212 protein-coding genes, 1 tRNA gene, 1 other RNA gene and 2 pseudogenes (1 of these 216 cut by a window edge) are annotated in these 223,283 nt (G+C 73.2%); 89 read left to right on the top strand and 127 right to left on the bottom strand.

Annotated features, from left to right (window positions below; all coding sequences use genetic code 11):
* Positions 1–1,816 carry the 5' portion of a regulator gene (locus tag ACZ7RU_RS02490; RefSeq protein WP_470339104.1) on the bottom strand. Its footprint begins 53 nt before the window's first position, so 1,816 of the gene's 1,869 nt are visible here — the first part of the coding sequence; it begins with the start codon at positions 1,814–1,816; the stop codon falls past the left edge of the window.
* 344 nt (positions 1,817–2,160) lie between these two features.
* Between ACZ7RU_RS02490 and ACZ7RU_RS02485 the strand changes: the two genes are divergently transcribed.
* The 7 genes from ACZ7RU_RS02485 (at position 2,161) to ACZ7RU_RS02455 (ending at position 9,700) form a co-directional block, all read left to right on the top strand.
* Positions 2,161–2,922, top strand: coding sequence for a 3-hydroxybutyrate dehydrogenase (locus ACZ7RU_RS02485; RefSeq protein WP_470339103.1), 762 nt, complete (start codon positions 2,161–2,163; stop codon positions 2,920–2,922).
* A gap of 153 nt (positions 2,923–3,075) precedes the next feature.
* Positions 3,076–4,467: an MFS transporter gene (locus ACZ7RU_RS02480; protein WP_470339102.1), complete on the top strand. Its 1,392-nt coding sequence runs from the start codon at positions 3,076–3,078 to the stop codon at positions 4,465–4,467.
* Positions 4,468–4,534: 67 nt separating this feature from the next.
* A complete protein-coding gene (locus ACZ7RU_RS02475; protein WP_470339101.1) occupies positions 4,535–6,445 on the top strand; it encodes a helix-turn-helix domain-containing protein in 1,911 nt (636 codons plus the stop codon).
* A gap of 155 nt (positions 6,446–6,600) precedes the next feature.
* Positions 6,601–7,371: a lipoyl(octanoyl) transferase LipB gene (gene lipB / locus ACZ7RU_RS02470; protein WP_470339305.1), complete on the top strand. Its 771-nt coding sequence runs from the start codon at positions 6,601–6,603 to the stop codon at positions 7,369–7,371.
* A gap of 156 nt (positions 7,372–7,527) precedes the next feature.
* Positions 7,528–8,481 (top strand): lipoyl synthase, encoded by a 954-nt coding sequence (lipA, locus tag ACZ7RU_RS02465; RefSeq protein WP_387748774.1) that lies wholly within the window; start codon positions 7,528–7,530, stop codon positions 8,479–8,481.
* Between the two features lie 175 nt (positions 8,482–8,656).
* Positions 8,657–8,884 (top strand): SCO2195 family GlnR-regulated protein, encoded by a 228-nt coding sequence (locus ACZ7RU_RS02460; RefSeq protein ID WP_470339100.1) that lies wholly within the window; start codon positions 8,657–8,659, stop codon positions 8,882–8,884.
* 126 nt (positions 8,885–9,010) lie between these two features.
* The gene (locus tag ACZ7RU_RS02455) at positions 9,011–9,700 is read left to right on the top strand and encodes a DUF4191 domain-containing protein (RefSeq protein ID WP_387748770.1); all 690 of its coding nucleotides are present in this window, start codon (positions 9,011–9,013) and stop codon (positions 9,698–9,700) included.
* An 86-nt stretch (positions 9,701–9,786) separates the two neighbouring features.
* Here ACZ7RU_RS02455 and ACZ7RU_RS02450 read toward each other — a convergent pair whose 3' ends face one another.
* Positions 9,787–10,254, bottom strand: a complete 468-nt coding sequence (locus ACZ7RU_RS02450) for an RDD family protein (protein WP_470339099.1) — start codon at positions 10,252–10,254, stop codon at positions 9,787–9,789.
* 274 nt (positions 10,255–10,528) lie between these two features.
* Here ACZ7RU_RS02450 and glnA point away from each other — a divergent pair, with 274 nt between their 5' ends.
* Positions 10,529–11,941 carry a type I glutamate--ammonia ligase gene (gene glnA / locus ACZ7RU_RS02445; protein WP_470339098.1) on the top strand — a complete coding sequence of 471 codons (1,413 nt, stop codon included), beginning with the start codon at positions 10,529–10,531 and terminating at the stop codon, positions 11,939–11,941.
* A gap of 919 nt (positions 11,942–12,860) precedes the next feature.
* Positions 12,861–13,166: a MerR family transcriptional regulator gene (locus tag ACZ7RU_RS02440; protein WP_470339304.1), complete on the top strand. Its 306-nt coding sequence runs from the start codon at positions 12,861–12,863 to the stop codon at positions 13,164–13,166.
* A gap of 203 nt (positions 13,167–13,369) precedes the next feature.
* On the opposite strand, the gene ACZ7RU_RS02435 is transcribed toward ACZ7RU_RS02440, so the two are convergent.
* Entirely contained in the window at positions 13,370–13,591 is a 222-nt protein-coding gene (locus tag ACZ7RU_RS02435; protein WP_470339097.1) for a hypothetical protein, read from the bottom strand.
* Between the two features lie 502 nt (positions 13,592–14,093).
* On the opposite strand from ACZ7RU_RS02435, the gene ACZ7RU_RS02430 reads away from it, so the two are divergent.
* The 3 genes from ACZ7RU_RS02430 to ACZ7RU_RS02420 all read left to right on the top strand — a co-directional run bounded on the left by ACZ7RU_RS02430 (position 14,094) and on the right by ACZ7RU_RS02420 (position 16,638).
* A complete protein-coding gene (locus ACZ7RU_RS02430; protein WP_030918248.1) occupies positions 14,094–14,297 on the top strand; it encodes a cold-shock protein in 204 nt (67 codons plus the stop codon).
* Between the two features lie 365 nt (positions 14,298–14,662).
* Entirely contained in the window at positions 14,663–16,186 is a 1,524-nt protein-coding gene (locus ACZ7RU_RS02425) for a DEAD/DEAH box helicase (protein WP_470339096.1), read from the top strand.
* Positions 16,187–16,257: 71 nt separating this feature from the next.
* Complete coding sequence (locus ACZ7RU_RS02420; protein WP_470339095.1) at positions 16,258–16,638, top strand: CBS domain-containing protein; 381 nt, start codon at positions 16,258–16,260, stop codon at positions 16,636–16,638.
* Positions 16,639–16,663: 25 nt separating this feature from the next.
* Here ACZ7RU_RS02420 and ACZ7RU_RS02415 read toward each other — a convergent pair whose 3' ends face one another.
* From ACZ7RU_RS02415 to ACZ7RU_RS02395, 5 genes are all read right to left on the bottom strand, one after another.
* The gene (locus ACZ7RU_RS02415) at positions 16,664–17,374 is read right to left on the bottom strand and encodes a DUF1345 domain-containing protein (protein ID WP_470339094.1); all 711 of its coding nucleotides are present in this window, start codon (positions 17,372–17,374) and stop codon (positions 16,664–16,666) included.
* On the bottom strand, positions 17,371–18,003 hold the full coding sequence (locus ACZ7RU_RS02410; RefSeq protein ID WP_470339093.1) for a phosphatase PAP2 family protein: 633 nt from the start codon (positions 18,001–18,003) through the stop codon (positions 17,371–17,373). Before ACZ7RU_RS02410 ends, ACZ7RU_RS02415 begins: the two co-directional genes overlap by 4 nt.
* A complete protein-coding gene (locus ACZ7RU_RS02405; protein WP_470339092.1) occupies positions 17,996–19,339 on the bottom strand; it encodes a diacylglycerol/lipid kinase family protein in 1,344 nt (447 codons plus the stop codon). Before ACZ7RU_RS02405 ends, ACZ7RU_RS02410 begins: the two co-directional genes overlap by 8 nt.
* A gap of 416 nt (positions 19,340–19,755) precedes the next feature.
* Complete coding sequence (locus tag ACZ7RU_RS02400; RefSeq protein ID WP_470339091.1) at positions 19,756–20,853, bottom strand: PP2C family protein-serine/threonine phosphatase; 1,098 nt, start codon at positions 20,851–20,853, stop codon at positions 19,756–19,758.
* 180 nt (positions 20,854–21,033) lie between these two features.
* On the bottom strand, positions 21,034–22,251 hold the full coding sequence (locus tag ACZ7RU_RS02395; protein WP_470339090.1) for a cytochrome P450: 1,218 nt from the start codon (positions 22,249–22,251) through the stop codon (positions 21,034–21,036).
* 181 nt (positions 22,252–22,432) lie between these two features.
* On the opposite strand from ACZ7RU_RS02395, the gene ACZ7RU_RS02390 reads away from it, so the two are divergent.
* On the top strand, positions 22,433–22,789 hold the full coding sequence (locus ACZ7RU_RS02390) for an arsenate reductase family protein (RefSeq protein ID WP_470339089.1): 357 nt from the start codon (positions 22,433–22,435) through the stop codon (positions 22,787–22,789).
* Between the two features lie 24 nt (positions 22,790–22,813).
* Here the strand turns inward: ACZ7RU_RS02390 and ACZ7RU_RS02385 are convergent, their stop codons facing one another.
* Complete coding sequence (locus ACZ7RU_RS02385; protein ID WP_470339088.1) at positions 22,814–23,284, bottom strand: pyridoxamine 5'-phosphate oxidase family protein; 471 nt, start codon at positions 23,282–23,284, stop codon at positions 22,814–22,816.
* Between the two features lie 100 nt (positions 23,285–23,384).
* Here ACZ7RU_RS02385 and ACZ7RU_RS02380 point away from each other — a divergent pair, with 100 nt between their 5' ends.
* Both ACZ7RU_RS02380 and ACZ7RU_RS02375 read left to right on the top strand, forming a co-directional pair.
* On the top strand, positions 23,385–23,948 hold the full coding sequence (locus ACZ7RU_RS02380; RefSeq protein ID WP_470339087.1) for a DUF1697 domain-containing protein: 564 nt from the start codon (positions 23,385–23,387) through the stop codon (positions 23,946–23,948).
* 182 nt (positions 23,949–24,130) lie between these two features.
* Positions 24,131–24,694 (top strand): FHA domain-containing protein, encoded by a 564-nt coding sequence (locus ACZ7RU_RS02375; RefSeq protein ID WP_470339086.1) that lies wholly within the window; start codon positions 24,131–24,133, stop codon positions 24,692–24,694.
* Between the two features lie 39 nt (positions 24,695–24,733).
* On the opposite strand, the gene ACZ7RU_RS02370 is transcribed toward ACZ7RU_RS02375, so the two are convergent.
* Complete coding sequence (locus tag ACZ7RU_RS02370; protein WP_470339085.1) at positions 24,734–25,696, bottom strand: DUF1152 domain-containing protein; 963 nt, start codon at positions 25,694–25,696, stop codon at positions 24,734–24,736.
* A 70-nt stretch (positions 25,697–25,766) separates the two neighbouring features.
* Between ACZ7RU_RS02370 and ACZ7RU_RS02365 the strand changes: the two genes are divergently transcribed.
* The gene (locus ACZ7RU_RS02365) at positions 25,767–26,354 is read left to right on the top strand and encodes a DUF6891 domain-containing protein (protein WP_470339084.1); all 588 of its coding nucleotides are present in this window, start codon (positions 25,767–25,769) and stop codon (positions 26,352–26,354) included.
* Positions 26,355–26,692: 338 nt separating this feature from the next.
* Here the strand turns inward: ACZ7RU_RS02365 and ACZ7RU_RS02360 are convergent, their stop codons facing one another.
* Together ACZ7RU_RS02360 and ACZ7RU_RS02355 are read right to left on the bottom strand one after the other, a co-directional pair.
* Complete coding sequence (locus ACZ7RU_RS02360; RefSeq protein WP_470339083.1) at positions 26,693–27,529, bottom strand: hemerythrin domain-containing protein; 837 nt, start codon at positions 27,527–27,529, stop codon at positions 26,693–26,695.
* A 354-nt stretch (positions 27,530–27,883) separates the two neighbouring features.
* On the bottom strand, positions 27,884–28,942 hold the full coding sequence (locus tag ACZ7RU_RS02355) for an alpha/beta hydrolase (protein WP_470339082.1): 1,059 nt from the start codon (positions 28,940–28,942) through the stop codon (positions 27,884–27,886).
* Positions 28,943–29,353: 411 nt separating this feature from the next.
* On the opposite strand from ACZ7RU_RS02355, the gene ACZ7RU_RS02350 reads away from it, so the two are divergent.
* Positions 29,354–30,097, top strand: coding sequence for an SDR family oxidoreductase (locus ACZ7RU_RS02350; RefSeq protein WP_470339081.1), 744 nt, complete (start codon positions 29,354–29,356; stop codon positions 30,095–30,097).
* 94 nt (positions 30,098–30,191) lie between these two features.
* Here the strand turns inward: ACZ7RU_RS02350 and ACZ7RU_RS02345 are convergent, their stop codons facing one another.
* The 3 genes from ACZ7RU_RS02345 to pulA all read right to left on the bottom strand — a co-directional run bounded on the left by ACZ7RU_RS02345 (position 30,192) and on the right by pulA (position 40,573).
* Positions 30,192–31,931, bottom strand: a complete 1,740-nt coding sequence (locus tag ACZ7RU_RS02345; protein WP_470339080.1) for a carbohydrate-binding module family 20 domain-containing protein — start codon at positions 31,929–31,931, stop codon at positions 30,192–30,194.
* A gap of 226 nt (positions 31,932–32,157) precedes the next feature.
* Positions 32,158–34,491: a M4 family metallopeptidase gene (locus ACZ7RU_RS02340; protein ID WP_470339079.1), complete on the bottom strand. Its 2,334-nt coding sequence runs from the start codon at positions 34,489–34,491 to the stop codon at positions 32,158–32,160.
* A gap of 571 nt (positions 34,492–35,062) precedes the next feature.
* Positions 35,063–40,573, bottom strand: coding sequence for a pullulanase-type alpha-1,6-glucosidase (gene pulA / locus ACZ7RU_RS02335; RefSeq protein ID WP_470339078.1), 5,511 nt, complete (start codon positions 40,571–40,573; stop codon positions 35,063–35,065).
* Between the two features lie 317 nt (positions 40,574–40,890).
* Between pulA and ACZ7RU_RS02330 the strand changes: the two genes are divergently transcribed.
* Positions 40,891–41,859: a phosphatase PAP2 family protein gene (locus ACZ7RU_RS02330; protein ID WP_470339077.1), complete on the top strand. Its 969-nt coding sequence runs from the start codon at positions 40,891–40,893 to the stop codon at positions 41,857–41,859.
* A 70-nt stretch (positions 41,860–41,929) separates the two neighbouring features.
* Here ACZ7RU_RS02330 and ACZ7RU_RS02325 read toward each other — a convergent pair whose 3' ends face one another.
* The gene (locus ACZ7RU_RS02325) at positions 41,930–44,962 is read right to left on the bottom strand and encodes a bifunctional [glutamine synthetase] adenylyltransferase/[glutamine synthetase]-adenylyl-L-tyrosine phosphorylase (RefSeq protein WP_470339076.1); all 3,033 of its coding nucleotides are present in this window, start codon (positions 44,960–44,962) and stop codon (positions 41,930–41,932) included.
* Positions 44,963–45,242: 280 nt separating this feature from the next.
* Between ACZ7RU_RS02325 and ACZ7RU_RS02320 the strand changes: the two genes are divergently transcribed.
* On the top strand, positions 45,243–46,034 hold the full coding sequence (locus tag ACZ7RU_RS02320; protein ID WP_470339075.1) for a class E sortase: 792 nt from the start codon (positions 45,243–45,245) through the stop codon (positions 46,032–46,034).
* A gap of 77 nt (positions 46,035–46,111) precedes the next feature.
* Here the strand turns inward: ACZ7RU_RS02320 and ACZ7RU_RS02315 are convergent, their stop codons facing one another.
* Together ACZ7RU_RS02315 and ACZ7RU_RS02310 are read right to left on the bottom strand one after the other, a co-directional pair.
* A complete protein-coding gene (locus ACZ7RU_RS02315) occupies positions 46,112–47,401 on the bottom strand; it encodes a hypothetical protein (protein WP_470339074.1) in 1,290 nt (429 codons plus the stop codon).
* Between the two features lie 145 nt (positions 47,402–47,546).
* Positions 47,547–48,908 carry a glutamine synthetase family protein gene (locus ACZ7RU_RS02310; RefSeq protein ID WP_387748720.1) on the bottom strand — a complete coding sequence of 454 codons (1,362 nt, stop codon included), beginning with the start codon at positions 48,906–48,908 and terminating at the stop codon, positions 47,547–47,549.
* 211 nt (positions 48,909–49,119) lie between these two features.
* On the opposite strand from ACZ7RU_RS02310, the gene ACZ7RU_RS02305 reads away from it, so the two are divergent.
* On the top strand, positions 49,120–50,874 hold the full coding sequence (locus ACZ7RU_RS02305; protein ID WP_470339073.1) for an NAD+ synthase: 1,755 nt from the start codon (positions 49,120–49,122) through the stop codon (positions 50,872–50,874).
* A gap of 27 nt (positions 50,875–50,901) precedes the next feature.
* Here ACZ7RU_RS02305 and ACZ7RU_RS02300 read toward each other — a convergent pair whose 3' ends face one another.
* From ACZ7RU_RS02300 to ACZ7RU_RS02290, 3 genes are all read right to left on the bottom strand, one after another.
* Positions 50,902–51,963 (bottom strand): endonuclease/exonuclease/phosphatase family protein, encoded by a 1,062-nt coding sequence (locus ACZ7RU_RS02300; RefSeq protein WP_470339072.1) that lies wholly within the window; start codon positions 51,961–51,963, stop codon positions 50,902–50,904.
* A gap of 232 nt (positions 51,964–52,195) precedes the next feature.
* A complete protein-coding gene (locus ACZ7RU_RS02295) occupies positions 52,196–52,825 on the bottom strand; it encodes a TetR/AcrR family transcriptional regulator (RefSeq protein ID WP_470339071.1) in 630 nt (209 codons plus the stop codon).
* A gap of 164 nt (positions 52,826–52,989) precedes the next feature.
* Positions 52,990–54,597, bottom strand: coding sequence for an MFS transporter (locus tag ACZ7RU_RS02290; RefSeq protein WP_470339070.1), 1,608 nt, complete (start codon positions 54,595–54,597; stop codon positions 52,990–52,992).
* 300 nt (positions 54,598–54,897) lie between these two features.
* Here ACZ7RU_RS02290 and panB point away from each other — a divergent pair, with 300 nt between their 5' ends.
* The 3 genes from panB to ACZ7RU_RS02275 all read left to right on the top strand — a co-directional run bounded on the left by panB (position 54,898) and on the right by ACZ7RU_RS02275 (position 57,825).
* Positions 54,898–55,767 (top strand): 3-methyl-2-oxobutanoate hydroxymethyltransferase, encoded by an 870-nt coding sequence (panB, locus tag ACZ7RU_RS02285; RefSeq protein ID WP_470339069.1) that lies wholly within the window; start codon positions 54,898–54,900, stop codon positions 55,765–55,767.
* Positions 55,768–55,972: 205 nt separating this feature from the next.
* Complete coding sequence (locus ACZ7RU_RS02280) at positions 55,973–56,995, top strand: ATP-binding cassette domain-containing protein (RefSeq protein WP_470339068.1); 1,023 nt, start codon at positions 55,973–55,975, stop codon at positions 56,993–56,995.
* Positions 56,992–57,825 (top strand): ABC transporter permease, encoded by an 834-nt coding sequence (locus ACZ7RU_RS02275; protein ID WP_387748706.1) that lies wholly within the window; start codon positions 56,992–56,994, stop codon positions 57,823–57,825. The genes ACZ7RU_RS02280 and ACZ7RU_RS02275 overlap by 4 nt, the downstream gene beginning before the upstream one ends.
* A gap of 181 nt (positions 57,826–58,006) precedes the next feature.
* On the opposite strand, the gene ACZ7RU_RS02270 is transcribed toward ACZ7RU_RS02275, so the two are convergent.
* Positions 58,007–61,402 carry an AfsR/SARP family transcriptional regulator gene (locus ACZ7RU_RS02270; RefSeq protein WP_470339067.1) on the bottom strand — a complete coding sequence of 1,132 codons (3,396 nt, stop codon included), beginning with the start codon at positions 61,400–61,402 and terminating at the stop codon, positions 58,007–58,009.
* Positions 61,403–61,598: 196 nt separating this feature from the next.
* Between ACZ7RU_RS02270 and ACZ7RU_RS02265 the strand changes: the two genes are divergently transcribed.
* Positions 61,599–62,414 carry a site-2 protease family protein gene (locus ACZ7RU_RS02265; RefSeq protein WP_470339066.1) on the top strand — a complete coding sequence of 272 codons (816 nt, stop codon included), beginning with the start codon at positions 61,599–61,601 and terminating at the stop codon, positions 62,412–62,414.
* 36 nt (positions 62,415–62,450) lie between these two features.
* Here the strand turns inward: ACZ7RU_RS02265 and ACZ7RU_RS02260 are convergent, their stop codons facing one another.
* Together ACZ7RU_RS02260 and npdG are read right to left on the bottom strand one after the other, a co-directional pair.
* Positions 62,451–62,636: a hypothetical protein gene (locus tag ACZ7RU_RS02260; RefSeq protein ID WP_470339065.1), complete on the bottom strand. Its 186-nt coding sequence runs from the start codon at positions 62,634–62,636 to the stop codon at positions 62,451–62,453.
* A gap of 109 nt (positions 62,637–62,745) precedes the next feature.
* On the bottom strand, positions 62,746–63,438 hold the full coding sequence (gene npdG / locus ACZ7RU_RS02255; protein ID WP_470339064.1) for an NADPH-dependent F420 reductase: 693 nt from the start codon (positions 63,436–63,438) through the stop codon (positions 62,746–62,748).
* 47 nt (positions 63,439–63,485) lie between these two features.
* Here npdG and ACZ7RU_RS02250 point away from each other — a divergent pair, with 47 nt between their 5' ends.
* Together ACZ7RU_RS02250 and ACZ7RU_RS02245 are read left to right on the top strand one after the other, a co-directional pair.
* Positions 63,486–64,154: a hypothetical protein gene (locus tag ACZ7RU_RS02250; protein WP_470339063.1), complete on the top strand. Its 669-nt coding sequence runs from the start codon at positions 63,486–63,488 to the stop codon at positions 64,152–64,154.
* 78 nt (positions 64,155–64,232) lie between these two features.
* Positions 64,233–65,570, top strand: coding sequence for an MFS transporter (locus ACZ7RU_RS02245; protein ID WP_470339062.1), 1,338 nt, complete (start codon positions 64,233–64,235; stop codon positions 65,568–65,570).
* 26 nt (positions 65,571–65,596) lie between these two features.
* Here ACZ7RU_RS02245 and ACZ7RU_RS02240 read toward each other — a convergent pair whose 3' ends face one another.
* From ACZ7RU_RS02240 to ACZ7RU_RS02230, 3 genes and pseudogenes are all read right to left on the bottom strand, one after another.
* Entirely contained in the window at positions 65,597–65,860 is a 264-nt protein-coding gene (locus tag ACZ7RU_RS02240) for a type II toxin-antitoxin system RelE family toxin (protein WP_470339061.1), read from the bottom strand.
* A gap of 8 nt (positions 65,861–65,868) precedes the next feature.
* Positions 65,869–66,123 (bottom strand): annotated as a pseudogene (locus ACZ7RU_RS02235) (type II toxin-antitoxin system Phd/YefM family antitoxin); the annotation flags it as partial.
* 90 nt (positions 66,124–66,213) lie between these two features.
* Positions 66,214–66,441 (bottom strand): hypothetical protein, encoded by a 228-nt coding sequence (locus tag ACZ7RU_RS02230; RefSeq protein WP_470339060.1) that lies wholly within the window; start codon positions 66,439–66,441, stop codon positions 66,214–66,216.
* Positions 66,442–66,553: 112 nt separating this feature from the next.
* Between ACZ7RU_RS02230 and map the strand changes: the two genes are divergently transcribed.
* Complete coding sequence (gene map, locus ACZ7RU_RS02225) at positions 66,554–67,399, top strand: type I methionyl aminopeptidase (RefSeq protein WP_470339059.1); 846 nt, start codon at positions 66,554–66,556, stop codon at positions 67,397–67,399.
* 63 nt (positions 67,400–67,462) lie between these two features.
* On the opposite strand, the gene ACZ7RU_RS02220 is transcribed toward map, so the two are convergent.
* Positions 67,463–68,158, bottom strand: a complete 696-nt coding sequence (locus tag ACZ7RU_RS02220) for a bifunctional DNA primase/polymerase (protein WP_470339058.1) — start codon at positions 68,156–68,158, stop codon at positions 67,463–67,465.
* A gap of 497 nt (positions 68,159–68,655) precedes the next feature.
* Here ACZ7RU_RS02220 and ACZ7RU_RS02215 point away from each other — a divergent pair, with 497 nt between their 5' ends.
* Together ACZ7RU_RS02215 and ACZ7RU_RS02210 are read left to right on the top strand one after the other, a co-directional pair.
* Entirely contained in the window at positions 68,656–68,874 is a 219-nt protein-coding gene (locus ACZ7RU_RS02215) for a hypothetical protein (protein WP_387748684.1), read from the top strand.
* A gap of 41 nt (positions 68,875–68,915) precedes the next feature.
* A complete protein-coding gene (locus ACZ7RU_RS02210) occupies positions 68,916–69,113 on the top strand; it encodes a hypothetical protein (RefSeq protein WP_470339057.1) in 198 nt (65 codons plus the stop codon).
* A 61-nt stretch (positions 69,114–69,174) separates the two neighbouring features.
* Here the strand turns inward: ACZ7RU_RS02210 and ACZ7RU_RS02205 are convergent, their stop codons facing one another.
* Complete coding sequence (locus tag ACZ7RU_RS02205) at positions 69,175–69,867, bottom strand: PadR family transcriptional regulator (protein ID WP_470339056.1); 693 nt, start codon at positions 69,865–69,867, stop codon at positions 69,175–69,177.
* A gap of 154 nt (positions 69,868–70,021) precedes the next feature.
* On the opposite strand from ACZ7RU_RS02205, the gene ACZ7RU_RS02200 reads away from it, so the two are divergent.
* Positions 70,022–70,420 (top strand): ACT domain-containing protein, encoded by a 399-nt coding sequence (locus ACZ7RU_RS02200; protein ID WP_224273954.1) that lies wholly within the window; start codon positions 70,022–70,024, stop codon positions 70,418–70,420.
* 99 nt (positions 70,421–70,519) lie between these two features.
* On the top strand, positions 70,520–70,777 hold the full coding sequence (locus tag ACZ7RU_RS02195; protein WP_470339055.1) for a Prokaryotic metallothionein: 258 nt from the start codon (positions 70,520–70,522) through the stop codon (positions 70,775–70,777).
* Positions 70,778–70,801: 24 nt separating this feature from the next.
* Here the strand turns inward: ACZ7RU_RS02195 and rnpB are convergent.
* The 3 genes from rnpB to ACZ7RU_RS02180 form a co-directional block, all read right to left on the bottom strand.
* An RNA gene (gene rnpB / locus ACZ7RU_RS02190) (RNase P RNA component class A) lies at positions 70,802–71,199 on the bottom strand.
* A 13-nt stretch (positions 71,200–71,212) separates the two neighbouring features.
* A complete protein-coding gene (locus ACZ7RU_RS02185) occupies positions 71,213–72,736 on the bottom strand; it encodes an MFS transporter (protein WP_470339054.1) in 1,524 nt (507 codons plus the stop codon).
* A 162-nt stretch (positions 72,737–72,898) separates the two neighbouring features.
* Positions 72,899–74,365: an RNB domain-containing ribonuclease gene (locus tag ACZ7RU_RS02180; RefSeq protein WP_470339053.1), complete on the bottom strand. Its 1,467-nt coding sequence runs from the start codon at positions 74,363–74,365 to the stop codon at positions 72,899–72,901.
* A 172-nt stretch (positions 74,366–74,537) separates the two neighbouring features.
* Here ACZ7RU_RS02180 and yaaA point away from each other — a divergent pair, with 172 nt between their 5' ends.
* A complete protein-coding gene (gene yaaA / locus ACZ7RU_RS02175) occupies positions 74,538–75,323 on the top strand; it encodes a peroxide stress protein YaaA (RefSeq protein WP_470339052.1) in 786 nt (261 codons plus the stop codon).
* 18 nt (positions 75,324–75,341) lie between these two features.
* On the opposite strand, the gene ACZ7RU_RS02170 is transcribed toward yaaA, so the two are convergent.
* Genes ACZ7RU_RS02170 through ACZ7RU_RS02160 form a run of 3 tightly spaced genes read right to left on the bottom strand, consistent with a single transcriptional unit; the run spans position 75,342 to position 78,083 of the window.
* Positions 75,342–76,475 (bottom strand): bifunctional RNase H/acid phosphatase, encoded by a 1,134-nt coding sequence (locus ACZ7RU_RS02170; protein WP_470339051.1) that lies wholly within the window; start codon positions 76,473–76,475, stop codon positions 75,342–75,344.
* A gap of 4 nt (positions 76,476–76,479) precedes the next feature.
* A complete protein-coding gene (locus tag ACZ7RU_RS02165; RefSeq protein ID WP_470339050.1) occupies positions 76,480–77,223 on the bottom strand; it encodes a zinc ribbon domain-containing protein in 744 nt (247 codons plus the stop codon).
* A 23-nt stretch (positions 77,224–77,246) separates the two neighbouring features.
* Positions 77,247–78,083 (bottom strand): Nif3-like dinuclear metal center hexameric protein, encoded by an 837-nt coding sequence (locus ACZ7RU_RS02160; RefSeq protein WP_470339049.1) that lies wholly within the window; start codon positions 78,081–78,083, stop codon positions 77,247–77,249.
* A gap of 487 nt (positions 78,084–78,570) precedes the next feature.
* Here ACZ7RU_RS02160 and ACZ7RU_RS02155 point away from each other — a divergent pair, with 487 nt between their 5' ends.
* From ACZ7RU_RS02155 to ACZ7RU_RS02140, 4 genes are all read left to right on the top strand, one after another.
* Positions 78,571–79,350: a class III lanthionine synthetase LanKC N-terminal domain-containing protein gene (locus tag ACZ7RU_RS02155; protein ID WP_470339048.1), complete on the top strand. Its 780-nt coding sequence runs from the start codon at positions 78,571–78,573 to the stop codon at positions 79,348–79,350.
* On the top strand, positions 79,347–80,330 hold the full coding sequence (locus ACZ7RU_RS02150; protein ID WP_470339047.1) for a protein kinase domain-containing protein: 984 nt from the start codon (positions 79,347–79,349) through the stop codon (positions 80,328–80,330). The genes ACZ7RU_RS02155 and ACZ7RU_RS02150 overlap by 4 nt, the downstream gene beginning before the upstream one ends.
* Positions 80,327–82,318, top strand: a complete 1,992-nt coding sequence (locus ACZ7RU_RS02145; RefSeq protein WP_470339046.1) for a S9 family peptidase — start codon at positions 80,327–80,329, stop codon at positions 82,316–82,318. Before ACZ7RU_RS02150 ends, ACZ7RU_RS02145 begins: the two co-directional genes overlap by 4 nt.
* A gap of 365 nt (positions 82,319–82,683) precedes the next feature.
* Positions 82,684–82,857, top strand: a complete 174-nt coding sequence (locus ACZ7RU_RS02140) for a hypothetical protein (RefSeq protein ID WP_387748658.1) — start codon at positions 82,684–82,686, stop codon at positions 82,855–82,857.
* A 128-nt stretch (positions 82,858–82,985) separates the two neighbouring features.
* Here ACZ7RU_RS02140 and ACZ7RU_RS02135 read toward each other — a convergent pair whose 3' ends face one another.
* A complete protein-coding gene (locus ACZ7RU_RS02135; RefSeq protein WP_470339045.1) occupies positions 82,986–84,068 on the bottom strand; it encodes an alcohol dehydrogenase catalytic domain-containing protein in 1,083 nt (360 codons plus the stop codon).
* Positions 84,069–84,231: 163 nt separating this feature from the next.
* Between ACZ7RU_RS02135 and ACZ7RU_RS02130 the strand changes: the two genes are divergently transcribed.
* The 5 genes from ACZ7RU_RS02130 to ACZ7RU_RS02110 all read left to right on the top strand — a co-directional run bounded on the left by ACZ7RU_RS02130 (position 84,232) and on the right by ACZ7RU_RS02110 (position 89,923).
* On the top strand, positions 84,232–85,653 hold the full coding sequence (locus ACZ7RU_RS02130; RefSeq protein ID WP_470339044.1) for a M48 family metalloprotease: 1,422 nt from the start codon (positions 84,232–84,234) through the stop codon (positions 85,651–85,653).
* Positions 85,654–85,791: 138 nt separating this feature from the next.
* A complete protein-coding gene (locus ACZ7RU_RS02125; protein ID WP_470339043.1) occupies positions 85,792–86,445 on the top strand; it encodes a class I SAM-dependent methyltransferase in 654 nt (217 codons plus the stop codon).
* 128 nt (positions 86,446–86,573) lie between these two features.
* Positions 86,574–87,782: a hypothetical protein gene (locus tag ACZ7RU_RS02120; RefSeq protein WP_470339042.1), complete on the top strand. Its 1,209-nt coding sequence runs from the start codon at positions 86,574–86,576 to the stop codon at positions 87,780–87,782.
* A gap of 7 nt (positions 87,783–87,789) precedes the next feature.
* Entirely contained in the window at positions 87,790–88,824 is a 1,035-nt protein-coding gene (locus ACZ7RU_RS02115; protein ID WP_470339041.1) for an N-acetylmuramoyl-L-alanine amidase, read from the top strand.
* A 187-nt stretch (positions 88,825–89,011) separates the two neighbouring features.
* Positions 89,012–89,923, top strand: a complete 912-nt coding sequence (locus tag ACZ7RU_RS02110; protein ID WP_470339040.1) for a hypothetical protein — start codon at positions 89,012–89,014, stop codon at positions 89,921–89,923.
* A gap of 114 nt (positions 89,924–90,037) precedes the next feature.
* Here ACZ7RU_RS02110 and ACZ7RU_RS02105 read toward each other — a convergent pair whose 3' ends face one another.
* The 3 genes from ACZ7RU_RS02105 to ACZ7RU_RS02095 form a co-directional block, all read right to left on the bottom strand.
* The gene (locus ACZ7RU_RS02105) at positions 90,038–91,099 is read right to left on the bottom strand and encodes a prenyltransferase/squalene oxidase repeat-containing protein (RefSeq protein ID WP_387748646.1); all 1,062 of its coding nucleotides are present in this window, start codon (positions 91,097–91,099) and stop codon (positions 90,038–90,040) included.
* Entirely contained in the window at positions 91,096–91,839 is a 744-nt protein-coding gene (locus tag ACZ7RU_RS02100) for a class I SAM-dependent methyltransferase (RefSeq protein WP_470339039.1), read from the bottom strand. Before ACZ7RU_RS02100 ends, ACZ7RU_RS02105 begins: the two co-directional genes overlap by 4 nt.
* A 170-nt stretch (positions 91,840–92,009) precedes the next feature.
* Positions 92,010–93,320, bottom strand: a complete 1,311-nt coding sequence (locus ACZ7RU_RS02095) for a glycosyltransferase family 4 protein (protein ID WP_470339038.1) — start codon at positions 93,318–93,320, stop codon at positions 92,010–92,012.
* Positions 93,321–93,552: 232 nt separating this feature from the next.
* Between ACZ7RU_RS02095 and ACZ7RU_RS02090 the strand changes: the two genes are divergently transcribed.
* From ACZ7RU_RS02090 to ACZ7RU_RS02055, 8 genes are all read left to right on the top strand, one after another.
* Positions 93,553–94,182, top strand: coding sequence for a TetR family transcriptional regulator (locus ACZ7RU_RS02090; protein WP_470339037.1), 630 nt, complete (start codon positions 93,553–93,555; stop codon positions 94,180–94,182).
* A 353-nt stretch (positions 94,183–94,535) separates the two neighbouring features.
* The gene (locus ACZ7RU_RS02085) at positions 94,536–95,789 is read left to right on the top strand and encodes a prenyltransferase/squalene oxidase repeat-containing protein (RefSeq protein ID WP_470339036.1); all 1,254 of its coding nucleotides are present in this window, start codon (positions 94,536–94,538) and stop codon (positions 95,787–95,789) included.
* Positions 95,789–96,472: an SCO2322 family protein gene (locus ACZ7RU_RS02080; RefSeq protein ID WP_470339035.1), complete on the top strand. Its 684-nt coding sequence runs from the start codon at positions 95,789–95,791 to the stop codon at positions 96,470–96,472. The genes ACZ7RU_RS02085 and ACZ7RU_RS02080 overlap by 1 nt, the downstream gene beginning before the upstream one ends.
* A gap of 20 nt (positions 96,473–96,492) precedes the next feature.
* Positions 96,493–97,599: an energy-coupling factor transporter transmembrane component T gene (locus tag ACZ7RU_RS02075; RefSeq protein WP_470339034.1), complete on the top strand. Its 1,107-nt coding sequence runs from the start codon at positions 96,493–96,495 to the stop codon at positions 97,597–97,599.
* Positions 97,596–99,197, top strand: coding sequence for an ABC transporter ATP-binding protein (locus ACZ7RU_RS02070; RefSeq protein ID WP_470339033.1), 1,602 nt, complete (start codon positions 97,596–97,598; stop codon positions 99,195–99,197). The genes ACZ7RU_RS02075 and ACZ7RU_RS02070 overlap by 4 nt, the downstream gene beginning before the upstream one ends.
* Positions 99,194–100,030: an ECF transporter S component gene (locus ACZ7RU_RS02065; RefSeq protein ID WP_470339032.1), complete on the top strand. Its 837-nt coding sequence runs from the start codon at positions 99,194–99,196 to the stop codon at positions 100,028–100,030. Before ACZ7RU_RS02070 ends, ACZ7RU_RS02065 begins: the two co-directional genes overlap by 4 nt.
* Before the next feature lie 74 nt (positions 100,031–100,104).
* Positions 100,105–100,755: a M15 family metallopeptidase gene (locus ACZ7RU_RS02060; protein ID WP_470339031.1), complete on the top strand. Its 651-nt coding sequence runs from the start codon at positions 100,105–100,107 to the stop codon at positions 100,753–100,755.
* A 103-nt stretch (positions 100,756–100,858) separates the two neighbouring features.
* Positions 100,859–101,272, top strand: a complete 414-nt coding sequence (locus ACZ7RU_RS02055; RefSeq protein ID WP_470339030.1) for an NUDIX hydrolase — start codon at positions 100,859–100,861, stop codon at positions 101,270–101,272.
* A 304-nt stretch (positions 101,273–101,576) separates the two neighbouring features.
* Here the strand turns inward: ACZ7RU_RS02055 and ACZ7RU_RS02050 are convergent, their stop codons facing one another.
* Positions 101,577–101,708 carry a hypothetical protein gene (locus ACZ7RU_RS02050; RefSeq protein ID WP_470339029.1) on the bottom strand — a complete coding sequence of 44 codons (132 nt, stop codon included), beginning with the start codon at positions 101,706–101,708 and terminating at the stop codon, positions 101,577–101,579.
* 153 nt (positions 101,709–101,861) lie between these two features.
* Here ACZ7RU_RS02050 and ACZ7RU_RS02045 point away from each other — a divergent pair, with 153 nt between their 5' ends.
* Positions 101,862–102,728: a LysR family transcriptional regulator gene (locus tag ACZ7RU_RS02045; RefSeq protein WP_470339028.1), complete on the top strand. Its 867-nt coding sequence runs from the start codon at positions 101,862–101,864 to the stop codon at positions 102,726–102,728.
* A gap of 74 nt (positions 102,729–102,802) precedes the next feature.
* Here the strand turns inward: ACZ7RU_RS02045 and ACZ7RU_RS02040 are convergent, their stop codons facing one another.
* Together ACZ7RU_RS02040 and ACZ7RU_RS02035 are read right to left on the bottom strand one after the other, a co-directional pair.
* Entirely contained in the window at positions 102,803–103,126 is a 324-nt protein-coding gene (locus tag ACZ7RU_RS02040; protein WP_387748614.1) for an antibiotic biosynthesis monooxygenase family protein, read from the bottom strand.
* Positions 103,127–103,250: 124 nt separating this feature from the next.
* Complete coding sequence (locus ACZ7RU_RS02035) at positions 103,251–103,721, bottom strand: cupin domain-containing protein (RefSeq protein ID WP_470339027.1); 471 nt, start codon at positions 103,719–103,721, stop codon at positions 103,251–103,253.
* A gap of 1 nt (position 103,722) precedes the next feature.
* On the opposite strand from ACZ7RU_RS02035, the gene ACZ7RU_RS02030 reads away from it, so the two are divergent.
* A complete protein-coding gene (locus ACZ7RU_RS02030; RefSeq protein WP_470339026.1) occupies positions 103,723–104,199 on the top strand; it encodes a MarR family winged helix-turn-helix transcriptional regulator in 477 nt (158 codons plus the stop codon).
* Positions 104,200–104,221: 22 nt separating this feature from the next.
* Here the strand turns inward: ACZ7RU_RS02030 and ACZ7RU_RS02025 are convergent, their stop codons facing one another.
* Together ACZ7RU_RS02025 and ACZ7RU_RS02020 are read right to left on the bottom strand one after the other, a co-directional pair.
* Complete coding sequence (locus ACZ7RU_RS02025) at positions 104,222–104,704, bottom strand: CYTH domain-containing protein (RefSeq protein ID WP_470339025.1); 483 nt, start codon at positions 104,702–104,704, stop codon at positions 104,222–104,224.
* A 31-nt stretch (positions 104,705–104,735) separates the two neighbouring features.
* Positions 104,736–106,808 carry an MFS transporter gene (locus tag ACZ7RU_RS02020; RefSeq protein WP_470339024.1) on the bottom strand — a complete coding sequence of 691 codons (2,073 nt, stop codon included), beginning with the start codon at positions 106,806–106,808 and terminating at the stop codon, positions 104,736–104,738.
* 339 nt (positions 106,809–107,147) lie between these two features.
* Between ACZ7RU_RS02020 and ACZ7RU_RS02015 the strand changes: the two genes are divergently transcribed.
* Positions 107,148–108,392 carry a peptidoglycan-binding domain-containing protein gene (locus tag ACZ7RU_RS02015; RefSeq protein ID WP_470339023.1) on the top strand — a complete coding sequence of 415 codons (1,245 nt, stop codon included), beginning with the start codon at positions 107,148–107,150 and terminating at the stop codon, positions 108,390–108,392.
* Between the two features lie 76 nt (positions 108,393–108,468).
* On the opposite strand, the gene ACZ7RU_RS02010 is transcribed toward ACZ7RU_RS02015, so the two are convergent.
* From ACZ7RU_RS02010 to ACZ7RU_RS01995, 4 genes are all read right to left on the bottom strand, one after another.
* Positions 108,469–109,053, bottom strand: coding sequence for a TMEM165/GDT1 family protein (locus ACZ7RU_RS02010; protein ID WP_470339303.1), 585 nt, complete (start codon positions 109,051–109,053; stop codon positions 108,469–108,471).
* Positions 109,054–109,319: 266 nt separating this feature from the next.
* Positions 109,320–110,105, bottom strand: coding sequence for an ABC transporter permease (locus ACZ7RU_RS02005; RefSeq protein WP_470339302.1), 786 nt, complete (start codon positions 110,103–110,105; stop codon positions 109,320–109,322).
* 44 nt (positions 110,106–110,149) lie between these two features.
* Positions 110,150–111,781, bottom strand: a complete 1,632-nt coding sequence (locus ACZ7RU_RS02000) for a dolichyl-phosphate-mannose--protein mannosyltransferase (RefSeq protein ID WP_470339022.1) — start codon at positions 111,779–111,781, stop codon at positions 110,150–110,152.
* Between the two features lie 186 nt (positions 111,782–111,967).
* The gene (locus ACZ7RU_RS01995; RefSeq protein WP_470339021.1) at positions 111,968–113,272 is read right to left on the bottom strand and encodes an MFS transporter; all 1,305 of its coding nucleotides are present in this window, start codon (positions 113,270–113,272) and stop codon (positions 111,968–111,970) included.
* Positions 113,273–113,416: 144 nt separating this feature from the next.
* On the opposite strand from ACZ7RU_RS01995, the gene ACZ7RU_RS01990 reads away from it, so the two are divergent.
* A complete protein-coding gene (locus tag ACZ7RU_RS01990; protein WP_470339020.1) occupies positions 113,417–113,998 on the top strand; it encodes a MarR family winged helix-turn-helix transcriptional regulator in 582 nt (193 codons plus the stop codon).
* A 139-nt stretch (positions 113,999–114,137) separates the two neighbouring features.
* Here ACZ7RU_RS01990 and ACZ7RU_RS01985 read toward each other — a convergent pair whose 3' ends face one another.
* From ACZ7RU_RS01985 to ACZ7RU_RS01975, 3 genes are all read right to left on the bottom strand, one after another.
* Entirely contained in the window at positions 114,138–115,952 is a 1,815-nt protein-coding gene (locus ACZ7RU_RS01985; protein ID WP_470339019.1) for a glycosyl hydrolase family 18 protein, read from the bottom strand.
* A gap of 372 nt (positions 115,953–116,324) precedes the next feature.
* Positions 116,325–116,984 (bottom strand): FxLYD domain-containing protein, encoded by a 660-nt coding sequence (locus tag ACZ7RU_RS01980; protein ID WP_470339018.1) that lies wholly within the window; start codon positions 116,982–116,984, stop codon positions 116,325–116,327.
* 138 nt (positions 116,985–117,122) lie between these two features.
* Positions 117,123–117,683, bottom strand: coding sequence for a DoxX family protein (locus ACZ7RU_RS01975; protein WP_387748594.1), 561 nt, complete (start codon positions 117,681–117,683; stop codon positions 117,123–117,125).
* Between the two features lie 213 nt (positions 117,684–117,896).
* Here ACZ7RU_RS01975 and ACZ7RU_RS01970 point away from each other — a divergent pair, with 213 nt between their 5' ends.
* Positions 117,897–118,529, top strand: coding sequence for a MarC family protein (locus ACZ7RU_RS01970; RefSeq protein WP_470339017.1), 633 nt, complete (start codon positions 117,897–117,899; stop codon positions 118,527–118,529).
* Between the two features lie 33 nt (positions 118,530–118,562).
* On the opposite strand, the gene ACZ7RU_RS01965 is transcribed toward ACZ7RU_RS01970, so the two are convergent.
* Together ACZ7RU_RS01965 and ACZ7RU_RS01960 are read right to left on the bottom strand one after the other, a co-directional pair.
* On the bottom strand, positions 118,563–119,114 hold the full coding sequence (locus tag ACZ7RU_RS01965) for an NADPH-dependent FMN reductase (protein ID WP_470339016.1): 552 nt from the start codon (positions 119,112–119,114) through the stop codon (positions 118,563–118,565).
* Between the two features lie 77 nt (positions 119,115–119,191).
* Entirely contained in the window at positions 119,192–119,656 is a 465-nt protein-coding gene (locus ACZ7RU_RS01960; protein WP_470339015.1) for an Lrp/AsnC family transcriptional regulator, read from the bottom strand.
* Positions 119,657–119,845: 189 nt separating this feature from the next.
* Between ACZ7RU_RS01960 and ACZ7RU_RS01955 the strand changes: the two genes are divergently transcribed.
* Entirely contained in the window at positions 119,846–120,676 is an 831-nt protein-coding gene (locus ACZ7RU_RS01955; protein WP_470339014.1) for a tryptophan 2,3-dioxygenase, read from the top strand.
* Between the two features lie 128 nt (positions 120,677–120,804).
* Complete coding sequence (gene kynU / locus ACZ7RU_RS01950; RefSeq protein ID WP_470339013.1) at positions 120,805–122,031, top strand: kynureninase; 1,227 nt, start codon at positions 120,805–120,807, stop codon at positions 122,029–122,031.
* Positions 122,032–122,304: 273 nt separating this feature from the next.
* Here kynU and ACZ7RU_RS01945 read toward each other — a convergent pair whose 3' ends face one another.
* Together ACZ7RU_RS01945 and ACZ7RU_RS01940 are read right to left on the bottom strand one after the other, a co-directional pair.
* A complete protein-coding gene (locus ACZ7RU_RS01945; RefSeq protein ID WP_470339012.1) occupies positions 122,305–122,880 on the bottom strand; it encodes a hypothetical protein in 576 nt (191 codons plus the stop codon).
* 697 nt (positions 122,881–123,577) lie between these two features.
* Positions 123,578–124,522: a hypothetical protein gene (locus ACZ7RU_RS01940; protein WP_470339011.1), complete on the bottom strand. Its 945-nt coding sequence runs from the start codon at positions 124,520–124,522 to the stop codon at positions 123,578–123,580.
* A gap of 76 nt (positions 124,523–124,598) precedes the next feature.
* On the opposite strand from ACZ7RU_RS01940, the gene ACZ7RU_RS01935 reads away from it, so the two are divergent.
* Positions 124,599–125,228, top strand: a complete 630-nt coding sequence (locus tag ACZ7RU_RS01935; protein ID WP_470339010.1) for a TetR/AcrR family transcriptional regulator — start codon at positions 124,599–124,601, stop codon at positions 125,226–125,228.
* Positions 125,229–125,335: 107 nt separating this feature from the next.
* On the opposite strand, the gene ACZ7RU_RS01930 is transcribed toward ACZ7RU_RS01935, so the two are convergent.
* Positions 125,336–126,721: a choice-of-anchor A family protein gene (locus ACZ7RU_RS01930; RefSeq protein WP_470339009.1), complete on the bottom strand. Its 1,386-nt coding sequence runs from the start codon at positions 126,719–126,721 to the stop codon at positions 125,336–125,338.
* 299 nt (positions 126,722–127,020) lie between these two features.
* Here ACZ7RU_RS01930 and ACZ7RU_RS01925 point away from each other — a divergent pair, with 299 nt between their 5' ends.
* The 3 genes from ACZ7RU_RS01925 (at position 127,021) to ACZ7RU_RS01915 (ending at position 129,334) form a co-directional block, all read left to right on the top strand.
* Positions 127,021–127,728 carry a 4'-phosphopantetheinyl transferase family protein gene (locus tag ACZ7RU_RS01925; RefSeq protein WP_470339008.1) on the top strand — a complete coding sequence of 236 codons (708 nt, stop codon included), beginning with the start codon at positions 127,021–127,023 and terminating at the stop codon, positions 127,726–127,728.
* Positions 127,729–127,870: 142 nt separating this feature from the next.
* Complete coding sequence (locus tag ACZ7RU_RS01920; RefSeq protein ID WP_470339007.1) at positions 127,871–128,353, top strand: DUF2269 family protein; 483 nt, start codon at positions 127,871–127,873, stop codon at positions 128,351–128,353.
* Positions 128,354–128,494: 141 nt separating this feature from the next.
* Positions 128,495–129,334, top strand: a complete 840-nt coding sequence (locus tag ACZ7RU_RS01915) for a helix-turn-helix domain-containing protein (RefSeq protein WP_470339006.1) — start codon at positions 128,495–128,497, stop codon at positions 129,332–129,334.
* A 47-nt stretch (positions 129,335–129,381) separates the two neighbouring features.
* On the opposite strand, the gene ACZ7RU_RS01910 is transcribed toward ACZ7RU_RS01915, so the two are convergent.
* The 7 genes from ACZ7RU_RS01910 to ACZ7RU_RS01880 form a co-directional block, all read right to left on the bottom strand.
* A complete protein-coding gene (locus tag ACZ7RU_RS01910; RefSeq protein WP_470339005.1) occupies positions 129,382–129,816 on the bottom strand; it encodes a hypothetical protein in 435 nt (144 codons plus the stop codon).
* A 196-nt stretch (positions 129,817–130,012) separates the two neighbouring features.
* Positions 130,013–130,909, bottom strand: coding sequence for an amidohydrolase family protein (locus tag ACZ7RU_RS01905; protein WP_470339004.1), 897 nt, complete (start codon positions 130,907–130,909; stop codon positions 130,013–130,015).
* Positions 130,906–132,540 (bottom strand): acyl-CoA dehydrogenase family protein, encoded by a 1,635-nt coding sequence (locus ACZ7RU_RS01900; protein ID WP_470339003.1) that lies wholly within the window; start codon positions 132,538–132,540, stop codon positions 130,906–130,908. Before ACZ7RU_RS01900 ends, ACZ7RU_RS01905 begins: the two co-directional genes overlap by 4 nt.
* Positions 132,524–133,198 (bottom strand): TetR/AcrR family transcriptional regulator, encoded by a 675-nt coding sequence (locus tag ACZ7RU_RS01895; RefSeq protein WP_470339002.1) that lies wholly within the window; start codon positions 133,196–133,198, stop codon positions 132,524–132,526. The genes ACZ7RU_RS01900 and ACZ7RU_RS01895 overlap by 17 nt, the downstream gene beginning before the upstream one ends.
* 195 nt (positions 133,199–133,393) lie before the next feature.
* Positions 133,394–134,902 carry a S28 family serine protease gene (locus tag ACZ7RU_RS01890; protein WP_470339001.1) on the bottom strand — a complete coding sequence of 503 codons (1,509 nt, stop codon included), beginning with the start codon at positions 134,900–134,902 and terminating at the stop codon, positions 133,394–133,396.
* A gap of 207 nt (positions 134,903–135,109) precedes the next feature.
* A complete protein-coding gene (locus ACZ7RU_RS01885) occupies positions 135,110–135,964 on the bottom strand; it encodes a S1 family peptidase (RefSeq protein ID WP_470339000.1) in 855 nt (284 codons plus the stop codon).
* A gap of 196 nt (positions 135,965–136,160) precedes the next feature.
* A complete protein-coding gene (locus ACZ7RU_RS01880) occupies positions 136,161–136,790 on the bottom strand; it encodes a TetR family transcriptional regulator (RefSeq protein WP_470338999.1) in 630 nt (209 codons plus the stop codon).
* 119 nt (positions 136,791–136,909) lie between these two features.
* Between ACZ7RU_RS01880 and ACZ7RU_RS01875 the strand changes: the two genes are divergently transcribed.
* The 3 genes from ACZ7RU_RS01875 to ACZ7RU_RS01865 all read left to right on the top strand — a co-directional run bounded on the left by ACZ7RU_RS01875 (position 136,910) and on the right by ACZ7RU_RS01865 (position 138,534).
* Positions 136,910–137,065, top strand: coding sequence for a hypothetical protein (locus ACZ7RU_RS01875; RefSeq protein WP_470338998.1), 156 nt, complete (start codon positions 136,910–136,912; stop codon positions 137,063–137,065).
* Positions 137,066–137,122: 57 nt separating this feature from the next.
* Positions 137,123–137,521, top strand: coding sequence for a DUF4190 domain-containing protein (locus ACZ7RU_RS01870; RefSeq protein WP_470338997.1), 399 nt, complete (start codon positions 137,123–137,125; stop codon positions 137,519–137,521).
* Between the two features lie 128 nt (positions 137,522–137,649).
* Positions 137,650–138,534 carry a metallophosphoesterase family protein gene (locus ACZ7RU_RS01865; RefSeq protein WP_470338996.1) on the top strand — a complete coding sequence of 295 codons (885 nt, stop codon included), beginning with the start codon at positions 137,650–137,652 and terminating at the stop codon, positions 138,532–138,534.
* Between the two features lie 51 nt (positions 138,535–138,585).
* Here the strand turns inward: ACZ7RU_RS01865 and ACZ7RU_RS01860 are convergent, their stop codons facing one another.
* The 9 genes from ACZ7RU_RS01860 to ACZ7RU_RS01820 all read right to left on the bottom strand — a co-directional run bounded on the left by ACZ7RU_RS01860 (position 138,586) and on the right by ACZ7RU_RS01820 (position 148,606).
* Positions 138,586–138,729: a hypothetical protein gene (locus tag ACZ7RU_RS01860; protein WP_470338995.1), complete on the bottom strand. Its 144-nt coding sequence runs from the start codon at positions 138,727–138,729 to the stop codon at positions 138,586–138,588.
* 6 nt (positions 138,730–138,735) lie between these two features.
* Complete coding sequence (locus ACZ7RU_RS01855; protein WP_470338994.1) at positions 138,736–141,309, bottom strand: ABC transporter permease; 2,574 nt, start codon at positions 141,307–141,309, stop codon at positions 138,736–138,738.
* The gene (locus ACZ7RU_RS01850) at positions 141,306–142,061 is read right to left on the bottom strand and encodes an ABC transporter ATP-binding protein (RefSeq protein WP_470338993.1); all 756 of its coding nucleotides are present in this window, start codon (positions 142,059–142,061) and stop codon (positions 141,306–141,308) included. The genes ACZ7RU_RS01855 and ACZ7RU_RS01850 overlap by 4 nt, the downstream gene beginning before the upstream one ends.
* Positions 142,058–142,363: an SHOCT domain-containing protein gene (locus ACZ7RU_RS01845; RefSeq protein ID WP_470338992.1), complete on the bottom strand. Its 306-nt coding sequence runs from the start codon at positions 142,361–142,363 to the stop codon at positions 142,058–142,060. Before ACZ7RU_RS01845 ends, ACZ7RU_RS01850 begins: the two co-directional genes overlap by 4 nt.
* A 222-nt stretch (positions 142,364–142,585) precedes the next feature.
* Positions 142,586–143,263, bottom strand: a complete 678-nt coding sequence (locus ACZ7RU_RS01840) for a response regulator (protein ID WP_470338991.1) — start codon at positions 143,261–143,263, stop codon at positions 142,586–142,588.
* Positions 143,260–144,519 carry a sensor histidine kinase gene (locus tag ACZ7RU_RS01835; RefSeq protein ID WP_470338990.1) on the bottom strand — a complete coding sequence of 420 codons (1,260 nt, stop codon included), beginning with the start codon at positions 144,517–144,519 and terminating at the stop codon, positions 143,260–143,262. Before ACZ7RU_RS01835 ends, ACZ7RU_RS01840 begins: the two co-directional genes overlap by 4 nt.
* 94 nt (positions 144,520–144,613) lie before the next feature.
* On the bottom strand, positions 144,614–147,151 hold the full coding sequence (locus tag ACZ7RU_RS01830) for an ATP-dependent Clp protease ATP-binding subunit (protein ID WP_470338989.1): 2,538 nt from the start codon (positions 147,149–147,151) through the stop codon (positions 144,614–144,616).
* A 182-nt stretch (positions 147,152–147,333) separates the two neighbouring features.
* Complete coding sequence (locus ACZ7RU_RS01825; RefSeq protein ID WP_470338988.1) at positions 147,334–148,038, bottom strand: VIT1/CCC1 transporter family protein; 705 nt, start codon at positions 148,036–148,038, stop codon at positions 147,334–147,336.
* A 13-nt stretch (positions 148,039–148,051) separates the two neighbouring features.
* A complete protein-coding gene (locus tag ACZ7RU_RS01820) occupies positions 148,052–148,606 on the bottom strand; it encodes a MarR family winged helix-turn-helix transcriptional regulator (RefSeq protein ID WP_470338987.1) in 555 nt (184 codons plus the stop codon).
* Positions 148,607–148,659: 53 nt separating this feature from the next.
* Here ACZ7RU_RS01820 and ACZ7RU_RS01815 point away from each other — a divergent pair, with 53 nt between their 5' ends.
* A complete protein-coding gene (locus ACZ7RU_RS01815) occupies positions 148,660–149,394 on the top strand; it encodes an SDR family NAD(P)-dependent oxidoreductase (RefSeq protein ID WP_470338986.1) in 735 nt (244 codons plus the stop codon).
* 11 nt (positions 149,395–149,405) lie between these two features.
* Here ACZ7RU_RS01815 and ACZ7RU_RS01810 read toward each other — a convergent pair whose 3' ends face one another.
* Positions 149,406–150,017 (bottom strand): HAD family hydrolase, encoded by a 612-nt coding sequence (locus ACZ7RU_RS01810; RefSeq protein ID WP_470338985.1) that lies wholly within the window; start codon positions 150,015–150,017, stop codon positions 149,406–149,408.
* Between the two features lie 740 nt (positions 150,018–150,757).
* Here ACZ7RU_RS01810 and ACZ7RU_RS01805 point away from each other — a divergent pair.
* From ACZ7RU_RS01805 to ACZ7RU_RS01795, 3 genes and pseudogenes are all read left to right on the top strand, one after another.
* Positions 150,758–152,245, top strand: coding sequence for a hypothetical protein (locus tag ACZ7RU_RS01805; protein ID WP_470338984.1), 1,488 nt, complete (start codon positions 150,758–150,760; stop codon positions 152,243–152,245).
* A 597-nt stretch (positions 152,246–152,842) separates the two neighbouring features.
* A pseudogene (locus tag ACZ7RU_RS01800) lies at positions 152,843–153,315 on the top strand (tyrosine-type recombinase/integrase); the annotation flags it as partial.
* A 157-nt stretch (positions 153,316–153,472) separates the two neighbouring features.
* Positions 153,473–154,726 (top strand): restriction endonuclease, encoded by a 1,254-nt coding sequence (locus ACZ7RU_RS01795; RefSeq protein WP_470338983.1) that lies wholly within the window; start codon positions 153,473–153,475, stop codon positions 154,724–154,726.
* A gap of 62 nt (positions 154,727–154,788) precedes the next feature.
* Here the strand turns inward: ACZ7RU_RS01795 and ACZ7RU_RS01790 are convergent.
* Positions 154,789–154,863: transfer RNA gene (locus ACZ7RU_RS01790), tRNA-Val, on the bottom strand.
* 126 nt (positions 154,864–154,989) lie between these two features.
* On the opposite strand from ACZ7RU_RS01790, the gene ACZ7RU_RS01785 reads away from it, so the two are divergent.
* Entirely contained in the window at positions 154,990–156,399 is a 1,410-nt protein-coding gene (locus ACZ7RU_RS01785; RefSeq protein WP_470338982.1) for a hypothetical protein, read from the top strand.
* A gap of 68 nt (positions 156,400–156,467) precedes the next feature.
* Entirely contained in the window at positions 156,468–156,686 is a 219-nt protein-coding gene (locus ACZ7RU_RS01780; protein WP_359914456.1) for an FmdB family zinc ribbon protein, read from the top strand.
* Positions 156,687–156,715: 29 nt separating this feature from the next.
* On the opposite strand, the gene ACZ7RU_RS01775 is transcribed toward ACZ7RU_RS01780, so the two are convergent.
* The 3 genes from ACZ7RU_RS01775 to ACZ7RU_RS01765 form a co-directional block, all read right to left on the bottom strand.
* Positions 156,716–157,549, bottom strand: a complete 834-nt coding sequence (locus ACZ7RU_RS01775) for an HAD family hydrolase (RefSeq protein ID WP_470338981.1) — start codon at positions 157,547–157,549, stop codon at positions 156,716–156,718.
* A complete protein-coding gene (locus tag ACZ7RU_RS01770) occupies positions 157,549–160,107 on the bottom strand; it encodes a phosphoribosyltransferase (protein ID WP_470338980.1) in 2,559 nt (852 codons plus the stop codon). The genes ACZ7RU_RS01775 and ACZ7RU_RS01770 overlap by 1 nt, the downstream gene beginning before the upstream one ends.
* Before the next feature lie 124 nt (positions 160,108–160,231).
* The gene (locus ACZ7RU_RS01765; protein ID WP_470338979.1) at positions 160,232–161,440 is read right to left on the bottom strand and encodes an HpcH/HpaI aldolase/citrate lyase family protein; all 1,209 of its coding nucleotides are present in this window, start codon (positions 161,438–161,440) and stop codon (positions 160,232–160,234) included.
* A 356-nt stretch (positions 161,441–161,796) separates the two neighbouring features.
* Here ACZ7RU_RS01765 and ACZ7RU_RS01760 point away from each other — a divergent pair, with 356 nt between their 5' ends.
* Positions 161,797–162,981, top strand: coding sequence for a TerD family protein (locus ACZ7RU_RS01760; RefSeq protein WP_470338978.1), 1,185 nt, complete (start codon positions 161,797–161,799; stop codon positions 162,979–162,981).
* A gap of 115 nt (positions 162,982–163,096) precedes the next feature.
* On the opposite strand, the gene ACZ7RU_RS01755 is transcribed toward ACZ7RU_RS01760, so the two are convergent.
* Positions 163,097–163,837: a Tellurium resistance gene (locus ACZ7RU_RS01755; protein WP_470338977.1), complete on the bottom strand. Its 741-nt coding sequence runs from the start codon at positions 163,835–163,837 to the stop codon at positions 163,097–163,099.
* Between the two features lie 340 nt (positions 163,838–164,177).
* On the opposite strand from ACZ7RU_RS01755, the gene ACZ7RU_RS01750 reads away from it, so the two are divergent.
* The gene (locus tag ACZ7RU_RS01750; protein ID WP_470338976.1) at positions 164,178–165,347 is read left to right on the top strand and encodes a DUF2637 domain-containing protein; all 1,170 of its coding nucleotides are present in this window, start codon (positions 164,178–164,180) and stop codon (positions 165,345–165,347) included.
* Positions 165,348–165,433: 86 nt separating this feature from the next.
* Here ACZ7RU_RS01750 and ACZ7RU_RS01745 read toward each other — a convergent pair whose 3' ends face one another.
* From ACZ7RU_RS01745 to ACZ7RU_RS01725, 5 genes are all read right to left on the bottom strand, one after another.
* Complete coding sequence (locus ACZ7RU_RS01745) at positions 165,434–166,528, bottom strand: DUF475 domain-containing protein (RefSeq protein WP_401107555.1); 1,095 nt, start codon at positions 166,526–166,528, stop codon at positions 165,434–165,436.
* 146 nt (positions 166,529–166,674) lie between these two features.
* Positions 166,675–167,253 (bottom strand): TerD family protein, encoded by a 579-nt coding sequence (locus ACZ7RU_RS01740; protein WP_387748474.1) that lies wholly within the window; start codon positions 167,251–167,253, stop codon positions 166,675–166,677.
* A 226-nt stretch (positions 167,254–167,479) separates the two neighbouring features.
* A complete protein-coding gene (locus ACZ7RU_RS01735) occupies positions 167,480–168,055 on the bottom strand; it encodes a TerD family protein (RefSeq protein ID WP_387748473.1) in 576 nt (191 codons plus the stop codon).
* A gap of 222 nt (positions 168,056–168,277) precedes the next feature.
* Positions 168,278–168,736: a peroxiredoxin gene (locus ACZ7RU_RS01730; RefSeq protein WP_470338975.1), complete on the bottom strand. Its 459-nt coding sequence runs from the start codon at positions 168,734–168,736 to the stop codon at positions 168,278–168,280.
* Between the two features lie 283 nt (positions 168,737–169,019).
* The gene (locus tag ACZ7RU_RS01725) at positions 169,020–169,457 is read right to left on the bottom strand and encodes a DUF3052 domain-containing protein (protein WP_470338974.1); all 438 of its coding nucleotides are present in this window, start codon (positions 169,455–169,457) and stop codon (positions 169,020–169,022) included.
* A 517-nt stretch (positions 169,458–169,974) separates the two neighbouring features.
* Here ACZ7RU_RS01725 and aceE point away from each other — a divergent pair.
* Positions 169,975–172,725, top strand: a complete 2,751-nt coding sequence (gene aceE / locus ACZ7RU_RS01720) for a pyruvate dehydrogenase (acetyl-transferring), homodimeric type (RefSeq protein WP_470338973.1) — start codon at positions 169,975–169,977, stop codon at positions 172,723–172,725.
* Positions 172,726–172,831: 106 nt separating this feature from the next.
* Positions 172,832–173,317 carry a nitroreductase/quinone reductase family protein gene (locus ACZ7RU_RS01715; RefSeq protein WP_470338972.1) on the top strand — a complete coding sequence of 162 codons (486 nt, stop codon included), beginning with the start codon at positions 172,832–172,834 and terminating at the stop codon, positions 173,315–173,317.
* A gap of 107 nt (positions 173,318–173,424) precedes the next feature.
* On the opposite strand, the gene ACZ7RU_RS01710 is transcribed toward ACZ7RU_RS01715, so the two are convergent.
* Positions 173,425–175,029, bottom strand: coding sequence for an MFS transporter (locus ACZ7RU_RS01710; RefSeq protein ID WP_470338971.1), 1,605 nt, complete (start codon positions 175,027–175,029; stop codon positions 173,425–173,427).
* Positions 175,030–175,246: 217 nt separating this feature from the next.
* On the opposite strand from ACZ7RU_RS01710, the gene ACZ7RU_RS01705 reads away from it, so the two are divergent.
* From ACZ7RU_RS01705 to ACZ7RU_RS01675, 7 genes are all read left to right on the top strand, one after another.
* On the top strand, positions 175,247–175,933 hold the full coding sequence (locus ACZ7RU_RS01705; RefSeq protein WP_470338970.1) for a TetR/AcrR family transcriptional regulator: 687 nt from the start codon (positions 175,247–175,249) through the stop codon (positions 175,931–175,933).
* A 138-nt stretch (positions 175,934–176,071) separates the two neighbouring features.
* Positions 176,072–177,385, top strand: coding sequence for a sensor histidine kinase (locus tag ACZ7RU_RS01700; protein WP_470338969.1), 1,314 nt, complete (start codon positions 176,072–176,074; stop codon positions 177,383–177,385).
* Positions 177,382–178,056 (top strand): response regulator, encoded by a 675-nt coding sequence (locus ACZ7RU_RS01695; protein ID WP_470338968.1) that lies wholly within the window; start codon positions 177,382–177,384, stop codon positions 178,054–178,056. Before ACZ7RU_RS01700 ends, ACZ7RU_RS01695 begins: the two co-directional genes overlap by 4 nt.
* A 177-nt stretch (positions 178,057–178,233) precedes the next feature.
* Complete coding sequence (locus tag ACZ7RU_RS01690) at positions 178,234–179,358, top strand: alpha/beta hydrolase (RefSeq protein WP_470338967.1); 1,125 nt, start codon at positions 178,234–178,236, stop codon at positions 179,356–179,358.
* A gap of 26 nt (positions 179,359–179,384) precedes the next feature.
* Positions 179,385–180,674: an acyltransferase family protein gene (locus ACZ7RU_RS01685; RefSeq protein WP_470338966.1), complete on the top strand. Its 1,290-nt coding sequence runs from the start codon at positions 179,385–179,387 to the stop codon at positions 180,672–180,674.
* A 137-nt stretch (positions 180,675–180,811) separates the two neighbouring features.
* A complete protein-coding gene (locus ACZ7RU_RS01680; RefSeq protein WP_470338965.1) occupies positions 180,812–181,147 on the top strand; it encodes an MmcQ/YjbR family DNA-binding protein in 336 nt (111 codons plus the stop codon).
* A 244-nt stretch (positions 181,148–181,391) separates the two neighbouring features.
* Positions 181,392–182,606 (top strand): alpha/beta hydrolase, encoded by a 1,215-nt coding sequence (locus tag ACZ7RU_RS01675; protein ID WP_470338964.1) that lies wholly within the window; start codon positions 181,392–181,394, stop codon positions 182,604–182,606.
* A 43-nt stretch (positions 182,607–182,649) separates the two neighbouring features.
* Here ACZ7RU_RS01675 and ACZ7RU_RS01670 read toward each other — a convergent pair whose 3' ends face one another.
* The gene (locus ACZ7RU_RS01670) at positions 182,650–183,642 is read right to left on the bottom strand and encodes a helix-turn-helix transcriptional regulator (protein WP_470338963.1); all 993 of its coding nucleotides are present in this window, start codon (positions 183,640–183,642) and stop codon (positions 182,650–182,652) included.
* Between the two features lie 101 nt (positions 183,643–183,743).
* Between ACZ7RU_RS01670 and ACZ7RU_RS01665 the strand changes: the two genes are divergently transcribed.
* Positions 183,744–184,322, top strand: a complete 579-nt coding sequence (locus tag ACZ7RU_RS01665; RefSeq protein WP_470338962.1) for a TIGR03086 family metal-binding protein — start codon at positions 183,744–183,746, stop codon at positions 184,320–184,322.
* An 87-nt stretch (positions 184,323–184,409) separates the two neighbouring features.
* On the opposite strand, the gene ACZ7RU_RS01660 is transcribed toward ACZ7RU_RS01665, so the two are convergent.
* On the bottom strand, positions 184,410–185,423 hold the full coding sequence (locus ACZ7RU_RS01660) for an aldo/keto reductase (RefSeq protein ID WP_470338961.1): 1,014 nt from the start codon (positions 185,421–185,423) through the stop codon (positions 184,410–184,412).
* On the bottom strand, positions 185,420–185,923 hold the full coding sequence (locus tag ACZ7RU_RS01655) for a MerR family transcriptional regulator (protein ID WP_470338960.1): 504 nt from the start codon (positions 185,921–185,923) through the stop codon (positions 185,420–185,422). The genes ACZ7RU_RS01660 and ACZ7RU_RS01655 overlap by 4 nt, the downstream gene beginning before the upstream one ends.
* A gap of 134 nt (positions 185,924–186,057) precedes the next feature.
* On the opposite strand from ACZ7RU_RS01655, the gene ACZ7RU_RS01650 reads away from it, so the two are divergent.
* Positions 186,058–186,891 (top strand): serine hydrolase domain-containing protein, encoded by an 834-nt coding sequence (locus ACZ7RU_RS01650; protein ID WP_470338959.1) that lies wholly within the window; start codon positions 186,058–186,060, stop codon positions 186,889–186,891.
* Here ACZ7RU_RS01650 and ACZ7RU_RS01645 read toward each other — a convergent pair.
* Positions 186,888–187,664, bottom strand: a complete 777-nt coding sequence (locus ACZ7RU_RS01645; protein WP_470338958.1) for a pirin family protein — start codon at positions 187,662–187,664, stop codon at positions 186,888–186,890. The genes ACZ7RU_RS01650 and ACZ7RU_RS01645 overlap by 4 nt on opposite strands.
* Before the next feature lie 225 nt (positions 187,665–187,889).
* On the opposite strand from ACZ7RU_RS01645, the gene ACZ7RU_RS01640 reads away from it, so the two are divergent.
* The 5 genes from ACZ7RU_RS01640 to fabF all read left to right on the top strand — a co-directional run bounded on the left by ACZ7RU_RS01640 (position 187,890) and on the right by fabF (position 192,922).
* Positions 187,890–189,086, top strand: coding sequence for a PucR family transcriptional regulator (locus ACZ7RU_RS01640; RefSeq protein ID WP_470339301.1), 1,197 nt, complete (start codon positions 187,890–187,892; stop codon positions 189,084–189,086).
* Positions 189,087–189,177: 91 nt separating this feature from the next.
* Complete coding sequence (locus ACZ7RU_RS01635; RefSeq protein WP_470338957.1) at positions 189,178–190,128, top strand: ACP S-malonyltransferase; 951 nt, start codon at positions 189,178–189,180, stop codon at positions 190,126–190,128.
* Entirely contained in the window at positions 190,125–191,156 is a 1,032-nt protein-coding gene (locus tag ACZ7RU_RS01630; protein ID WP_470338956.1) for a beta-ketoacyl-ACP synthase III, read from the top strand. Before ACZ7RU_RS01635 ends, ACZ7RU_RS01630 begins: the two co-directional genes overlap by 4 nt.
* A gap of 75 nt (positions 191,157–191,231) precedes the next feature.
* Entirely contained in the window at positions 191,232–191,471 is a 240-nt protein-coding gene (locus ACZ7RU_RS01625) for an acyl carrier protein (protein WP_387748431.1), read from the top strand.
* Positions 191,472–191,656: 185 nt separating this feature from the next.
* Complete coding sequence (gene fabF / locus ACZ7RU_RS01620) at positions 191,657–192,922, top strand: beta-ketoacyl-ACP synthase II (protein WP_470338955.1); 1,266 nt, start codon at positions 191,657–191,659, stop codon at positions 192,920–192,922.
* Positions 192,923–192,985: 63 nt separating this feature from the next.
* Here the strand turns inward: fabF and ACZ7RU_RS01615 are convergent, their stop codons facing one another.
* Both ACZ7RU_RS01615 and ACZ7RU_RS01610 read right to left on the bottom strand, forming a co-directional pair.
* On the bottom strand, positions 192,986–193,480 hold the full coding sequence (locus tag ACZ7RU_RS01615) for a DUF3145 domain-containing protein (protein ID WP_470338954.1): 495 nt from the start codon (positions 193,478–193,480) through the stop codon (positions 192,986–192,988).
* 362 nt (positions 193,481–193,842) lie between these two features.
* Positions 193,843–194,871: an NADP-dependent oxidoreductase gene (locus tag ACZ7RU_RS01610; RefSeq protein ID WP_470338953.1), complete on the bottom strand. Its 1,029-nt coding sequence runs from the start codon at positions 194,869–194,871 to the stop codon at positions 193,843–193,845.
* 162 nt (positions 194,872–195,033) lie between these two features.
* Here ACZ7RU_RS01610 and ACZ7RU_RS01605 point away from each other — a divergent pair, with 162 nt between their 5' ends.
* Together ACZ7RU_RS01605 and ACZ7RU_RS01600 are read left to right on the top strand one after the other, a co-directional pair.
* On the top strand, positions 195,034–195,498 hold the full coding sequence (locus ACZ7RU_RS01605; RefSeq protein WP_470338952.1) for a MarR family winged helix-turn-helix transcriptional regulator: 465 nt from the start codon (positions 195,034–195,036) through the stop codon (positions 195,496–195,498).
* A gap of 119 nt (positions 195,499–195,617) precedes the next feature.
* Complete coding sequence (locus ACZ7RU_RS01600) at positions 195,618–197,189, top strand: LCP family protein (RefSeq protein ID WP_470338951.1); 1,572 nt, start codon at positions 195,618–195,620, stop codon at positions 197,187–197,189.
* Between the two features lie 42 nt (positions 197,190–197,231).
* On the opposite strand, the gene ACZ7RU_RS01595 is transcribed toward ACZ7RU_RS01600, so the two are convergent.
* The 37 genes from ACZ7RU_RS01595 to ACZ7RU_RS01415 form a co-directional block, all read right to left on the bottom strand.
* Positions 197,232–198,143, bottom strand: coding sequence for a 1-aminocyclopropane-1-carboxylate deaminase/D-cysteine desulfhydrase (locus tag ACZ7RU_RS01595; protein ID WP_470338950.1), 912 nt, complete (start codon positions 198,141–198,143; stop codon positions 197,232–197,234).
* A complete protein-coding gene (locus ACZ7RU_RS01590) occupies positions 198,059–198,628 on the bottom strand; it encodes a GPP34 family phosphoprotein (RefSeq protein WP_470339300.1) in 570 nt (189 codons plus the stop codon). The genes ACZ7RU_RS01595 and ACZ7RU_RS01590 overlap by 85 nt, the downstream gene beginning before the upstream one ends.
* 139 nt (positions 198,629–198,767) lie before the next feature.
* Positions 198,768–199,040: a type II toxin-antitoxin system antitoxin gene (locus tag ACZ7RU_RS01585; protein ID WP_470338949.1), complete on the bottom strand. Its 273-nt coding sequence runs from the start codon at positions 199,038–199,040 to the stop codon at positions 198,768–198,770.
* Between the two features lie 9 nt (positions 199,041–199,049).
* Complete coding sequence (locus ACZ7RU_RS01580; protein ID WP_470338948.1) at positions 199,050–199,997, bottom strand: SPFH domain-containing protein; 948 nt, start codon at positions 199,995–199,997, stop codon at positions 199,050–199,052.
* Positions 199,998–200,596: 599 nt separating this feature from the next.
* Entirely contained in the window at positions 200,597–200,983 is a 387-nt protein-coding gene (locus ACZ7RU_RS01575; protein ID WP_470338947.1) for a hypothetical protein, read from the bottom strand.
* A gap of 81 nt (positions 200,984–201,064) precedes the next feature.
* A complete protein-coding gene (locus tag ACZ7RU_RS01570; protein ID WP_470338946.1) occupies positions 201,065–201,508 on the bottom strand; it encodes a hypothetical protein in 444 nt (147 codons plus the stop codon).
* Positions 201,509–201,525: 17 nt separating this feature from the next.
* Positions 201,526–202,380, bottom strand: a complete 855-nt coding sequence (locus tag ACZ7RU_RS01565) for a hypothetical protein (RefSeq protein WP_470338945.1) — start codon at positions 202,378–202,380, stop codon at positions 201,526–201,528.
* Between the two features lie 126 nt (positions 202,381–202,506).
* Complete coding sequence (locus tag ACZ7RU_RS01560) at positions 202,507–203,274, bottom strand: hypothetical protein (protein ID WP_470338944.1); 768 nt, start codon at positions 203,272–203,274, stop codon at positions 202,507–202,509.
* Between the two features lie 203 nt (positions 203,275–203,477).
* Positions 203,478–203,633, bottom strand: a complete 156-nt coding sequence (locus ACZ7RU_RS01555; protein ID WP_470338943.1) for a hypothetical protein — start codon at positions 203,631–203,633, stop codon at positions 203,478–203,480.
* 241 nt (positions 203,634–203,874) lie between these two features.
* On the bottom strand, positions 203,875–204,228 hold the full coding sequence (locus tag ACZ7RU_RS01550; protein ID WP_470338942.1) for a hypothetical protein: 354 nt from the start codon (positions 204,226–204,228) through the stop codon (positions 203,875–203,877).
* A 76-nt stretch (positions 204,229–204,304) separates the two neighbouring features.
* Positions 204,305–204,661 carry a hypothetical protein gene (locus ACZ7RU_RS01545; protein ID WP_470338941.1) on the bottom strand — a complete coding sequence of 119 codons (357 nt, stop codon included), beginning with the start codon at positions 204,659–204,661 and terminating at the stop codon, positions 204,305–204,307.
* A gap of 280 nt (positions 204,662–204,941) precedes the next feature.
* Complete coding sequence (locus tag ACZ7RU_RS01540; RefSeq protein WP_470338940.1) at positions 204,942–206,060, bottom strand: PP2C family protein-serine/threonine phosphatase; 1,119 nt, start codon at positions 206,058–206,060, stop codon at positions 204,942–204,944.
* Positions 206,061–206,089: 29 nt separating this feature from the next.
* Complete coding sequence (locus ACZ7RU_RS01535) at positions 206,090–206,230, bottom strand: hypothetical protein (protein ID WP_470338939.1); 141 nt, start codon at positions 206,228–206,230, stop codon at positions 206,090–206,092.
* 47 nt (positions 206,231–206,277) lie between these two features.
* Positions 206,278–206,739 (bottom strand): hypothetical protein, encoded by a 462-nt coding sequence (locus ACZ7RU_RS01530; protein ID WP_470338938.1) that lies wholly within the window; start codon positions 206,737–206,739, stop codon positions 206,278–206,280.
* Positions 206,736–207,182, bottom strand: a complete 447-nt coding sequence (locus ACZ7RU_RS01525) for a hypothetical protein (protein ID WP_470338937.1) — start codon at positions 207,180–207,182, stop codon at positions 206,736–206,738. Before ACZ7RU_RS01525 ends, ACZ7RU_RS01530 begins: the two co-directional genes overlap by 4 nt.
* A 56-nt stretch (positions 207,183–207,238) precedes the next feature.
* Complete coding sequence (locus ACZ7RU_RS01520) at positions 207,239–207,535, bottom strand: hypothetical protein (RefSeq protein WP_470338936.1); 297 nt, start codon at positions 207,533–207,535, stop codon at positions 207,239–207,241.
* 68 nt (positions 207,536–207,603) lie between these two features.
* Complete coding sequence (locus tag ACZ7RU_RS01515) at positions 207,604–207,900, bottom strand: hypothetical protein (protein ID WP_470338935.1); 297 nt, start codon at positions 207,898–207,900, stop codon at positions 207,604–207,606.
* Positions 207,901–207,998: 98 nt separating this feature from the next.
* On the bottom strand, positions 207,999–208,973 hold the full coding sequence (locus tag ACZ7RU_RS01510) for a hypothetical protein (RefSeq protein WP_470338934.1): 975 nt from the start codon (positions 208,971–208,973) through the stop codon (positions 207,999–208,001).
* A 12-nt stretch (positions 208,974–208,985) separates the two neighbouring features.
* Positions 208,986–209,303, bottom strand: a complete 318-nt coding sequence (locus ACZ7RU_RS01505; protein WP_470338933.1) for a hypothetical protein — start codon at positions 209,301–209,303, stop codon at positions 208,986–208,988.
* 80 nt (positions 209,304–209,383) lie between these two features.
* Positions 209,384–209,758, bottom strand: coding sequence for a hypothetical protein (locus tag ACZ7RU_RS01500; RefSeq protein WP_470338932.1), 375 nt, complete (start codon positions 209,756–209,758; stop codon positions 209,384–209,386).
* Positions 209,759–209,866: 108 nt separating this feature from the next.
* Complete coding sequence (locus tag ACZ7RU_RS01495; protein WP_470338931.1) at positions 209,867–210,472, bottom strand: hypothetical protein; 606 nt, start codon at positions 210,470–210,472, stop codon at positions 209,867–209,869.
* Between the two features lie 212 nt (positions 210,473–210,684).
* Positions 210,685–211,131 (bottom strand): hypothetical protein, encoded by a 447-nt coding sequence (locus ACZ7RU_RS01490; protein ID WP_470338930.1) that lies wholly within the window; start codon positions 211,129–211,131, stop codon positions 210,685–210,687.
* A gap of 72 nt (positions 211,132–211,203) precedes the next feature.
* Positions 211,204–211,425, bottom strand: a complete 222-nt coding sequence (locus ACZ7RU_RS01485) for a hypothetical protein (protein WP_470338929.1) — start codon at positions 211,423–211,425, stop codon at positions 211,204–211,206.
* Positions 211,422–212,909, bottom strand: a complete 1,488-nt coding sequence (locus tag ACZ7RU_RS01480; RefSeq protein ID WP_470338928.1) for a DNA cytosine methyltransferase — start codon at positions 212,907–212,909, stop codon at positions 211,422–211,424. Before ACZ7RU_RS01480 ends, ACZ7RU_RS01485 begins: the two co-directional genes overlap by 4 nt.
* A gap of 15 nt (positions 212,910–212,924) precedes the next feature.
* A complete protein-coding gene (locus ACZ7RU_RS01475; RefSeq protein ID WP_470338927.1) occupies positions 212,925–213,083 on the bottom strand; it encodes a hypothetical protein in 159 nt (52 codons plus the stop codon).
* A gap of 88 nt (positions 213,084–213,171) precedes the next feature.
* The gene (locus ACZ7RU_RS01470) at positions 213,172–213,624 is read right to left on the bottom strand and encodes a hypothetical protein (protein ID WP_470338926.1); all 453 of its coding nucleotides are present in this window, start codon (positions 213,622–213,624) and stop codon (positions 213,172–213,174) included.
* 381 nt (positions 213,625–214,005) lie between these two features.
* Entirely contained in the window at positions 214,006–214,839 is an 834-nt protein-coding gene (locus ACZ7RU_RS01465; protein WP_470338925.1) for a hypothetical protein, read from the bottom strand.
* A gap of 33 nt (positions 214,840–214,872) precedes the next feature.
* Entirely contained in the window at positions 214,873–215,277 is a 405-nt protein-coding gene (locus ACZ7RU_RS01460) for a hypothetical protein (RefSeq protein ID WP_470338924.1), read from the bottom strand.
* A gap of 90 nt (positions 215,278–215,367) precedes the next feature.
* Positions 215,368–215,757 (bottom strand): hypothetical protein, encoded by a 390-nt coding sequence (locus tag ACZ7RU_RS01455; RefSeq protein WP_470338923.1) that lies wholly within the window; start codon positions 215,755–215,757, stop codon positions 215,368–215,370.
* A 92-nt stretch (positions 215,758–215,849) separates the two neighbouring features.
* On the bottom strand, positions 215,850–216,755 hold the full coding sequence (locus ACZ7RU_RS01450) for a hypothetical protein (RefSeq protein WP_470338922.1): 906 nt from the start codon (positions 216,753–216,755) through the stop codon (positions 215,850–215,852).
* Between the two features lie 48 nt (positions 216,756–216,803).
* The gene (locus tag ACZ7RU_RS01445) at positions 216,804–217,943 is read right to left on the bottom strand and encodes a PD-(D/E)XK nuclease family protein (protein WP_470338921.1); all 1,140 of its coding nucleotides are present in this window, start codon (positions 217,941–217,943) and stop codon (positions 216,804–216,806) included.
* Positions 217,944–218,118: 175 nt separating this feature from the next.
* Positions 218,119–219,216, bottom strand: a complete 1,098-nt coding sequence (locus ACZ7RU_RS01440; protein ID WP_470338920.1) for an AAA family ATPase — start codon at positions 219,214–219,216, stop codon at positions 218,119–218,121.
* A 36-nt stretch (positions 219,217–219,252) separates the two neighbouring features.
* Positions 219,253–219,618, bottom strand: coding sequence for a hypothetical protein (locus ACZ7RU_RS01435; RefSeq protein WP_470338919.1), 366 nt, complete (start codon positions 219,616–219,618; stop codon positions 219,253–219,255).
* A 223-nt stretch (positions 219,619–219,841) separates the two neighbouring features.
* Positions 219,842–220,432, bottom strand: coding sequence for a hypothetical protein (locus ACZ7RU_RS01430; protein ID WP_470338918.1), 591 nt, complete (start codon positions 220,430–220,432; stop codon positions 219,842–219,844).
* Positions 220,433–220,707: 275 nt separating this feature from the next.
* Positions 220,708–220,992: a hypothetical protein gene (locus ACZ7RU_RS01425; RefSeq protein ID WP_470338917.1), complete on the bottom strand. Its 285-nt coding sequence runs from the start codon at positions 220,990–220,992 to the stop codon at positions 220,708–220,710.
* On the bottom strand, positions 220,983–221,837 hold the full coding sequence (locus ACZ7RU_RS01420) for a peptidoglycan-binding protein (RefSeq protein WP_470338916.1): 855 nt from the start codon (positions 221,835–221,837) through the stop codon (positions 220,983–220,985). Before ACZ7RU_RS01420 ends, ACZ7RU_RS01425 begins: the two co-directional genes overlap by 10 nt.
* A 59-nt stretch (positions 221,838–221,896) precedes the next feature.
* The gene (locus ACZ7RU_RS01415) at positions 221,897–222,256 is read right to left on the bottom strand and encodes a hypothetical protein (RefSeq protein ID WP_470338915.1); all 360 of its coding nucleotides are present in this window, start codon (positions 222,254–222,256) and stop codon (positions 221,897–221,899) included.
* Positions 222,257–223,283: the final 1,027 nt, after the last annotated feature.

Here is a 223,283-nt window from a genome sequence, read left to right as displayed (position 1 = left end):
TGCCGCGGTAGGGGGTGAGCCGGCGGTGGAAGTCCCGGACGTACTCCAGCGAGCGGGCCGAGCGCATCTCCCCCGCGGCCCGCAGCGCGTCGGTGGCCATGGTGCAGGCCTCGTCGAGGTCCCCCATGCCGAGCCGCGCGGTGGCCAGCACCAGACGGCAGAAGATCCGGCTGCGGGCGTAGGCGGGCGAGCGCAGCCGCAGCGACTTCTCGGCGTGCTGCGCGGCCGTCCGCCACTGCTGGAGGTCGCGGTAGCAGTGGGCGAACTCGTCGGAGAGCTGGGCCTCGTCGAAGTACCGTGCCCAGGAGGGCAGTTCGTCACCCGTCCGGGCCGCCGCCAGGGAGCGCTCGGCGCGCACCAGGGCGGTGGTGCAGGACCGCACGTCGCCCAGCAGGCCGTGCCCACGCGCCTCGGCGGCGTGCATCAGCGACTGGACGACCGGCGGCACCGCGGTGCCCACGCCCTGCTGGGCGACCCGGGCGAGCTGGACCGCCTCCCGGCCGTGGCCCAGGTGGACGGCCTGCTGGCTCATCGTCACCAGCACGTAGCCGCCGAGCGCGCGGTCCCCGGCGGCCTGGGAGAGGCGCAACGCCTGGACGAAGTAGCGCTGGGCGAGACCGTGCGCGGCGATGTCGAAGGACGTCCAGCCGGCCAGCCTGGTGAGGTCGGCGACCGCGCCGAACAGGGCCCGGCCGATCTGCTCGCCGTAGCGGCCGCGCAGCATCGGCTCGGCCTCGCTCTCCAGGTAGCGGACCAGCGCCTGCCGGGCGTGGCCGCCGCCGTAGGCGTGGTCGAGCGCGCGGAAGAGGTCGCCGACGGCGCGGATGGCGGCGATGTCGCCGCGCCCGACCCGCAGGGCGGGGCGGGACTCGCGGGCCGGGTCGGTGTACGGCGGCTCGACGGCGACCGGTGGCCGGCGGCTCTGGACCGGCACCCGGCCGATGGTGGGGGCGGTGCCGGTGGTCCCGGCCGTGCTGCGGGCGGTGGGGGCGCCGGGAGCGCCGGGGGCCGGGCCGCGCGCCGGGCTCCCGGCTGACCCGCCGGGCGTGCCCGGCGTCGCGGCGCCGGTGATGGCCGCGGAGGTGGCGCTGCCGGCCGGCGGGCCGGTGGCGGCGTCCGGCCGGGCCAGGGTGGAGCCGTCCCGGGCGACCCGTTCGTCGGTGCGGCCGATCAGCCAGTCCCGGCTGGGGACGACCAGGCCGGCCGGGGTGAAGGCGATCCGGCGCAGCTCGGACTGCGGGCCGTTGTCCTTGCGCCACATGCTCGCCACGATGTCCACCGCCTCCTGCGGCGTCTCGGCGAACTCCAGGCCGGCGTAGACCGGCGCGCAGGCGTCCAGGCCGAGGTCCTGGGCGGTGAGGCGGCGGCCGAGCCGGCGGGTGAAGACCTCGGCGATCAGCGCCGGGGTGGCCCCGCGCGGCTGCTGGCCGCGCAGCCAGCGGGTGACCGAGGTCTTGTCGTAGCGCAGGTCGAGGCCGTGCTCCAGGCCGAGCTGGTCGACCCGGCGGGCGAGGCCCGCGTGCGAGAAGCCGGCCTCCTCGATCAGCGCCGCGAGCTGGCCGTTCTGCGGGGCCGGGCCGGAGTGGCCGGGGCCGCGGGCCGGGGCGGGCGCGGACGTGACGGGGCTGTCGTGCCGGTCGGGTGTGGCCTGCACCGGCAGCCGAATGTCGTCGGCGTCCGGGGCGTCGGCGGGCAGCGTTTCGGCGGTCAGGGCGTCGGGGGCGTCCGGAAGGGTCCGGCCGACCGGCCCTCGGTGCTGGCCGAGCGGGTCGAGCGGTCCGTACGCCGGGCTGTCGGTTGCAGGCCGTTGGGGCATGTCTGTCAACACCTCTCGGACGTCGCACCGGGCCTCACCAGCACTTCGGCGGCCCGGGGCGGCGCCCCCTGTCGGGAATCGGCGTGAATGTAGCGAGCATTCGGGCGCTATGGGTGGATCTGACCGAGCAATCCACCGAACGGGTGAAGCAACCGCGCCCATTGTGGGGAAGCGACGTCACCTTGGGTTTGCTCCTCCGGGGCCGAACCGTCGGCGGTTCCGAGGGTCGATCCGCCGTTCGGGCCCCGCTCCGGCGTCATGGCGGACAACACCACAGCTCAGCGGGATGCTGTGGCGGTCCGCCACATGGGAGCGGGGCCGCCGGATTCCTACCGTTCTCGGCCATGGACACCTCTACTGCCCGCCCGCTCGCCGGCCGCACGGCCATGGTCACCGGGGCCGCCTCGGGCATCGGCCGGGCCTGTGCCGAGGCCTTCGCCGGGGCCGGCGCCCGGGTCTACGTCGTCGACCTCGCGGCCGGCCCGGCCGAGGAGCTCGCCGAGCGGATCGGCGGCCGCGCGATCGTCACCGACCTCGCCGATCCCGGGGCCGTGGACGCCCTGCCCGACGACGCCGACATCGTCGTCAACAACGCGGGCCTCCAGCACGTCGCGCCCGTGCACGAGTTCCCGCCCGACCGCTTCACGCTGATCCAGCGCGTCATGGTCGAGGCCCCGTTCCGCATCCTGCGCCGCACCCTGCCGCACATGTACGAGCAGGGGTGGGGCCGGGTCGTCAACGTCTCCTCCGTCCACGGCCTGCGCGCCAGCGCCTTCAAGTCCGCGTACGTCACCGCCAAGCACGGACTGGAGGGCCTGAGCAAGACCGTCGCCCTGGAGGGCGCGCCGTACGGCGTCACCAGCAACTGCGTCAACCCGGGCTACGTCCGGACCCCCCTGGTGGAGAAGCAGATCGCCGCCCAGGCGCTCGCCCACGGCATCCCCGAGGACGAGGTGGTCGAGCGGATCATGCTCGACCGCACCGCCGTGAAGCGCCTCATCGAACCCGACGAGGTCGCCCAGCTCGCCCTCTGGCTCTGCTCCCCCGCCGCCTCCTACATCACCGGCGCCAGCCTCCCCCTCGACGGCGGCTGGACGGCCCACTGAGCGGGGAGCGCTCCGCGATCCGGCAGCCGCGCTCATGGGGTGGGCAGGCACATTCGCCCCCGGGACTGTGTGGGCCACCCACATAGTCCCGGGGTCGGGCGCTTCCTACCTTGTGGCGACATCGTCTCCCCCCTGGTTCTGGAAGTGGTGGCCATGAACGCCCCTGCACGAGGTACGGAAGCGAGCAGCTCACTCCCGAGAGTGGTGGCTGCGAGCCTGATCGGCACGACGATCGAGTGGTACGACTACTTCCTGTACGGAACGGCGGCGGCGCTGGTGTTCGGGAGGCTGTTCTTCCCGCACAGCGATCCGCTGACCGGGACGCTGCTGTCCTTCCTGACCTACGCCATCGGGTTCGCGGCGCGGCCGCTCGGGGCGCTGGTGTTCGGTCACTTCGGGGACCGCGTCGGGCGCAAGAAGCTGCTGGTGGTGAGCCTGCTGCTGATGGGCGGGTCGACCACCGCCATCGGCCTGCTGCCGACGTACGACTCGATCGGCGTCGCGGCGCCGGTGCTGCTGACGGTGCTGCGGCTGGTGCAGGGCTTCGCGCTCGGCGGCGAGTGGGGCGGCGCCGTGCTGCTGGTGTCGGAGCACGGGGACCAGCGGCGGCGCGGGTTCTGGGCGTCCTGGCCGCAGGGCGGGGCGCCGGCCGGGAACCTGCTAGCGGCCGGGGTGCTGTCGCTGATGACGGCGGTGCAGTCGGACGCGGAGTTCCTGGCGTGGGGCTGGCGGGTGCCGTTCCTGCTGTCCGCGGTGCTGGTCGTGGTGGGGATGTGGATCCGGCTCGCGGTGGACGAGTCGCCGCTGTTCAAGCAGGCGCTGGCGGCGCAGCAGGAGCGGCAGCGGGAGCGGACGACGGCCGAACGGCTGCCGCTGGTGGAGGTGCTGCGCAACCACTGGCGGGAGGTGCTGGTGGCCATGGGCGCGCGGATGGCGGAGAACATCTCCTACTACGTGATGACGACGTTCGTGCTCACCTACGCCGTCACCCACGCCCACTTCTCCAAGCAGACCGCGCTGAACGCCGTCCTGATCGCCTCCGCGATCCAGTTCGCACTGATCCCGCTGTTCGGGGCGCTCTCCGACCGGGTCGGGCGCAGGCCGGTGTACCTGGTGGGCGCGGTCGGGGTGGGCGCCTGGGCGTTCGTCTTCTTCGGCCTGGTCGACATGAAGTCGTTCGGCTCGCTGGTCACCGCGGTGACGGTCGGCCTGGTCTTCCACAGCGCCATGTACGCGCCCCAGGCCGCCTTCTTCTCCGAGCTGTTCGCGACCCGGATGCGGTACTCGGGCGCCTCGATCGGGGCCCAGTTCTCCTCGGTGGCGGCCGGCGCCCCGGCGCCGCTGGTCGCCACCGCGCTGCTCAAGGACTACGGCAGCGCCACCCCCATCTCGGTGTACGTCGCGATCGCGGCGGCGATCACCGTGGTGGCGGTGCTCTGCGGCCGGGAGACCAGGGGCCAGGACCTCGCCGAGATCGACGGGGGCAGCGACCGGGAGGGCCAGGAGGCGGACCCGGCCGCGGCCGGAAAGCCCGCCGTCGCCTGAGGACCGAGCCGATACGATCGCGCTTTCTCGGAACCGACGGAACCGACGCCGATTGGCAGCACGCACCATGAACCACCCTCACGAGAGCGCCGCACCCGCGCTGCGGCGGCTGCTCGACCTGCTCGCCTCCGGCGCCGCCACCGAGGACTTCGCCGACGTGCTGGCCGACGCCCGCCGCCGCGGGGCGCCGGCCGCCGTCCTCGCCGAGATCGACGACGCCACCTGGCAGGCCCTGCGGGTCCACCGCACCCTGCGTCAACACCGGCGCCGGGAAGCCGAGTTGACCGCCCTGTTCGACACCGCCGGGGACCTCGCCGCCTCCCGGGACCTGGACACCGTGCTCCAGGCGATCGTCCGCCGGGCCCGGATGCTGCTCGGCACCGACACCGCGTACCTGACCCTGCCGGACGAGGCCGCCGGCGACACCTACATGCGGGTCACCGACGGCTCGGTCTCCGTCCTGTTCCAGACCCTGCGGCTCAGCCTCGGCGACGGCCTGGGCGGGCTGGTCGCGCAGACCGCCCGCCCGTACGCCACCCCCGACTACCGCAACGACGCGCGCTTCCACCACACCGGCACCATCGACGCGGGCGTGCTGGACGAGGGCCTGGTGGCGATCATCGGGGTGCCGCTGCTGCTCGGCGGTCAGGTCATCGGCGTCCTGTTCGCCGCCGACCGCACGCCGCGCGCCTTCTCCCCCGACGAGGTCGCGCTGCTCTGCTCGCTGGCCGCGCACGCCGCGATCGCCCTGGACACCGCCAAGTCGCTGGCCGACACCCGGGCCGCGCTCGCCGAGCTGAACGCCGCCAACGAGCTGGTCCGGGCCCACTCCGCCGCCGTCCAGCGGGCCGAGCAGGCGCACGACCGGCTCACCGACCTGGTGCTGCGCGGCGCCGAGGTGCCGGACGTCGCGGCCGCCGTCGCCGCCCTGCTGGGCGGGGAGATAGCGGTCCTGGACGCCGAGGGCGAGCCGCTGGCCGGCCGCGCCGCGCCCGCCGCCGAACTGGCCGAGGCGGTCGCCGCCTCCCGTGCCGAGGGAAGGTCCGTACGGCACGGCGAGCAGTGGGTGTGCGCGGTGCTGGCCGGGCACGACGCGCTCGGCACCATGGTGCTGCGCGGCCGGCCGGACCTCGACGACGCCGACCGGCGGCTGTTCGAGCGGGCCAGCGTGGTCACGGCGCTGCTCCTGCTGCTGCGCCGCTCGGTCGCCGAGACCGAGAACCGGGTCCGCGGCGAGCTGCTCACCGACCTGCTGACCGCCCCCGAGCGCGACCCGGCCGGGCTCACCGCGCGCGGCCGCCGGCTCGGCGTCGACCTCGCCCGGCCGCACCTGGTGCTGGTCGCGGAGCCGGCCGACGGGCAGGGCGACGACCGGGCACGGCTTGCGGGCGCGGCCCGGCGCTACCTGTTCGGCTCCCGGGGCGTCAGCGCCGAGCACGGCGACACGGTGGTGCTGCTGGCTCCCGTCGAGGCCGGCGGCACCGACGACGCCGAGGAGACCGCCCGGCAGGCCGCCGAGCGGCTGGCCCGGCTGGCCGGGTTCCCGGTCACCGTCGGCGCGGGCCACCCGGCCGCCGGACCGTCCGCGCTGGCCGCCGCCTACGGCGAGGGCCTGCGCTGCGTCCGGGCGCTGCGGGTGCTCGGCCGCGCCGGGGAGGGCGCCTCCGCCCGCGCGCTCGGCTTCCTCGGCGTGCTGCTCGGCGACGGCCACGACGTGGACGGCTTCGTCGGCGCGACGCTCGGCCCGCTGCTGGCGTACGACGCCCGGCGCGGCACCGAGCTGGTCCGCACCCTGCGCGCCTACTTCGACTGCGGCGGCAGCCTGACCCGGGCCAAGGACGAGCTGCACGTCCACGTGAACACCGTGGTCCAGCGGCTGGACCGGGTCGAGGCGCTGCTCGGGCGGGACTGGAACCAGCCGGAGCGGTCGCTGGAGCTCCAGCTCGCGCTGCGGCTGCAACTGCTCGCCGGGAGCTGAACGGGGGCAGGCGAGGGCGAGCGGGGGCGGGGGCGGGGCCGGGCGGGCGGGACGGCCGGAAGGTCCGACCGGGCCGGGGCGTACAGTGGCGAGGTTGGTCTCGAACGCCTGGCAAGGAGCACACTTCGGTGAGCGAGAACGTGCGTTTTGTTCACATGGGCATAGGTGAGCGCACCGTGCCCTACCAGGAGGCCTGGGAGGAGCAGCAGCGGCTGCACGCGCTGCGGGTCGCGGACGAGATCCCCGACACCGTCCTGCTGCTGGAGCACCAGTCGGTGTACACCATGGGCAAGCGCACCAACCCCGCCGACCTCCCGCTGGACGGCACCCCCGTGGTGGAGGTCAACCGGGGCGGGGAGATCACCTGGCACGGCCCCGGCCAGCTGGTCGGCTACCCGATCGTCAAGCTGCCCGACCCGATCGACGTCATCGCCTACGTCCGCCGGCTGGAGGAGGCGCTGATCCGCACCGCCGGCGAGTTCGGCATCGGGTCGACCCGGGTCGAGGGCCGCAGCGGGGTCTGGGTGCTGGGCGAGTCCATCCCGGACGCCGTGGTGGACCCGGCGCAGGTGGTGGACATCGGCAGGCTGACCCTGCGGATGGGCCTGCCGCTGGGCATCGACCCGCGGCTGGCCGGCCCCGAGTACGCGCCCTCCAACGCCGGGCAGCGCGGCGACGACCGCAAGCTCGCCGCGATCGGCGTGCGGGTCGCCCGCGGGGTGACCATGCACGGCTTCGCGCTCAACTGCGACCCGGACATGACCTGGTTCGACAAGATCGTGCCGTGCGGCATCCGGGACGCGGGCGTCGCCTCGCTCACCGGCGAGCTGAAGCGCGGACTGTCCGTCGCCGAGGCGGCCCCGGTGGTCGAACGCCACCTGGCGGACGTCCTGGCCGAGCTGCCGGAGCCGGCGCTCAGCCGCTGAACCCGCCCCCGACGGCCGCCGGAAGTCGCGGCGGCCGCTGGGAATCTACCGACCGGTAGCCGTGTTGCCCTGCGATTGCAGGGCGGCAGGCCCGGCGAAGGCCGTACAACCACAGGCGTACCCTGGGGGTACCCCGTCTAGTTCTAGGAGTCGCACGTGTCCGCTGTCGCGCCCGACGGCAGGAAGCTGCTCCGCCTGGAGGTCCGCAACAGCGAGACCCCCATCGAGCGGAAGCCCGAGTGGATCAAGACCCGCGCGAAGATGGGCCCGGAGTACAACGCCCTCCAGTCGCTGGTGAAGAAGGAGGGGCTGCACACGGTCTGCCAGGAGGCCGGCTGCCCCAACATCTTCGAGTGCTGGGAGGACCGCGAGGCGACCTTCCTCATCGGCGGTGACCAGTGCACCCGCCGCTGCGACTTCTGCCAGATCGACACCGGCAAGCCCGCCGAGTTCGACCGCGACGAGCCGCGCCGGGTCGCCGAGTCCATCGTCACCATGGACCTCAACTACGCCACCATCACCGGCGTCGCCCGCGACGACCTGGCGGACGGCGGCGCCTGGCTGTACGCCGAGACCGTGCGCCAGGTGCACGCGATGACGGCCGACCGCGAGGCCGGGCGCACCGGCGTCGAGCTGCTCATCCCCGACTTCAACGCGGTGCCCGAGCAGCTGGCCGAGGTCTTCTCGTCCCGTCCCGAGGTGCTCGCGCACAACGTCGAGACGGTGCCGCGGATCTTCAAGCGGATCCGCCCGGCGTTCCGCTACGAGCGCTCGCTGGACGTCATCACCCAGGCCCGCGCGGCCGGGCTGGTGACCAAGTCCAACCTGATCCTGGGCATGGGCGAGACCCGCGAGGAGGTCAGCCAGGCGCTGGCCGACCTGGTCGGCGCCGGCTGCGAGCTGATCACCATCACCCAGTACCTGCGCCCCTCGCTGCGCCACCACCCGGTGGAGCGCTGGGTGAAGCCGCAGGAGTTCGTCGAGCTCCAGCAGGAGGCCGAGGAGCTGGGCTTCGCGGGCGTCATGTCGGGCCCGCTGGTGCGGTCCTCGTACCGGGCCGGCCGGCTGTACCGGCAGGCGCTGGAGCGGCGCGAGCAGGCCGCGGTCTGACGACCGCCTGACGGCCCCCGACCGTTTCGAGCCACCGGAAGGGCGGAGCTTCGGCTCCGCCCTTCCGGTTTCACCACGCTTTGACCGGCTGGTCACGGGCTGGTAACACGGGGTGGGGACTCTGGACGCCTGGTGAGCGTTCGATTCTTCTCAGCCACGGGAGGAGCTGTTCGACATGCGGATGCAGATGCGGGTCCGGTCGGTGGGGGTGGCGCTGCGGTTCGCCGAGAGCGTCCTGCTCGCGCCCGGCCAGCGGCACGCGCGGAGCAACGCGTGGGCGGCGGTGTGCGAGAACCGCCGTTACGCGGCGGACCGCCGGCACGACGACGACGCGGTGGCGGCGGGGAGCTTGGCCGCGGGGCCGGCCACGGGGGCGGCGGGGACGCGGTCCGTACGGCGGTGACGCTTCGGCGCCGCCGGGCCCCCGGCGTCGCTCTGCGCGACGGAGTGCGGGCGGACGGGTCACGGTTGGGGCGAACGGGTACCCGGGCTTGGATATCCCGTACCCGTGCCACGTACCATGAGCGTTATGGCGAGGGAAACATCCGAGAACCCCGGACGGCTGAAGCAGATCCGTCTGGCGTACACCATGACCAAGAAGGTCGACACCAAGATCGGCCTGATCATCGCCGGCGTCGGCCTGCTGACCTTCGGCGTGTTCCTCGCCATCGGCTTCGCGATCGAGCATCCCGTCTACCTGGGCATCCTGGGCTTCATCGTGGCCGTGCTGGCCATGGCGATCGTCTTCGGGCGCCGGGCCGAGCGCGCCGCGTTCGGGCAGATGGAGGGACAGCCGGGCGCCGTCGCGGCGGTGCTGAACAACATCCGGCGCGGCTGGAGCTCCAACTCCACCCCGGTGGCGGTCACCCGCAACCAGGACGCGGTCTACCGCGCCGTGGGCCGGGCCGGCATCGCGCTGATCGGTGAGGGCAACCCGAACCGGGTCCGCCAGCTGCTGGCCTCCGAGAAGAAGAAGATGGCCCGTGTGGTCGGCGACGTGCCGGTGCACGACATCGTGGTGGGCACCGGCGAGGGCGAGGTCCCGCTGAAGAAGCTCCAGATCCACCTGATGCGTCTGCCCCGCGCCATCACCGCCGCCCAGGTCACCGAGACCAACGACCGCCTGCGGGCGCTGGGCGACCTGCTCTCCAAGGCGCCGATCCCCAAGGGCCCGATGCCGAAGGGCGCCCGGATGCCCAAGGGCGGCCAAGCCCGCTGACCCTCCCCCGCCCCTGACGACACGAGAACGGCCCCGCCGCGGAAGCTCCGCGGCGGGGCCGTTCCGACGTTGGTACGGCGCCGGGGTCAGATCCGGACCTCGACCGTGCCGACCGCCTTGTCGTGCAGGCCGCGGGTGTCGCGGTCCCAGACCAGCGGCGGGATCACCAGGCAGAGCAGCAGGGTGCGCAGCAGGACCTGCGGGATGGTCGCGCGGCCGCCGTCCAGGCGGACCACCCGGAGGCCGAACAGCCGCTTGCCGACCGTCGTGCCGGTGGTGGCCAGCAGCACGGACGCGACCAGGAAGTACAGCGGGCTGGTCCACAGGTTGGCCTCGGCCTGGTCGCCGTGGGCGATCAGCCCGTACGCGACCAGGGCGACCAGCCAGCCGTCCACGAACAGGGCGCCGATCCGGCGGCCGGGGCCGGCGACCGAGCCGGGGCCCTCCTTGGGCAGCCCGAGGCGCTCGCCGCGGTAGCCGAAGTCGGCGCCCATCTTCTCGGCGGCCGCCCGGGGGCCGTCGATCCACGATCCCAACGCTTCTCTGGTGTCCACGAATCCACACTAACCGGGCTGACGGCGTGCGCCGCCACCGGCTCCCCTCCGGTCGGGCCATCACCCCCGACCGGGTGAATCGCCGTTCCGGGGCTTTCCAAGTGGTCCAGACCACTTTCGGAAGGGTGCCCAGCCGGGCGGGGCGATTTGTACCGTCCCGTACGTCTTTGCCGCCCGCCCGGCGCGCGTGGTTAACATCTAGGAAACGAGCGGGTCACCGACTGGAAACGACCCATTCCTATGGTGAGCCACATTCGCACGCCGAGGAGGATGGATGTTCAACAACGCCGCCGAAGTGAAGCAGTTCATTCAGGACAACGACGTGAAGTTCGTCGACGTCCGTTTCTGCGACCTGCCGGGCGTCTTGCAGCACTTCTCCGTACCTGCGGCGACCTTCGACCCGTCCGAGATCCTGATGTTCGACGGCTCGTCGATCCGCGGCTTCCAGGCCATCCACGAGTCCGACATGGCCCTGGTGCCGGACCTCGCCACGGCCCGCCTCGACCCCTTCCGGGCCGAGAAGCACCTCAACATCAACTTCTTCATCCAGGACCCGGTCACCGGCGAGGCGTACAGCCGCGACCCGCGCAACGTCGCCAGGAAGGCCGAGGCCTACCTCGCGTCCTCCGGGATCGCCGACACCGCGTACTTCGGGCCCGAGGCCGAGTTCTACGTCTTCGACTCGGTCCGCTTCGAGACCAGCGCCAACGCGTCCTTCTACCACATCGACTCGGAGGCCGGCGCCTGGAACAGCGGCGCCGCCGAGGGCGACGCGCGCGGCTACAAGGTCAAGTACAAGGGCGGGTACTTCCCCGTCCCGCCGGTCGACCACTTCGCCGACCTGCGCGCCGAGATGTCGCTGGAGCTCGCCAAGGCGGGGCTCGAGGTCGAGCGCCAGCACCACGAGGTCGGCACCGCCGGCCAGGCCGAGATCAACTACAGGTTCAACACGCTGCTGCACGCCGCCGACGACCTGATGCTGTTCAAGTACATCATCAAGAACGTCGCCTGGCGGAACGGCAAGACCGCCACCTTCATGCCGAAGCCGATCTTCGGCGACAACGGCTCGGGCATGCACGTCCACCAGTCGCTGTGGACCGAGGGCACCCCGCTCTTCTACGACGAGCAGGGCTACGCCGGGCTCTCCGACACCGCCCGCTACTACATCGGCGGCCTGCTGCGGCACGCCCCCTCGCTGCTGGCGTTCACCAACCCCTCGGTGAACTCCTACCACCGCCTGGTGCCGGGCTTCGAGGCGCCGGTCAACCTGGTCTACTCGCAGCGCAACCGCTCCGCCGCGATCCGCATCCCGATCACCGGCTCCAACGCCAAGGCCAAGCGCATCGAGTTCCGCGCCCCGGACCCGGCCTCCAACCCCTACCTCGCCTTCGCCGCCATGCTGATGGCCGGCCTCGACGGCATCCGCAACAAGATCGAGCCGCTGGAGCCGGTCGACAAGGACCTCTACGAGCTGGCCCCCGAGGAGCACGCCAACGTCCCCCAGGTCCCGTCCTCCCTCCCCGCCGTCCTGGACGCCCTGGAGGCCGACCACGAGTACCTCCTCGCGGGCAACGTCTTCACCCCGGACCTGATCGAGACCTGGATCGACTACAAGCGCACCAACGAGATCGCCCCGATCGCCCTCCGCCCCCACCCGCACGAGTTCGAGCTCTACTACGACCTGTAGGGCTTCCCCCGACCTGCGGAGACGCAGCTCGGCCTCTCACCGTTTCCGCAGGTCAGCACCTTGCTGACCTGCGGAAACGCGTTTTTACCGGCCCGTTTCGAAGGCCCTGGGGCCCGCGACGGGAAACCGACCGGCGGCGCCGATCCCTGCGCCCTGCCCTCGCCCCGCGCCGCAGCGCCGGCGATCCCGCTCACCATCGCCGGGCCACCGGGGCCGCCGGCGATAAATCGGCACGGCCGGACACGCAAACCTGTGCTGGCGAGAGTAGACATTGGCCGACGGCCTGTGTAGTGTTCCTGGTGTTGGAAGAGCAGGACCGCAGGGCAGGCAGACACGAACTGCCTGGGCAGTACCGCAGTTGGCAGTACCAGCAGTGATGCAGGAGGCGTGCAGGTCGTCAGTACGCGGAGCCCGGTCTTGGCAAGGGGTTCCTGGCGGAAGGCGGGTGACCTGTCAGGCGTCGCGGGCCCGGTCGAAGGTGGGCCCGGGGCGGTGGCGGTCGCGCACGCGCAGTAACGCAGTAACCGCAGTACCGGCAGCATCCCTGCCGTTCGCAGTACCGCAGTACGCACGATGCACACCAGAGGAGAAGGGAAGGGTTCACCCCGTCGGATCGCCCGCCACGGCACGCAGTACCAGCCGGGCGGTCACCGCAGTAACCATCGTCATGGAACGTCATGGAAGAGGTGGTCTTCGGTCACGCATACGCGATCCCCGCATCCTGCCGCTCCCCCGGGCAGTGCGGACACCACAGGCCGGCGAATCAGCCGGCAGTAGTAGTGCAGTAGATGGTGCAGTGAATCCACATATCCCTGGGCCCCGGCGCACAACAGCGCCGGGGCCCTCGACCCGTTTCCCGAGAAAGAAGGTGCTGGTGGATCAGACCACCCTCGCCACCGACCACGACACGGCGGACCACATGAGCGCAGAGACCAAGTTCGACGACGACGACTACCCCGCCTACACCATGGGCCGGGCCGCAGAGATCCTGGGCACCACGCCGGGCTTCCTGCGCAGCCTCGACGAGGCGAAACTCATCAACCCCCAGCGATCAGCCGGCGGCCACCGCCGCTACTCCCGCTACCAGCTGCGCATCGCCGCGCGCGCCCGCGAGATCGTCGACCAGGGCACCCCGCTCGACGCCGCCTGCCGCATCATCATCCTCGAGGACCAACTCGAAGAAGCCCTGCGCATCAACGCCGAACTCCGTCACGACCGCACCTGAGGAGAACCGGACTGCCGGCCCGCGACCTCCACGACGCGCGCCGCAGTCCACCTCCGACCGCGGCCGCCACACAGGACGCGATGAGGTGGGAGCCCGGCCCGCTCGGACCGGTGCGCGCCGGAACGACGTGACAGCCGTCCCGGTCGGCACGCCCCGTCGGCGAACCGACGCGGGACGGCCGGCCGGGACTGGCGGTCGACTGGTCAGAGATTGAACATCGCGGTGTACGGCTGAGTGATGCGTTCCTGTCGTGACCCGAAGTCGACGAGCACAGCGGTGTCGCCTTCGACACCGATGACCCGGCCGAGGCCGTAGGTGTCATGAGTGACCCGGTCGCCGACGGCGAAGTGCTTGCGCGGCGCCTCCGCCCGGGCCTTGAAGGGGCTGGTGGGCAGGTGGCGGGGGACTGCTGCGTATTTCGTCATCAGCTCCAGTATGCGCTCGAAATCGCGAGGCCGGACTTTCCCGGCGCCATCGATTTCCCAGGGGCTCCGAAGGACGCGCACGCTCGTCCGGTTCGTCCCCTCGGCGGCTCCGGCAGGCGCGGTCCGCCCCCCTGCCGGCTGCCGCGAGGACGGGGACGCGGCACCTTCGGTCGTCTCACCCACGAGGACGGCCGGCCCGGCCGAGTGATCCACTCGGTCAACCAGCTTGCCCTCCAAGCGCGTTGACCGGCCCGTCGGCCCCGGCCCGGCAGCTCCGGGGGTGGGCTCCGAAAATCCGGGGCGGAAATATCCCACCGCGGTGGGCCGCGGCCTGCTACTGTCGTCTTAGTTGCAGTAGTGGTTCCCATGAACTTTGTGTGCGCCTGCTGATGTTTCGCAGGCGCATTTTCTGTTTCCCGGCTCTTCCCCGGGCGGGTGCTCATCGCGGCGACTCGAAGCGTGCGCTGTGTGCGCTTCGGACGGCCCTTGAAGGAGATTTTTTATGGCTAATGGCACTGTGAAGTGGTTCAACGCGGAAAAGGGCTTCGGCTTCATCGAGCAGGAGGGTGGCGGCCCCGACGTCTTCGCCCACTACTCGAACATCAACGCCAACGGCTTCCGTGAGCTGCTCGAGGGCCAGAAGGTCGAGTTCGACGTCACGCAGGGCCAGAAGGGCCCGCAGGCCGAGAACATTCGTCCGCTGTAGTTTCTGCCACGGCACCCGCCTAGCAGCGAGGGGCCCGCACCGTGCACACGCCTGGTGCGGGCCCTTCGGCATTGCGCCACGCGCATCCCCCGGCCGTTCAGGCCCCTGGCTCCGCCACCGGCGCCCATCCCCACGCGAGACGCACAGCGTCGCGTCCGGATCGGCGCCCTGCCGTGACATCTCACGGCTTCGAGGTCCCTCGCTCCCGCTCCGCGCGGTGAGCGCCGACCGTAGGTGACGTGCCGCACGGTTCCACCGTCCACGCCCCACCCGTCACATCTTCGGCCCGTTCCCTTGCGGTCTCCGCGCTGCCCTGCGCCGCGGAGCCTTCCTCGTGACGTGCCGCTCCGAGGAAGGTCTCCCGCATGAACCGCTCCAGCCGCTCCCCGTACCGGAACACCGACTCCCGCTCGTCCTCGTCCTCCCGCTCGGGTGGCAACTCCCGCTCCGGCGGCAGCTCCTTCTACGGCGACCGCCCGGCCGGCGGCCGTAGCTCCCGTCAGGGCTCCTCCCAGCAGCAGGAGTTCGCGATGCCGGTGAGCACCACCCCCGCGCTGCCGGCCGTCGAAGGCTTCGCCGAGCTCGACATGCCCAAGGCCCTGCTCTCCACCCTGACCCGCCAGGGCGTCACCGCGCCGTTCCCGATCCAGGCCGCGACCCTGCCGAACTCGCTGGCCGGCCGCGACGTCCTCGGCCGGGGCCGCACCGGCTCGGGCAAGACCATCGCGTTCGGCCTCGCCGTGCTGGCCCGCACCGCCGGGCAGAAGGCCGAACCGCGCCGCCCGCTGGCCCTGGTGCTGGTCCCCACCCGCGAGCTCGCCCAGCAGGTCACCGACGCCCTCACCCCCTTCGCCCACGCGGTGCGCCTGCGGATGGCGGCCGTGGTGGGCGGGATGTCGATCGGACGCCAGGCCCAGGCGCTGAATCGGGGTGCGGAGGTCGTGGTCGCCACCCCCGGCCGGCTCAAGGACCTGATCCAGCGCGGCGACTGCCAGCTGGACGGGGTCGGCATCACGGTCCTCGACGAGGCCGACCAGATGGCCGACATGGGCTTCCTTCCGCAGGTCACCGAGCTGCTCGACCAGGTCGCCGAGGGCGGCCAGACCATGCTGTTCTCGGCCACCCTGGACCGCAACGTCGACCGCCTGGTGCGGCGCTTCCTCAAGGACCCGGTCACCCACTCGGTCGACCCGTCCGCCGGAGCGGTCAGCACCATGGAGCACCACGTGCTGCACGTCCAGAACTTCGACAAGAACGCCACCATCGCCCACATCGCGTCCCGCGACGGCAGGGTGATCATGTTCACCGACACCAAGCACGGCGCGGACCGCCTGGTGCAGGACCTGCTCGCGGACGGGGTGAAGGCCGCGGCGCTGCACGGCGGCAAGTCCCAGCCCCAGCGCACCCGGACCCTGGAGCAGTTCCGCACCGGCCAGGTGACCGCGTTGATCGCGACCAACGTCGCCGCCCGGGGCATCCACGTCGACGGGCTCGACCTGGTCGTCAACCTGGACCCGCCGGCCGACCACAAGGACTACCTCCACCGGGGCGGCCGCACCGCCCGGGCCGGCGAGTCCGGCACCGTCGTCACCCTGGTGCTGCCCAACCAGCGCCGCGCGATGACCCGCATGATGGCAACGGCCGCCATCACCCCCGTCACCACCAGGGTCAGCGCCGGAGACGAGGACCTGGCCCGGATCACCGGCGCGCGCGTGCCCACCGGCATCCCCACCGTGATCCCCGCCCCCGTCGTCGAACGCCCCCGCCGCAGCACCTCCCCCGGCCGCAACCGTCGCAGCCGCCCCGCCCCCACCGCTGCGGACACCCGCGCCGCCCAGGGCTCCTCCGGCCGCCGCCGCCCGTCCAGGCGCGTCGCCCTCGCCGCCTAGCCGGCCGTCCTGCCGTCGTCAGTGCCCGACCACCGCCCGCCACGGCGGAACCGACACGAAGGAGTCCGCCCATGACCGTCACGCTGGACCACACGACCGCGACCGCCACGGTCCGCGACCTCATGACCGGCCCCGAGCTCCAGATCAGCGACGACGTCATGCTCGACGTGGCGATCCACATCCTGGACAGCTCGGGCACCGACCACCTCCTGGTCCGCGACGACGACGGCCGCTGCGCCGGGCTGCTGACCCGCCGGCACCTCGCCCCGTTCCAGGCCCGCTCCCGGTCCACCTCACGGACCCCGGTCCGCGACATCGCCCTCGACCGTGCCCCGTTCGCCACTCTCGACATGCCCGCCACCACCGCGGCGGCCACCATGCGCACCCGGGACCTGGCAGCCTGGCCGGTCGTGGACCATGACGGCTACGCCATCGGCCTGCTCACCCTCTGAACCCGCCGGCCGGGGCTGCGCGGGGTCAGAGGCTGTTCAGAGCGGAGACCAGGCTCGCCACGGTGACGGTGTTGAAGACGAAGGCGATGAGCGAGTTGGCCGCCACCGTGCGGCGCATCTCCCGGGAGACCACGTTGACGTCGGTGGTGCCGAAGGTGGTCATCAGGGAGAGGGCGAAGTAGAGGTAGTCGAACCAGGTGGGGCGGCCGCCGCCGGGGAAGTCCAGGCCCTGTTCGTCCTCCACCAGGTTGTCGGCCTGGAAGGCGACCGCGAAGGAGACCGCCACACAGGCCCAGGCGAGCACGACCAGGACGAGGGCCACCAGCGCGCGGGGCACCGGGGCGAGTTCGGAGCCCAGGTAGCCGGGGCGCCAGACCATCGCCACCAGCAGGGCGGCGGCCGCGATGGGGATCGAGACGCCCGGCCCGGGCGCCGAGCCGAGGACGTAGCGCTGGAGCACCGTGCCGCGCTCCGTGCGCCGGGCCCAGCCGCGCACCCGCTCGCCGGACGCGGTGGTGAAGACCACCGAGGTGATCGCGAAGTACGGGAGGAGGTAGGCGAGCAGCACCAGGACGCCCACGTCCGCGCCCGAGATCCGCCACCAGTCGTCGTCCACGGCGATCAGCAGCACCGCCGTGCCGGTCGCGACCAGGACGCTCGCCGACGAGCGGCGGCGTTCCGAGAGCCACCGGTCGGGCTCCGGGTCGGCGGCCGGGCCGGTGCGCGGCCCGCTCATTCCGGGAGGCTCGGCGACACGCTCCGGACGACGGCCAGGGACGCCACCGCGGCGGCGAAGCCGAGCAGCGCGCCGGCCGCGACGTCGCCCGGGTAGTGCACGCCGGTGTGGACGCGGGAGTAGCCGACCGCGGCCGCCAGCGCGCCGAGCGGCACCGCCATCGGCGGCAGCAGCACCCCGACCGCGGTGGCGAAGGCCGTCGCCGAGGCCGTGTGCCCGGACGGGAAGGAGGCCGACTCCGGCATCGGCACCTGCCGGTCGACGGCCACCCGGGCCAGCTCGCGGTCGGGCCGGCGACGGCGGACCAGCCGCTTGCCGAGCAGGTTCGCCGTCACCGAGGCCAGCGCCACCGCGCCGACCCCGGCCACCGCCGCCTGCCGGGGGCGGCCGGGCCACGGGGCGAGGAGCGCGGCGACGGTCAGCGAGATCTTCGAGCGGTCAGCGGCCCGGGAGAGCCGGCGCAGCGCGGAGTCCAGGGTCGGGGTGGGGGTGGCGGCGACGGCCGCGTAGACGGCCCCGTCGATCGCCCGCAGGTCGCTGAGCACGGCCTCGGTCGGCGTGTCGGCGGTCGTCGGGACGGGCGGGGCCGACGGGGCCGACGGGGTGGCGTCGTGGTTCGGGTCAGTCACGGGTCGGCCCCTCGGCGGTCGGGTCGGAGCGGTCTGTGCGGTCTGTGCGGTCTGTGCGGTCTGTGCGGTCTGTGCGGTCGGAGCGGTCGGAGCGGCCGAAGGCGATGGCGGTCAGCCGGCGCCAGGTCACGGGCGGTACGGGGGCGGGAACTCCCGGGCGGTCGCGCGGCACCAGGACCCGCAGGGCCTGCGGGCGCAGCGTGCACACCACCGGTACGGACATCCGCAGCGCCTCGCCGTCGACCGCCACCGGGATCTCGTCCTCGTCCGCGGTCACCTCCACCCGCCGGGCGGTCAGCACCGTCAGCCCGGTGGACTGGGCGCCGCGCAGGGCCAGGTCCGCGGCCTGTGCCGCGCCCTCCACGCGGATGCCCAGCAAGCCGAGCCGGCCGGCGTCGAGCCGGGGGCGGCGGCCGTCGAGGCCGAGGTCCTCGGTCGAGCCGTAGGGGTTGTTGCTGACCAGCAGCGCCTGCTGGGTGGTCAGCACGGTGGTGTCGGCCCGCGCCTCGATCCGCCGGACGCCGTCGCCGACCAGCAGGTCCGGCAGCAGGTTGAGCGCCGTACCGGCCTTGTCGTCGCGGTACTCGGGGCGCTGCACGAGGTCGGCGTACACCCCGAAGGAGGCGGTGTTGACGAAGGGCCTGCCCGCGACCACGCCGAGGTCGACCCGCAGTTCCTCGCCGTCGGTCAGCGCGTCCAGGCAGCGGGCGGGGTCGGTGCGGTCGAGGCCCAGGTCCATGGCGAAGTGGTTGCGGGTGCCGGCCGAGATCACCAGGAACGGCAGGTCGTGGTCGGCGGCGACGGCCGCGACCAGCGCCTGGGTGCCGTCGCCGCCCGCCACGCCGAGCAGGTCCGCGCCCTCGGCCACGGCCGTCCGGGCCAGCGCGGCGACGTCGGCGGGTGCGTCGGGGTCGAGCAGGACCACCCGGGCGCCGAGTTCCTCCGCCCGCTCGACCAGCCCGAAGCGGCCGACCTTCCCGCCGCCGGACTTCGGATTCATGATCAGGACCGGCCGCCGCGGCCGCGGCGCGGCGCTCGCCCGCATCGGCTGCTCCGGGCGGGTCCGGCGCAGCGCCGCACGGGCGAAGGCCAGTGCGGTGGCCCAGACCAGGACGAGGACCAGGGCGGTCAGCCACAGCGTGCGGTGGGCGAAGAACACCAGCACCGCGACCGGCGCCGCGGCCGCGACGAGCAGCCCGAACGCCCGGACCGCGCCCCGGTAAGCCAGGAACCACCATGCGCCGGCGGCCCAGACGACCAGTCCGAGCAGCCCGGCCCCGACCACCAGCAGTCCGCCCTCCCCCAGCGCGAACAGCAGCACCCCCACGGCTCCCACCGCCGCCGCCAGGGCGCATCGCGCGAGCAGGGGCGCGCCGGTTCCCGTGCCGGTGTCCGTCGTCCGTGTCCCGTCGATCTCGTCCTCCCGTGCCGCGCCCTCGGGGCCCGGTCGCGCCCGGTCGTTGCCAGCAGCCTGCGCAGTCCCGTACCCGGCAGCATCCTGACAGGCCCGTTCGGGTGACGGGAGGCGGACGGGCCGATCCCGGGGCGGCGGTGCGGGAGTTCGGCCACTGGGTGTACGCCGCGCGGGCCGGGGTGCCGTTCGCCGGGATCGGGAAGCGGTCGATGCCGCCGGAGCTGCTGCCGGACCTGCCGCACACCCTCCCTCCTTGCCCGCCATCGGGGGCCCGTAGCCCTCGACGACGCCCCGGGAGCAGGCGGAGCTGTTCGCGAACCTCTGGGAGTGGGCCGGGCCTACGGGACGTCCGGAGTGAGGGCGAGGACGGCGAGGTCGTCGGCGAGCAGGCCGGCGTACCGGTGGACGTCCTGGGCCAGGAAGGAGACCACCCGGTCGGGGGCGGTGGTGCCGAGCGCGGCGAGGCGCGGGGCCAGCGGGTAGAAGGCGCCGGTGCCGTCCCGGGCCTCGCTGACGCCGTCGGTGTAGAGCAGCAGCGTGTGGCCCGGGGGCAGCGCGACGGCGATCGCCTTTCCGCGCTCCTCGGCGGGGCCGAGGTGGCCGAGGCCGAGCGGGAGCTCCTCGGCGCAGGACACCGGGGTGATGCCGCCCCCGCCGAGTAGCAGCGGAGTGGTGTGGCCGCGGTTGACGATCTCCACGCAGTCCGAGCCGGGCCGGTACTGGAGCAGGACGGCGGTGACGAACAGCTCGTCGTCGCCGCGGTCGGCGGCGTCGCGCAGCACCGCCCGGTCCAGCTGGTCGGCGAGTTCGACCAGCCCCGGGGTGTCGTGCGCGGCCGCCCGGAACGCGCCGAGGACGTCGGCGACGGTGCGGACCGCGCCCAGGCCCTTGCCCCGGACGTCGCCGAGCAGCACCCGCACGCCGAAGCGGGTGTCGCACACCTCGTACAGGTCCCCGCCGACCAGCACGTCGGCCCGTGCCGGGCGGTAGAGGCCGGCCACCCGCAGCCCGCCGGCCCGCTCGGGCACCGGGCGCAGCACGGTGCGCTGAAGGGTCTCGGCGACCGTACGGGCCTGGAGCAGGTTGCGGTTCTGCCGGGTGCGCTGCCAGGACAGCGCGGTGCCCATGACGCCGGAGAGCAGGGTGGCGATGTAGACCCAGACGTGGTGCTGCTCGTCGACGTGGCCCGCGCGCAGCGCCAGGACGAGTTGGAGCGCCAGGGATCCGGCCGTGGTGACGGCGGTCAGCGCCGGGCCGTAGCTGAACGCGGCCACCACGGGCAGCGCGGTCAGCAGGAAGCCGGCGGCGACGGCGTCGGGGACGACGGCCTCGGCGACCAGGTCCAGCACCAGCAGGAGCACCGGCAGCCAGGGCACCCACCGCGGCACCCTGGGCTCCAGCGCCGCGGGGCGCGGCGGGCGGGGTGCTGTGGGCACGGCGGGGACCTCCTGGCAGGGCGGCTGCTCCGGGCGATCAGTCCGGTTTGGCCGGTTTCGTCCCTCCATGCTCTCCCACGAACGGCTCAGCCACGAACGGCCGAACGTCCCGGTTCCCGGGGCCGGAGGAACCGGCCCACCGCGCGCCGCCGCCCCCGGAAACCGCTGGTCACGGCGGGGTCAGCGGACGGTCACCGGCAGGGTCTCGTAGCCGCGCAGCACCAGTCGGTCGCGCCGGGTCGGCACGCCGCCGGGGGCGAGCCGGGGGAAGCGGTCGAGCAGGGCGGGCACCGCGACCTCGGCCTCCAGCCGGGCCAGCTGGGAGCCCAGGCAGAAGTGGGTGCCGCCGCCGAAGCTGAGCGGCTGGCTGTCGGTGCGGGTCGGGTCGAAGACCTCGGGGCGCTCGTACCGGGCCGGGTCGTGGTTGGCCGCGCCGATCAGCAGGGTCACCTCGCTGCCCGGCGGGATCGGCAGGCCCTCGACGGTCAGGCCGTCCTCCAGCGCGACCCGTCCGGTGGCCTGGACCGGGGAGTCGAAGCGCAGCACCTCGTCGGCGAACCCGGCCGGGGTGACCGCCCCGCTGCGCAGCCCGGCGGCCGCCTCGGGATGGCGGAACAGCAGGGCCAGGCCGTTGCCGAGGAGGTTGGTGGTGGTCTCGAAGCCGGCCACCAGCAGCAGCACCAGGTTGGCCAGCAGCTCCTGGGCGGAGAGCCGCTCGTCGTCCGCGGCGGCGATCCGGGCCAGGTCGGTGACCAGGTCGTCCTGCGGACGGGCCAGGCGCTCGGCGGCCAGCTCGGTGAAGTACCGGGCCAGCTCGTCGGCGGCCCGGTCCGCGGCGGCCAGCTCGTCCAGGTCCTGGACGATCTCCAGCGCGACGGTCAGGTCGGAGGCGAGTTCGCGGAAGCGGTAGCGGTCCTGCTCGGGGACGCCGAGCAGCTCGCAGATCACCCCGACCGGCAACCGGAAGGCGAAGGCGTCCATGAAGTCCACCGGCGAACCGTCGGCGCCCTGCTCGGCCATCCCGTCCAGCAGCCGGTCGACAGCCGTCTCCACGGCCGGGCGCAGCGCGGCGACCCGGCGGGCGGTGAACACGGAGGCGATCAGCGAGCGGACCCGGGGCTGGTCGGGGGCGTTGCGCTGGAGGATCGAGCGGCCGAACAGGGCGAGCGACGCGTGCGCGGCGTACTCGGGGGCCAGGCCGGACATCATCTCGGCGGTCGCGACGCCGAAGGCGGGGGTGCGCAGCACCTTGTTGACCGCCGCGTAGCCGCTCACCACGAACATGCCGTCCCCGGCCGGGGCCACCGGGCCCAGTTCGTGGGCCCTGGCGTACAGCGGGTACGGGTCGGTCCTGACCTCCGTGGTCATCAGTTGTTCGATGATCGCCGCGCCGTCCATGCGGTGCTCCCCTCCCGAGATCGCACTTCCTGCGGGGTCAACCGCCGGTGGGGCCGGCGGAGTTCCCGCACGGGCCGGATCGCGGGTGGGGCGGGTGGCGGGCGGGATCGGGTCGAGGGCGGGCCGAATCGCGAGCGGCGGGTCCCGGGGCAGGCACGGGCGGCTCGATAGGGTGGCCGGCATGGAGATCTGGATCAACCCGCGGTGCGGAAAGTGCCGGACGGCGCTCGGCGAGCTGGAAGCCGCCGGAGTCGAGTACACCGTGCGACGCTACCTGGAGGACCCGCCGACCGCGGCGGAGTTGGCGCAGGTGCTGGAGCGCCTCGGCCTGGAGCCGTGGGACATCACCCGCACCGACGAGCAGACCGCGAAGGACCTCGGGATGAAGGACTGGCCCCGGGAGGAGGGCGAGCGGGAGCGCTGGATCGCGGCGATGGCCGAGCACCCGATCCTGATCCAGCGCCCGATCATCACCGCGGACGACGGGCACGCCGTCGTGGCCCGCACCCCTGAGGCCCTCAAGTCCGTGCTGCCGTAGGGCGGTTGCGGTCGGCCGGGCCGGTCAGTGGAGCTGGATCGTCTCCACCGACCGGCCCGGGTACCAGTTGTGGACGAGCAGGTGGTCGCCCTCCAGGGCGGTGTGCACCACCTGGTCGAGTTCCAGTCGGAACGCGTGGAACGGGGTGGGCGGCGGCTCGGGCAGATCGGCGGCGAAGGCGGCGAGTTCGGTCTCGTCGGTGATCTCCACCGCCCGGCCGGAGACCTTGGAGTCCCCGCCGGCCATGGTCTCGTCCCCCGGGTGCGCGTGCAGGGCGAAGCGGGCGTCGCGCCGCAGGTCGCGCGCCTTGACCGCGCCGTACATCGACCCGATCCACAGGTCGGCGCCGACGAAGGAGACCTCCGTCCCGCTCACCCGGGGCGATCCGTCCTTGCGCAGCGTCGCCAGGACGTGGTGCTTGTTCGCCTCGAACCGGGCCCGGACCAGGGGCGCCAGGTCAGGGGCCTCGTACTCGAAATCCTGCCAGGTAGCCATGGCGCCAGTCTGGCACCCGGTACCGACGGCCGCCGTGCGGGACGACCGGGGCCGACGAGGGCACCGGGTCGTTGTCGGTGGCCGGTGCCACACTGGCGGGGTGACCACCACGACCACGTACATCGCCTTCCTGCGGGCCATCAACGTCGGCGGCCGGACGGTGCGGATGGAGCGGCTGCGGGCGCTCTTCGCCGAGCTCGGGCTCGGGAACGTCCGCTCCTACATCCAGAGCGGCAACGTCTTCTTCACCACCGACGGTTCCACCACCGGTGAACCGGACCGCGCGGCGCTGACCCGGCGGATCGAGGAGCACCTGGAGCAGGCGCTCGGGTACCCGGTGCCGGTGATGCTGCGGACGGTCGACGAGGTGGCCGAGCTGATCGCCGCCGAGCCCTTCCGGGGCGTCGAGGTGACGCCGGACATCCGGCTGGTCGTCGCGTTCCTCTCCGAACCGCTGCCCGCCGAACTCCCCCTCCCGTACCGCTCGCCGAAGGGCGACGTCGAGGTGCTCGGCGCCGATCCGGGGGCCGCGTACGTGGTGATCCACCTCCAGGACGGCCGGTGGGTCACCAAGGACATGTTCGGCAAGGCCTACCGGGGGGCGGTCACCTCCCGGTTCCTGCACACCACCGAGAAGATCCTGGCCGCCGCCCGCAAGGCCTGACGGCCCGTACGGCGGTCGGGGACGGCAGGCCGTACGGCGGTCGGGAACCGGCCGTACGGCACCCCGGAACGGGCGGAACCGACCGGTCGGAAAGGGCGTCTGGACTGCCGTGACGTACGAACCCCGCGCCCGTGCACGGCGCGATCTGGACAGCCGGAGTCGGCCGCGCCGACAATTTGGCCATGACGCCTCCTGAGCTCCCCACCGCCGCGGCCGGGCCGGCCGGCGCGGTCCGGCCCTCCGACGCCGAACGGGACCAGGCGCTCGGGATGCTGCGGGACGGCGCGGGCAGCGGACGACTCTCGCACGACACCTTCCTCGGCCGGATGGACATCGTCCTGCACGCCACCAGCCGCGGCGAGTTGGACGAGGCGGTGGCCGGGCTGCCGACCGGCGGACCGGTCGAGCGCCTCGTGCTGCGCACGGTCGGGCGGGCGTCCGCCTTCGGCGCCCGACTCGGCCGGGCCTGGCGCACCGAGCGGCTGCCGGGGCTGAGCCTGCCGCAGGCCGGGGCCGGGCAGTTGACGATCGGCCGGCTCCCCGGTTCGGGGCTGCGGCTGCACGACGCCTCGGTGTCCCGGCACCACGCCGAACTGCGGCACGAGCAGGGCGGCTGGGTGCTGTACGACCTCGGCTCGACCAACGGCACCCATGTGAACGGGCGCCGGATAGCCGGCGGCGTACGGGTCCGGGCGGGCGACCAGGTGCGGTTCGGGAACCTGGAGTTCCGGCTCGCCGCGTTCTGACCGGCCGGTCCGCCCGCCTCCCCTGCGCCCGTACCCGGGTCAGTGCGGGAACTGCCGGGGCGGCCGCCGGCGGGGCAGCTCGTCCTGGAACTCCGCGATGGCGGTGGCGATCTGGCGGGTCACCACGGTGCGCTCCAGCCGGTCCAGGTACAGGTTCTCGGCGGCCAGCGCCTCGACCGTGACACCGAAGTAGAGCGTCATCAGCGGATTGACGAAGAGCGCCTCGCCCTTGGTCCGCTCGGTGAAGCGGACGTCGCCGAACTCGCCGCGCAGCGCCGCCGCCACCGAGCCGTTGACGATGCTGGGGTGCTCCGGGAACGCCGCCCGGGCATGCTCGACGGCGTCCAGGTAGAGCACGCCCTCCCGGCTGTCCCGCGGCAGGGAGAAGGCGCCGAGGTAGCCGCCGGCCCGGTCGATCGCGGCGAGGTTCTCCAGCACCAGGGAGTGGTTGACGCCGTGGTGGGCGTCGACGCCGAAGCCCAGGCAGGCGACCAGCCGCTCGGGCACCTCGGACAGCCCGGCCACCGCGGCCAGGCTCGCCATGTCCTCCTCCGGGGTGCCGAGCCCGGCCTCGTCGCCGCGCATCAGGATGTCGGTGCCGCCGTCCACCAACAGGATCGCGTCCACGCCCAGCCGGCGGACCAGCGCGCGGTAGGCCTTGCGCAGCGGCCGCACGCCCACCGTCGGGAAGGCCCACACGGTGTCGGGCATCCGGTGCAGGTTCAGCCAGCGGGCCAGGGTGCGCTCCGGGAAGTAGCCCTCGGGGGCGGCGGTGTCCGGCCCGATCCGGGCCACGTCGGACTCCTCCCAGACGTCCCGGGGCAGGCCGTAGAGGTGGGTGAAGGAGAGGTTGGCCAGGTGCACCTCCTTGCCCGCGGCCCGCAGGGCGAGGGCGATCGGCAGCCCGGCGTACACGTCGAAGCCACCGCCGGCTCCGGCGACCAGGATGCGCTCGGCGGCCAGCAGCCGAGTGATCAGCGGTGGTTGCAGCAGAGAGGTCACCGGCGGACGGTAGCAGCACGGTGGCACCGGAGGCCCGCGGATTGTCAGTGGGGGGTGCGACGATGCGGGCATGACCGAGGAGACGGTTCCCGACGTGCTGCGCGAAGCCCAGGAGCGGGCCCGCGAGTTGATCCGGTGCGGCTTCCAGGAGCCGGACGAGATAGCCGAGTCCCTGGTCGAGGACCTCGACGACCAGGGGCTGACGCAGGAGGAGGCGGAGCGGATCGTCGCTCCGCTGTGGGCCCGGCGGCTGGCCGAGCAGGCGGCCTGGCCGGAGACCACCGACGTGGACCGACTGGCGGACGCCTTCGACGCGCTGGAGGACCAGGGCATCGTCGCGGCGATGGACTTCACCTGCTGCGCCGGCTGCGGTTACGCGGAGATCGGCGGCGAGGCCGGGGAGGACTCGTTCGGCTTCGTCTTCTTCCACCAGCAGGACACCGAGGCGGCGGCCGCCGGACGGGGGCTGACGCTGCGCTACGGCGGGTTCCGCGTCGGGGAGGAGACGGCCGAGGTCTCGGAGCGCCGGACGGTGGAGGTCGGGCAGGCGGTGGTCGCCGCGCTGGAGGCGGTCGGGCTGCCCGCGCAGTGGGACGGCTCGCCGAACACGGCGATCCGGGTCGCCCCGCTGGAGTGGCTCAACCGCCTGCCGGAGTAGGCGTCCGGGCACGCGTCGTCGGCGAGGGCGCCGGGGAGCGCGGGGCCGCGCCGGCGGCGGGTCCGGCGGCGGGTGCGGGAACGGTTGCGGTGGGGGTCCGGGGTGCTGCGCGCTGTGGTCATGCCGGCGGCGGTAGTGCGGCGGGTGCGTCCCGCCATCGGCCGTCAGCGGGACGCCTCCCCTGGTACGGCCCGGGGCGGCCGGACCCCGAGAGCACTGGGTCGACTCCCTCAAAAAACGCCGCGAGTTGACGGAACGTCGGGCAAGCGATGGTTCCGGCATATGCCAGGGGCTCGCGCCACGCGCGTAGACCAGCGGCCCGCGAAAACACCCCGGGGTCAGTCGGTGATGCTCCCCAGGCCGTCGAAGCCGAGGCCGGTGCCGTCGGCCTGCCTCCCGGCCGGACCGTCCGCGGGGTCGTCCACCGGGCCCCACAGCGGCGAGGTGCAGCGCTGGTAGGTCGCGTGCCAGTGCGGCCAGTTGCGGGCCACGTCGTCGTCGCACTCGGCCAGCAGCCGCTCGACCAGCGCGGGCTCCACGCCCTCCAGCAGCCAGACCAGCGCGTCCGCCATGCCCGGGCCGTCGGCCAGCCGCAGCAGGTCCAGCAGTTCGCCGAGCCCGCCGAGCCGGGAGCCCTCGGGGACCACCCGCTCCATCCGGGGCAGCAGCTGCCGCTCCTCGATCCGCAGGTGGGTCTCCAGCCGGGCCGCCAGGTCCTCCATCGCGTAGGCGACCGGCCAGGCGCTGCCGGTGTCCCGGCTGGCGATCCGCACCAGCGTGGTGACCCGGGTGAAGGAGTGGTCCAGGTTGTGGTGGTCGTCCTCCAGCCAGTTGAGCAGCAGCCGCAGCTCGGGCGCGAAGCGGCGCACGATCGGCCAGAGCCGGGTGTCCTGCTGCTCGTGGTGGCAGGTGAGCATCGCGGTCATGAAGTTCCAGTGCCGCAGCAGCGCCTCGCCCTTGTCGTCCTCGCCGGGCTGGAGCAGCCGCAGCGCGTTGGGCAGCCGGGCGAGGTCCCGGCGCAGCGCGGCGTGCACCAGGCGCAGCCCGGCGAACCGCAGGGTGGCCGGCTCGTCGTCCGCGGCCCGCCCGTACACGTCCGCGCCCAGCGGGGCGGATCCGGGCTGGCCCTGCGCGGGCACGGTGGAGACGGGCTGGGGCACCAGGTGGATCGGCATGGGACTCTCTTCACGGCTTGGGGCACGGGTGGCGGCGGCCGGTCGAGGACCGCCCCAGCCAAGGTGCTCGCAGTCGATCAGAAGCGAATCAATGTCCGATTGACGCGCAGGTCACGGGCCTGCGGACGGGCGGCGGAACCCTACGGCGACCTCCGGCGGGCCCGCCGGACAGCAGGTCGGCAGGTCGGCAGGTCGGCAGGTCGGCAGGTCGGCAGGTCGGCAGGTCGGCAGGTCGGCAGGACGACATAACAGCAGGACGGCATCACAGCAGAACCGCCGGTGCCGGGAGCGCGAACGCGTCCCGGCACCGGCGGTCCGGATGAGAGCGGGTGAGAGCGGGGAGGGGCAGGGGCCTCAGTCCGCCGCCGGCCCCGCCAGGTGGGCGGTGAGCCACACCAGGGTGTCCGGGATCATCTTCTTGAAGTCGGAGGTCAGGTGCTTGCCGCCGGGCTGCTCGTGGTACTCCAGGCTCAGCGGCGGCACCGCCTTGGCCACCCAGCTCTTGACCACCTTGGTCTCGTACGGGTTGGCGCCGCCCGCGGTGACCAGCATGCTCACGTCGGCCTTGCCCTGGGCGACCAGCACGTCCGGGTTGTTGGCCGCGCGCTCGGCGTCGTGGCCCTTCCACAGCCCCGAGTCCGGGATGAAGTAGCCGTCGATCGGCACCGCGGCCTTGTAGACCTGCGGGTACTGGAGGGCGAGCTTGGCGCTGCAGAAGCCGCCGGTGGAGGCGCCCATCACGCCCCAGCCGTCGCGGCCCTTCACGGTGCGGAAGTTGGCGCGGACGAAGTCCGGGAGGTCCTCGGCCATCCAGGTGCCCATCTTGGGCTGGCCCGGGATGTCGGAGCAGTCCAGCGCGTTCTTCTCGTCGCCGTTGAAGTTCTGCACCGGCATGATCATGATGAACGGGTGGGACTTGCCCTCCTTGACCAGCCGCTCGTTCTCCTCCTGGATCGGCAGCTGGTTGTCGGTCCAGGTGTTGTAGCCGTTGCTCTGGCCGCCCGCGAACAGGGTGAGCACCGGGAAGCCGGTCTTGGCGAACTTGGGGTCGTTGTACTCGGGCGGCAGCCAGACCCAGACCTGGCCGGTGACGCCGGACTTCGCGCCGGTCACCTTGGTCGTGAAGATCGGGCCGGCGCCGGTGTCCCGGGCCTTGTTGAGGGCCGCGGCGGGCCCGGTGGGCATCAGCACCTTGCCGGCGGCGGCCGGGGTCGCGCTGCCGGTCGCGGCCGGGCCGGTGCCGGTGGCGCTCGGGCTGCCCGCCGAGCTGCTGCCGCCGGCCGGGGTGGCGTTCGCCGTGGCACTGTCCCCCTTCCCACCGCCGGAACTCCCGCAGGCCGCGAGCGAGGCGGCCAGGGCGAGCACGGCGGCGCCGGACAGGACGGCGCGGGAACGGGACGACTGCCTAAGCACGGTGAGGACTCTCCGACCGATGTCGCGCCCGGTCCGTCTGACCGGGCGGCGGCCCCCCGGTGGGGCCGGACAGGCCCGGGGGCGCGGCACTGGTGCGTCCCCCGGAGTGACGGCGCGCCGCCCCTCGCGGGGGTGCGCCGTCCTGCGATCTTATGACGTGGGCCGGGGTGACCCGGTTGCGCGGTGGCCACCGGAAGTCCAATGTTTGTTCGCGGTCAGGCAAAGGCCTTCACCGCCCCTCCGGTCGGCGGGGGCCGGACGGCGGGGGTGGACGGCCGAGGTAGATGGCGAGCCCTCCCCGACCCGCCCGAACCGCGGGGGATCCGACCGGTGACGGCGGCCCGCCGATCCGGAACGATCTCCAGGGCGGGCCCGGGGCCGCCGCCGGGACCAGTCATCGAGGAGGGTGCCATGAACCAGCGCATCGCCGTCGTCACCGGAGCCGGGAGCGGCGTCGGCCGGGCCGTGGCGGTCGAACTGGCCGCGGCCGGCTGGCGGACGGTGCTGGCCGGCCGGCGGCCCGGGCCGCTGCGGGAGACCGCGGGGCTCTGCGCCGTCCCGGCCGACGTGCTGCCGACCGACGTCACCGACCCGGACGCGGTGGACGCGCTGTTCGCCACGGCCGCCGGGCGCCACGGCCGGGTGGACCTGCTGTTCAACAACGCCGGCGCCTTCGGCCCGGCCGTCCCGCTGGAGGAGCTGGCGGTCGAGGACTGGCGGGCCGTGGTCGACCTCAACCTGACCGGCGCCTTCCTCTGCGCCCGGGCCGCGTTCCGACAGATGAGGGCGCAGGACCCGCAGGGCGGCCGGATCATCAACAACGGCTCGGTCTCCGCGCACGTCCCGCGCCCGCACTCGATCGCCTACACCGCGACCAAGCACGCCGTCACCGGGCTGACCAAGTCGCTCTCCCTGGACGGCCGCCCATACCGGATCGCCTGCGGGCAGATCGACATCGGCAACGCGGCGACCGAGATGACGTCGGCGATGGGAGCGGGCGTGCGGCAGGCGGACGGCCGGATCGCGCCCGAGCCGACCATGGACGTGGCCGACGTGGCGCGCACCGTGCGGCACATGGCCGGGCTGCCGCTGGAGGCCAACGTCCAGTTCGCCACCGTGATGGCGACGGCCATGCCGTACGTCGGGCGGGGGTGACGGACCGGTCCGCCACCTGTACGGAGCGGCGGCGGCAGCGCCGCCGCTCCCCCGAAACCGGCCCGCTCCCCCGGTAGGGGCCGGGGCCCGCGGCTCACGGCCGCCAGGTGTCGTTCAGCGTGACCGTCCCGCCCGAGGGCACCGTCGCCGTCCGGTTGGCGCCGGACTCCCAGGTCACCGCGCCGCTCGCGTCCTTGCGGACGTACTTGTACTGGAAGGACGTGCCGGCCGGCAGCGACAGCGCCAGCGACCAGACCGGGTAGCCGGCCGAGGAGAGCGGCAGCGCCTTCGCCGCGTCCCAGCCGCCGAGCGCCGCCGCGTCGCCGACCACGTAGAGGCTCTGCCCGTACGAGGTGGTCGCGTTGACGTTGAACGACGCGCCGGAGACGCTCGCGCCCGGCTGGACGTACAGCGCGACCGCGTCGCCCGCGCCGACCGTCGCGGTGAACTGCCCGTTGGCGCCCACCTGGTAGGTCGGGCCGGTGCAGCCGCCGCCCGGCTGCGGGTCGCCGTGCTGGACGTCGCAGTAGGTGCCGGCCGGCAGCCCGGTCTGGAAGGTCCGGGTGATCGCGCCGCCCTCGTGGTTGATCGCGACGTAGCCCTTGTTGCCGCGGCCGAAGGCGATCGCGTTGTTGCCGTTGGACCACCAGTCGGTCACCCCGGTGCCCGCCACCGCGTTGCGGAAGCCGACCATGTTGGCGACCTGCCGCCAGGCGTGGGTGCAGTTCCAGCCGTCCTGGTAGCAGGCGTTGACGGTGCCGCCGTTCGGCGGGCCGTCGTCCTTGTTGGTGAAGGCGTAGCCGGAGTAGACGTTGGGGGCGCCGTACGGCGAGGCCAGCAGGAAGACGTTGGCCAGCGTGTAGGTGTTGCCGTAGGTGTAGTTGAGGGTGGAGCCGTTGCGCTCGGTGTCCCAGTTGTCGACGAAGCCGCGGGCCTGGCCGCTCGGCAGGTAGCCCCAGGAGGCGCCCCAGCCGCTGAGGTTGGCGAGCTTGTCGGTGGTGAACATCCGCTTGAGGTCGGTGCCGACCCGGAACTCGTCCACGTCGCCGGTGCCGGTGTACTCGGTGGGCTGGATCGGCTCGCCGGCGCCGTAGATGACCTCCTGGACCCAGTACGCGCCGGGGTTGGCCATCCTGGCCTTGATCGCGGCGAGGTCGGCGGCGGCGATGTGCTTGGCGGCGTCGATCCGGTAGCCGTCGACGCCGAGCGAGGCGAGGTCGTCCAGGTAGTGGGCGACGGTGGTCTGGACGTACGCGCTGCCGGTGTTCAGGTCGGCGAGGTCCACCAGTTCGCAGTTCTGAACGTTGGCGCGGTCCTGGTAGTCGCCGATCGCCTGACGGCAGCCGTGGAAGTCCTGGTCCTGGTACGTGCCGGGGTAGTTGTACTTGGTGTACGCGGTACCGCCGGTGCCGGTGCCGGAGCCCGCCGACATGTGGTTGACCACCGCGTCGGCGATCACCTTGACCCCGGCCGCGTGGCAGGCGGTGACCATGTTCCTGAACGACGTGCGGTCCCCGAGCCGCCCGGCGATCTTGTAGCCGACCGGCTGGTAGGAGGTCCACCACTGCGGACCCTGGATGTGCTCCTGCGGCGGCGAGACCTCCACGAAGCCGTAGCCCTTGGGGCCGAGGGTGGAGGTGCAGGCCTGGGCGACGGAGTCGAAGCGCCACTCGAAGAGGGTGGCGGTGACGTCCTTGCCGTTGTTCGCGGGCGGGGCGGCCTGGGCGGCGGGGGTACCGAGGGAGGTGCCGAGCGAGAGCGCGAGCGCCGCCGAGGCGGCGAGCGCGCCGGCCGCGCGGGCGGGCCGGCGGCGGGTGGGGGCGGTGGTGACCACGTCGTCTCCTGGGGGTGGCTGGGGTGGGGCAGCCGGAGGGTGAACCTGAAGGAAGTTTCTGTAACTTGCCGGAAACTTGCAGCGCTGAACCTAGAGGCGACTGCCGAGGGCGTCAAGACCCTGGTCCAGCCCCAGGGGGCGCAGGGCACGACAAGGGCCCGGCGGCCGTAGCCACCGGGCCCCTCACCTGTCCTGGTTCACCGGCCCCTCAGGAGCCGGACCGGGCTCAGCCGGTCTGGACGGCGGTGTCGTCGATCACGAAGCTGGTCTGGAGCGAGGCGTCCTCGGTCCCGGCGAACTTCACGGTGACCGTCTGGCCCGCGTAGGCCGACAGGTCGAAGGTGCGCTGCTGGTAGCCCGCCGCGGCGTCCGCGTTGGAGTAGGTCTTCAGCGCGGTGCCGTTCACGGTCACGGTCAGCTTGTCGTACGCGGTGCTGCCCGACTCGGCGGTGTCGATGTGCAGCCAGAAGCTCAGCGTCGCCTTGCAGCCCGACGGGATGCTCACGGTCTGCGACAGCGAGTCCGAGTGGGTGGAGCCGTAACCGTTCATCCACGCCTTCCAGGAGCCGCCGTGGGCCGCCTGGGAGGAGCTGTTGTCCACCACGCCGCTCGACGCGGTCCACGGCGTCGCCGTACCCGTCTCGAAGCCCGCGTTGCCCAGCAGCTGGGCCGGCGTGCAGCCGCCGCCACCGGTGGAGACGGTCCAGGTGAAGCTGGTGGTGCCGGTCTTGCCGGCCGAGTCCTTCGCCGTGACGGTCACGTTGTAGGTGCCCGCGGTGGAGGCGGTGCCGGTGATCACGCCGGTGGAGGAGTTGATCGACAGGCCGGTGGGCAGGCCGGTGGCCGAGTAGGTCAGCGGGGCGGTGCCGCCGGTGGCCTTGATCGACAGGTTGACCGCGCCGCCGACGGCGGTGGACTGGTTGCCCGGGTTGGTGACGGTGACGCCGCCCGGGTTGGGCGCCGTGCCGACGTTGACGCCCGCCCACGCGGTGCTGACCGCGGTCAGCTCGGCGCTGCCGGCACCGTACAGGTCGGTGGCCGCCTTCTCCGTCGCGGTGCGCGCCGCGGCGTAGTTGGTGTTGGAGGTCATGTAGGTGGTCAGCGCGCGGTACCAGACGGCCGCCGCCTTGTCCCGGCCGATGCCGGTGACCGCGATGTTGCCCTGGGTCGGCGAGTCGTAGCTGACGCCGTTGATGACCTTCGCGCCGCTGCCCTCGGAGAGCAGGTAGAAGAAGTGGTTGGCGACACCGGACGAGTAGTGGACGTCCTTGTTGCCGACGGTGGAGGACCAGTAGTCGGCCGAGGCACCGTCCTTGGACGGCTTGTCCATGTAGCGCAGCGGGGTGCCGTTCCCGTTGATGTCGATCAACTCACCGATCAGGTAGTCGGGGTTGTCGCTCGGGATGTTGGCGGAGAACTCGACCATGGTGCCGAAGATGTCCGAGGTGGCCTCGTTGAGGCCGCCGGACTCGCCCGAGTAGGTCAGGTTCGCGGTGGCCGAGGTGACGCCGTGGCTCATCTCGTGGCCGGCGACGTCCAGCTCGGTCAGCGGCGCGGTGTTGTTGGAGCCGTCGCCGTAGGTCATGCAGAAGCAGGAGTCGTCCCAGAACGCGTTCACGTAGTTGTTGCCGTAGTGGACGCGGCTGTAGGCGCCGACACCGTCGTTGCGGATGCCGTTGCGGCCGAAGGTGTTCTTGTAGTAGTCCCAGGTGGACGCGACGCCGAAGTGGGCGTCGACCGCGGCGGACTCGCCGTTGTTGACGGTGCCGTCGCCCCAGGTGTCGGTCGACTTGCTGTACAGCGTGCCGGCGCCCGAGGTCCCGTGGTTCAGGTTGGTGGTGTAGCCGTTGCCGCGCGCGGCGTCCTTCATCTGGTACGACGACCCGGACTGGGTGGTGCCGATGGTGACGCTGCCGACGAAGACGCCCTTGCCGGAGCCCGTCTCGATGCCGTCCCACTGCTGGATGACCTGGCCACTGGTGGCGTCGGTGACGACGTGCATCTTGCTCGGGGTGCCGTCGGACTTGGTGGAGGCGACGACGGTCTCCCAGGCGAGCCGGGGGCTGTTGTCGGCGGCCCAGACCACCAGGCGCGGCGCGGTCTCGACCGCGGTGCCCTGCTCGGCGGCGAGCGCGGCGCTCTGCGCGGCCGGCGCGGCCAGCTTCGGCGTGGTGCTCACACCGCTCAGCGAGGCGGTGCTGGCCCGGTCAACGCTCTTGGTCGCACCGGTGGGCGCCTGGTGCACCACCAGGTCCCCGCCCAGGACGGGCAGCCCGTTGAGGGTGCGCTCGTACCGGAGGTGGCGGGTGCCGTCCGCGTCCTGGATGACGTCCTTGGTGACCAGCTTCTCCTCGCCGGTCAGCCCCAGGCTCTGGGCGAGGGAGGCGCTCTGCTGGGTCGCGGCGGAGATCAGCTGGGCGCGGCTCGCCTGCTGGGCCGCGACGGCGGCCGGGGCGTCCGGCGTGGCCGCCTGGGCGATCACCGGTATGCCGGTGACCAGCAGCGCGGTGGAGGCGGCCATGACAACCGCCGCCTTCCGGGCGTGAGCGTAACGGGACATGCGGACTCCTTTTCCGACCGGCGCTGGGTCGCGCACGGTGGAGAGAAAACCTGGGCCGCGGTTGCGGCGCAGTGGGGGCCCCCGCCGGGTGCGACGGGAGTGCGGATGCGGTGCTCACAACTCGTTGCAGGGTCGGGACGCGCTGCACCAGAACTGGGACAGCTGCACCGGGGGGTGGGGCCCCCTCGTCTACAGCCGGGGGAATCGTGGCAGCAAACGAGCCGTTAATGACAGATGCATGCCACGGATTGGCCGATTCATTACCGAAACCGTATGCAGGACGGTCCGTCAGTTGTGTTACCCCCTGACGAACTCGTGAACACGGTTTTCATGCCCCGAGTAAAGTTCGATCACTACCGGCGGTCGGTGACCAGCACTCAGGGCCGCGCCGGGCACCGGCGGGTGGCCCGCAGCGCCCGATGGACCCGGCACGTCACAGTTCCGGCCGTGCCACCGATGCTTTCCGGCCATTGTGTGTCCGGAACGGAACCGGACCGCCCCCCGGACCGCGACCGGGCCCCGCACCACCTGAAGGGTGGTACGGAGCCCGGGAGTTGTCGGGGTGTACGAATCAGTGCTGGACGAACACCGCCACGGTGCGGCCCGGCACGGTGAAGGTGCCGGTCGCGGCGTCGAAGCCGGCCTCCCGCACCACCCGGTCCGCCCCGCCCGCCTGGACGGGGTGCAGCGCCTGCCCGGTGCCCCGCAGAGCCGGTACGGTCTGCGCCTGCGCCGTCGGCGTGGCGTTGAAGACCACCGTGATGCCCTTCTCCGCCCCCGGCAGCCCGGTGCCGTCCAGGTGCAGGGTGATCACCCCGGGCGTCTCACCGGCGGTACCGGAGAGCGGGTAGGAGAGCCGCTGCTGGACGTCGGCCAGGGTGGGCAGCGAGAACAGCGGCGAGGACTGCTTGATCCGCAGGAACTCCCGGTACTGCGCCGAGGCCGCCCGGACGTCGGCCGCGCCCACCGTCAGCCTCGGGTCGGCCAGCAGGGACCGGGCGGCCGCCCACTGCTCCTGGTTGTCCTTCGCCGTCGGCAGGCCGCGGCCCCAGCCGTTGCCGTCAGCGGCGTCCCAGTGGATCGCGTTGAACCAGTCCCCCGAGTCGTAGGAGTTGGAGTCGAGCGACTTGGAGCGCAGCAGGTCGCTGCCGGCCTGGGCGAAGCCGGCGCCCTGGGTGAGCGTGGTCAGCGAGAGCCCGAGCGCCTGCATCCGGGCCCGGTCGGCGGGCGCGGTGCCGGTCGGCAGCTTGTACGCGAGCGCGTCGAAGAGGTCGGTGTTGTCGTGGGCGTCCACGTACTCCACCGCCTCTCCCGGCTTGGCCGCGTACCCGGTCGGGGCGCCGTTGTAGTCGACCTGGGCGCCGGTGACGGCCTTTCCGGAGCTGTCGGTGAAGGAGTAGCCGGCCAGGTTGCCGGTCAGTCCGACCTTCAGCTGGTCCATCTGGTGCAGCAGCCGGGCCTTCTGCTCCTCCGGGGTGCCGTTGGCGGCCGAGCCGTTCGGGTCGCTGTACAGGCCCGAGGCGAAGCCCTGCTGCGGGGCGGAGTTCAGCATGAAGTTGCCGCCGCGGGCGGCGTCCCGGATCCGGTCGTCGAAGGTGGCGATGCCGGTGCCGGCCATGTGGGCCTGGGTGGCCTGCTCGAACCGGGCGTCGTTGGCGACGACGCCGAAGTTCCAGCCCTCGCCGTACAGCAGGACGTTCTTCCCGTCCACGCCGTCCGAGTCCGGCGTCATCCGGCGCAGCGCGGACTGCACGTCCAGCATGGTGGACTTCGGGTCCAGGCCCATCAGGTCGAAGCGGAAGCCGTCCACCTTGTACTCACGGGCCCACAGCGTCACCGAGTCGACCACCAGCCGGTTCATCATGGCGTGCTCGGGCGCCGTGTCGGCGCAGCAGCTGTCCGTCGTCACCTTGCCGTCGGCGTCCAGCCGCTGGTAGTAGCCGGGAACCACCTTGTCCAGCACCGAGTGCTCGGCCTGGCCGCTGGCGGCGGTGTGGTTGTAGACCACGTCGAGCACCACCCGCAGCCCGGCCGCGTGCATCGCCTGCACCATCTGCCGGAACTGCACCGTACGGGCCGTGCCGTTCGGGTCGGTGGCGTAGGAGCCCTCCGGCACGTTGTAGTGCAGCGGGTCGTAGCCCCAGTTGTACGCGTCCTCGGCGGCCACGGCCGCCACGCACTCCTGCTGCTTCGGGCCGTCCGCCGGAAGGGACTTGAGGTCGCAGGCCGGCAGCTTCTGCTCCGCCCGGTCCTCCCGGACGGTGGCGATGTCGAAGGTCGGCAGCAGGTGCACCGTGGTCACCCCGGCCTCGGCGAGCTCCCGGAGGTGCCGCATCCCGGCCGAGTCGGACTCGGTGAACGCCAGGTAGGTGCCGCGCTCGGCGGCCGGGACGGTGGGGTCCTCGACCGAGAAGTCCCGGACGTGCAGTTCCTGGATCTGCTGCCGCGCTGGCGGGACGGCCTGCGGGCGGGCGTGGTCGTCCCACCCCTTCGGCTTGAGCTCCCTGGCGTCGAGGTCGGCGACCAGGCTCCGCTTCGAGTCGGTGGACAGCGCCACCGCGTACGGGTCGGTGACGGTGTTGACCACGATCTGCCGGGTCGAGGGCGCCCAGACCTTCACCTGGTACAGGTAGTACTTTCCGTCCAACTCGCCCTTGTCGCGGACGACTTCCCAGACCCCGGTCTCGTCGTCCAGCTTCAGCGGCAGCATCTTCGGGGTGCCCCCGGTGGCGCTGTCGAAGACCTGGACGGAGACCTCCTGCGCGGTCGGCGCCCAGAGCGACAGCGCCACCTTGCCGTTGTAGTAGGCCGGTCCGAAGTCCACCTTGCCGGTCCGTCCGGCGTACAGGTCGTCCAGCACGCCCGGGATCTGCACCCCGGTGGCGGCCAGCACGGCGCCGCTGGGCAGGTGTTCGGTGAACAGCAGCTGGGCGCGCAGCGCGGCCGGGACGCGGGCGGCGTCCCGGGGGTCGACGGTGAAGGCCCGGTAGCCCGCCAGGTGCGGGTGGGCGGCCTTCTGCGCGTCGGTCAGCCCGCCCTTGACCGGGCTGAGCCGCAGCCAGCGGCCGGGCTTGGTCAGCGCGCCCTTGTCCGCCGTGATGCCGCCCGCCGGGTCGTAGACCAGCTGGGCGCTGGTGCCGCCGGCCAGGGCCTCGTCGCCCGCGCCGTAGTTCGCCGGGACGACGACGGTCCTCGCGTCGATCCACTGGGCCTTGGCGCCGGTGAGGTCGATCTGCGAGGAGGCGGCCGGGTTCTGCGGCAGCAGGTAGTCCTCGCGGCCGCCGAGGATCCAGACCTCCCTGCCGTTGACGGCGAAGTCCAGCGACCGGTCGGCGGCCAGCTCCTTGTCGTTGCCCTTGTGCAGGATGTAGCTGAGACTGGTCGCCCCGGGGGCCAGCGGCACCTCGAAGACGGCGCCGAAGGCGTCGCGGCGCGCGGGCGTCAGCGGCTTGCCCCAGTCGGTCGGGGTGGCGGCGCCGGTCCAGTCGTGCAGGCCCCAGCCGTCGTAATCCCCGTCGGCCCGGTTGTAGTGGATGACGGCGGTGTTCGGCGGCTGGGTGTTCGTCGGGCCGGGGTCGGCGGTGCGCACCGCCGGGTCGCCCTGCCTGAGCCACACCTCACCGGTACTGCCGACGTCGACGTGCCGGTCGGCGTCGACGTCCTTGACGCCGTCCTTCTCCACGACGAACCCGACGTCCGAGGCGCCCGGCTTCAGCCGCACGTACGCGAAGGCGCCGTACGCGTCCCGCCCGGTGAAGGCGTGCCCGGCCGGCCACTGGGTGGCCTCGCCGTCGGCGAGGTCGCCCCAGGCGTAGAGGTTCCAGCCGTCGTAGTCGCCGTCCGGTCGGTTGTAGTGGACGACGGCGTACGGGCGGGAGCCGGCGGTGGGCGCCGGCTTCGGCGCGGGGGTGCCGGTGGTGAAGCTCGCGGTGGCGGAGCGCAGGTGGCCGCTGGAGTCCTGCACGACGGCCTTGTAGCGGACGACCGTGCCGGGGGCGACGGCGCCGAGGTCCTGGGTCACCGCGTACTTCCCGGTGTCGGCCGTGCCCAGCGTCTGCCAGGGCCCGTTGCCGATCTGGGCGGCGAAGCTCACCCGGTCGAAGCCGCCGCCGTCGACGCGGGCACCGAGCGTCACCAGCCCGGTCGAACCGTCCGCGGGCGGCTGCACCGAGATCCGCGGCGCGGCGCCGACGGCCGCCAGCCGGGCGCCGGCCTTGAACACCACGGAGGAGAGCGCCGGCACGGTGACGGTCACCTTCCGGTCGGCGCCGCTGGTGATCCGGTCCCCGGCCGCCGGGTAGATCCGGTCGAAGCCCATCCCCGCCGAGAAGGTGTCCAGGGTGACGGTCTTCGCCTCGGTGGCGTTATTGACCGCCACCAGGTACTCGACCTGCTGCCCGGCGTCGATCCGGGAGAAGGCGTACACGCCCGCGCCGTCGGCGGCGTACCGCTCGATCTGGGCGCCGTCGGCCAGCGCCGGGTTGGTCCGGCGCAGCTCGGCCAGCCCGGCGATGCCGCGGTAGAGCTCGCCGTCCTGCCCGTACCGGTCGGCCGGACCGGCGGGGCCGCCGAGCACCCGGTCGGCGTTGTAGGAGGCCGTCCTGGAGGCGAACAGGTCCTGCCGGGCGTCCTTGTCGCCGCCCGCGCCGGTGAAGCCCTGCTCGTCGCCGGAATAGACGACGGGCTGGCCGCGGGTGAGGAACTGGAGCTCGTTGCCGAGCCGGTCCTTCCGCAGCAGGGTCGCGTCGTCGGCGCCCGGGTTGTCGGCGAGCAGGAAGGAGCCGAAGCGGCCCATGTCGTGGTTGCCGAGGAAGGTCGGCAGCTCGTACGCGTCGGTGTCGGGCCCGGTGTAGCGGTAGTCCTGGGCGTAGACGTCGGCGAGGCTCCGCGCCGAGCCGCCCTGGGAGACGTAGGAGCGGGCCGCGCTCTGGAGCGGGAAGTCCAGGGTGGCCTGGAGCCTGCCCTTGGTGACGTACGGCGCGGTGACCGCCGGGTCCCCGGAGTGGACCTCGCCGAACATGAAGAACTTCCGGTTGCCCTGCTTGGCGGCGTAGTCCTTGAGCGCGGGCGCCCACTGCTGCCAGAACGCCATGTTGACGTGCTTGACGGTGTCGATCCGGAAGCCGTCCACGCCGGCGTCCTTGACCCACTGCTGGTAGACCTTCTCGAAGCCCTTCACCACCTTGGGGTTCTGGGTGTCGAGGTCGTCCAGGCCGCTGAAGTCGCCCTCGGTGGCGGACTCGCCGACGAAGGTCGAGTCGCCCCGGTTGTGGTAGAGCGCCGGGTCGTTGAGCCAGGACGGTGTCTTGGCCCCGGCGTCGGCCGGGGTGCGGAAGACCGGGGTGTAGGGGAAGGAGTCCTTGGTGGTCCGCGGCCAGGGGGCGCCCGCGTCGGCGACGGCGGTCTCGTCCACCGGGTTCCCGTCCGGGTCGAGCGTCGGGTAGGCGCCGGCGGAGCGGTAGCCGTACTGCTTCTCGGCGTAGTCGACGACGTCGGCGGTGTGGTTGGTGATGACGTCGAAGAAGACCTTGATGCCGCGGGCGTGCGCCTTGGCTATCAGCTCCTTGAGCTGCTCGTTGGTGCCGAAGTGCGGGTCGACCTGGGTGAAGTCGGTGATCCAGTAGCCGTGGTAGCCGGCCGAGGCGTCGGCCCCGCTGCCCTGCACCGGCTTGTTCCGGAAGATCGGGGCCATCCAGATCGCGGTGGTGCCCATGTTCTGGATGTAGTCGAGCCGCTGGATCAGCCCGGCCAGGTCGCCGCCGTGGTAGAAGCCCTTGTCGGCGGGGTCGAAGCCGTTCTCCAGCCGCCCGCCCGTGATGCCGCCGGTGTCGTTGGCGGCGTCGCCGTTGGCGAAGCGGTCGGGCAGGACGAAGTAGAACTGCTCCCGGGTGAGGTCGTGCCGCCCGGCGGTGGCCGCCAGCGCGGCGTCCGACGGCGGGGCCGGCGGGGCGGCGGCGAGGGCCGCCGGGGCGCCGCCGAGGGTGGCGGCGGTCAGTGCGGCGGCCAGCAGGACGGCCGTGCGGCCTGGTGGTCTGCGGCGGGGGGATCTGCTCCGTCGGGGGCGGGGCGGGGCATCGGCCACTGAGGGCTCCCTTAGGGGAAGGGGCGATCGATTTCCCAGGAAGCTAGCGGCCTGCAATATGTTTCAGCAAGATGCAGAAACGGTTTCGTGGCAGGAGATTCCAGGTGGGCCACCGTCTCCGGCCACCCCGATTACGCCCCCGGGGCGGCGGGCGTGACAATGGGACGTATGTCCGTCCCACCGGTATGCACCCAACCCCCGAACACCCCCTACCCCGGTGGCAGCCGGCCCCTAGCCCTCAAGGGGGACAGCCGGTGAAGAATCCACTTCCAGAGGATGAGCGGACGGCTACGAGCGGTCTGGCAGACTTGCCGTCCATGGGGGAACCGACCGAGATCCAGCGAGGCGACGCCGGGCGCGCCGACGCGGCCAGTGGTGGCGGTTCCGACGCAGCGAAGGCCGTCCCCGGCCGCCTGTCCGAGGGAACCACCCGTGCCGCCCAGTCCCGTACCGCCGCTCTGCGCAGCCGCGTCAGCGCCCAGCGCCGGTCCCCGGCCAGGCCGCGGATCTGGTTCGAGCTGGCCCTGATCGGGATCAGCTACTGGATCTACTCGATCGTGCGCAACGCGGTTCCCGAGCAGGAAGCGATAGCCCAGAAGCACGCGGGCTGGATCTGGGACCTGGAGCAGCACCTCGGCATCGCCGTCGAGCGCTCGGTCAACCACGCCGTGGACGGCGTCGGATGGCTCATCACGGGGATGAACTACTACTACGCGACGCTGCACTTCGTGATCACGATCGGCGTGCTGGTCTGGCTCTACCGCTGGCACCCCGGGCGCTACGTCGCGGCCCGCTCGGTGCTGTTCGTGACCACCGGGATCGCCCTGGTCGGCTTCTACTTCTTCCCGCTGGCCCCGCCCCGGCTGATGACCGACGGCGGCTTCATCGACACCGTGAAGACCCACGGCACCTGGGGCTCGATGGCCTCCGGCCCCGCCGCGCACGTCTCCAACCAGTACGCGGCGATGCCCTCGATGCACATCGGCTGGTCGATGTGGTGCGGCCTGGCGATCTTCTTCCTGGCCCGCCGGACGTGGGTCCGGGCGCTCGGCCTGATGTACCCGGCCGCCACCCTGGTGGTCATCGTCTCCACCGCCAACCACTTCTGGATGGACGCCGTCGGCGGCGAGCTCTGCCTGGCACTGGGCTTCCTCACCGCCCGCTGGCTGTACCACGAGTGGGTCTACAGACTGCCCAGGGTGCCCGCCCGGGAGACGGTGGCCGAGCAGCCCGTCACCGTCCCGGAGCAGTGGAGCGAGCCCGCGGTCAGCAGCGCGCGGCGTTAGTCCGAAGACTTGAGGGGCCCCGTGCGGGGCCCCTTTCGCGTACCGGCGGAAGCCGTGGACGGGCCCGGGTTCAGCCGGCGCCGTAGAACAGCCGGTCCACCACCGCGCGGGCCCGCCGGGTGGTCCGCCGGTAGTCGTCCAGCAGTTCCCCGCTGTGCCCGGAGCTGTACCCGAGGTAGCGGGCCACCCCCGCCAGCTCCCGGGCCTCCCCCGGGAAGCTGTCCCCGGGCCGCCCGCGCACCAGCATCACCGCCGCCCGCACCCGGGAGGCCAGCACCCAGGCCGCGTCCAGCACCTCGGCGTCCTCCGGCTCGACCAGTCCGCCCGCCACGGCGGCCGCCAGCGCCGCCCTGGTCCGGGTGGTGCGCAGGGCCGGCAGCTCGTGCCCGTGCTGGAGCTGGAGCAGCTGCACCGTCCACTCGACGTCCGCCAGCCCGCCCCGGCCGATCTTGGTGTGGGTGGTCGGGTCGGCCCCGCGCGGCAGCCGCTCGGCCTCGATCCGCGCCTTGATCCGGCGGATCTCCACCAGGTCCCGCTCCGGCACCCCGCCGCCCGGGTAGCGCAGCGGATCGATCAGCCGCCGGAACCGCAGACCCAGCTCCTCGTCCCCGGCCACCGGCTCGGCCCGCAGCAGCGCCTGGCTCTCCCAGGCGTGCGACCAGCGCCGGTAGTACGCCGCGTACGAGGCGAGGCTGCGCACCAGCGGGCCGCTGCGCCCCTCCGGCCGCAGGTCGGCGTCGACCAGCAGCGGCGGCTCGGTGGACGGAGCGCCCAGCTGGTTGCGCAGCTCGTGGCAGACCGCCTGGGCGGCGCGGGCGGCCTCCTCCTCCAGCGAGCCGAGCAGCGGCTCGTGGACGAAGAGCACGTCCGCGTCCGAGCCGTAGCCCAGTTCGTGGCCGCCGAAGCGGCCCATCGCGATCACCGAGATCCGGGTCGGCAGGTCCCCGTGCTCGGCCTCCCACCCGGCGACGCAGGCGCGCAGCGCGCCGCCCAGGGTGGCCGCGTTGAGCGCGGTGAGCGCCTCCCCCGCGGTGTCCAGGGCCTCCGCGGGGTCCTCCCCGAGCCGGCCGAGCACGTCCGCGGCGGCGGTGCGGAACAGCTCCCGGCGGCGCACCGAGCGGGCGGCGGCCACGGCCGCGTGGGTGGACCCGGCCCGGCCGACGGCGGCCAGGATCTCCCCCTCCAGGGCGGCCCGGCCGCGCGGCTCCAGCCCCTGCGGGTCGCCCAGCATGGCCACCGCCTCCGGGGCGCGCAGCAGCAGGTCGGGGGCGAGCCGGCCGGCCGACAGCACCCGGGCCAGCTGCTCGGCGGCGGCGCTCTCGTCCCGCAGCAGCCGCAGGTACCAGGGGGTACGGCCGAGCGCGTCGGAGACCTGGCGGAAGTTGAGCAGCCCGGCGTCCGGGTCGGCGGACTCGGCGAACCAGCCGAGCAGCACCGGCAGCAGGGTGCGCTGGATCGCGGCCTTGCGGCTCACCCCGGAGGCCAGCGCGCTGATGTGCCGCAGCGCGGCGGCCGGGTCCGCGTAGCCCAGCGCCTCCAGCCGGGCCCGGGCCGCGTCCGGGGTCAATCCGGTGGCGCCCGGCGGCAGTTCGGCGACGGCGTCGAGCAGCGGCCGGTAGAACAGCTTCTCGTGCAGCCGCCGGACCTCCATCGCGTGCCGCTTCCACTCGCGGTGCAGCGCGGCCACCGGGTCGGCGCGGGTGTCGTCGTTGATCAGCGCCGCCAGTGAGCGGGCCAGCCGGCGCAGGTCCTCGGCCCCGGTGGGCATCAGGTGGGTGCGGCGCAGCCGGTACAGCTGGATGCGGTGCTCCAGCGAGCGCAGGAAGCGGTACGCGGCGTCCAGCGAGGCGGCGTCCGCCCGGCCCACGTACCCGCCCCGGGAGAGCGCGGCCAGCGCCTCCAGGGTGTTGCCGCTGCGCAGCGCCGGGTCGGTGCGGCCGTGCACCAGCTGGAGCAGTTGGACGGAGAACTCGACGTCGCGCAGCCCGCCCGGGCCGAGCTTGAGCTGGCGGTCCAGCTCGGTGGCCGGGATGGAGTCGACCACCCGGCGGCGCATCTGCTGCACGTCGGTGACGAAGTTCTCCCGCGCGGCGGCCTGCCAGACCAACGGGGCGAGCGCCTCCACGTACGCGGCGCCGAGCTCCGCGTCCCCGGCGACCGGGCGGGCCTTGAGCAGCGCCTGGAACTCCCAGGTCTTGGCCCAGCGCTGGTAGTAGGCGAGGTGGCTGGCCAGGGTGCGCACCAGCGGGCCGTTGCGGCCCTCGGGGCGCAGGTTGGCGTCCACCGGCCAGATGGTGCCCTCGCCGGTGGTGTCCGCGCACAGCCGGGTGAGGGCGGCGGCCAGCCGGGTGGCGGCCTTGACGGCCTCGTGCTCGTCCACGCCCTCGCGCGGCTCGGCGACGAAGACCACGTCCACGTCCGATACGTAGTTGAGCTCGCGGCCGCCGCACTTGCCCATGCCGATCACCGCGAGCCGGCAGGCCGCGGCGGCCTCCGGGTCCTGCTCGGCGGCGAGGTCCAGGGCGGTCTGGAGGGTGGCACCGGCCAGGTCGGCGAGTTCGGCGGCGGTCTGCGCGAGGTCGGTGGTGCCGGTGAGGTCGCGGGCGGCGATGGCGAGCAGGCAGCGGCGGTAGGCGACCCGCAGCGCGTTCGCCGGGCCGCGGGCGCCGTCGTCCCGGACGCCCTCGGCGAGGGCGCGGCGGAAGTCCTCCGGGCCGGGGTGCATGTCGCGCAACTCGAAGGTGACCAGCACGTGCCAGTCGTGCGGGTGCCGGGCCAGATGGTCGCCGAGCGCGGTGGAGACGCCGAGCACGCCCAGCAGCCGGTCGCGCAGCGGCTTGGAGGTGGTGAGGGTGTCGCGCAGGGTGTGCCGGTCGGCCTCGTCGGCGGCCTCCAGCAGCCGGGCCAGGCCGAGCAGCGCGAGGTCGGGGTCGGCGGTGGCGCCGAGCGCGTCCAGCAGCAGGGGGTCGTCGGCCAGGCCCTCCAGCCCGGGGCCCTCCAACAGCCGCACCGCCCGCGCCGGGTCGCTGAACCCGCGCCGGACCAGCCGGTTCTCCGGCCGGCTGACCCGGCTCCCGGCCCGCTGCTCCTCCACCGCCGCCATCGGCCCCTCCATCCGTCCGCCCCAGCAGGTTACGCGCCCGCACGGGCCGCCGCCGGGCGCGACCGCCGGGTGGACGCGCCCGGCGCCCTGCCGTCGCCCTCGGGCCGGGACAGATCGGCTCCGGGGCGGGCTCCGGGGCGCGGCGTGGCGTGTCGGCTTGCCCGTCGGCTCGGGGGCGCGGTGGAGTACGCATGGCCGGCCGGTCCCGGCCGGTCGCCCCGCGGCTCTGCCGCACTCCCGCCCGCACTCCCGCCCGCACTCCCGCCCGAAGGGACGACCCATGGCGACCGAGCACCCGGCCGAGCGGCGAGCTCCGCGCCGACGCCCCCTCCGACTCGCGATCGGCGTGCTCGGCGACCTGCTGTTCACCGTCGGTGTGCTGCTCGCCCTGTTGATCGTCCACTCCCTCTGGTGGACGAACCTCACGGCCGACCGGCAGTCGGGCCTCTCCGCCGAGCGGCTGCGCCAGTCCTGGTCGGCTCCGGCCCGGACGGCCCCGGCGGCCCCACCGGCCGACGCTCCCGCGCCGACCGCGCCCGCGCCGACCGACGCCGCACCGCCTGCCACCGACCCGCCCCCGTTCGGCCCGGGCGACGCCATCGGATTCCTCCACGTCCCGGCCCTGGGCGCCGGCTACCAGGTGCTGATCGAGGTCGGCGCCGACGGGGACACCCTCGCGAAGGGGGTCGCCGGGGCCTACACGACGCCGTACCGCTCGGCCATGCCCTGGGAGGCCCGGGGCAACTTCGCCCTGGCCGCCCACCGCGACGGGCACGGCGCGAAGTTCCACGACCTGGACCGGCTGAAGCCGGGCGACCCGCTGGTCGTGGAGACCCGGGACCGCTGGTACGTCTACCGCGTCGACGCCACGCTGCCCGAGACGTCCAAGGACGACATCGGTGTCATCGCCCCGGTGCCCGTCGGCTCCCCGTACAGCGAGCCGGGCCGCTACATCACCCTGACGACCTGCACGCCGGTCTACACCTCGCTGTACCGGATGGCCGTCTGGGGCAGTCTGGTCCGCGAGGAGCCGATGGACCCGGGCCGCACGCCGCCCGCCGAGCTGCGCTGAGCCCGTCCGACCATCACACGACTGACGGGCGGTGCGCCGTACGCACCGCCCGTCAGTCACCGCATGCTCCGACCCGGTCAGGAGGAACGACGGCGGCGACCGATCCGCATGGCCGCCGCGCCCGCCACGATGAACGCCGCCGAGAGGCCGAGCAGGGCCGGCGAGGTCTCGCTCCCCGTCTCGGCCAGCTCCCCGTGGTGCCCGCCGTTCTGCTCCGCGTGGCTGCCCTGGTGACCCTCGTGGCCCTCGTGGCCCTGGTTGCCGTGGTTGCCGTGGTGACCCTGGTTGCCCTGGTTGCCCTGGTTGCCCTCGTGGCTTCCGTGGCCCTGGTGGGTCGGCCTGTGCACCGTCCCCGCGCCGTACTTGGCGTTGTTCACGTTGGAGTTGTTGTTGGAGTTGTTGCTGGACTGCGAGGCCGACTGGCTGTTGTTCGCCGTGTTCTGCGCGGAGTTGCTCGCGGTGTTACTCGCGGAGTTGGCCGCGGAGTTGTTGGCGTTGCTGCTGGCGGTGTTGTTCGCGCTGTTGTCGAGGCTGTTGTTGATGGTGTTCTGCACGACGACCGTCACGTTGACGTTCTGGTCCTGGGCCTGCTGACCGTTCTGCGACTGGGACTGGTTCTGGGCCTCGGACTGGCTCTGAGTCTGGGACTGGCTCTGCGGGGCGCCGCCCCCACCGTTCCCGCCGTTGCCGCCGTTGCCCCCGTTCCCGCCGTTCCCCCCATTGCCGCCGTTGCCCCCGTTCCCGCCGTTGCCCCCGTTCCCGCCGTTCCCGCCGTTCCCGCCATGGTCACCGTGACCGCCATGGTCACCGTGGTCTCCGTGACCGCCGTGGTCGCCAGGGGGGCAGGGGCAGGCGTGGTGGTGCTGGTGGTGGTGGCAGTGCTTGGCGGTGAGGCCCGACAGTTCGTTCAGCTCGCTCAGTTCGTCGAGGAACCCGAGCGTCGGCGACTGGCCGCCGCCCCGGCCGCGCTCGGCGTCGTCCTCGCCCGGCTGGCCCTCCTCGTCCTGCTCGGTTCCTTCCTCGGCCTGCCCGGTTCCTTCGTCGGCCGGCCGAACCGCCTCGGCGGCGGCCGGCGCCTGAGCGCCGGCCGCCGGGGCGGTGTCGCCGTCCGTCCGGTTGGGCTGACGGGCCGCCAGCTTGGCCGGGACGGCGTCGCGGCTGCCGAAGGTCCAGGCCTGGGTGGTGCTGCCGCTGCCCTCCGCGGCCTGACGGAGGAGCCCGTCGACCCACTCACCCTGGGCCGCCGCCGATGCGGCGCCCTCGCGGTGGTCGACGGAGGACGAGGCGAAGGCCGCGGAGCCGGCACCCCACACAAGGGCGGCCGAGGTCAGTCCGGACAGGGCCAGGGTGGTGATTCGAGTACGCATGACACTCCAGGATGATCCGCAAAACGGATCTTCTGAATACGCCTCTCCCTCACCCCTCCACGGCTCGCACCGCTGCAGAGTAACCCCGTTGGCCCAACGGATTAACGTGCGTGGACGCACACCACCCGCACCGATTGACAGATGATCAGAGAACCTGAAGGTTCTTCCGCAGCTCGAACGGCGTGACCTCGGAGCGGTACTCCTCCCACTCGTGCTTCTTGTTGCGCAGGAAGAAGTCGAAGACGTGCTCGCCGAGGGTCTCGGCGACGAGTTCGCTGCGCTGCATCAGGTCGATGGCCTCGCCGAGGTTCTGCGGCATCGGCTGGATGCCGAGGGCGCGGCGCTCGGAGTCGGACAGCGCCCACACGTCGTCGTCGGCGCCGGGCGGGAGCTCGTAGCCCTCCTCGATGCCCTTGAGGCCGGCCGCGAGGGTGACGGCGTAGGCGAGGTACGGGTTGCAGCCGGTGTCCAGGGAGCGGACCTCGATGCGGGTGGAGCCCTGCTTGCCCGGCTTGTACATCGGCACCCGGATCAGCGCCGAGCGGTTGTTGTGGCCCCAGCAGATGTAGGACGGTGCCTCGCCGCCGGCCCCGGCGGTGCGCTGGGAGCCGCCCCAGATCCTCTTGTACGAGTTCACCCACTGGTTGGTGACGGCGGCGGTCTCGGCGGCGTGCCGCAGCAGGCCGGCGATGAAGGAGCGGCCGACCTTGGACAGCTGGTACTCGGCGCCGGACTCGTGGAAGGCGTTGCGGTCGCCCTCGAAGAGGGAGACGTGGGTGTGCATGCCGCTGCCGGGGTGTTCGGAGAACGGCTTGGGCATGAAGCTCGCGTGCACGCCCTGCTCCAGCGCGACCTCCTTCATGACCAGCCGGAAGGTCATGATGTTGTCGGCGGTGGAGAGCGCGTCGGCGTAGCGCAGGTCGATCTCCTGCTGGCCGGGGGCGCCCTCGTGGTGCGAGAACTCGACCGAGATGCCCATCGACTCCAGCATGGTGATCGCCTGGCGGCGGAAGTCGTGGCCCACCCCGCGCGGGGTGTGGTCGAAGTAGCCGGACTGGTCGGCGGGGATCGGCGGGGTGCCGTCGCCGGGCAGGTTCTTCAGCAGGAAGAACTCGATCTCCGGGTGGGTGTAGAAGGTGAAGCCCAGATCGGAGGCCTTCTCCAGGGTGCGCTTGAGCACGAACCTGGGGTCGGCGAAGGACGGCGAGCCGTCCGGCATCAGGATGTCGCAGAACATCCGGGCGGTGCCCGGGGTCTCCGAGCGCCACGGCAGGATCTGGAAGGTGGTCGGGTCCGGCTTGGCGATCATGTCGGACTCGTACACCCGGGCGAATCCCTCGATCGCCGAACCGTCGAAGCCGATGCCCTCCTCGAAGGCCTGCTCCAGTTCGGCTGGCGCCACCGCGACCGACTTGAGGAACCCGAGCACGTCGGTGAACCACAGCCGGACGAACCTGATGTCACGCTCTTCGAGCGTCCGAAGCACGAACTGCTGCTGCTTGCCCATGGGGACAGTCTCACCTCTGCTCTTTACGCTCGTGTTACGCCCCCGGCGGCCCCCGGAAAGACCTCGTGAAGCGGTTGCCCCCATCATGGCCGATCCCCGCCCGACCCGGCAGCGCCGACCCCCGTCACCATCCCCGCCGTGGGCCCCGCGGTGGGCCCTCCGTCGACCCCGCCCAGGACATTGCGTCAGTTAGACGATTAGACTCGGAGACATGCCCAATCTCCGTCTCGCCCTGAGCCAGATCGACCCCTGGGTCGGTGACCTCGCCCGCAACAGCGATGAGGTGGTGCGCTGGACCAAGCAGGCCGTGGAGGCCGGCGCGCAGCTGGTCGCCTTCCCCGAGATGGCCCTCACCGGGTACCCGGTGGAGGACCTCGCCCTGCGCCGCTCCTTCGTCGAGGCCTCCCGCGGCGCGCTGGTCGAGCTGGCCGGCCGGCTGGCGGCCGACGGGCTGGGCGAGGTCCCGGTGGTGGTCGGCTACCTGGGGCGCTCCGAGCACCCCTCGCCGCGCTTCAACCGCCCGGCCGGCTCCCCGCAGAACTGCGCGGCCGTGCTGCACCGGGGCCAGGTGGTGACCCGCTTCGCCAAGCACCACCTGCCCAACTACGGCGTGTTCGACGAGTTCCGCTGGTTCGTCCCGGGCGACCAGCTGCCGGTGCTGCGGGTGCACGGGGTGGACGTCGCGCTGGCCATCTGCGAGGACATCTGGCAGGACGGCGGCCGGGTCACCGCCGCCCGCGAGGCCGGCGCCGGGCTGCTGCTGGTGGTCAACGGCTCCCCGTACGAGCGGAACAAGGACGACCAGCGGCTGGAGCTGGTGCGGCGCCGGGCGGCCGAGGCGGGCTGCACCCTGGCGTACGTCAACATGGTCGGCGGCCAGGACGAGCTGGTCTTCGACGGCGACTCGATCGTGGTCGGCGCGGACGGCGAAGTCCTCGCCCGCTCACCGCAGTTCGAGGAGCACCTGCTGGTACTGGACCTCGACCTGCCGGCCGCCGCGGGCGACGACACCGACGGCCTGCTGCTGACCGACGGGCTGCACCTGGTCCGCACCGAGCTGGGCGGCGAACCGCAGGCCGCGCCCGCCGCCAGGCTCACCGCCGAGGTGGCGCCGCGGCTCTCGGACGAGGCCGAGATCTGGGCCGCGCTGGTCGCCGGCACCCGGGCGTACGTGACCAAGAACGGCTTCCGGTCCGTGCTGATCGGCCTGTCCGGCGGCATCGACTCCGCGCTGGTGGCCGCGATCGCGGTGGACGCGGTCGGCCCGGAGAACGTGCACTGCGTCTCGATGCCCAGCCGCTACTCCTCCCAGCACTCCCGGGACGACGCGGCCGAACTGGCCCGCCGCACCGGGGTGAACTTCCGGACCGTCTCCATCGCCCCGATGTTCGACGCCTACCTGGACGCCACCGAACTCACCGGCCTGGCCGAGGAGAACCTCCAGTCCCGGCTGCGCGGCACCCTGCTGATGGCGATCTCCAACCAGGAGGGGCACATCGTGCTCGCGCCCGGCAACAAGAGCGAGCTGGCGGTCGGCTACTCGACCCTGTACGGCGACTCGGTGGGCGCCTATGGGCCCATCAAGGACGTCTACAAGTCGCTGGTCTTCCGGCTGGCCCGCTGGCGCAACGAGGAGGCCGGGCGGCGCGGCGAGGTGCCGCCGATCCCGGAGAACACCATCACCAAGCCGCCGTCCGCCGAACTGCGGCCGGACCAGGTGGACACCGACTCGCTGCCCGACTACGACCTGCTGGACACCGTGCTGTCCCGCTACATCGAGGACGACGAGGGGCGGGACGCGATCGTGGCGGCCGGCTTCGACCCGGCCGTGGTGGACCGGGTGGTCCGGCTGGTCGACACCGCCGAGTACAAGCGGCGCCAGTACCCGCCGGGCCCGAAGGTCTCGGCGAAGAACTTCGGCCGGGACCGCCGCCTGCCGATCACCAACCGCTGGCGGCGCGGCTGAGGCGTGCCCGGCGCGGACGAGGCGCGGCTAGCGGACCGGCTGGTACCGGTAGGTGGCGGCCACCGGGAGGTGGTCGCTGCCGTCCCGGGGCAGGGTGCGGGAGTCGACCGGGTCCAGCCCGCCCTTGCTCATGATCTGGTCGATCCGGGCCGTCGGGAAGGCGGCCGGCCAGCTGAAGCCGAAGCCGTCCCCGGCGGCGCCCTGTGCCGAGCGCATCTGCGAGGTGACCGGCGCCAGACTGCGGTCGTTCATGGTGCCGTTGAGGTCGCCGAGCAGCAGGACCTTCTTCAGCGGCTCGGCCTGGATCGCGTCGCCGAGCGCCTGCGCGCTGAGGTCGCGCTGGTTGACGGTGAAGCCGCCCTCCGCCTTCAGCCGCACCGAGGGCAGGTGCGCCACGTACACCGCGACCGGCCCCTGCGGGGTGGTGACCTCGGCCCGGAACGCCCTGGTCCAGCCCATCTTCAGGTTCACCGGGGTGATGTCGTCGATCGGGTACTTCGACCAGAGCCCGACCGTGCCCTGCACGGTGTGGTGCGGGTAGGCGTCCGCGAGCCCGGTCTCGTACGCGCGCAGCTGCCGGCCGGCCAGCTCCTGCAGGGCGACGATCTGGGCGCCGGAGTCCACCAGGGTGCGGATGGTGCCCGGCGCGTCGGTGTTGGCCGCGGCGACGTTGTGGCTGACCACCGTCCAGTCGCCCTTGCCGCCGCTCTTGTCGGACAGCAGGCCGCCGAACAGGTTGAACCAGAGCACGACGGGCAGCAGCAGGGCGATCAGCGCGGTGGCGGAGCGGCGCAGCAGCGCGGGCACCAGCAGCACCGGGACGGCCAGGCCCAGCCAGGGCAGGAAGGTCTCCAGCAGGCTGCCGAGGTTGCCGACGCTGTTGGGCACCTCGGCGTGGAAGGCCAGCAGCGCGGCGGTGAGCACGGCCAGCACGGCGGTCACCAGACCGCGCCGCCAGGTGTTGCCGCCGCGGGCGTCCCGGCCCCAGTGGCGCAGGCCGAGGAAGTCGCCGCGACGCGCCGCGGGGGCCGGGCCGTCGGCGCCGCCCCCGGGGGCCGCGATCCGCTCGGTCCTGTCCGCCTGCGCCATGAAGTGGCTCCCGTCGCTCGTGCCGTCGCCGCTCCGGGTGCCGTCCCGTCGAAGGAGCGGGTACCCACCGGACCGGTGCCGGTGTGGTCGGATCCCGGCTCAGCCTATGCCGGGACAGACGTCGGTCCTGGCTGAGCGGGTTCCGGCGCGGCCCGGTTTGGTGAGCGAGGCCACGTCCGGCGTCGCGGACGGGCCGGCGTACGGGGAAGCGGTCGCGGTCGGGCGGGCGGTATCAGCGGGGTCCGAGGCCTTCGAGCATCGAGTCGACCAGCTTGCGGGCCAGGTCCGGGTCCTCCAGGTCGGAGTCGTCCCACAGGATGCTGCGGTAGAGGATCGGCCCCATCAGCAGGTCGTTGAGCAGCTCCAGGTCGAGGTCGTCGCGGATCACGCCCTCGGCGACGGCCCGGCGGATCAGCTGGAGCCCGACCTCCCGGCGGGGCTTGATCACCCGGTCCCGGTAGGCGGAGTACAGCTCGGGCAGGGTCTGCATCTGGCCGAGGGCGGCCTTGAGCACCCAGCGGGTGCGCTTGGCCAGGCCGCGCCGGCGGATGTGGTCCACCAGGGCGATCAGGTCGGCCCGGGCGCCGGCGCCGGTGGGCTCCGGCAGCGGCTCCTCCAGCCGGCTGACCACGTCGACCAGCAGGGCCTCCTTGTTGGACCAGCGCCGGTAGATGGTGGCCTTGCCGACCCCGCCGGCCGCGGCGATGCCCTCGATGGTGAGCTCGGACAGTGCGGTGCCGCCGGCCATCAGGTCCTCGACGGCCCTGAAGATGGCCTGTTCGGCGGCCTCGCTGCGGGGCCGGCCACGGCGCACCTCCGCGCAGGACTGCCCGGTGTCGGCGGTCGGCGTGTCCGTCTTCATCCCCGCTGTCTCTCCCTCGCTGTCCCCCGGTCGCGCTGGCGCCGTGGTGTGTCCCTCGGTGGGTCCGCGGCAGGGGCGCTGCCCTGGACCGGGGCCCTGCCACCCGGGGCGTACCCGGGTGACAGGGCCATTGTCACTCAGTCGCGGAGCGGGCCGGCCGCTGGTCAGGCGTCCGCGGCCGCGGCCTCCCGCTCCCGGCCGGCCGGCTCGGGGACCGGACCGGCCGGGCCCCCGGGGGCGGCCGCCCGGCGCGGCAGCAGCAGCCAGGCGACGACGGCGCCGATCACCGAGACGCCCGCCGAGAGCGAGGCCACCACGTGCATGGCGTGGATGAAGGAGTCGTTCGCCGGGGTGATCAGCGCCTGGCCGCCGGGGATCCGGTCGGCGATGGCCAGGGTCGCCTCCAGCGACTCGCCGGCCTTGTCGCGCAGCCCCTCGGGCAGGTGGGTCAGGGTGTCGGCCATCCCGTCGCGGTAGACGGTGGACAGCACCGCGCCGAGCACGGCGACCCCGAGCGAGCCGCCGACCTGGCGGAAGGTGTTGTTGACGGCCGAGCCGGCGCCGGCCTTCTCCCGGGGCAGCGAGGCCATGATCGCGACGGTGACCGGCGGCATGACGTGCGCCATGCCGGCGCCCATCACCAGGCCGAGCAGGACCAGCACCCAGATCGGGGTGGTGGCGGTCAGCACGACGTAGCCGACGAAGCCGACCGCGACCAGCAGCATGCCGCCGGTGGCGGTGGCGGCGACGCCGAGCCGGTCGACCACCAGCCGGGCCCGCGGGGCGAACACCAGCTGGGCGGCGGCGAGCGGCAGCATCAGCACACCGGCCTGGAGGGCGCTGTAGCCGCGCACGCTCTGGATGTAAAAGACGCCGAAGAACGAGACGCCCATCAGTGCGAAGAAGACCACGCCGACGACCACCACGGAGGCGCTGAACACCTTGTTGCGGAACCAGGTGACGTCCAGCGCGGGGAACGCGGTGCGGCGCTCGAACCAGACGAAGGCGACCAGCGCGACCACGCCGACCAGGGTCGGTGCCCAGGCCTCGACGGCGGTGAAGTCGGCCAGCTCGCCGCCCTTGATGATGCCGTAGATCAGCGCGACCAGGCCGATGATCGACAGCAGCACGCCGACCGGGTCCATCCGGCCCGGGTTCGGGTCCTTGGACTCGGGGACCAGGATCACCATCGCGATCACCGCGACGACCACGATCGGGACGTTGACCAGGAAGACCGAGCCCCACCAGAAGTGCTCGATCAGCAGGCCGCCGGTGATCGGGCCGATGGCGATGGCCAGGCCGACCGCGCCGGCCCATATCCCGATCGCCTTGGGCTGCTCGGAGCGCTCGAAGACGTTCATGATGATCGCCAGCGTGGCGGGCATCGCGAGCGCGCCGCCGACGCCCATCAGGGCGCGGTAGCCGATGAGTTCACCGGGCGAGGCGGCCAGCGCGGACAGCAGCGAGGCGATGCCGAAGACCACCATGCCGGCCAGCAGCGCGCGCTTGCGGCCGAACCGGTCGCCGAGCAGGCCGGAGGTGAACAGCAGCCCGGCGAAGACCAGGGTGTAGGAGTTGATCGACCATTCCAGGTCGCTCTGGGTGGCCCCGAGCCCGACCGGCGCGGGGGTCGCGATGGTCTTCATCGCGACGTTGAGAATCGAGTTGTCGAGCACGACGACGAGCAGGGCGAGCACCAGGGTGCCGAGGATCGCCCAGCGCCGACGGTGGATGGCTTCCGGCACCCGAGGCGGCGCGGCTGCGGTGGTCATTGGTCTTCCCGTCCGTGTTGGTGTGGCACTGGCGGGCTATTCCGAGCCGCATACGTCTCGTAACCCCCCGCACCAGAGTAGCGGGAAATTCGATACGAGACGAACCCGTTTCGCAAAGAGCAGGCAAATTCGAGGCCACCCGCGCACTCCGGCGCCACCGGCCCGCACATCCGGTGTGGCGTGGATCCCATCGGGACGAACGCACCCCTCTTTGCGCGGGCGCCGGGGCGTGCAAGCATGGAGGAGATCCGGGGACGCCGTACGGCGCCACGAGACGACAACCCTTCAGGAGTCCGTTCGATGAACGCTTCTACGCCTTCGCCTGCCCAGAACCAGGCGTCGACCGCCACCCTCTACGGCGGGGTCACCAACCGCCGTGTCACCGTCCGAGACCTCGCCGCAGCCAAGCAGCGCGGCGAGAAGTGGTCGATGCTCACCGCCTACGACGCCCTCACCGCGGGTGTGTTCGACGAGGCCGGCATCCCGGTGCTGCTGGTCGGCGACTCGGCGGGCAACTGCCACCTCGGCTACGAGACCACCGTCCCGGTGACCATGGATCAGATGGTGATGCTCTCCGCCGCCGTCGTCCGCGGCACCAAGCGGGCCATGATCGTCGCCGACCTGCCGTTCGGGTCGTACCAGGAGTCCCCCGCCCAGGCCATGCACAACGCGGCCCGGCTGATGAAGGAGGCCGGGGTCGGCGCGGTCAAGCTGGAGGGCGGGGAGCGCAGCGCCCGCTCGATCGAGCTGCTGGTCGAGGCCGGTGTCCCGGTGATGGCCCACATCGGCCTCACCCCGCAGTCCGTGCACGCCCTCGGCGGCTACCCGGTCCAGGGCCGCGGCGACGAGGCGGCGCACCAGCTGCTGCGCGACGCCAAGGCCGTCCAGCAGTCGGGCGCCTTCTCGGTGGTGCTGGAGGCCGTCCCGGCCGAGCTGGCCGCCCAGGTCACCGAGCAGCTGGCGATCCCGACCGTCGGCATCGGCGGCGGGCCGGACACCGACGCCCAGGTCCTGGTCTGGACCGACATGGCCGGCATGACCGCCGGCCGGGTTCCCAAGTTCGTCAAGCAGTACGCCGACCTGCGGACCGTCCTCGGCGACGCCGCCCGCGCCTTCGCGCAGGACGTCCGCGGCGGCGCCTTCCCCGCCGCGGAGCACAGCTTCCACTGACGCTCCCCCGCACGGCCCCGTTCCGATCCGGAGCGGGGCCGTCGGCATGCCCGGGGCCGTCGGCATGCCCGGGGCCGTCGGCATGCCCGGGCCCTCGGTACGCCGGGCCCGTCCGGGCGGCCGGTGACAGCGGCCTGACAGCGGGCTGGCAGCGCACCCGGACGGCCGACAGGGGGGTGACAGCCGGGGTGGACAGTCTGGGGGCATGACACGAATCGAGACAGCCCCGAACGACCGGGGAACCACCTCCGGGAACGCCGTGGAGGTGCACGGCATCGTCAAGCACTACGGGACCACCAAGGCCCTCGACGGGGTCGACCTGACCGTCAGGGAGGGCACCGTCCTCGGTGTGCTCGGCCCCAACGGCGCGGGCAAGACCACCCTGGTGCGCATCCTCTCCACGCTGATCAAGCCGGACGCCGGCACCGCGTACGTCGGCGGCTACGACGTGCTGCGCCAGCCCAAGCAGCTGCGCCGCACGATCGGCCTGACCGGCCAGTACGCCTCGGTGGACGAGCTGCTCTCCGGGTACGAGAACCTCTACCTCATCGGCCGGCTGCTCGACCTCCCCCGCCGGGAGGCCAAGGCCCGGGCCGCCGAGCTGCTGGAGCGCTTCTCGCTCACGGAGGCCGCCAAGCGGCCCGCCAAGACCTACTCCGGCGGCATGCGCCGCCGCCTCGACCTGGCCGCCAGCATGATCGGCCGTCCCCGGGTGCTCTACCTGGACGAGCCCACCACCGGTCTGGACCCGCGCACCCGCAACGAGGTCTGGGACGAGGTGCAGCGGATGGTCTCCGAGGGCAGCACCGTGCTGCTGACCACCCAGTACATGGAGGAGGCGGAGCAGCTCGCGAACGAGCTGACCGTCATCGACCGCGGCAAGGTGATCGCCAACGGCCTGGTGTCCGAGCTCAAGGCCAAGGTCGGCGGCCAGACCCTCCAGGTCCGCCCGACCCACCCGGCCGAGCTGCCCGAGATGGCCCGCTGCCTGCGCGACAGCGGCATCACCAGCGCCACCGTCTCCACCGACACCGGCCTGCTCGCGGTGCCGATCACCGGCGAGGAGCAGCTGACCGCGGTGATCGGGGTGCTCGGCACCCGCGGCTTCGCGATCGCCGGCATCGACACCAAGGTGCCCAGCCTGGACGAGGTCTTCCTCGCCATCACCGGCAAGCCCGCGGCCGCCGCGGCGCCCGCCCCCAGCCTCGCCAAGGAGCCCGTCGCATGACCACCGCCACGCTCGCCCCCTCCCGCGGCCGGGACACCCGGCCGCCGGCGGAGGACTCCCGGATCGGCCTGGCCGGCACCCTGCGCCACGTCGGCGCGCTGACCCGGCGCAACCTGATGCGGATCAAGGCCGACCCGGAGTCGATGTTCGACGCCGTGCTGATGCCGATCATCTTCACCGTGCTGTTCGTCTACGTCTTCGGCGGCGCGATGGCCGGCGACCAGGACACCTACAAGCAGTACCTGATCCCCGGTCTGCTCGGGCAGACCGGCCTCACCCTCGCGATGGCCGTCGGCACCGGCCTCAACAGCGACTTCCAGACCGGCGTGATGGACCGCTTCCGCACCCTGCCGATCGGCCGGGCCTCGGTACTGCTGTCCAAGATCGTCGCCGAGACGCTCCGCGGGCTGCTCTCCTTCGCGATCCTGATCGGCTTCGCGATGTGCATCGGCTTCGAGGTGAAGACCGGTCCGCTGGAGGTGCTGGCCACGATCGGCCTGGGCCTGGTGTTCGGCATGTCGATCGTCTGGATCTCGATGCTGCTGGGCATGGCCCTGCGCAGCGCCCAGGCCGTCCAGGGCGTGGCCATGCTGGTCCTGATGCCGATGCAGTTCGGCAGCTCGATCTTCGCCCGGACCGACACCATGCCGGGCTGGTTGCAGTCCTTCACCAAGGTCAACCCGCTCTCGGCGCTGGCCGACGCCTCCCGCGCCCTGCTCAACGGCCAGGGCCCGGTGGCCCACCCGGTGATGATCGTGCTGATCTGGTCGGCCGCCGTCACCGCGGTCTTCGCCCCGCTGGCGGTCGCCCGCTTCCGCAAGCGGACCTGATCCGCGCGACCACCGTCGGCCCCGGTCGGGGGAAGGGTCGGCGGACGGGACGGCCGGCGCCCGGGACAGGCGCCGGCCGCCGTACGGGCCCGTGCGGCCGGTGACCAGGGGACGGGCGCCGGCCGTACGGGCCTTCCGGCGTACGGGCCTTGCGGGCGTACGGCGCCGGGGCGTACGGGCCTCAGCCGATCAGCTGCTCCAGCAGCGCGTGGGTCTGCTCCTGGGTCATCCCGACCCCGCCGGCCTGGGCCTCCTCGAACCCGGCGTCGCCCATCAGCCGGCGCAGGACGGCCTCCACGCGCTCGCGTTCGACCCGCTCCAGGTAGCCGCCCTTGGGGCCGTTCAGCCCGCCGTGCGCGCCGGTCAGCACGGCCGCCGCCCGGGCCCGCTCCAAGTCCCCGTCGCGCTCGGCGAAGGCGCACAGCACCGCCGTCACCGCGGGCACCACCATGACCGTCATGTGCTCGGCGAAGCCGCTCGCGGCCGCCATCGCCCGCAGCTGCCGCCGCCCCTCGCGCAGCATCTCGAACCCCGTGTCCGGGTCGCCGGCCTTGCCGGTGATCCAGCCCCGGGCGCTCAGCAGCAGCCCGGAGACCAGGCTTGGCGCGAAGCCGCCCACCCGGACCAGGTCCAGCGCGTCCAGCTCGGCCAGCGCCCGGTCGTACTCACCGCGCTGGGAGTGGATGCCGCTGAGCGTCAGGTGGCCGAACATCAGCGCCCCGGTGGTGGACTGGTTGACCCCCGGGCTCTCGATGGTGGCCAGCGCCTGCCGGATCAGCCGCTCGCCGCCGTCCATGTCCTGCTCCAGCAGGGCGGTGCCCAGGTGCACCCGCAGCATCGGCACCTCCTGCGGCGCCCCCAGCTCCTCGGCCAGCTCGATCGCCCGCCGGTACGCGTCCACGGCGGCCGCGGACTCGCCCCGGTTGGACAGCGACTCGCCGTGCGCGGCCAGCGCCTGGGAGATCCCCCAGAGGTCGCCGGCCTGCTGGTACAGCTCCAGCGAGCGCGCGCCGTCCCGGATGCTCTGCTCGGTGCCGCTCGGCCAGTCGTTCATCATCCTGGCCCGGACCTGCAGGATGAACGCCAGGTCGCTCAGCTCGCCGTACTGCTCGCAGCCGCGCACGGCGTCGTCCAGCAGGTCCTTCATCATCTCCAGGCGGCCGGCCAGGAAGGCCCCGAACACCCGCATCAGCGCGGGGAAGCGGTAGGCCTGCGGCAGGTCCGGGGTGTAGACGTCCAGCATCCGCTGGGCGACGGCGACCGCCTCCGGGTCGGCGAGGACGTCCAGGTTGCCCTCGAACAGCCCGATCAGCCGGTACATCGCGAGCAGCCGGCGGGCCTCCTCCACCACCTCCGCAGGCAGCGGAAGCTCGTACGAGAGCACACCGCGCTCCAGCGGCACCGGCGGCGGGGCGTCCGGCCCAAACGGGTCCGGGCCGAGCGCGATGACCGCGTTGTACCAGGTACGCGCCTCCATGCTGTAGCCGCGCAAAGACCAGTACCAGCTCATGCCGAGGGCGATGAGTAGCGCCTGCTCCTCGTCCCGCAGGTCGATCGCCCGGCGCAGCGCCGTCCGGATGTTGTCCTGCTCGCGCTCCAGCACGGCCAGCCAGTGCAGTTGCCGGGGGCCGTGGATCTGCCCGTCGGCGACGGTGAGCATGGTGCGGAAGTGCGCCACGTGGCGGGCCTCGGTGGCGGCGCGCTCGGCGGCCGACTCGGCGAGGCGCTCGGTCGCGTACTCGTGGATGGTCTCCAGCATCCGGTAGCGCGGCAGGCTGGCCCCGTCCAGGTCGGCCACCAGCAGGGACTTGTCGACCAACGACAGCAGCAGGTCGGCGACCTCCCCGGAGGGCACCTCGACGCCGTCGGCGCAGACCGCCTCGGCGTCCTCCAGCTGCCAGCCGCCCGCGAACACCGAGAGCCGGCGCAGCACCGCCCGCTCCCGCTTGCCCAACAGGTCCCAGCTCCAGTCGACCACCGCGCGCAGGGTCTGCTGGCGCGGCAGCAGGGTGCGGCTGCCCGCGGTGAGCAGCGCGAACCGGCCGTCCAGCCGGTCGGCTATCTGGCGCGCGGTCATCACCCGCAGCCGGGCGGCGGCCAGTTCGATGGCCAGCGGCAGCCCGTCCAGCCGGCGGCAGATCTCGGCGCAGGCCTCCGGGTCGCTCCTCGGGTCGAAGCCGGGACGGGCGGCGGCCGCGCGCTCGGTGAACAGCCGCAGCGCGACCGGGTCGGGCAGCGGCTCGACCGGCAGCACCGTCTCGCCGGGCACGCCGAGCGGCTCGCGGCTGGTGGCGAGCACGGTCAGCCCGGGGCACTCGGCGAGCAGGACGTCGGCGAGGTCGGCGGCGGCCTGGATCAGGTGCTCGCAGTTGTCCAGGACGAGCAGCATCCGGCGGTGGCCGCAGTGTTCGACCAGCCGGCGCACCGGGTCCTCGGCCCGCTTCTCGATCACCTCGGCGACCATGCTGGTGCTGTGCAGCACGATCTCGCGCAGGCCGAGCGCCGAGACCACGGCGGCGGGCACCGCGTCGGGGCTCTCCAGCGGGGCGAGTTCGGCCACCCAGACGCCGTCCGGCCAGGCCCCGGCGGCCAGTTCGGCGCGGCCGGCCTCGGTCGAGAGGCTGGTCTTGCCGGAGCCGCCGGGGCCGGTCAGGGTCACCAGCCGACGGTCCGTCAGCATGCCGCGCAGCGTGGCGAGATCGTCCTCGCGGCCGACGAAGCTGGTCAGCCGGCCGCGCAGGTTGCCGACGGAGCGCGGGAGTTGGGGCGCGGGAGCGGGGGCCGGGGCGGGGGCCGGGACAGGGGCCGGGGCGGGCGCCGGGGTGGCGGCGGGGGCCCGCACAGGCTCCGGCGCCTCCCGGACGGTGGGGGCGAGCAACTCGGCGTACAGGGCCCGGAGTCCGCGGCCGGGGTCGACCCCGAGCTCCTCGGCCAGCGCGCGCCTGGTCCGCTCGTAGTGGCGCAGCGCCTCGGCCGTCCGCCCGCCCTCGTGCAGCGCCCGGATCATCAGCAGCTGCAACGGCTCGTCCAGCGGCTGCCGTTCGCACAGCTCGGCCAGCTCGGCGACCAGCTCCGCGGCCCGGCCGAGGCCGAGGTCGGCGGTGATCCGGTGACGGCGGGCCTCCTCGCGCTGGGCCTCCAGCCGGACGGCCGGACCGGTGCGGTCCGGCAGGTCGGCCAGCGCGGGGCCGCGCCACAGCGCCAGGGCGGCCCGCAGCCGCTCGGCGGCGAGCGCGTCGTCCCCGGCGTCCAGGGCGCGGCGGCCCTCGCCGGTCAGCCGCTGGAAGTCCGCGAGGTCGGTGGCCGGGCCGGTCAGCCAGTACCCGGCCGGGCCGGAGCCGACCTCGTCCCGGCCGATGGTGCGGCGCAGCCGGCCGACCAGGGTCTGGAGCGCGGCGGAGGAGTCCTGCGGTGGATCGGCCTCCCACACCTCGTCCACCAGCAGGTCGGCCGGAACCGGCCGGCCCTGCCGCAGGGCCAGGGCCGCGAGCAGGGCCCGCAGCCGGGCGCCGCCGATCGGTACCGGGGTGCCGTCGTCGTGGTGGGCCGTCGTCGTCCCGAGAATGCCGTAGTACACCGGACCATTCTGGTCGATCCGCGCGGCCGGGGCCGCACAATTGTGCTGGGGCCTGTCCTGCCGGGCACGTAGGGTGGAACGCCACCGCGCGCCCGGACGTTCACCCGGAACGGCTTGTCCGGTCACCGGCCCGCCCGGCATGATCGACCCCGGCCGGCATCCGCCCCACTTCCCCTGCCCACGGAGCACCCACACCATGACCTTCGCCGCCACGCCGCGCTCCCGCAGCGAGGACCGCCGGATCAGCCCGGTGTTCTGGGTGCTCCTCGCCGTCCTCGGCACCTCCGGCTGGGCGGTGTACCAGGGCTACGGCAACGCCTCGTTCGGCGTGTTCCTGTTCGTGGTCGCGGGCTGGATGGTCTCGCTCTGCCTGCACGAGTACGCCCACGCGCGCACCGCGCTGCACGGCGGCGACATCACCGTCGGCGCCAAGGGCTACCTCACGCTCAACCCGCTGAAGTACACCAACGTGCTGCTCAGCTTCGTGCTGCCGATCGTCTTCGTGATCCTCGGCGGCATCGGCCTGCCCGGCGGCTCGGTCTGGATCGAGCGGCACCGGATCCAGGGCCGGCTCAAGCACAGCCTGATCTCGGCGGCCGGCCCGCTGGTCAACCTGCTCTTCGCGGCGGTGCTGCTGGTCCCCATCGGCGCGGGCTGGCTGGACGACCCGACCGTGCACGCGTACTGGAACGGCTACGAGCTGATCATCTCGCCGTTCTCCGGCGCGCTGGGCTTCCTCGGCTTCCTCCAGCTGAGCGCGGCGGTGCTGAACCTGCTGCCGGTGCCCGGGCTGGACGGCTACGGGATCGTCGAGCCCTGGCTGTCGTACAAGACCCGGCGCGCGGTCGAGCCGTTCGCGCCGTACGGGATGCTCGCGGTGTTCGCGCTGCTGTGGCAGCCGCAGGTGAACGACTTCTTCTTCGGCATCGTCCACGGCCTGATGAACCTGTTCGGCGCGGACCAGGACTACGCGACGCTCGGCCGGTACCTGTTCAGCTTCTGGAAGAACTGACCGCCGGTCCGGAGGATCCAGCCGCCGGCCGGGGCGTCAGCCCTGTTCGGCGGCCGCCGCGGCGATCCTGGCCCGGCGGCGGTCCATCCACAGCACGTTGCTGGCCACGCCGGCCAGCGGCAGCCAGATCAGCCCCACCCAGAATCCCTGGACCAGCGAGACCACGAGGGCCACGAGCGCGAGGACGACGGCGGCCAGGGCGAAGAGGGACGTGCGAGGCATGGCGGGAGGCTCCTAGACGGGTGCGGGCGGCCGGGTCACGGCCGCCACCCATTGTCGCCGACCTCACCTCCGGAACCCTTCCAGGGGTGAGGTCGACACGGGCTCCTGCTCAGACGTCGGTGATCCGCAGGCCCGCATGGGCCTTGTAGCGGCGGTTGACCGAGATCAGGTTGGCGACCAGCGCCTCCACCTGGTGGGCGTTGCGCAGCCGGCCCGCGTAGACGCCGCGCATCCCGGGGATGCGGGCGGCCAGACCGCGGACGACGTCGGTGGCCTCCCGGTCGTCGCCGAGCACCATGACGTCGGTGTCGACGGTCTCCACCGACTCGTCCTGGAGCAGCACCGCCGAGAGGTGGTGGAACGCGGCGGTGACCCGGGAGTCCGGCAGCAGCGCGGCGGCCTGCTGGGCGGCGCTGCCCTCCTCCGGCTTCAGCGCGTACGCGCCCTGCTTGTCGAAGCCCAGCGGGTTGACGCAGTCGACGACGATCTTGCCCGCGAGCTCCTCGCGCAGCGCCGTCAGGGTGGCGGCGTGGCCGTCCCACGGGACCGCGATGATCACCACGTCGCTCTCCCGGGCGACGGTGGCGTTGTCGGCGCCGCGCACGCCGTGGCCCAGCTCGGCCGCCGAGGCCCCGGCCCGGGCGGCGTCGCGGGAGCCGATGATCACCTGCTGGCCGGCCTTGGCCAGCCGCAGGGCCAGGCCCCGCCCCTGGTCGCCGGTGCCGCCGAGGACACCGACCACCAGCTGCGAGACGTCCGGCACCTCGTGGGCCGGGTTCGTCACTGAATCGAGGGAAGTCATGGGCCGATCCTGCCAAATCCCCGGCCCGGCGGGACATCCTGGCCCGCATGGACGCGGTGAGAGTTTCGGCACTCCGGGAACGGCTGACGGGAACGGGCTGGCTGGAGGCGGTCGGCGGCTTCGCCGGGGCGCTGCGCCGCTCGGTGGAACGGCGCGGGGCGAGCGGGCTGCTGCTGGTCGGCACCGAGGCGTACGAGCCCTGGCACCTGGCCGCCCACCTGGACGACGAGGCCGTCTGGTCGGACGTCCCCCGGCTGGCACCGACCCTGCTGCGGCACCGACCGCCGGCCGACGCCCCCGCCCACCTGACGCACGACCTGCGGCGGCTGACCGAGGCGGGGCGCGGCGCCACCGTGCTGGTGGTGGTCCCGGACGCGGTCGGCGCCCCGCTGCTGGAGCGGGTGCACGACGCCCGGCGGCACGGGGCGACGGTGCTGGCGCTGGACGGGGGTGCCCCGGCCGGGGGCGGCGGGATCGGTGGTCCCGACGGACTCGGCAGGCTCGGGGGCTCCGGCGACGCCGGCGGCCTGGGCGAGCTCCGCGAGCTCGCCCACGAGCGGCTGACCGTCGGCACCGCCGCCGAGCAGCCCTTCGACCTCGCCCAGCACCTGGTCAGCCTCGCCGCCGGGCAGCGGGCCGGCCGCCGCTCCGTCCGGGACCGGCTCGCCGCGCTCGCCGGGCGGCTGAGCTCGACGCCCGCGATCAGCCGCTGGTAGCCGGGCGCCGGCCCCGACCCACCGGGCGGTCGAAAACCCTTTGCGGGAGGGGTGACCCCCGTCCGAGGATGACGGTTCGTGAACGTCGACGAACCCCCGCATACCCCCGTGCCCGGGCGCGCCCGGCAGCTGCTGCGCTCACTGACGCCCGACCTGTCCCCCTGGCGTGCCTCGCGCGACTTCCGCTACCTGTGGACCTCCGGCTGCGTCACCAGCTTCGGCAGCTTCCTGACCCTCGTCGCCGTGCCGATGCAGATCAAGGAACTCACCGACTCCTCCCTCGCGGTGGGCCTGATCGGCGCCGTCGAACTCGTCCCGCTGATCGTCTTCGGCCTCTGGGGCGGCGCTCTCGCCGACGCCATGGACCGCCGGAAACTGGTGCTGCGCGCCGAGGCCGCGCTCGGCCTGCTGGCCGGGCTGCTGCTGCTCAACGCCCTGCTGCCGCACCCGCTGCTCTGGCCGATCTACCTGGTCGCCGCGCTGGTCGCGGCCGCCGACGGCCTCCAGCGCCCGGCACTGGACTCGCTCACCCCGCGGATCGTCCCGCACCAGCACCTGACCGCCGCGTTCGCCCTCAAGTCGCTGTACCACAACGCCGCTTCGGTGGCCGGTCCGGCGCTGGCCGGCGTCGTGGTGGCCTTCGCCGGGGTGCAGACCGCGTACGCGCTGGACATCCTCAGCTTCGCGCTCTCGCTGCTGCTGCTCGTCCGGATCAAGGCGGTGCCGCCGCCCACCGGCGCCGAACGGCCGTCCGTGCGGGCGGTGCTCACCGGCGTCCGCTACGCGTGGAGCCGCAAGGACCTGCTCGGCACCTACGCGATCGACACCTGCGCCATGCTGTTCGCCTACCCGGTGGCCGTCTTCCCCTTCCTGGCCTCGGAGTTGGGCGCGGACTGGGCACTCGGCCCGATGTACGCGGCCTCCGCCCTCGGCGCCCTACTGGTCGGCGCGACCAGCGGCTGGACCTCCCGCGTGCACCGGCACGGACGGCTGCTGGTCGCCGCCGCCGTCGGCTGGGGCGGGGCGATGGCGCTCGCCGGGTTGTCCGGACACATCGGGCTGGTACTGCTCGGCCTGGCGCTGGCCGGCGGCGCCGACGAGATCAGCGGGCTCGCCCGCTCGACGATGTGGAACCAGTCCATCCCGGACGAGGTGCGCGGCCGGATGGCCGGCGTCGAACTGCTCAGCTACTCCGTCGGCCCGCAGCTCGGCCAGGTCCGGGCCGGCACCATGGCCGGACTGGTCGGCGTGCGCGCCGCCGTCTGGACCGGCGGCCTCGCCTGCGTGGTCGCCGTGCTCGCGGTCGCCGCCACCCTCCCGAAGCTGCTCGCCTACGACGACCGCACCGACCCCCACGCCGCCGCCGTCCGCGCCGAGCACGAACGCGCCGCCCGGGAGGCCGCCCCGGCCACCTGACCGGCCCGGGCAGCCCCGGCGTTCCGTCAGGTGCCGTGGACCGTGGAGCGGTGGCCGGGGTGGACGACCCGCACCACCGACTGCCCGTTGTCGACCGTGTGGACGATGCGGTGGCCACCCGCCCGCAGCCGCCGACGCTCGGGCTGCGACACGAGTGCGGTGGTGTCGCAGCCGAACGGATCGCGCTCCAGCTCGGTCAGCTTGGCCAGGATGCGAAGTGCCATGCCACGGGGGATCTTCCGGAGTTCGGCCTGGGCCTCCGGCCGGAAGACGGTGCGGTACTCACCCACTGCGGGCCGAGGGTCTCCCTCATGACGTCCTCGATCGGCACGCCCGGTGCGGAGTTGGCCATCCGCTCGTCGATGATCCGGTTGATCTCGCGCTCTTCCCACGCCTGGTACTTCCGCAGGACGTCGATCGACACGACGACGGCGACCTCCTTGCCGCGGCGCGTGATCACGGTGGGCACGTCGTCCCTGTCCGCCCGCTCGACGACCTCGGCCAGGTGTGCACGGACATCGCGGATCGACTCTACGGGGAGCGGCTGCGTCATGAGCCCAAGCGGACCTGATGCACCAGGTGTACACATGGGCTCAGCCCGGGTCGGCTCGGCGCCGGGCCGACCGGGCGGGGCCGGCCGCGACTACTCGGTCCCGTCCTTGGGCCGGTCGCTCCAGCGCGGGTCGTTCTGCCACTCGCGGTTGCGTTCGTCCGCGATCCGCAGGGCCTGGCCGGCCTCCGCGGGGGTGGCGTACGGGCCCAGGCGGTCCTTCGCCGGGCACTCCGGGCCCTCCTCGACCGTGTCGTGCTTGATGCAGTAGAACCACTCGCCGGGTTTGCCGGTCGGCTTGCGGTTGAATCCGAGGGGCATCGCGCTCTCCCGTTCAGAAGGCCAGAAGGATGGGTCGGTACCGATCATTCCCCGCCGGGAGCGGGGTCGCACACCTCCCGGGGCCGGTCCGGCCCGCGACTAGACTCGCCGCATGGCTCTCGTACCCGGCATCCAGTCCCCCACCCGCAAGGTCCCGGCGCACATCGCGCGCCCCGAGTACGTCGGCAAGCCCGCGCCGACGCCGTACACCGGGCCCGAGGTGCAGACCGCCGAGACGATCGAGAAGATGCGGATCGCGGGCGGGATCGCTGCCCGGGCGATGGAGGAGGCGGCCAAGCTGATCGCCCCCGGGGTCACCACCGACGCGCTGGACGCCGTCGCCCACACCTACATGTGCGACCACGGCGCCTACCCGTCCGACCTCGGCTACCGGGGCTTCCCCAAGTCCGTCTGCACCTCGATCAACGAGGTGATCTGCCACGGCATCCCGGACTCGACCGTGCTCCAGGACGGCGACATCGTCAACATCGACGCCACCGCGTACATCCACGGGGTGCACGGCGACCTCAACGCCACCTACCTGGTCGGCGACGTGGACGAGGAGTCCCGGCTGCTGGTCGAGCGCACCCGGGAATCCCTCGACCGGGCGATCAAGGCGGTCAAGCCGGGGCGCCGGATCAACGTCATCGGGCGGGTCATCGAGTCCTACGCCAAGCGCTTCGGCTACGGCGTGGTGCGGGACTTCACCGGACACGGCATCAACACGTCGTTCCACTCCGGCCTGATCATCCCGCACTACGACAGCGACCGGGCCACCGAGGTGATCAAGCCGGGCATGACCTTCACCATCGAGCCGATGCTGACCCTGGGCACCTACGACTACGAGATCTGGGCGGACGGCTGGACGGTCGTCACCAAGGACCGCAAGCGCACCGCCCAGTTCGAGCACACCCTGGTGGTCACGGCGGACGGCGCGGAGATCCTCACCCTGCCGTAGGCCCGCAACGCCCCGACGCCACGACGCGCAGCGCCGTGAACCCGCGACGCCGAGGTGGGCGCCCTAGCCGATCAGCCACTGCTCCTCGGCGACGGCGCCCACCTCGGTGCAGGCGTCGGTGAGCACGTCCAGGACGCGCAGCGGGTCCGGCAGCGGCTGCTCGGGCCCGCGCAGCCACCGCACCCGGGAGCCGTCCGGCAGCGCGGCCGGCGGCAGCAGGGTGTAGGAGCCGCGGCAGTGCCACCGCAGGCCGGGGTGCTCGGACATGGTGTCCGGGGTGGAGTCGAGCGCGCTCGGCCACCACTCGTCCTCGTCCTGCGGGGTGCCGCGGGTGGCGGTGAAGAAGAGGTAGCGGTCCTCGCCGACGGCGGCGACCGGGCCCTCGACGCCCGCCGCGGTCAGCCGCTCCAGCGCCAGCCGTCCGGCCTCCGCCGGGACGTCCAGCACGTCGTGGACCCGGCCGGTGGCGGTGATGAAGTTGGCCTGCGGGTCCCGGGCGAGCCAGCGGGACAGCTGCTCGGTGTCGGTGGTGGCCTGGGTCTGCCAGGCGAAGGAGACCGGGTGCTGGGCCGGGGCCGGACAGGCCACCCGGTCACAGGAACACCGGTAGCCGGCCGGGTGGGCGGCGGGTGCGAGCGGGAATCCGGCGCGCACCGCGCCGAGCAGCTGATCGAGTCCGGCGGCCGGGCCGTCCGAGCCCCCCGCTCGCTGACGATCACGCTTCTGCCACCAGGTCGTCCACCTGCTGCCGGCTTCCATCGGGCCCCTTCCGCGCAACTGCCGTGCCTGGTGCGACACAGCGTTCGACGTACCACTCCGACGCAACGCACGGCGCCCCCGGCTGCTTCCCGGAGTGCTCGGCCCTGTCGTCCGCGCCCCGCCGGCCGTGGCCCGGGGTCACCGGACGGCCGACGCCCGGGTCACGGTACGCAGTCGCGGCAGCACGCTGTCCGCGCCAAATCGGCCGGAGGGCGCGCGGATTCGCGCCTCGCCCGGCCCGTACGGGCCCGCTGACCCGGGTGGACCCCGAGGGCGTAACAGGAAGGATAAGGGTGCGGAGGGCCTCCGGATGACCGGGGGCGGTGCCTCTCCGGTCACACTCGCGGTGACGTCCGGGGCGCACCCCGGACGCGCTCCCGGCACGCCGCCCTCACGCGACCCGCCGCCCTCCCCCCGCTCCGGGAGCCCCCGGCCGCCCCGCCGCGCCCCCTACCGGGCCGGTCCCGGGCCGTCCGCGGAGGTGAGACCCTGGGGGGATGAAGAGCGCGGACACCGCATTCGTCGGCGGCCCCCTGGACGGAACGATCCTCCCGATCCCCCTGGGACCGCTGCTCGGCGTGCCCAAGAAGTACAAGGTCCCCGTCCCCGCGCACGGCGAGGCCCCCGCGCGCACACTGGTGTACGTCCGGAGCAAGCAGGTTCGGGGCCTGAGCTGGTTCTGGCGCTACGAGTACGACGAGGCGGCCTCGGGCTGACGGCCGCCTCCTCCCTCCGCAGTCTCCCCCGGGAGGTCGGCATGGCGAGGACGGTACGGCACCCGAGGAGCCGCCCCCGCGCGGTGGCGCACCACAACCGGCAGGTGGCCGGCGCCACCGGGGTGCTGCTCCTGGCGGTGTGCCTCTACAGCGTGGTCATCGAGCCCAACGCCTGGCTCTGGTTCGGCTGGACGGTGCTGCTGCTGGTGTGCGTGGCGCTGTTCGCCGTCCGGCCGTGAGGCCGTGAGGCCGCCCGGGCAGCACCGCCCGTCCCGCTCCCCCGATCCGGCCCCTGGCCGGTCAGTCGTCCTCGGCGAGGATGAGGTACAGCTTCTTGCGGGCCTCGGTCAGCACCGTCAGGCCCTTGGCGCGCTGCGCCTCGGTGCCGGTGGTCATGACCTGGCGGATCGCCTGGTCGACGGCGGCGAGCGCCTGGCCGACCTCCTGGACGGCCTCCCAGTCGACCTCCCGGCCGGCCTCCGCCCACGGCTCGGCCGGCCCGGCGTCGGCCTCGGCCCGGCCCGCCTCGGTGAGCGACACCAGCCGCTTGCCGCCGACCTCCTCCGCCGTGATCAGGCCCTCCTCCTCCAGCAGTTGGAGGTTGGGGTAGATCGACCCGGGGCTGGGCCGCCAGGCCCCGCCGGTCCGCTCGGCGATCTCGGCGATCATCTCGTAGCCGTGCATCGGCCGCTCCTTGAGCAGCGCCAGCAGCGAGGCCCGGACGTCACCGCGCCGGGCCCGCCCCCCGCGCCGCGCGTGCGGGCCCCCGCGCCGGCCGCCGTGCCCGCCGAAGCCGTGCCCGTACGGGCCGCCCATCGGCCGGCCGGGGCCGCCGCCGAACGGCGGGCCGAACCCGCCGAACGCCTCCCGGCCCTCGGCGCCCTCCCCGGGCATGCCGCGGAAGTCCGGCCCCGGGCCGCGGCGCCGACCACCGCCGCCACCACCACGCGCGTCCTCCCAGCGGAAGCGCCGTCCTTGACGTTCCGAGCGCATCGCGCCCACCTCCTCGAATCACTGAGGTTCAACGAGGCAGTCGAGTTACTGTCTCGATAGTTCGACGATATATCGGTGACTGTCGCTCGTCAACGGATTCCGACACGCCCACGGAGCACGCCGCATCCCCCGTCCAGCCGCTACGGTGACGGGCATGGCCGCAGAACGAGACCTCGCGACACTGCTGCGCGGAATGAGCCCGCAGCTCAACCCGGGGCGGTACGTCTACTGCACGCTCCCCGCGCGGGTGCCCGCCGGCATGCGACCGGTGGTGACCGTCGCCGAGCCCGAGGGGGTGACGATGGTGGTCGCCCAGGAGGAGGCGGACGCGCTCGGACTGCGCTACGAGTACGTGGCGGCCTGGATCACCCTGCGGATCCACTCGGCGCTGGAGGCCGTCGGACTGACCGCCGCCGTCTCCGGCCGGCTCGCCGAGGAGGGCATCAGCTGCAACGTGGTGGCCGGCTTCCACCACGACCACCTGTTCGTCGCCGCCGACGACGCCGACCGCGCCGTCCGCGCCCTGGAGGACCTCGCCGCCCGCTCCGCCTGACGCCACGGCCGAGTGGCCGTCTCCCGGGAAGCCTCCAAGACTGGAAGTGGCTGCGCGGCCGCCCCTGGCCGCCGCCCCCACCGGAAGGAGACGGCCGCCATGGCCATCTGCGTCACCTGCGGCAACGACTACTGGCTGGCCTTCGAGATCAGGACGGTCACCGGCGACACCTACACCTTCGACAGCTTCGAATGCGCCATGGAGAAGCTCGCCCCGCGCTGCGAACAGTGCGACGTCCGCATCGTCGGCCACGGCGTCGAAGTGGCCGGCATGTTCTTCTGCTGCGCCAACTGCGCCCGCGTCAACGGAGGCCTCGGCGAGCAGATCCGCGACGCCGTCGGCGCGCACCCCGCCTGACCGGCGAAGGGGAGGGAAAGGGGGCGGAAGAGTCGGCCTGTACGCCGGGTTCTGTCTCCCGGGTCGCTTGCGCGGCCCGGGGAGGCGGCCATCCATCTAGGGCTGCCGTTGCCGACAGCCTCGTGCGGTCCACCCGCGGACTCGGGCGAGCAGCCTTGAAACGTCCGCGCACGGTGCCCGAGGGCACCGATCTTGACCTTGCTCCAGGTGGGGTTTACCTAGCCGGCCGGGTCACCCCGGTCGCTGGTGGTCTCTTACACCACCGTTTCACCCTTACCCACCGCGTGAAGCGGTGGGCGGTCTGTTTTCTGTGGCACTGTCCCGCGGGTCACCCCGGGTGGGCGTTACCCACCACCCTGCTCTGTGGAGCCCGGACGTTCCTCGGCGGGTCTGGGACCCGTCGCGACCGCCCGGCCGGCTCTTCCGCCGTAGTGGTCATCGTAGCCGCTCGGGCGGCGCCTCCCGTACACCGGACCGGACGGACGGCGGCTCGGCGCCGAGGCGGGCGGCCACCCGGGCGGCCGTCGCGCTCGCCCGGTCGGTGGTGGTGGCCAGGCCGAGGGCGAGGACGGCGCCGCCGAGACCGACCAGGATCCACCAGCCGGCGTGGCTGGCCCGGGCGAAACCGGTCGCGACCGGCCCGACCACGGCCGAGGTGACGACCGTGCCGATCACCGCCACGCCCAGCGACTGGCCGACCTGACGGCTGGTCGAGGCGACCGCGGCCGCCACCCCCGCCTGGGCGCGCGGCATCCCGGCGACGGCGGCGTTGGTGACCGGCGCGTTCACCAGGCCGAAGCCGAAGCCGAACAGCCCGTACGCGGCCAGCAGCAGCGCCGGCGGGGAGTCGGCGGCGAGCCGGGTGAGCAACAGGCCGCTCGCGGCGAGGCCGAGCCCGGAGGCGACCAGCGGCAGGCGCGGGCCCCGGCCGGCGACGATCCGCCCGGACAGCGGCGCGCAAACCAGCATCATCCCGGCCATCGGCAGCGTCCACAGGCCGGCCTCGACCGGGCCGTAGTGGCGGACGTCCTGGAGGTAGAGGGTGTTGAGGAAGAGGAAGCCGCCGAGCGCGGCGAAGGCGCAGACCGCGGTGACGGTGGCGCCGGTGAACGGCGCGCTGGCGAAGAACCGCGGGTCCACCAGCGGCTCGGCCACCCGCCGCTCCCAGGGCGGGAAGGCGGTCAGCGCGGCGACGGCGGTCGCGGCCAGGGTGAGGATCAGCGGGGAGGTCCAGCCGTTGGCCGGGCCCTCGATGATCGCGGCGGTGCCGCAGCCGAGCAGCACGATCATCAGCAGCTGCCCCACCGGGTCCAGCCGTCGCGGCCGGGGCGCGCGGGACTCCGGGACGTAGCGGGCGGTCAGCGCGAGGGCGACGAGCGCCACCGGGACGTTGATCAGGAAGATCGACGGCCAGCCGGCGCCGTCCACCAGGAAGCCGCCGAGCAGCGGGCCCAGCGCCATCGAGATGCCGACCACACCGCCCCAGACCCCGATCGCCCGGGCCCGTTCCCTCGGGTCGGTGAAGGTGTTGGCGATGATCGACATCGCCACCGGGTTGAGCATCGAGCCGCCCACCGCCTGGAGCGCCCGGAACGCCACCAGCCAGCCCAGGCTCGGCGCCCGGCTGCACAGCAGCGAGCCCAGCGCGAAGCAGACCAGGCCGGTCTGGAACACCCGGCGGCGGCCGAAGCGGTCGGCCACCGAGCCGAACAGCATCAGCAGCGAGGCCAGCACCAGGGTGTAGGCGGCGGTGATCCACTGCAGCCCGGAGGCCGGGGCGTCCAGGTCGCGCTGGATCACCGGCAGGGCGATGTTCACCACGGTGTTGTCGAGGCCGACGATGAACAGGCTCAGGCAGCAGATCGCCAGGACGAGCAGGCGGTGGCGGCGGCCGAGCGCGGGCCCGGGGGCTGACGCGGGCGCGGGCGCGGCGGCGGCGCGGGGCTGGGGGTCGGGCACGGACCGATCCTCCCACCGCGGGGCGGGCCGGGGCGGGTGGGCGGCGCGTCCGGGTGGCGTGTCGGGGTGGCGTGTCCGGGTGCGGGTGGGCGGCGCGTCCGGGTGGCGTGTCCGGGCGCGGGTGGGCGGCGCGTCCGGGCGCGGGTCCGGGCGGCGTGTCCCTCACGGCGGCGGCGCCTGGACCGCCGTGAAGCGGACGGTCCGGGTGAGCGGGTCGGCCGTCGTCAGCCGGACGTCGATCACCCGGCCGAGCGGCAGCCCGCCGGCCGGTCCGTCGCAGCGGGCCCGGACGGCCGGGTCGCGCAGCTGGACGGTGCCGGAGCCGGGCCGCTTGCCGTCCACGTCGACGACCACCGCCGCGAAGTCCTCGCCCTCCCGGCCGGCCAGCAGCTCCGCCTCCACCAGGTCCACGCAGGCCCGTTCGACCTCGCCGGCGCGGCGGTCCCCGCCGGCCATCAGCGCCGGGAGCGCCGGCAGCGCCTCGCGCGCCCAGTCCGGCACGTCCTCCCCCGCCGCGACCGCCGCGCAGACCTCCTGGGCGAAGCGGTCGCCGAGCCGGCGCAGCGGCGCGGTGCAGTGCGCGTACGGGGCGGCGAGCGCGGCGTGGCCCGGCTCGGCGGGGGCGGGCAGGCCGCGGGACTCGTCGAAGGCGTGGTAGCCGGCGCCGCGCAGCAGGCCCGTACAGGCGTTGAGGAAGGCGGCGTTGAGCGGGACCTCCGGGTCCAGGGAGCGGATCAGCTCGGGGTACGGCACGGCCTGCGGCCAGTCCACGTCCAGCGCGGCGGCGATCCGGCGCAGCCGCTCGTAGCCGGCGGCGGGCGCGGCGGGCAGGGTGCGCAGCAGGCCGACGCCGGCGTCCAGCATCAGCTCGGCCGCGGCCATGCCGGTGAGCAGGGAGATCTGGGCGTTCCAGCCGTCGGCGGGGCCGGGGGCGCGGTAGCCGAGGACGTAGCCGTGCAGGGTCTCCTCGACCTCCTGCTCCGGCACGGGCAGGCTGATGCCGCCGCGGGCGCGCTCCTGCTCCTCGCGCAGCCGTCCGACGGTGGCGAGCAGGGCGAGCTGCTCGTCGGCGCCGCCGACCGCCACGGCGCGCTCGACGGTGGCGTAGTCCAGGCGGCGGTGCGAGCGGACCAGGGCGCGGCGCAGGTCGGCGAGGACGACGGCGCCGTCGGCGTCCAGGTCGAGCTGCCAGAGCAGGGCGGGGCGGGGCTCGCCGGGCAGCAGGCTGGCGGCGTCCTCGGAGATCCGGGTGGGGTGCAGCGGGACGCGGTGGTCGGGGAAGTAGAGGGTCTCGACCCGGCGGCGGGCCTCGGTGTCGATCGCGCCGCCGGGGTGGACGAAGGCGGCGACGTCGGCGATCGCGTAGTGCACCCGGTAGCCGCCGCCGGGGCGGTGGGCGAGGTGCATGGCCTGGTCGAGGTCGCGGGAGCCGGGCGGGTCGACGGTGAACAGCGGCAGGTCGGTGGCGTCGTGCTCGGGCAGCCGGGGGCGTTCGGCCGCCTCCTCCGCCTCGGCGAGCACGGCCTGCGGCCACTCGGTGTGGATCTCCAGGCGGGTGCGGAGCTCGGTCAGCTCGGTGTTGATCCGGGCGGAGTCGGCGGCCTTGACGCGCAGTTTTCGGCGAGGCATGCCCGCCAGGGTAGAGCGGGACCGGGTGGTTCCGGACGGAGGCTCAACGCCCCGGCGGGGACTTCGGGCCGCCGCCTCGCGGGCTCCCGGGCTCCCGAGCGCGCGGCGAGGGGGCGCGGCGGGCGCAGTAGGGTTGCCGGGTTCGTCCGCACACGTTGTTGAGGAGTCCGCTGTGCTGGTGCTTTTGCCGCCCTCGGAGGGCAAGGCCGGGTCCGGGGACGGCGGGCCGGTGGCCCTGGAACGGCTGTCGCTGCCCGGGCTGACGGCGGCGCGCGGCGCGGTGCTGGACGCGCTGGTGGGCCTGTGCCGGGGCGACGAGGACACCGCCGCCGAGGTGCTCGGCCTCTCCCCCGGCCTGCGCGGCGAGATCGCCAAGAACGCCGGGCTGCCGACGGCCGGTGCGCGCCCGGCGGGCGAGGTGTACACCGGGGTGCTGTTCGACAACCTCGGCCTGGCCACCCTGGACGCCGCCGCGTACGACCGGGCCGAGCGCTCGCTGCTGGTCTTCTCCGGCCTCTGGGGCGCCGTGCGGATCTCCGACCGGATTCCGTCCTACCGCTGCTCGATGGGCGTCAAGCTCCCGCAGCTGGGGGCGCTCGGGGCGTACTGGCGGAGCGCGACGGCCTCCGTGCTCCCCGAGGTCGCGGACGGGCTGGTGCTGGACCTGCGCAGTTCTGCGTACGCGGCGGCGTGGAAGCCGGCCGGCGAGGTGGCCTCCCGGACCGCGACCGTCCGGGTGCTCCAGGAACGGAACGGCAGGCGCACCGTCGTCAGCCACTTCAACAAGGCGACCAAGGGGCGGATCGTCCGGGACCTGCTGGTCACCGGCGCCGAGCCGAAGACGCCGGGCGAGCTGATGGACGCCCTGCTGGAGCTGGGCCACCGGGTGGAGCTCGCGGCGGAGGGCACCGCCCGCAGGCCGTGGCAGCTGGACGTGGTGGTCACCGAGGTGCACTGACCGGCTGCCCCGGCGGGGTCAGCGCAGGTGCGAGGTGTCGTTGAGCAGCCGCAGCGAGGCGTTGCCGTCCGCGTAGTACTGGACGGCGCAGATCGAGGCGGCGGACAGCTCCATCCGGTACATCGAGTCCGGCGGGGCGCCGAGCGCCAGCCGGACCAGGGTCTTGATCGGGCTGACGTGCGAGACCACCAGCACGGTCTTCCCCGCGTACCGGGCGAGGATCTTGTCCCGGGCGATGCCGGCCCGGTGGGTGAGCGCGGTGAAGCTCTCCCCGCCGCCGGTCGGCTTGGCCTTGGCGGAGCCGAGCCAGGCGGTCAGGTCGTCCGGGTACCGCTCCCGCACCTCGGCGAAGGTCAGGCCCTCCCAGTCGCCGAAGTCGACCTCGCGCAGCCCGTCCTCGCACCGGACCTCCAGGCCGAGCCGGGCGGCGACGGTCTCGGCGGTCTGCCGGGTGCGCCGCATCGGGGAGGCGACGACCGCCTGGACGCTGCCGCGCGCGGCCAGCGCCTCGGCGGCCCGCTCGGCCTGCCAGCGGCCCTTGTCGGAGAGCTCCGGGTCGGTGCCGCCGCTGCCGGAGAAGCGCTTCTCCGGGGTGAGCGGGGTCTCGCCGTGGCGCAGCAGGACGAAGGTGGTCGGGGTGCCGAGGTCGGCTGGGGCGGCCCAGCCGGCCTTGGGGGCGGCGGTCTCCAGCGGGGGTTCCTCGACGGCGGCCGCCGGCTTGCGGGGCTCCCACTGGCGCCCGGCCCGGCCCGCGTCCATCGCCTCGTTGGCCAGCCGGTCGGCGTCCTTGTTCCGCTCGCGCGGGATCCAGGTGTACGTGACCCGGCCGCGCGGGAAGACGGTGCGCGCCTCGGCGGCGAGCGGCTGCATGTCGGGGTGCTTGATCTTCCAGCGCCCGGACATCTGCTCGACGACCAGCTTGGAGTCCATCCGGACGTCCACCGAGGCGTCCGGGTCCAGCTCGCGGGCCGCCTTGAGCCCGGCGATCAGGCCCTTGTACTCGGCCACGTTGTTGGTGGCGTGGCCGATGAACTCGGCGGCTTCGGCGACGATCTGCCCGGTGTCCCCGTCCCGGACCACCGCGCCGTAGCCGGCCGGCCCCGGGTTGCCCCGGGACCCGCCGTCAGCCTCGACGACGAAGCGCGCCGTCACCGGCTCAGACGCCCGAGTCGGCGGTGCGGACCAGGATCCGCGAGCAGTTCTCGCAGCGGACCACCTTGTCGGCCGGCTCGGCCTTGATGGCGTTCAGCTCGGTGATCGAGAACTCGGTGCGGCAGCCCTCGCAGCGGCGCTGGTAGAGGCGGGCCGCGCCGACGCCGCCCTGGGTCTCGCGCAGCTTGGCGTAGACCTTCAGCAGGTCGGCCGGGAGGACGGCGGCGATGGTCTCGCGGTCACGCCTGACCTTGTCGGCCTCCGCGTCGATCTCGGCGAAGGCGGCGTCGCGGCGGCCCTCGGCCTCCTTGAGCACGACGGTGGAGTGCTCCAGGCGGGCGGACAGCTCCTCGACCCGGGTGACGGCGCTCTCCTGGCGCTCCATGATCTCCAGCACGACCTCCTCGAGGTCGCCCTGGCGCTTGGCGAGCGAGCCGATCTCGTGCTGGAGGTTCTCCAGGTCCTTCGGCGAGGTGATCGCACCGGAGTCCAGGCGCTGCTGGTTGCGGGCGGCGCGGGAGCGGACCTGCTCGACGTCCTGCTCGGCCTTGGTCAGCTCGCGGGCGGTGTCGCCCTTCTGGGCCTCGGCGGCGACGACGAGGTCCTTGAGCGCGGTGTGGTCGGCGGTGGCCTTCTCGATCTCGGCGTGCTCGGGCAGGCTCCGGCGCCGGTGGGCCAGCTGGTCGAGCTTCGAGTCGATGGCCTGGAGGTCGAGCAGGCGGATCTGGTCGGCGGGCGCGGCGTTCAAGCGGGGAGCTCCTGTGAATCGGGTCAGGCGGTGAAGGACATGGGGGCGTGCGCGGTCCACGGGTCGGTGACCCGGTGGGAGACCTTGGTCTCCACGGTCCAGCCGCGCTTGTCGGCGGCGGCCCGCAGGGCCCGCTCGGCCAGGGTGAGCCAGGGCCACTCGGTGGCCCAGTGGGCGGCGTCGAGCAGCGCGACGGGCGCCGCCTCGGCGGCCTCGGAGGCCGGGTGGTGACGCAGGTCGGCGGTCAGGTAGGCGTCCACGCCGGCCGACCGGACGTCGGCGAAGAAGCTGTCGCCCGAGCCGCCGCACACCGCGACCCGGCTGATCAGCCGGTTCGGGTCGCCGGAGACGCGGACGCCGGCGGCGGTGGCGGGCAGGCCCTTCGCCACCTGGGCGGCGAAGGCGGAGAGGGTCAGCGGGGGCTCCAGCAGGCCGATCCGGCCGCTGCCGCGGCGGCCCAGCGGGTCGGTCGGGTCCGGCACCAGCGGGCCGGTCACCCGCAGGCCCACCGCTTCGGCGAGCGCGTCCGAGACGCCGGGGTCGGCGTGGTCGGCGTTGGTGTGGGCGACGTGCAGCGCGATGCCGTTGGTGATCAGCGTGTGCACCACCCGGCCCTTGAAGGTGGTGGCGGCGACGCTGGTGGTGCCGCGCAGGTAGAGGGGGTGGTGGGTGACCACGAGGTCGGCGCCCCACTCCACGGCCTCGTCGACGACCGCCTGGACGGGGTCGACGGCGAACAGGACGCGGTTGACCTCGGCCTGAGGGTCTCCGCAGACCAGGCCGACGGCGTCCCAGGACTCCGCCCACTGCGGCGGGTAGACCTCGTCGAGCGCGGTGATGACGTCGGACAGTTTCGGCACCTGTCGAGACTACCGTGCGCGCGGGGGCGGTCGGGCCTCGGCCGTTCGGCGGCCGGCCGGGGGATCCGTCGCGGCCGGTTCGGACGGGGGAGCTGCGGGCGTACGGGTGCGCGTCAATCCGCGGCGGGCGGCGCCCGGCCGGGCCCGCGCGCTCCGTGCGCGGCCGCGCGCCGGACGCCCGTTACTCACAGCAGGGTTCTCGCACGAATTCGAAACCACGCCTTGATCACCCTTACGAGTGAAGTGACCGGCTCTGCGTTGAGGCGCCGGTTGGCTCGAAAGTAACTTCACTCCTGCGAACGGGAGTTGCCCTGGCGGCAGCCACGACCAGGGGTCGGGCGGCCACCGCGCCGGGCCGGACGGGATCCGGCCGAGCGCTCCCGCCCCCGGGGCGGCACCGCCGCTCCTCCCGGGAGGACCGACCGGGCCGGGCCGCCGCCCGGGTGCCACGAGCAGTGGGCACCCGGGCGGCGGCGGAGACGAAGGGATGTGGTGGCGGATGGGGGCGGGCACATCGCTGCGTACGGCCGGGGGCAGGGGACCGGCGGAGCGCGGACCGGGTGCGGCGGGTTCGTGGCCGGAGGCGGCGCGGGCGGCACTGGCCGGTGCCGGAGGCCGGGGAGACGGCGGTGGCTGGGACGTCACCGTCGGCGGCTTCTGGTGCACGGCCCGGCCGTCCGGGTCCCCGCCGCTGCCGGAGCGGGGGTGGCAGCTCCGGGTGAGCGCGGCCCCGGCGGCGGGCGAGGCGGTGCTCTCGGCGGTGGTCCGGGTGCTCGCCGCGGACCCGTGCGCCTTCCGGTTCGCCGCCGCGCAGGAGTGCCTGAGCGAGCTGGACTCCCGCACCGGCGGGCGTGGTTCGGCGGGCGCGTTCATCACTGTCCACCCGGCGGACGGCGCCCAGTTCCAGCGGCTGGCGGCCGAGCTGGACCGGGCCACCGCCGGGCTGCCGGGGCCGGTGCTGCCCTCCGACCGGCCGTACCGGGCCGGGAGCCTGGTGCACTACCGGTACGGGGCGTTCGCGCTGCCGGCGGAGCCGGGCGACGGCGGGGAGTGCCGCTTGGTGCCGCGCGGGCCGGGCGGGGAGCGGGGCGAGGACGCGCGCGGGGGGTCGGACCGGGCGCCGGGGCGCGCCCGGGCTCCGTTCGGCGCTTCGGGCGCGGCTGCGGGTACGGGCGCGGTTGCGGCGGCGGGCGCGGGCACGGCGGCGGTACGGCGGCGGTACGGCGGCGCCGGCGCGGGACGCTGCTGGCCGGGCGGTACGCGGTGACGGCCGCCGTCCGGCACGGTGCGCGGGGCGGGGTGTTCCTCGGCCGGGAGGCGTCGAGCGGCGCCGAGGTCGTGGTCAAGCAGGCCCGGGCGCACCCGGCGGCGGACCGGGCCAGCGCCGACGCCCGCGACGCGCTGCGGCACGAGGCCGCGCTGCTGGACCGGCTGGCGGGGCAGGGGCTGGCACCGCGCGCCGTCGAACTGATCGAGCAGGAGGGCTCCGTCTTCCTGGTGCAGGAACGAATCACCGGGCAGACCCTGGACAACTGGGTGGCCGCCCGGCTGCGGCGCGACGACAGCCCGGGCGTCGGCTGGGCCGAGGCCGGACCGGTGGCGCACGCCCTGCTCGACCTGGTCGAGCGGGTGCACGCCCAGCGGCTGGTGCTGCGCGACCTCTCCCCCGGCAACGTCATGGTCCGCCCGGACGGCACGCTGCGGCTGGTCGGCCTCGGACGCGCCGTCGAGGCCGGACGGCTCGCCGGCCCGGCCGGCGCCCCCGGCTACCGCGCCCCCGAACACGGTCCCGGCCGACTCGCCCCCGCCCGCAGCCGCGTCGCCGACCCGGCCGTCGACCTGTACGCGCTCGGCGGGCTGCTCTTCCTGCTGGCCACCGGCCACGACCCGCTGCTGCCGGAGGACCTCCCCCGGGCCCGCCCGGTCGCCGAACGCCTCGGCCGCTGGCTCGCCCTCGCGGCCCGCACCGGCGGGACGGCGCGACGGGTGGCACCGGTGGTCCTCGGGCTGCGGGCCGAGGAGCCTCGGCAGCGGTGGGGGACGGCCCGGGCGCGGGCGGTGCTGCGCGAGGAGCCCCCGGGCGGCGCCGACGCCACCCGGCCCGGCACCAGCCACGGCGTGGGGGCTGCGGGCCCGTCGGCCGTCCCGCCGCGACCGCGCCTCGGCGGCCCCCGGCTCCGGCCGGCCGCTGTGCCACCGACCGTACGCCGATCCCCGTCCGACACCACCGGGGTGAGCGGAGCATGAACGCGGCCACCCGCACCATGACCCAGGCCCTGCGCCGGCAGGGCTTCGCCTTCGCCGCCGACGGCAGCCACGCCGCCTGCCTCGCCTCCTCCGCCGACAGCGGCTGGTACGTGGAGAGTTGGCGGCTGCCGCAGGACGGCGGCCCCGCCACGCCGACCGCCCTGCCGCTGCCCGGCAACCGCCCGGAGAGCCTGCGCTCGCAGCTGGTCGCGCTGCCGGACGGCTCGGTGCTGGCCTGCCGGCACGACGGCGAGCGGCACGACCTGGTCCGCCTCCTCCCCGGCGAGAACGGCACCGTGGAGCAGCGGTCGGGCTCGCTGCGGATGGCCGGGCTGCGGGTGCTGCAGCTCCCGGTACGGGCCGGGGCCGGCCCGCGGACGCCGGTGGCGGTCGCGCTTGGCAGCGACACCCGCCCGGCGACCACCGTCTGGCTGGTGCGCACGGACGGCAGCGAACCCGAACAGATCGCCGAACTCCCCGGGTTGCACGGCGGGGGCACCTGGCTGGACCGTACCGGCGCGCTGCTCGCGCTGGACCGGGTGAACGCGGGCCGGGTCCGCAGCGTGGTGCTCGACCTGCGCGGCGGCTCCACCACCCCGCTGCTGGAGATCGGCCCGGACAGCAACGACCGCCTGGTGCTGTTCGACCCGGACAGCCGGTTCGCGATGGTGCGCAGCGACGCGCCCGGCACCGACCGGCTCGGCTGGGGCGTCCTCGGCGCCGGGCAGCCGCTGCGGTTCCCGGAGTGCCTGCACGTCGCCGGCATGCTCCTGCGGCCGGTCGCACTGCGGGTGGCGGCGGACGGCCCCCGGGTCGCGGTGCAGATCGACCACGGCGCGGGCTCGGCGCTCGCCCTGTGGCGGCCCTCGGCCGGGCGGCTGGACCGGTTGCCGGTGCCGCCCGGACGGCTCGGCGCGGTCGGGCACTGGAGCGAGGCGGGGCTGCGGCTGCCGTACTCCTCGCCCGACCACCCGACGGCGCTGGCGACCCTGGACGTGGACGCGCTGCTGGCGCACGGCCCGCTGCCGGCCGCCACCGGCCCGATGCCGCTGCCGCTGCAACTCGCGCCGCTGGCCTCGGGGTTGCCCGGCCCGTGGCGGGGCACCGTGCCGCCCTGGCAGCCCGGCGGGGTGCGCCCGGCGAAGGCCGCGCCGCCCGGCTGGCGGCTGGACGGCAGCACCCCGCCCGGGGACGGCGGCCGCTGGCAGCCCGCGCAGAGCCTCGAACTGGCGGGCCCGGCGGGCCCGTTGGAGGCCGTGGTGTACGGCGGGGACGCCTGGCTGAGCAGCCCGCACCTGGTGCTGGCGCTGCACGGCGGCCCGGCGGACGCCTGGCGGCTGGAGTTCGACCCGGCGTTGCAGCGGATGGCCGCCGAGGGGCTGGCGGTCGTCGCGCCGAACCAGCGCGGCTCCACCGGCTACGGCGTGGCGCACGCGCTGGCCATCCGGGGCGCCTGGGGCGGGCCCGACCTGGACGACGTCCTCTACCTGCTGGACGGCATCGCGGGCCAGCGCGCCGCCCTCGGCCTGGAGCCGCCGGCCCTCTTCGGGGTCAGCTACGGCGCCTTCCTGGCGCTGCTGGCGGCCGCGCACGCGCCGGCCGGGCAGGTCGCCCGCTGCGCGGTGGTCGCGCCGTTCCTGTCCGGCGCCCGGCTGCTGGCCGAAGCGGCGCCCCCCGTCGGGGCGCTGACCACCCGGCTGGGCGGCGGCGAGCCGATCGCCGACGCCCGCGGCCCCCGGGACGTGCTCCAGCTCGCGCACCGGCTGAGCGCGCCGCTGCTGGTGGTGCACGGCAACCGGGACGAGGTCGTGCCGGTGAGCCAGTCCCGGGCGCTGCGGCACGAGCTGCTGCGGATCGGCCGGGTCGAGGGCGAGGACTTCCGCTACGTCGAGGCGGCCGGCTCCGGGCACGAGGTGCTCGCCGACGAGGGCGCCGCCGTGCTGCACGAACTGCTGGCCGCGTTCCTGCGGACCGGCCGTCCGGGCTGATCCGCCGACCGCGGGCCCGGACCGTCGGCGCACCGGTACGGCCCGCTGGGCGATCCGGGTGAACGCTCCGCAGATTGGCGCCAGTTGCCGGCCTTGGTACGGACCTGCCGTCCGGACGCCGCCGCGCGGGAGCCGGGTCGGGCCGGGCACCGCCGGCCCGGTTCCCGGGCCCCCGACCAGCCCGGGACTCGCGTCGTGATCTCGATAGGATCTCGTCCGCCCCGGCCGTTATGGTGGCCGGGGCTCGGGTCGTGATCACCGGCTACGGGCGCGTTCCGAGCACCCGATCGGGGACCCGACCGTGCGCCAGCGGCGCCGGCCGGGCGCCGATGACCCGCACCCTCCGCACGGAAAAGACGATTCTCATGTCCGACACCCTCACCGACACCACCGGACCCGCGGTCACCGGGACCGACGCCGACGAGAAGACGGCCAAGGTCACCGCGTCGCACGGCCGCCACCGCGGCGGCTCCGCCGCCGACGACCGCCCGGAGTCCGACCCGCACGGCCGCCACCGCGCGGCCGGCGCGCGGGGCTGACCGCACCGGCACCGGGGCACCCGGGCCGCCGCAGAGCAGCCGCCGCACCCGAGGGCCCGCCGGGAGAGTCCGCACTCTTCCGGCGGGCCCTCGGCGCGTCCCGGCCTCCCTCAGTCCGCGACCCGCCGTCAGCCCATCGTCACGACGGTCCGCAGCGCCTCGCCGCTGCGCATCTGCGCGATCGCCTCGTTGACGTCCGCGAGCCCCACCCGGTGGGTGACCATGCCGTCGAGGTCGACCCGCCCGGCCCGCCAGAGGTCCACGACCAGCCCGATGGTGCGCGCCACCGTCGCCCCGCCGTACAGCGACGGCAGCAGGCGCTTCTCGTTGAAGAACAGCTCGCCCATGGTGAACTGCGCGAGGTCGTCCTGCGCGCCCGCGCCGATGACCACCACCGCGCCGCCGCGCCGGGCGGCCTCGTAACCGGCCCGGACGGTGGCCGCGCGGCCGACGGCCTCGAAGACGTAGTCGAAGCCGCCGCCGGGCAGCCGCTTGGCCACCGCCTTCAGCTCCTCGGGCGCGACCGCCTCGGTGGCACCGAAGGCCAGGGCGCGCTCGCGGCGCGAGGCGACCGGGTCGACGACGGTGATCCGGGCGGCGCCGCAGACCCGGGCGCCCTGCACGGTGGCCACGCCGACCCCGCCCGCGCCGATCACCGCGACGGAGGCGCCGGGCTCGACCCGGGCGGTGTTCACCGCGGCGCCGATGCCCGTGGTCACGCCGCAGCCGATCAGCGCGGCGACCTCGTACGGAAGGTCGGCGGGCACCTTGATGACGGCGTTCGCCGCGACCACGACCTCCTCGGCGAAGGCGCCGGTGCCGTAGAAGCCGGAGGCGTCCAGCCCGCCCTCGGCGATCCGGAACCCGGGGGCGCCGAGGCCGCGCAGGCTGGCGACGCACAGGTGGCCGCGGTCCTGCCGGCAGTGGTCGCAGTGGCCGCAGGGCGCCATCCAGCAGAGCACCACGCGGTCGCCGACAGCGAGGCCGGTGACGCCCTCGCCGACCTCCACCACGTCCCCGGCGCCCTCGTGCCCGGGGACGAACGGGGCGGGCTGCGGCAGCACGCCGCTCATCGCGGAGAGGTCCGAGTGGCAGAGGCTGGCGGCGCGCATCCGGACCCGTACGGTGCCCGGCCCGAAGCCCACGGCCGTCACGTCCTCGCGGACGTCGAGGACCTCCTGGCCGGTCTTGTGCAGGACGGCTGCGCGCATGGTGCTGCTCCCGGGGTGCCTGGTGTGTTCCTCGGATCCGACGGTCGCGCCGATTCTGGCACGGGCGGCGCAGCGCGACTAGAACGCGTTCCACAACGACCGTCCTGCAGAACTGTCCGAATCCACTGTCCTTCCACCGCCGGACCACGCCATGATCACCGTCGTGCCGACACCCCCGCTCACGTCCTCACGGACGCCTCCGCAGCCGTCCCCCGCGCAGTCCGGGCACGGCGCGCCCTGCCCCCGCTGCGGCGCCGCGCTGACCGCCGACCCGCGCTTCACCGCCTGGTGCCCGGCCTGCGACTGGAACCTGGTCCCCGGCCAGGACGCCGCCCCCGAACCCACCCGGCGCGAGCGGGCCGCCGCCGCCCGCTCCGACCGGCTGTTCGAGGACCAGGCCGAGGGCCGGCCCTCCCCCACCGCCCGCCGCGACCGGCTGCTGGCCTCGTCCGCCGCCGGTCTGGTCCACCTCCTGACCTTCACCCTGTTCTGCCTGGGTGCCTGGCTGCTCGTCACCGGCACCACCGTGCAGCGCTGCATCGGCGCGGTCGTCCTGCTGGTCGTCCTCGCGTTGCGGCCCCGGCTGGGCCGGGTGCCGCGCGACCGGACCGTCCTCGACCGCGCCGCGGCGCCGGCGCTGTACGGGCTGGCCGACCGGGTGGCCGCCGAGATCGGCGCCGCGCCGGCGGACGTCATCCTGGTCACCGACGATTTCAACGCCTCGTACGGGCTGGTCGGGCTGCGCCGCCGGCCGGTCCTCACGCTCGGTCTGCCGCTCTGGGAGACGCTGGACGACCGGCAGCGGATCGCCCTGCTCGGCCACGAGTTCGGCCACCACGTCAACGGCGACCACCGGCGCTCGTTCTGGCTGCACAGCGCGGTCTCGGCGCTCGCGGCCTGGTACCACATGGCACGCGGCGGCCGGGGCCACGGCTGGGGGACGTCGGTCGAGTCCGGCGATCCGGGCGGTCCGCGCTTCGACGGCACGCCGTTGCTGATCAAGCTCGGCGCGATCATCGGCATGGCCCTGATGCGGGCGGTCGTCTGGCTGATGTACCAGGGGCTGCTGCTGTTCGACCGGCTCACCTCCCGGGCCGGCCAGCAGGCCGAGTACCGCGCGGACGCCCTCGCTGTCCGGGTCGGGGGCAGTGAGGCGGCCCGCGGCATGCTCGCCGCGCTCATGCTCGGCGGCCCGGTGGGCACCGCCGTCGGCCGGATCCGCGCCGAGGAGCGCCGGCGTCCGCGCGTGGTCCGCCGCGGCCGGAGCCGGGGCGCCGAGCAGGCCGAGCAGGCCGAGCAGGCCGCGAACCCGGGGCAGGCCGCCCCGGAGCTGCTCTGGGAGCGGATACGCGAGCACCTCGCGTCCGTCCCGGCCGCCGAACACGAGCGGCTGCTCCGGCTGAGCGCCCGCGACCGCGCGGCCGTGGACTCCTCCCACCCGCCGACCCACCTGCGGATCGCCCTGGTCGACGGCGCCGAGGACCGGCCCGCCGCCGTCACGGCCACCGCCGCCGAGACCGCGGCGATCGCCGCCGAGCTGGCTCCGCACCGCACCCGGATCGCCACCGACCTGCTCGCCGGCTGAGCCCGCGCGGCACCGGACGCCCCGGCCCGCGGGCCCCGGCGGACGGCCCGGCACCGGGCGACCCGGCGCCTCCGCCCCCGCTACCGTCGAGTAGGGTCCGTGCACGTCCGTCCCCGCCCCACCCCCGAGGAGCACCGCATGTCCGACCTGCTGCTGAGCGCCGAACCGGCGCCCGAGGTGCTGGCGGCGTTCGAGGGGGCCACCGGTTTCATGCCGGTGGACGAGGGGCTCGCGCTGTACGCGGCGGCGGTGGCGGCGGCCCGGGGCACCGGGCTGCCGGTGCTGGAGATCGGCACCTACTGCGGCCGGTCGGCGATCCTGCTCGCGGCGGCGGCCCGGGAGGCCGGGACGGTCGCGCTGACCGTCGACCACCACCGCGGGTCGGAGGAGCAGCAGCCCGGCTGGGAGTACCACGACCCGACGCTGGTCGACCCCGAGGTCGGGCTGATGGACACCCTGCCGCGGTTCCGCCGCGCCCTGCACGCCGCCGGGCTGGAGGAGCACGTGGTGGCGCTGGTCGGCCGCTCGCCGCGGATCGCCGCGCTGTGGGGGCGCCCGCTGGCCCTGGTGTTCATCGACGGCGGCCACACCGACGAGCACGCGACCGGCGACTACGAGGGCTGGGTGCCGCACCTGGCGCCGGAGGGCCTGCTGGTGGTGCACGACGTCTTCCCGGACCCTGCGGACGGCGGCCAGGCCCCGTACCGGGTGTACCTGCGGGCGCTGGACGAGGGCTTCGAGGAGGTCTCGGTGACCGGCTCCCTGCGCGTCCTGCGCCGCAGCGCCCGGTAACCGTTCGTTCCCGCCGCCCCGCACCGATGCCCTAACGTCGTGCCGGGGCTGTCGGGCGGGGGTTCGAACGGTACGGTGGCGCGCAGCACCAGGCAGAGCATCGGCGGACGGTGGGGGCCAGCAGCGACATGACGGACCAGCAGAACAGCGCTCCGGCGGTCTGGGACCCCACCGCGCGCGGCGGCGCCGGCGGCTGGGTACGCGGCCCGCAGCGTCCCGCCGACGCACAGCCCGCCCCGGCCCCCGCCGACCAGCCGGCCGCCGCGCCCCTGCCGCCCGCGACACCGGAGTCCGCCGCCCGCCCCGGCCCGATGGCCGCGCCGCCCGCGCCCGGCGGCGTCGGCGACCAGGGCCCGCCGCTGGGCGCCCGCCCGTACCTGGCCGCCTCGCCCGGCTACGACCCGCCGACCGCCCGGCTGTCCCCCGGCGCCACCCCGCCGCCCCCGGCCGCCCCGCCCGCGGCCTCGCCGTTCCCCTCCCACGCGGGCCCGCAGGCCCAGGCACCGCGGCCGGCCCCCGGCTACGACTACCTCCTGCAGCCGCCCGCCGCCCCGCCGCAGCCCCCGTACGGGCAGCCCGACTACCCGACGGGCGCCGGGGACGAGGAGGAGCGGCCGGCCAACCGCAGGACCCCGCTGCTGATCGGGTTCGCGCTGCTCCTGGTGCTGGCGATCGGCGGCGGCCTGCTGTTCGCCGCCCGGAGCGGCGACGGGGAGGACCGGGCCGCGCCCGCCCCGACCGCCGCCCCGCCGACCGGCTCCGACCACCTGCCGCCCGCCCCCGCGCCCACCGGGACGGACGGCGCGCCGAGCGCCGCCGCGAGCGCGTCCGGCGCCCCCACCGGCGCCCCGTCCCCGACCGCGACCGGCCCCGGTCCGGGCGCCCAGACCCAGGCCCAGGCGCTGGACAGCCTGCTCAGCGAGGGCGAGAACGCCAAGGCACCGATCGGCAGCGCCGTCGCCAAGGTGACCAGCTGCCCGCCCAAGGCCGACATCGAGAGCGCCGCGCAGACCTTCGACAACGGCGCGACCCAGCGGGCCGCCCTGCTGACCAAGCTGTCCCAGCTGACCGTCACGGACGTGCCGGGCGGCGTGGACGCGGTGAACTCGCTGAAGTCCGCCTGGCAGCTGTCGGCCGACATCGACAAGGCGTACGCGACCTGGGCGCGCACCGTCGCCGCCCAGGGCTGCACCGGCAGGGCCCCGGCCACCCCGGACAAGAAGCGCGCGGACGAGCTCAACCCCCAGGCCACCCAGGCGAAGACGGACTTCATGAACAAGTGGAACGCGATCGCGAAGAGCTACGGCCTCACTCCGCGCACCCAGGACAGGATCTGACCGACCCGTGACCGGTTCCGCCCCTCGACCGCCCCGCCGCTCCGCCCTGCTGCGCGCCACCACGGCCGCGGCCGTGGCCGTCCCCCTCTGCACGGCGGGCTGGTTCGGCTGGCGGGCCCTCGACCACTCCGGCCCGGCGGGCGCCGCGGCGACCGCGACCGCGGCGACGGCCGGCCCGGCCCCGACGACCCCTACGGCCCCTACGGCTACGGACCGCCCGGGCGCCGCCGACGGGACGACCGCCCCGCCGCTCACCCCTCCGGTCGCCCCGCCGCCGTCCACCTCGCCCGCCGCCGCAGCGGAGACCCCGCCCGTCGGCAGCGCCGATGCCGGCACCGCCACCAGCCTGGCCGGCCGCACCGTCCTGCTCGACCCCGGCCACAACCCGGGCAACTCCGCGCACACCGCCGAGATCAACCGCCAGGTGGACATCGGCAACACCCGCAAGGAGTGCGACACCACCGGCACCGAGACCGACGCCGGCTACACCGAGGCCGAGTACACCCTGGACGTCTCCCGCCGGGCCCGCGCCCTCCTGGCCGCCCGGGGCGCCACGGTGGTGCTGGTGCAGGACGGCGACCGCCCCTGGGGCCCGTGCATCGACCAGCGCGCCCGCGCGGGCGCCGACGCGCACGCCGACGTCGCGCTCTCGGTGCACGGGGACGGCGGCCCGGCGGCCGGCCGCGGATTCCACGTGATCATGCCCGCCCGGGTGGTCGCCGGAAAGGCCGACACCACGGCGATCGTCGAGCCCTCGCACCGGCTCGGCCTCCTGCTGCGCGACCGGTTCCGCGCCGCGACCGGCGAACCCTACGCGGACTACGTCGCCAAGGACGGCCTCGACACCCGCTCCGACCTGGGCGGCCTCAACCTCTCCACCGTCCCCAAGGTGTTCATCGAGTGCGGTAACATGCGCAACTCGACGGACGCGCAACGGATGACGGACCCTCAGTGGCGCCAGCAGGCGGCCCAGGGGATCGCCGACGCACTGACCGCGTTCCTGACGACCCAAGAGAAGGCCGAAGAGCGACACGGGAGTTGAACCGCACACCCCCGGAGGACGACGCTCCGCCCGGACCGCACGGTTTGCAACGACTTCGCCCCATTGCCGGTCCCGCCGTGCACCGGCAGGACGGTTGGGCCTAGGCTTCTGGTCCGTTCGGGAGTTTCGGCCGGTCGGCCCGACCGTACGAACCACCGTCCACGACACGTCAACGAGGGGAACGTTAGTGAATCTGCGCGCTCTCACCAGGGGAGACGCCGCCGTCGCAGGCGCGGCCGTCCTGCTCTTCATCGCCTCCTTCCTGCCCTACCTGACCGCTGACTGCAGCGGCCGGTTCTGTGCGGACGCCTCAAAGAACGCGTGGAGCACGGACCTGTTCCCCGTCCTGCCCTCGATCTACCTGCTCGGCATCGTCGCCGCCGTGCTGATCCTGGTGCAGCGCTTCCAGGGCCAGGCCGCGACCAAGCGTCAGGTGCTCGGCCTGCGGCTGGACCAGTGGGGCATCGCCTTCTCCGTCGCCGCGCTGTGGACCTCGGTCTGGTCGCTGGGCGCCAGCCCCTACGGTTCGAGCGTCAGCCACGGCTTCGGCGCCTGGCTCGGCTTCATCGCGCTGATCGTGCTGGCCGGCGCGGCCGCCGCGAGCCCCCTGGTGCCCGCCCTGAAGGCCCCGCTGGTCTCCGACCGCCCGGCGGCCGTCCCCGGCCAGTACGGCTACCCGGGCCAGCCCGGCCACCCGGGTGCGCCCCAGCCCGGTCAGTACGGCTACCCGGCCCAGGGCCAGGACCCGGCGTACGGCGCCGCCCAGGGCGGCTACGGCTACCCGGGTGCGGGCCAGCCGCAGCCCGGCCAGCCGGTCCCGGCCGCCCAGCCGCACGACGCCGGCGCCCCGGCCCCGCAGCCGGCCCCGGCCGCGCAGCAGGCGCCCGCCCCGGCGTCGGACTTCCAGCCGTTCTGGTTCGCCGTCCCGGCGCCGCGCCAGCTGGCCCCGAAGGACAACCCGGCCGGTGCCCCGGTCGGCGAGGTCGTGCCCGGTACCTGGTACCTGGCCGTCGAGCAGCGCGGCGCCGCGCTGGTCGCGCAGCTGCCGGACGGCAGCCAGGGCGTGCTGGCCGACACCACGGGCATCCAGCGCGGCTGACCTCCTCGGACGCACACCGCGAAGGGGCGGGACCGGTTCTCCGGTCCCGCCCCTTCCGTCCGTGCGCCCGGCTCTTCCGTCCGAGCTCGCGGCCCGTCCGTCCGGGCTCCCGGCTCAGCAGCAGTCCTGGACCACCAGCCCGGCGGGCAGCTGCTCCCCGCCGAAGACCGCGACCGTGGCCGGGTCCCCGCCGAGGGCGGCCACCGCGAGCAGCAGCGCCCCGGCCGTCCAGGTGGTGCGCTCCTCCGGCCAGATCGCGTCGTCCTCGAACACGTACCCGGTCCAGTACGAGCCGTCCTCGTGCCGCAGGTGCTTCTGGATCCAGCGCAGGATGTCCACCGCGCGGTCGGACTGGCCGATCGCCCAGAGCGCGAGGGCCAGCTCGGCGCTCTCCCCGCCGGTCACCCACGGGCGGTCGCTGACGCAGCGCACGCCGAGGCCGGGGACGACGAAGCGCTCCCAGTCCCGCTCGATCCGGGCCAGCGCCGCCTCGCCGCGCAGGCCGGTGCCGAGCACCGGGTAGTACCAGTCCATCGAGTAGCGGCCCTTGTCAAGGAACCGCTCGGGGTGGTGGGAGACGGCGTGCCCCAGCCGCCCGGCCGCGAGCTCCCAGTCGGGCTGCGGCTCCTCCAGGTACTCGGCGACGGCCAGGCCGCAGCGCAGCGCGTGCAGGATGCTGGACGAGCCGGTGAGCAGCGCCTCGTCGGTGGCGGCGCCGTCCTCGTCGACCCGCCAGGCGATCGGGCCGCCGGGCAGCCGCAGCCCGACGATGAAGTCCAGGGCGCGCCGGACGACCGGCCAGATCCACTCCAGGAAGGCGTCGTCGCCGGTGCTGAGGTGGTGGTGCCAGACCCCGACCGCGATGTACGCGCAGAAGTTGCTCTCCTTGGCCCGGTCGGTGACCACGCCGTCGGTGTAGGCCGCGTACCAGGAGCCGTCCGGGTTCTGGGTGGCGGCGAGCCAGCGGTAGGCGGCCTCGGCGGCGGCGTGCTCGCCGGCCGTGTCGAGGGCCATCGCCGCCTCGGTGTGGTCCCAGGGGTCGAGGTGGTGGCCGGCGAACCACGGTATGGCACCGTCCGGGCGCTGCTCGGCCAGGATGCTGCGCACGGTGTCGGCGGCCTGCTCGGCGTCGAGCACCCCGTCGAGCAGCAGCACCTCGGGGACGGCGGCGGTCATGCCGCCCCGCCCGGCGCGCGGTTGGGCTTGGCGGCGTACGCCACGAAGCTCTTGCCGATCACCGGGTTGAGCGCCCGCTCGGCGGCCTTGGTGAGGCGGCTGATCACCGGGGTGCCGACGATGTCCCAGACCAGCAGCTGGTGGTACGCCTTGACCGGCAGCGCCTTGTCGTTGTCCACGCCGACCGCGCACTTGATCCACCAGTACGGCGAGTGCAGCGCGTGCGCGTGGTGGGTGCCGTACGGCTCCAGGCCGGCGTCCTTGAGCTTGCCGAGCAGTTCGTCGCCCCGGTAGATCCGGATGTGGCCGCCCTCGACCTCGTGGTACTCGTCGGACAGCGCCCAGCAGATCTTCTCCGGCAGCCAGCGCGGCACGGTGACGGCGAGCAGGCCGCCCGGCTTGAGGACCCGGAACATCTCGTTGAGCACGCCCTTGTCGTCCGGGATGTGCTCCATCACCTCGGAGATGATGATCTTGTCGAAGTACTCGTCCTCGAACGGCAGCGCCAGCGCGTTGCCCTCCATCGCGACCGCCGACGCGCCCTCCGGGGCCTCACCGGCCTGCTCCATCGCCGCGAACCACTTCGTGACCTCGGCGATCTCCTCGGCGTTCTGGTCGAGAGCGATCACGTTGGCGCCGCGGCGGTAGCACTCGAACGCGTGCCGGCCCCCGCCGCAGCCCAGGTCGAGCACCCGGTCGCCGGGGGCGAGCGGGAAGCGCGAGAAATCGACGGTCAGCACTGCTGGACTCCCATTCCTATTGCTACCAAGCGTCCTTGACGCTTCGTCAGGCCTTCTTCCGGCGCGTCGCGCCGCGCCGGGTGGATCCGACCCGCCGTCACCGGCCGGCGGCGTGGCGGGGCCGTGCACCAGGGTGTGGCCGGGCGGCCGACCGGCGACCCGGCACCGCCCTAGGCCACGTACCGCCAGCCCGGCCCCGAGCGGGCCCGGGCGCCGGCGCCGGTGGCGATCGCCGCCCGGTAGGCCTCGGTGGTCAGCTCGGCGGCCCGCTCCCAGGTGAACCGGGCGAGCACCCGCTCCCGCCCGGCCGCGCCGAGCCCGGCCCGCAGCTCCGGGTCGTCCAGCAGCCGGCCGAGCGCGGCGGCCAGCGCGTCCGCCTCCCCCGGCGGCACCGCCAGGCAGGTCTCCCCGTCCGGGCCGGCCACCTCGGGGATCGCCCCGCCGGTGGTGGCGACCAGCGGGGTGCCGGTGGCCATCGCCTCGGCGGCGGGCAGCGAGAAGCCCTCGTAGAGCGAGGGGACGCAGGCGACCTCGGCCGAGCGGTAGAGGTCGACCAGCTCCCGGTCGGTCAGCCCGCTGCGGAACTCGATGTGCTCCGCCAGCCCGAAGCGGCGCACCGCCTCGGCCACCGGGCCGTCGTCCTTCTGCGGCTTGCCGACCACCACCAGGTGGGCGTCCCGCTCGGTGCGGACCTTGGCGAGCGCCTCGACCAGGAAGACCAGGCCCTTCAGCGGGACGTCCGCGCTGGAGGTGGTGACGATCCGGCCGGGGACGCGCCCGGCCCGCTCCGAGGGCGACCAGAGCCGGGTGTCGGCGCCGACCGGCACCACCGAGATCGCGCCCGGCGCGACGCCCAGGTGCTCGGCGATCTCGCGCTGCGAGGTGCCGGAGACGGTGATCACGTGGTCCAGCCGGGCGGCGACCCGGCGCTGCATCCGGGTGAAGGCGTACCAGCGGCGCAGCGAGAGCCGCTTGACCCGGGTGGTGGCGGCGTCCAGCTCCAGCCGCCGGTCCACGGTGATCGGGTGGTGGATCGTGGTGACCAGCGGGAAGCCGTGCCGGGCCAGGCCGAGCAGGCCGTAGCCGAGGGTCTGGTTGTCGTGCACCACGTCGTAGCGGCCCTTGTGGGCGGCCAGGTACCGGCGGGCGCGCAGCGAGAAGGTGAGCGGCTCGGGGAAGCCGCCGGTGCGCATGGTGGCGAACTCCAGCAGGTCCACCGGGCCGCGGAACTCGCCGCGGGCCGGGGTGCGGAAGGGGTCGTCGGCGCGGTAGAGGTCCAGGCTGGGCAGCTCGACCAGGCGCACCGAGCCGGGCCCCTCGACCTCGTCCAGCACCGGGAAGGGCTGGGCGCCGATCACGTCCACGTGGTGACCGAGCCTCGCCAGCTCCCGGGAGAGGTGCCGTACGTACACGCCCTGACCGCCGCAGAAGGGGTCACCGCGGTACGACAGCAGGGCAATCCGCAGCGGCTGCGCGGTCATCCTGGGCCCTCTTCTCTAGCTGCTATCGGTGCTGCCGGTCGTGCTTCCGGTCGCTAAAGTAGATCAGGTTTCAGTGGCTGGGGAACTCGTCGTCGACCACGTGAACAATGAGAGACCTCGAAGATACCGGCCCGTAGCTTTACCTCAGGAGCCAGGGCCGGTGATTCCCACCACGCCGGATCCTGCCGACCCTGTGGAGCACCCCGCCACTCTCGCCCGCCCGGGAGCACCCTTGCCGCCACCCCCTCCTCCGACGACGCCGCTCTCCCCGCCGCTCTCCCCGCCGGGCGAGCCGCCGCTGACCGCGCGCCAGGCCGAACGGCGCCGGCGCATCCTGCGGGCCGCCACCGCGCTGGCGGTGCGGGGCGGGTACGAGGCGGTGCAGATGCGGGAGGTCGCGGAGAGCGCGCAGGTCGCCCTCGGCACCCTCTACCGGTACTTCCCGTCCAAGGTGCACCTGCTGGTGGCGGTGATGCTGGAGCAGCTCCAGGGCCTCCACGAGCACATCCGGCGGCACCCGCCGACCGAGCCCGAACCGGCCCCGCGGGTCGCCGACACCCTCACCCGGGCCTTCCACGCTCTCCAGCGCGAGCCGCTGCTGGCCGAGGCGATGGTCCGGGCGCTGTCCTTCGCGGACCGCTCGGTCGGAGCCGAGGTGGACCAGGTCAGCGTCGCCACCGGGCAGCTCATCCTGGACGCGATCGGCCAGTCCGGACCGCCCACCGAGAGCCAGCGCGCGGCGGTGCGGGTGATCGAGCACACCTGGCACTCGGCGCTGGTCGCCTGGCTCTCCGGGCGCGCCTCGATCGCCGAGGTGCGGGCCGACCTGCACACCGCGGCCCGGCTGCTCACCCTGCCGTGAACACCCGGTCGGCCGCCGCCGACTGGAACCTGTTCCTGCCGCTGTTCCGCACCCACGCGGGCCGCTCCGGGCGCTCCGCCGCCTGAACGCTCCGGCGGCTGGACGCTCCGGGCGCCGCGGCGGCTAGAGTCGACGGGCAGCACAACTCCATCCCGCTCCTCCCCCGGGGAAAGCCGGTGCGAATCCGGCGCTGACCCGCAGCCGTGAGTCCGGCGCCGCACTGGCCGCCCGGGCGAGTCGGAGCGCCCGGGGAGGGGCGAGCGGCCAGGCCGGACGCACGCGCCCGGCACCGTCGAGGACTACGGAACGGCCCCGCCCGGGCCACCACCGCTCACCGAAAGGCACACCGCACCATGCTGACCGCCGCCCGCCTGGGCGCCGCCGCCCTGTCCGCCGCGCTGCTCACCGGCCTCGCCGCCGGCCCGGCCCTCGCCGACAGCCCCGCGCCGACCACCGCCGCCGTCCCCGAGGGGCTGTACGGCAGGAGCGACCCGACGTACGACGGCGTCTGGCGGCAGTCGCTGGCGCTCACCGCCCTGACGGCGGCCAAGGTCACCCCGGCCGACTCGGCCGTCGGCTGGCTCACCGGGCAGCAGTGCGAGGACGGCGGCTGGCCCTCCTACCGGGCGGCCGGCGCGGCCTGCGACCCCAAGACCGAGGACAGCAACGCCACCGCCGTCGCCGTCCAGGCCCTGGCCGCCCTCGGCGGGCACCAGGAGGCCGTCGACAAGGGCGTCGCCTGGCTCAAGGCCAACCAGAACGCCGACGGCAGCTGGGCCTACAACCCCGGCAGCCCGGGCGACGCCAACTCCACCGGCCTCGCCGTCAACGCGCTGTTCGCCGCCAGGACCGACCCGGCGGGCGTCGCCAAGGCCGGCCGGTCCGCCTTCGACGGGCTCGCCCTGTTCCAGCTCGGCTGCGCCGCCCCCGCCGACCAGCGCGGCGCCTTCGCCTACCAGCCCGACCCGGCCGGCGGCGCCCTCACCCCGAACGCCCTCGCCAGCGGCCAGGCCGCGCTCGCCGCCGGCGGCGGCCACCTGCCGGTCGCCACCTCGGTGCGCGCCGACGCCGCGCCCAAGCCCCTGGCCTGCGCCTCCGACGCCGCGGCCGCCGCGGCCCCGGTCCCGCACGCGGACTCCGGCGAGGCCGCCGGCGCCTACCTCACCGCCCAGCTCGCGGCCAACGGCGACCACCTCAGCCTGGTCACCCCGGGCGCCGAGCCGAAGCCCGACTACACCGCGACCGCCTGGGCCGCCCTCGCCCTCGTCCAGAGCGGCCACCCCCAGCAGGCCGCCGGCGCCGTCGACTGGCTCGCCAAGGAGGGCGCCACCTGGACCAAGGGCGGCACCGACGCCGGCGCCACCGCCACCCTGCTGCTGGTCACCCAGGCCGCCCACCGCGACACCGCCGCCTTGACCGGCCGGCTCACCGCCCTCGGCCCGACGCCCAAGGCCGCCGAGGCCTCGGCCGCGGCGACGCCCGCCCCGGCCGGGAAGAAGGACGACGGCGGCATCGGCCAGTACTGGCTGATCGGCGTCGGCCTGCTCGTCGGCGTCGGCGGCGGCCTCCTCCTCAGCCTCCAGCGCAAGCGCAACCCGCACCTCTGATGCGCCCCGCACGCCGCACCGCCGCCCGCACCTCCGCCGGCGCCGTGCTGCTCCTCCCCCTCCTCGGGGTGGTGCTGCTGCTCGTCTCCGCCGCGCCCGCGCAGGCGGCCGGCTACCGGTACTGGTCGTTCTGGCGCGGCGCCGAGGGCGGCGGCTGGACGTACCAGCAGCAGGGGCCCGCCGTCGCGGTGCCGCCGGACGGATCGGTGGACGGGTGGCGCTTCGCGCTCAGCCCGGACGGCGGGCAGGACGCCGCGAAGCCGCGCACGGGCGGGAGCTTCGCGGAGCTCTGCGCGGGCACGCCCGCGCAGGAGGGGCGCAAGCGGGTGGCGGTCGTGCTGGACTTCGGGACCGCCGAGGACGCCGGTACGTCCGACGCTCTGCCCGGGCCGCGGACCGCCTGCGCCAGCGTCACGCCCCGCGCCAGCTCGGCCGAGGTGCTGGCCGCCGTCGCCCCGCCGCTGCGCTACGACTCCAACGGGCTGCTGTGCGCCATCGCCGGGTACCCGAAGGCGGGCTGCGGTGACCAGGTCGCCGCGGCGGGCGCCGCCCAGCCGGACAGCGACGGCCGGTCCGCCGGCCACGGCAGCGGCCCGGACATCGGCCTGATCGCCGGCGGCGCGCTGGTCGCCGTCCTCGCCGGCGGCGCCGTCTGGCAGGCGCGCCGCCGCCGTCACTCCTAACCCCCACCCAGGACAGCACCGTGAGCAGCACCGCCCGTAGCACCCGGCCGCCCACCGGCCCCCGCCAACTGCACCCCGGGGCCTGGTGGTTGTGGGCGCTCGGGCTGGGCGCGGCGGCCACCAGGACCACCAACCCGGCGATCCTGCTGCTGCTCACCGCCGTCGCCGGGTACGTGGTCGCGGCCCGGCGCGGCGACGCGCCGTGGTCACGGTCGTACGGGGCGTTCCTGCGGCTGGGCCTGCTGGTGCTCGGCATCCGGCTGGTGTTCGCGGTCTTCCTCGGCTCCCCGGTCCCCGGCACCCATGTGCTGTTCACCCTGCCCGAAGTCCCGCTGCCCGCCTGGGCGCAGGGCGTGCGGATCGGCGGCCGGGTCACCGTCGAGGGGCTGCTCGCGGCACTGTACGACGGACTGCGGCTGGCCACCCTGCTGGTCTGCGTCGGCGCCGCCAACTCGCTGGCCAGCCCGGCCCGGCTGCTGCGCGCCCTGCCCGGCGCGCTCTACGAGGCGGGCGTCGCCGTCGTCGTGGCGATGACCTTCGCGCCGAACCTGGTCGCGGACGTCCGCCGGCTGCGCGCCGCGCGGCGCCTGCGCGGCCGCACCGACAAGGGCGTCGCGGCCGTGCTGAGCGTCGGACTCCCGGTGCTGGAGGGCGCGTTGGAGCGGTCCGTCGCGCTGGCCGCCGCGATGGACACCCGGGGCTTCGGCCGCACCGCCGACGTCCCGCGCCGGCTCGCCCGGGCGACGGCCGCGCTCACCCTGGCCGGGCTGCTCGGGATCTGCCTGGCCGCGTACGGGCTGCTGACGGCCGGCGGCGCGGGCTGGGCACCGCCGGTCCTGCTGCTCGGCCTGGCCGCCGCCTTCGCCGGACTGCTGCTCGGCAGCCGACGTTCCGTCAGGAGCCGCTACCGGCCCGACCCCTGGGCCCTGCCGGAGTGGCTGACCGCCGGCTCCGGGGCGGCCGTGGCGGCCCTCACCACCTACCTGGCCGCGCAGGACCCGGCCGCCTTCGCCCCCACCGTCGTCCCACCGACCGTCCCCGCGCTGCCCCTGGCCGCCGTACTGGCCGTCCTGCTCGGCCTGGTACCGGCGCTCGCCGCCCCGACCCCGCCCCGGAGGGCATCGTGATCACCTTCGAGCAGGTCTCCGTCCGGTACGCGGACTCCGCCGCGCCCGCACTGAACGGCGTCGACCTCACCGTCCCCGAGGGCGAACTCTGCCTGCTGGTGGGCCCGTCCGGCTCCGGCAAGTCCACCCTGCTGGGGACGGTCAGCGGCCTGGTGCCGCACTTCACCGGCGGGGTGCTGCACGGCCGGGTCACCGTCGGCGGCCGGGACACCCGCGAGCACCGGCCGCGCGAACTCGCCGACCTGGTCGGCACGGTGGGGCAGGACCCGCTGGCGCACTTCGTCACCGACACGGTGGAGGACGAACTCGCCTACGGCATGGAATCGCTGGGCCTGCCGGGCGACGTGATGCGCCGCCGGGTCGAGGAGACCCTCGACCTGCTCGGCCTCGCCGACCTGCGCGACCGCTCGCTGGGCTCCCTCTCCGGCGGCCAGCAGCAGCGCGTCGCGATCGGCTCGGTGCTCACCGTGCACCCGCGTGTCCTGGTCCTGGACGAGCCCACCTCGGCGCTCGACCCGGGCGCGGCCGAGGAGGTGCTGTCCGTCCTCCAGCGGCTGGTGCACGACCTCGGCACCACCGTGCTGATGGCCGAGCACCGGCTGGAGCGGGTCGTCCAGTACGCCGACCAGGTGCTGCTGCTCACCCCGGACGCGCCCCCGGTGCTGGGCGAACCGGCCGAGGTGATGGCGCACTCCCCGGTGCACCCGCCGGTGGTCGGCCTCGGCCGGCTCGCGGGCTGGCGGCCGCTGCCGCTCTCGGTCCGCGACGCGCGCCGCAGGGCCGCACCGCTGCGCGCCGAACTCGACGGCCGGGCGCCCGCCGCCGCCGGTGCTCCGTCCGGTACCCCCGTCGCCGTTGCCGACCGCCTCGCCGTCCGGCGCGGCCCGGTCCCGGCGCTGCGCGGCGTGGACCTCGCGCTGCACCCCGGCGAGGTCACCGCCCTGATGGGCCGCAACGGCGCCGGCAAGTCCACCCTGCTGGGCAGCCTGGTCGGCCTGCACGCCCCCGCCTCCGGCCGCGTCGAGGTCGGCGGCCGCACCCCGCACCGCACCCGCCCCGCCGAGCTGATCCGCGAGGTCGGACTCGTCCCGCAGGACCCGCGCGACCTGCTGTACGGCGAGTCGGTCGCCGCCGAGTGCGCCGCGGCCGACGCCGACGCGGGCGCCGCCGCCGGCACCTGCCGCGCCCTGGTCGAACGCCTGTTGCCCGGCATCGCCGACGACACCCACCCGCGCGACCTCTCCGAGGGCCAGCGGCTCACCCTCGCGCTCTCCGTCGTGCTCACCGCCCGGCCCCCGCTGCTGCTCCTGGACGAGCCGACCCGCGGCCTCGACTACGCCGCCAAGTCCCGGCTGGTGGAGATCCTGCGCGGCCTGGCGGCCGAGGACCACGCCGTGCTGCTCGCCACCCACGACGTCGAACTGGCCGCCGAACTCGCCCACCGCACGGTGATCCTGGCCGAGGGCGAGATCGTCGCCGACGGACCGACGGCGCAGGTCGTGGTCTCCTCGCCGGCGTTCGCCCCCCAGGTGTCCAAGGTGCTGGCGCCCGGGCCGTGGCTCACCGTCGGGCAGGTCGCGGAGGCGCTGGGCGCATGAGCACTCGTCCCGTCCCGCTGGGGCGCCGGTCGATCGCGGCGCTGCTGTCGGTGTCCCTCGTCGGCGTCGCCGCCTTCGGCTGGCCGCTGCTCGCCTCCACCAGGTCGGCGCTGGTCGGCCACTCCGCGGACGCGCCGTGGCTGTTCGCGCTCCTCCTCCCTCTGCTGCTCGCCGTCGTCATCGCCCAGATCTCCGAGGGCCGCTCGGCAGGCGGCGGGGCGCCGGGGCTGGACGCCAAGTCGGTGGCCCTGCTCGGCGTGCTCGCGGCAGCCGGGGCCGCTCTCCGACCCCTCGGCGCGGGGACGGCGGGCCTGGAGCCGATGTTCTTCCTGATGGTGCTCTCCGGGCGGGTGCTCGGCCCGGGCTTCGGCTTCGTCCTCGGCCCGCTGGCGATGTTCGCCTCCGCGCTGCTCACCGGCGGGGTGGGGCCGTGGCTGCCGTTCCAGATGCTGGCGATGGGGTGGGTCTGCCTGGGAGCCGGGCTGCTGCCGGGATCCGCCTCCCTGCGCGGCCGCCGCGAACTCGCGCTCCTCGCGGGGTACGGCGCCGTCGCGTCCCTGTTGTACGGCACGATCATGAACCTCCAGGGCTGGCCGTACATCGGCGGCCTGGCCGGCTCCGTCTCGTTCCACCCCGGCGACCCGCTGCCCGCCAACCTGGTCCGCTTCGCGGCGTACTGCCTGACCACGTCCCTGGGTTGGGACCTGCCCCGGGCCGCGCTGACCGTCGTCCTCTGCCTCACCCTCGGCACCCCCGTCCTGCGCGCCCTGCGCCGCACGACCCGCCGTGCCGCCTTCGACGCCCCGGTCACCTTCCGCCCGCCGGAGCGCTGACGGCGGCACCGACCGTCTGCCTGGAGCACGGCACGCCCCTGCCGTAGCCTTGATCTCTTCACTCAGGAGGCGAGTTGAGCGAGATCATCCTCATGTCCGACCCGAAGGTGGCCGCGATCCCCGTCGCGCACCGCGAGGAACGGCTGGTGGACGTCCGGGCCGGGGGCGGGCTCCTCGTCGACGAGCGCAAGCGGGACGACAGCGGCGCCTTCGCATACCTGCGGGCCGGGGTGCTCGACCGGCTGCTCGACGCGCAGGCGGCGCTGCCGGACGGGCTGCGGCTGCTGTTCGTGGAGGGCTACCGGCCGCCGGAGCTGCAGAGCCGTTACTTCGACGAGTACGCCGCCGAATTGCGGGCCGCGAATCCCGACTGGCCGGACGGGCGGGTCAGGTCGGCGGCCAGTCGCTACGTCTCGCCGCCGGAGATCGCGCCGCACAGCGCCGGGGCCGCCGTCGACCTCACCCTCGTCGACGCCGACGGCCGCGAGCTGGACCTGGGCACCAGGGTCAACGCCAGTCCGGAGGAGAGCGCCGGGGCCTGCTACACCCACGCCGGGAACATCGGCGCGCAGGCCCGCGCCAACCGGCGGCTGCTCAGCGGTGTGCTGAGCGGCGCCGAGCTCGTCAACTACCCCACGGAGTGGTGGCACTGGTCGTTCGGGGACCGCTACTGGGCGCTGGCCACCGGTGCGCCGGCCGCGCTCTACGGGCCGGAGCGCCGGTAGCCGGAACCGGCCACGACACGCGGCCGCGCAGCGGTACCCGACCGTGGCCCCGGCCCCGGTCCAGGATGGCGTCGACACCGGAGCAGGCCCGAGGAGCAGAGCGATGACCGAGCAGGACCCCGAGCGACTCCCCGCCGTCGCCGTCGCGATCGTCGTCGAGGACGGCCGGGTGCTGATGGTGCGGCGGCGGGTCGCCGAGGGCGGGCTGTCCTGGCAGTTCCCGGCCGGGGAGGTCGAGCCGGACGAGTCCCCGGAGGATGCGGCCGTGCGTGAGACCGCCGAGGAGACCGGCCTGCACGTCGCCGCCGCCCGGCTGCTCGGTGAGCGGGACCACCCGCAGAGCGGGCGGCGGATGGCGTACACGGCCTGCGAGGTGGTCGGCGGCACCGCCATGGTGACGGACTCCGACGAACTGGACCGGGTGGTCTGGGCGACCCGCGCCGAGCTGGCCGGATACGTACCGCTCCCGCTGTTCCCACCGGTCCAGGAGTACCTGGACGGCGCGCTCACCGGGTAGGGCGCGCGACGGACCGACCCGCGCGCGGGAAGTCGGCCCGTCCGACTTCCCACCCGACACCTCCGGTGTCCGGAACTCAGCCCCGGCGTACGGACGTTCGGACGGGAGACCGCTCGTCCCCGCCCCGGCAGGACACGCGCGGCAACCGCGCACGGAGCCCCGTCCGACCACGACCACGCCGTCCCGCGAGCCCGCCGTTCGGCGCGGGAGCCGGTCACCGACGAAACGGTCGCCCGGCTCCGGGTCCGGGCCCGCACCGACCCCGCCTCGGGCCTGCCCGCGCTGGCCGCGGCCCACCGACCGCCTACCGGACGAGGGCAACCTGTCCGAGCACACCGACCGTCTCCCACCCCTGCCGGACGACCGAGACCTGCTCGCCGCCCTCGGCACCCTCACCCGGCGGCTCGACCTGCGCCGGGCGGTCCGGGAGGAGCATCCGACCAAGCCGACCCACCTGGAGCGCCGGACGGCGGTGAGCCCCTGAGCCCCCGAAAGCCGCTCGGATCCTCTGGAGCACACCGGGCCCTCCGCCCCCTCTTCCCCCGTACGCTGTCCCGCAGCACCGGGAGCGAGGGCGTTCGGGGGAGCAGTGGAACTAGGTCAGTTGCGCGCCTTCGAGGCCGTCGTCACCCACCGCACGGTCACCGGCGCGGCCGGGGCGCTCGGGCTGGTCCCGTCCGCCGTCTCCGAGCAGGTCCGCTCCCTCGAACTCGGCCTCGGCACCGCCCTGTTCGACCGGGCCGGGCGCGACCTGACCCTCACCGCGGCCGGTGAACGGCTGCTGCCCTGGTCCCGGCGGCTGCTCGACCAGGCCGAACAGGCCCGCCGCGAGGTCGTCGTCACCCGGGTCCGCCTCCGGCTCGGCGTCCTGGGGACCGTCGCCGCCACCCATGTCCCGGCCGTCCTCGCGCGCCTCACCGTCCATCGGCCCGAGCTGGACATATCCCTGCACACCGACACCTCCCGGGACGCCCTGCTGGACGGCGTCGCCGCCGGGGCCCTGGAAGCCGCGCTCGTCCTCGACGCCCCCGGCCCGCTCGGCGCCCTCGGCTTCCCCCTGCCGCCCGCCCTGCTCGACCACCTCGACGTCCAGGACGTCCCGCTCGCCCTGGTCGCCGCTCCCGCCCACCCGCTGGCCCGCGCCACCGCCCTCACCCGCGAGGCCCTCCGCGGCCACCGGCTCCTCGTCGACTCCCCCACCTGCTCCTTCCACCTCGCGGGCGAACGCCTCCTCGGCCAGCACGTCCGACGCCTGCGCACCGGCGCCGTCCCGGTCACCCGCGCCTGCGCCGAACAGGGCCTCGGCATCGCCCTCCTCCCCGCCCACGCCGTCCACGCCCACCTCACCGGCGGCACCCTCGTCCGCCTCCCCCTCGACCCCCCGCCCCTCCACCTCCGCCTCCTCTGGCGCACCGGCCACGCGCCCCTGCCCCTCCTCCACACCGCCTTCGACTGAGCGGCCCGAGCCCGCACACAGCAGCGCGCCCCGGGGCTCCGAAAGCCCCGGGGCGCGCAACCGCCGTACGGACGTCAGGCCTTGGGGCCCGTGGACTGGACGACCTCGAAGGACCAGAGGGTGGAGCCGGTGGCGGCGGGGCGCTTGGGGGCCTCGCCGGAGGGGCCGTTCTGGTGGGCGGACTTCATCGGGCCCTCCATCCAGGCCTTGAAGTCCTCCTCGCTGCGCCAGCGGGTGTAGACCAGGTACTGGTCGGTGCCCTCGACGGGGCGGAGGAGTTCGAACCACTCGAAGCCGTCCGAGTTCTCCACCGCGCCGGCCCGGGAGGCGAAGCGCTGCTCCAGCACCTCGCGCTGTTCGGCCGGCACCGTCAGGACGTTGATCTTGACGACGGACATGGCGCGCTCCTTCTGCTCCGGTGACTGCGTACGGGAGCAGTCTGCTACACCTCACGGGCGGGCGGCCCGCAGGTGTGGGCGGTCACCCGCCGGGGGCGGCCGTCCGGCGGGGGCGGCGTCGGGGTCAGGCGATCCACGGCGGGAGGACCCGCTGGTCGTCGCGCGGGGCGAGGTCGCAGGCGCCCTCGGGGGTGCGGGCGTCGGGGTTGTAGGCGTGGGCGGGGGACGGGGAGGCGACGACGGCGGTGAAGCCGGTGTCGGTGGAGATCTGGCGGGCGGTGTCGGCGGGAAGGACGGCGGTGTCCCCGGGGGCGAGGGTGAGGACCTCCCCCGCCAGGTCGACCCGGGCGGTGCCGGTGAGCAGGGTCCAGACCTGCTCGGTGTCCATGGCGTGCAGCGGGCCCCGGGCGTCGGCGGCCATGTCGACGTGCCAGACGGCGAGGGCGGCGGATCCCTGGGTGGGCGAGGCGTAGGTGGTCATGACGCCGTTCGGGGTCGCGGTGCGGCGGGCGTCGGTCCGGCGGATCACGGGCATGGCGAAGGAACCCCTAAGATGGACAATGAAGTTGTCTATATAGTCAATGAGGTTGTCCATCGTGTCAAGTGAACCGTCTCCACCGGGTTTTGAGCTGCCGCTGCGCCTGCTGCTCGCCTTCCGGACGATCATCGACGAGCTGCACGAACGCATCGCCCGCCAGGGTCATCCCGACCTGCGCCCGATGCACGGCTTCGTCTTCCAGGCGATCGGCCCGCAGGGCACCACCGCCTCCGAACTCGGCCGCCGCCTCGGCGTCTCCAAGCAGGCGGCCGGCAAGACAGTCGACCAGCTGGAGCAGCTCGGCTACGTCGCGCGCATCGCCGATCCGACCGACACCCGGCGCAAGCTGGTCCGGCTCACCGAGCGCGGGGTGGACTGCCTGATCCGTTCGGCGCGGATCTTCGACGAGCTGCGCGAGGAGTGGTCGGAGGTCCTCGGCGAGGAGCAGCTGCGCGCGGTGGAGGACGGCCTGCGCCGGCTCGCCCCCGGCGACCCGTTCCGGTTCGACACCCCGCGCTGGTTCGGTGCGCCGTAGCGGACCGACCCCCTCGGTGCGGTCAGGACTCGGGCAGTCCACGGGTCGCGAGGGTCTGGTTCTTGTACGCCTTCACGCCGGTGATCTCGGCTCCGAACCAGTCCGGCGCCGAGAACGCCTCCGCCTCGGCCTCCGAGCCGAACTCGACCTCGGCGGTGCGCAGCCCGGCCAACTCCCCCTGGTAGACGTCCGCGTGGACCGTGACGCCGGACGTGTCGAAGGTGTAGCGGTCCTTGACCAGCCGGGCGCCCTCGGTGGCCGGCCAGAGTCCGGTGAACTCCTCTTCCCCGAGCTCGCGTTCCACCTCGATCCGGACGGGGGAACCCGCCGCGGACGAGGCGCCGCGCTTGACGCCGAGGACGCGGCTGCCGCCGATCCGCCGCAGCCGCACCTCCGTCCCGTCGTCCTTGATCGCGATGTACCCCTGCTCGATGCGCTGCCGCACCGCCGTCCGCGGCGGTTCGAAGGTCTCCAGCAGGAACTTGCGCTCGATCTCGAGCGGCATGCCGCACCACCCTTCCCATCGCGCCCACGCGTCAGAACGACCGCCCCTCCCCACGGTACGGCCCCTCCGGCCCCGCCGGGTCCGGCCGGTCGCGCCGGTCCGCGCAGAGCGAGGAGCTGAGCCGGTTCAGCAGCCCGGCGAGCTCGGCGTACCGCTGCTCGTCCCAGTCCCCCAGCAGCTCGGCGAGCTGGGTGCGCCGGGCGGCGACCAGCCGCAGCACCGCCGCCTCCCCCGGTTCGGTGAGCCGCAGCGGCAGCCGCCCGACCCGAGCCGCCAGCCCCCGGCCCTCCACTTCCCGGACGGCCTCCTCGATGACGGCGACCGGGACGATCCGCCGCTCGGCGAGTTCGGCCGGCTCCACCGAGCCGTGCTGGTGCATCTGGAGCAGCAGCCAGCTGGAGGCGGGCCGCAGGTCCAGCCCGGCACTCTCGGTGATCCGGCGGAAGAGGTCGCGCCGGGCCTCACGGCTGTTCAGCACCGAGAGCGCGCGGGCGATCTCGTCCAGCGAGGTGCGCTCGACCGGGTTGACCCCGATGGACTCGCTCAGGTCGGGCGCCGTGACGGTGGAGCGCAGCTTCTGTTCGCGCAGGAACAGCGACAGCACGAAGGCGACCACCGCGACCGGCACCGCGTACAGGAACACCCGGGTGATCGACTCGGCGTACGCGTGGTAGACCCCCGGCTGGACGGCGGCCGGCAGCCGGGGGATGACCCGCGGGTCGGCGGTGATGACCTCCGGCCGGAAGCCGGGCGGCAGCGGCACCCCCGCCAGGGCGTCGGCGAGCCGGCTGCTCAACCCGCTCGCGAAGACCGTCCCGAAGACGGAGACGCCGAAGGAGGCCCCGATGGAGCGGAAGAAGGTGGCGCCCGCGGTGGCCACGCCGAGGTCCTCGTAGCCGACCGAGTTCTGCACGATCAGCACCAGGACCTGCATCACCAGGCCCAGCCCGAGGCCGAAGACCAGGAAGTAGCCGCTCATCTCGGCGGTACCGCTGTGCTCGTCCAGCCGGGAGAGCAGCAGCAGCCCGACGGTGGTCACGGCCGTCCCGGCGATCGGGAAGATCCGGTAGTGGCCGGTGCGGGCGACGATCTGGCCGGAGCCGATCGACGTGAGCAGCATGCCGAGCACCATCGGCAGCATGTGGACGCCGGACAGGGTGGGCGAGACCTGCTGGACCACCTGGAGGAAGGTCGGCAGGTAGGTGAGCGCGCCGAACATCGCGAAGCCGATCACGAAGGAGATCACCGCGACCAGGCTGAACGTCCGGGAGCGGAACAGCCGCAGCGGCAGCACCGGCTCCGCCGCCTTCCGCTCGACCAGGACGAAGGCGAGCAGCAGCACCAGGCCGAACGCGCCGAGGCCGACGACCTGCCAGGAGGCCCAGGCCCAGGTGGTCCCGCCGAGCGAGGTCATCAGCACCAGGCAGGTGGCGACGGCGGCGATCAGGACGGTGCCCAGGTAGTCGATCCGGTGCTCGCGCCGGACCTCCACCCCGTGCAGCACCGCTGCGATCACCACCAGGGCGACGACGCCGATCGGCAGGTTGACGTAGAACACCCAGCGCCAGCTGAGGTGGTCGACGAAGACCCCGCCGAGCAGCGGCCCGAGCACGCTGGTGACACCGAACACGGCGCCGAACAGGCCCTGGTAGCGGCCGCGGTCCCGAGGGGCGACGAGGTCGCCGACGATCGCCTGGGAGAGCACCATCAGCCCGCCGCCGCCCAGGCCCTGGAGCGCACGGAAGGCGATCAGCTCGCCCATGTTCTGGGCGATCCCGCACAGCACCGAGCCGAGCAGGAAGATCACGATGGAGGCCTGGAAGAAGCGCTTCCGGCCGTACATGTCGCCGAGCTTGCCCCACAGCGGGGTCGCGGCGGTGGAGGCCAGCAGGTAGGCGGTGACCACCCAGGACAGGTGTTCCAGGCCGCCGAGGTCGCTGACGATGGTGGGCAGCGCGGTGGAGACGATGGTCTGGTCGAGGGCGGCCAGCAGCATCGCCAGCAGCAGGGCGCCGATCGGCACCCAGAGGTTGGGGACGGTGACCGCCGGCGGGCCGCTCGCGCCCGCGGTGCTCCGGCCGGCCGCGGCGCGCGGATCCGTCATGGCGTCTCCAGGGGTCGCGGGCCCGTCGCCCGGGCCGTGCGGATGATCACTCCCAGCTCACCGCGCTGGGTCGGTTCGTCCCGATTCGTTCCGTCGGGTCGAACCGAGCGTAAGCGCCGGGGACGACCGCCGCGCCCCGGGCGTTCTCCGAGGGGCCAACCGGCACCAACCGGCACAACACCCCCGCCGGCGGACGGACGCCCCTGTCCACCCTTCGGGCGGTCCTGCATAATCAGGCGCGATCGTGCGCCCCGGTCCGCCCGGAACGTGCGCCGAACGACCGAACGACCGCCCGCGAAGTCGTCGCGAAACCGACGTGAAACCGAGGAGGACCGGCCGATGCCGGACCAGCACTGCCCGACGTGCGGCGCCGCACGCTCCACCGGGTGCGGCTGCGTCCCGGACCCGAGCCTCACCGAGACCGCCGTCCTGCCCCACCTCGAAGGCCCGCCGCTGGTCCGCCCGTACGTCCCGCAGACCGCCGACCAGGTGGCCGACGAGGCCCACCCGAACGCACCCGTGGTGGACCCGTTCGCGACCACGGTGCTGCCGCCTGTCCCCCCGGGGCGGCCCGGGCCGCCGGCCACTCCCCCGCTCGGGCCGGACGCGGACGCGTACGCCACCACGATGCTGCCGCCCGTCGCGCCAGGGCGGGCCCCGTTCGGGCCGGAGGCCGGCGCCTACCCGGACGGCGGTTACCCGGACGGCGGCTACCCGGACACCTACGCCACCACCGTGCTGCCGCCGGTCCCGCCCGCCGGGCCGGGCGGGTACCCGGGGGCCGCGCAGCCGCAGCAGCCGGGGCCGGCGTCGGCGCCGGACGCCAACGAGATCGGCCTCTTCCCCTTCGGGCCGGGCCCGGACTTCGGGCAGGACGCGGACTTCGGGCCGGGCGCGGGGGCCGGACGGGCCCCGGGCGTGCCCGGGCCGGAGGCCGGCGGCGGCCGGGCCGCCAGACGGGCGGCCGAGCAGTCCGACCGGCGCCCGCTCGCCCAGCGCAAGGGGCTGCTCGCCGGGGTCGGCGCCGCCCTGGTGGCGCTCACCATCGGCGTCGCCTACGCCGTGACGCCCTCCGCCGAGCCGCCGGCCGAGCAGGCGCGGCCGCTGCCGACCAGCACCCTGGCGCCCGCGCCGGTGGACCCGCCCACCCTGGCGGCGCCCGCCCCCAGCGCGGCGGCGCCGACCAGCGAGGCGCCGAGCCCGACGGCCACCCCCACCCGCAAGCCGAGCCCGACCAGGACGGCCACCCCGACGCCGACCCCCACGCCGACGCCACCGCCTCCCCCGGTCCAGCCGCCCGCGCCGGACCCCGCCCCGACGCCGACGCCCACCCCCACGCCCACCCCGACGCCCACCCCGCGGCTGCTCCAGCTCGGGATGACCGGGCCGGACGTCAAGGACATGCAGCAGCGCCTGTACGCCGCCGAATGCGGATTCATCGACAAGTCGATCATCACCGGCACCTTCGACTACTGGACCCAGTCGGTGCTCACCAGCTACCAGCGCGACAACCGGATCAAGGGCGAGAACGGCGTCTACGGCCCCAAGACCCAGGCCACCCTCACCGCCGACCCGGGCTGCTGACCCCCGCTCACACGAAGGGGCGGCGGCCGCCCACCGGCGGCCACCGCCCCACTCGTCGGCCCGCGGCCGCCAGCCGTCAACCGGTGATCGCCCCGAAGATGCTGATGCCCGCCAGCACCACCATGATCGTCGCCGCCACCCGGATGATCAGCTTCATCGGCACGTGCTTGAGCAGCTTCTGCCCGCCCACGATGGCGATCCCGCCGACCGCGCACAGCGCCAGCCAGGAGCCGACGCCGACGGCCAGCGGGTCCGCGTACTTGGCGGCCAGGTTGGCGGTCATGATCTGGGTCAGGTCACCGAACTCGGCGATCGCGACGACCACGAAGCTGGCCCCGGCCACCTTCCAGAAGCTGTTCGAGGACGGCTCCTTGGCCGCGTGCTCGTCGTCGTCACCGCCGTGGAACAGCAGCATCGCCGCGCCGACCAGGAACAGCACGCCGGTGACGCCCTCCACCCAGCGGTGCGGCAGCAGCGAGAGCAGCTGCCCGGCGACGAGCGCGAGGCCCACCTGGAGGGCGAAGGCGGCGGCGATGCCCGCGAAGACGTAGCTCGCGCGGTACTTGGTGCCGAGCACCAGGCTGGCCAGCGCGGTCTTGTCCGGCAGTTCGGCCAGGAAGATGATGCCGAAGGTCAACGCGGCAACGGTAAGGCTCATCAGAGGATTCCTCGGTCGGGCTGCCGGCCACCGCGGCTCCGTCAGGGGACGCTTCGGCCCGACAGCACTGGTCATGGTCACAGCACTGCGGCCGAAGGTCTCGCCGGCAACGCCCTGTCGAGCGATGCCCCGGGCGCCGGGCCCCTGGGGGCCAGTATGTCGACGGTCCGGTGGAGGGCTACTCCCCTTCAACGACGCCAAGCGTACCCGACGGCGTCACCCGGCCGGTCCGAGCAGGTCGACCCCTACCCGGCACCTGCCCGGCACGCCTACCCGGCACCCCCGTCCGGCCCGGTCGCGACCAGGCCGCGGCCGACCAGTTCCAGGACCACCACGATCGCCACCGACTCCACCGCCAGCAACCCGATCAGCACGAACAGCTGGACCGCCCCCGCCTGGACCGGCGAGGCCCCGCCCAGCAGCATCCCGACGAACGCCCCGGGCAGGGTGACCAGGCCGACCGTCCGGGTCTGGTCCAGCGCCGGGACGAGCGAGGTCGCCGCCGCCGTCCGGCAGATCTCCAGCCGGGCGTCGCGCTCCTCGAAGCCGAGCGCCAGCGCGGCCTCCACCTCGCCGCGCCGCAGCCGCAACTCGTCCAGGGCCCGCCGTCCGGCCAGCGAGGTCGCCGTGAGCGCGCCGCCGATCAGGATGCCCGCGACCGGGATGACGGACAGCCCCCGGGCCGGCAGCAGCCCGACGCCCAGCAGCAGGGCGAGCACCGGCAGCACCCCCGCGCCGATCGGGGCGGCCGCCCAGACCCAGGCCGGGCCGGGGGTCATCCGCCGCCCGGCGGTGCGCACCGCGACCGAGAACATCAGCACCACGAACAGCGCCGACCACCAGAGCGACCCGACCACCCAGGTGATCACCGCGGCCACGGCGGCCAGCTGCACCACCGCGCGCAGCCCGGCCCGCAGCACCGCGCGCCCGTGGCCGAGCAGGCCCCGCCCGGCGACCGCGACGGCGGCCGACAGCAGCACGGCGGTGACCACCCCGAGCACCGGGGTGACCGGCAGCAGCTGCCCGCCGGAGGCCGCCAGGCCCGCCGGGAGCATCAGGTCCGGCCCGTCGGGCAGGTCCAGCCCATCAGCCGGGCCCGTCAGATCCAGCTGGTGAACCACATCCGGTCCTGCCAGGACGACATCGGGATCACCTCCGCCGTGTACAGCGGGTAGAAGAACGCGAAGCAGCCGACGATCGCGAGCACGATCGCCCCGGCCCCGATGGCCCCGATCCGGCGGCGCCGGGGGCCGCAGCCGGCCGGGCCGAGCATCGCCCCGAGCATCTGGGCGACGGCCAGGCACAGGAACGGCACCAGCACGACCATGTAGAAGGAGAAGATCGTCCGCTCCTGGTACCGGAACCAGGGCAGGTAGATCCCGGCCACCGCGCACAGCACGGCGCCCGAGCGCCAGTCCCGCCGGAAGAACCAGCGCCACAGCAGGTAGACCAGCGCGAAGCAGGCCGCCCACCAGAGGAACGGCGTGCCGAGGCCGAGGATCTGCGCCGCGCAGCCGCCCGAGGAGGTGCAGCCGCGCTGCCCGGCCGGGACCTGCTCCCAGTACATCGAGACCGGTCGGCCGTCGACCAGCCAGGCGAAGGGGTTGGACTGGTAGGTGTGGGGGGTGCTCAGACCGGTGTTGAAGTCGTACATCTGCGAGTGGTAGTGCCACAGGCTGCGCAGCGGCGCGGGCACCCAGCTCATCGGGATCTGCGGCAGCGGGACGCCGAGGACGCTGTCCGGGGAGAGCCCGGCGCGCCCGTCGGCCCAGTGCCGGTCGTAGCCGCCCCCGCCGTTGGCGCCGGTACCGCCGGTGGCCAGCCAGCCGCTCCAGGCGCCGACGTACACCACCGCGGCGGAGCCGACCACGGCGAGGAAGGCGGGTACGGCGTCCCGGCGCAGCATCGAGCGCCAGGGGCGGCGGGCGCCGGCCCCGCGGCGGCCGGAGCGGTCCCACAGGACGGTGAGGATGCCGAGGGCGGCGAGGATCGGGGCGCCGTTCCACTTGACCGCGCAGGCGGCGCCGAGGAGCACCCCGGCGGCGATCCGCCAGGGGCGCCGTCCGAGCCGGACGGTGTCGCCGCCGTCGGCCTCGGCGACGCGGGCGAGCCGGGCACGGGCGTGGTCGCGGTCGATGAGCAGGCTGCCGAAGGCGGCGAGCACGAAGAACATCTGGATGCCGTCGAGCAGGCCGACCCGGCTCATCACCAGCTGGAGGCCGTCCACCGACATCAGCAGCGCGGCGGTGCAGCCGATCAGGGTGGAGCCGAAGAGGCGGCGGCCGATCCGGGCCAGCATCAGCACGGTGACGGTGCCGAGCAGGGCGGTCATGAACCGCCAGCCAAAGGGGTTCATCCCGAACAGCTGTTCGCCGATCGCCATCACCCATTTGCCGAGCGGCGGGTGCGCGATGAACTCGGGCGCGGAGGTCAGCGGGATGGACTGGGGGACGGACAGGATGTCGGCGTTGGCGTGGTCGGGCCAGGTGCCCTCGTAGCCCTGCTGGAGCAGCGACCAGGCGTCCTTGGGGTAGTACGTCTCGTCGAAGACGAAGGAGTGGGGGTAGCCGAGGTTCCAGAACCGCAGCAGGCCGGCGAAGAGCGCGACGGCGATCGGTCCGAGCCAGCCCGCGTGGTCGGCCGCCCAGCGGACCGGGCCACCGCGCGGGACCGGTGCCGGGACGGCGGGGGCCGGGGCCGCCGGTGGGTGCGTGAGCGCCGCTTGCGTCATAGCCTCGCCGATTCACCTGTCTGCTCTGCCCGGGTCCTGGCTCCGCCCGGGTCGTGCCACCCCGGCCGGGGCCGGGCGGTCGACAGCCACTGACACTATGTGGCGGTGCCCGCGAAGCCAAGCGCGACGGGCGCCGACCAGGTGACCTGGTCGGCGCCCGTTTCGAACGCCCTGACGGGCGTTCCGCTACGCGGCGGTCTGCAGCTCCCGGACCGGGACGGCGCGGACCACGGCCGGGGCCGCGTTGTCCTGCTCCGGCGTGAGGTGCGGGCGCAGCCGCAGCGCCATGACGACGACCAGCAGCGTGGAGCCCGCCATGGCCGCCAGGTAGAGCGGCCAGGTGCCGGAGCCGACCAGCAGCACGCCGACGGCCGGGCCGACCGCGATCGCGATCTGCTTCACCAGGGCGTACCCGGCGTTGTAGGTGCCGAGCAGCCGGGCCGGGGCGAGGTCCGCGACGATCGGGCCCATGGTGGGCGCGAGCAGCGACTCGCCGACGCCGAAGAGGGCGTAGATCGAGACGATGGCGACCGTGGCGGCCATGGTCTCCGTCCGGATCAGACCGGCCACCAGGGCCATCGCCCAGGCACCGAGCCAGACCACGCCGGCCGCGGCCATCGCGGTGGTGCGGCGGCGGCGCGCGGTGATCCGCACCATGAACATCTGCAGCACCACGATGGTCAGCGCGTTGGCGCCGATCGCGAAGCCCAGGGTGGACGGCGCGGTGCCGACGGTGTCGGTGGCGAAGGCCGCGACGCCGGACTCGAACTGGCCGTAGCAGGTGAAGAAGATCAGCCCGGCGAGCAGGCAGAGCCGCAGCATCGCCTTGTCGGCGACCAGTGCGCGCAGCCCCGTCGGGCCGTCGGCCTTCCCGTGGACGACGCTCAGCTGGACCTTGGGTATCCGGGCGGTGCCGGTGACCAGGGCGAGGCCGAGGAACGTCGCCGCCTCGATGGTGAACAGCCGGGTGAGGCTGGCCGGGTCGGAGACGTCCACGATCTGCCCGCCGACCAGCGCACCGATGCCCATGCCCAGGTTGATCAGGGTGAACTGGAGCGCGAAGGCGTGCGAGCGGGTGGCCGCCGTGGAGCAGCGGACGATCATCGTGGCGAGTGCCGGCTGGCAGGTGGTGACACCCGCGCCGAACAGGAAGGAGGAGACCAGCAGGGCCGGGGTGCCGGTGGCGTGGCCGAAGGCGAACGCGCCGGTGGCGGCGAGCGCCGTACCGGCCAGCAGCACCGGGCGGGGACCGTACCTGTCGATGCCGCGGCCGGTGAACGGGAGGACGGCGAGGGCCGCCAGCGCGAAGACGGTGAACACCATCCCGGCCGCCAGCGAACCCAGCCCGCGCACCTGGTCCACGTACACGAACATGTACGGCATCGTGAACCCGCTGCCGAACGCACTGAGCGCGTTGCCGATCTGGACGCGGCGCAGCGGGCCGCCCGCTCCACGCCGCTGCTGCCTCTGCTGCTTCACCGTGCCGGTCACCGTGCACATCCCTTCCTGGTTTCAACTGGATACTCTTAAGTCCAGAAGATTTCAGAGCTAAAGTTTGACGAGATAAAGTCTTAGCACCGGAAGAGTGCGGAGTCAAAGGCTTAAGGGGTGCACGCTCGTGGGAGACTGGTCCGCATGACTACGGACAAGCCGCGGCCGGCTGCCGGCCAGCCCGCCCCGGCCACCCCCCTGGAGTTCGGCATCGCCGAGCAGGTGGCCCTCTACCAGCGGGAATTCCCCACCGTCGACCCCCAGGTGGAGACGATCGTGCAGACCCTCAACCGGGTCTCCCGGCGGATGGGCGTGGCGTACGACCGGCAGCTGACTGTGCTCGGAATCACCTCCGCCGAGTGGGAGGTGCTCAAGGCCCTGGTGGTCTCGGGCAGCCCGTACCGGCTGGGCCCGGGCGAGCTGGCCAAGCGCCTCGGGCTCACCCCGGCGGCGATGACGCACCGGATCGACCGGATGCTGGCCGACGGCCTGGTCACCCGGGAGCGGGACGAGGCCAACCGGGTGCGGGTGATCATCGAGCTCACCGAGACCGGCCGCGACAAGTGGCTGGAGTCGATGCGGATGGCGGCGGTGTTCGAGGAGGAGCTGCTCCAGGACGTCGTGGGCGAGGAGCGCACGGCGCTCTCCGCGCTGCTGGGCCGGATGCTGCGGCGGATCGAGGAGAGCCAGCCGGACGCGCTCGGGCGCACCGACGACCTGGCCTGACGCCGGCGCGACGGCGTCCCGGGAGGCGCCGGGAACGCGAACGGGTCCGGCCCGCCGGGAGGAGGTTCCTCCCGGCGGGCCGGACCCGTCGGTTCAGGTGCTGCGAGGGTCCGTCAGGCCCTCGGCGGTCCGTCGGTCGTCAGCAGGGGCCGTTGTCGGTCCAGACGCCCCACTGGCCGCTCAGGCTCGGGTCGTCGCCCTTGGTCCACCACTTGTTGGTGTAGTAGTGGCCCTTCCACGAGACCTTGGTGCCGCCGGCCGCGTAGGTGGTGTTCGCGTCCCAGCTCGGGGCGGCCGGGCAGGAGCTCGGGGTGCCGGTCGGGGTGCCGGTGGGGGTCGTGGTCGGCGTGCCGGTCGGGGTGCTGGTCGGCGTGCCGGTGGGAGTGCCGGTCGGGGTCGGGGTCGGCGTGCCGGTCGGCGGGGCCGGGCAGGCGGAGGCCGAGCCGTTGGTGGCGCTCACCATCTTGTCGAACAGGCCGGTCTTGGTGCCCAGGTCGTACAGCGAGAAGGCGAAGGAGCCGCCGAGGCCGTTGCAGTGCGCGTAGTCGATCTTGGCCTGGATCGACTTGGCGTCCTCACCGCTCCAGAAGGTGTTGCCGTCGTAGAAGTACGTGGTCTTCGCGTCGTCGTCCCAGAAGGTCTTGGACGGGTTGTCGACGAAGCCCGCGAGCTCCTTGAACATCTGGATGCCGGGGACGTTGCCGGACATCGCCGCACCGGCCGCCGGCTGGGTGGCGGGCTGGAACAGGCCGTGCTTGCCGTTGTCCTTCACCCCGGTCCAGCCGCGGTAGTAGAACGGCACACCCATGTTGATCTTGTTGGCGGGGAAGCCGCCGGGGATGCCGTACTCCTTGTCACCGGCGGTCCAGGCCTTGATCGCGTTGTCGATCGAGTACTTCCCGTTGCCCGGCTTGGCCGGCGTCGACGGGTCGTTCGGGCCCGAGTACAGCGGCGCCTGGTGGTTGGTCGGCCCCTGCGGGTCCCAGCCGCCGTGCATGTCGTAGGTCATGACGTCGAGGAAGGTCAGGTACTGACCGATCTTGTCGGTCTCGACGTTCATGATCTTGTCCTGGCCGGCGCCGACCGCCGCCGACAGGGCGTAGGTCTTGCCGTCGGTCTTGCCCTGCGCGTCCAGCTGGGTGCGGAACTCCTTCAGCAGCGCGGTGAAGTTCTGCTTGTCGGCCGGGCTGGAGATGTTGCCGGTGTGGCCGCCGCCGCCCGGGTACTCCCAGTCGAGGTCGACGCCGTCGAAGAGGCCGGCCGCGGTGCCGGGGCCGCCGTAGCCGGCCTCGGTGGGCAGGTTGCCCTTGATGAACATGTCGATGCAGGACGACACCAGGTGCTTGCGCGAGGCGTCCGTGGCGGAGGCCGGCGAGAAGTACTTGGAGTAGGTCCAACCGCCCAGCGAGATCAGGATCTTGAGGTTGGGGTTCTTCGCCTTCAGCTTCTTCAGCTGGTTGAAGTTGCCCGCGATCGGCTGGTTCCAGACGTCGCCGACGCCGTCGACCGAGATGTCCGCGCCGAAGCTCTTCTGGTAGTCGGCGAACGCGTCGCCCGCGCCGTCACCCGCGTTGGGGTTGTTGTCGTTCGTGTCGGCGGCCTTGGTGGCCTCGAAACACCCCAGGTCGGTCGGGTGGATGTTGGCGAACGAGTAGATCAGGTAGTCCAGGTTCTTGGCGACGCCGGTGTCCTGGATCGTCTTGGGGTAGTACGCGTTCGCGTAGATCGACCACTGGTCGAAGTAGGCGACCTTGATGCCGCCGCTGGTGGCGGGCGCGCCGGTGGAGTTGGTGGTCGCGGCGTTGGCCGCGCCGCCGCCGGACAGCGCGAGGCCGGCGCCGAGCAGCAGGGAGGCGGTGGTGCCGGCCGCGATGGCGGCCAGGCTCTTGGGGCGGCGTCGGCGGCCGCCCTGCGGAGCCGGGGTCCCGGCCCTTTCAATGCGTGAGCGCAGCATGGGTGCGTGACTCCTGGTTGTGGGGGTACCCGTCGGCCCCGGGGGGGGCACGCGTCCGGGGTGGGGCCGGACGACCGGGACATGACAGGCATGGGTGGGGAATCGAGCGGATCAGACCATGACGGACTACCGGGATGTGCCGAACCGGCGCCGGCGGCACACGACCGCTGACGCCGGTTCAGGGGCTCCCTGCACCTGGGCAACAAAAATGGACTAGACCAACTCGCCCGTCAAGGGGTGCTGTTCGGCCTTGAGACCCGCTTAAGGTTCCACCCCCGTGCTGAGCTGGGCGGCTGCACGCGGAGTCCGTACCGGAGTCGGCATCGGAGCCGGATGCCGGAGTCGGTACTGGGGCGGTACCGGGTGCCGGACTCAGTAGCGGACGGCGTTGGCCACCTCGGCCTTGACCGTGCCGGACAGGCTCCGGTTGGCGTGCGCGGTGGCCTGGGCGCTCTGCCCGGCGGCAACGTCCTGGACGGTCACCGCGGTCGCGTCCAGCACCTTGCCGGACTCGTCGGTGAAGTCCAGCTGGATCACGTACCGGTACGACTGCCGGCCGTGGTTGGTGACGGTCAGCGGCACCTCCGGCCTGCCGTCCGAACCGGTGGTCACCGTCCCGGCGGTGACGTCCCCCTTGGCGTCCAGCCCGCCCTTGATCCCGGCGACGGCCGAGGAGGCGGACGACACCGCCGCCGAGGCCCGCGCCTCCGCCGAGGCGATCGCCGCCCCCGCCCCGCCGGCCAGCGCCGAGGCGGCGGAGGCGGCCGCGCTCGCGCCCTTCTCCACCGCGGCCGCGGCCGAGGAGGCCACGCTGCTCGCGCTCTTGCCGGAGGAGGAGCAGCCCGCGAGCGCCGCGACGACCGCCGCAACGGCCAACACCCCCGCCACCGCGCACCGTCGGCGGCGCAGCGGCGGTGCGTCCAGGTCCTGCGCGGTGGCCCTCGGCGGGGTCGGGGAGCCAGGGCCGGTCGGCGAACCCGCGTCCGCGGGGCGAAGACTGGCCCGGGCGCGGGTGAGCGGCTGGCGGTCCATGCGGTCCCTCGTTTCCGGTCGGCGCCGGGCTGCCCGGCACACCTCCCGGCCCACCCTCCGAGGGCCGGTGGACCGCCGCCAGCAGGGCTGCTGCCTCCGGGTGACGCGGCCGCAGACAGGGAGGTTCGAAGAGGGGCCCTAGGAGAGCCCGGAGCCCTCCTGCGAGTCCGCCTCCACCGCGGCCCGCTCCTCGCGCAGCCGCACCAGGTGCCGGCGCCGCGCCACCACGCCGTACGCCCCGGCGGCGCTCGCCACGAAGGACGCCAGGCCGACCCACGGCCGGTCGAAGACGTGGCCGGTCAGGTGGTCCAGCGAGTACCGGCCGGCACCGGCCAGGCCGATCGCCAGCCCGGTCGCGCCGAGGAAGGCCGGGTACTCGTAACCGCCGGACATCGCGAAGAAGCCGGCCGGGGCGTGCACGGACACCGCGCCCGCCATCGTCCCGGCCACCACCGCGCCGGCCGCCGGGGTGGCCAGCCCGGCCACCAGCAGCGCACCGCCGCCCGCCTCGCCGAGACCGGCCGCGAGCGCGCTCTGCCGGGCCGGGTGGAAGCCCATGTGCTCCATGGCCTCGGTGGTGGCCTCCAGGCCGCCGCCCCCGAACCAGCCGAACAGCTTCTGGGTGCCGTGCGCGATCAGCACTCCGCCGACCGCGCTGCGCAGGGCCAGCAGGCCCAGGTCCTTACGGTTCAGGCACATGTCGCATCCTCGTTTCCGCGGCGGCGTGGACCCGCTCGGTGGCGGTCCTGTCTCCATAGCAACCGAGAGCGCCCGCCGCTTCGAGCCGGGACCGTCATCCGGGCGAATCCGCCCCCGACCAGGAATGAACCGCCCGGCGGGGAGATTCGCGCCACGCCCGGCCACGGGGCGTGGCGGACCGGCCGCCCGGGGCCCCGCGGTCATGCTGGGCCCATGTTCGTCTTCAACCTGAGCAGCGCCTTCATCGCCTTCTTCGCCGTGGTCGGCCCCCCGAAGACCCTGTTGTCCTTCGCCCGGTTGGCGGGGACCCGCAGCAACCTCGAGCTGCGAAGGCTGGCGGCGCTGAGCACGGCCGTCTCGGCGGTGATCGGCCTGGTGCTCGGCTTCGGGGCCGACGAACTGACCACCCTGTTCCACATCAGCGACCAGTCGCTCCAGCTCGCGGGCGGGGCGATCTTCTTCGTCTACGCCGTCGCGCTGGTCTTCGGCGTCCACCTCGGTTCGGACGGCGACGAGGACGAGCACCTGGCGAACCCGCTGGTGGACGGCATCCGCGAACTGCTGCTGCCGTACATCGCCAGCCCGCTCGCCATCACGGCCGTCCTGGTCGCCTCGCTCAACCAGGACGACTGGGGGTGGAAGGCCGCCGTCGCCGGGGCGTACGTGGCCGTCGCGGTGATCAACTACCTGTGCGTGGCGGTGCTCGCGCCGCTGATGCGACGCACCCACCGCACCTCGCTGGAGGTGCTGTCCCGGCTGCTCGGGCTGCTGCTCGCGGCGGTCGGCGTGGAACTGTTCCTGGAGGGCCTGGCCGGGCTGGGGGTGCACCTTCCGGACGGGCACTGAGCCCGTCGGCCCGCCCGGAGGTCCGCCTGCCGGTCAGTCCGCCGGTCGGTCCGCCGCGAGGCGGGCCAGCACCTCGCCGATGCGCTCCCGCACCAGCGGGTCGGCGACCAGCCCGTCCGGGCCGACCGCCCCGCGCGCCAGCGGCAGCCGGACGCAGGCCTCGTCCAGCACGGCCGCGCCGGTGTACCCGAGGACGGTGCGCAGGGTGGCCTCGGCCCCCTGGCCGCGGCCCGGGCCGGCGGCGTTGATCCAGCCGGCGGGCTTGTCCGAGATCTCGGTCCCGCCGACCGTCCAGTCCAGCAGGTTCTTGAACGCGCCCGGCAGCGTCCCGGCGTACTCGGGGGTGCAGACCAGCAGCGCGTCGGCCGCCTCGATCGCGGCCCGCAGCGCGGCCACCGGCTCCGGCAGCGGGTCGGTGTCGTGGTCCGGGTTGAAATGCGGCAGCCCGGCCAGCCCCTCGTAGTACGTAGCCCGCAGACCCGGGGTGGCGGCGGCCACCGCGGCCGCGGTGCGCAGCACGGTCTCGTTGGTCGAACCGGCCCGCAGGCTCCCGGGCAACAGCAGGATGTGGCGCTCGTTCAGCATGCCGGGCAACCTACTCCCTGACGTCCGCGTCAAGGCCGGCGGGCGCCGACCGGCCCCGTGCGACGACGCGGCGGCGGTCAGCGCGGCGGCACCACGGGCCGCCAGGGCACCGGGCTGGAGAGGATCATCGAGCTGGACGGCTGGCCGTAGCGGCCGAGCCGGTCGCACACCGCCTCGAACTCGGCCATCGACGACACCGCGACCAGCAGCACGCAGCACGCCCCGCCGGTGACCCGGTGCAACTGGACCACCTCCGGCCAGGTCGGCACCTCCGGGTCGCGCAGCACGCAGCGCGGGCCGTAGCACTGGATCTGGACCAGCGCGGTGATCGGCAGCCCGGCCCGGGTGAGGTCCACGTGGGCGTGGTAGCCGCTGATCACCCCCTCGGACTCCAGCCGGCGGACCCGTTCGGCCACCGCGGGTGCGGACAGGCTCACCCGGCGGGAGAGTTCGTTGTACGAGAGCCGGGCGTCGGCCTGGAGCTCGGCGAGCAGACGACGGTCGACGGCGTCCAAAGCGACCTCCCGGGTGGTCGGGATCAAGGGATTTCCGTTCGTAAAGCGAATCGGCGGAACGCCTCGCGAACGACAGCTCCGAACGCGGTTGCGATGCCCGTCGACCATTCAAGCGGGGGGCACCGCCGCCGCACAATGGGCACCCGGTGGAACCCGGCAGTCCGGCTGGTTCACCGGACCGGGCGACGGGGCCCGGAGGATCAGGAGGCACTGGGTATGGGGCACGACACGGTGGAGACACCGAACCTGTCGTTCGGTCGCGGCGGAGCACCGGGCCGAGGGACCCCGTACGCCCAGTACGTGCGCCTGGACGAGCTGCACGGCCTCCAGCACCCGCGCAGCGAGGAGCCCGCCGAGCTGTCGTTCATCGTCACCACCCAGGTGATGGAGCTGCTGTTCGACCTGTTGCGGCACGAGTGGACCCTCGCCCGGCAGGCGCTGCGCGAGGACGACCTGACCGCCGCGCTGGCCGCGCTGCGCCGGGGCACCCACGTGCAGGACGTGCTGGTGGAGTCCTGGGACCTGCTGGCCACCATGACCCCGCGCGAGTTCAACTCCTTCCGCGCGCTGTTCGGCGAGGCCTCCGGCTTCCAGTCCTCCGCCTTCCTGCGGCTGGAGTTCCTGCTCGGCAACAAGAACGCCGCGCTGCTGAAGATGTACGACGGGATGCCCGGCACCCAGGCCGAGCTGACCGAGGCGCTGCGCTCCCCCGGCCTGTACGACGAGGCGCTGGCCCTGCTGGCGCGCCGCGGCCTGGCACCCCGGCAGGCCCCCTCCGAGCAGCGCTACCAGCCGTCCGCGGAGGTCGAGGCGGCCTGGCGACGGGTCTACACGGAGCCGGAGTTCGCCGCGCTCCAGCCGCTCGCCGAAGCCCTGCTGGACGTGGCCGAGCGGGTCACCCGATGGCGCCAGCGGCACCTCTCTGCGGTCAAGCGGACCATGGGCGGCAAGCCCGGCTCGGGCGGCTCCAGCGGGCTCACCTGGCTGCGCAAGTCGGCCGAGCAGGACGTGTTCCCGGAGCTGTGGACGATCCGGGACGGGCTGTGACGAACGAGACGACCGTGACGGACGAGACGATGGTGACGGCGGTGACGGACGTGACGGGTGCGGCGGCGGTGGCGGGCGCTTCGGGGACGGGACGGGCTGTGCACACGGATGACGGGGAAGGGACGGGCATGACCACGCGCGAGGAGTGCGCGGCGCTGGACGCCGTCGACCCGCTGGCGGCGTTCCGCAAGGAGTTCGCCCTGCCGGACGGGGTGATCTACCTGGACGGCAACTCGCTGGGCGCGCTGCCGGTGCGCACGCCCGAGCGGGTGCGCCGGGTGGTCGAGGAGGAGTGGGGCCGGGAGCTGATCCGCAGCTGGAACGACGCCGGCTGGTTCGAGCAGCCGTACCGGCTGGGGCGGCGGATCGCGCCGCTGATCGGCGCCGATCCGGCGGAGGTGGTCGTCTGCGACACCACCTCGGTCAACCTGTTCAAGGTGCTGTCGGCCGCGCTGCGGCTGCGCCCGGGCCGGCGCACGGTGCTCGGCGACGCCGAGGCCTTCCCGACCGACCTGTACATCGCCGAGGGCGTGACCGGCCTGGTCGAGGGCGCGCGCAGCACGCTGATCCGTCCCGAGGAGCTGGACCGGCACCTGGACGGGGACGTCGCCGCGGTCGTCCTCTCGCACGTGGACTACCGCACCGGCGAGCTGCTGGACATGCCCGGCATCACCGCCCGGGTGCGGGCCGCGGGCGCCCTGATGATCTGGGACGTGTGCCACTCGGTGGGCGCGCTGCCGGTCGGACTCGGCGCCGCCGGCGCGGACTTCGCGGTCGGCTGCACCTACAAGTACCTGAACGGCGGCCCCGGCTCACCGGCCTTCCTGTACGTGGCGGAGCGGCACCTGGCGGCCGGCCCGCTCCAGCCGCTGAGCGGCTGGTTCGGCCACGCCCGGCCGTTCGCCTTCGAGCCCGGGTACGACCCGAAGCCGGGCGTCGGCCGGTTCCTGACCAGCTCGCCCTCGCTGCTCGGCCAGGCCGCCCTCGACGCCTCGCTGGACGTCTGGGAGCGGGTCGACCTGACGGCGGTCCGGGCGAAGAGCCTGGCGCTGACCGACCTGTTCGTCTCGCTGACCGAGGGGCTGGACGGCATCGAGGTGGTGACCCCGCGCGAGCACGCCCGGCGCGGCAGCCAGGTCGCGCTGCGGCACACCGACGGCTACCCGGTGGTGCAGGCGCTGATCGAGCGCGGGGTGATCGGCGACTTCCGGGCGCCGGACCTGATGCGCTTCGGCTTCACGCCGCTCTACCTCTCGTACACCGAGGTCTGGGACGCCGCCCGGCAGCTGGCCGAGGTGCTGGAGAGCGGCGAGTGGCGGGCGGAGCGCTTCTCCCGCCGGGGCGAGGTGACGTAGGGCGTGCCTGGTGGACTCCGACCCTCGCCCCGGCCGACCGGGTGATCGGCGCACCAGTGCGCGCCGTCGCCGCCCGGCGCCGCACCGTGGAGCGCTTGCTCGAAGCCGGCTAGGGCGTGTCTGACAAATGATCCTCTGGCTCCGCGACGCGACCAGAAGATCATTTGTCAGACAGGCTTTAGAACCCAAGGACAGGACAGCTCCTTTCGGAGCGCCGCACCTTGGTTCAGGCGCTGCGGCGGGGCAGCGGACTTGGCCCCGCCGGGTGGGAGATCAGGCGCCGTAGGTGCCGCTGGCCCATACCGGCTTACCTTCGCCCTGGCCTTGGTACACGACCAGGTTGCCGTCGTTCTGGAACACGAAGTGCGAGTCGGCGCCGGCCCACCAGGTACCGGTGGACCACAGAGCGGCGCCGTTGGTGTCGTAGACAACGAAGTTCCCGTCCGACTGCATCTTCGCCGTCGCGCCCGGGTGGTTGTACGTGCCGGTGGCCCAGATCGCCGAGCCGCTTTCCCTGTTGTACAGCACGAGGTTGCCATCGCCCTGCATGGCGAGCTCGTACTTGTAGCTGTAGCTGCACCATGCCGCGGTCGACACGATGGTGTAGTCGGCCCAAAAGCCGACGCCGAGGTTGTTGTTCGCGTTGTGGGCCGTACAAGGGGGTATGGAGCCTGCGAGTGCGGGGCTGGAGGATATGGATTCTGCGAGTGCAGGGCTGGAGCCCGCCGTGGCGGGAGTGATGCCGGACGAGCCGTAGGCTTGGGCCGCCGTCGGAGCGAAGGCCGTTAGTGCGACCGCTGCGGCTGCGATCGCGGTCCCCTGGGCGAACCTGGTCGTGGACCTGGTCATTTCACCATCCTGACTGTGTCCGAACGTGATGTGCAGGGATAACCGGCTCTGATCGTATGATTATTGATGACCCGCCGCCACCAATTTCCTGCAAACAGCGGCGAAGGTCCTGACCGCGATCACTGCCCCTCTGCTACCAGTCAGGCGCTGAGACCCCGGCCGGGCCGACCTCTACCCAGACCAGCAGTGCCTGTTCACCGAGATCGGCCTCAGGCCAGTCGCTCACCCCGCCAAGCCGCGGGCCCTCTCCTGGATGCGCGGACCCCTGCTCGCCCACCGCTCGCCCTTTATGGATGATTGCCGCGAAGTGGGCGGTGATATTTCGGGTTTGGATTCTTTTGCTGGAATTCTGCGTCATATCGTCTGTTCAAGGCCCGGGCCGCTGTCCGGATCGCCGAAACCGATCTTGATGCCTCGCGCGAGCCATTCAAGGGCAGCCCTCATCCCGGGCCTGTTCGGGCGCTGCATGGCGGGTTGGTCGCGTCGGAGCCCGACCGCCGAGACCGACCCCGGGCGGTGGACGGCCGCCAGCTCCGAGGCGGACCGCACACCAGGGCCCGCCCTCTAAAACCGGGAGCAGGCGGTGACCGGGCCGTGGGCGGGCGCGCTCGACACGGCCAGGCCGGCGACAGCCGAACGGCCGACACCCCCACACCACAGCCTCATTTGTCAGACAGGCTTTAGGGCGCGCGGGGCGTCAGTTCGTCAGCTCCTCGACCAGCGCGCGGTAGACCGCGAAGGCCGGCTTGGGCGTGTAGTCGTCGCGCAGCAGGCCGAAGTGCGGGAACGGGCCGACGCCCGCGCTGTCCGCGTCGCGCAGGGCGAAGAACGCGTAGCCGACGACGTTGAGTTCGGCGGCGAGCCCGGCGACCGTCCGGACCACCTCCGCGACCACCTCGGCCTGCCGGGCCTCGCTCCGCCCGGGGCCGGTGGGCCAGCCGTTCTCGCAGATCCGCAGCGGGACGCCGGGCCCGATCCCGGCCCGGGGCAGCGTGTCCCGGCGGAACCCGGTGAGCACCGCCCGTACCGCGTCGGCCAGTTGACCGGGAGGGACGGGGCGGAAGACGTCCGGGAAGAAGTCCAGGCCGACGTAGTCCAGGGCCCGGTGGAAGCGCTCGTCGGCGAGCCGGCCGAGCTCGGGCCAGAAGGTGTCCGCGGGGTCGAAGGAAGGCACCGCGTTGAAGCCGACGGCCAGCCGGTCGAACCCGTGGGCCAGCGCCTCCTCCTTGGCCGCGACCACGCCCTCGACCAGCGCCCGGCGGACGTTCGGGATGCTGCCGTCCACGGGCGGGAGGTCGAGGTTGGGCTCCTCGCAGATCTGCAGCAGGGCGAGGCGGTGCCCCTCGGTCCGGACCGTCCGCCGGACGAAGTCCAGCCAGCCCGCCAACTCCCCGCCGCGGTCGCGGTACTGGACCACCAGGTCGAGCCGGCGGCCCTCGACGGCGTACCGCTCGGGCCGCTCCGGGGTGTGCTCGCCGCCCGGGTACGAGCGGTAGGCGCGGACCAGGAACTGCGCCGCGCCGCCCTGGAGCCGGCGCAGGGCGGCGGTGATGCGGGCCGGGTCGTCGGGGCGGGCGGGCACGATCACGCCGCTGTCGTCACCGGCCGCTCCGCCAGGGTAGATGCCGAAGGTGAAGGTCATGCCGCCACCCTAGCGGATATTCTTGGTGTCACCACAAGTTTTGAGTGACACCACGTTCTGCGGATAGAATCCGGCCATGGGACTTCGCGAACTCAAGAAGCAGCAGACCCGGGAGCTGCTGTCCGACACCGCCATGGGCCTGTTCGCCGAGCGCGGGTTCGACCGGGTCACGGTGGTCGAGGTGGCCCGGGCCGCCGGGGTCTCGCCGAACACGGTCTTCAACTACTTCCCGACCAAGGAGGACCTCTTCTTCGACCGGCAGGAGGAGGTGGTCGCCCACCTGGCCGCCGTGGTCCGGCACCGCCCCGCGGGCAGCACGGCCGTGGACGCCGTCCGGGCCGACCTGCTGACGGCCTTCGCGAGCGGGGAGCCGACGGTCGGACTGAACCCGGGGATGGCGGTGTTCTGGCGGATCGTCGAGGACAGCGCCGCCCTGCGGGCCCGGCTGCTGGAACTCGGCGAACGGGCCGAGGGGGCGCTGGCGGCCGCCCTGGCCGAGGAGTCGGGAGCCGCACCGGAGGACCCGCTCCCCCGGATCGTGGCCGGGGCCGTGGCGGGGGCCCACCGGGCCGTACTCGGCGAGATCCGGCGGGCCGTGGTGGCCGGGGAGCCCGCCGAGACGGTGCGGACCCGGGTGGAGGCGGCGGTGAACCGGGCCTTCGGGCTGCTCGGCTCGGGCCTCGCCCACTACCCGGGCGAACGGTAGGCGGCCGAAGCCGGGGACGGGGGCGGAAGCAGAAGCGGCGCGGGCCACCCGGTCGGATCGACTCGGGCGGCCCGCGCCGCCGTTCCGCTGCTCAGCTGTACGGGCCGTCAGCCGTGGCGGCCGCGACGGCGGGCGGCCAGCACGGCCAGACCGCCGAGGCCGAGCAGACCGACGCCCGCCAGGCCGAGGACCACCGAGGCGTTGCCCGCGCCGGTGGAGGGCAGCTCACCACCGCCACCGGGGTGGTGGCTGGTCGGATTCCCGGTCGGGTGATGGCTGGTCGGGGCCGCACTCGACGTCGTCGCAGTGGCCGACGGCGAGGTCGGCGTCGGGGAGGTCGGCGCGGGCGAGGTGGGCGTCGGGGAGGTGGGCGTCGGTGCTGTCGGGCTCGGGAACGTCGGCGACGGTGAGGTCGGGCTCGGGGACGTCGGCGAAGGGGTCGGCGTCGGTGAGGTCGGCGACGGGCTGGGCGTCACGGCGCAGTCCGGCAGGTCGCCGTCGAACGGGTAGCTGTGGATCTCGTAGCCGCCGGTGCCGGTGTGGATCAGGTTGCCCGCGAGGTACACCCGGCCGTTCATGCCCGGCTGGGCGATCGTCGTGGTGCCGCCCGGGTTGCCGGCCATGACCGAGCCCTGGAACTGGGCGCTGCCGAGGATCTGCGCCGAGCTCGCGGTCGGGAAGTTGTACATCAGCCTGGAGCGCAGCTCGGTGGTCCGGTCGCCCGCCAGACCGGTGCCGGTGTAGGTGTTGATGATCGGGCTGTCCCCGAGCATGTTCACCACGACGGTGGCGCCGGCCGGGATGCCGTCGAAGACCAGGCCGATCTGCCCGCCGGTCGGCGAGGCGAGGTTCCGGGTGACGTTGAAGACCTGCCTCATGCTGGTCCCGTCCCCGGTGAAGGTCGCCTCACTGGCGGTGACCGCGACGGTGCCGGTCGCGGTGGCCCGGCCGACGCAGGCGGAGACCTCCTCGATCCGGGTCAGCACCGACCGGTAGGGCGCGGCGGCGTCCGGATCCTGGATCGACTCGCCGGTCGGGTCGATGTTCACGGTGCCGGTGACCGAGCCCGTGTGGCGGAGGTTGCCGAACGCCGGGCCGTGTGAGTCGCTGCCGCCGATCAGGACGCTGTTGCCGGTCCTGACGTCGACGTTGCCGCCGGTGGTCACGAAGTCGCTGCCGTTCGGCGGCACCACGCGCGAGCCGACACCGACGACGCCCATGTTGTAGACGCCGCCGCCGTTCTTGTCGACGGTCAGGTTCCCCAGGGCGACGATCCTGCCCTCGGCCTCCGCGGCCCGGCCGTTCACGGTGTAGTCGCCGCCGGTGAAGACGTTGACGGTGGCGTCACGGCCGGGGAAGTCGCCGTTGTGCGGCGGCGGCCAGGTGCCGGGGCAGTCGGACCCGGAGCAGGCGCCCAGCGGCGCGGCCAGCGGAGCGGCCGAACCGACCGTCAGCACCGCGGCCAGCGGCAGCGCGGCGACGGCGGTCGCCACGGCGACCCGGACAGCCCGGCGCCTGGGCGTGGCCGGAGTCCTGACGGCGGCGGTTCTGTGATCCGACGAACCGGTGACCTGACCCATCGACAATTCCTCCATGCATGAGAAAAGGGCAAGCCAGGACGGACTGCCGCGTTCCGTGCCATCTGCCAGCGATCCCGCAGATCCGGGATATCCAACCTTAAATCGGACTATTCGTACCTTACAGATCCTCAGTTCGGATCTGAAATTCATCCGTACGGAGCAGCGATCGCCCGGGCAGGCGGGAGTTCGGCGGCAGGCCCTAGGTTGGACGCATGACCACCGAGGCCCAGGAACAGAGCGCGCCGCTCGTCGCCGTCGCGTCCGCCGACGCCGTACTGCGGCACCCCGAGGCGGGCGAGCACCTGCTGACCGCCATGGAACGGGAGCGCGCCGCGCGCTTCCGGCACGAGTCCGGGCGGACAGACTTCACCGCCGGGCACCTGCTGGTCCGGCTCTGCGCCGCCCGGCTGCTCGGCGTGCCGGCGGCCGGCCTGGTCCTCGCCCAGCAGTGCCCGGACTGCGGGCTCGCCGACCACGGCAAGCCCTACCTGCCGGACCACCCCGGGGTGCACGTGAGCCTGTCGCACACGCGGGGCGTGGTCGCCGCCGGTGCCGGGTTCCAGCCGGTCGGGGTGGACGTCGAACTGTCCGCCCGGGGCGGGTCGCTGCGCTCGGTCGCCCGCCGGGTGCTCGCCCCGGCGGAGCTGGCCCTCGTGGAGGCCGACGCGGAGCCGGAGCAGGCGTTCCTGCGGCTCTGGGTGCGCAAGGAGTCGCTGATCAAGATCGGGCGGGCCACCCTGGACACCCTCGGCCGGGTCGACCTCTCCGGGCTGCCGCTGTCCGTCCCGCCGGGCGCGCCGCTGCGCAGCCGGTGGGAGGACCTGCACCTGCTCGACTGGGCCGACCCCGAGCACGCCGCCGCCGTCGCGGCCGTCAGCACCGCCCCGGCCCGGATCGTGGAGCTCACGGCGACGGGCTGAGCGCCCGGCCGGGGGGCGGCCCCCGGCGCCCACCCGCGCGGCGGGCCGGTGGATAAGCGGTGTTAGCGTGCCTGGTCGTGGGCACGTCGAACGCGTGTGCCCGCCGACCAGCTGCCCACCGGATTCAAGAGGGTGCCCCGCCATGGCCAAGTTCCTGCTGAGCCTGCACGTCCTCGTGTCGGTCCTGTTCATCGGCCCGGTCGCGGTGGCCGTCAGCATGTTCCCCCGCCGGGCGAAGGCCGCGCTGGCCGGCGGCCCGGACCGGGCCTCCGACGCCGGTGTGCTGCGCGTGCTGCACCGGATCACCCAGGTCTACGCGCTGCTCGGGGTCGCGGTGCCGGTGCTGGGCATAGGCCTGGCCCAGGTGATGGACGTGCTCGGGCAGTCCTGGGTGATCGTCTCGATGGTGCTGACCGCGGTCGCCGCGCTCTCGCTGCTGCTCTTCGTCCTGCCCGGCCAGCAGGCCGCCGTGGACGCGCTCGAACTCGACCCGTCGGACGAGCAGCACGCCAAGGCCGTCAGCGGCCTGAAGACGCTGCCGATGACCGCCGGGGTGTTCAACCTGCTGTGGGCCGTGGTCGTGGTGCTCATGGTCGTCCGCCCGGGGTCGAGCACCGGCGTCTGAGCCCCCGGGTCCCCGGGTCCCCGCTCCCCCGGATCCCCTCCGCGGATCACCGTCGCTGATCACCGCTGATCACCGCTGATCACAGCTGAGCCCCATCGCCCCCTCCCGTCGACCGGGCTCGTTCGAGTACCGTCCTTGGCCATGACGATCATGGCGGGCATGGGGAGCCCCACGGGAACCGGCGTCGGCCCGCTGCTGCGGGGCTGGCGGGAACGACGGCAACTCAGCCAGCTGGAACTGGCGTTGCGGGCGGACTCCTCGACCCGCCACCTCAGCTTCGTCGAGAACGGCCGCTCCCGGCCCAGCCGGGAGCTGGTGCTGCGGCTCGCCGAACAGCTGGACGTCCCGGTGCGCGAGCGCAACACCCTGCTGCTGGCGGCCGGTTACGCCCCGCACTACCCCGAGACGCCGCTGGACGACCCGTCGATGGCCGCGCTGCGCACCGGGCTGGAACGGCTGCTGGCCGCCCACGACCCGTACCCGGCGGTCGTGGTCGACGGGTCCTTCCGGGTGCTGGCGGGCAACCGCTCGCTCGGGCTGCTCATGGACGGCGTCGCCCCGCACCTGCTGGAGCCGCCGTTCAACGCGATCCGGGTCGCCCTGCACCCGGACGGGCTGGCACCGCGCATCGTCAACCTGCGGCAGTGGCGGCAGCACCTGCTGGAGCGGATGGAACGGCAGCTGGAGCTGGTCCGCGCCGAGCCGCTGCGCCGGCTGTACGAGGAGGTCCGCGGCTACCCCGAGCCGGCCGGGGACCCGGTCGACGGGCCGGCCGGGGACGGGCCCGGCGCCGACGACTTCCCGTTCGCGCTGCCGCTGCGGATCCGGTACGAGGGGCGGGTGCTCTCCTTCCTCTCCACCATCGCGACCTTCAACACGCCGCTGGACGTCACCGTCTCCGAGCTGGCCATGGAAACCTTCCTGCCCGCCGACGCGGAGACGGTGCGGTTCCTCCAGGCCGTGGTCGGGCCGGAGCGGTAACCCCTGGTCCTCAGCCCCGTCCCCGGTATTCAGCCGGGCCCCGGCTTTCAGCCCTGCGCCCGGGACTCTCGCCGCAGGGCGGTGAGCTGGAGGGCGGCGAACAGGGCCACCGTCCCGGCCTGCAACGGGATCCAGACGAACCCGGCGGTGGTCGGCTCCAGCCACACCTCCATCGCGACCAGGCTGAGCACCACCCAGGCCAGGTTGAGGTCGATCACCGTCCGCACCCCGAACACCGGCGGCCGTCGGCGGCCGGCCAGCGCGCCCACCGCGAGCGCGTATCCGAGGAGGAGGAGCCCGACGTCGGCCACGGTGGTGCGGCCGGCGCCGAGCAGTTCGCCGAGCGGGCCGGAGAAGGCCAGGTAGGCCAGGCCGTTGCCGCCGGTGACCAGGGCGTCCAGGACGAGGGCGCCGCGCACCGTCCACGGCGAGAAGGCCGGACCGGGCCGGGCGGGCGTGACGGTGTTCGCGTGGGCGGACATGGCGGATCGCCTCCTGTCGGGGTGGGGCCCGGGGCCGTGGCGGCCTCACCGGGTGACACCACCCTGCCCGGCGGGGCGGCGGGCGTCGATTACCCCGCAGGTAACGGCCGGTCCGGTCCGCCGGGTGCCCGGCGGACCGGCCTGGTGCCGTACCCGTGGTCGGAGGTGCGGGAGCTGCCGGAGGTCCTGCGGGCGGTCAGCCGACCGCCGGGGCGGGGAGCCCGAACAGGGCGGCCGCGTTGTCGTGGCAGACCGCCCGCAGCCACTCCTCCCCCAGCCCCAGCCCGGCCAGCGCCTCCAGCTGGTGGACGTACCGGTAGGGGATGTTGGGGAAGTCGCTGCCGAGCAGGACGCGGTCCCGGAGCCCCCGCAGGCGCGGCAGTTCATCGCGCGGGAACGGGGTGTCGGCCTCGGCGAAGTCGGTGAACGCGATGGTGGTGTCCAGCCGGACGGCCGGGTGGCGCTCGGCCAGGTCGAGGAAGTCGCGGTACTCGGGCATCCCGAGGTGGGCGACCACCAGGACCAGGCCCGGGTGCCGCTCCAGCACCGCGCCGATCGGGCCGGGACCGGTGAACTTGCCCGGCACCGGCCCGGACCCGCAGTGGGTGACCACCGGGGTGCCGGTATCGGCGAGCAGCCCCCACACCCCGTCCAGCAGCGGGTCCGCCGGGTCGTAGCCGCCGACCTGGAGGTGCGCCTTGAACACCCGGGCGCCGTCCTCGATCGCCCGGGCCACGTAGCCGGGCGCCTCGGGCTCGGGGAAGAAGGTCGCGGTGTGCAGGCACTCCGGGGTGCGGGCGGCGAAGTCGGCGGCCCAGGCGTTCAGCCAGCCGGCCATGCCCGGCTTGTGCGGGTAGAGCATGGACGTGAACGCCCGGACGCCGAAGTCCCGCAGCCGCCGGACGCGTTGCTCCTCGGCCTCGCGGTAGGTGATCGGCCAGGGGCGGTTCACCAGCGGGCCGGCCGCGTCGAAGTACGCCCACACCTTGTCCAGGACGTTCTTCGGCATGAAGTGGGTGTGCACGTCGATCAGCCCGGGCAGGCCGAGCGACTGCCAGAACCTCCGTACGCCGTCGGCCTCCTGGCCGCTCACACGATCACCGGGCGGGCGCGGTCGATGATCGCCCCGGTGTCGACCCCGGCCGGCAGGGTGCCGAAGGCCCCGCCGTGGTCGCCGCCCAGCCGGCTCGCGCAGAACGCGTCGGCCACCGCCGGGCTGCCGTACCGGACCAGTAGCGAGCCCTGGAAGGCCAGCGCCATCGACTCGACCAGCCGGCGGGTGCGGTACTCCAGGTCGCCCGGGTCGGTCAGCTCCTTGCGCAGCGCGGCGACGGCCGCGTCCAGCCGGCGGTCCGCGCCCGCGGCGGCGTCGAGTTCGCCGAGGAAGGCCTCGACGCTCTCCGGGCGCTTGGCCATGGCGCGCAGCGCGTCCAGAGCGGCGACGTTGCCGGAGCCCTCCCAGATCGACACCAGCGGCGCCTCCCGGTAGAGCCGGGGCATCCCGGACTCCTCCACGTAGCCGTTGCCGCCCAGGCACTCCAGCGCCTCGGCGGAGTGCGCCGGACCGCGCTTGCACACCCAGTACTTGGCCACCGCCAGGCCCAGCCGGCGGACCAGCGCCTCGGTCCCGTCCCCGGCGAGGGTCCGGTCGGTGGCCTGGGCCAGCCGCATGGCGACGATCGTGGCCGCCTCGGACTCCACCACCAGGTCCGCGAGCACGTTGCGCATCAGCGGCTGGTCGACCAGCGCCTTGCCGAACGCCCGCCGGTGCAGGGCGTGGTGGACTGCCCGGGTGGCGCCGTAGCGCATGCCGGCGGCCGCACCCACGGTGCAGTCCAGTCGGGTCATGTTGACCATCTCGATGATGGTCGGGACGCCCCGGCCCTCCTCGCCGACCAGCCAGCCGACCGCGCCGTCGTACTCCAGCTCGGCGGAGGCGTTGGACTTGTTGCCGAGCTTGTCCTTCAGCCGCATCAGCTGGAGGCGGTTGCGGCTGCCGTCCGGCAGGACCCGCGGCAGCACGAAGCAGCTGAGGCCGCCGGGCGCCTGGGCCAGCGTCAGGAAGAGGTCGGACATCGGCGCCGAGGTGAACCACTTGTGGCCGGTGAGCCGGTAGGTGCCGTCCGGCTGCGGAGCGGCGGTGGTGGTGTTGGCGCGGACGTCCGAGCCGCCCTGCTTCTCGGTCATCGACATGCCGGCGATCAGTCCGCGCTTGGTGCGCGGCTCGCGCAGCCCGAAGTCGTACTCCCGGGCGGCCAGCAGCGGCTCCAGTTCGGCGGCCAGGGCGGGGTTGGCGCGCAGGGCCGGGACGGCGGCGTAGGTCATCGAGACCGGGCAGGTGTGGCCGGCCTCGACCTGGCTCCAGACGAAGAAGCCGGCGGCGCGGGCGGAGTGGGCCCCGGGGCGCTCGTCGCGCCAGGGCGCGGCGTGCAGGCCGTACGAGACGGCGGTGCGCATCAGCTCGTGCCAGGACGGGTGGAACTCGACCTCGTCGATCCGGTGGCCGAAGCGGTCGTGGGTGCGCAGCACCGGCGGGTTCTCGTTGGCCTGCCGGCCCCACTCGGCGGCCTGCTCGGAACCGGCCAGCCGGCCCAGCTCGCGCAGCTCGGGCTCGGCCCAGCCTGCGCCGGCCCGCTGGAGGGCGGCGAGCAGGGTGGGGTCGGCGGCGGTGTCGTGTCCGTACGGCAGGGGCACCTGGTTGGTGACCTCATGCGTCGCTGTCATCGCGTCCTCCCAGGGCACGCAGGGTGAAGGAGACCAGGGCGGGGACCACCGTGGTGTCGTCGCTCGTGGCCGGTGTGGTTGGAGTGGCTGGTACGGCCCGTGTGGTTGGTGCGGCCGGTGTGGCCGGTGCTGCGGCGAGTGGGCCGGCCAGGGCCTCGCCGACCGCTCCGACCAGGGCGGCGGCGGTCAGCACCGGGTCCTGCTCGGGCAGTTCGCCGCTCGCCACGGCGGCGGCGATCTCGGTGGCGATCACGTCCCGGAACGCCCGCCGGAACACCAGGCGCTCCTCGTCCACGACCGCGTCGGCCGGCTCGACCAGCAGCGCGTACGCCAGCCGGGGCGCGCGCAGGGCACGGGCGGCGAAGGTCTCGACCACGGCGGCGATCCGCTGCTGCGGGGTGTCCCGGACGGCCACCGCCGCGTTGACCGCGTCTATCTCGTGGGTGACCACCCGGCGGAACAGCTGCACCGACAGGTCGGCCTTGCCGGAGAAGTGCTGGTAGAGGCTGCCGGTGGCGATCCCGGCGCGGTCCGCCACGGCGGCCATCGTGCAGCCGCCGTAGCCGCGCTCGGCGAGCAGGCCGACCGCCGACTGGAGCACCGCTTCGCGCTGGGCGTCCAGGCGGGCTTGTACGGCGGGGGTGCGTCGGTAGGCCATGGAAGCATTGAAGCACTGATTCACTGCTTCGGGGAGGGGGCGGGCCCGGCCGGGGACGGCCGGGCCCTCGGGGATGGCCGGGGACGGTCGGGCTGTGCTCGCGGAACGCGCGAGGAGGCCGCCCCGGACTGCGGGGCGACCTCCTCCTCGTACTTGGCGCCTCGTGCGACGTGCCGCGACGCTGCCGCGCGAGCGCTACAGCGGGCGGCGCTCCTGCTCCAGCCGCCGGCCCTCGACGTCCAGCGGACCGAAGTCCGGGACCAGCTGCGGCGACTTGGTGAGCGAGCGGGCGTTCGGGTCGTCCAGCCCGGCCCACTCCAGCACCTTGGCGACGGCCTCCGCCGACTGCGCGGCGGGCAACTGCTCGGTCTTGGAGCCGTGGTTGCCGCCGGGCACGGTGTAGACGTAGCTGTCCTCGCTGCCCCGGCCGAGGCGGAACGGCTTGGCCCCCCACGGGTCGTTGCCGCCGTAGACGTACATGATCCGCTCGCCGTCGCGCTTCACCCAGCGGTCGATGTCGGGCATCGCGTTCCGGTTGAAGACGGTCGGGATCTCCTTCGGCACGAAGGTGCGGACCGAGTAGAGCTCCTTGTAGTCGTAGTGCAGCACGCCGTCGAGGTGCGACACGTCGAAGAACGGCGCGCCCAGCTCGGTGGCGGCCTGGTAGTAGTACGCGGTGTACTTCGCCAGCGACTGGTCGCTGTTGCCGGTGATGCCGGACTGCGCGTCGAACCAGGCGTACAGCTCGTCGTCGGTCGCGGTGGCGGCCACCGGGACCTTGGCGCAGTCGGCCTCCAGGCTGTACTGCCAGAACGCCCAGACCACGTCCAGCACGCCGGCCTCGTACGCACGGTCCGGGGTGCCGAGGGTGTTGAAGGTGGAACCGGCCGCCTGGTTGTCGGCGACGTAGCGGGCCTCCAGGCGGTCGCGGCGCACCAGCAGCTCACGCTGGGCGGCGTTCAGCCTGGCCCGGCACTCGGGGGTGCCGACGGTGCGGAAGAACTCGCTGTACGGCTCGGCGTCGTTGACGTTGGTGTTGTTCGGCGCGACGTAGGCGATCGTGCCGGACACGTCGTCCGGGTAGAAGCGGCGGAAGTAGGTGGAGGACATGCCGCCCTTGCTGGCGCCGGTGGACAGCCACTCCTCCTGGTAGATCCGCTTGAGCGCGGTCACCAGCCGGTGCGAGTCCGCGGCGCCCTGGCGGATGCCGGCCTTCGACCAGTCCGCCGGCTCCGGGCGGGAGGGGGTGAAGAACCGGTACTCGATGGACACCTGGTTGCCGTCCACCAGCCGGGTCGGCTCGGTGCGGGACGGGTTGGTGCCCAGGGTGTAGCCGTTGGTGTAGAAGACGGTCGGGCGGTCGTAGCCGCGGTGCAGCAGGCTGAAGCGCTGCTGGAAGGTGCCCAGCCAGGGCCGGAAGTGGTCGATCGGCTGGGTGTAGGTGGCGAGGAAGTAGCGGTGACCGGTGGTGGTCGGCTTCTCCTCCGTGATGGTCACCCCGGGGATCGCCGCCAGGCGGACCTTGATGTCGGCGGTCGGGTCGTCGGCGGGGCTCCGGCCGTGGCGGGACCCGTCGCCCTGGGCGTCCTGGGCCCCCTGGGCGTTCTGGCCGTCGGCGGCGGACGCCGGACTCGCCAGGCCGCCGAACGCGAGCAGCGGTATCAGCAGGGCGGAGACCAGCAGTTTTCTCACGGTGGTGGTCATCAACTCTCCATCTTTTCAACTGACATGACGGCCGCCTGCCGGAACGGCCGGGCGGCACGGGTGGTGCGGGTGGTGCGGCGCGGGTGGTGCGGGTGGTGCGGCGCGGGTGGTGCGGTGGCCGACCGATGGACGGCCGAATGGGCCACCCGCTGTTCGCGGATGGCCCATCGGGGAGAAAGAGCTGGTCAGCGGGGTTGCCCTGGCCGCTTACGGACGGGGCAGGGTGCAGCCGGGGAGCGTGAGGTCGAAGCGGTTGCCGGCGGCGAAGCAGGCCGGGATCCCGTAGGTCTCCTGGGCGTAGCCGATTCCCTGGCGGACCGTCACCGTGCCGTTCTGGTCGACCTCACACGGGTTGTCCATGGTGCAGCGCTCGCCGTTCTCGTTGATCGTGTTGTTGACGGCGACCACCTGGCCGGTCGAGGCGTCGACCACCGGCGAGCCGGAGGTGCCGCCGATCACGTTGCAGGTGGAGGTGTAGCGGACCGAGTCCTTGAAGGTCCAGTCGGCTTCCTTCAAGCGGTAGGCGAAGCCGTCGACCGAGCAGGAGTAGATCTTCTTCCAGTAGCCGGAGACGACCCGGATCGAGGTGCCCTGGACCGGGTGGGTGGCGGCGATGGTCAACGGGGCGATCCCGTACCGGGACTGGATCGAGGCGTAGGTGGTGTTCAGCTGATAGATCGACACGTCGGTGTCGGTCATCGCGCCGTAGACGATCTTGGTGGCGCGCAGGGTCCCGACGCCGCTGCCGCTCCCGTTGAGCAGGGTGAAGGACCGGCTGGAGGTCCGGTTGAGGACCACCTCGCCCGGGCCGGGCATGCCGGTCTCCAGGCAGTGGCCGTTGGAGAGCACGAGGGCCGGGTCACTCGCGGCCGAGCCGGGCATCCGCACCAGCGAGCCGGAGCAGTTGCTGAGTGCGACCGTCCCGGCGAAGTTGACGGCGGCGACGGGCTGGGCGACGGGCTTGGTCGCTGGGGCCGCGGCCTGGGCCGGGACGGCTCCGACGAGGGCGGTGGCCCCTGCGAACAGGAGCGTTGCGACCGTGCCTATGAGCGGCTTCTTCATGAGAGACCTCTCGGTGTGGGGGGTCCACGGGTGGGGGTCCACCAAAGCTGTCGCGGACATGACCCACTGTCAAGAGTCAAGGCGGCACCAAGAACCGCTCAAGCCGCATTGGCCGGTTACCGTCGACACCCGGCTTCCCGGGGAGCGACCCGGCCGGCCGTGGCCGCGGGGCCCGTCAACTCCCGTGCCGGGACGGTCAACCAGCCTGCCAGTGCTCCCGACCGAGACTGATCAGGCGCAGCTGGAGCCGTGCGGTGGCGGCGATCCGCCGACCCCGGGCCGGGTCCGCCTCCAGCGCCTCCAGGAAGGCGGCGGCCGTGGAGACCATGTGGTCGACGTACAGCTCGGCGAGCATCCGCAGATCCCGCTCGCCCCATCCCCGCGACACCGGTTGCAGCGCCAGGGCGGCCCCCACCTCGGCGGCGAAGCGGCCGAGTTCGGCGTCGATCGCCTCGCGCACCTGTCGCACTCCGCCGTGCCGCTCGCGCGCCAGGAAGCGGACGTGCCCCCGGTTCTCGCGGACGTGGCGTTCGATCACGCCCACCGCACGGTCGATCAGCTCCTCGGCGTCGCCGGCCTCGGCGAGCACGGAGCGGATCATGACGTGCAGGCTGGCCAGCGACTCCTCGACCAGCGCCACGCCGAGGGCGGCGAGGTCGGGGAAGTGCCGGTAGAAGGCGGCCGGGGAGAGCCCCGCCTCTCGGGTGACCTCGCGGACGCCCAGGCTCGCCAGGTTCTGATCGGCCAACAGGTGCAGCCCGGCGTCCAGCAGGGCCCGGCGACTCTGCTGCTTCTGGGCCTGTCTGGCCCCAACGGTGTGACTCACGCCATTCAGTAAACATTCGTTTGCCGAACTTGGCCAGTCGACGTACAGTGGGACCGAAGTCAGTGAACACTTGTCAACCGAAATCGGCGCAGTCCCAGCCGCAACCGAAGGAGTCAGCCGTGATCCTGTTCTCCGCCCTGGTCGCCATGGGCATCCTGATCGGCACCGCCGCCCACATCTCGCTCCCGGTCTTCCTCGCCGCCTCCGCCGGCATCACCGCCTGGCTGCTCGCCTTCGGCGCCCGCGAGGGCATCGCCCGCCTCCGGCACCGCTGACCCCGCCGCCCCGCGGACCGCACCCGTGGCCACTCCACAGAGAGGACCCGCACCACCATGAGCACCGTCACCGACCGTCCCGCCATCGGCCGCCAGGGCGCCAGCCGCCCGAGGACCAGCAGGCAGGAGACCAACGCACCGGAGACCAACGCCCAGGAGATCGAGGCACGGGAGATCGAGGCGCGGGAGATCGAGGCGCGGGAGTCCGACCGTCAGGGCACCGCCGACGCCGACGGCCTGGCCATCGCCTCCTTCCTCCTCGGCCTGCCCGGCCTGCTGCTGTTCAACATCGTCCTCGGGCCGATCGCCATCACCCTGGGCACCCTGGCCCTGGTCCGCGGCACTAGCCGGCGCGGCCGCGCCCTCCTCGGCCTGACCCTCGGCATCACCTCGTTGGTGATCCTCGCCGTCACCACCGCCACCTCCCACGGGGTGCTCATCGACATCGGCTCCTGAACCGGCCCCCTTCCACTCCTGGCACCTCGGCCGAGCGGTTCGAACGACTGATCCCGTCAACCCGCCCCGCCCGACCGGCCCGACACGTAGGGTGGGCCCCATCGGCCGGGCGACCTCAGGGGGCAGGAGTGACTACGGAGAACCGCAGCGACGCAGAGCCGGAACGGCCCACCCCGACGGGTGGACGGCTGCTCGCCGTGAGCGATCTGCACATCACCTACCAGGAGAACCGCGACCTGGTGGAGAAGCTCCAACCCTCCCACCCCGGCGACTGGCTGCTCGTCGCCGGTGACGTCGCCGAGCTCACCACCAGCATCGAGTGGGCCCTCGGCCTGCTCGCCGAGCGCTTCGCCCGGGTGGTGTGGGTGCCCGGCAACCACGAGCTGTGGACCCACCCCGAGGACCCGGTCCAGCTGCGCGGGGTGGCCCGCTACGAGCACCTGGTGGAGCGCTGCCGCCGACTCGGCGTGGTGACCCCCGAGGACCCGTACCCGATCTGGGAGGGCCCCGGCGGACCGGTCCGCATCGTCCCGCTCTTCCTCCTCTACGACTACACCTTCCGCGCCCCGGGCACGACCACCAAGGAAGCCTCCCTGGCGGCCGCCTACGAGAGCGGCATCGTCTGCGCGGACGAGCGGATGCTCTACCCGGACCCGTTCCCGGACCGTGACTCCTGGTGCCGTGAGCGTGTCCGGCTGACCGAGAAGCGGCTGGCGGAGTGCGACCCGGACGTCCCGCTGGTCTTCGTCAACCACTACCCGCTGGTCCGCCAGCCCACCGAGATCCTCTGGTACCCCGAGTTCGCCCAGTGGTGCGGGACCGAGCTGACCGCCGACTGGCACACCCGGTACAACACCGCGGCGATGATCTACGGTCACCTCCACATCCCGCGCCGGACCACCTACGACGGCGTCCCGTTCACGGAGGTCTCGCTCGGCTACCCGCGCGAGTGGCGCAAGCGCGGACTGCCGGACCCGCTGCTGCGCGAGGTCTTCCCGCAGTCGGCGGGCTGAGCCTGCGGTCCACCGTCACCTCCTGATCCGCCCTCCGGCGGCCCGGCTCCGCTACACCGTCACCTGCCGGGCCGCCATCGCTGTGTCTGCCGCATCCCGTTCTGCCTCGGCCCGCTCCAGCCCGGCCCGCTCCAGGCCGGCCCACTCGGTCGCGGTCCGCTCCGTCGCCTCCTGTTCCACCGTCTCCTGTTCCACCGCCTCCTACTCCGTCGCGATCGCCCGCAGGACGTCCAGCCGCGCCGCCCGGCCCGCCGGGCGGAGCCCGGCCACCGCGCCCGCCAGCAGCCCGGCCGCGAGGACCACGGCCAACTGCAGCGGCGGTATCGCGAACGATCCCGTTCCCGCGCTGTCCGAGGCCCGCACCAAGGCCCAGCCGAGGAAGGCTCCGAGCCCCAGCCCGCCGACCGTCCCGAAGGCCGCCACCAGCACCGACTCCCAGCGCACCATGCCGCGCAGCTGAGCTCTGGTCTGGCCGACCGCCCGCAGCAGCCCCAGCTCCCTGGTCCGCTCGTGCACCGCCAGCGTCAGGGTGTTGGCGATGCCCAGCAGCGCGATCAGTACCGCCAACGCCAGCAGCGCGTAGACCACCGAGAGCATCGTGTCGACGCCGGAGGCCGCGCTCTTGGCGTACTCGGCGCGGTCCTGCACCTGCGGACTGCCGTACGGGACCAGTGCCCGTTCCACCGCCGCCTTGCCCGCGGCGGCCGGGACGCCGTCGCGCAGCCCGACCGCGACCATGGTGTCCGCGTCCTGCCCCCGGTGTGGGGCCCAGGCCTGCCGCGTCATCAGGTAGTCGCCGGCCAGGCTGCCGCCCTCGTACAGGGCGCGGATGGTGAACGGGCCGCTCGCGCCGTCGGTGAACCCCACGGTGACGGGCTGTCCGAGCCGCCAGCCGTGCTGTTGCGCCTCGCTGCGGGAGACCGCCAGCCCGTCCGTACCGAGCGCGGCCAGTGAGCCGTCCACCCGGCCGAGGTCGACGATCCCGGACAGCCGGGCCGGATCGGTGACGTCCAGCGTCCGACCGTGCCCGTCGATCCGGGCCACGCCCCGGCCGAGCCCGACCGTCTGCCGCACCTCGGGCAGCGCGGCCAGGGCGTCCGCCACCTTGGGGCTGATCCCGCTGCCGCCGGCCCCGAACGAGGCGGTGGTGACGGCGAGATCACCCGCGAAGGACTTGCTCACCGTGTCGTCCAGGGTGGCCTTGATCGAGGCCCCGAAGACGGTGAAGAGCGTGACCACGGCGACGCCGATCATCAGCGCGCTCGCGGTGGCCGCCGTCCGGCGCGGATTGCGCGCCGCGTTGCGCCGGGCGAGCACCCCGGAGACCCCGCGCAGCCTGGGCAGCGGCGCCCCCAGCGTCCGTACCGCGAACGCCGCGGCGACCGGGCCGAGCACCACCGTGCCGGCCAGCACCGCGAGTGCCCCGACCGCCGTCAGCAGCACGGACGGTCCGTCGGTCGCGCCGAGGACGGCCACCGGTACGCCCCCGGCGAGCAGCAGGGCGCCCAGCACCACCCGGACGGTGCCCGAGCGCCCCTGCGCCGCCCGGTCGACGCCGGTGTCCCGTAGGGCCGCCAGCGGGGCAGTCCGCCCGGCCCGGACGGCCGGCAGCAGCGCGGAGCCCACCGCGACCAGCGTGCCGACCAGCAGCGGCAGCAGGACGGCGGCCGTGCTGATCACCATGCCGCCGGTCGGCAGCGCGAAGCCGAGCGTGGAGAAGAGCGCCTTGAGGCCCGTCGCGACCCCGATCCCGCCCAGCAGCCCGCCGAGCGAGGCCAGCAGGCCGACCGCGAGCGCCTCCGCCAAGGTCGCCCCGAGCACCTGGCCGCGCACCGCGCCGAGCGCCCGCAGCAGCGCGTTCTCCCTGGTCCGCTGGGCGACCACGATGGCGAAGGTGTTGTGGATGGTGAACGTCGCCACCAGCAGCGCGATCCCGGCGAAGACCAGCAGCAGCGTGGTGAACATGGTCAGGAACCGCCCGGACAGCAGCTGGGTGGATTCCTGGGTGGCCGCCGCGCCCGTGATCGCCTGGACGCCGGCGGGCAGTTGCGGGGTGATCCGGTCGACCAGCTCCCGCTGGGAGACCCCGCCCGCCGCGCGGACCTGGATCGAGCTGGCCTGGCCATCGCCCTTGGGCGTGAGGTACCGCTCGGCGTCCGCGAACGTCAGCGCGGTGAAGGTGCTCGGCCCCATCCCGTCCCCGGCCGCCCCGAAGGTGGCGATGCCGACGACGGTGACCGGCACCGGATCCGGGGTGCGCAGCACGGTGGTGGAGCCGAGGTGCAGGCCGCCCGCCTTCGCCGCGCCCCGGTTCACCACGACCTCGCCCGGGGCGGCCGGAGCCCGGCCCTCGGCCAGCCGGTACGGGTTGAGCCGGCCGTCCGCCAGCCAGTTGCCGGCCAGGGTGGGCGGGCCCTGGCCGCCGATGGGTTTGCCGTTGCTCCCGATGAGCTGGCCCGCGCCCTGGACGGACGGCTCGGCGGCCGCCACCCCGGGCACCGTGCGCAGCCGGTCGGCGAGCGCGGCCGCCACCGGCGCCCGTACCCCGCCGGCCGTGCCCGCCGAGTCCAGCACGTCGGCGCTGCGGACCACGACGTCGGTGCCGGCGTTGGCGTCGGCGAACAGGGTGTCGAAGTTGGCCCGCAGGGTGTCGCCGAGCACCATCGTGCCGGTCAGGAAGCTCACCCCGAGCAGGATGGACAGGAGGGTCCCGGCGAGCCGGCGCTTGTGGGCGCGCAGCGATCGCAGGCTGAGCCGGAGGGGGACGGTGTTCATGCCCGCCCCCGTTCGAAGGCCTTCATCCGGTCCAGCACCAGGGCGGAGGTGGGCTGCCGCATCCGGTCGACCAGCCGTCCGTCGGCGAGGAAGAGCGCCTCGTCGGCCCAGCCGGCGGCCGTCGGGTCGTGGGTGACCATGACCACGGCCCGGCCCATCTCGTCCACCGCCCGGCGCAGCAGGCCGAGCACCTCGCCGCCGCTGCGGGAGTCGAGGTTGCCGGTCGGCTCGTCGGCGAAGACCACCTGCGGCCGCCCGGCCAGCGCCCGGGCCACCGCGACCCGCTGCTGCTGGCCGCCGGAGAGCTCGCTCGGGCGGTGCCGCAGACGGTCCCCCAGGCCCACCACGTCGACCAGGGTCTCCAGCCAGGCCCGGTCGGGGGCGGCCCCGGCCAGGTCGAGCGGGAGGGTGATGTTCTCCAGGACGGTGAGGGTGGGCACCAGGTTGAAGGCCTGGAACACGAAGCCGATCCGCTCCCGGCGCAGCAGGGTGAGCCGCCGGTCGCCGAGCGGGCCGAGCTCGGTGTCGCCGATCCAGGCGCTGCCGGCGGTGAGCGTGTCCAGCCCGGCCGCGCAGTGCATCAGGGTCGACTTGCCCGAACCGGACGGGCCCATGATGGCGGTGAACCGCCCGGCCGGGAACTCCACCGTCACGTGGTCCAGCGCCCGGACCTCGGTGCCGCCGACACCGTAGATCTTCACGGCGTCGGCGACCCGGGCGGCGGCGCCCCGTACGACGTCCAGGGTGGTCACCTGACGCCACCTCCCTTGGCGTCGCCACGCGGCGGCTCGCTGAGCACGGCCCGCTTGGCGCGGTACTCCTCGGCGTCGATGTCGCCCTCGGCGTAGCGGCGGCCCAGGACGGCCAGCGGATGCTCCGCCACGGCTCCGGACCCGAACCCGTGCCCCGCCCCGGCCCCGAAGCCGCAGCCGTGCCGCCGCCAGACCGTGCGGCGGAGCACCGCGATCACCAGGACCGCCACGGCGATCCAGACCAGCGGGATCAGCAGGATCCACGGGCCGGGGCCGTGCCAGTCGGCCAGCTGGGTGTACATGATGGTTCAACTCCTCGGTGGTGGGCTTCCAGGACCTCGGGTGGTTCCCGAGGTGCCTAGAGCGTCCCGCCGCGGGGTCTCATCACGCGTCCTACCAGCAGCGACAGTTGGGATACTCCCGGGAGAGTACGGCCTGTCCGCGACACGCCGGGCCGGAAGCAGCGCCCGCACCGCGAAGCCGCGACTGCACAGCAGCCGCAACCGCGACCGCACAGAAGCCGCTCAGCCCAGCCAGCCCGGCCGCACCAGCCCCGACTCGTAGGCCAGCACCACCAGTTGCGCCCTGTCCCGCGCGCCGAGCTTCAGCATCGCCCGGCTGACGTGCGTCTTCGCCGTCAGGGGGCTGACCACCAGCCGCCGTGCGATCTCCTCGTTGGACAGCCCCATCCCGACCAGTGCCAGCACCTCGCGCTCCCGCTCGGTCAGCATCGAGATGTCCGAGAGCCCCTCGGGCACCGCCTCGGGCGCCTTCGACCGGGCGGCGAACTCGCCGATCAGCCGCCTGGTGACCCCCGGCGAGAGCAGCGCGTCCCCCGCGACGGCGACCCGGACCGCCCGCAGCAGGTCGGCCGGCTCGGTGTCCTTGACCAGGAAGCCCGCCGCCCCCGAGCGCAGCGCCTCGAAGACGTACTCGTCCAGCTCGAAGGTGGTCAGCACGACCACCCGCACGGAGGACAGCGCCGGGTCCTCGGCGATCCTCCTGGTCGCCTCCAGCCCGTCCATCCGCGGCATCCGGATGTCCATCAGCACGACGTCCGGCACGAGTTCGCGGGCAAGCCGCAGCGCGGCCTCGCCGTCGTCCGCCTCGCCGACCACCGTGAGGTCGTCCTGGAGGTCCAACAGGGCCCGGAAGCCCGCCCGGACCAGCAGTTGGTCATCCGCCAGCAGTACCCGAATCAATCGCTCTCCGCCTTCGGTGTCGGCAGCTCCGCCCGGACCCGGAAGCCGCCGTCGGGCAGCGGCCCCGCGGTGATGGTGCCACCGAACGCCGCCGCGCGTTCCCGCATCCCGACCAGACCGCTGCCCGACCCGCCCGCGTCACCGAGCACCGCGGGCCCCGGGTCCTCGACCCGGACGACCAGCACGGCCGGGTCCGTCCAGTCCAGCACCACGACCGCCTGCCGCGCCGCCGAGTGCCGCACCACGTTGGTGAGTGCCTCCTGGACGATCCGGAAGGCGGCGAGGTCGACGGTGGCGGACAGCGCGCGCCGCGCGCCGCGCTCCTGCACCTCCGCCTCCAGGCCCACCCGGTCCGCCTGCTCGGCCAGTTCGTCCAACCGGTCCAGCCCCGGGGCCGGCCCGCGCGGCGCCGCTCCGGGCCCGCGCAGCGTCGCGAGCACCTGGCGGACCTCGCCGAGCGCCTCCTTGCTGGTCGACTTGATGGTGACCAGCGCGCTGCGGGCCTCCTCCGGCCGCCGGTCGAGCAGCGCCAGCGCGGCCCCCGCCTGGACGTTGATCAGCGACAGGCTGTGCGCCAGGATGTCGTGCAACTCCCGCGCCATCCTGAGCCGTTCCTCGTTGGCCCGGCGCTCCTCCAGCTGCTGCCGGTAGGCCCGGTGGGCGGCGATCCGCTCGCGCCGGAACCGGACCAGCTCGCCCCCCGCCATCACCAGCAGCAGCCAGGCCAGCAGCCCGAGCTCCTGCAGCCAGACGCTGCCGGACGGCGGGGCCGCGCGCTGCCAGCTCTCCGGCAGCACGAAGGCGCCCAGCAGGTGCACCAGGTAGACCCCGCCCACGCCGGCCCAGGCCGCCCGGCGGTGGCCGGACCCGATCGCCACGCAGCAGGCGACCAGCCAGCTCACGAAGGCCGGCCCGTACGGGTACCCGCCGGCCAGGTACCCGGCGGTGACCGCCGAGGTGCCGGCCACCACCGCGACCGGCCGCCGGTCGCGCAGCACCAGCAGGGCCGGCCCGATCAGCAGCAGCAGGTAGCCGAAGGCGTCCAGCGGGACCCGCCCGTGCTGGTTGTGCGCGGCGAAGGTCGAGCCGACCGCCTGGACCACCGCGGCCGCCGCGGCCACTCCGAGCGGGTAGCCCGCCTTGGCCGCGCGCACCCACGGCGGGCGCCACGGCTCGGGCGGCTCCTCCGGTGGCTGCTCCTCCGGTGGCTGATCCGCCGAGGGCGGCTCGGGCGGCGGGGACGTGGGCGGCATCATGCCCACAAGCTAGACCGGCGCCGCGTCCCCGCGCGTCCTCCACCAGTGGCGTTCGGGCGTACTCCCGCTGGAGTACGCCCGCACCCGTTCGCCGTCAGCCCTCCGCGGTGGCCGAGGCGGCCCGGTCCTCCGCCCCCTCGAAGGCCGCCGACGGCTCCGGCCGCGCCAGCGTGACCACCAGCTCCCCGTCGCTCACGTCCGCGATCAGCGTGTCCCCCTCCCGCACCGAGCCGTCCAGCAGCAGGTTGGAGATCCGGTTGTCCAGCTCCGACTGGATCGTCCGGCGCAGCGGCCGGGCCCCGAACTCCGGCTGGTAGCCCCGGTTGACCAGGTACTCCTTGGCCGCCTCGGTGACCTCCAGCCGGACGTCCTGGGCCCGCAGCCGGCGCCGGCTGCGCTCCAGCAGCAGGTCCACCACGGACAGCAGGTCCTTCCGGGTGAGCGCGTGGAAGACGATCACCTCGTCGATCCGGTTGAGGAACTCCGGCCGGAACTGTTGGCGCAGGTCACGCATCAGGTCGTCCCGGATCTCGTCCACGTTCCCCGCGTGGTCGAGGATCCGCTGCGATCCGATGTTGCTGGTCATGATCACCACGGTGTTGCGGAAGTCGACCGTACGCCCCTGGGAGTCGGTCAGCCGCCCGTCGTCCAGCACCTGGAGCAGCAGGTTGAAGACGTCCGGGTGGGCCTTCTCCACCTCGTCGAAGAGCAGCACGCTGTACGGCTTGCGGCGCACCGCCTCGGTCAGCTGCCCGGCCTCCTCGTAGCCGACGTACCCGGGCGGGGAGCCGACCAGCCGGGAGACGGTGTGCTTCTCCTGGAACTCGCTCATGTCGAAGCGGATCATCCGGTCCGGGTCGCCGAACAGCAGCGCCGCCAGCGCCTTCGCCAGCTCGGTCTTGCCGACGCCGGTCGGCCCGAGGAAGAGGAAGGAACCGGTCGGCCGCTCCGGGTCGCCCATCCCGGCCCGGCCGCGGCGCACCGCCTGGGCGACGGCCGTGACCGCCTCGTCCTGGCCGATCACCTTCTCGTGCAGGTGCTCCTCCAGCTTGAGCAGCCGTTCCTTCTCGGTCGCGTTCAGCTCCGCGACCGGGATGCCGGTCCGGGAGGAGAGCACCTGCGCGATGTCGTCGGCCGTCACGTCGACGACCTCCTCGCGGGCCTCGGCGGTCGATGCCAGCTCGTCCTCGGTCTGCCGCAGCTCGGTCTTCAGGTTGGCGGCCCGGACGAACTCCTCGTCCGCGACGGCCTCGTCCAACTCGCGCTTCAGCTTGGTGATCCGGTCCTGCACCCCGGCCGCCTCGGTGGAGCCGCTCAGACTGCGCAGCCGGACCCGGGCGCCGGCCTGGTCCAGCAGGTCGATCGCCTTGTCGGGCAGGAATCGGTCGCTGACGTACCGGTCGGAGAGCGTCGCCGCCGCGTCCAGCGCCTCGTCGGTGAACCGCACCTGGTGGTGCGCCTCGTACGCGTCGCGCAGCCCCTGGAGGATCTCGATCGTCTCCTCGACGCTCGGCTCGGGCACCAGCACCGGCTGGAAGCGGCGCTCCAGCGCGGCGTCCTTCTCGACGTACCTGCGGTACTCGTCCAGGGTGGTCGCGCCGACCACGCTCAACTCGCCGCGCGCCAAGGCGGGTTTGAGGATGTTGCCGGCGTCCATCGAGCCCTCGCCGCCGCCCGCGCCGACCACGGTGTGCAGTTCGTCCAGGAAGAGGATCACGCTCTTCTCGGCCGCGGTGACCTCGTCGATCACGTTCTTCAGCCGCTCCTCGAACTCGCCCCGGTACTTGGAGCCGGCCACCAGCGCGGTCAGGTCGAGGGTGACCACCCGCTTCTCCTTGAGGCTCCGCGGCACGTCCCCGGAGACGATCCGCTGGGCCAGGCCCTCGACGATCGCGGTCTTGCCGACGCCCGGCTCGCCGATCAGCACCGGGTTGTTCTTGGTCCGCCGGGAGAGGATCTCGACGGTCTGCTCGATCTCCTCGGCCCGCCCGACCACCGGGTCCAGCCGGCCCGAACGCGCCTCCTCGGTGAGGTCGCGCCCGTACTCGTCCAGCGTCGGCGTCTCGCTCGGTTGGGCGCCCGTGCTGCTGCGCTCGCCGCCGGTGCCGCGCCCCTCCAGCACCGACTTCAGCGCGTCCTGCGAGGGCGCCGCGTTGCGCAGCGCCACCCCGGCGCCCGAGCGCTCCTGGTCGAGCAGCGCGCCGAGGATGTGCTCCGGGCCGATGTACGAGGCGCCGACCGCCTGCGAACGGGCGTGCGCGGCGAGCAGCGCGCGCTTCGCCGAGGGGGTGAGCGCCGGCCGGCCGTCCACCCCGTCGGAGGTGCCGGACGGCAGCGCGTGCTCCAGGTCGCCGGAGAGCCGGTCCGGGTCGATGCCGGCCCGTTCCAGCATCCGGCGCGAAGGGTCCACCCGGGTGGCCGCCCAGGCCAGGTGCGCGGTGTCCAGGTCACTGGAGCCGTCCTCGGCCGCCCGCTGCGCGGCCAGCGCGAGCAGCTCCTGCGAGGACTCGCTGAGCAGCCGCCCGATGGGCACCCGCTGCACGGCGGGCGGCGACGCCAGCGGGCTCATCCCGAAGAACCGGCTGAGCAGATCGGAGAACGGATCGTTCGATCCGAACGGGGGCATGGTCACGGCGCTTCACCTCTCCCAAGCGGTTTGCAGCCACACAAACACAGGCCGCACCGGGTCGCCTGTCGAGCCGACCGGGGCCGTCACGCGGCGCGCCCGGGCCGCACTGCTCCCCGGTCGTACGGCCCGGGGAGCATGCCCCACCCGGAGCCTGCTCCCCCGGTCGTACGGTCAGGGGTCCGGCCTCACCCGGTGACCTGCTCCAGCAGCACACCGCCGCTGTACGTCACCGCCATCGCCAGCAGCCCGCCCGCGACGTTGCGCAGGACCGCCCGGGCCGGACCGGCACCCCCCAGCCGGGCGCTCGCCCAGCCCGACAGGGTCAGCGCGGCCACCACCGAAACCACCGTGACCATCAGCCGCCACGACTCCGGCGGCAGCAGCACGGCCAGCAGCGGCACCAGCGCACCCAGCGTGAACGCCGCCGCGCTGGCCAGCGCCGCCTCCCAGGGATTGGTCAACACGTCCGGGTCGATGCCGAGTTCGGTCTGCGCGTGGGCGGCCAGCGCGTCCCGCTCGGTCAGCGCCGTCGCCACCTCCCGGGCCAGGTCGTCCGCCAGCCCGCTGCCCCGGTAGTAGTCGGTCAGCTCGTCGAGCTCCCCCTCCGGGTCCTCCGCGAGCTCCCGCCGTTCCTGCGCCAACGCGGCCCGTTCGGTGTCCCGTTGGGTGCTGACCGACACGTACTCACCGGCCGCCATCGACATCGCCCCCGCCAGCAGCCCGGCCACCCCGGCCGCGAGCAGCGCCGTCCGGGAGCCCTCCGCACCCGCCACACCGGTCACCAGACCGGCCGTCGACACCACGCCGTCGTTGGCCCCCAGCACGGCCGCCCGCAGCCAGTTCAGGCGCGAGGACAGCTCCGCCCGCGAGCCCCCGACCTGTTCAGCCATCCGCCCACCGCCCTCAGGGGTCCGCCCGGTCCCCCCGATCCTCGCCCGCCGCCCCCGGCCCCGCCACCCGCAGCCGTACGTCCGCCAGCAGTCTGTCCAGCAGGCCGGCCAGGGTCTCGCGCTCCGCCGGCGACAGCCCGTCCACCAGCCGCGCCTCCCGGCTCAGCACCACGTCCACCGACCGCTCGACCAGCTCGTGCCCGGCCGCCGTCAGCGACACCAGCACCGCCCGCCGCCCGTGCCCGCCGGACTCCCCGGATTCCCGGACGACCAGCCCCTGGGCCTCGGCCCGGGCCACCCGCTGGGAGATCGCCCCCGCCGTGACCAGCGTCCGACGGGCCAGTTCACGGGTGGTCAGGCTGTACGGCTCGCCCGATCGGCGCAGGACCGAGAGCAGGTCCAGGGTGGCCGCGTCGATCCCGGCGGCCCGCAGCGCCCGGGCCCGGTCGTCCGTGAACAGCTTGCCGAGCCACCACACCGGGGTGACGATCCCGATCGAGTCCGTCGGCGTACCGGGCCGCTCCCGTCGCCAGGCTTCCGCGATCTGAGCCGCCGTCACTTCCGTCACGCCCGTTCCCTCCGCTACGTTTAGACCTAAACGTGCATTCGGGAGAGGATCTCATGACCCGCACCGTCCTGATCACCGGCGGCACCAACGGCATCGGCCGCGCCACCGCCGAACTCTTCGCCGCCGACGGCGACCGCGTCCTGGTCACCGGCCGCCACCGCGACACCGTCGAGCGCGCCGCCGCCGAGCTCTCCGTCGAGGGCGTGGTGTGCGACGCCACCGACCCGGGCCAGGTCGCCCGACTCGCCGACCGGCTCCCCGAACTGCACGTCCTGGTCAACGCCGCCGGCGGCCTCCCCGACCCGGCCCCCGGCGACCTGCCCCCGCTCGACGCCGTACTCGCCGACTGGCAGGCCGCCCTGGCCCAGAACCTGCTGGGCGCCGTCCTCACCACCACCGCCCTGCGGCCCGCCCTCGTCGCCGGCGGCACCGGCGGCACCGGCGGCACCGTGATCAGCATCGGTTCGCTCGGCGCCGAACGCCGCGGCGGCGCCTACGGCGCGGCGAAGGTGGCGCTGGCCGCCTGGAGCGCCGCCCTCTCCGCCGAACTCGGCCCGCTCGGCGTCACCGCCAACGTCATCTCCCCCGGCTACATCGAGGACACCGGCTTCTTCCGGGGCGCCATGACCCCCGAGCGCCGCGCCGCCCTCGTCGCCGAGACCCACACCGGGCGCCCCGGCACCCCCGCCGACGTCGCCCGCACCGCCCACTTCCTCGCCTCCCCCGGCGCCCGCCACATCACCGGCCAGACCCTCCACCTCAACGGCGGCGCCCACACCACCCGCTAGACCGGCACCGGCTAGACCACCACCGGCGCCAGCGCCCGCCGCAGGTCCTCCGGCCCCCGGTAGCGCACCCCGGTCATGCCCAGCGCCACCGCCGCGTCCACGTTCTCATGCCGGTCGTCCACGAACAGGCACCGCTCCGGCGCCACCCCGGCCCGCTCGGCGGCGATCTCGTAGATCCGCCGCTCCGGCTTGGCACTGCCCACCCGGGAGCTGTTCACCACCTCGTCCGCCAGGTCCGTCAGCCCCAGCAGCGCCAGGTCCTCGTCCAGCCACACCGTCGCATTGGTCACCAGCACCACCCGGCAGTGCTCCCGCACCCGCCGCAGCATCCCCACCACCACCTCGTCCGCCCGGAACGGCGCGTTCGCGAACGCCTCCGCCAGCCCGCGCGCCTGCGCCCACGTCACCCGCCCGGCCAGCCCCCGCGCGATCGAGTCCACCCACTCGCCCTTCCCGATCCGCCCGAGCAACAACGGCCCGTCGTTCTCCGGGGCGAACCCGACCGCCGCCGTACTCCCCTCCTCCACCCCCGCCGCCCGCTCCAACGCCGCCACCCGGCTCCCGTCGAAGAACCGGATCACCCCGTCCACATCACACAGCACCGCATCGAACGCCCTGGTCATCAGCACTCCTCTTCCCTACCACCACCCCGGCCACCCCGACAGCCCCGCCGGCGTGCCCCCCGAGGAGACCCCGAACCGCCGGCGCCTCGCCACCCAGAACGCCGGAAACGACCGAGGACCGGCCCAGGAGGTGTATGCCTCCCGGACCGGCCCTTCGTGCTGGTGGGCGCGGACGGTTTCGAACCGCCGACATCTGCTTGTAGGAGCAGCGTCCGGCTGCTCGCCCTGACCTGCACCCCCGCCGGCTTGTCCGTTCCCCGACCGCCACCTCACCAGCGCCCGCGACTCACCGCCACGTACCACCCGATCTGGCACGCCTATGGCACGACGCAGTGTCGGCTGCCTCATCCAGCCCGCACCCCCATCTCATCAAATTGCAGAACGACCAGCTGCGTTAGCCAAGCACCCGCCGAACACTCTGTCCCATCGATGCCAACCAGGCTGCTCCAATCTGAGACAGTGAGGGCGCGATGCCTGACCTGCACGAACAGCTCTAGAACATCTCCAGCACCCAAATGATCACAGAGCCCTGAGAGCGAATCAGCCACCTGACCCTTATTGCCCCGATGAGTGACCCGCCACCACCATTAGCCGAACACGTGATCGGTTCTTCGCTCGCGCTCCAATCGCACCTCTTCGTTCCGCCCCCTGTCGCGCTGCCACCCCCGCGCTCTATCGTCATACGACAGGCAGGTTGGCGCGCGTCGCCATCACCACGGCTCGCACATGGAGGGGACGGCATGCGCATTTCAGTGCACTATGGCCTGAACAAGAACCAGGCGCAGCTCGACTTCGTCGACGTGGACACTACAGACGATATCGCCGTCTACATCGACCCAAGCAGCATTAGGCGACTTGAAGGCATGTGGGCCGAAGAATGCCAAATCCTACTGGCGACATTCTTCGATACAGTTCTCGACGCTGTGCGAGACAGAGACAAGGGACGCGTCTCATCGCTACTTGGCAAACTTAGCGAACCGAACGAGACCCATCTCGGAGTATCCCGCGGCAAATCGCGGGGTCGAGGCATGGGGAAGGGAATGAGCAATGACCTTGCCGAGAAGCTGAGCTCAAGCCATGCAGCACAGACCGGACTAATCGAAGACCTTGAAGATACAGCGCTATTCATCGAAGGCATCGGAAAGGACATTGTTTCCGATATCACTACGAACGTAATCCGGGGCGCCCTAATAACATATACGCAAGCAATGTGTGACTTCCACAGAATCCCAACCGAGACTGTCCACAGCGGACCCGTCTGGAATTCAGCATCCAAGGCATGGGAGGACGGCTACACCGACCTCCCCGTCGCCTCTCACCAGAAGCTTCTCATGGTTCCCAAGGTCATTGTGCGGAGAAGCCTCCACCTCTCCAAGGAGGACTACTATCGGAATCACCTAATCCCGGTACTGCAAGATGAAGAGCTGGACAATCCAGCGAGTCAACTCGTACAAACCGCGAAGTCCGGTCGCCGATTCGTAAACCAACAGGACGTGAGGAACTTTCACGGCGATAGCAAGCCTGCGGTAGTGCGACTCTCGCTAGAGCGCCCCGAAGTCTACAACCACTACAAACAGGTCAAGCGGCTGACTGAGACAGCCCCTCTCACCAATGAGCAACTAGCTGAATCGGGCGGTGGGCTTCCTCCGGACTATGACGCACTCCTGGAGGCCGTGCTAGAGACACCGGCAGGACGTGACTACGCCACCACATATCACCACAACATCGAGGCCTTGCTATCCGCCCTCTTCTACCCGTCTCTCAGCATGCCCATAAAAGAGGCCGAGATTCACGAAGGGCGGAAGAGAATCGATATTCGATACATGAACTCCAGTCAGGACGGATTCTTTCGATGGCTGCGCCAGCACCAGGTAGCCAGCCAGTACATCTTCGTAGAGTGCAAGAACTACAGCCGAGATATCGAAAACCCTGAGCTTGATCAGATATCATCCAGATTCTCGCCGATTCGCGGAAAGCTCGGAATTCTGACGAGTCGATCATTCAAAAACAAGGAACTCTTCCTAAAGCGGTGTCGCGACACTGCGCTCGACCACCGAGGATTCGTCATCGCGCTCGATGACGACGACCTACAGCAACTTGTGAATGATGTGAAGCGCTCGCTTGAGCCGCCCACTCCCGAGGAAATTGAGACAGGGGGCCCGGTTGTTCGCCCAAGTCGCCACGAGTACTCGCTCTTGCATGAACGATATGAGCGCCTAGTCAACTGACTTGTCAATATCGGGTTGCCCGCAGCAGATTTACACGCGGGCGGTGGAGCGGTTTTGGCCGGTGTCCTGCCTGATTTGGGGTCGAGCATGACTCGGTCAGGGCTTTTGGGCCTGACCGCAATTTGGCCGAGTGGCCCCCGGCCTTGCTCGACGAGGGTCCCGGTCCTGGCAGGTGGGTAAGACCGTGGAGCCGCCCGTCACCAGCCCCGGCCGGTAGTGACCTGTACCCATGTCCTCCCGCCTGGCGCGGCCGGCCGCCGCCGTCGCGGGGCGCAGACAGGTGCGGCGGCGAGCGGCAGGGCCGCGCACTGGCGCGCCCCTTGAACTCGTAGAGAAGAATCCTACTCACTCCCACCCCTCACCCCATCCCACCGCCCCTCCGCCACCTGCCTCCGGACCCATCGGTCGCCTATCCTCGGCAGGTTCCGATCTGACTACTGTTCACATCCTCGGTGCGGCGGCCATGGATACGATCACCCAGCTAGTGACCATCGCCGCTGTCATGCTCGGCGGGTTGACCACGTACGCGACGAACCGCCTGATGGAGCGGAGCAAGCGCAAGGACGGCCTACGGCTTCGCTGGGACAAGAAGAAGCTCGACGCGCACGCGGACTACGTCGGACGGGTCCGGACCTCGATCCACGTCGCGGTACTCCTGAGAGCCGGGCGGGCTTCCGGCTGGTGGCCTTCCCCGCCGAGACCGTCGATGACCTGGCCCACCATCTCGACCGGTACGCCGGCCCCGGGCCGGACGGGCACCTGTTCATCGGTCCCCGCGGCGGCAAGCTCCGCCGGAGCAACTTCCGGGACTGGATCCGGGCCCGCACGGCCGCGGCGCTGACTGAGGATGCCCACTTCCACGACCTACGCCACACCGGTAACACCCTCGCCTCGCAGAACGGGGCCAGCACCCGGGAACTCATGACCAGGGCGGGCCACAGCAGCACCCGGGCGCGCTGATCTACCAGCACATGACCAGCGACCGGGACCGCGCCATTGCCGACCGCATGGGCGAAGCCGTCCGCCAGTCACTCCGGCACGACGACCCGGCTACGGAAGCCGGTCAGTAGCCACCTCACTCAGCGCAGCCGGTTCGGCTCTCGCCGGACCGGCTGCGCTTCTTTGCCCTCCGCGATCACATCCCGGTATCAGCCGGTGATCGTGCCCGCGAGAAACTCCCTATTCACACACATGTACTGCCCGCCGCCCAGAACGGAGCCCGCGCACGTGCCCGCCTCCAGCACGCCCTCACCGCAGACCGAGCAGCCCGCAGCAGCGTTCGACGAGCTGACCGATGTCGATCTCCATCTCGATGCGTTCTATCCGGGTGGTACCAAAGGCAATATTTCAGACGATCCAATCAACAAGTTGGTCCCGAAGGTGGGCAACCAGGGCGGCTTCCGGCTCGCCGGCTCGCCCTGGAGTCAGGACGTCCGCCTGGCCGTCCTCTACACGACCGGCCGGGAGCGCGACTGGCCGGACGCTCTCGATCCGCAGACCGGAACGTTCACCTACTATGGAGACAACAAGAAACCCGGACACGAGCTGCACGAGACGAATCCCGGCGGCAACCTCCTTCTCCGGAATGTCTTCGCCGCCTCCCATGCGGGTCCGGAGGAACGGCGCCGAATACCTCCGTTCCTGCTCTTCGAGAAGGCTGGCGCCACCGGCCGCGGCGTCCGGTTCCGCGGACTGCTCGCGCCGGGAGGCCCGGCTCTCACCTCCGATGACGAACTCGCCGCCATCTGGCGCACAACCGGCGGTGAGCGCTTCCAGAACTACCGGGCCCGGTTCACCGTGCTGGACCAGGCCGTCATTCCACGCAAGTGGATCCAGCACCTCATCGACGGTGGGGACCCTCTGGAGGGCGGCTGCCCCGACGCGTGGCGCACCTGGGTCGAAACCCGCTCCTACCTTCCGCTCACTGCCCCGGCGACGACCGTCATCCGCAGCCAGGCGGAGCAGCTGCCTTCTGACCCGAACTCCCGGGAGATCCTGGCAGCAATCCGCGAGCACTTCCGCGGCCGGGAACACGACTTCGAGCCGTGCGCGGTGGAGCTGTGGCGCCTACTCGCACCGGCAACCGGCCAGGTTGAGGTGACCCGCCGTAGCCGCGATGGAGGGCGCGACGCCGTGGGGCAGTACTACTTGGGCCCTCCGGCGGACCGGATCGCCATCGACTTCGCCCTGGAAGCCAAGTGCAAGTCGCCCGACCAGGCGGTCGGCGTGAAAGAGGGAAGCCGACTGATCTCACGGCTGCGGCACCGAAACTTCGGGGTCCTCGTCACGACGTCCTACTTCAACCAGCAGATGCAGAAGGAGATCCGTGACGATGAGCACCCGGTAGTCCTGATCTGCGGCCGCGACATCGTCGAACTCCTCCGCCAGCACGGATACACGTCCAAGACTGCGGTCGAGGAATGGCTAGCCAAGAGGTACCCCGCGCCTGCATCTGGCATGCACGTGGCACGGGACGAGTAGGGCCACGGAAACGATCAAGGGCCAGTTCGTGAGGATCGCTCCTCCGAACTGGCCCTTCGTGCTGGTGGGCGCGGACGGTTTCGAACCGCCGACATCTGCTTTGTAAGAGCAGCGCTCTACCACTGAGCTACGCGCCCCCTGTCGTGGCCCGGTGGGCGCACGACGAGAGCCTAGGGTACCTGGTCCCGGGGGGTGGTGTGGGACAGGTGGACCGGTGGGATGGGGCGGGAGGGGGTGACGGGCGGGTAGGGGGATCGGGGAGAATGGGGGCCGGATCAGCGGGTCGGAGCAGGGAGCGCGCAGTGACGGTGGCCGGCGGGAGCGGGCGGGGGCGGCGTCGGGCGGGGAGTGCGCTGGCGGACGCGTTGGTGTTGCCGGTGGTGCTGGCGGGTGCGCTGGGGGCGGTCGGGCTGGCCTCGGCCGGGAGCAGCGGCTGGTGGGGCCGGCGCGGCGGCGGTGAGGGCGGACGGGCGCAGGCCCAGGAGGCCCGGGCGGCGGCCCAGGAGGCGTTCTACGAGCTGGAGGAGACCCAGCGCGAGGTGCAGCTCGCGGTGGAGACGGTCCGCGCGGCCGAGGAGGGCCAGGCGGCGCAGCGCGCGCTGGCCGACCTGGCGGCGATCTCGGGCCGGATCGAGCAGGTCACCGTGAACTACCTGGCCGCGCTCGACGCCCACAACCTGGACAGCGAGACCCTGGACGCGGGCACGGCCGCGCAGGCCAAGCGCCGGTTGGAGGACGTGAAGGGCCAGCTCGGCTCGGCCCGCTCGGAGCTGAACGACTTCCTGCGGCGCCTGCAACCGACCGTCGAGCACGCCGAGCAGCAGCTGATGCGGGTCACCCCGGCGGTCGAGCAGGCCAAGCGCGCGCTGCTGGCGGCCACCACCGCGCTGGACGAGGCGCGCGGCGCCGGCCTGCGGGCGGACGACCTGGCGGCCCGGCTGGCCGAACTGGCGCCCGAGCTCGGCCGGCTGAACGAGGGCCCGGCCCGGCACGGGGTCGCGGACACCCTGCGGCGCGCGGACGACGTGAAGCAGCGCGCCGAGGCCATCGCCGCCGACGCCGCGCAGCTGCCGGAGCGGGCGCGGGAGATCGACCGGCGGGTGGCGAGCCTGCGGACCCGCATCCAGGCGCTGGAGACCAAGGCCGAGACGGTCGCGCCCGCCCTGAGCGAGCTGCGCCGCCGGTTCAGCACCGCCTGCTGGCAGGACCTCCAGCGGGTGCCGGACCAGGTCGCGGAGACCGGACGCGCCGCCGAGCGCAAGCTCGCCGAGGCCGCCCGGGCCCGGGACGAGCAGCGCTGGGCGGACGCCACCGGTGCGATCGGGACGGTCCGCGCACTGCTGGACACCGCCGACGGCTCGGTGTCCGCGGTGAACGACCGGCTGCGGCAGCTGAACGAGGTGCAGCGCGACCCGCACAAGGAGATCGAGCGCGCCCGCTTCGCGATCCGGGACGCGCAGCGGCTGGCGATGGCCGGACGCAGCGCGCCGGACCCGCGGCACGCCGCCCCGCTGGACGAGGCGGTGGCCCGGCTGGACCGGGCGGTGGCCGCGCTGGAGGAGGCCGGCCGGCACCCCGACTACTGGCACTTCCTGACCGAGCTCGCGGCGGTGCGGGACACCTCGGCACGGGTGATCGAACTGATCCGCGAGGACCTCGGCGGCCACCGGTAGGACGAGAAGGAGAAAGAAGGAAAGGAGGAGAAGGACCCGGCGGCCGCGCCGCTGGGTACCCTGCCGGTATGCCTCGCTACGACTTCCGCTGCCGCTCCTGCGGCGCCACCTTCGAGCTCCGCCGCCCGATGGCCCAGGCCAACGACCCCGCCGTCTGCCCGCAGGGCCACGAGGACACCGTGAAGCTGCTGTCCACCGTCGCCGTCACGGGCGGTGCGGCCGCCGCCCAGCAGGCCCCCGCCGCCGGGGGCGGGGGCGGTTGCTGCGGGGGCGGCTGCTGCGGCTGAGCGGCGGCGGCTGAGCGGGGCCGCCCCGGTCAGACCCCGACGGGCAGGGCCGACGCCCCGGCCAGGAACCGCCGGACGATCTCCTCCCCGGCCGTCACCCCCACCTCCGTGAGGGCGGTGACGCCGGGGGCCGTCCAGTCGCTGTCCGCGAGCTCGCCGTGCCCGGGGCGCCAGCCGGCGTCCGCCGCGAGCAGCAGGTCGGCGTCGAGCAGCGAGTCCCCGGCGGCCAGCACCGTGTCGGCGCCGCTGCGCCGGACGACCTCGGCCAGCGCGGCGCTCTTGGTGAGCGGCGCGGGCACCGCGTACACCTTGCGGCCCTGCAGGGAGACCGTCCAGCCGCGCTCGGCGCACCAGCCGGTCAGTTCGGCCAGCCAGCCCTCCGGCAGCGCGGCGCGCTCGACCACCAGGTAGGCGAACAGCTCGTCGGCGACCTGCCGCTTGTGGGTCCACTCCGGGTCGGCGCACAGGGCGAGCCGCCGGGTCACCTCCTCCAGCGGGGCCGAGCCGGCGGCGATCCGCGCGGTGATCTCGGCCCGCCAGTCGCGGTCCGGCACGCCGTCCACCAGCAGCTGCCCGCCGTTGGCGCAGATCGCGTACGCGGGGACCCAGTCCGGCGTCGGGCCGGGCAGGTTGACCCGTCCGTACTGCTCGGGCGTCCGGGTGGTGGCCGGGACGAAGCAGGCCCGCCGGGCGAGTTCGGCGAGCAGCCCGGCGGCCCGCTCGGTCATGAAGGACAGCGGCCGCCCCTGGTACACCTCGACGCAGAGCAGCCGCGGCGCGAGCCGGTCGGGCGCGGCCAGGGCCATGGCCCGCTCGGAGTAGATCAGCGTCCGGTCGAGGTCGCTTGCCACCAGAACACCCATCAGGAATCCCTCCCCGTAGTCTCGGGCACGGCGTGCCCGTCGGTCACGGCCGGCACGGCGTGGCCGTCGGCCACGGCCCGCCCGTCGCCGCCGGTCGCCCCGCGGCTGTAGCGGGGGTGGATCAGGCCGACGCAGGTGTACGGCAGCCCGTCCACCTCGTCGACCTCGACACCGCGCTGGGCGGCGAGCAGCCGGACGTGGTCGAGGTCGGCACCGGCGCCGCGCCGGGCGAGGATCCGCCAGGGGACGCGGCGCAGCAGCACCCGGGTGGTCTCGCCGACGCCGGGCTTGACCAGGTTGACGTTGTCGATGCCGTACTCGGCGCTGATCCGCTCGACGGCGGTCCAGCCGGCCCAGTCGGGCGTCCGGTGCGGGTCGGCGGCGAGCCGGTCGGCGCCCTCGACCGCCGCGGCCCGGACCTCGCCGAAGCGGGCGGCCACCGCGTCCAGGAAGGCCGCCGAGACGTCGCTCCCGGCCAGTTCGGCGTAGTGCTTGGCGCCGTGGAAGTCGTCCGGCCCGATCAGCCCGGCCCGCAGCACGGTGCGCGAAACCAGCCCGGAGACCGTGGAGTTGAGGCAGGCGGACGGGATCAGGAAGTCGTCCCGGGTGCCGTACGTCCGCACGCAGCGGCCCGGGTCGGCGAGCACCGCGAGGTCCGGGTCGAAGCCGGTGCCGGCCAAGGCGTCGGCGAGTTCGCGGGTGATCGCGCCCTTGCCGGTCCAGCCGTCCACGAACACCACGTCCTGCGCGCGGTGGTGGGCCGCCAGGTACCGCAGCGCGACCGGGTCGATGCCGCGGCCGCGCACGATCGAGACGGCGTAGTGCGGCACCGACAGGCCGTGCGCGAAGGCCAGCCAGCGGCGGACCAGGATGCCGACCGGCGTGCCGGCCCGGGCCAGCGAGGCGAGCACCAGGCCGGGGCCGCGCTCGCGCAGCAGGGTCTCGGCGACGGTGCCGACGGCGAGCGCGATCCGGGCGGCGGAGCCGCGCAGCGCCTCGTGGAACAGCTCCTGGTACTCGCGGCTGGGCTGGTACTCGACCGGCAGCGACTCGGCGTAGTGCGCGCCGCCGTTCTGGACGGCCTCCTCGCGCTCCTCGGTCGGGGCTTCGAGCGCGACCCCGGAGAGGTCCTTGAGCAGCCAGGCCACCTCCTCGGCCGGGTACGAGGAGAACGCCGGCCCGTACAACGGCGCGGGCAGCGCGACGGGTGACGGCGCGGGCGGAGGAGCAGGCACCGAAGCGAGCGTCGGCAGAGCAGCCGCCCCGGCCACCGGCCGGTGCGAGGGCAGCACCGCGAGCACCACCCGGTCGGTCACCTGCCGCAGCTGCCCGAGCAGCGCACGCTCGCCCTCGTGCAGCGCCGGGGTGTCGGCCACGTCGTCCACCACCAGCACCACGGCGTCGAACCGCCGCGCCGGGTCGCTTCCGGGGGCGACGTTGTACGCGTAGCGCTCGGGCGAGCCGCCGTCCTGCGGGTCGTCGTGGGCGGGGAAGGCGAGCCGGGTGCGGATGGCGTAGCCGGGGTCGTCCACCGCGAGGACGGGCGAGCGGGTGGTGGTGGAGAACCGGACGCGGTCGCCGCCGAGCCGCTCGCCGAGGGCTCCGGCCAGGCGCAGCGGCGCGTACATCAGCTCCTCGAAGCCGAGCACCAGCACCCGCCGCGCGCCGGCGGGCAGGGCTTCGGCCAACTGCCCCGCCAGCCGGGGAAGTGCGGCGTCCAGCCGGGCGCGGTCGCGGGCGGTGAAGCCGTGCCGGCCGCCGTCCGGGAGCCCGGCGGGCCAGTCCAGTCCGACCCGGACCACCGGCGCGGCGACGGCCGCCGAAGGCCCGTTCGCCGGAGTGACGGCGGCCGCCTCCGCGATCAGCCGCTCGGCCCGGTCCAGCAGGTCCGCCGGCAGCTCGACGCCGCCGCTCGCGGTGGCCACCAGGTCCAGCCGAACGCCGAGTTCGGCGGCGGTCCGGTCGAGCCGCCGCCGGTCGGCCGCGGAGCGCAGGTCCACCAGGGCGACCACCACGTAGTGCCCGCGCGGGTGGCGGGCGTGCAGGTCGCGGATGGTGTTGAGCACCGTCTGTCCGGTCGAGAACTCGTCGTCCACCAGCACCAGCGGTCCGTTCCCGGTGAGGAGGCCGGGGTCGGCCGGGAGCAGCAGGTGCGAGGTGGCGTGCGAGTGCTCCTCCTCGAAGCCGCCGAGCGGGGTGATCCCGGGCACCGGGCGGCGGGTGGAGTGCAGGTAGGGGGCGTCGAGGCCGTCGGCGACGCTGTGGCCGAGGCCGGTGGCGGTCTCCGCGTAGCCGAGCACGACGGCCCGGGCGGCCGCCTCCGCGCCGAGCAGGTCGCGGACCCGGCGGCCGAGTTCGAGCCCGGTGCCGTGGACCACCGAGGGCCGCTGCGGCACGTGCTTGCCGAGCACGGTGGAGACCAGCAGGTGGGCTCGCTTCGGGTTGCCGGACCGGAGGGCGAGCCCGACGAGTTCGGGGAGGCGCGCGGAGCCGGTCAGCGCGATCCCGGCCCGGTCGGCGACCCAGCGGCCGGTCCACGTCTGCGGTGTTGCTGTCACTGCTGGTCCTGCCTTCGATGGTGCGATGGTGCGTTCGTCATATCCGCGCTACGGAAACCGGGGGAAACGGCTCGGGTTCGGCCACGGGAACACTCAGCCGTGGCGGAAGCCGGCCGTCCGGGAGTCAGTCGCACAGACAGGCCGACAGCAGTTCCGCGAAGCTCACGTCCTCCCGGGCCACCCCGAACACCTCCGCCCGCAGTAGCACCCGCTCCGCCCAGGCCCGGTGCGGCCGGGCCTCGTTCATCTTGTTGGTGTACGCCGAGCGCAGCACCCCGCCGCCGTCCTGCTCCTGCCGGAGGATGTCCCGGGCGTCGCAGTACTCCTCGTGCGTGACGACGGAGAGGGCGTGCACGGCCGGCACGTGGCTGGGGTGGATGCAGGTCTTGCCGAGCAGGCCGTTGGCCCGGTCGAGTTCGACCTCCCGGATCAGCCCGTCCAGGTCGTGGTCGATGATCCGTCGGCGGACCTCCTCGCCGGAGGCCCGGAGCGCCCCGGCCCCGGCGGGCACCGAGGCCCCGGTGAACGGGGTCCGGCGCAGCTGCGGCTTGAACATCCGCTCCTGCACCGGGAAGTACTCCCAGACCGGCCCGGTGACGGTGTACCCGGTGCCGTCCGCCCGGCCGAGCACGTTGACCACGTCCCCGATCACCGACGCGACCAGCGCCACGTCGTACGCGGTGAGGTCGGGCGAGCGCCGCAGGCCGTACGCGGAGCAGAGGTCGGTGACGCCGAGCCGGACGGCGAGCACCCGCTCGCGGTGGCCGGCGAGCAGCTCGGCGATGCCGAAGAGCTGGTCCCGCCTGGTCTCCAGGTGGGCGAGTTCGGGCGACTCCAGGACGGGCATGGCGAACAGCCGCCGACCGGTCGCGGCCTCGGCGGCGGCCAGCGCGGCCAGGTACTCGCCGCCGTTCGCGGGGGTGAACTTCGGCAGCACGAAGCCGCTGAGCAGTTCGACGGCCGGTCCGAGGCGTTCGGCCAGGTCGAGGATCTGGGCGGCGGCACGGACCCTGATGAAGAGGAGGGGATGGCTCTGTGCACAGTCGGTGAAATCCTTGACCAGGTCATTCAACTGCTCGACCAGGTTCCGCTCTCCCGCGTCCACCTCGTGGTCGGCGATCGCGTCCTCCAGGCAGAGCACCATCGACACCACGCCCCGACCAGCGAGTTTACGGATGTCGGCGGCCAGCGCGGGCCTGGTGGCCGGGCTGTAGAGGGTGCCGCCGAGGGCGGTGGCGAGCACCGACGGCTCGCTCCGCGCGGTGAACGGGCGCGGCTGTTCCAGGAAGAGCCGGCCGCGTACGTCCTCGGCGAGGTGGCCGAAATGGCGCAAGGTGCTCTCCTCCAGGAAGTGGACCGGCCTCCGGCCCGTTGCCGACGACACCCTGGTCAACCGGCCGACCGGCCGCCGTGGTTCCCGGGCACGCCTCCGCCGGACGCCCCTCCGTCGAACCCCGGGGACCTTTCGACCGCCCATCGTACGGACGGGATCCGGCCGGTCCCGGTTCCCCGGCACTGAACTCCCGGAACATCCCGGTCCACTTCGACGATCATGGCCGTACCGAGCCCGGACCTCGGAATCGACGGCGGCAAACCTCGGAAAGCGCAAGTCTTGGCAAAGTCCGACGCGGCGCGGACCGGTCCGGTCACGTTGTCCGAAGGGGTGGCGAACAGGCAGGATGGTCGGCTATGACGCACGTGATGGCCAAGGGCGCCAACATCGCACTGCCGGCGGCGGCGGTCCGCGCCGTGCTGCGCTGGAGCGCCACGCCCGGTGCGCCGGACGTGGACGCTTCCGCGCTGCTGCTCGGCGCCACCGGCAAGGTCCGCTCGGACGCCGACTTCGTCTTCTACAACCAGCCCCGACACCCCTCCGGACTGGTCCGCCACCTGCCCAAGCAGCAGACCTCCGGCGGCGCCGAGATCATCGACACGGTCGAGGTCGAGCTGGGCAAGCTGCCCGCCGGCGTGGACCGCGTGGTGCTGGCCGGCTCCTCCGAGGGCGGGCCGTTCCGTTCGGTGCCGGGGCTGCGCCTGCTGCTCTTCGACGCCACGGCCGGCGAGGGTGCGCCCGCGCTCGCCGAGTTCCGGATCGACGACGCCGAGAACGTCACCGCCCTGGTCGCCGGCGAGCTGTACCGCCGCTCCGGGGCCTGGAAGTTCCGGGCGATCGGCCAGGGCTACACCTCCGGGCTGATCGGACTCGCCACCGACTTCGGCATCACCGTGGACGACGCGGAGGCCGACCCGGCGCCGGCCCACGCGACCGGGTCCACCGCCACCCCGTCCGGCATGCTCGACCCGCGCAGCATGCCGCTGCCGGACCCGCGCTCCAGCACCCCCGAGCCGGGCACCTTCACCCTGGCCCCGGCCGTCCCGCAGTCGCCGCCGGCCCAGCCGCCGGCCGCCACCCCGGCGCCGGTCCCGGCCACCACCCCGGCCGCCGCCGCGAGCGCGTCGCCCGCGCCGACGACCCCGCCGCCGCCCACGGCCCCGCCGACCATGCCCCCGCCGCCCACCGTTCCCCCGGGCCACCAGCCCGGCACCGGCTACGGCTACCCCCAGCAGCCGAACACGGGGTACGGCTACCCCCCGCAGCAGCCCACCGGCGGCTACGGCTACCCGCAGCCGGGCACCGGCCAGCAGCCCTACCAGCAGCAGCCGGGCGGTTACGGCTACCCCCGGCCGAACCAGCCCGCCCCGCAGCAGCCCGCCCCGCCGCCGCAGCAGCCCCCCGCGGGCTACGGCTACCCGCAGCCCGGCACCGGCCAGCAGCCGCCCGTCCAGCCGCAGCCGCCGACGGCCCAGCCCCCGGCGGCCACCGGCGAGGAGTTCGCGCTGCCCCCGCAGGGCCCGCAGTTCCAGCCCCGCTGACGCCCCCGGCGGGGCCGTCCGAGGACCCCGGCCCCGCCGAGCCCGGAACCCGGAGCCGGACCCGGAACCCGACCCCGAGCCCCGGAGCCCGACCCGGAACCCCCACCGACCGCCGTCAGTCGCTCTTGTACCCGCGCTGCCACTGCATCCCGAACCCGTACAGCCGGTCGATGTCCGCCTGGAACCCGTTGACGTACCGCACCTCGCGGCGCACCGTCAGCTGGTTGTCCCCCGCGTTCTCGATCAGCACCACCGCGCAGGAGCGCGCCGCCCGGGCCCGCTCGTCCAGCTTGATCTCGATCCGCGGCCCGGTCTGCGGCACGATCGTGATCACCGCGTTCGACTGCTCGAAGGCCGGCGTGCCGTCGTAGATGTAGACGAAGATCAGCAGCCGCTTGAACTTGTCCTTCTTCTCCAGGTTGACGTACATCGTCTCGCCGGACGGCGCCCCGTACTGGTCGTCGCCGCTGAGCTTGACGTACGGCGCGTTCTGGAGGTCGCCGAACAGGCCGCCGAGCGGCTGCACCACGCCCGTGCTGCCGTCCGAGAGCTCGTACATGCAGGCCAGGTCCAGGTCGACGTTGGTCGGCTCGCTGCCCTGCGGCGAGTCCGGCTCCAGCGGCCGCAGGATCCGCGGGCTGAAGAACCGTTTTACGGAGTCCCGGGCGCTCGGCCGGCCGCCGCCCCCGGCGCTCATCGTCCAGTGCAGGTTGACGTAGAGGTAGCCGGTGGTGGCCGCCGACCCGGTGATCGCGTGCTGCGGGGACGACTTGGTGAGTATGACCTTGTGCTGACCGCCGGGGTTGTCGAAGGTGTAGCTCCTGTCCCCGCGCAGGTACTCCCAGATCGAGACCATGCCGTCCTCTCCCCCTGCTCCCGCCAGGCGTTCTGACGATCCGCCGACCAATGATCGGGCATCGGCCCGGCCGTCGGATACCCCGTCCCGGCCCTCCGCTACCCAACCGGGACCCACCGGCGGGTCGATTGGCCGGAGGAAGCCGCCCTCCCGTAACATGCCGCCCCTTCGGACGCGATATCGTCTAGCCGCACAGGTGTCCCGTCCGCCCCTGCGCGGGTGCGGCGGACACGCCGTGCGGCGACGAACGAACCGTCAGGCGGTGCCCGCACGGCGGGTCCTGACCGCCTGTGTCGCGCTGTGATCCTGTCCCCTGCGGAAACCCGAGGCCCGACCCGCAATGAACCTGACCTCCATACAGCTGGTCTGGACCGTCGTCGGCGGCGCAGCCCTGCTGTTCGTCGCCGTCCTGATGGCGACACTGCGCTTCAAGAGCTCGAAGAAGGACGAGTCCGGCGACTCCTGGGAGCGCAGCGAGGAGCGCCGCCGGCGCAAGGAGATGATCTACGGCATCTCCTCGTACACGCTGCTGTTCTGCTGTGCCGGTGTGGCCGCCGCCCTCTCCTTCCACGGCCTGGTCGGCTTCGGCAAGGAGAACCTGGGCCTGTCCAACGGCTGGGAGTACCTCGTCCCGTTCGGTCTGGACGGCGCCGCGATGTTCTGCTCGGTGCTCGCCGTCCGGGAGGCCAGCCACGGTGACGCCGCGCTCGGCTCGCGCCTGCTGGTCTGGGTGTTCGCGATCGCCTCGGCCTGGTTCAACTGGGTGCACGCCCCGCGCGGCGTGTCGCACGACGGCGCCCCGCAGTTCTTCTCCGGCATGTCGATCTCGGCGGCGATCCTGTTCGACCGGGCGCTGAAGCAGACCCGCAAGGCCGCGCTGCGCGAGCAGGGCCTGGTGCCGCGTCCGCTGCCGCAGATCCGCATCGTCCGCTGGCTGCGCGCCCCGCGCGAGACCTACGCGGCCTGGTCGCTGATGCTGCTGGAGAACGTCCGCAGCCTGGACGAGGCCGTCGACGAGGTGCGCGAGGAGCGTCAGGCGAAGCTGGACGCGAAGGCCCGCGCCCGTACCGCCGACCGTCGCGAGCGGGCCGAGCTGAAGGCCATCTCCCGGCAGGGCGGCATGCTCTCCCGGGCCCGCGGCGGCCGCCAGGTGCCCGCCCTCACGGCTGCCGGAGACGGCCCGAGCGCTACGGAGCCTGCTCTAGCCGCGGAGACCGAAGCCACCACCTCGACCTCCTCCTCGTACTCGGCCTCCTCGTCGTACTCGTCCTCGCGCCGGTCCTCCGACCCGTTCGAGCCGGCCGCCCTGGACGCCGGGCGCCGCCCGCGCGCCGCCGTCGGCTCCTCGTACTCGTCGTACTCGTCGTACTCGTCCACCTCGGCCTCCGGCACCGGGTCGTCCCGCAGCGACTCGACCGTCGACCTGACGGCCGACGACGACACCCTCTCGATGCCGAAGCTGGACTCGCTGGAGCGCAAGCTGCGCGCGATCGAGCAGCAGCTCGGCTGACCCCGGCGCCGCACAGTCACGGCCAGGGACACGGAACGGCCGCCCCCGGGAATCCCCGGGGGCGGCCGTTCCGTTCGCTCTGCGGACTACTTGCCGGTGCCGACCAGCTCCGGCTCCTCGTCCGCGCCCTCACGCCGGTTGCGCAGGATCGACGAGCCGAGCGCCAGCCCGATGAAGGCGACGCCGATCAGGCCGGTGACGATCTCCGGGATGTGATACTTGATCCCGACCAGCAGGATCGCCGCCAGCGCGCCGATCGCGTAGTGCGCGCCGTGCTCCAGGTAGACGTAGTCGTCCAGGGTGCCCTTGCGGACCAGGAAGACGGTCAGCGAGCGGATGTACATCGCGCCGATGCCCAGGCCCAGGGTGATCTGGAAGATGTCGCTGGAGATGGCGAACGCGCCGACCACGCCGTCGAAGGAGAACGAGGCGTCCAGGACCTCCAGGTAGAGGAAGAGGAAGAACGCGGCCTTGCCGCCGACCTGGACGATCGACTTGCCGGACTTCTCCGCCTCCTCCTCGCGCTCCTCCTCGGCCTCCAGGCCCGACTCGAAGATCGAGGAGAGGCCGTTGACGGCGAGGTAGGTGACCAGGCCGAGGACGCCGGCGAGCAGCACGGTCTCCGCGTGCTCCTCGGCGAAGAAGTTGGAGGCGAGCAGCAGGGCGACCAGGGCGACGACGCTGGAGAAGGCCTCCAGCTTGCCGACCTTCTCCAGCGGGCGCTCGATCCAGGCCAGCCAGTTGTAGTCCTTCTCCTCGAAGATGAAGTCGAGGAAGATCATCAGCAGGAAGACGCCGCCGAAGGCCGCGATGGCCGGGTTGGCCGCCTCCAGGTACTGGCCGTAGGTGAGGCCGTCGTGGGTCTTGTCGGAGTGCAGCGCGAGGTCGATGACCGTCGTGGGGGTGAGCTTGGCGGTGAGGCCGACGACCAGCAGCGGGAAGACCAGGCGCATGCCGAAGACCGCGATGAGCACGCCGACGGTCAGGAAGATCTTCTGCCAGTACGGGTTCATCCGCTTCAACACCGTGGCGTTGACCACCGCGTTGTCGAACGACAGGGAGATCTCCAGGATGGAGAGGATCAGCACGATGCCGAAGCCTTGGGCTCCCCAGAGCAGTCCGGCCGCGACCAGGCCGATGGCGGTGATCGCGAACGACCAGCCGAATGTGCGGAGGAACACGGGAGTTGACTACCTTTCGGTTCTGGACGTGCCGGGGGCGGCCCCGTCCCCGAGACGCCCTGACCGGGCCTGGCCCGGTCAGGTCACCCCCGCACTGCCCTCTGTTCTCATGATCGGGTCGGGTGCGACAAGTCCGATTTCCGCCCTTACTGTACGTTCACGCCGAAGTCGAGCGCGATGCCGCGCAGGCCGGAGGCGTACCCCTGGCCCACCGCGCGGAACTTCCACTCGCCCGCGTAGCGGTACAGCTCGCCGAAGATCATCGCAGTCTCGCTGGACGCGTCCTCGGACAGGTCGTAGCGGGCGATCTCCTGGCCGTCGACCGAGTTGACGACCCGGATGTAGGCGTTGCGGACCTGCCCGAAGTTCTGGAGCCGTGCCTCGGCCTCGTAGATCGAGACCGCGAAGATCACCTTGTCGGCCTGCGCCGGGACGAGGTCCAGGTTGACCAGGACCACCTCGTCGTCACCCGTGTCGTCGCCGCCGGTGAGGTTGTCGCCCTGGTGCTCCACCGAGCCCTCGGGGCTCTTGAGGTTGTTGTAGAAGACGAAGTACTCGTCGCCGAGCACTCGTCCGCCACCGCAGAGCAGGGCGCTCGCGTCGAGGTCGAACGGGGCGCCCGTGGTCGAACGGGCGGACCAGCCGAGGCCGATCTGGACCTGCGTCAGGTTCGGCGCGGCCTTGGTGAGCGAGACGTTGCCGCCCTTGGCGAGCGTGACCACCATGACGTTCTTCCTCCCTTGCTTCTCCCGGGGCGCCATCCAGGTGTATCCCCCGCGGCCCCGGCCGACCGGTCGCGGTCGGCTGAACTTCCTGAACTCACATCCTCGCAGCGCGGCGGACCACCGCCGCACCGGGGCGGACGGAGCCGGGGCGGCCCCGGACCGCGGAGGTCCGGGCCCGCCCCGGGGGAACGGCGCGAGGCCCGCGCCGCAGGGCGCCGGCGGCGGCTCAGACGTTGACGCCGAAGTCCTGCGCGATGCCGCGCAGGCCGGACGCGTAGCCCTGGCCGATGGCGCGGAACTTCCACTCGGCGCCGTTGCGGTACAGCTCGCCGAAGACCATCGCGGTCTCGGTGGAGGCGTCCTCGGAGAGGTCGTAGCGCGCCAGCTCCGTGTTGTCGGCCTGGTTCACCACGCGGATGAACGCGTTGCGCACCTGGCCGAAGTTCTGGCCGCGGGTCTCGGCGTCGTAGATCGACACCGGGAAGACGATCTTCTCCACGTCCGCCGGCACGCCGACCAGGCTGACCTTGATCGCCTCGTCGTCGCCCTCGCCCTCGCCGGTCAGGTTGTCACCGGTGTGCTCGACCGAGCCGTCCGGGCTCTTCAGGTTGTTGAAGAACACGAAGTTGCCGTCCGAGGTGACCTTGCCCTGGGCATTGCACAGCAGGGCGCTGGCGTCCAGGTCGAAGTCCGCACCGGTGGTGGTCCGGACGTCCCAGCCCAGGCCGACGACCACGGCCGTGAGGCCCGGTGCCTCCTTGGTGAGCGAGACGTTGCCGCCCTTGCTGAGGCTGACTCCCACTAGTCCTCCAAGAATCGGGAGGCACGCCCAGTGGTGCCCCCGGTGGTGCGGTCCGGGGCGTCGGGAGGCCCATCGGCTCCCCGCGCCCCACCCCGCCAACGGCCCGAGCGTAGTACGGGGTTCCCGTCCGCACCCCTGATCAGGCCGGACACGGCCCCACGGCACCCGGCCGGCGGGTGCGGCGGGGGCGCCCGCGGACCGTCCGGGGCCCCGGCGGGGGTCTCAGAGCGCCGCGAGGACCTTCAGGTACTCCTGCTCGTCCCGGGCGTCCGGGAGGCCGTTGACGACGCTCCAGCGCACCGTGCCCGCGGTGTCGATCACGAAGGTGCCGCGCAGCGGGCAGCCCCGCTCCTCGTCCAGGACGCCGTAAGCCCGGGCGACCTCGCCGTGCGGCCAGAAGTCGGCCAGCAGCGGGAACTCCAGGCCCTCCCGGTCGGCGAGGACCCGCTGGGAGAACTGCGAGTCGCAGGAGAGGCCGAGCACCTGCACGGTGTCGTTCTGCAGGCCGGCCAGCTCCCGCTGGATCGCGCCCAGCTCGCCGGTGCAGACGCCGGTGAAGGCGAACGGGTAGAAGACCAGGACGACGTTCTTCGCGCCGCGGAGGTCGGAGAGCCGGACGGACGCGCCGTGCTGGTTGTTGAGCTCGAAGTCCGGAGCCGGGGTGCCGACCTCGATGGCCATGAGCGGGACCTTTCTGACGCGACCGCGCCGCGCGGGCGGGCGCGGCAGGGCACATCCTCGCATTCGTTTACGGCGGTTCGGCCGAACGGATGAGGCGGGCGGCCGCGGCCCCGACCCGTTCGCCGTCCGCGAACGCCCCGGCGGGCTGCCCGGGGCACCGGCCCCGGACGCCGAACCGGCCGGGGCCGGGGCGAGGAGCGGGCCGGGCCGGCGCCGGACATGCGGCGGGCCCCGCCGGAGGGGTTCCTCCGACGGGGCCCGGCGCGGGGGCTTCAGAGCCCGCTCAGCGCTTGCCGCCCTTCGCCGTGGACTTGGTCGTGAGCCGGGTGGCCGCCCAGTCCTTGACGATGTTGATCGAGCTGGTCTGGGAGAGGCCCGCAGTCTTGGCCGCGTCGCTGATGTCGGAGGCCTCGATGTGGCCGTCGCGCCCGGTCTTGGGCGTCATCAGCCAGATCAGGCCGCCCTCAGCGAGGTACTCCAGCGCGTCGACGAGGGCGTCGGTGAGGTCCCCGTCGTCGTCGCGGTGCCACAGCAGGACGGCGTCGGCGACGTCGTCGTAGTCCTCGTCGACGAGATCCGTCCCGGTGAGCTCCTCGATTCCGTCGCGGAGTTCCTGGTCAGTGTCGTCGTCGTACCCCAGCTCCTGGATGATCTGGCCCTCTTCGAAGCCGAGACGGGTCGCCGGGTTGGACTTGTCCGCGGGGTCCGCGGTCGCGCTCACGGGAATAACCTCCAGTATTCGGCCCGGCGTCCATGCCGAGGCTGTGGCCGTAGTCCACACGGGCGCGGCGGTTCGCGCAAGTACCCGACCCCCGATCCCCTCCAAAGGTTGACGTGCCACACCGGGACACGCCGCGCGGCGTGGCGGGAATCACACCGATTTGCCCTTTTCCGCGTGGTCCGAGGATGCTTCGGGTGGTCCCGGCCCACAGGCCGTACGCGTGCCCGAGATGCGAACGGCATTCGGGGTCCGCGCGTGCGCGGGCGTAGAGTCTCCTGTTGGCCCTCACCCCGGCCGCCCGCCATCGGGCGGACGGGACACCAGGTCGGACCACCTCTTTTCGTAACACCCGGGGGTGTGCGGAGCGGACGAAGACGCCCGCGCCGCGCGCCGCCAGACCGGCCCGCCCACCAGGCGGACCGGTTACCGATCGGTAGAGATGACGGATCTCCGAGCGCGGTAGCACGATGGAGGCGGCGCGACACACCTCAGTTTCGACCGACAGTGAAGGAACAGCGTGGCTTCCGGATCCGATCGCAACCCGATCATCATTGGCGGCCTTCCGAGTCAGGTCCCGGACTTCGATCCCGAGGAGACCGCGGAATGGCTGGAGTCGCTCGACGCGGCCATCGACGAGCGGGGGCGTGAGCGCGCCCGCTACCTGATGCTGCGGCTGATCGAGCGCGCCCGCGAGAAGCGTGTCGCCGTGCCCGAGATGCGCAGCACGGACTACGTCAACACCATCGCGACCAAGGACGAGCCGTTCTTCCCCGGCAACGAGGAGATCGAGCGGAAGATCCTCAACGCGACCCGGTGGAACGCGGCCGTCATGGTCTCCCGGGCGCAGCGCCCGGGCATCGGCGTCGGTGGCCACATCGCCACCTTCGCCTCCTCCGCGTCGCTGTACGACGTCGGCTTCAACTACTTCTTCCGTGGCAAGGACGCCGAGGGCGAGTCCGGCGACCAGGTCTTCTTCCAGGGCCACGCCTCCCCCGGCATCTACGCCCGCGCCTTCCTGCTGGACCGGCTCACCGAGCAGCAGCTCGACGCGTTCCGCCAGGAGAAGTCGAAGGCCCCGTACGGCCTCTCCAGCTACCCGCACCCGCGGCTGATGCCGGACTTCTGGGAGTTCCCGACCGTCTCGATGGGCCTCGGCCCGCTCGGCGCGATCTACCAGGCCCGGATGAACCGCTACCTGGAGCACCGCGGCATCAAGGACACCTCCGACTCGCAGGTCTACGCCTTCCTGGGCGACGGCGAGATGGACGAGCCCGAGTCGCTCGGCCAGCTGTCCCTGGCCGCCCGTGAGGGCCTGGACAACCTGACCTTCGTGGTCAACTGCAACCTGCAGCGCCTGGACGGCCCGGTCCGCGGCAACGGCAAGATCATCCAGGAGCTGGAGTCGCAGTTCCGCGGCGCCGGCTGGAACGTGATCAAGCTGGTCTGGGACCGCAGCTGGGACCCGCTGCTCGCGCAGGACCGCGACGGCATCCTGGTGAACAAGCTGAACACCACGGTGGACGGCCAGTTCCAGACGTACGCCACCGAGACCGGTGCGTACATCCGCGAGCACTTCTTCGGCGGCGACCTGCGCCTGCGCGCCATGGTCGAGAACATGACCGACCAGCAGATCCAGCACCTGGGTCGCGGCGGCCACGACCACAAGAAGATCTACGCGGCGTTCAAGGCGGCCCGCGAGCACAAGGGCCAGCCGACGGTCATCCTCGCCCAGACGGTCAAGGGCTGGACGCTGGGCCCCAACTTCGAGGGCCGCAACGCCACCCACCAGATGAAGAAGCTGACGGTCGAGGACCTGAAGCGCTTCCGCGACCGGCTGCACCTGCCGATCACCGACAAGCAGCTCGAGGACGGCCTCCCGCCGTACTACCACCCGGGCCGCGACTCGGAGGAGATCCAGTACATGCACGACCGCCGGGAGGAGCTCGGCGGCTACGTGCCGACCCGCAAGGTCCGCCCGCGGAAGCTGGAGCTGCCCGGCGACGACGCGTACAAGGCGGTCAAGAAGGGCTCCGGCAACCAGACCATCGCCACCACCATGGCGTTCGTCCGGCTGCTCAAGGACCTCATGCGGGACAAGGGCATCGGCAACCGCTTCGTGCCGATCGCGCCGGACGAGTACCGCACCTTCGGCATGGACTCGCTCTTCCCGTCGGCGAAGATCTACAACCCGCTCGGCCAGACCTACGAGTCGGTCGACCGGGACCTGCTCCTCGCCTACAAGGAGTCGCCGACCGGCCAGATGCTGCACGACGGCATCTCCGAGGCGGGCTGCACCGCCTCGCTGATCGCCGCCGGCTCGTCCTACGCCACCCACGGCGAGCCGCTGATCCCGGTGTACGTCTTCTACTCGATGTTCGGGTTCCAGCGCACCGGCGACCAGTTCTGGCAGATGGCCGACCAGCTGGCCCGCGGCTTCGTGCTGGGCGCCACCGCCGGCCGCACCACGCTGACCGGTGAGGGCCTCCAGCACGCCGACGGCCACTCGCATCTGCTGGCCTCCACCAACCCTGGCGTGGTGGCCTACGACCCGGCGTACGGCTTCGAGATCGCGCACATCGTCCAGGACGGTCTGCGCCGGATGTACGGCTCCAGCGCCGAGCACCCGCACGGCGAGGACGTGTTCTACTACCTCACCGTCTACAACGAGCCGATCAAGATGCCGGCCGAGCCCGAGAACGTGGACGTCGAGGGCATCCTCAAGGGTCTGCACAAGTACGCGCCGGGCACCGCCGGCCAGATCCCGGCCCAGATCCTCGCCTCCGGCGTGGCCGTGCCGTGGGCCCTGGAGGCCCAGCGCATCCTCGCCGAGGAGTGGAACGTCAAGGCCGACGTCTGGTCCGCGACCTCCTGGAACGAGCTGCGCCGCGACGCGGTGGAGGCCGAGGAGTTCAACCTGCTGCACCCCGAGGAGCAGCAGCGCGTGCCGTACGTCACCCAGAAGCTCCAGGGCGCCGAGGGCCCGGTCGTCGCGGTGTCCGACTGGATGCGCGCGGTGCCGGACCAGATCGCCCGCTGGGTGCCGGGTCAGTACCAGTCGCTGGGCGCCGACGGCTTCGGCTTCGCCGACACCCGTGGCGCGGCCCGTCGCTTCTTCCACATCGACGCGCAGTCGGTCGTCCTGGCGGTGCTCACCGAGCTCGCCAAGCAGGGCCGGATCGACCGCTCGGCGCTGAAGGACGCGATCGACCGCTACCAGCTGCTGGACGTGGCCGCGGCCGACCCGGGCGCCGCCGGCGGCGACGCCTGATCACCCGCCAGAGCCTGAAGGGCCGGACTCCCCACCGGGGGTCCGGCCCTTCGGCGTCCGCCGTGACTTGACCCTCTCACCGGTGTGAGGCCCTAGGGTCGGCGGCATGACGAACGAGACGAGGACCGGCGGCCTGCCGGACGAGACGAGGCCCGGGCCGTCCGGGCGCCACCCCGAACCCGCCGACGGCGCGGGCGAGTTCAACCGCCAGGTGATCGCCGGGTTCCGGACGAACGGGGGCGCGGTCGGCGGCGAGCTCGCCGGCGCCCCGCTGCTCCTGCTCACCGTGGTCGGCGCCCGCAGCGGGGAGCCGCGCACCACCCCGCTGGTCTACCTGGCGGACGGCGAGCGGCTGGTGGTCTTCGCCTCCAACGGCGGCAGCGCGACGCACCCGGCCTGGTACCGCAACCTGGTCGCGACGCCGGAGGTCACCGTCGAGGTCGGCACCGACCGCTACCCGGCGCTCGCGGCCGTCATCGACCCGGCCGAGCACGAGGCGCTCTGGGCCCGCCAGATCGCCGCCCAGCCCCAGTTCGCCGGCTTCCGCACGGAGGCCCGCACCGTCCCGCTGGTGGCGCTCACCCGCGTCTGACCGGCGGGGCACCGCGCACGGGAACCACGACGGCCCCGGACTCCAGCGAGTCCGGGGCCGTGGCGTTGCGGGGCCGTGGCGTTGCGCGGGGCGCGTCGCGGGGGCCGTCAGATGTGCACGGCCGGGCCCGCGTCGGTGGTGCCGCGGCGGGTGAGCAGGCCGAGCACGGCGGCGGCGAAGGCGACCACGGAGGCCACCGCGAAGGCGAGCGACATGCCGCTCACGAAGGACTCGTGGACGGCGCCGGCCATCGCGTCCACCACCTGCTGCGGGGTGCCGGCCGGGGCCGGCGGGGCGATGCCGAGCTGGGCGGCCTGCTTGAGGCCCTCGCCCGCCTCCCCCTCGACCGGCGGCAGGCCGGCCGCGGCCCAGTTGCCCGGCAGCACGTCGCCGACCTTGGCGGCCATCAGCGCGCCCAGCACGGCGGTGCCGAGGCTGCCGCCGACCTGCATCGCGGCCTGCTGGAGGCCGCCGGCCACGCCGGACAGCTCCATCGGGGCGTTGCCGACGATCACCTCGGTGGCGCCGACCATGACCGGGCTGATGCCGAGCCCCATCAGGACGAACCAGAGCGACATCACGCCGTTGCCGGAGCCGGTGTCCAGGGTGGACATGCCGAACATCGCGGTGGTGGTGATCAGCATGCCGGCCACGATCGGAACGCGCGGTCCCAGCTTGCCGATCGCCAGGCCGGCCAGCGGCGAGCCGACGATCATCATGCCGGTCATCGGCAGCAGGTGGACGCCGGCCTCGACCGGCTGCATCCCGTGCACGTTCTGGAGGTAGAAGGTCACGAAGAAGATCGCGCCGAAGAACGCGAAGGCCATCAGCACCATCAGCAGCACGCCCGCCGAGAGCGGCACCGAGCGGAACAGGCTGAGCGGGATCAGCGGCTCGCGGGCCTTGCCCTGCCAGAGCGCGAACAGCACCATCAGGACCACCGCGCCGCCCAGGAACAGCAGCGTCCTCCCGTCGCCCCAGCCCCACTCGGGGGCCTTGATGATGCCGAAGACCAGCGCGAACATGCCCACCGAGAGCAGCGCTATGCCGGGCAGGTCGAAGGACCTGGCGGCGTTCTCGGCCCGGACGTCCCTGAGGATCCACACGCCCAGCGCCAGCGCGATCAGGCCGACCGGGACGTTGATGAAGAACACCGACTCCCAGTTGACGTGCTCGACCAGCAGGCCGCCGACGATCGGGCCGGCCGCCGTGGAGGCGCCGATCACCCCGCCCCAGATGCCGATCGCCATGTTGAGCCGCTCGGCCGGGAAGGCCCCGCGCAGCAGGCCGAGCGCGGCCGGCTGGAGCAGCGCGCCGAACAGGCCCTGGAGGACCCGGAAGGCGATCACGGTCTGGATGTTGCCGGCGAAGCCGATCGCGGCCGAGGTGGCGGCGAAGCCCACCGCGCCGACCAGGAAGGTGGTCTTGTGGCCGAAGCGGTCACCGATCTTGCCGGCGGTGATCAGGAAGACCGCCAGGGCCAGCAGGTAGCCGCTGGTGACCCACTGGATGTCGGCGGGCGCCGCGTGCAGCTTCTCCTGGATCACCGGGTTGGCGATGGCCACGATCGTGCCGTCCAGCGCGACCATCATGACGCCGACCGCGACGGTCAGCAGGGTCAGCCAGGGGTGCCCCTTGAGACCGCCCCCCGACGGCGGGTTCGGCGGCGACGGTGCGTCCGCCTCGGAGTTCTTGACGACGGACTGACTCATCTGGGCCCTCCGGGGGCGTGGCTGGGTGCGGGACATGGTCGTGGCGCCCCGGCCCACCCGTCCCCACAGGTGCCCCGGCCCGACGGGCGCCACCCGGCAGATTATGTCAGCCACTGACATTCGGCAAACAGTGACTTCTGGCCATTACTGCCATTTGTCAGAGCGCTAAGGTTGTGCTCCCACCCGCCACACCCCAGCGCCCCGGAAGGCCCCCGCCATGGCCGCTCACACCCCCCGTACCACCGACACCCCGGCGGGCCCCGGGCGCACGCCCGGGCTGCGCGAGCGCAAGAAGCAGCAGACCCGGTACGCCCTGATCCAGGCCGCCCACCTGCTCTTCCTCCGGCAGGGCTTCGCCCGCACCACCGTCGACGAGATCGCCTCCGCCGTCGACGTCTCCCAGCGCACCTTCTTCCGCTACTTCGCGAACAAGGACGAGGTCGCGCTCGCCGTGATGGCGGTGGCCGAGGACTACTTCATGGAGTGCCTGCGCCGCCGCCCGGCCGAGGAGCCCCCGCTCCAGGCCCTGCGCGCCTCGATCGTCAAGGCCTGGCGCGACCTCGGCAGCGCGGAGACCGCCGGCCCGGGTTCGATCCACAGCGCCCTCGAACTCATGCGGATGATCGAGGAGACGCCCCCGCTGCTCGCCGCCCACCTGCGCCGGGTCACCGAGCAGGAGCGGCTGGTGGTCCAGGTGCTCGCCGAACGCGAGGGACTGGACCCGGCCGAGGACCTCCGCCCGGCCGTGCTCGCCGCCGTCTTCGGCAGCCTGCTGCGCTCGGCCCACCTGTCCTGGAGCGCCGAGCACGAACCGGCCGGCCCCGAGGGCATGGTGGCCGTCATCGAGCGCTACTTCGACCAGCTCGGCCCGGCCCTGGCCGGCCACTGGCGCGACCCCGCCTGAGGGTCCGTCGGCACACCCTCGCAGCGCCCGTCAGCACACCCGTGTCATACCGGGGTATCACCCGACACCCCGGTACCACCCGGAAGTTCGGGCTCCAGTGCGACGCCCGGCGGCCCCCGCCCTCCTAGGCTGACCGCGATGAAGAACCTCACCGCCGCCGACCTCCGCCCGTACGGCCGCCGCCTGCTGCGCGCCTTCCGACACCACCTCACCACCCCGAGCGGCGGCCACACCCCGCTGCTCGGGGAGTCGCCCCGGCCCTGGCTGCGCCGACTGCCGTACGCCGTCGCCCTGGCCCTGCTGTCCTCGCTGATCCCCACCGGGATCAACGTCCTGGTCGAGACCTTCGGCCTGGTGCTGCCGGTGGCCGGCGCGCTCACCGTCGCCCAGACCGTCCCGCTGCTGCTCGCCATCACCCGGCCGCTGGCCGCCTGGTGGATCAGCGCGGCCACCCTGGTCACCACCGCCGCCATCACCGCGCGCTACGACATGGACGGTGGCACCTGGCCGTGGAACGCGCCGATGATCCTCGCGTACCTCTTCCTGCTGTTCGCCCTGGCGCTGCGGGAGAGCCGGGCCACCCTGGTCTCCGTCTGGCTGGCCACCGTCGCGCTCACCGCGCTCACCACCACGCTGGGCCTGCCCCGCTCCGGCGACGGCACCACCATGCTGCTGATCGCGCTCAGCGGCGCCGCGCTACTGCTCGGCTGGGCCGTCCGGGACCGCGCCGAGGCCCGCCGGCTGCTCACCGAGCAGGAGCAGATCAGCGAGGTCGAGCGCGAACGCCGCACCCTGCTGGAGGAACGCGCCCGGATCGCACGGGAGTTGCACGACGTGGTGGCGCACCACATGTCGGTCATCGCGGTGCAGGCGGCCAGCGCGCCGTACCGGATCACCGGGGTACCGGACGATGCCGCCGAGGAGTTCACCGCGATAGCCGGCACCGCCCGCGAGTCGCTGGCCGAGATGCGCCGGCTGCTCGGAGTGCTGCGCAGCGAGGAGTCCGGCGGGGAGCGGACCCCCCAGCCCGGGGTCGGCCAACTCGCCCAGCTGGTCGAGACGGTGGGCCGGGCCGGGGTGCCGGCCGAACTGACGGTGGAGCCGGGCACGGTGGACCTGGTGCCGCAGGCCGTCGGCCTGTCCGCCTACCGGATCGTGCAGGAGGCGCTGGCCAACGTGGTGCGGCACGCCCCCGGCGCGCGGACCTGGGTGTCGCTGACCACGGACGGCCCGGCGCTGCTGGTGACGGTGGTCAACGCGCCGCCGCCGGAGCGCACCGAGTCGCTGGAGGCCTCGGTCGAGGGCACCGGACAGGGGCTGGTCGGAATGCGCGAACGCGTCCGGCTGGTCGATGGCAGGCTGGACACCGGCCCGCTGCCGGACGGCGGCTTCAAGGTGGCCGCCGTCCTGCCCCTCGACCGCCCAGACACCCCCCGGGAGACCACCGCATGACCATCCGCGTGATCATCGTCGACGACCAGGCCATGGTGCGCGCGGGCTTCGCGGCCCTGCTCAACGCCCAGAGCGACATCGACGTGGTGGGGGACGCGGCGGACGGCGCCCAGGCCCTGGAGGTCAACGGCCGCACCCACCCGGACCTGGTGCTGATGGACGTCCGGATGCCCGTCATGGACGGCCTGGAGGCGGCCCGGCGGCTGCTCGACCCGGCCGTGCCCGGCGCCCACCGGCCCAAGGTGCTGATGCTGACCACCTTCGACGTGGACGACTACGTGTACGAGGCGCTGCGCGCCGGGGCCAGCGGCTTCCTGCTCAAGGACGCCCCGCCGGCCGACCTGATCGCCGCGGTCCGGGTGGTCGCGGCCGGCGAGGCGCTGCTCGCCCCCTCGGTGACCCGCCGGCTGATCGAGGACTTCGCCCGCACCCGCCCGGCCAGGCGCCGCGACCCCAAGGTGCGGCTCAACGGCCTGACCCCGCGTGAGACCGAGGTACTGGAGCTGATCGCCCGCGGCCTGTCCAACCAGGAGATAGCCGCCCAGCTGGTGCTCGCCGAGCAGACCGTCAAGACCCACATCGGGCGCATCCTCGCCAAGCTCGGCCTGCGCGACCGCGCCCAGGCCGTGGTCCTGGCCTACGAGTCGGGCCTGGTGACCGCCGGCCAGTAGGGGGGACACCCCCCTTCCGACCCCCCGCCGGCAGGGGGGATTTCCCCCTGATACCCGGGTAGCACCCGGGAGTTGGCCCCGCGGAGTGACGTCCGCGGGGCCGTCGCATTCCTACCTTCCTCCTCGTCGGAAGCCGCAACCGAGTCGGCGGCCGAACGGACGAGGGGGAGCAGGGACATGCGCAAGTTTCGGGTCAGGCGGGCGATCGCCGCCACCGCGGTGGCGCTGACGGTCGCGCTCGGCGCGGGCGGCTGGGCCGCCGACACCCAGACCCCCGTCACCGGCCCGCCGCCCGGCAGCGCGGCCTGGACGGCCGACACCTCGCTCGGCCTGCGGCTGCCCGACCCGGCCACCGCCGCCCCGGCCCGAGTGGCCGCGTTCTTCGCCGGGTTGGGCCCCGCCCGGCAGGACGCCCTGGCCGCCCGCCACCCGCTGGTGGTCGGCAACCTGGACGGCGTCCCGATCGGCCTGCGCTTCCGGGCCAACGCCCTGGCCCTGACCGCCGAGCGCGCCCGCGAACTCGCCCGGGCCGCCGACCCCGCCCGCACCCCGCAGGACCACGAGGCCGCACGCACCCGCGCCGAGCGCTACCGCGCCCTGCTGGACGGCGGCCGACAGGTCCTCGCCTTCGACCCGCGCGGCCGCGGCCAGGTCGCCGAGGTCTTCGGCGACCTCGCCACCGCCCGCCGCACCGCCGTCATCGTCCCCGGCTCGGACATCGACCTGCTCCGCTTCGACCGCGCCGCCGACCCGTACGGCACCCCCGCCGGGATGGCCCGCGCACTCCTGGACGCCACCGACCGGCAGACCGCCGTGATCGCCTGGGCCGGCTACACCACCCCGCTCGGCCTCGGCCCGGACGCCGCCACCGAGGACCTGGCCCGGGCCGGCGCACCCCGCCTCACCCGGCTGCTCGACGGACTCTCCGTCACCACCCGCCCGCAGGCCCCGCCCACCGTGTTCTGCCACAGCTACGGCTCGGTGGTCTGCGGCCTGGCCCGCCCCACGCCCGCGCAGGCCTCCGGCGTGGTGGTGCTCGGCTCGCCCGGCATGGGCATCGGCTCGGCCGCCGACCTCGACCCGGGGGTCCCGCTCTGGGCCACCGCCCGCAACGGCTCCGACTGGATCGGCGACGTGCCCAACGTCCGGCTGTTCGGCCTCGGCCACGGCGCCGACCCGACCGCCGCCGGCTTCGGCGCCCGCCCGCTGCCCGCCACCGGATCCCACAGCCACAACGGCTACTTCGCCCCCGGCACCGCCTCCCTCGCCGCCTACGCCGCCGTCGCGCTCGGCCGCGCCTGACCGCCCGCACCGGAAGGAGCACCACCATGGCCAGCACCCTCGCCACCCGGCCCCGCACCACGGAGCCCCGCACTCCCCGGCCCCGCACCCCCCGGCCGCTCACCGCCCTGCGCCGCGCCGCCGCCGCGGTCGACGCGCAGACCCCGGTCGACCGCGACCGCGCCCTGGACGGGCTGCGCGCCCTCGCCCTGCTCGCCGTCCCGGTCGGCCACTGGATGCTCGGCGGCTTCACCCGCACCCCCGACGGCGTCCTGCACAACGCCAGCCCGCTCTCCACGCTCGGCTTCTTCGCCCCGCTCAGCTGGGTGCTCCAGATGCTCGGGGTGTTCTTCCTGGTCGGCGGCCACTCCTCGGTCCGCTCGCTGGAGCGGGCCAGGGCCAGGGGCGTCACCTACGGCGGATGGCTGCGGGCCCGTACGGTCCGGCTGCTGCGCCCGGTGCTCGGGGTGACGGCCGTCTGGGCGGCGCTGGTCCCGCTGCTGCCCGCGCTCGGCGTCCCCGCGGACACCCTGCGCACCGGCGCCACCCTGGTGGTGCAGCCGCTCTGGTACATCGGCGTCTACCTGGCGCTGACCGCGCTCACCCCGCTCTGCGTGGCCGCCGGGCGCCGGCTGGGCGGCTGGTCGGCGGGCCTGCTGGTGGCCTCGGTCGCCGCCGTCGACCTGCTGCGCTACGGGCCGTGGGCCGAGGCGGTGCCGTCCTGGGTCGCGCTGCTGAACCTCCTGCCGGGCTGGCTGTTCGGCTACCAGCTGGGCGTGCTCTGGGCGCAGGGCCGGCTCGGCCGCCCGGCGGCCCGGGTGCTGCTGCTCGGCGGCGGCGCGCTGTTCGCCGCGCTGCTGCTGGTCTTCCACTACCCGGCCAGCATGGTCGGCGTGCCCGGGGCCGCCCGGACCAACTCGCACCCGCCGTCCCTGCTGGTGCTCGCCCTGGCCGCGTTCCAGTGCGGCGCCGCGGTGCTGCTGCGGGAGCGGCTGGGCCGGCTGCTGACCCGCCGTCCGCTGCTCTGGCTGCCCGTCGTGGTGGTCAACCTGTCGGCGATGACGATCTTCTGCTGGCACCAGAGCGCGATGCTCGCGGTCGCCGTGCCCGGCGCGGCCGGCCTGGGCGCCGTCCCGGGGCTGACCACCGCGCCGGACTCCCTCGGCTGGGTGGCCGCCCGGCTGGCGCTGCTGCCGCTGTTCGGCGCCGTGCTGGTGGCGATCGGCTGGTTCACCCGCCGGTTCGACGGCCCGTGGACGGCCTTCTCCCGGGGCGGCAAGGCGGTGGCCGGGGCCGGGGCGGCGCTGTTCGCGGCGTACGCGCTGGGCGTGGTGTGACGATCCGCCGGGCGTGACCGCTCCGACGGGGGCGTGGGCCGATCGGTCCACGCCCCCTCGACCGTCGCCACCCGCCGCCGGCGCGCCCCGCAGCGCGCCGGGGGCGCGTTGTCGGTACCCTGCTCTACCCTGCCGCCATGGTGACGTTCGACGAGTTCCGTGCGATGGCGCTGGCCCTGCCGGAGGCCGCCCAGGAGCCGACCTGGGACATCGAGACGCTGCGGGTCCGCGGCCGGATCTTCGCGATGGGCGCGCCCGACGGGGACCGCGTCACCGTCAAGGCCTCCCCCGAGGACCAGGCCGAACTTCTCGCCGCCGAGCCCGAGGTGTTCTCCTCCGCCCCGTACGTCGGACGGCACGGCTGGGTGAGCGTCCGGCTGGACCGGGTGGACCGGGACGAGCTGGGCGACCTGGTCACCGAGGCCTGGCGGCGGACGGCGCCGAAGCGCCTGGTCCGCGAGTTCGACGCCTGAGCGCGGCCGGCCGGACCGGCCGTACGGGCGGGTGTGCGGGGGTCGCCGGGGGGTGTGCGGACCACCGCCCGAACCACTGGGAGACGTCGCCCGGACACCCTTGGTTCATGTGATCCATCCCACAGTTTAGGCGTTCCCGCCACCCCTCCGGGCCCCCTAGGCTTGCGCAGGGAAGTCAACAGAGCTATCGCACCCTCCGGGCACCGCCCGCGAAACGGTGACGGGCCCCAAGGGAGTTGGTGCGGTGCGCAACCGTCGGCGCTGGAAGCGGGTACTGATCGGGGCGTTCGCCGGTTGCGCGGTGCTCGCCGACGCCGGAGCCTCCGCCGCCGCGGCCGCGGTCTCCTCCGAACAGCTGGCGATCTCCACGCCTCCGGCCGGCAGCGCCGCCTGGGTCCAGGACCACTCCTTCGGCCGCTCCCTGCCCGACCCGGCCACCACCACCCCGGCCGCCGCCGCGGCGTTCTTCGCCTCGCTCGCGCCCACCGAACTGGACCGGCTGATCCAGGCGTACCCGCTGGTCGTCGGCAACTACGACGGCGCCCCGCTGGACCTGCGCTACCGCGCCAACAGGATCGCCCTGGCCGCCGAGCGCGACCGGGCCCGGGCCCGAGCCGCCGACCACCGACTGGACTCCGACGCCCGCGCCCTGGCCGTCTCCCGCGCCAACGACGTCGAGCACCTGCTCGACCCCGACCGGCAGGTCCTGGCCTTCGACCCGCGCGGCCGCGGCCTGGTCACCGAGGTGTGGGGCGACCTCGCCGACGCCGAGCGGATCTCGGTGCTCGTCCCCGGCTCGGACGCCGACCTCGGCCACCACGACCAGGCGGTCGACCCGCTGCGCTCCCCGGCCGGCATGGCCCGCGCCCTCCACGCCGAGGAGCGCCGCCAGGCCCCCGGCACCCGGACCGCCGTGATCTCCTGGACCGGCTACGTCACCCCCTCCGGCCTCGGCCCGGACGCCGCCACCTCCCGGCTCGCCGACGTCGCCGCCCCCCGGCTGGAGCGGCTGCTCGCCGGGCTGAAGGAGACCACCCGCCCGGACGCACCGCCGTCGCTGCTCTGCCACTCCTACGGCTCCGTGGTCTGCGGCACCGCCGCCCCGGACATCCCGCGCGCGGCCGCCTCGCCGTCCGACACCTCCGGCATCACCGACCTGATGGTCTTCGGCAGCCCCGGCATGGGCGTGCAGAACACCACCGAGCTGGGCGCCGGCGTGCACGTCTGGGCCACCCGCAACCCCAGCGACTGGATCGGCAACGTGCCGTTCCTGGAGGTCGGCGGGCTCGGCCACGGCGCCGACCCGACGGCGAGCGGCTTCGGCTCCGAGCAGATCTCCTCGGCCCGCGCGGTCGGCCACAACGGCTACTTCACCGCGGGCACCGACAGCCTGCGCAACTTCGCGGCGATCTCCCTCGGCCACTACCAGGACGTGGTCCGGGCCGCCGCCGACTCCTGAGCCGGGCCGACGGAGCCGGCCCGTTCGGGCCGACCCTGCGGGGCTAACCCGACTGGTCCTGGTACAGCCGCAGCGCGTCCGCCGCCGCCCGGGCCAGCTCGCGCCGGGCGGACGGCGGGGCCAGCACCTCGACGTCCGAGCCGAAGGCCAGCAGCGACCGGACGGCCGCCGGGGCCGGGAAGGCCATCGCCACCTCGGTCCACTCCTCGACCGGCCCGACGCCCGGCTCCGGCGGCGGCGCGGTGACCCGGCCGCCGTGGATGCGCAGGAACATGTCCAGCCGTCCGCGCCGGACCCGCACCCGTACCGGCACGTCCTTCGGCAGCCGCTCCACCTGCTCGCGCAGCACCGCCCAGACGTCACCGAGCCCGACCCCGGCCCGGCGCCGCACCGACTCCTCGGTGGGGTCGGCGGCCAGCACCCGGTCGGCCCGGAACAGCCGCGGCTCGCCGTGCAGATCGGCCACCAGGTACCAGACCGCGGCCTTGCTCACCAGCCCGTACGGGTCGACGGTGTACTCCACCGGCGCGGGCGTGCCGCCGTGCCGGTAGCGCAGCCGCAGCCGCCGGTCGGCGAAGACGGCGTACTGCAGTTCGCCCAGGTCCGGCCCGGCGGCGGAGCCGACCGCGCCGGGGGTCTGCATCCAGCGGGCCGGGTCGACCAGGATCCGTTCGCTGGTCCGCTCCGCGGCCGGCCGGTGCGGGGCCGGCAGCGCCGCCATCACCTTGCGCAGCGCCGAGCCGAGCGCGCCGTCCAACCCGAGGTCGCTGTGCGCCCCCTGGGCGGAGAGCACGAACAGCGCCCTCGCCTCGTCCGCTGTCAGCCCGGTGACGTCGGTCCGGTAGCCGGGCAGCAGGCCGATGCCGCCGTGCCGCCCGCGCTCGGTGAACACCGGCACCCCGGCGGCGGAGAGCGACTCGACGTCGCGGTAGATGGTGCGGACGGACACCTCCAGCCGCTCGGCGAGCTCGGTGGCGGGCACCCGGCCGCGGGTCTGGAGCAGCAGGAGGATCGAGAGCAGGCGGTCTGCCTTCATGTCCCAATGATCCCAGTAATCCTGACGGTAGTTGTCAGGTTTTACTGGGAGATTGCGTTCCGAGCCCGAAAAACCACCCGACACCAGGGAGTTGAGCGCCGATGAACGCCGTCCAGGATGCCCGACCGCAGTACCAGGCCGCCCTCGACCAGCTGGAGAAGCTGTTCGCCACCGTCACCCCGGCCGACCTCGACCGGCCCACCCCCTGCACCGAGTTCACCCTCCGTCAGCTGCTGAACCACGTGGTCGGCGGCATCCACCGGTTCGCGTACATGGGCGAGGGCGGCCGCGCCGGGGACGTGGTAGCCGCCGTCGAGGACCCCTCGGACGAGGGCTGGCCGGCCGCGCTGGACCGGGCCCGCGCCCGGGTGACCGCCGCCTGGGCGGACGACGCCAAGCTCGGCCGCCCGACCGTCGCCCCCTGGGGCGAGGTGCCCGGCGCGATCGCGGTGGGCGGCTACCTGATGGAGCTGGTCACCCACTCCTGGGACGTCGCCACCGCGCTCGGCGGCGGCTTCGCGCTGGACGACGACCTGTCGCAGACCGCGCTGGGCGTCGCCCGGTCCGTGCTGCCGGCCGGGCAGCGGGGGCCGGGCGTCCCGTTCGGCGACGTCCGGCCGGTCGCCGAGGACGCCGACGTGCACACCCGGCTGGCCGCCTGGATGGGCCGGACGGTCTGAACCCCGCCGGACGGCCCGGGGAGCGTCCGCCCGCTCCCCGGGCCGCCGGTTGCTCCGGGCCGCCGGCCCCCGGACCGCCGGTGCCCGCTACTCGCGCGCCGCCGAGGTGGAGCTCATGTCCGCGTAGCGGCTCCCCGCCACCCGGCCGGCCACCGGCTCCAGCAGCGCCAACTCCTCGGCGGTCAGCCGCAGCGTCGCCGCCGCGGTGTTCTCGGCGAGCCGGGCGCGCTTGCGGGTGCCCGGGATCGGCACGACGGCCAGCCCGTGCACCTCGGCCCGCTGGTGCACCCAGGCCAGCGCGACCTGGGCGAGCGTCACGCCGTGGGCCGCCGCGATCTTCCGCAGCGGGTCGAGCAGTTCGCCGTTGGCGGCCGCGTTGTCGCCGGTGAAGCGCGGGTGGTTGCGGCGGTAGTCGTCCGCCGAGAGGTCCCTGGCGTCCTGGAAGGCGCCGGTCAGGAAGCCCCGCCCGAGCGGCGAGTACGGCACGAAGGCGACGCCCAGCTCCGCCGCGGCCGGCACCGCCGTGCGCTCGACGTCGCGGGCGAACACCGACCACTCGGACTGGAGCGCGGCGATCGGGTGGATCGCGTGCGCCTCGCGCAGCTCGGCACCCGTCACCTCGGACAGGCCGAGGTGGCGCACCTTGCCGGCCTTCACCAGCTCGGCCATGGCGCCGACCGAGTCGGCCAGCGGCACGGCCGGGTCGCGGCGGTGCATGTAGTACAGGTCGATCACGTCCACGTCGAGGCGGCGCAGCGAGGCGTCCACCGCGGTGCGGATGTACGCCGGGTCGTTGCTGATGCCGCGGACGGAGTTGTCCTCCGCCGAGCGCACGATGGCGAACTTGGTGGCGAGCACCACCTTGTCCCGGTTGGCCCGGACGAAGGGGCCGATCAGCTCCTCGTTGTGGCCGGAGCCGTACATGTCGGCGGTGTCGAAGAGGGTGACACCGGTCTCCAGCGCGGCGTCCAGGGTGGCGAGCGCCTCGTCGGCGTCGGTGGGGCCGTAGAACTCGCTCATGCCCATGCAGCCGAGGCCCTGGACGCCCACCAGCGGGCCGCCGGTGCCGAGTTCGACGGTGGGAAGGACGGTCTGAGTCATGCGCTCTGCGCTTCCTCTCCATGGATGTTCGGGTGTTGGACCGGGGCGCCGGTGAGGTCGGCGACCTTCCCGGCGTAGAGGTCGATCTTGTGGTCGAGGACGGCGAGGGTGGCCTGGAGGTCCACGATCCGCTGCCGGACCTCCTCGCGCTGGGCCTCCAGGAGCTGCTGCCGCTCCGGGTAGGTCCGCTCGCCCTGGCGGGCCATGTCCACGTACCTGAGCATGTCCGCCACCGGCATGCCGGTCAGCCGCAGCCGGCTCAGGAAGGCCAGCCGGTGCAGGTCGGCGTCGCAGTAGCGGCGCTGGCCGCCCGCCGCCCGGTCGACCGGGTCCAGCAGGCCGATCCGCTCGTACCAGCGCAGGGTGTGGGCGGTCAGCCCGCTCGCCGCGGCGACCTCGCTGATGGTGTGCCTCGGCGTCCGGTCCGGGGCGCCGGTCGGGCTGCTGAACACCTCGGTGCAGCTGCGCCGGTCGATCTCGATGCGTGCGGGTGCGGCCATCGCTCGTTTCCCCCTGTCCTGTGCGACGTGAACGACGCTACCGAGTTGGAGTGCACTCCAAGCAAGCCCGACATCCGGGTGGCTCCGCCACCACGTTCCCCCGGTGGATTTCCCGGCGACTACAGTCGGACCCCATGGAGAGCTTGCGGATGATCGAGAACTGGCCGGTGCCCCACGCCGCGGCGGCGGTGGTCCGGGGGACGGACGGCGCGGTGCTGGGCGCGCACGGGCCGCAGCAGCACCTGTTCCCGCTCGCCTCGGTGACCAAGCTGCTCACCTCGTACGCGGCGCTGGTCGCCGTCGAGGAGGGTGTGTTCGAGCTGGACGACCCGGCCGGGCCGCCCGGGTCGACCGTCCGCCACCTGCTCGCCCACACCTCCGGCCTGGGCTTCGACGAGGACCGGGTGTTCGCCGAGCCCGGCAACCGCCGGCTCTACTCCAACGCGGGCTTCGACGCGCTGGCCCGGGCGCTGTCCGCGGCCGCCGGGATCGAGTTCTCCCGCTACGTCGCCGAGGCGGTGTTCCAGCCGCTGGGCATGTCGGACACCATGATCCACACCGCGCACAAGTCCCCGGCCGGCGCCGGCGGCCTGTCCACCGTCGCCGACCTCACCCGGTTCGCCGCCGAGTTGCAGGCACCGAAGCTGCTGGACCCGTCCACCCTCCGGCAGGCCACCCGCGAGGTCGCCTTCCCCGGCACCAGCGGCGTGCTGCCCGGCTACGGCCACCGGCGCCCGAACGACTGGGGCCTCGGCTTCGAGATCCGCGACGGCAAGAGCCCGCACTGGACCGGCACCGCCAACTCGCCCGGGACCTTCGGGCACTTCGGCCAGTCCGGCACCTTCCTGTGGGTCGACCCCCAGGCCGGCGCGGCCTGCGTCGCGCTCACCGACCGGGACTTCGGGCCGTGGGCGGTCGAGGCCTGGCCGGCCTTCTCGGACGCGGTGCTCGAAGAACTGGCCCGCTAGCCGTACGAGACCGGCGAGTGCATCTCCCAGAGCAGGAGTTCGGCGCCGGTCTCGCCCGCCGCCGGGTCGGCGAAGGCCTCGCCGGTGATCCGCACGCTGTCGCCCGGGACCATCGAGCGGCCGCCGCCCTTGGGCCCCGGCACGGTGCGGTAGCCGAGCGAGCCGGCCGTCAGGTGCGCGTACCGCCAGGGCGCCTCGGGCAGCCGGGGCAGCGGCTGCCACGGCCCGGCGGTGGCCAGCCAGAGCGCGGCGTCGCCGCGGCGCAGCCGCAGGGCGTCCGTCCCGGCGTCGCGCTCCAGCCCGGAGGCGAGCAGCGTCAACCCGCCGTCCGCCGGTTCCACCTTGCGCAGGCCGTACGCGGGGGGCGCGTCGAACTCGTCCGGCTGGAGCCACATCTGGACGAAGCGGACCGGCCCGGTGGCGCCGCCGACGTTGCGCTCGGTGTGGGTGACCCCGGAGCCGGCGCTGAGGTGCTGCACCATCCCCGGGCGGACCACCCCGCTGTGGCCGTGCGAGTCCCGGTGGGCCAGCGCGCCCTCCAGCACCCAGGTGAGGATCTCGGTGTCCCGGTGCCGGTGCTCCTCGAACCCGGCGCCGGGGGCGAGGAGTTCCTCGTTGCACGCGAGCAGCGCGCCGAAGTGGGTGTTCTTCGGGTCGTAGTGGCCGGAGAAGGAGAAGGCGTGTCTGGTCTCGACGCCCTCGGCCGGGGCGGAACGGTAGCGCTCGGCGGTGCGGCGCAGGTCGGCGCGGGGGCGGTCGGCGGCTTCGGTCACGCCCCCCACCGTAGTGGCCGGGGCGCGGGGTGTGACTCTTGCCACCGCGCCGCTCCGCCGGGGGGTGTGCACGAGCAGTCACTCGCGTGAGGCAGTCTTGTCCTTGTGCCAGCCGCTTCCGCGAACCCCAAGAGCGAACCCAGCCCCAGCCCCGCAGCCGAACCGGCCGGGAAGAGCCCGGCCGCCCGGCCGGGCCGTGACCGCCCGGGCCGTGCGGCACCCCGTCTGACCGCGCAGGAGCGCAGAACCGCCGCCGAGCGCGCCGAGCGCCGGGCGGCGACGCTCAAGCGGCTGGAGAAGTCCTCCGGGAAGCTGGCCACCGCCGCGATCTCGCGGATGGACGACCAGCTCGGCTGGTACCGGCGGATGCCGCCGGAGCACCGGTCCTGGATCGGCCTGGTCGCCCAGGCCGGCATCGCCGCCTTCACCGAGTGGTACCGCCACCCCGAGTCCGCGAAGGCGATCTCCACCGACGTCTTCGGCACCGCCCCGCGCGAGCTGACCCGGGCGATCACCCTGCGCCAGACCGTCGAGCTGATCCGCACCACGATCGAGGTGATGGAGGAGGCCATCGAGGAGGTGGCCGCCCCCGGCGACGAGGCGGACATGCGCGAGTCGGTGCTGGTCTACGCCCGGGAGATCGCCTTCGCGACCGCCCAGGTGTACGCCCAGGCGGCCGAGGCGCGCGGCGCCTGGGACGCCCGGCTGGAGGCGCTGGTGGTCAACTCGCTGCTGTCCGGCGACGCCGACGAGGGCGTGCTCTCCCGTGCCGCGGCGCTCGGCTGGGGCCAGCCCAGCCAGATCCGGGTGGTGGTGGGCAGCGCGCCGGACGGCGACAGCGAGCTGGTGGTGGAGGCGATCCGCCGGGCCGCCCGGTACGCCAAGCTGAACGTGCTGACCGGGGTGCTGGGCAAGCGCCTGGTGGTCGTGGTCGGCGGCGACAAGGAGCCGGTGCAGGCGGCCCGGGCGCTGATCGGCCAGTTCGCGCCGGGCCCGGTGGTGGTCGGCCCGACCGTGCCCGACCTGCTCTCCGCGACCCGCTCGGCCCACGCCGCCGCGGCCGGCCTGCGCGCCTGCGCGGCCTGGCCGGACGCCCCCCGCCCGGTGCTGGCGGACGACCTGCTGCCCGAGCGGGCGCTGGCCGGCGACCAGGCCGCGCGCCGTCAGCTGGTGGAGGAGATCTACACACCGCTGGACGAGGCCGGCTCCGCGCTGCTGGAGACGCTGAGTGTCTACCTGGAGCAGGCCTCCTCGTTGGAGGGCGCGGCCCGGATGCTCTTCGTCCACCCCAACACGGTGCGCTACCGGCTGCGACGTGTGACTGACGTCACGGGGTACGCCCCCTCCGACGTACGTTCGGCGTTCACTCTGCGGATCGCACTGGCCCTCGGCCGACTGGGCGCCGTCGGGGAGCCCGGCTGAGCCGGAGTGTAGGGACCATACAATCCCGGATGGTTTTCTTCGTTACCGTCGCCTACCCGCCCCTGGGCGCCTGGCGAGAGAGGGTTGAACCGTGCTCGTAATCGTCGCCCCTGGACAGGGTGCCCAGTCCCCCGGTTTCCTCAGCCCCTGGCTGGAGCTCGACGGCGTCGCCGACCGCCTGCGCGGCTGGTCGGAGGTCGCCGGGCTCGACCTGGTGCACGCCGGTACCGAGGCGTCCGCCGAGGAGATCAAGGACACCGCCGTCGCCCAGCCGCTGCTGGTCGCCGCCGGTCTGGTGACCGCCCGGGAGCTGTTCCCGGACGAGGACGCCGCCCGCAAGCTGGTCGGCGCCGTGGCCGGCCACAGCGTCGGTGAGATCACCGCCGCCGCCGGCGCCGGGGTGCTCACCGCCCACGACGCGCTGACCTTCGTGCGCGAGCGCGGCCGGGCCATGGCCGAGGCCGCCGCCGTCACCGAGACCGGCATGCTCGCCGTGCTCGGCGGCGAGCCGGAGGAGGTCGCGGCGAAGCTCGCCGAGCACGGCCTGACCCCGGCCAACAACAACGGCGGCGGCCAGATCGTCGCCGCCGGCACGCTGGCCCAGCTGGAGGCGCTGAAGGCGGACCCGCCGGCCCGCGCCAAGCTGATCGCCCTCAAGGTGGCCGGTGCCTTCCACACCGAGCACATGGCCCCGGGCGTGAAGCGGCTGGCCGAACTGGCCCCGACGCTGACCGCGGCCGACCCGCAGGTCCGCTACGTCTCCAACAAGGACGGCGCGGTCGTGGACTCCGGTGCCGAGGTGCTCGCTCGCCTGGTGTCGCAGGTCTCCAACCCGGTCCGCTGGGACCTCTGCATGGAGACCATCGGACAGCTGGGCGCGACGGCCGTGATCGAGCTGTCCCCCGCCGGTACCCTCACCGGCCTGCTCAAGCGCAACCTCAAGGGTGTGGCCACGCTCGCCCTCAAGACCCCCGCCGATCTGGACAAGGCCCGCGAGCTCGTTGCGGAGCACGGCGGTCAGGAGCAGGAGACCCAGGCATGACCAAGCCCCAGATCCGCCCGGTGAGCGGCGCGCAGTACTCGCGAATCCTCGGCGTCGGCGGCTACCGCCCGGTCCGGGTGATCCCCAACTCCGAGGTCCTGGAGTGGATCGACTCCTCGGACGAGTGGATCCGCACCCGCAGCGGGATCGCCGAGCGCCGCTGGGCGGGCCCGGAGGAGTCCGTCGCCGAGATGTCGGTCCAGGCCGCCGGCAAGGCCATCGCCCAGGCCGGGATCTCCCCCGACCGGATCGGCGGCGTGATCGTCTCGACCGTCTCGCACTTCAAGCAGACCCCCGCGATCGCCACCGAGATCTCCGAGCGGCTCGGCTGCGGCACCGCCCCGGCCTTCGACATCTCGGCCGCCTGCGCCGGCTTCGGCTACGGCCTGGGCCTGGCCGACGGCATGATCCGCGGCGGCAACGCCGAGTACGTGCTGGTCATCGGCGTCGAGCGGCTCAGCGACCTGACCGACACCTCGGACCGCTCCACCGCCTTCATCTTCGGCGACGGCGCCGGCGCCGCGGTCGTCGGCCCGTCCGACACGCCCGGCATCGGCAAGCTGATCTGGGGCTCGGACGGCTCGCAGGCCGACCTGATCACCCAGACCGAGGCCTGGGACACCGCCTTCGCCAAGCCCGACGCGATCAACGGCGCGGGCGAGGAGGCCAAGTGGCCGGCCCTGCGGATGGACGGCCAGCCGGTCTTCCGCTGGGCCGTCTGGGAGATGGCCAAGGTGGCCCAGCAGGCGCTGGACGCCGCCGGGATCACCGCCGACCAGCTCGGTGCGTTCATCCCCCACCAGGCCAACATGCGGATCACGGATGCCATGATCAAGGCGCTCAAGCTGCCGGAGTCGGTGCCCGTCGCCCGCGACATCGCCGAGACCGGCAACACCTCCGCGGCCTCCATCCCGCTGGCGATGGAACGCATGCTGGAGAGCGGTGAGGCCCACAGCGGGGACCTGGCCCTGATCATCGGGTTCGGGGCGGGTCTCGTGTACGCCGCGGCAGTCGTTACTCTCCCCTAGGCGCATTCGCCCAATTCACAAGCCTGTGTCCGGCCGCCGGCCGGATGCGTTCAACACCGAAGAGGAGCAGCCAGTATGGCTACCAAGGACGAGGTCCTGGAAGGTCTCGCCGAGATCGTCAACGAGATCGCCGGTATCCCGACCGAGGACGTCCAGCTCGACAAGTCCTTCACCGATGACCTGGACGTCGACTCGCTGTCCATGGTCGAGGTCGTCGTGGCCGCCGAGGAGCGCTTCGACGTCAAGATCCCGGACGACGAGGTCAAGAACCTGAAGACCGTGGGCGACGCGGTGGAGTACATCCTCAACGCCTGAGCGATCGACTCGTTCGACCCGGTCGGCCCGTCCGGCGTCCCGTACGCCGGCACGGACCGACCCGTCGGCCGGGCTCGTCGAGCCTGGCCGACCCCTCCGGCCGGGACGCCCTCACCGGGGCGCCCGGCCGGTCCCATTCTCGGCACGCCGCCGACCCCTGCCACACGTGAGAGAAGAAGAAACCAGTGACCGCTGAAAACCGCACCGTGGTCGTCACGGGTATCGGCGCCTTCACGCCGCTGGGCGCCGACGCCGCCAGCACCTGGGAGAACCTGGTTGCCGGTGAGTCCGGCGTGGCGGCCCTGACCGAGGAGTGGGCCGAGGACCTGCCGGTGAAGATCGCGGCGAGGGCCGCCGTCGAGCCGGGCGAGATCCTGCCCCGCCCGCTGGCCCGCAAGCTGGACCGCTCGGCCCAGTTCGCGCTGATCGCCGCCCGCGAGGCCTGGGCCGACGCCGGCTACGAGACCCCCGCCACCGACGAGTCCTCCAAGCTCGCCCCCGAGCGCCTGGGCGCCGTCATCGCCTCCGGCATCGGCGGCGTGACCACCCTGCTCGACCAGTACGACGTGCTGAAGGCGAAGGGCGCCCGCAAGGTCTCCCCGCACACCGTCCCGATGCTGATGCCCAACTCCCCGGCGGCCAACGTCGGCCTGGAGGTCGGCGCCCGCGCGGGTGTGCACACCCCCGTCTCCGCCTGCGCCTCCGGCGCCGAGGCGATCGGCTACGCGATCGAGATGATCCGCTCCGGCCGCGCCGACGTCGTGGTGGCCGGCGGCACCGAGGCGGCGATCCACCCGCTGCCGATCGCCGCGTTCGCCAACATGATGGCGATGTCCAAGAACAACGACGAGCCCCAGCGGGCCTCCCGTCCGTACGACAAGGCCCGCGACGGCTTCGTGCTGGGCGAGGGCGCCGGCGTGGTCGTGCTGGAGTCGATCGAGCACGCCGAGGCGCGCGGCGCCCGGATCTACTGCGAGGCCGTGGGCCAGGGCCTGTCCTCGGACGCCCACCACATCGCCCAGCCCGAGCCGACCGGTGCCGGCGTGGCCCGCGCGCTGGCCGACCTGTTCGAGCGCAACGAGCTGGACAAGGCCGAGATCGTGCACGTCAACGCGCACGCCACCTCGACCCCGCAGGGCGACACCGCCGAGCTGAAGGCGCTGCGCAAGGAGCTGGGCGACGACCTCGACCACATCGCCGTCTCGGCCACCAAGTCGATGACCGGTCACCTGCTGGGCGGCGCCGGCGGCATCGAGACCGTCGCCACCGTGCTGGCCCTGCACCACCGGCTCGCCCCGCCGACCATCAACGTGGACGAGCTGGACGACGACGTGGACGCCGACATCGTCCGCGACGAGGCCCGCAAGCTGCCCGAGGGCCGGATCGCCGCGCTGAACAACTCGTTCGGCTTCGGCGGCCACAACGTGGTGCTGGCCTTCCGCACCCGCTGACGCCCACGTCGAAGGGGCCGGCGCTCTCCGTGAGCGCCGGCCCCTCCGTCGTACCCGTCGGTCTCAGACCACCTGGTGCAGCCAGCGCACCGGTGCGCCCTCGCCCGCGTAGCGGAACGGCTCCAGCTCGTCGTCCCAGGGCTTGCCGAGCAGCCGGGCGACCTCGACCTCCAGGTCGGCCCCCTCGCTGCGGGCGCGCACCAGGACGGCGCGCAGCCGGTCCTCGGGGATCAGGATGTCGCCGTGGATGCCCGTGACGGCATGGAAGATGCCGAGCGAGGGCGTGCTGCTGTACCGCTCCCCCTCCGCCGTGGCGCAGGGCTCGCTGGTCACCTCGTACCGCATCAACTGCCAGCCGCGCAGCGCGGAGGCGAGCTTCGAAGCCGTACCGGGCTCCCCCTGCCAGGAGAACTCGGCACGCCAGTGCCCGGGTGCGGCCGGCTGGCGGATCCAGTCCAGGCTCACCCGCACATTGAGCACCCCCGCGACGGCCCACTCGACGTGCGGGCACAGCGCGCGGGGCGCGGAGTGGATGTACAGAACTCCACGTGTCGTCACCGGGACCTCCAGGCTGTGGACGAGGGTCGCCTTCCCCAGCTGCCTCGTGCCTGCAGTTGATCCACAGTTACCCACGTTGCCGACATTAAGCTACTAAATTGAGCAAAACGGACAGGCTTTCGCTCAATGCTAGTCGAATCCTCAACGAGGTCTACCCCTCGGCCGGATCTCTCCCCCGAACGGCCCCATCGCCGGCGGGACCACCGTACCGCGCGGCGCCGCACGATGGATGACGCGCTTTCGGATCCGACCGGAATGCGGTAGTGCGACCGGGGCGCCCGCGCCCGACCGCGAACCGTTCACAGCGGACCGCCCCGCCGCCCGGTCGGGGCGGCGGGGCGGTCGGTTCTCCTGACGGACCGTCAGCCGTCCAGGCGGACGACCATCTTGCCGGTGTTGACGCCGCGCAGCAGGTCGAGGAAGGCCTCGACCGCGTTCTCGAATCCGTCCACCACCGTCTCCTCGGTGCGCAGTTCACCGGACGTCAGCCAGCCGGCCACCTCCGCGACGAACTGCGGCTGGAGCCCGGCGTGGTCGCGCACCAGCATGCCCTCCAGGCGCAGCCGCTTGCCGATGGCGAGCGCGAGGTTGCGCGGGGCGGCGGGCGCGGTGGTGTCGTTGTACTGGGCGATCGCGCCGCAGAGCACCGCGCGGCCGTGCACGTTCAGCGCGCCGATCGCGGCCTCCAGGTGGTCGCCGCCGACGTTGTCGAAGTAGAGGTCGATGCCCTCCGGGGCGGCCTCGGCGAGTTGCTGGGCGACCGGGGCGTCCTTGTAGTTGAAGGCCGCGTCGAAGCCGTACTCGTCCACCAGCTTGGCGACCTTCTCCGCCGAGCCGGCCGAACCGACCACCAGCGAGGCACCCTTGAGCCTGGCGATCTGGCCGACCAGCGAACCGACCGCGCCGGCCGCGCCGGAGACGAAGACCCGGTCGCCCTCCTTGAGGCCGCCGACGGCGAGCAGGCCGGCGTAGGCGGTCAGGCCCGGCATGCCGAGCACGCCGAGGTAGGCGGAGAGCGGGGCGGCGGCCGGGTCGACCTTGACCGCGTGCCCGGCGTCCAGGGTCGCGTACTCGCGCCAGCCGAGACCGTGCAGCACCGCGTCGCCCGGCACGAAGCCGTCGGCCCCGGAGGCGACGACGTAGCCGACCGCGCCGCCGTCCATGGCCTGGCCCAGCTGGAACGGCGGGACGTACGACTTCACGTCGTTCATCCGGCCCCTCATGTACGGGTCCACCGAGAGGTAGGCGTTGCGGACCAGGATCTCGCCCGGGCCCGGGGTCCGGACCGGGGCCTCGACCAGGGCGAAGTCGGCCGGCACCGGCCAGCCCTGCGGGCGGGCGGCGAGGTGCCATTCACGGGCGGTCGCGGGGGCGGCGGTCTGCTCTGCCATCGGGGGCTCCTTGCGGTTCGGGTGCGGGATTCGCCGCGGGGTTCCGGGCCCGGAACGGGTCCGGTCCGGTCTCGCGGTTCAGATGCATGAAAGGTTGAGCAACTGAAGTAACGATGGGCATGAAAGGTTCACCTTGTCAACTTTTCAGGTAGACTCTGGACCATGGACACCCAGCCGATCGAGGACGCCGCGCCGCAGCCCGACGAGATCACCCGCGAGGTCGTCGACCTGATGGCCAACCTGGTCGCGCTGTTCCACCGCGAGTACGAGGACGCCGCCGCCGCCCGCTCGCTCACCGGCGCCCAGGCCAAGGTGCTCGCCCTGCTGCGGCGCGGGCCGATGCCGATGCGCCAGATCGCCCAGACCCTCAGCTGCGAGCCGTCCAACATCACCGGCATCGTCGACCGGCTGGAGTCCCGCGGCTTCGTCACCCGCCAGGCCGACCGGCACGACCGCCGGGTCAAGCTGGTCGCCGCCACCGACAGCGGCTCGGCCGCCTCCGAGGAGCTGCGCGAGTCGCTGAACTTCGCCCGCGAGCCGCTGGCCGCGCTCGGCCCGGACGAGCGGACGGCCCTGCGCGACCTGCTCCGGCGGATGCTGGCGGGCGCCTCCGGCCCGGGCGCGTGAGCAGCATCACAGGCCCCGGGGGCTGTCCGCAGGCCCCAGGGGGGTAACCGAACCGCCTCCCGGAACGTCTAACGTTCGAACATCGAACGCGAGAGACCTGAAGACGGGGGGCACGAGGGATGAGCAGCAGTACGCGCCGGCGCCGCTACCTGCGGACCGCCATCGGCCTGGCCGCCGTACTGGTGCTGTCGGTGGTGGGTGCCGGGGCCTGGTTCTACCACCGGCTGGACAACAACATCACCACCTTCGACCCGGGCGGCGTCGCCACCGAGCGCCCGCCGGCCCCCGTCCCGGCCACCCCGGGCGCCTCCGTCCCGGTCAACGTGCTGCTGCTCGGTTCGGACACCCGCGAGGCGGGCAACGACTCGCTGGGCGGCGGTGACGAGGGCGTCGGCCACTCGGACACCGCGATCCTGGTGCACGTCTACGCCGACCACAAGCACGCCGTCGGCGTCTCGATCCCCCGCGACACCCTGGTCACCATCCCGTCCTGCAAGCTGCCGAACGGCACCTGGACGACGCCGAAGACCGACCAGATGTTCAATTCCGCCTTCACCGTGGGCCTCGCCCCCGACGGCAACCCGGCCTGCACCCAGAACACCGTCGAGAAGCTCACCGGGCTGCGGATCGACCACACCGTCGTGGTCGACTTCAAGGGCGCGGCCGCGATGTCCGACGCGGTGGGCGGTGTGGAGGCCTGTGTGCCCAACGACGTCAACCAGTACGGCATACACCTCAAGAAGGGCCTCCAGAAGCTCTCCGGCCAGTCCGCGGTGGACTACCTGCGGATCCGCCACGGCCTCGGCGACAACTCCGACATAGGCCGGATGAAGCGCCAGCAGGCCTTCCTCTCCTCGATGATCAAGAAGGTGCAGGGCCAGGGCTTCTCGCTGCCCACCCTGCTGCCGCTGGCCGACGCGGCCACCAAGTCGCTCACCGTGGACGAGGGGCTGGGCACCGCGATGAAGCTGGTGGACTTCGCCCGCTCGATCGAGGACATCAAGCTCTCCGACGTCACCTTCGTCACCGCCCCCTGGCGCTTCGCCGGCGATCGGGTGCGGCTGGTCCAGCCGGACGCCGACACCCTCTGGAAGCTGCTGCGCGAGGACCGCACCCTGGACGGGCAGAGCACCTCAGGGACGGGCCAGGTGACCTCCTCCCCCACCGCCACCCCGGGTGCCGCGACCGCCCCGGGAACCCCGCTCCCCCCGCTCACCCCGGAACAGACCGCGGCGCCGATCACCGTGGTCAACGGGGTCGGCACGCCCGGCCTGGCCGGCTCCGGCGCCGAGACCCTCAAGGCGCGCGGCTTCCACAACGTCACGCTCGGCCCCAACTCCCCCGGACAGCAGGCCACCCGGGTCGCCTACGACCCCGCGCTGAAGGCCACCGCCGACCAGGTCGCGGCGCTCTTCCCCGGCGCCAAGCCGGTCGAGGAGCCCGGCTCGGAGGCGATCACCGTCACGCTCGGCGCCGACTACCGCGCGGCGGGCACCCGGGTCGACTCGGCGGCCGCCCCGAGCCCGGAGCCCGGCACCCCGGCCGGTGCCCCGGCGGGCGCCACCCCGGGTGCCGCGCCGGGCAGTACGCCCGGCACCCCCGGCGCGGTCCCGAGCGGCATCCCCACCGGCATAGCGGAGAACACCCGCAACGCCGACACCGACCCGTGCGCCAACCTGACCTTCGGCTGATCCGACCGTCGGCCGGCCGCCCCGGGGGCTGCCGGCCGGCCGCTACTCGGGGTCCGGCAGCCCGGTGACCACGGCGGTGAGCCGGGTGCCGCGCGGGAACGCGCCCGCCGCCGCCAGGTCGGCCAGCGCGGCGAGCAGCTTGGCGACGTAACGGCGCTCCAGCGGGACGCCGTGGCGGCGCTCGAACCGCTCGGCGAAGCCGTCCAGCGCGGCCGGGACCTTTCCGTAGCCGCCGCCGTGGTGGGTGTGGTCGATCCGCCAGTTGTCGAAGTCGCGTCCGTAGGCGGCCCGGTGCAGCCGGGCGACCTCCGCCTCCAGGTAGCCCGCGCCGCCGCGCAGCACGGCCACCCCGAGCGCCCGCGCGCCCGCCGGCAGGCCGGCCGCGATGCCGGCCAGGGTGCCGCCGGTGCCGACCGGGCAGCAGACCACGTCCCGCTCGCCGAGACCGGGCAGTTCGGCCGCGATCGCGGCCGCGCCGACGGCGGCCAGGGCGTTGGAGCCGCCCTCCGGGAGCACCAGACAGGGGCCCCAGCGGCGGAGCAGCGCGTCCGTGCCGTGCTCCCCGTCGGCCCGGCCGGTGGCCTCCCGGTACTCGGCCCGGGTCAGGAACTCCAGCCGCATCCCGGCCGCCTCGGCGGCCCGCAACGACCAGTTGCGCGGCCGGTCGGCCAGCTCCTCGCCGCGGACCAGCCCGACGCTCTCCAGCCCGAGCGCCCCGGCGGCGGCCGCGACGGCCCGCAGATGGGTCGAGTAGGCGCCGCCGAAGGTCAGCAGCCGGGTGTGGCCCCGCTCCACGGCGGCGGCCAGGTTGGGCGCCAGCTTGCGCCACTTGTTGCCGGGGACGGTCGGGTGCAGCAGGTCGTCCCGCTTCAGCCGCAGCTCCACCCCGGCGCGGGCGAAGGCCTCGCCGGTGCAGTCCACCAGCGGGGTCGGCAGCAGGGCGGGTTCGAGCATCCGGCCAGCATAGGGCGGACGCGCGGAGCCCGGCCGCCGGACCGGCGACCGGGCTCCGCGTCCCCTGTACGGGCCGTCTCCCCCGCGGAGGGCCCGTCAGCCCGCGGCGGCGGCGAACTCCAACGCCGCCGCGCCGAGCAAGCGGCCGAGCTCAGCGCCGCGCGCAGCCGTCCCGCGTCGAGCAGGGCCACCAACGCCGCGTCGGCCGGGTCCACCCGGCTGAGCGGGCTCGTCAGGGCGGCGGCGGCCTGCGCCACCGGCGCCGCCCGCACCTTCGGGTCGCACGGCGTCACGTCGGTGCGCGGCAGCACCCCGGCGACCCGGCGCCGGCTCAGCTCGATCCAGCCGGCCTCGGCCAGGCCGTCCCGGACCAGCCGCACCGGCTGCCCCCGCCGGCCGTCCCGGGCCTGGCCGATCCAGTAGGACCAGCTGTGCGGCCGCTTGTACCGGATCCGCTCCAGCAGGCGGGCGCTGTACGGGTCCAGGCCCTGCGCGAGGGCCGCCTCGCGGGCCCGCGACGCGTCCGCGCCGCGGGTCGCAGGCGAGCGGGTACAGCTTCTCGGGGGAGGGCGGCGGGCAGGTCCATGCCGGTCTCCGGAAGGTCTCCGTCGGGCCGGTCGCCGGTCAGCTCACCTCGGGGCCGCCAGGTTCGGGGCCGTCCTCGGCCGGGTTCTCCGGGGTCGGGCCGTCCTCGGCCGGGTTCTGCTTGGGCGGGCGTCCGCGCCGGGGAAGCCGGGCCGCGCCACCGGGCATCCGGCCCGCGTCGGTGAGGGCCCGGCGGAGCAGGTACTCGATCTGCGCGTTGGTGCTGCGCAGGTCGTCCGCGGCCCATCGGGCGAGCGCGTCGTGAACTGAAGGGTCCAGTCGCAGCAGGAGCTTCTTCCGTTCCGTCGCCAAGGCCTCGCCTTACTGGTAGAGGGAGCCCGTGTTCACGACGGGCTGGGTGCCGCGTTCGCCGCAGAGCACCACCAGGAGGTTGCTCACCATGGCGGCCTTGCGCTCCTCGTCCAGGTCCACGACATCGCGTTCGGCGAGCCGTTCCAGCGCCTCCTCGACCATCCCGACGGCGCCCTCGACGATCAGCCTGCGCGCCGCGACCACGGCCCCGGCCTGCTGGCGCTGGAGCATCACCTGGGCGACCTCCGGAGCGTACGCGAGCCTGGTGATCCGGGACTCGACGACCCGCACTCCGGCCGCGGCGACCCGGGCGGCGATCTCGGCGGAGAGCATGCGGGCGACCTCGTCCGCACCGTCGCGCAGCGACAACTGGCCCTCGTGGTGGGCGTCATACGGGTAGCTGGTGGCGATGTGCCGCACGGCCGTCTCGGTCTGGATGGCGACGAAGTCGGCGTAGTCGTCCACCTCGAACATCGCCATCGCGGTGTCCTCGACCTGCCAGACCACCACGGCGGCGATCTCGATCGGGTTGCCGTCCGCGTCGTTGACCTTGGTGGTCTCGGTCTCGTGGTTGCGGATCCGCAGCGATATGTGCCGGCGGTTGGTGAACGGGTTCAGCCAGGTCAGGCCCTCGGAGCGGACGGTGCCCCGGTAGTTCCCGAGCAGCTGGACCACCCGGGCCTGGCCGGGCGAGACCACGGTCAGCCCGAAGGTCAGCAGCAGCGAGCCGAGCACCAGCAGCGGTCCGACGACCACCAGGGTGATGCCCAACCCGCTCGTCTTCCCGGCCAGTTGGGCCGCGCCGACGATGATCGACCCGATCCCGGCGAGCAGGCCGAGCAGCGAGCCGCCGAGCACCGGCAGGCCGGCCGCCCCGGTGATGACCCGTTCGGTGATCTTGGGGGCCGGGAGGTCCAGCACAGGGCCGTCCTCGACGGCGAAAGGCTGTGTGGTCATGGGGGCGACTCCTTCGACGGGCATCCTCATCCGATGGCAAAGTGATATCACTTTTTTGCCGCAGAACGCCAGGGCCCGGCGACGCGGGCGAGCGGAGGGACGGCCGCCGAGGAGCGGTGGACAGCGGTCGGGAACAACCGGGGCCGATGCCCACGGGCGGGTGAATTCCGGCGCGCCACCCGGGAAAGGGGGTGGCCGCGGCCTAGACTCTGCGACGTCGCAGGCGGTGGGAGAGGTGGCGGGGCCACGGCCCGACGGCCCACCCGCGAAAGGTCGTGCGACGCTCGTCGCACATCGAGAAGGTGGGGCGGGTGGGACTCGAACCCACGACCAAGGGATTATGAGTCCTGCGGCCGCTTTAACCAGGGTTCGTTACCTTCCCCTGGTCTTCCCTGTTTTCCCAGGTCAGAGGCCCTAATGGCGCCTCTGACCACCTCCGGCTTTCACTGGCTTTCACGGCCCTTCACCGGCGCCATGTCCACTCAATGTCCACTGAAAAGCGGGTCCAACAGGGGCGCGTACGCGGACCGGTTCACCAACCTGCACCTGCTATTTACCCAGAAGTTGGTTCCAAGGGATACCCCAACCGAGGCAAACGACTACGGCCGACCAAGCTGCCAGCTGGGGCAGCCGAACCCCCAGCACACGCCGTACACCCGCGATCCTATCGGTGCAGGTCCAGCCTCGGAATGGCTCAGTCCAGAGAGGTGGTACGGGCTGCGGGGGTGGATGGGTAGGGACCACCAGCGGTGAGTGGGGTCGGCGGTGAGAACGTGTCGGGCGTTGTTGATGACGTGGCCGTTGTGGCGGAGGTTGGCCCAGCGGACGTAGGCCCAGCCGTTGCCGTGGTTGCGGTGGTGGATGCGGGTGGCGTGGCGGGCGTGCGCTTCGGGGATGGCGGGGGCTGCTTGTTCGAGTTCGCGGCGGGTGCGGGCGATAACGACCGTGACGAGGTCGAGGGGGAGTTCGGTGAGGTCGATCTCCACTGCGGGTTCCCTTCATGGGGTGGCGGCCGGTGCTGGTCTGGGGGTGGGGCCGGGCCGGTGGGTTGCCGGCCCGGCGTGAGGTCAGGAGTTCGGTATGTCGGGGCTCTGTGCGGGGTGGTGCTGGAGGGTGCCTTGGATGTCGCCGATCAGGGCGGCGAGGTGGTGCTCTTCGGGGTGGTCGGTCCAGGTGACGATCCGCCGGGCCGTGTCTGTGGTGGTGATGGTGAAGTGGGTAGCGGGGAACAGGTGGTGGAGTCGCTGGGCGAGTTCGGCGTCGGCGAGGTAGGGGTTGTAGGTGCCGGGAGTTCCGGTGCAGCCGACGTGTCGGCGGCCGTGGCCGCGGCTGGCCCGCAGGTGGCTGTAGAAGAGGCGGCCGGTCCAGGTGCAGCCGGTTCGGCCGCAGCGCATGGGCCAGTGGACATCGCTGCCGGGGTAGGCGCCGAGCGGGACCAGTTCGAGTTCTTCGAGGCGGGCGAGGGCCTTTCGTGCGGAGTCGGCGTTGCGTTGGGTGGCGAGGTTGAGCATCGGCGGGTCCTTTGGGGTCAGGCGGCGGGCTGGTGGGTGGGTATGCCTTGGCGGAGGCGGGCGTCTTCGGTGAACAGGCGCAGGATCGTTTCGTCGCCGACGGGCGTGGTGTTGCGGGTGTGGGTGTGGGTGGTCCAGGTGCCGTTGGTGCGTTCCCAGATGACCTTGTCGTGGACGACGTGGTCGCCGTCGGTGAAGGCGGCGGGCGCCTGGGGGTAGGGGATTTTGGGGAGGGTGTTGGGGTCGATGTGGCGGTGGGCGATGACGGGCACGATGGTGCTGCCGCTGCGGGAAAGGGTGGTGGGGAACTTCCACCAGGTGTCGGGCAGGCTGGTCATGGAGCCGCGGGTGGGTGGGGTGACGGTGCGGGTGGTACGTCGGTATTCGCCCCGGCCTCGGTGCCGGATGCTGGTGACGACGGACTCGTGGCCGGTGGCGGTGTGCACGATGACGTCGCCGCGGCGTAGGAGGCGGGTGGGGAGGTCCATGGCGCCGTAGGCGCCGATCCGGCGTTCGGGGTGGCGGGCGGCCGGGCTGTGGGGCCAGTTGGTGACGTAGGTGGCGATGGTGTCGACGAGTTCGGTGACGGCCTTGGCCAGGTTGTTGCGGCGGTCGAGTCTGCGGTCGACGAGGATGATCTGCTCCTGGGGGAGGGCGTTGTTCGGGTCGCCGAGGTAGTGGATGGCGTGAAGGCCGCCGATCCCGGTGGCGTCGCGTTCGACGGTGGCGTGGTTGTCGGTGGTCCAGATGACGGTGCTGTCGGGGAGGGGGACGGCGACCCAGGAGGCGCCGGCGGAGGCGTGGCCGCCGCAGGTGGTGGTGATGCCGTGCTGGTGGAGGCCGGTGGTGATCAGTTCGCGCAGGGTGTTCACGATGGGATCCTTAACTGCCCTGGGGAGGTGGGGGGTGCTCCCCCGGGGTGGGTGTGGTTCGGGTGGTGGGGTGGTTCGCGGGTGGCGTTGGCGGGTCAGTGGGCTGCGGCCGGTTCCCGGGGGCGGTTAGTTCTGGCTGGTGGATGCGGCGCTGGTCTTGCGGGTGCGGGGCGTGCTGGTGCGGGTGGTCGTTTTCTTCTTGGCGGTGACCTTGGTCGTTGCCTTGCGGGCGGCGGTGGGCTTGGTGCCGGCGGCCTTGGTGGCGGTCTTGCGGGTTCGGGTCGGCTTGTCGGCCGGGGTTCGGGGCGGGGTGGCCGCGCGCTCGCGGGGGGCCTTGGCGTTGGGCTTGGGGGTGTCGGAGGGCTGTGCGGGTGTGGGGTCGGTGGGGGTGTCGGGCTCGCTCGTGTCCGGGGTCGTCGGCGTAGGGGCGGCCGGGTCGGTGGTGTCGGTGGGCGTGGGGCTGTGCGGGTCGGATTCGGTCGGTGCCGGGGCGTCCGGCTGGTTGGTGGTGGTGGTTTCCCAGGGGCGGTGGCCGACGTAGAGGGGCGCGTTGTCGAAGGTGGGCAGCAGGTCGCGGAGGAGCGTGGCGTGGATGAGCTCGGCCGGGTCGCCGTCGAGGCCGTGGAGGTGTATGACGGCGTGGTAGCTGCTGCCGGGAGGGAGGGCGCCGCGGCGGGTGGGCTGGGGCTCCTTGGGGCAGCGGCCGGGTGCGGTGACCCAGAGTTGGAGGGTCACGCCGTCGAGTCGGATGCGGGCGCCGATGCTTCGGCCTTCGCGGTTGGTGAGGCGCTGGACGTCGGGGTCGTCACCGGGGCGGGGGCTGGGGGTGTAGCCGTCGAGGCGGGTCGCGAGGTCCTGGAAGGTGGTGGTGAGGGTGGTGGTGGTGAGGAGCACGGTGTGGTCCCTTCGCGGGTGGGGTGAACCCAACCGGTAATGTTTAAATTCTATACTCAATTATGATGGCGCCATCGGCGCGCCAATCCGGCGCAGCCGGGTCCGAGTGTTAACTCTTGTCGCGAGCGACCTCCCCGCGAGGCCCTCTTTTATGTTTAGATTTTATACTCATATATGTTGGGCGTCCACTTCTCATCCCATGGTCAGGCCGCCTTGTCCGCCGCGACTCCGGCAAGCATCGCCTCCGCTCTGCCGACGGCGGCGATCATCGTCGCGCCGTTAAGCAGGTTGTCCCGGTGCCTGAAGATGGCGGCCTTCTCCGCCAGGGCGAGGCGCTCGGTGTCGGCCTCGGCGAGCACGCCCCCGCGCCAGACGGTGGTGCTTGGGCCGAGCCCCCAGAGCGTGCCCGTCGAGGTAGCCGTGGATCACGGTGCGGGCGGTCAAGGCGTCGCGGTGGACGATCACGTCGAGGCGGGGCGGCTCCCCCTGCATGGCCGCCTGCAGGGTGCCGAGGCCGGCGAGGGAGAGCACGGTGTCGGTCAGAGTGCTGGCCACGGTGGGTTCGGGCTCGGTCATGGTGCGCTCCGTCGGTGGTGCCGGTCAGTGGTGAAGGTGGGGATTGTCTGCGAGTTCGGCGCCGACGAGGTCGGCGATGTGGTCGACGGCGCGGAGGTCTCCGGCGTGGTGCAGCGCGGTGTGGAACAGGTCGGGGTAGTGGAAGTGGGCGACGAGGTCGTGGTACTGGGCGATGTCGAGGGCGAGCAGGTGGTAGGGGCGGCGGGCCCAGGAGATCGTGGTCGCTAGCTGGAGGAGCGTGCCGGTGGCCATGACGAGTTCGGGGCACGCCGCGTGGCCCACGATCGTCCGCACCACCTCGGTCAAGTGCTGCTCGGGGACGAAGCCGAGTTCCTCGGCGAGGGTGCTGTGGCCGGTTCGGGTGTTACTGGCGGGCATGGCGGTTGTGGCCTTTCGGGGCTGGTGAGGAGGGGTGGGCGGGGCCCGGCCGCCGCGGGGCGGCCGGGCCGGGTGGTCAGGGGTTGAGCTGCGGGTCGTCGACCAGGGCGACGGCGATTCCCGAGGCGACCTCGGCGATGCGGTCGGCGTCGGCGTCCAGCGCGAGGCAGTGCCGGTACAGGTCGGCGTAGTGGCGGTTCCAGACGAGTTCGTGGAACTGGGTGAAGGTCAGATCCCGGAAGGCGTCGGGCCGGACGCTCCAGCCGATGGTGATCGAGTGCTCGACCATGGTGAAGGCGTTGTTGGCGGCCCGGAGACTGAAGGAGTCGGCCGAGGTGATGGCGTCGAGGATGGCGGTTTCGTGGTGCTCGGGGCCCCGCATCGTGACGGTGCCGAGGTAGCGCATGGAGTCGATGCTGCCGAGGAGGGTCATGGTGTTCTCCGATCGTTGGTTGGCCCGGGGCCGCTGCCCCGGGCCGGGTGGGTTGGTCAGGTGGTGAGGTCCTGCTCGGCGCGGGCGGCGCGTGAGCGGGCGAGGCTGGCGTAGTGGCGGGCCTCTTCGGCAGCGGCGGTGAGCGCGTTCACGGTGGTTCCCTCCCTGGCGGGTGGGGGCCTCCCCCCTCCCTTTGTGTTTAGATTCTATACTCACTCATGATGGGGGTCCACTTCGCTGGAGGATTCTCAAGGGGTGGACGGCGCTACATTCTCCCAGGTCAGAGCTTCGGAAGGGCCGCCACGAGCGCCGTGGCGTTGTCGGCCCGCCCCCCGTCACTACTCATACGGGAATCGGTGACGGCCTGCTCCACCGCGTCGGCGATCAGGTCTCCGGCCGCCGACTTGACCAGGGAGCGGTCGAGGGTCACGTAGGAGTACCGGTCGATGGCCGCGCGCGTGGCGCCGCTCTTCTCCAGCGGGTGGTAGGCGCCGTCCGTGCACAGCACGAGCGTGTCGACGAGGTCCCGGCGCACGGTCCGCTCCCCGATACTCCCGTAGCCGACCTCCGCCAGCAGTTCGTTGTGATCCCACCGGCCCACCGGCTCACCGAGGCGCCGCTTCACGGCGGCCACGTTGTGATCCTCGGTCACCAGTTCGCTGCGCCCCGACGGGCTGAACGCCCAGACCCGGGAGTCACCCGACCAGGCGATGCGCACCTCGTCCCAGTCGGGGTGCCAGGTCGCCAGCGCCGCGGTGGAGGCGGTCCCGTCCGCGACTCCGGTTCGCCGGTACCAGTCCGGCAGTTCGTCCCGCACCCGCCGGATCGCGTCGCCCGGGGAGCCCAGCTCCGAGGCGAGGTACGCCAGTCGCACGGCGGCGTACCGGGCGAACGCGGCCGTCTCGTCGGTGTCCCCGACGCCGTCGCAGACCACGAACGCCCACACCCCGCTGTTCCGGTCACGGTGCACGGCGAGAGCGTCGCACTGCTTGTCCCGCTGACCCCGCAGCTGCGCCCCGCCGATCGAGGGGCCTGCGGGGCGCACCCACAGCGTGGAGTTCGCGGCCTCGGACAGGCGGTCGACGTCGGTCCGGGACAGGTCCGCGTAGGTGCCGTCGGGGCGCCGGCGGCCGGTGACGAGGACCGACCCGCGGAAGAACGGAGCCCGTCCCCCGCCGCCCGCGATTGCGGACCACATCTGCTGGCCGTACCGGTTGGCTTCCTCCTCGGCCTCCGGGTGTCGGCAGTGCATGGTGTAGCGGCCGATCGGCAGCGACGAGTAGCCCTCGCCGAGGTTCCGGATGAGGACCTCCCGCTGGCCGGTGGGCTCCGGCGGGTTGGGGATCTCGTCCTGCTCGCCGTCGGGGTCGACGGCGAACGCGAAGGTGCTCTTGGGCATGGCTGAAGTCTCCTTGGTCGGGTTCGGGCTCAGAGCCCGTTGGTGGCCCACTCGTGGGCGTATACGCAGTCCTCGCAGCACAGGTCGTCGAAGACCAGGCCGACGAGGCCTCCGGGTTCGACGATGAACGCGCAGTCGGCGCAGGTGATGTATTCCTGGGCGGTCAGCACAGGGTCGGACCCTTTCCCTGTCGCTACCAGCGCGTGTGGTGTCGGCGCTACGGCCGCTGCTCCGGGTATGTGCGCCAGTGGTTGTCGTAGATCTGGTGCCACGGGCGGGTGAGGGTCATGACGGCCTGGGAGTCGGCGAACTGGGCCATGCCGACGAGGCCTTCGACGACGGTGCGGGCCAGGTCCTCCCGGGCCTTCCCGGGTGGGACCGTGTAGGCGGTGCCGTACGGGCCGGGGTCTTCCCGCCAGGCGATCCAGTCGCCTGCCGGGCACTCCAGCAGCCACATCGTGCGGATCTCGACCGCGCCGAGGAGGTCCTGCTCCTCGGTCCAGCCGGGCACGGCCCGCAGGTCCGCCGGGCAGCCGTCCTCTCCGAGGTGCGGGATGCAGTCCCGGGCGTCGGACACGTACCAGCAGGCGTCCCGTGCGGCGTCCCACGGATCCGAGCCCGCTTCGTCGGCCCAGCGTTCGGCGTCGAGGGAGATGTGCAGGTCGATGCGGATCTTCACGGGCCGACCGGGGGCCGGAGGTCGCTTCGCACCACGGCCAGCAGCCTTTCGAGGCCTTGGACCTGCTTGTCCGTGAGGTTGGTGAACTGCCCGTCGACGTCGGGGGGCCCGAGGAAGAGGACCGGGCCGGTCAGGGTGAGCAGCGCGGGTTCGTCCCGGAGCAGGTCCAGGGCGAGACTCGCGGGCAGGTTCACCGGCAGGGTGTCGCCGTCCTTCGCGACGGCGGCGGAGAGGACGGGCGTGCCGTGCGGGCACGTCGCGGTGTAGCCGGTGTAGTCGGCTTCGCCTCCGAGGTGCTGCGAGGCCGCGGCGCGCCGGGCGCCGGGGCCGGTCGGCAGGTGCACCGGCGCGGTCTCACCGGCCGGGTTGACGAGTACGGCGTTGGCCTGGCTCTCGGTGCGCTCGTGCGGCTTGGGGGTGAGCGGCGCGTTGCTTGTGGGCATGTCGGTCTTCCTTCGTCGGTTCGGGTTCGGGCTGGGCTTTCGGCTCCGGATCCGCTTCAGCAGTCGGCCGCGGGCGAGTACTCGCCCGGTGCGGGCTCCGCGTGGATGCCGTAGAGCTGGCGGACCCGGTTGGCCGCGTCGGTGCCGCTCTGGGCGAGTACGCCGTAGGACTCATAGCCGGCTTCGAGCAGGGTCTCGGTCAGGTGGTTACTGGTGCTCGCGCACAGGGGTTCGTGCATGATCCGGGCGACGCTCATCGTGGGGCCTTGGACGTGGATGGCGACGCGCCATCCGGTGAGCTGGGCCGGGGCCGGGGCGACGAGGGCGGCGGCGATCACGAGGCGAAGAAGCACGGTCTCTCCGGGTGTTGGTGCGAGTGGGGCCGGGGGCCGCCGGGCGGCGGCCCCCGTGTCGAGCCGGATCAGGCGGCGGCCGGGTACCAGACCTCGGTCGCGGCGAACAGCGCGTCGTAGGCCTTGGTGGCGGCCCAGTTGGTGTCGAAGGCGTCACCGACGGTGTCGAGGGCGGCCTTCCGCTCGTCCAGGAGGATGATCTCGACGCGGGTCTCGCCGCGGCCGGAGCCCGGGCCGAACTGGATCTTCACGGTGCGGTCGTCGTCCGGGGTGACGTCCACGTACACGGAGTTGAGGACGGGGCGGGCGTTGATGCCCGGGTTGTGAATGCGCTTCGCGGTCATCTCGGCGATCTGGCTGTACATGTGAGGTCCTTTCTTGAGCTGGGCACCCCTCTCACTTATGTTTAACTTCTATACTCATTCATTGCCGGTGTCCATGCCGGCACTTCTCACCTCCCCCTCTATTCCGCCGACTTCCTGTAGAAGTGATGGAGGTCGACGACCAGCACGGTTCCCTCCGCGCCCGGGGAGGTGGTGGCGCGGGCAAGTCGCCCGGCGGCGTCCTTCGGGTCGTCTCCGTAGTCCAGGGACTCGTACAAGTGCCCCCGGTTGATCGTCGCGTGCAGGTTGGCCCCGGGCGTGGCCAGCGCCAGCCAGCTGGCGGTACGCATCGAGACCTCCCGGTAGGCCAGCGGCCCCACCGGGCCGGCTCCGCGGTCCTCTCGGACGGGCACCCCGAACGCGTCGCCGGGAGTGCGCAGGCAGTAGGCCGCGATGCTGCCGGACCAGGCCAGCCGGAGGAAGGCGTCCTGTACGCGCCAGGTCGCGACGATGACGCCGGACAGCGAGCCGCCCCAGGAGTACGGCTCCGCGCGGACGGCATCGAGTTGCCGCCGGAGGGCCCTGAGCGGGTCGCTCGTCTCCACGGCTCGCGCCGCGAGGGCTTCGGCGTGCCGTCGAGCGTATCCCCCGGTGAGGCCCCCGGTACCGGCGTCGCACAGGGCGACCGCGCGACGGCCCGAGTCGGCGTCGTAGGCGATGCCGTGGCCGCTGAAGCCGTCGGGGCGGCTGCCGGGCACGGTGGCCACGCTCAGGTCCCATCGGCGGCGCCTGGTCTTCGGCGTCGAGCGGAGGATGTCCTTGATCACGTGGTCGAGGTGCCACCGGTTGCGGGTCAGCGGGGCGCCGGCATCCGGGTGGGGGGTGACCCAGACCGGCCCGCGGAACACGGGGGCGGCGGCGCCTCCGGAGATCTCGCTCCAGAGGTGCCTGGCGAAGCGGTTGACGGTCCGGTCGTGCGTCTGCGGGGCCGTGTGGACAAGGAGGGGGCCAAGCCGGACGGCACGGGCCTGCGGCGGGATCGCCCAGCGGCGGTAGATGCCGACGGGGAACGTGGCTCCGTCAGGTGCGATGCGAACGGCGAATCGGTCGTCCATGAGTTCTCCGGGTCAGTGATCGAGGTGGTCGGCGAGGGCCAGGCGGACAATGCGCAGCTGGTGGGAGCCGGTCCACGGGTCCCGCAGGGCTTGGGCGGTGACGTCGGCGAGGAGTTGCACGAGGGCGGGACTGGTGCTGCTCAACCACTCGGGGAAGGTCTCGCCGTGTTCGCCGATCTGTCGCCACGTGCCGGCCAGGGTGTCGGTGACGATCGCTGCGGCTTCGGCGGCCTCGATGGGTATGAGGTCGTGGTTGCGACCGATCCAGTCGTGGAGCTGGCCGAGTGCTGCGAGGTCACGAAGGTCCGCGGGCTCGACGGCAGTGGTCATGGGCTTCTCCCCGGGATGGTGAGCGGGCTGGTCGTGGGCGGAGCGCCGGCCGGGGCGGGATCCCGGCCGGCGGGGCACCGCTACTTCCACTGGGCGATGATCGCCGCGAACTCGGCCTCTCGTGCGCGAGCCTCGGCTACCAGTCGGACGGGGTGCCCGGCGGCGATGGCGTCGAGGCGGGCGATCTCCTCGCGGTTTTCGGGGCGCCCCCAGCGCACGATCGTCATGCCACCCGGGTTGGGCTCGGTGTTGGTGTATTCGTCCTCGGCGGCTTCGCTGGTGGGGTGGCCGGTCGACAGGTACCAGAAGGCGTTGTAGTCGTACTCGACGCCCCACTCGCGGTCGTAGTCGTCGGGGTCGTCGCCGCACCCCCACGGTTCGGTGAACTTGTAGAAGCCAATGCTCCAGGTGCCGTCTCCTCGCTGCCAGGTGACGTTCTCGCGGTGAAGACTCATCGGGGCCCTTTCTCCAACCTTGTGTTTATATTTTATACTCATTCCCGGATAGGAGTCCACTCCGGCGGCAGGTTCTTTCCCATCAATTCCCTTCTACGCCACGCACGTTCATTCGTTTGCCATCGACCGGTGCATCTGTGGCCATGTGACGCCCGCGAGAGCGCGCCGGTGCTGTTCGGGCAGGGCGACCACGGGGTGGCCGAGCCAGTCGCGGCCCATGTGCGCGAGGACGGCGGCGTCCGCCTTGTCGTACCGTCCCGGGCCTTCGCACTCCAGGCCGTACCGCTCGGCGACGGCGTCGCGGACCATGCCCTTCGCCACCCTGGCGCGCACCTGCTTGGGGTGGTCCTTGGCCGGGTTGGCGACCCCGCACGCGTAGATCTTCAGCGAGGCCGGTGGGACCTGGGCGTAGGGGATCCCGTTCTCCCACAGCGTCTGGGTCACCATCCACCACAGTCCGCCGAGCTCATGGTGCCCGGCCTGCGCGCCGTGCCCGTAGGCCGCCCCTTCGAGGACGACGAGATCCGCGCGCCGGACCCGGTCGGTGATCTGCCGCTTGTGCCAGTCCAGTCGGGGGTGGCCGCGCAGGTTCCTGGGCCGCAGGGCGTCGGCCCAGTCGACGCCGGCGATGCCGGTGGAGGTGAGGGACAGGTCGAGGCCTATGACCAGAGGGATGGGCTCCGTGGGCGTGCTCGCGGTGTCGGTGGTGTTCATCCGGTTCGTACTTCCTTGCTGGTGATTGCTGGACCGCGACCGGCCCCATCCCTGGCCGCGCTGCTACTTACTGGAGGTGCTGCCGGGCCTGGCCGCGGTGTGGGCGGGCTTCGGCCGTGCGCCCTCTGCGGCCGCCGGGCGCCATCGGACCCTCCCCTTCGGGCCGTTCGGCTGCTGCCAGGGGATCGGCGGCGGGAGGATCGCGGCACAGGTCAGGCCGCGATGGTGAGGAGCAGCTGTTCCTGCGCCGGGCCGGTCTCCGACTCGACCCGCGGCGGGGAGTCGACGGCTGCCCGGCACGGCTCGCACGGCTGCTCCCCGACGACGTAGTGCCGCTCGTGGCCGTCCCCGGTGCCGCAGGTGTCGCGGGGCTCGCCGGGCAACGGCAGGTCGACGTCGTCGACGCCGTCGACGGTGCTGATGACTTCACCGCCGAGCCACAGGCGGCCGCCGGCGACGCCGTCGAACTTGCTGGCGTGGGGGCGGGTCTGGCGGATGCACATGGCCCGGTAGGGGCAGGGCACGCAGGCGGCCATGGCCGGTGTGCATTTCTCGATCAGTTCGGTCTTGTTTGCCCATTCGCCTTCGGCGGGGCTGAAGCGGTCGTCGCGGTAGCACGCGGCGGTGAAGACGTCGGTGTCGGGCAGAGCGGTGAACACGGGCTTGGTGGTCCTTGTCGGGGGGTGCCCTGTCCGGCCGCCCCGGAAGGGGGAGGGCGGCCGGACAGGAGTTCAGGGGCGGTCGGCGGGGCGCCGGTGGAGACGCAGCAGGGTGAGGCGGCGGCTCGGGTCGTGGCAGACGCAGGTGACGTAGCGGTCGTGGAGCGGCCCGCCGTCCCAGCCGCCGGCGCCTTCGCAGTGGCGGCATTGCGGGTCGGGGGCCTGCGCGAGGACGAGTGCGCGGCGCGGTGGCGGGTCCAGGCGCAGGCGCCACCGCGGGCGGGGGCCGGTCACAGGACTTCCAGCAGCTGGCGGCCGATCCAGTGGGCGACGTTGCAGGACACCGCGTTGCCCGCTTGCATCGTCTGTTCGGCGCCGGTGCCCAGGACGATGTAGTCGCTGGGGAACCGTTGTCCGGCTAGCTGCTCCTTGGGCTTCAGCATCCTGAACCAGCAGTCCTCGATGCTCTCCGCGGTGACGACGACCGCGGCCGAGTCCCGGGTGGACAGCGTGTGGAGCGGGTAGCCGGTGTGCTTGGCGGTGGCCTTGCGGTACGGGACTACCAGGGTGTTGCGGTCGCGGGGGTCGACACGGCCTCCCGGCATGACGAGGCCGTGGTGGTTGCCCTGCGCGCTGACCGTGGAGATCGGGGCGTGGACCGAGGAGGTGGAGGCATTGTTGCGGAACTCCACGATGTACGGGGTGGTGAGGAGGGCTTCGGACTCGCGGGTGGTGCGGGTCCGTAGCGGCTGCTGCGCCGGGTAGGGCTCGGTGTTCCAGCTGCCGCCGACGGGCACGATCAGTGCGTCGCCCTGCTTGGTGCTGCGGGTCGGCATCGGCCGCTCGGTGACCGCGTAGGCCCGGTCTCCGCCGTCTTTGCCGTGGGTGAGGGTGACCGAGTACGGCTCGTACGGGTACTTCGCGCGTCCGGCTTCGATGCGCTGCATCGTGGTGTCGGCGAGCCTCTTGCTGCGGGAGCCGATGCGCTGGCCGAGGTCGGTCCAGTCGATGGCTGCACTGGCCGGGCGCACCCACGGTTCGACGAGGGCGTGGCGGCAGCGCGTGCTCGGGCAGCGGTAGTCGTACTGCTTGCCATATTTCCCAATCTTGATCTTCGGGTCCCGCCAGGTCTGGACGGCGTTGACCTGCTCGCCGCACTCGAAGCACCACGCCAGCGGGGATGGGGTGAGGTTGGGCTTGCGCATGCCCTTGCGGGTGAACGTGACGTAGATGCGGTCGCGCCACTGCGGGGCCCGAAGGTTGTTCTCGCCTCCGATGTGCGCCGAACTCGCCGAGGTGATCTGGTAGTTGTAGCCGAGCGCCCTCATCGCGTCGATCCATGCCGTGAACAAGACCCAGTCGGTGGCGAATTCGAGCACGTTCTCCACCACGATGGCCCGGTAGCGGTGAACCTCGGCGGCCCGCACGACGCACCACGCCGTGACCCGGGTCTTCTCGAACGCGGCGTCGGGCAGGACTTTGAACTCGTCGTCGCCGTCGAGGAGGTCGAGCTGAGGGGTCTCTCGGCGGCGGCCGCCGGCGGGGCTGATCTCGGTGCAGATCACCGATGCCCACAGCACGTCGGTTCTGGGCAGGTAGCGCATCGGCATGCCGGAGACGTCGATGCACAGGTGGTCGGCCTGGCTGTGGTTGGCGGCGTGGGTGGCCAGCGCCAGGCTCCAGTGGTTGACGCCCAGCTTGAGCTCAAGTCCGGCCTCGGCCAGCCCCGTTGAGGAGCCACCGGCGCCACACAGGAAGTCGGTGAAGGTAATGGACATAGGTTGGGGCTCCTCTCAGTTCTCGGGGTTGTCGGTCACGGGTTGGACGGGCGGGCAGGTCAGGCTGGGGAGGTCGTCGACGAGGTGCCCGGGGTAGGGCTTGATCGCCAGATGCCAGTGGTTGACGGCGTGGGCTATCTCGGGCGGAGACGGGGTGTTGTCGGGGGTGGTCATGCGGTAGTCCAAGAGGTGATGTCGGACTCATAGATGCGAGCCCATACAAGTTGGGGGTCGACCGCCGCTGGCGGCCCGGCCTGACAGGTCAGTTGCTGCGGATCCCCGCTCGGTCACCGGCGGCGTGAAGGAACTCGATCCACGGCGCCCAGTCGTCGATGAGGCTGCTCACGGCGGCCCGGTCTTCGTAGGGGGCGCGCTGGTGGGCGGCGAGGGCGGCGGTGATCTCGGCCGGGGTGACCAGCCAGCCTTCGCCGGTGGTGAGCTTGTGCCGGGGGATGCCGACCGGGTTGGGGATGCTGGCCGTCAGGACGCCGTGGTGCGTCGCCATGGCGGCGTCCCGCGGGTGCACGGGCGGGTGGCCGCCGGTTTGGGCCCGGGTGTTGTCCTGGGCGGCGAGCGCGAGGTCGAGCAGGTGGTCGTGGAGGTCCTGGATCATGCCGAGGCGGTCCATGGCGCGCAGGACGCGGTCGTGGGTGAAGTGGTCGAGGAAGTAGGTGACGGTGGGGTCGCAGGCTTCGAGCTGGTAGGCCCTGCCCATGGCGGTGTCCTTCGGTGAGGTCTGAGAGGGGGTGGGCGCCTCGGGCCCGGCGGGGGGCCGGGCCCGAGGCGAGTTGGGTGTTCAGTGGTGGTTGCGGGCGCGGTAGGCGATGCGGGCCGCCCAGAGAGACAAGGCGAAGCCGGCGCCGCTCAGGGCGAGGGCGATGATCTGGAGGGCGTCCACGGGCTGTTCCATTCCGGGCCTGTCAGTGGTGCGGGTTGTTGCCGCGGGGGCGGTGTCGGCGTTCCCGGGGTGGGTGGCGCAGCGACTCCTTGGCCCTGCGGGGGACCAGATTGGCGGCACCGGCGGGCTCGCCCAGAAAAGCTCGGTGAAGTCCAAGGGCGGGTCGAAGTCGTCGTCGCCAGCCGGCTGGCGGCGTGGTCAGCCATGGGGGCCCGCCATCCGCGCGGGGCATTGGGGCGCGGTGAAGAGGCGGGCCGCGGCCAGGTAGACGCCGTGCGCGTCGCCGATCTTGATGGCGTGCGCGATTTCGCGGACGAGTTGCTCGTCCTCCTGCGAGGTCTGGGGGTGGACGAACCGGCAGGTGCACGCGCTCTGGGGGGCTCGGCTGCCGGAAGCGAGTTCCGCCAGGGTCACCTGGACGACTCGGGTACGGTCGCGGTCGGCCAGCGCGTAGCGGGGCCAGTCGGGGCTCAGGTGCTGCTGGGTGATTCCGGCGGGCAGGCTTCGTGCGGCCGCCCAGGCGTACCGGGCGGCTTCCCGGTTTGCGCTCGGGAAGGACTTCCTGACCTCGTAGGTCGCGGGGCCGTGGTCGTGGATCGTGGTGACGGTGACGACGACGGGGTGGGCGTGGGGGACGGTCAGCAGGGCTATTCCTCGCGCTCCGAGGTAGGTGTCGATGGCGACAAGGAGCGGGGAAAGGAGAGCGCCGTTGAGAAGGTCGGGCCCGTCCGGGGTGGAGTCGTACACGGTGTCGCGGACGGTCGGGTTGTCGCTGCTGCCCCTGATCACCCGCCATGCGATGGTGGCGTCGATGTCATCGGGGAGGTCTCCAATCTCGTCGCCGGTGTCGATTCGCAGGTAGCTGCCGTCGGGCAGTTCGGCGGTGATCGCTTCGGTGTCGCCGTCGAAGGTGATGTCGGTGACGAAGCCGCGGCGGCGCAATGCGTCGGTCAGGGGTGCGAAGGCCTCGTAGCGGGCCTGCCACTCGGGGTTCGTGACATGAGGATGGGTGGGCAGTGGCGCGAAGGTCATCAGGGGCTCCAAGAGGTCGTGTCGGCCGGTGGGTCAGGTGAGGCGCAGCAGGCGGGTCAGGAGGCCGCGTCGTCGGGCGCGGGTGGGCTTCGGGGAGGGTGGGGGTGGCAGGTAGCGGGCGATGGCGCCGAGGACGGGGCTGGGGTTGGTGCCGAGGTGGTGGTGGTCGCCGAGGAGGGTGGAGTCGTAGATGACGGCTCGCTGGCCGGTGGGGAGGGTTCGGGTGATCTGCCAGCCGGTGGCGCCGCTGGGCTTGCGGGCGGCGGCTCCTCCGATGCCGTCGTCGGTGACGGCCAGGAGCGTGCCATCGGGCAGGTGCAGGTGCAGGCTGGCATGCCGGCCTTGGGCGGCGAGGCGGAAGGGGATGCCGGCCCGGCGGGCGAGGTCGGTGATCGGCCGGTAGGTGTCGGCGAGGGTGGGGGTGTCGAGTGGTGGCACGGTTCCTCCGTACATGATGTGGCGCTCTTGCGTGAGTTCCCATACAAGTTCGGGGCGGCCAGGGGCGTGGACCCCCGGCCGCGAGGGGGGCTAGGCGGCGCGCTCTGCGGAGTGCCGGTCGGACCAGGCGGCGAGCGTGGTGGCCATTGCGTGGAGCCGGGCGACGAGACGCCGGGCGGTTTGGATGTCGAACTGGTTGGGTTCGGCGGGAAGTTCGTGGCGGCGGTGGCCGAGGAAGTCGAGGAAGCCGTCGACGTAGTTGGACAGTTCCGCAGCGGGGGCGTCTGCGGCGTCCCGGTCGGGGGCGGCGTTGACGCTCTGGGCGAGGGCGGCGATCTGGTCGAGGTCGTGGTCGATCTCTTCGTTCTCGGCGCGCTCGGTGGCGATGGTGCGGACGAGCGGGTCGAGGATGCTGGAGTAGTCAAGGGCGTACGTGGGGCGCCCCTGGTTGTCCTTGACGGCGATGAGCGTGGGCAGCATTGCGATTCCCTTCGTCTGGGGGCTTCCCCCCTCTTCATGTTTAAATTCTATACTCATTCAGTGAGGGGATACAAGCTCCGTCGGCCAGTTACCTATTCGTGATATTTGGCGCGTTGGCGCGCCGCCCTGACCGCCTCGAACGCCTCCCGCCTCGCCGACTGCACCGCCTCCGAGCCGGCCTCCGCCTGCTCTCGCGCCGCCTGCGCGTCCCTCCGGAAGCCGTCCAGCCACTCCTGCTCCCGCTGCCTCTGCGCCGCCGCACGGTCCCGATCCTCGGCCTGCCGCTGCGCCCGGGCGCTGGTTCCGCAGGCCCGGCAGTTCGCCGCGACCTTCCGGTGACGCGAGCACGGCCGCGCCTGCGACTCCTCCAGATCCGCTGGCTCCCCCGCGGCGCCAGCCGTGGGGGGTAGGGGGGTAGGTAGGACGTAGGAAGGAGAAGGAAAGGAAGGGGTTCCCCCAGGGGAACCTGGTGGGTTCCCCTCGGGCGACGTCGTGGGTTCCCCCGGGGGAACCTTCGACCCCGGCGGAGGTGGGTTCCCCTCGGGCGACCCATGGCGCTCGGCCGCCCGCAGTTCCCGCTCCTCGATGTCGCGGGAGGTACGCGCCGGGGCCGCCGGGGCAGCACGCGCAGTCCGGGGCCGCGCCAGGCGCGGGTTCCGCGGCGCGGCGACCGCCGCCCGTTGACGCTCGCCCAGCTCGTCCCTGTCCGGGATGCTCGGCACACCGGACGGGAACACCCGGTAGAGGGCGGCCCGGCCGGGCTTGCCGACCTCCACGCGCTCCACCAGGCCCCTCGCCACCAGGTTGGTGACCAGGGTGATCGTGCGCTTCTCCGACACGCCGGTCCATGCGATCATGCGGCGCAGGCCAGGACGCGACAGGCGGCTCTCGTCGTCCGCGCTGTCGCAGATCTTCATCAGCGCCAGCTTCTCGGCGGGGTTCTTGCCGATCACCTCCGGCGGCAGGTATGCGGCGGCGACCATGAGTTGTATCGACATGCGGGACTCCCCCTCGGTGGCACGGTGCGAACTGGTGCTGCACCGCGTTCACTTGGGGGCCGCCTTGACCTCGATCCGGCGGGGGCCCTTCTTCACGACCCTGCGCGTGGGCACCGCGAGGCCGGCCGTCACGAGGGCCTTCACCATGCGGGCCTCGTCGGGGATCACCGGTATCGGCGCGCCGAGGTCGTCGAACAGCTCGATCATGGCGCGCACGTCCGGCTCCTCCACCTCCTTGTCCTCGCCCCGCCACCCCAGGACGTTGCGCCCGTACGTCCCCGCTTCGGTGCCGTCGACGGCCTTGCGCACGAACTTCTTGATCCGGTCGGCCTCCGCCCAGTCCTTGTGCGCGTCGGCGTAGTCCGCCAGGTGCACCGCCACGTCCTCACGGTTGTGCACGATGTTGGCCTGCACGGGCCGCCCGGACGCCGGCACGCCCCAACAGGCAGTCGCGAAGGGGCAGTAGTCGCACACGGTGTCGATGCCGGGCCCGTAGAACGTCCTGGGGGCCTGCTCGGGGTGCTCGGTCTCGGTGATCCGCTCCAGCCACCACACCGCCTCTTCGGCGATCTGCGGGTCGTAGGGGAACTCCTGGATGAACTCCTCGCCGGAGTCGCGGGAGATGAACCGCATCCGCACCCGCTCGACGTCGATCGGGCCGACCCGGGCCAGGACCCGCTGGCCGTCGACGTCGGCGAAGCCGCCGGTGCGCAGCAACCGCACGTAGGTCATGACCTGGCGCAGTTCCCCGGCGGTCGCGCCGTAGCGCCGCACCTCGTCCCAGCGGTAGATGGTGCGGGTCTTGATGTCCTCCACGGTGTTCACGTCGGCGGCGACCCTGGGGCGAAGGCGGCGCGGGAGCTGGCTGGCGGTGGCCCGGTCGAGTTGGACGATGTCGATGCTGCCGCCGATCGTCGCGTCGGCGACCCGCTTCTCGACGAGCCAGCCGAACTCGCGGCGGGCGGCGGTGGTCAGGCCTTCGTGGATGTAGGTGCCGAGCATCGCGGCCGGGCTGACGACGTGGTCGGTCGGCTCCCAGCCGTGGTGGATGTACGCGGCGCGGCGCTCGCACACGAGGTCGGACGCGCCAAGCTGGCGCTGCCGGGAGCGCGGTCGGGCCTGGTCGACGGCGTCGGCCGCGACCCAGATGGACGGCGACTCCGGTAGGTCGAGGACGGAGGTGGACATGGGTGTACTGCTCCAAGAGGTCATGACGGCACAGGGGCCCGTGAGGGGCGGGGCCGTCGGCAGGAGGGCACGCCGAGGTGCCAGCGCGGCTGCGGTATGCGGCGTGCCGGCCGGGGTACGGTGCGGGCGGTGACGACGGGGCCGGGCTCCTGGCGAGGAAGCCCGGCCGTGTCGGTCAGGCCGCGGCTGGGGTCTCGCCGACGACTTCGGCGTCGGCCTCGGCCTGCTGCGCCTCGGCGGCGGCACGCAGGCGGGCGGCGTCGCTCTCCGAGACGTCGTCGATGCCGGCCTTCGGGGCGGCGAGCTCGGCGGCGCGGGCCTTGACCGCCCCTCGGACGGTGTGCCACTCCATCTCGGACAGGCCGGTCTTCGACCCGGCATCCAGCTCGTCCCACAGCTTCAGGCAGGCGTCGCGGTCGTCGGCGGCGGCGATGCGCTCCATCCACGGCCCGGTACGGTCGCCAACCAGGACGGGCATCTGTCGGGGCTGGCTGGCGGTGGAGCAGCCGAGCAGGTCGAACACCAGCCGCTCGATGGTGAAGTCGTGCAGCTGCATGGGCTTGCCGCTCTCGACGCGGAACTTGAGGGTGCGGGCCTTGACTAGCTCAGGGGTCTGGTCGCGCCGCATCCGCACCCATGTGGTGACGTCGAAACCGAGGTCCTTCTGCGCACCGACCTTCCACTCGCGCACGGGACGGCGCCGGTCGTCCAGCAGGGGCTGGCCGTCCTCGTTCGTCGCCGAGATCTCCTTGCCCCGGGCAAGCATGATCGCTATGCCGGGGAACGTCTGCATAGCGCGGATGACCCTCTCCCAGCGGTTGACGGAGTCGTTCCACAGGTTGCGGGTGACGTCGACGTTCGCGTCGGGGTCGTCGCGCAGCTTGTCTCGGCTGCGCTTGGAGCGGCGGGCCCGGGCATGGGCCCAGTCGGACAGCATCCGCCACAAGGCGGTGCCGGAGTCGACGATGAGGACGACAGGGGGCTCGCCAGCTGCGGCGGCGCGGCGGGCTTCCTCCTTGACGGCCTCGACCTGCTCGGCGATGTCCACGTAGGTGCCGTCGTGTTCGATCACGTCGAACCTGGCGCCGGGGATCGCCCCGTACTCGTCGGCAGATCCCTCGGACAGGTCGAGGACGTAGCAACTGCCGACGCGCTCGGACTTCGTGAACTCGATGGCTGTGTAGGACTTTCCGGCGCCCTCCTCGCCTTCCAGCAGGATGAAGGGGAAGGGGATGACGCAGGTGGGCTTGCGGGACTTGATCTTCGGTGGCACGGGTGGTTCTCCAAGAGGTCATGACGGTGCGGTACGTCAGTCCGTACGCAGGGCACGGACTTCGATGCGCGGCGCCCACTCGGGGTGAAGCTCGATGAGAAGTCGGGCGTAGCGCGACCTGAAGTCGTTGTTCAGCCGGAAGTCGCCGTCGGATCCGAGGGTGGCGCGGCCGTAGGAGTAGCGGACGAGTTCGAAGAGCATGCCGAGGCTGATCGTGGCGAAGCGCGCGTCGATGCACTCCGCGGTGAGCCGCTCCAGCTCGGTGAGGACCCACGGGTTTGCCCCGTGGAACTGCTCGAACCGTTCCTGGATCGTCCCCGCGCGGGGCGTCCCGGTTGCGGGCACGACGATGCGGCGGACGGTTTCCAGGCCAGGCAGGTGGTCCTGAGTGACAGCGGACACGGCGCTCTCTCCCCTCAACTTGATGGGGATACTAAGCAAGAGTCCCCATACAAGTCGAATTCCTGACCACCCCCTCCGCCGAGAGGGGGGTCGAGCACCCTCTGTCGCGACACCGCGCGGCGGTGAGCGCGCTCTCATGAGTGACCCCCGTTTTGCCGGGCGGACCCTTCACCCACCCTCTTGTTTATATTCTATACTCACACATGGGGGTGGTCAACTTCGGTCAGCTCTTCTTCTTGACCCCCCTCGTGAGGATCTTCGATCCGGGGCCGTCGTACCGGCCGCTCTTGAGGGCCTCCACGACCTCGCCGTTGATCTCGGGGGCCTTGCTCTTGACCCTGGAGAAGCGGCTCGTGCTCTCCAGGCCGTCGGTGGCGCTGCTCAGCAACCACAGCGGTGAACCCGACAGGGACCAGTCCGGCCCCGGGAACGCGCTCGCCTTGATCGCGGCACTCAGTCGGGGCAGGAACGCCGCGGGATCCTCGTCGACGATGGCAGCGATCTCCTGCTGGCCGACGATCGGCGGCAGGTCGGCGCGCTGCACCGTCAGTGCGGACACAAGACCACGCCCCGGAGACTGCTCCTCCACCAGTTGCTCGACGACCGCCATGTTCGGCTCCTTTGGGCGCGCGAACCTCTCGCCCTGGGCCACCGCGAAGCCCAACGTCCAGTAGGCCCGGCCGCTGACGATCACCGCCTCGCTGTAGTCCAGCTGCCCGCGCTGGATCCATTGCGCAACGTTGCGGGCCGTCCCGTCGTAAATCGCGCTGAACTCCTGGTGGCCGACGAGCACCGGCTTCCTCTTGACACTCACTTCCGCCACTCCCTGCCATCGTGATAAGTGAGTATTAAGAATATGCCCAGGCTGTGGAAAACCTGGCATCAAGCCCCGGTGATAGAGTATGAAATCCAAGAGGTCGGGCCCCCATTCCGCAAGGAACGGGGGCCCAACTTGGTCGCCGGCGGGTGCCGGCCTTCGGCCCTTGTCGGCTCACCCCATCACGGGCCGGGTAACTCGCAGACGAGGCGCCGGCCAGAAGCTCCGTCCGGCCAGTCCGACCGGCACCGGCAGGCGCCACGCCGTCACCCCTACTGGGGCAGCTCTGCCTTCACTGCCGGGTAGGCCGGGGGCATGGCGTAGCCGAGCAGCCAGCCCCACCGGGGCGAGAGGTAGTGCTCCGCGGCCCTGAACACCGCGTAGTAGACGAAGGCCACCAACGGCACCAGGACGCCGGCGAGGGCGGTGGCATCAAGGTCGAGGCCGTAGCGGGCAGCAACGGCCACCAGCCAGCCCACCAGGGCGGGCACGCCGGTACGCAGCAGGGACAGGTAGAAGTTCACCGCACTCCTCTCGGAGGTGTTGGTCAGGACCACAGTCGGCTCCAGGTGGACGGGCCGGGCAGCCCGTCGGCGTCGCTGCCGCCCCAGCCCTGCGCGCGCTGGAACGCGGCGACGTTCGCCCGGTCTGCTTCGCCCCAGGACCGAGACGGGCCGACCTTGTACGCACCACCGAAGCCCTTGCGCACGAGCTGCTGCCCGAGGGCGAGGATCGAGTCGTTCACCCGTCCGGGCCCGAAGGCGTCCCGGCCGGGGAACGCCGGCGGGCCGGATGGCTGCGGGGCAGAGCCGTTGCCGAGCCGGGCGGCCACCCGGGCGCGGAACTCCCCCATGTCGATGCCGACCGGGTCCGGCTTGCCCGGCTGCCACTCCTTGTGGCCGATGACGGACCGCTCGGACCAGCCGTGCGCCCGGCACACCGCGGCGGCGGCCCGCACCATCGCCTCGACCTGCCCGTCCGGCCAGCCCTCGGAGCCTGTCCCGCTGTTGACGCACTCGAAACCGTAGAAACGAGCGTTTCCATCGACGTTGGCCTGGTCGACCGGGGGCAGGGCCCGCTCGGAGATGACCGCCTGGAGGACGTCGCCGTCGCCCGCGCCGGCGTGGTTGGTCCGGCCGTAACCGACCAGGTGCACGCCGCCGTCGCGGTCGATGACGCCGTGGCACAGCGGGCCCGGCAGCCCGGCGTAGCCGTCGCGGCAGATCTGCACGGAGCTGGAGGTGCCGGAGGTGGCGGTGTGGTGGATCACGATGCCGTGCACCGGCCCCCACGCACCCTTGGAGTCGCGGTTGTGGTTGCGCCAGTCACCGACCTCGGTGACGGAAAGCCCCTCGCTCCGCAGGGAGTTGAGGAAGGCGTCGGCGCTCAGAGGCGTTGCCAAGATGTGGTTCGCGTTTCTCCCCCGCGCACCAGGTGGTGGTGTAACTCGGCGCCAGCTGCCTACACGTGTGCGCCTTTGGAGAGCAGCCACAGCTGCACGGCCGCGACGACAAGCGGTGCGAGGAACGCGCCGATCAGCCACCGCCGGTTGGCGACCGCCGCCGCCTCGGCGGCTTCCCGCGCGCGGGCCTCCGCGGTGAGGTCTCGTTCGATGACGACGAGCCGCTGGTCGATCAGCCGCTGATCGGCGACGTACACGTCCTTGGTCACGGCCTGCTCGATCCGGCCGGCGAGAACCTGGAGGTCGGTCCGTAGATTCTCACGGAGCCCGGCGATGCCGTCCCGCTGGTCCTCACGCAGCTGGAGCAGAGCGCGCTGGAGCTCACCCAGGGTGGGTTCTGCGGTCGGCGGGACACTCAACGACTACTCCGAACAGGCGTTCCCCGCGCCGGAACCATCGTACGGCCTACCGCACAGGACAGGAATTCGCTGACATATCACCAGAACGCACTCTTACGAGTGAAGAGTCGACCGGCAGTCCCTGGAGTCGTATTAACGTCGGCGACATGCAGATCGTCCAGCTTAAGCGCCCTACCCGGACCGCAGACGTGGTCTCCTACGCAGGCAGGACCAATGCACAGCTGTCGATTCTGCGTTGGTCCGACTCGACCTGGGCCGGCACGGACCTGCGCCGCGCGATCGTCTGTTACCTCCGCGAAGTTGCCGCTGACTGGGCGGAGCAAGAGGCCGTCGCGCGCCCCCTGTTCAAGGTGTGGTCGCGCTACTCCGCGTTCGGCACGGCACGCACGGCGTGCTCGCGCATGGTCCGATTCGCGTCCGACATCTGGCTGCACTGCTCCGCTGCCGGTATCGCTCTTGTGGCGCGCTCACACAAGGCCCGACTCGGCTCCGGAAGTTCCGCATGTCCGGCACGATCCTGCTCGTCGAAGGTCTTCCCGTTGGCGACGGCCCGCTGTCCGCAGCGCCGATTTGCCTTCGCCTCCTCCCGGTTCCACCCACTTGGCCATTGTGGCCCGTGCGTGGTTGCCAGGTACCGATTGGCCGCGTAGCGGCTTCTCGCACGGGTCTCCGCCGAGTAACGAATCGGAGATCCAGAAGTGTTCAACCTTTTTCTCGCCCTTCTCATCGACATTCTCGCCAACACCGTTGGCCATATCGCTGCGGAGACCGTCGGCCGGTGGTTGGCGCGTAGCCAGGGCACGTCTCCGCAGCCGGTTCTGGTTGCCCGGCACCGCTCCCAGCGTGTCGCGCACCTGCACCGTGTGGCCATCCGACGTCCGGCTGCCCTGCGGGCCAAGTCGTCTGTCCCGTCGAACGATCGAAACGCTGAGCAGAGCGTTGCTCTGCGCCGTCGGCGCCGTGCCGTGAACCGGCGGCGTCCGGGCGGCCGCCAGGCCTAGGGGTGTGCTGCGGGCCCGACCCCGGA

Source organism: Kitasatospora sp. NPDC114501 (assembly GCF_055633695.1).
This window is presented reverse-complemented; position numbering and strand designations above follow the sequence as displayed.

Coding starts and splice junctions, on each gene's coding strand:
- ACZ7RU_RS02485 (WP_470339103.1), top strand. CDS start 2,161: ATGGACACCTCTACTGCCCGCCCGCTCGCCGGCCGCACGGCCATGGTC.
- ACZ7RU_RS02480 (WP_470339102.1), top strand. CDS start 3,076: ATGAACGCCCCTGCACGAGGTACGGAAGCGAGCAGCTCACTCCCGAGA.
- ACZ7RU_RS02475 (WP_470339101.1), top strand. CDS start 4,535: ATGAACCACCCTCACGAGAGCGCCGCACCCGCGCTGCGGCGGCTGCTC.
- lipB (WP_470339305.1), top strand. CDS start 6,601: ATGGGCATAGGTGAGCGCACCGTGCCCTACCAGGAGGCCTGGGAGGAG.
- ACZ7RU_RS02460 (WP_470339100.1), top strand. CDS start 8,657: ATGCGGATGCAGATGCGGGTCCGGTCGGTGGGGGTGGCGCTGCGGTTC.
- ACZ7RU_RS02455 (WP_387748770.1), top strand. CDS start 9,011: ATGGCGAGGGAAACATCCGAGAACCCCGGACGGCTGAAGCAGATCCGT.
- glnA (WP_470339098.1), top strand. CDS start 10,529: ATGTTCAACAACGCCGCCGAAGTGAAGCAGTTCATTCAGGACAACGAC.
- ACZ7RU_RS02440 (WP_470339304.1), top strand. CDS start 12,861: ATGAGCGCAGAGACCAAGTTCGACGACGACGACTACCCCGCCTACACC.
- ACZ7RU_RS02435 (WP_470339097.1), bottom strand. CDS start 13,591: ATGACGAAATACGCAGCAGTCCCCCGCCACCTGCCCACCAGCCCCTTC.
- ACZ7RU_RS02430 (WP_030918248.1), top strand. CDS start 14,094: ATGGCTAATGGCACTGTGAAGTGGTTCAACGCGGAAAAGGGCTTCGGC.
- ACZ7RU_RS02425 (WP_470339096.1), top strand. CDS start 14,663: ATGAACCGCTCCAGCCGCTCCCCGTACCGGAACACCGACTCCCGCTCG.
- ACZ7RU_RS02420 (WP_470339095.1), top strand. CDS start 16,258: ATGACCGTCACGCTGGACCACACGACCGCGACCGCCACGGTCCGCGAC.
- ACZ7RU_RS02415 (WP_470339094.1), bottom strand. CDS start 17,374: ATGAGCGGGCCGCGCACCGGCCCGGCCGCCGACCCGGAGCCCGACCGG.
- ACZ7RU_RS02395 (WP_470339090.1), bottom strand. CDS start 22,251: ATGGACGGCGCGGCGATCATCGAACAACTGATGACCACGGAGGTCAGG.
- ACZ7RU_RS02390 (WP_470339089.1), top strand. CDS start 22,433: ATGGAGATCTGGATCAACCCGCGGTGCGGAAAGTGCCGGACGGCGCTC.
- ACZ7RU_RS02385 (WP_470339088.1), bottom strand. CDS start 23,284: ATGGCTACCTGGCAGGATTTCGAGTACGAGGCCCCTGACCTGGCGCCC.
- ACZ7RU_RS02375 (WP_470339086.1), top strand. CDS start 24,131: ATGACGCCTCCTGAGCTCCCCACCGCCGCGGCCGGGCCGGCCGGCGCG.
- ACZ7RU_RS02365 (WP_470339084.1), top strand. CDS start 25,767: ATGACCGAGGAGACGGTTCCCGACGTGCTGCGCGAAGCCCAGGAGCGG.
- ACZ7RU_RS02360 (WP_470339083.1), bottom strand. CDS start 27,529: ATGCCGATCCACCTGGTGCCCCAGCCCGTCTCCACCGTGCCCGCGCAG.
- ACZ7RU_RS02350 (WP_470339081.1), top strand. CDS start 29,354: ATGAACCAGCGCATCGCCGTCGTCACCGGAGCCGGGAGCGGCGTCGGC.
- ACZ7RU_RS02340 (WP_470339079.1), bottom strand. CDS start 34,491: ATGTCCCGTTACGCTCACGCCCGGAAGGCGGCGGTTGTCATGGCCGCC.
- ACZ7RU_RS02330 (WP_470339077.1), top strand. CDS start 40,891: ATGGGGGAACCGACCGAGATCCAGCGAGGCGACGCCGGGCGCGCCGAC.
- ACZ7RU_RS02325 (WP_470339076.1), bottom strand. CDS start 44,962: ATGGCGGCGGTGGAGGAGCAGCGGGCCGGGAGCCGGGTCAGCCGGCCG.
- ACZ7RU_RS02320 (WP_470339075.1), top strand. CDS start 45,243: ATGGCGACCGAGCACCCGGCCGAGCGGCGAGCTCCGCGCCGACGCCCC.
- ACZ7RU_RS02315 (WP_470339074.1), bottom strand. CDS start 47,401: ATGCGTACTCGAATCACCACCCTGGCCCTGTCCGGACTGACCTCGGCC.
- ACZ7RU_RS02310 (WP_387748720.1), bottom strand. CDS start 48,908: ATGGGCAAGCAGCAGCAGTTCGTGCTTCGGACGCTCGAAGAGCGTGAC.
- ACZ7RU_RS02305 (WP_470339073.1), top strand. CDS start 49,120: ATGCCCAATCTCCGTCTCGCCCTGAGCCAGATCGACCCCTGGGTCGGT.
- ACZ7RU_RS02300 (WP_470339072.1), bottom strand. CDS start 51,963: ATGGCGCAGGCGGACAGGACCGAGCGGATCGCGGCCCCCGGGGGCGGC.
- ACZ7RU_RS02295 (WP_470339071.1), bottom strand. CDS start 52,825: ATGAAGACGGACACGCCGACCGCCGACACCGGGCAGTCCTGCGCGGAG.
- ACZ7RU_RS02290 (WP_470339070.1), bottom strand. CDS start 54,597: ATGACCACCGCAGCCGCGCCGCCTCGGGTGCCGGAAGCCATCCACCGT.
- panB (WP_470339069.1), top strand. CDS start 54,898: ATGAACGCTTCTACGCCTTCGCCTGCCCAGAACCAGGCGTCGACCGCC.
- ACZ7RU_RS02280 (WP_470339068.1), top strand. CDS start 55,973: ATGACACGAATCGAGACAGCCCCGAACGACCGGGGAACCACCTCCGGG.
- ACZ7RU_RS02275 (WP_387748706.1), top strand. CDS start 56,992: ATGACCACCGCCACGCTCGCCCCCTCCCGCGGCCGGGACACCCGGCCG.
- ACZ7RU_RS02265 (WP_470339066.1), top strand. CDS start 61,599: ATGACCTTCGCCGCCACGCCGCGCTCCCGCAGCGAGGACCGCCGGATC.
- ACZ7RU_RS02260 (WP_470339065.1), bottom strand. CDS start 62,636: ATGCCTCGCACGTCCCTCTTCGCCCTGGCCGCCGTCGTCCTCGCGCTC.
- npdG (WP_470339064.1), bottom strand. CDS start 63,438: ATGACTTCCCTCGATTCAGTGACGAACCCGGCCCACGAGGTGCCGGAC.
- ACZ7RU_RS02250 (WP_470339063.1), top strand. CDS start 63,486: ATGGACGCGGTGAGAGTTTCGGCACTCCGGGAACGGCTGACGGGAACG.
- ACZ7RU_RS02230 (WP_470339060.1), bottom strand. CDS start 66,441: ATGCCCCTCGGATTCAACCGCAAGCCGACCGGCAAACCCGGCGAGTGG.
- map (WP_470339059.1), top strand. CDS start 66,554: ATGGCTCTCGTACCCGGCATCCAGTCCCCCACCCGCAAGGTCCCGGCG.
- ACZ7RU_RS02220 (WP_470339058.1), bottom strand. CDS start 68,158: ATGGAAGCCGGCAGCAGGTGGACGACCTGGTGGCAGAAGCGTGATCGT.
- ACZ7RU_RS02215 (WP_387748684.1), top strand. CDS start 68,656: ATGAAGAGCGCGGACACCGCATTCGTCGGCGGCCCCCTGGACGGAACG.
- ACZ7RU_RS02210 (WP_470339057.1), top strand. CDS start 68,916: ATGGCGAGGACGGTACGGCACCCGAGGAGCCGCCCCCGCGCGGTGGCG.
- ACZ7RU_RS02205 (WP_470339056.1), bottom strand. CDS start 69,867: ATGCGCTCGGAACGTCAAGGACGGCGCTTCCGCTGGGAGGACGCGCGT.
- ACZ7RU_RS02200 (WP_224273954.1), top strand. CDS start 70,022: ATGGCCGCAGAACGAGACCTCGCGACACTGCTGCGCGGAATGAGCCCG.
- ACZ7RU_RS02195 (WP_470339055.1), top strand. CDS start 70,520: ATGGCCATCTGCGTCACCTGCGGCAACGACTACTGGCTGGCCTTCGAG.
- ACZ7RU_RS02180 (WP_470339053.1), bottom strand. CDS start 74,365: ATGCCTCGCCGAAAACTGCGCGTCAAGGCCGCCGACTCCGCCCGGATC.
- ACZ7RU_RS02155 (WP_470339048.1), top strand. CDS start 78,571: ATGTGGTGGCGGATGGGGGCGGGCACATCGCTGCGTACGGCCGGGGGC.
- ACZ7RU_RS02145 (WP_470339046.1), top strand. CDS start 80,327: ATGAACGCGGCCACCCGCACCATGACCCAGGCCCTGCGCCGGCAGGGC.
- ACZ7RU_RS02140 (WP_387748658.1), top strand. CDS start 82,684: ATGTCCGACACCCTCACCGACACCACCGGACCCGCGGTCACCGGGACC.
- ACZ7RU_RS02135 (WP_470339045.1), bottom strand. CDS start 84,068: ATGCGCGCAGCCGTCCTGCACAAGACCGGCCAGGAGGTCCTCGACGTC.
- ACZ7RU_RS02125 (WP_470339043.1), top strand. CDS start 85,792: ATGTCCGACCTGCTGCTGAGCGCCGAACCGGCGCCCGAGGTGCTGGCG.
- ACZ7RU_RS02120 (WP_470339042.1), top strand. CDS start 86,574: ATGACGGACCAGCAGAACAGCGCTCCGGCGGTCTGGGACCCCACCGCG.
- ACZ7RU_RS02105 (WP_387748646.1), bottom strand. CDS start 91,099: ATGACCGCCGCCGTCCCCGAGGTGCTGCTGCTCGACGGGGTGCTCGAC.
- ACZ7RU_RS02095 (WP_470339038.1), bottom strand. CDS start 93,320: ATGACCGCGCAGCCGCTGCGGATTGCCCTGCTGTCGTACCGCGGTGAC.
- ACZ7RU_RS02085 (WP_470339036.1), top strand. CDS start 94,536: ATGCTGACCGCCGCCCGCCTGGGCGCCGCCGCCCTGTCCGCCGCGCTG.
- ACZ7RU_RS02080 (WP_470339035.1), top strand. CDS start 95,789: ATGCGCCCCGCACGCCGCACCGCCGCCCGCACCTCCGCCGGCGCCGTG.
- ACZ7RU_RS02065 (WP_470339032.1), top strand. CDS start 99,194: ATGAGCACTCGTCCCGTCCCGCTGGGGCGCCGGTCGATCGCGGCGCTG.
- ACZ7RU_RS02055 (WP_470339030.1), top strand. CDS start 100,859: ATGACCGAGCAGGACCCCGAGCGACTCCCCGCCGTCGCCGTCGCGATC.
- ACZ7RU_RS02050 (WP_470339029.1), bottom strand. CDS start 101,708: ATGCTCCTCCCGGACCGCCCGGCGCAGGTCGAGCCGCCGGGTGAGGGT.
- ACZ7RU_RS02040 (WP_387748614.1), bottom strand. CDS start 103,126: ATGTCCGTCGTCAAGATCAACGTCCTGACGGTGCCGGCCGAACAGCGC.
- ACZ7RU_RS02035 (WP_470339027.1), bottom strand. CDS start 103,721: ATGGACAACCTCATTGACTATATAGACAACTTCATTGTCCATCTTAGG.
- ACZ7RU_RS02025 (WP_470339025.1), bottom strand. CDS start 104,704: ATGCCGCTCGAGATCGAGCGCAAGTTCCTGCTGGAGACCTTCGAACCG.
- ACZ7RU_RS02020 (WP_470339024.1), bottom strand. CDS start 106,808: ATGACGGATCCGCGCGCCGCGGCCGGCCGGAGCACCGCGGGCGCGAGC.
- ACZ7RU_RS02015 (WP_470339023.1), top strand. CDS start 107,148: ATGCCGGACCAGCACTGCCCGACGTGCGGCGCCGCACGCTCCACCGGG.
- ACZ7RU_RS02005 (WP_470339302.1), bottom strand. CDS start 110,105: ATGCTCCCGGCGGGCCTGGCGGCCTCCGGCGGGCAGCTGCTGCCGGTC.
- ACZ7RU_RS02000 (WP_470339022.1), bottom strand. CDS start 111,781: ATGACGCAAGCGGCGCTCACGCACCCACCGGCGGCCCCGGCCCCCGCC.
- ACZ7RU_RS01990 (WP_470339020.1), top strand. CDS start 113,417: ATGACTACGGACAAGCCGCGGCCGGCTGCCGGCCAGCCCGCCCCGGCC.
- ACZ7RU_RS01985 (WP_470339019.1), bottom strand. CDS start 115,952: ATGCTGCGCTCACGCATTGAAAGGGCCGGGACCCCGGCTCCGCAGGGC.
- ACZ7RU_RS01980 (WP_470339018.1), bottom strand. CDS start 116,984: ATGGACCGCCAGCCGCTCACCCGCGCCCGGGCCAGTCTTCGCCCCGCG.
- ACZ7RU_RS01975 (WP_387748594.1), bottom strand. CDS start 117,683: ATGTGCCTGAACCGTAAGGACCTGGGCCTGCTGGCCCTGCGCAGCGCG.
- ACZ7RU_RS01970 (WP_470339017.1), top strand. CDS start 117,897: ATGTTCGTCTTCAACCTGAGCAGCGCCTTCATCGCCTTCTTCGCCGTG.
- ACZ7RU_RS01965 (WP_470339016.1), bottom strand. CDS start 119,114: ATGCTGAACGAGCGCCACATCCTGCTGTTGCCCGGGAGCCTGCGGGCC.
- ACZ7RU_RS01955 (WP_470339014.1), top strand. CDS start 119,846: ATGGGGCACGACACGGTGGAGACACCGAACCTGTCGTTCGGTCGCGGC.
- kynU (WP_470339013.1), top strand. CDS start 120,805: ATGACCACGCGCGAGGAGTGCGCGGCGCTGGACGCCGTCGACCCGCTG.
- ACZ7RU_RS01945 (WP_470339012.1), bottom strand. CDS start 122,880: ATGACCAGGTCCACGACCAGGTTCGCCCAGGGGACCGCGATCGCAGCC.
- ACZ7RU_RS01940 (WP_470339011.1), bottom strand. CDS start 124,522: ATGACCTTCACCTTCGGCATCTACCCTGGCGGAGCGGCCGGTGACGAC.
- ACZ7RU_RS01935 (WP_470339010.1), top strand. CDS start 124,599: ATGGGACTTCGCGAACTCAAGAAGCAGCAGACCCGGGAGCTGCTGTCC.
- ACZ7RU_RS01925 (WP_470339008.1), top strand. CDS start 127,021: ATGACCACCGAGGCCCAGGAACAGAGCGCGCCGCTCGTCGCCGTCGCG.
- ACZ7RU_RS01920 (WP_470339007.1), top strand. CDS start 127,871: ATGGCCAAGTTCCTGCTGAGCCTGCACGTCCTCGTGTCGGTCCTGTTC.
- ACZ7RU_RS01915 (WP_470339006.1), top strand. CDS start 128,495: ATGACGATCATGGCGGGCATGGGGAGCCCCACGGGAACCGGCGTCGGC.
- ACZ7RU_RS01910 (WP_470339005.1), bottom strand. CDS start 129,816: ATGTCCGCCCACGCGAACACCGTCACGCCCGCCCGGCCCGGTCCGGCC.
- ACZ7RU_RS01900 (WP_470339003.1), bottom strand. CDS start 132,540: ATGACAGCGACGCATGAGGTCACCAACCAGGTGCCCCTGCCGTACGGA.
- ACZ7RU_RS01895 (WP_470339002.1), bottom strand. CDS start 133,198: ATGGCCTACCGACGCACCCCCGCCGTACAAGCCCGCCTGGACGCCCAG.
- ACZ7RU_RS01890 (WP_470339001.1), bottom strand. CDS start 134,902: ATGACCACCACCGTGAGAAAACTGCTGGTCTCCGCCCTGCTGATACCG.
- ACZ7RU_RS01885 (WP_470339000.1), bottom strand. CDS start 135,964: ATGAAGAAGCCGCTCATAGGCACGGTCGCAACGCTCCTGTTCGCAGGG.
- ACZ7RU_RS01870 (WP_470338997.1), top strand. CDS start 137,123: ATGAGCACCGTCACCGACCGTCCCGCCATCGGCCGCCAGGGCGCCAGC.
- ACZ7RU_RS01855 (WP_470338994.1), bottom strand. CDS start 141,309: ATGAACACCGTCCCCCTCCGGCTCAGCCTGCGATCGCTGCGCGCCCAC.
- ACZ7RU_RS01845 (WP_470338992.1), bottom strand. CDS start 142,363: ATGTACACCCAGCTGGCCGACTGGCACGGCCCCGGCCCGTGGATCCTG.
- ACZ7RU_RS01835 (WP_470338990.1), bottom strand. CDS start 144,519: ATGATGCCGCCCACGTCCCCGCCGCCCGAGCCGCCCTCGGCGGATCAG.
- ACZ7RU_RS01825 (WP_470338988.1), bottom strand. CDS start 148,038: ATGGCTGAACAGGTCGGGGGCTCGCGGGCGGAGCTGTCCTCGCGCCTG.
- ACZ7RU_RS01815 (WP_470338986.1), top strand. CDS start 148,660: ATGACCCGCACCGTCCTGATCACCGGCGGCACCAACGGCATCGGCCGC.
- ACZ7RU_RS01810 (WP_470338985.1), bottom strand. CDS start 150,017: ATGACCAGGGCGTTCGATGCGGTGCTGTGTGATGTGGACGGGGTGATC.
- ACZ7RU_RS01805 (WP_470338984.1), top strand. CDS start 150,758: ATGCGCATTTCAGTGCACTATGGCCTGAACAAGAACCAGGCGCAGCTC.
- ACZ7RU_RS01785 (WP_470338982.1), top strand. CDS start 154,990: ATGGGGGCCGGATCAGCGGGTCGGAGCAGGGAGCGCGCAGTGACGGTG.
- ACZ7RU_RS01780 (WP_359914456.1), top strand. CDS start 156,468: ATGCCTCGCTACGACTTCCGCTGCCGCTCCTGCGGCGCCACCTTCGAG.
- ACZ7RU_RS01775 (WP_470338981.1), bottom strand. CDS start 157,549: ATGGGTGTTCTGGTGGCAAGCGACCTCGACCGGACGCTGATCTACTCC.
- ACZ7RU_RS01760 (WP_470338978.1), top strand. CDS start 161,797: ATGACGCACGTGATGGCCAAGGGCGCCAACATCGCACTGCCGGCGGCG.
- ACZ7RU_RS01755 (WP_470338977.1), bottom strand. CDS start 163,837: ATGGTCTCGATCTGGGAGTACCTGCGCGGGGACAGGAGCTACACCTTC.
- ACZ7RU_RS01750 (WP_470338976.1), top strand. CDS start 164,178: ATGAACCTGACCTCCATACAGCTGGTCTGGACCGTCGTCGGCGGCGCA.
- ACZ7RU_RS01740 (WP_387748474.1), bottom strand. CDS start 167,253: ATGGTGGTCACGCTCGCCAAGGGCGGCAACGTCTCGCTCACCAAGGCC.
- ACZ7RU_RS01730 (WP_470338975.1), bottom strand. CDS start 168,736: ATGGCCATCGAGGTCGGCACCCCGGCTCCGGACTTCGAGCTCAACAAC.
- ACZ7RU_RS01715 (WP_470338972.1), top strand. CDS start 172,832: ATGACGAACGAGACGAGGACCGGCGGCCTGCCGGACGAGACGAGGCCC.
- ACZ7RU_RS01710 (WP_470338971.1), bottom strand. CDS start 175,029: ATGAGTCAGTCCGTCGTCAAGAACTCCGAGGCGGACGCACCGTCGCCG.
- ACZ7RU_RS01705 (WP_470338970.1), top strand. CDS start 175,247: ATGGCCGCTCACACCCCCCGTACCACCGACACCCCGGCGGGCCCCGGG.
- ACZ7RU_RS01700 (WP_470338969.1), top strand. CDS start 176,072: ATGAAGAACCTCACCGCCGCCGACCTCCGCCCGTACGGCCGCCGCCTG.
- ACZ7RU_RS01695 (WP_470338968.1), top strand. CDS start 177,382: ATGACCATCCGCGTGATCATCGTCGACGACCAGGCCATGGTGCGCGCG.
- ACZ7RU_RS01690 (WP_470338967.1), top strand. CDS start 178,234: ATGCGCAAGTTTCGGGTCAGGCGGGCGATCGCCGCCACCGCGGTGGCG.
- ACZ7RU_RS01685 (WP_470338966.1), top strand. CDS start 179,385: ATGGCCAGCACCCTCGCCACCCGGCCCCGCACCACGGAGCCCCGCACT.
- ACZ7RU_RS01680 (WP_470338965.1), top strand. CDS start 180,812: ATGGTGACGTTCGACGAGTTCCGTGCGATGGCGCTGGCCCTGCCGGAG.
- ACZ7RU_RS01670 (WP_470338963.1), bottom strand. CDS start 183,642: ATGAAGGCAGACCGCCTGCTCTCGATCCTCCTGCTGCTCCAGACCCGC.
- ACZ7RU_RS01665 (WP_470338962.1), top strand. CDS start 183,744: ATGAACGCCGTCCAGGATGCCCGACCGCAGTACCAGGCCGCCCTCGAC.
- ACZ7RU_RS01660 (WP_470338961.1), bottom strand. CDS start 185,423: ATGACTCAGACCGTCCTTCCCACCGTCGAACTCGGCACCGGCGGCCCG.
- ACZ7RU_RS01655 (WP_470338960.1), bottom strand. CDS start 185,923: ATGGCCGCACCCGCACGCATCGAGATCGACCGGCGCAGCTGCACCGAG.
- ACZ7RU_RS01650 (WP_470338959.1), top strand. CDS start 186,058: ATGGAGAGCTTGCGGATGATCGAGAACTGGCCGGTGCCCCACGCCGCG.
- ACZ7RU_RS01630 (WP_470338956.1), top strand. CDS start 190,125: ATGACCAAGCCCCAGATCCGCCCGGTGAGCGGCGCGCAGTACTCGCGA.
- ACZ7RU_RS01625 (WP_387748431.1), top strand. CDS start 191,232: ATGGCTACCAAGGACGAGGTCCTGGAAGGTCTCGCCGAGATCGTCAAC.
- ACZ7RU_RS01610 (WP_470338953.1), bottom strand. CDS start 194,871: ATGGCAGAGCAGACCGCCGCCCCCGCGACCGCCCGTGAATGGCACCTC.
- ACZ7RU_RS01605 (WP_470338952.1), top strand. CDS start 195,034: ATGGACACCCAGCCGATCGAGGACGCCGCGCCGCAGCCCGACGAGATC.
- ACZ7RU_RS01600 (WP_470338951.1), top strand. CDS start 195,618: ATGAGCAGCAGTACGCGCCGGCGCCGCTACCTGCGGACCGCCATCGGC.
- ACZ7RU_RS01595 (WP_470338950.1), bottom strand. CDS start 198,143: ATGCTCGAACCCGCCCTGCTGCCGACCCCGCTGGTGGACTGCACCGGC.
- ACZ7RU_RS01580 (WP_470338948.1), bottom strand. CDS start 199,997: ATGACCACACAGCCTTTCGCCGTCGAGGACGGCCCTGTGCTGGACCTC.
- ACZ7RU_RS01570 (WP_470338946.1), bottom strand. CDS start 201,508: ATGCTCAACCTCGCCACCCAACGCAACGCCGACTCCGCACGAAAGGCC.
- ACZ7RU_RS01550 (WP_470338942.1), bottom strand. CDS start 204,228: ATGCCCGCCAGTAACACCCGAACCGGCCACAGCACCCTCGCCGAGGAA.
- ACZ7RU_RS01545 (WP_470338941.1), bottom strand. CDS start 204,661: ATGACCCTCCTCGGCAGCATCGACTCCATGCGCTACCTCGGCACCGTC.
- ACZ7RU_RS01540 (WP_470338940.1), bottom strand. CDS start 206,060: ATGCCCAAGAGCACCTTCGCGTTCGCCGTCGACCCCGACGGCGAGCAG.
- ACZ7RU_RS01525 (WP_470338937.1), bottom strand. CDS start 207,182: ATGCCCACAAGCAACGCGCCGCTCACCCCCAAGCCGCACGAGCGCACC.
- ACZ7RU_RS01515 (WP_470338935.1), bottom strand. CDS start 207,900: ATGTACAGCCAGATCGCCGAGATGACCGCGAAGCGCATTCACAACCCG.
- ACZ7RU_RS01510 (WP_470338934.1), bottom strand. CDS start 208,973: ATGGACGACCGATTCGCCGTTCGCATCGCACCTGACGGAGCCACGTTC.
- ACZ7RU_RS01505 (WP_470338933.1), bottom strand. CDS start 209,303: ATGACCACTGCCGTCGAGCCCGCGGACCTTCGTGACCTCGCAGCACTC.
- ACZ7RU_RS01500 (WP_470338932.1), bottom strand. CDS start 209,758: ATGAGTCTTCACCGCGAGAACGTCACCTGGCAGCGAGGAGACGGCACC.
- ACZ7RU_RS01495 (WP_470338931.1), bottom strand. CDS start 210,472: ATGAACACCACCGACACCGCGAGCACGCCCACGGAGCCCATCCCTCTG.
- ACZ7RU_RS01480 (WP_470338928.1), bottom strand. CDS start 212,909: ATGTCCATTACCTTCACCGACTTCCTGTGTGGCGCCGGTGGCTCCTCA.
- ACZ7RU_RS01475 (WP_470338927.1), bottom strand. CDS start 213,083: ATGACCACCCCCGACAACACCCCGTCTCCGCCCGAGATAGCCCACGCC.
- ACZ7RU_RS01470 (WP_470338926.1), bottom strand. CDS start 213,624: ATGGGCAGGGCCTACCAGCTCGAAGCCTGCGACCCCACCGTCACCTAC.
- ACZ7RU_RS01465 (WP_470338925.1), bottom strand. CDS start 214,839: ATGACCTTCGCGCCACTGCCCACCCATCCTCATGTCACGAACCCCGAG.
- ACZ7RU_RS01455 (WP_470338923.1), bottom strand. CDS start 215,757: ATGCTGCCCACGCTCATCGCCGTCAAGGACAACCAGGGGCGCCCCACG.
- ACZ7RU_RS01450 (WP_470338922.1), bottom strand. CDS start 216,755: ATGTCGATACAACTCATGGTCGCCGCCGCATACCTGCCGCCGGAGGTG.
- ACZ7RU_RS01445 (WP_470338921.1), bottom strand. CDS start 217,943: ATGTCCACCTCCGTCCTCGACCTACCGGAGTCGCCGTCCATCTGGGTC.